We start from the raw sequence: 230686 nt of genomic DNA, 5'->3' as shown, positions 1-230686 counted from the left end.
CACGCCCGTGACCGGGGAAATGCTTGAGCACCGGCAGCACCCCGGCATCGCGCAGACCCTGCGCGTACGCCCCGGCATACGCGGTGACCGTAGCCGGATCCGAGCCGAACGACCGGTCCCCGATCACCGTGTCATCCGGGGCGTCGGTGACGTCGACCACCGGGGCGAAGTCGATGGTGATACCCAGCTTTCTCATCTGCCGGCCGCGGTCTCGAGCCAAGTCGCGCACCTGCTGGACGGTTCGGGTTTGTGCCAGTTCGCGGGCCGACGGCCCCGTACCGCCGATCAGCGACCTCAACCGGGACACCCGCCCGCCTTCCTCGTCGACACTCACCGCCAGCGGCAGCGGACCCCCGCCGGCAACGATCTCGGCCAGCGCGCCGTCAAAAATCGTCAGGTCGGTGTCGCTGCCGATGAGGATGCCGCCGACGTGGTAGTTGGTGACCACGGCTTGGGCGTCCGCAGCATCTCGCACGCCGACCACCAGCAGCTGGGCCAGCTTGTCACGGGGGGACAGCAGCGCCGGGATCCCCGCCGGCTCGGCGCAGCTCCGGGGCACGGGAACGGCTACCGGAGTTGCGGGCGACGCGCCGGAGGTCGTCGACGATCCGGTGGGTGTGCCGCCATGGCTGCAGGCCACCACCAACGCTGCTGCCGCAGCGAGTATCGCCAGTGTGCGTGGAAAAGCCATCCGGACATGCTGTCACGGTGGCGCATACGCTCCGGGTTGGGGGGCCAGGCCCACGCTTCTGCTAAGTTGCCTCTAGCCTCTCAAGCCGCACCCGCAGCCGTCGAGGAGCCACCGATGAACCGGATCGTCGCGCCCGCCGCCGCAAGCGTGGTGGTTGGTCTGTTGCTGGGCGCGGCCGCGATCTTCGGAGTGACCCTGATGGTGCAGCAGGACAAGAAACCGCCACTCCCCGGGGGCGATCCGTCGTCATCAGTGCTCAACCGGGTCGAGTACGGTAACCGTAGCTAGCCCCGCGACCCGGGCGCCGCAGGCTGAGGCGGCCTCCGGGTCGCAGGTGGCGCCGTTGTCTCGCAAATGGCTGCCGGTGGTCGGCGCGGTAGCGTTGGCGCTGACGTTCGCCCAATCCCCCGGACAAGTCTCCCCCGACACCAAGCTGGACCTCACCGCCAACCCGCTGCGCTTCCTGGCGCGTGCGACCAACCTGTGGAACAGCGACCTGCCGTTCGGGCAGGCGCAGAACCAGGCCTACGGGTATCTGTTTCCGCACGGCACCTTCTTCGTGATCGGTCACCTGCTGGGAGTGCCCGGCTGGGTCACTCAGCGGCTGTGGTGGGCGGTGTTGCTCACGGTCGGCTTCTGGGGCCTGCTGCGGGTAGCCGAGGCGCTGGGCGTCGGCGGCCCGTCCTCGCGGGTGGTCGGCGCCGTGGCGTTCGCGCTGTCACCACGGGTGCTGACCACACTCGGGTCGATCTCGTCGGAAACCTTGCCGATGATGCTGGCGCCGTGGGTGCTGCTGCCCACGATCCTGGCGCTGCGGGGGACTTCTGGCCGCTCGGTGCGCGCGCTGGCCGCCCAAGCCGGGCTGGCGGTGGCGCTGATGGGCGCGGTCAACGCCATCGCGACGCTGGCCGGTTGCCTGCCGGCGGTGATCTGGTGGGCCTGTCACCGGCCGAATCGGTTGTGGTGGCGCTACACCGCGTGGTGGCTGTTGGCGATGGCCCTGGCGACACTGTGGTGGGTAATGGCGCTGACGCAGCTGCACGGGGTCAGTCCGCCGTTTCTGGACTTCATCGAATCTTCCGGCGTGACCACGCAATGGTCCTCGCTGGTGGAGGTGCTGCGCGGCACCGACAGCTGGACGCCGTTCGTGGCGCCGAACGCGACCGCGGGCGCGCCGTTGGTCACCGGATCGGCGGCCATCCTGGGCACCTGCCTGGTCGCAGCGGCCGGGCTGGCCGGACTGACTAGCCCGGCGATGCCGGCGCGCGGCCGGCTGGTGACGATGCTGTTGGTCGGGGTGGTGCTGCTGGCCGTCGGCCACCGCGGCGGGCTGGCTTCGCCGGTCGCCCACCCGGTGCAGGCGTTCCTGGACGCCGCCGGCACCCCCCTGCGCAACGTACACAAGGTGGGGCCGGTGATCCGGCTGCCCCTGGTGCTGGGCTTGGCGCAGCTGCTGAGCCGAGTTCCGCTGCCAGGCAGCGCGCCGAGGCCGGCGTGGCTGCGCGCGTTCGCGCACCCCGAGCGGGACAAGCGAGTAGCGGTGGCGGTGGTAGCCCTGACCGCGCTGATGGTCAGCACCTCGCTGGCGTGGACCGGCCGGGTCGCCCCGCCCGGCACGTTCGGTGCGCTTCCCCAGTACTGGCAGGAGGCCGCCGACTGGCTGCGCACACACCATGCCGCGACGCCCACTCCCGGGCGGGTGCTGGTGGTCCCGGGCGCCCCGTTCGCCACCCAGGTGTGGGGCACCAGCCACGACGAGCCGCTGCAGGTGCTCGGCGACGGCCCGTGGGGCGTGCGCGACTCCATTCCGCTGACCCCGCCGCAGACCATTCGAGCGCTGGACTCCGTGCAACGCCTGTTCGCCGCCGGACGACCGTCGGCGGGGCTGGCCGATACCCTTGCCCGCCAAGGCATTTCCTATGTGCTGGTACGCAACGATCTGGATCCCGAGACGTCGCGCTCGGCACGACCGATTCTGCTGCACCGTAGCATCGCAGGGTCGCCCGGGCTAGCGAAGCTGGCGGAGTTCGGCGCGCCGGTGGGTCCTGATCCGCTGGCGGGTTTCGTCAACGACAGCGGCCTGCGACCCCGATATCCCGCGATTGAGATCTACCGGGTGAGCGCGCCCGCCAACCCCGGTGCGCCCTACTTCGCCGCGACCGACCAGCTCGCCCGCGTCGACGGCGGACCCGAGGTCCTGCTGCGTCTGGACGAACGACGCCGGCTGCAGGGCCAGCCCCCGCTGGGTCCGGTGCTGATGACCGCGGACGCTCGAGCTGCCGGCTTGCCGGTGCCCCAGGTCGCCGTCACCGACACCCCGGTGGCCCGCGAGACCGATTACGGCCGGGTGGACCACCACTCGTCGGCGATCCGGGCACCCGGCGACGCCCGGCACACCTACAACCGGGTGCCTGACTACCCGGTGCCGGGCGCGGAGCCGGTCGTCGGTGGATGGACCGGCGGCCGGATCACCGTGTCGAGCTCCTCGGCGGATGCCACCGCCATGCCCGACGTCGCCCCGGCGAGCGCACCCGCGGCCGCCGTCGACGGTGACCCGGCGACCGCTTGGGTGTCCAACGCGCTGCAGGCCGCCGTTGGGCAGTGGCTGCAGGTGGATTTCGACCGTCCGGTGACCAATGCCGTCGTCACCCTGACACCCAGCGCGACCGCGGTCGGCGCCCAGGTCCGACGCATCCTGATCGAGACCGTCAACGGCAGCACCACCCTGCGGTTCGATGAGGCGGGCAAACCGCTCACCGCCGCACTGCCCTACGGCGAAACCCCCTGGGTGCGGTTTACCGCGGCCGCCACCGACGACGGGTCGGCCGGTGTGCAGTTCGGCATCACCGATCTGGCCATCACCCAATACGATGCGTCCGGTTTCGCCCATCCGGTTCAGCTGCGACACACCGTGCTGGTGCCCGGGCCGCCGCCGGGTTCGGCGATCGCGGGCTGGGACCTGGGATCCGAACTGCTGGGCAGACCGGGCTGCGCCCCGGGACCCGACGGCGTGCGCTGCGCCGCCTCGATGGCCCTGGCACCCGAGGAACCGGCCAATCTCAGCCGCACACTGACCGTACCCCGCCCGGTGTCGGTGACCCCGATGGTGTGGGTGCGACCACGGCAGGGCCCGAAGCTGGCCGACTTGATCGCCGCGCCTTCCACCACCCGGGCCAGCGGTGATTCCGACCTTGTCGACATCCTCGGCTCGGCGTACGCGGCCGCCGACGGCGATCCGGCCACCGCCTGGACCGCGCCGCAGCGGGTGGTGCAACACAAAACCCCGCCGACGCTGACGCTGACCCTGCCGCGGCCCACCGTGGTGACCGGGCTGCGGCTGGCCGCCAGCCGGTCGATGTTGCCGGCCCATCCGACGGTGGTGGCCATCAACCTGGGCGACGGCCCCCAGGTCCGACAACTGCAGGTCGGCGAGCTAACGACGCTATGGCTGCATCCCCGGGTGACCGACACGGTGTCGGTCAGCCTGCTGGACTGGGACGATGTCATCGATCGCAACGCGCTGGGCTTCGACCAGCTCAAGCCGCCGGGGCTGGCCGAAGTGGTGGTGCTTGGCGCCGGCGGCGCCCCGATTGCGCCGGCCGACGCCGCCCGCAACCGCGCGCGTGCGCTCACCGTGGATTGCGATCACGGCCCGGTCGTCGCCGTCGCGGGCCGGTTCGTGCACACCTCGATCCGAACCACGGTGGGCGCCTTGCTGGACGGTGAACCGGTCGCCGCGCTCCCGTGTGAACGCGAGCCGATAGCGCTGCCGGCGGGACAGCAGGAATTGCTGATCAGCCCCGGCGCCGCGTTCGTGGTCGACGGTGCCCAGTTGTCAACTCCCGGTGCTGGATTGTCAAGCGCGACAGTTACTTCTGCTGAAACGGGTGCGTGGGGTCCCACCCACCGCGAAGTTCGGGTTCCCGAGTCGGCCACTTCCCGGGTGCTGGTGGTACCCGAAAGCATCAACTCGGGCTGGGTGGCCCGCACGAGCACCGGGGCCCGGCTGACACCGATCGCCGTCAACGGGTGGCAGCAGGCCTGGGTGGTGCCCGCCGGGAACCCCGGCACCATCACGCTGACATTCGCACCGAACTCGCTGTATCGGGCGAGCCTGGCGATAGGGCTGGCCCTGCTGCCCCTGCTAGCTCTGCTGGCGTTCTGGCGGACCGGGCGACGGCAGCTCGCCGACCGGCCCACACCACCCTGGAGGCCCGGAGCCTGGGCGGCGGCCGGGGTGCTGGCGGCCGGGGCGGTGATCGCCAGCATCGCCGGGGTCATGGTGATGGGCACGGCCCTCGGTGTGCGGTATGCACTGCGCCGCCGGGAGCGACTACGTGACCGGGTCACCGTCGGACTGGCTGCGGGCGGGCTGATCCTGGCCGGCGCTGCGCTGTCCCGGCATCCGTGGCGGTCGGTCGACGGATACGCCGGGAACTGGGCCAGTGTGCAACTGCTGGCACTGATTTCGGTTTCCGTGGTGGCGGCATCGGTGGTCGCCACATCAGAGTCTCGTGGTCAAGACCGCATGCAATAGTTGGTGTGAACGCCGTGTCCAAGGAGTAACGGCCATGGGATGGTTTTCAGCGCCCGAATATTGGCTGGGCAGACTGGCGCTGGAGCGCGGCACGGCGATTATTTATCTGATCGCATTCGTCGCGGCCGCACAGCAGTTCCGGCCCCTCATCGGAGAGCACGGCATGCTGCCGGTGCCGCGGTATCTGGCTGGACAGTCCTTCTGGCGAACACCGAGCATCTTTCACTTTCGCTATTCCGATCGGGTGTTCGCCGGGGTCTGCTGGTTGGGTGCCGTGTTGTCGGCAGCCGTCGTCGCCGGTGCGGCCTCCTTCGTGCCGTTGTGGGCCACGATGCTGATCTGGCTGACGCTGTGGGTGCTCTACCTGTCCATCGTCAACGTCGGGCAGGCGTGGTACTCATTCGGTTGGGAGTCGCTGCTGCTGGAGACCGGCTTCCTGATGATCTTCCTCGGAAACGAGCGCACCGCCCCGCCGATTCTGACGTTGTTGTTGGCGCGCTGGCTGCTGTTCCGGGTCGAATTCGGTGCCGGATTGATCAAGATGCGCGGCGACTCGTGCTGGCGCAGTCTGACGTGCCTGTACTACCACCACGAAACACAGCCCATGCCGGGCCCGTTGAGCTGGTTCTTCCATCACCTGCCTAAGCCATTGCACCGGATTGAGGTGGCGGGCAACCATTTCGCCCAGCTCGTGGTGCCGTTTGGGTTGTTCACACCACAGCCCGCAGCCAGCATCGCCGCCGCGATCATCGTGGTTACCCAGCTATGGCTGGTGGCATCGGGAAATTTCTCCTGGCTCAATTGGCTGACCATCCTCTTGGCGTGCAGCGCGATCGACACATCTTCGGCCGCGGCGCTGCTGCCGATGCCGGCCCAGCCGGCGCTGTCGGCACCGCCGCAGTGGTTCGCCGGCCTCGTGGTCGTATTCACCGCGGCGGTGCTGTTGCTGAGCTACTGGCCGGCACGCAATCTGCTGTCCTCTCATCAACGAATGAACATGTCGTTCAACCCCTTTCATTTGGTCAACACCTACGGGGCGTTCGGCAGCATCTGCCGCACCCGCCGGGAAGTGGTAATCGAAGGGACCGACGAGTCACCGATTACCGAACAAACCGTCTGGAAAGCATACGAATTCAAGGGCAAGCCCGGTGATCCGCGCCGGCTGCCGCGGCAATGGGCCCCCTACCATCTGCGGCTGGACTGGCTCATGTGGTTCGCCGCCATCTCACCGGGCTACGCACTACCGTGGATGACGCCATTCCTAAACCGGTTGCTGCGCAATGATCCTGCGACGCTGAAGCTGTTGCGCCACAATCCTTTCCCGCAATCTCCGCCTCGGTATGTGCGCGCGCAGCTGTATCAGTACCGCTTCACCACCGTGGCCGAGCTGCGACGGGACCGAGCCTGGTGGCACCGCACGCTGATCGGGCGCTACGTCCCACCGATGTCGCTACGCAAAGTCGCCTCGCCACCGGCCGATTGAACGGGCCGATTAGCTCCCGACGAACATGCGATCGGTGACATGTTCCGCCACGCTGGTCCTGCCCGTGATAGAGCCCACCCCAGCCGATAGGAGGCCCCGACACCTCCTGCTCGGGAGCGCTGGCCACGTTAGTGGCAGGCTGGACACCGGACGATTTGTGCAAACCCACCCAGCAAAGGATGTCAGCGTGCCCATCGCCACCATCAACCCGGCTACCGGCGAAACAGTCAAGACATTCACTGCGGCGACCGATGACGAAGTCGACGCGGCAATAGCCCGGGCCCACCGGCGGTTCGCCGACTACCGCCAGACCAGCTTCGCCCAGCGCGCCCGGTGGGCCAATGCCACCGCCGACTTGCTGGAAGCCGAGGCCGACCAGGCCGCCGCGATGATGACGCTCGAGATGGGCAAGACGCTGGCCGCGGCCAAAGCCGAGGCACTGAAGTGCGCCAAGGGTTTTCGCTACTACGCCGAAAACGCCGAGGCGTTGCTGGCCGACGAACCCGCCGATGCGGCCAAGGTCGGGGCGTCGGCGGCCTACGGCCGATACCAGCCGCTCGGGGTGATCCTGGCGGTGATGCCATGGAACTTCCCCCTGTGGCAAGCGGTTCGGTTCGCCGCACCGGCACTGATGGCCGGAAACGTCGGCCTGCTCAAGCACGCGTCGAACGTGCCGCAATGCGCGCTGTACCTGGCCGACGTCATCGCCCGAGGCGGCTTCCCGGACGGCTGCTTCCAGACGTTGCTTGTTAGCTCGGGAGCCGTCGAAGCCATCCTGCGTGATCCCCGGGTCGCGGCGGCCACGCTGACCGGAAGCGAGCCGGCCGGCCAATCGGTGGGCGCTATCGCCGGTAACGAGATCAAGCCGACCGTGCTCGAGCTCGGCGGCAGCGACCCGTTCATCGTTATGCCGTCGGCCGATCTGGACGCCGCGGTCAGCACCGCCGTCACCGGCCGGGTGCAGAACAACGGCCAATCCTGCATCGCCGCCAAGCGGTTCATCGTCCACGCCGACATTTACGACGATTTCGTCGACAAGTTCGTCGCGCGGATGGCGGCGTTACGGGTCGGCGACCCGACCGACCCGGACACCGACGTGGGCCCGCTGGCCACCGAGCAGGGCCGCAACGAGGTTGCCAAGCAAGTCGAGGATGCTGCCGCGGCGGGCGCGGTGATCCGGTGCGGCGGAAAGCGTCTCGACCGGCCGGGCTGGTTCTACCCGCCGACCGTGATCACCGACATCTCCAAGGACATGGCTCTCTACACCGAGGAGGTCTTCGGTCCGGTCGCCTCGGTGTTCCGCGCGGCGAACATCGACGAGGCCGTCGAGATCGCCAACGCCACCACCTTCGGGCTGGGATCCAACGCCTGGACCCGCGACGAGACCGAGCAACGACGCTTCATCGACGACATCGTGGCGGGCCAGGTTTTTATCAACGGCATGACGGTGTCCTATCCCGAATTGCCGTTCGGCGGGGTCAAGCGCTCGGGCTATGGCCGGGAACTGTCCGCACACGGGATACGCGAGTTCTGCAACATCAAGACCGTCTGGATCGCCTAGCGTTCCCCTGGCGAGCAGACGCAAAATCGCCCAATTCGGCACGAAATTGGGCGATTTTGCGTCTGCTCGCCAGGCCTAGGCCGAGGCCGCTGCCAGGGTGCGCCGGTCCTCGTCGGCGAAGGTGTCCTCCAGCTGCGCGGGCGAGTAGTCGACGTCGATTTCGGCGACCGGCCGGCCGCGGGCGTTGCTGATGGTGCCGAACCGGCGCATTCCCTTGTCGGTCGAGTATTGCAGGAAATCGTCCTTGGACAGGTCGAATGGGGGCTGGTCGCCGTACAGCGCAAAGCCCTCCTCGATGAGGCGCAGCGCCAGCGGGATGAGCTCGTTCATCCGTGTTTCGAACACCGTCCAATTGGCGTCGTCGGCGGCGACGTGGCGCCGACAGGTGAAGGTGCCCCAAGCCATGTGGCGTCGCTCGTCGTCACCGATGCGCCGGACCAGCTCCTGCATGCCGGGAAGGATTGCGCGTTCCACACAGATCTTGTGCCAGGCGTAGTAGCCCGTGAGCGCCAGCATGCCTTCCACGATGTGGTTGTAGGTGACCGACGCCCGGACCTGGGCGGCCGGTGAGGGATCGGCCGACAATGCGTTGAGGCACTCCGGCAACTCCGCGTAGAAGATTTGGCGGTAGGCGGGCAAGTCGTCGAGATAGCGATGCAAGTCTTCGCTGATTCCGACGGCATCCAGCCACATGCGAAACACCTGGGTGTGTTTGGCTTCCTCGAACGCGAACTGCGTCAGATACATCTCGTCGGCCAGCCGTCCCTCGGCCCGCATCGCGGACATGAACGGCTGGATGTCCTCGGTCACCGCCTCCTCGCCGGCAATGAACTGGGTGCACAATCGGGTGGCGTAGTCACGTTCGTCGTCCGACAACTTCTCCCAGTCCGCCCGGTCGCGCGTGAAGTCGATGTCGGCCGGATCCCAGAACTTTGCGTTGCCCCCGGCGAACAGCTTCAGTGGCAGGCTCGCCCAGTTGAGTCCGCCCGCGGCGAGCGAGCCCGAACGTGTGCGTGTCATGTGATCTCCTCCGATCGGGTCTGGGCTGAGTTGGTCGCGGGGTGCTGGGCATCGAAGGCCGCCGCCAGCACGGCGACAAGCCTGCGCACGGCCAGCGCGGGCTGCTCAGGTGTGGGCTCGTCGAGGCCCAGGATCGGATCCAAACCACGCATGTATGGAGCCAGCGCCAGGTGCGGAAAGATCAGCAGCAGCAGCGACATCAATGCACCGGTGTCGGAATCTGCGCGCAGGTCGCCCCGCGCGTGCGCGTCGCGCACCAGCGGCCGTAGCACGTCCAGGTAGTGGCGGTGCAGGACGCTGCGCACGCTGATGCGGGCATCGGTGTCGACCTCCAGGGTCGCCGCAGCATGCAACGCACGTTCCCGAGGATGCTCGGCGAAGTAGGCGACCCAGCCATCGAGCAGGTCGGTGAGGAATTCGAAGAACGGCCGGTTCGGGTCCAGCTCGCGGATCAGGTCCTCCATGTAGGAGCGGACTCGCTGGCTGGCGATGTCGGCAATAAACGCGTAGAGGTCGCGCTTGTCCGCGAAGTACTGGAACAGGCTGCCCTTGGCGACTCCGGCACGCCGGGCTATGACGTTCAAGCTGCCGCGGGAGAATCCGTGCGCACCGAACTCAGCCTCGGCGGCTTCCACCACGGCGGCACGGCGAGCCGGATCGACACGCGCCCACGTCACCGTCGGCATGGGGCCTCCTTGCGTTGGTGACCACTGGTCATTCTACTGTGCGCTGCATCACGGTCAAGGCTGGCGTCGAGATTGACACCAGCGCGCGAAAGTGCGAGTGGGCAACACGGCAGCGTCGATCTCGACGCGGCGCACTATGGTGCCATTTGATATGCGCCGTTGAGCGCGAGCACGTGGTCCTTCCAGATCTGGTCGTAGCGGGCGGGATCGTGCACCGGCCGACGGACCATTCGCATGGCGAACCGAGCCTGTTCGGCTGTCGTGGCGGACCTGCCGTGCAGCTCGACGGCATGGGTGTTGAAGTCCCGAACCAGTACGCCGAAGATCTCGTCGATCAAGGCCTCGTCGACACCAGATAGCCGGGCCTCCTCCAAAATGAGCTGGGCATAGGGCACGTTCGCGAAGAGTTGTCCCACGCCGAAGGCAAAGTCGATATCCTTCTGCTGTGCCGCGTCCGGGGTGGCGCTGGCCAGCAGCTCGGCGAACACGTCGACTTGCTCGCGCAGCAGTGCGACATTAGGCAGATGCGCGCAGGTGTCAAATGACGCGCGCCAGTCGTGGAAACGCACCTTACCCAAGCCCCCGGTGGGTCCCTGGGCAAACAGGAACGCGTCATCGGCGGCGTCGTCGCGACGCGGGATGACCGGCAGCGTGGAGTCGGGAGCGAACAGGTAGTTGGGCATGAATTTGCCGAGTAGCCCGATGTTGATGTGCACGGTGCCTTCCAACCTGGGCAGCAGGCCAATCTCGCGAGCCACGGTCTCGAAAAACGTGTCCTTTTCCACCCCTTTGGCCGCAATGACGTCCCACAGGGCGGTGATGACCCGCTCGCCTTCGCTGGTGACCTTCGCCTTGGTCAGCGGGCTGTAGAGCAGGTAGCGACGGTCGGCGGCCGACGCGCTGCGCATGTAGTCGCTGGCCCGGCTGGCGACCAGCTTCATCGCAATTAGCCGCACGTAGGCGTCGGTGAGCAGCCGCCGCACGTGGCTGAAGTCGGTCACCACAGTGCCGTACAGGTGACGGTTGGCCGCGTGGGTGACCGACTCGTAGAGGGCGTGGGTGCACATTCCGATGGCACCCCAACCCAGGTTGTACTTGCAGACGTTGACCGTGTTGAGGGCGGCGTGGAAGGCTTCGGCGCCACGATGCAGGATGTCGGCCTCGGTGACCGGGTAATCGCGCAGCGCGTAATTGGCCACATAGTTCTGCGAGTTCACCACATTCTTGATCAGGTCATACCGCTCGTGCTGGGAGTCGGCGACGAAGAAGACGTACTCCTGGCTTTCTGGGGTGCCGGCGATCTTGCCGAAGGTGGAGACCATCCGGGCCACGTTGGCGTTGCCGATGTAGTACTTCTCGCCGTTGGCGGTCCAGCCGCCGTCGCTGGGGGTAAGGATCATGTCGGTCTGATAGACGTCGGCGCCGTGGGTCTGTTCGGACAGGCCGAAGGCGAACACTTCGCCGGCCTCGAGCCCCGCGGCGGCCTTGCGCTTGGCGTCCTCGTTGGCGCTCATCCAGATCGGGCCCAGGCCTAGGGCGGTCACCTGGAAGGGGTACCAGTAGCTCAGCCCGTAGAAGCCCATGATCTCGGCGAACTCGCTGATCCGGTAGGTGTCCCAGCGGCAATCATCGGCGCCATAGGAGGCCGGCGTCAGTAGGGAAGCAAAGATGCGTTCCCGCCCGACGAAGTCCAGGAAGTCCGAGTACCAGATCCGCTCGTGGTCGTCGTGCTTGAGCCGGGCCTTCCCCCTGGACTCGAAGAAGTCCACCGTCGCGGCCATGATCTCCCCGGAGCGACGGTCTGGGTATTTGCGTGTCAAATGGTTGGGGTTGAGCAGCATAAGAATTGGCTCCCGAGCGGTTCGGTCAACGACGAGGGTGACGCTACTGCACTGCGGCCCCGCAAGACACCGATTGCGGCCTAGCATCAGTGACGTGCCAGAACTAAATACCGCTCGCGGACCCATCGACACCGCTGATCTCGGCGTCACGCTGATGCACGAGCACGTCTTCATCATGACCACCGAGATTGCGCAGAACTACCCGGAAGCCTGGGGCGACGAGGACAAGCGGGTGGCCGGCGCCATCGCCCGGCTAGGCGAACTCAAGGCCCGCGGCGTGGACACCATCGTCGACCTCACGGTGATCGGGCTGGGCCGATACATCCCGCGCATCGCCCGGGTGGCCGCGGCCACCGAGCTGAACATCGTCGTGGCCACCGGCTTGTACACCTACAACGACGTCCCGTTCTACTTCCACTACCTCGGGCCGGGCGCACAGCTGGACGGCCCGGAGATCATGACCGACATGTTCGTCCGCGACATCGAGCACGGCATCGCCGACACCGGCATCAAGGCGGGAATCCTCAAGTGCGCCACCGACGAACCCGGCCTCACCCCTGGTGTCGAGCGGGTGTTGCGCGCGGTCGCCCAAGCACACAAACGCACCGGGGCGCCGATCTCCACCCACACCCACGCCGGGCTGCGGCGCGGCCTTGACCAGCAACGCATCTTCGCCGAGGAGGGGGTGGACCTGAGCCGGGTGGTTATCGGACACTGCGGCGACAGCACCGACGTCGGCTACCTGGAAGAGCTCATCGCCGCCGGCTCCTACCTCGGGATGGACCGGTTCGGCGTCGACGTGATCTCACCGTTTCAGGACCGGGTGAACATCGTGGCCCGAATGTGCGAGCGCGGCCATGCCGACAAGATGGTGCTATCACACGACGCCTGCTGCTATTTCGACGCGCTTCCCGAGGAGCTGGTGCCGGTGGCGATGCCGAATTGGCATTACCTCCACATCCACAACGACGTCATCCCCGCACTGAAGCAGCACGGCGTCACCGACGAGCAGCTGCACACCATGCTCGTCGACAACCCGCGCCGCATCTTCGAGCGGCAGGGCGGCTATCAGTGAGACAGCCGCGCCGGGCGAATGCCATGGGCTTGGCATTGTGCATATATATCGGCTCCTTATTGATATATACTCCGATTCATGGCGAAACATCTCGTCGACATCGACGAGCAGGCTTTAAACATGGCTCGTACAGAATTGGGCACGACGACGATCAAAGACACCGTCAACGCGGCCCTGCGGCAAGCCACGTCTCAGCGAGTTCAACGCGTCGCCGCCGCTCTCGACACGCTGGCCGCCGCACCGCCAGAGGACCGCGCCGAAGCATGGCGCTGAAATATCTTCTCGACACCAGCGTGATCAAAAGGCTCAGCCGGCCCGCCGTGCGGCGGGCGGTGGAACCGTTGGCTGAGGCCGGTGCCGTCGCTCGCACGCAAATAACCGACCTTGAAGTCGGGTACTCCGCACGCAATGAGACCGAGTGGCAGCGGCTCATGGTGGCATTGAGCGCGTTCGACCTCATCGAATCGACGGCATCGCATCATCGCCGCGCGCTTGGAATCCAGCGCCTACTCGCTGCGCGTAGTCAGCGCGGTCGCAAAATCCCGGACCTGCTCATTGCCGCGGCCGGCGAGGAACACGGGCTGGTCGTTCTACATTACGACGCGGACTTCGATCTCATCGCCGCCGTGACCGGTCAGCCCTGTCAGTGGATCGTGCCAGCGGGCACGATCGACTAGGTGCCCGCCAGGTGTCAGCCGGCCGAGTCAGGGTGCAATCGCGTCCGCCTGAAGTTCGCCGACCGATATGGGTTCGTTGCGGCGCTCCCAGCGGCGCAACGCTTCCCGGCAGGGCGACTCGACCAGGGCGTAGCTGACCGCGGCGATCGCGAAACCGAAGATCAGCGTCAACACCAGCACCGTCGGCATTCGCCCGGTAAACGGGAACGCTCCGATCACGGGAAACACCATGGCCAGCGCGGCCAGATGCCAGATGAACAGGCCATAGGACCAACGGCCCAGGGTCACCATCGCGGGGCTGCCCAGCAGCCGGTGCGACGTGTCGGGCCGGTCCAGCACCAGCGGCGCCACCAGCGCGAACGCTACCAGCGAGCCCATCGCGGTCTTCACCGCGAATTGTGCCGCCGTGCCCGGAACCAGGCCCTCCGGACCCGCCAACGGCGAGGCCGCCACCAGGTAACCCAGCAGCGCGGTAACCGCCATCGCCACGCGGCGGCGCGCCCACCGATGCGGCAACCCGACCGGGCTGTAGGCCCACTCCGCCAGCAACATTCCCGCGGCGAACCACGAGAAGAACGCCGGCGGCCAGGTCAACGGGTTGATCCCCGACCCGGCGTCCAACGGGAGCCAGCCCCACGCCCAGCTGAGCGCCGCCAGCGCCGCGATCGCCGGCACTCGGGCACCGACCGGAATTCGGCGGCCCAGCAACGCTAAGACCGGCAGCGCCGCATAGAAGGCGACCTCCACGGACAGGCTCCACATCTGGGTCAGGCCGCCGGTCAGGGTCAGCGGCACATAGATCTGGGTGAGCGTCAGGTTGGCCAGCCACACGGTCAGGCTGGCATGATCCGCGTCGGGCAGCAGGGACAGGATGACGACCACCGCCACCACATAGGCCGGCATGATGCGCGCCACCCGCGATCGCAGATACGGACCGGTTCGCGGGTGTGACCGCAGATCTCGCGCCGCTGCGGCGTGTCCGCGCCACAACAAGAATCCCGACACGGCGAAGAACACCGCCACCGCCAGATCGAAGCGGCCGAACAGCCGCCCGCCCACACCGCTAGAGTGCCCGGTCTGGAACGCGACGTGAGTGACCACGACGCCGACGGCCGCGCATGCGCGCATTCCCTCGACGGCGGGCAGAAAGCCACGGGTCCCACCCACCACCTGGCCGTTGGTCACCAACACAGTGTGCCTGTGAGGTGTTTGCGGGCGAATCGGTGCACCCGATTCGTCCGCCGGGCCCATACGCTCTGCTGTTAGGGTCAAACGGGTTTTGCCTCGCTTGGTCAGGTCGGAGCGGGTCCCGACCGACGAGTCCATGGACCATAAGGAGGTCACAGCAACGTGAACCGCGCCGGCGACGATGCAGTGGGGGCACCGCCCGCTTGCGGGGGACGAAGCGATGAGGTGGGGGCACCACCCGCTTGCGGGGGAGAGCGGCGCAGGTGAACCGGGCAGTCATGTTGCGGTTCGCCGCGTGCGGCGCTATCGGACTCGGAGCCGCCCTACTGATCGCCGCCCTGCTGCTGTCGACCTATACCACCAGCAGGATCGCTGAGATCCCACTCGATATCGATGCCACGTTGATCAGCGACGGCACTGGAACGGCACTCGACTCGGCATCGCTAGCCACCGAGCACATCGTGGTCAACCAGGACGTGCCGCTGGTGTCCCAACAGCAAGTCACCGTCGAATCGCCCGCCAACGCCGACGTGGTCACACTTCAGGTCGGATCCTCGCTCCGGCGCACCGACAAGCAGAAGGACAGCGGGCTGCTGCTGGCGATCGTCGACACGGTCACCCTCAACCGCAAGACGGCGATGGCTGTCTCCGACGACACCCACACCGGCGGCGCCGTCCAGAAACCGCGGGGCCTCAATGACGAGAACCCGCCGACGGCCATTCCGCTGCGGCACGACGGGCTGTCTTACCGGTTCCCGTTTCACACCGAGAAGAAGACATACCCCTATTTCGACCCCATCGCACAGAAGGCGTTTGACGCCAACTACGAAGGCGAGGAGGACGTCAACGGTTTAACCACATACCGCTTCACGCAGAACGTCGGCTACACCCCCGAGGGGAAGCTGGTGGCTCCCCTCAAATACCCGTCGCTGTACGCCGGCGACGAGGACGGCAAAGTCACCACATCAGCGGCGATGTGGGGGCTACCCGGTGATCCGAACGAGCAAATCACCATGACCCGCTATTACGCGGCGCAGCGAACATTCTGGGTGGACCCGGTGTCCGGCACCATCGTCAAAGAAACCGAACGCGCCAACCACTACTTCGCTCGTGACCCACTCAAACCAGAGGTCACGTTTGCCGACTACCAGGTCACCTCCACCGAAGAGACGGTCGAATCCCAGGTCAACGCGGCTCGCGACGAGCGCGACCGGCTGGCGCTGTGGTCGCGGGTGCTGCCGATTACATTCACCGCGGCCGGCTTGGTCGCGCTGGTCGGCGGTGGTCTGTTCGCGTCGTTTAGCCTTCGGACCGAAGGTGCGCTGATGGCTGCCAGCGGGGATCGGGACGACCACGATTACCGCCGCGGCGGCTTCGAAGAACCGGTGCCTGGAGCGGAGGCTGAGACCGAGAAACTGCCCACGCAGCGCCCCGACTTCCCGCGCGAGCCGAGTGGCTCGGATCCGCCCCGACTCGGTTCGGCGCAGCCGCCCCCACCGCCGGACGCGGGGCATCCCGACCCCGGCCCGCCCGAGCGGCGCTAATCAGGCGACGTGCGCTGGTTCCGACCGGGGTACGCGCTGGTCTTGGTGCTGCTGTTGGCCGCGCCGCTACTGCGGCCCGGATACCTACTGCTGCGCGATGCAGTGTCCACACCACGGTCGTATGTGTCGGCCAACGCCCTAGGGCTGACATCGGCGCCCCGGGCGACTCCGCAGGACTTCGCGGTCGCTTTGGCGTCACACCTCGTCGACGGCGGCGTCGTGGTGAAAGCGCTGCTGCTGCTGGGGCTTTGGCTGGCGGGCTGGGGCGCGGCCCGACTGGTCGCAACGGCACTACCCGCAGCGGGGGCAGCCGGCCAGTTTGTCGCGATCACGCTGGCGATCTGGAATCCCTATGTGGCCGAACGACTTTTGCAGGGCCATTGGAGCCTGCTGGTCGGCTATGGGTGTCTGCCCTGGGTTGCGACCGCGATGTTAACGATGCGAACAACGGTTGGCGCGGGTTGGTTCGGGCTTTTTGGGCTGGCGTTCTGGGTTGCGCTGGCCGGCCTGACCCCGTCCGGGCTGCTACTCGCCGCGACAGTTGCGGTGGTGTGCGTGGCGATGCCCGGCGCGGGCCGCCCGCGCTGGCAATGTGGGGTCGCGGCGTTGGGCTCCGCGCTGGTGGGTGCGCTGCCCTGGCTGACGGCGTCGGCGCTGGGCTCGTCGTTGACCAGCCACACGGCAGCCAATCAGCTTGGGGTTACCGCGTTCGCGCCACGCGCCGAACCGGGGCTGGGCACGCTTGGCAGCTTGGCCAGTCTCGGTGGGATCTGGAACGGCGAGGCCGTACCTAGCTCGCGGACAACGCTTTTCGCAGTGGCATCCGCCGTCGTACTACTCGCCATGGTGGCGATCGGACTACCGACTGTGGCGCGCCGGCCCGTGGCAGTGCCGCTGCTGACACTAGCGGCGGTGTCCGTGATGGTCCCGGCTGTCCTTGCGACCGGCCCAGGTCTGCACGCGCTACGGGTGGTGGTCGATGCCGCACCCGGCCTGGGCGTGCTGCGCGACGGACAGAAGTGGGTCGCGCTGGCGGTACCCGGATACACACTCTCCGGTGCGGGCACGGTGCTAACGCTGCGACGCTGGCTGCGACCGGCAACGGCGGCGGTGGTCTGCTGTCTGGCGCTGGTCCTAACGCTGCCTGACTTGGCGTGGGGGGTGTGGGGCAAGGTTGCGCCTGTGCACTACCCGTCCGGTTGGGCGGCGGTGGCAGCGGCGATCAATGCCGATCCCCGGACGGTTGCGGTCTTGCCCGCGGGCACCATGCGGCGCTTCTCGTGGTCCGGTTCGGCACCGGTACTCGATCCGCTCCCCCGTTGGGTTCGCGCCGATGTGCTGACCACAGGTGATCTGGTCATTTCCGGGGTGACCGTTCCCGGCGAAGACGCGCACGCCCGGGCGGTCCAGGAGCTGCTGCTCACCGGGCCCCATCCGTCAACCTTGGCCGCGGCCGGCGTCGGGTGGCTGGTCGTCGAATCCGACAGCGCCGGCGACATGGGCGCGGCCGCACGCACCCTCGGCCGGCTAGCAGCGGCGCACCGCGACGACGAATTGGCTCTTTATCGGGTCGGCGGCCAAACCTCCGGTGCATCGTCGGCCCGCCTCAAAGCGACAATGCTCGCGCATTGGGCGTGGCTTTCGATGCTGCTGGTCGGCGGCGCTGGCGCGGCCGGCTATTGGGTGCGCCGACACTTACACCACTGCGAAGACACGCCGGCGAGCCGCGCCCAGGATTAAGTCTGTCGAAGCCGGCTCAAACCACGCCGCTGACAAAACGGCTGGCCTGCACTGCCTCCAACACGCTGCGCAGCGCTTCGGCGCTTTGCCGCCAGGAGAACTCACCGCTACGCGCCTGTGCCTTGGCGCCGAGTTGGTCACGCAGCACCGAATCGGACAGCAGTTGTTCGAGCCAAGCCACCAATTCGGCCCGGTCGTCGACCAATATGCCGGTCACCCCGTCGACGATCGAGTCCGCCAAACCACCGGAGGATCTGTACCCGATGGTGGGCACGCCGTGCTGGGCCGCCTCGATGACCGCGAGCCCCCATCCCTCTTTACGTGAGGGCAACAAGTGCACCCAGGAGCTTTGCAGCACATGGTGTTTGGTCACATCGTCGACATGCCCGTGAAAGGTAACGGCGTCAGCAATGTCGAGCCGGTGCACATGGTCAACGAGGCGCTGCCGCCACCAGCCACCGCCGACGATGTCTAGGTGCAGGCCCGGTATCCGAGGCTGTAGCTCCGCGACCGCTGCCAACGCGTCCTCGATCTGCTTGTGCGGCACCAGCCGGGAGAGCACCACCACACGCGGCGTGGGCGCACGTGGGCCGGACAACGTTGGCGACGGCGCCTCGTCGAGGCCGTTGCGCACCACAGCGATCCGCTCGCTGTCCACACCGAGGGCGATCAGATCCCGCGCCGACGGCAGCGACACCGTCACGTACTGGTTGCGCCGGTGTAGCCGTGGCGACAACATCGACTCGACATACCAGCCGAGCCGACCCATCATCCGCCCGGCCACCGGCCACTGCTCACGGTGGCAATGGTGTACCAGTACCAGCGACCGCCGGCCATACAACAGCCGGGCCACAAACGGCCAGCCGTTTTGGGTATCGACGACCACATCCGGGCGCACTCGGCGCAGCGGCCCAAGCCCACATCGGGCTGCGGCCATCGCCAGCAACGCCCATAGATACACCGAGTAGCGCCCGCCGGCACGACTGATCCGCACCCCGTCGACCAGTTCATGCCGTGGCGCACCGGGATAGCGAGCGGTGCGCAACGTGACTGCAATGCCCGATGCGGCCAACTGAGCCCCGATGCGTTGCAGATAGGCTTCGCTCCCGCCCCCCTGGGGGTGCCCGATGTCGCGCCAGCACAGCAGCAACACCGAGCGCAGAGCAGACATTGGTCGATAGCCTAGCGGGCCGTAGGGTGTGCCAGGTGGCGGTCACCGATGTGTTCGCGCGACGGGCGACACTGCGGCGCTCGCTGCGACTGCTGGCAGACTTCCGCTACGAGCAGCGCGACCCGGCACGGTTCTATCGCACACTGGCGGCCGACACCGCAGCAATGATCGGCGATCTGTGGCTGGCCACACATAGCGAGCCGCCAGTTGGCCGTACGCTGCTCGACGTTGGCGGCGGGCCGGGGTATTTCGCGACGGCGTTCTCCGACGCCGGTGTCGGCTACATCGGCGTCGAGCCGGACCCTGATGAAATGCATGCCGCCGGACCTGCGTTCACCGGCCGGCCCGGCATGTTCGTCCGGGCGTCAGGCATGGCACTGCCGTTCGCCGACGACTCGGTAGACATCTGCTTGTCCTCCAATGTCGCCGAACACGTGCCGCGCCCCTGGCAGCTTGGCACCGAGATGCTGCGGGTGACCAAGCCAGGCGGGTTGGTCGTGCTGTCCTACACGGTTTGGCTGGGGCCATTCGGCGGGCACGAGATGGGCCTCAGCCACTACCTCGGCGGCGCCCGCGCCGCCGCCCGATATGTCCGCAAACACGGCCATCCGGCAAAGAACAACTATGGGTCGTCGTTGTTTGCCGTGTCCGCCGCCGAGGGTCTGCGCTGGGCTGCCGGCACCGGAGCCGCGTTAGCCGTATTTCCCCGCTACCACCCCAGATGGGCGTGGTGGCTGACATCCGTCCCGGTGCTGCGTGAGTTCCTGGTGAGCAATCTGGTATTGGTGCTCACACCCTAATAATGGAACACGTTCTCGTTTCGCGTTCGGCTTGGGTAGGGTGACGCCATGACCGCCGGCGACGATGCCGAGCGCAGCGATGAGGAGGAGCGGCGCATATGTCTGACAGTGCCACGGAATACGACAAGCTTTTCATCGGCGGCAAGTGGACCAAACCGTCGACCTCCGATGTTATCGAGGTACGCTGCCCAGCCACTGGGGAATATGTCGGCAAGGTGCCGATGGCGGCCGCCGCCGACGTCGACGCCGCGGTCGCCGCAGCACGTGCGGCGTTCGACAACGGCCCCTGGCCCTCGACCCCGCCGCACGAGCGTGCGGCGGTGATCGCTGCGGCGGTCAAGATGCTGGCTGAGCGCAAGGACCTGTTCACCAAGCTGCTCGCAGCCGAAACCGGCCAGCCGCCGACCATCATCGAGACGATGCACTGGATGGGTTCGATGGGGGCGATGAACTACTTTGCCGGTGCAGCGGACAAGGTCACCTGGACCGAAACCCGCACCGGCTCCTATGGACAGAGCATTGTCAGCCGTGAGCCGGTCGGTGTGGTGGGCGCGATCGTGGCCTGGAACGTCCCGCTGTTTCTGGCCGTCAACAAGATTGCGCCGGCGCTGCTGGCCGGCTGCACCATCGTGCTCAAGCCCGCCGCCGAAACACCGCTGACCGCAAACGCTTTGGCGGAGGTGTTCGCCGAGGTGGGCCTGCCCGAGGGGGTGTTGTCGGTAGTGCCGGGAGGGATTGAGACCGGTCAGGCGCTGACGTCTAACCCGGACATCGACATGTTTACCTTCACCGGCAGCTCGGCCGTCGGCCGAGAGGTCGGCAGGCGTGCCGCTGAGATGCTCAAGCCGTGCACCTTAGAACTCGGCGGCAAGTCGGCGGCCATCATTCTCGAGGACGTCGACCTGGCCGCAGCTATTCCGATGATGGTGTTCTCCGGCGTCATGAACGCCGGACAGGGCTGCGTCAACCAGACCCGCATTCTGGCTCCGCGCTCCCGGTACGACGAAATCGTGGCTGCGGTAACTAATTTCGTAACGGCTCTCCCGGTGGGCCCGCCGTCGGACCCGGCAGCTCAGATCGGGCCGCTGATCTCGGAGAAGCAGCGGACTCGCGTTGAAGGCTACATCGCCAAGGGCATCGAGGAGGGCGCTCGGTTGGTGTGCGGCGGCGGCCGTCCCGAGGGCTTGGACAACGGCTTCTTTATCCAACCCACCGTATTCGCCGATGTCGACAACAAGATGACCATCGCACAGGAGGAGATCTTCGGGCCGGTGCTGGCCATCATTCCTTATGACACCGAGGAGGACGCGATCGCGATCGCCAACGATTCAGTGTATGGGCTGGCGGGCAGCGTGTGGACCACCGACGTGCCCAAAGGCATCAAGATCTCGCAGCAGATCCGCACCGGGACATACGGAATCAACTGGTACGCCTTCGATCCCGGCTCACCCTTCGGCGGCTACAAGAACTCCGGAATCGGCCGCGAGAACGGGCCCGAGGGTGTCGAACACTTCACCCAGCAAAAGAGTGTCCTGCTGCCGATGGGCTACACCGTCGCGTAGCTGGGCTAGGTGCCCGTCCAACGGGGCCGGCGCCTCTCGGCGAACGCGATCGCACCTTCCTTCGCGTCGTTGGAGGTGAACACCGGCACCAGGATCTTCATCTGCTCAGCGAACATAGTGTCGGGACTCCACCCACGCGACTCGGTGATAATCCGCTTGGTGGCCACCACCGCCAGCGGCCCATTGGCGGTGATCTTCTCCGCCAACGCGATCGCAGCATCGAGGGCGGTCCCCGGCTCGGCCAAAACGTTGACGAGCCCCAGCTCGTGCGCGCGTTCGGCCGGTAGGTTGTCACCGGTCAGCGCCAACTCCATGGCTATCGCATACGGGATGCGCTCCGGCAACCGCAGCAATCCCCCGCCGCCGGCAACCAGACCCCGCTTGACTTCAGGAATCCCGAACGCCGAATCCCTGGCCGCCACGATCAGGTCGGCAGCAAGCGCCAGCTCGGTGCCACCCGCCAACGCGTAGCCTTCCACCGCAGCAATGAGCGGCTTGGTCGGCGGACGTTCGGTAAAGCCAAGGCCGCGACCTTCGACGACGACATTCTCGCCCCGGGCGAACGCCTTGAGGTCCATGCCCGCGCAGAACGAACCGCCCCCACCGGTCAGGATTGCCACCGACAGGCCGGCATCGCCGTCAAGCTGATCCATCGCATCGGCCAAGCCCCGGCTGACTGCGGCGTTGACCGCGTTCTTGGCTTTCGGGCGGTTGATCGTGATGATCAAAATCCGATCCCGCTGTTCGACCAGAACCTCAGGTTCGGTGTTGGCTGCGTCGCTTTCGCTGCTCATACTGGCCTCATACTCGTCCGGTGTTTCGTGTCATGCCTGCGCCATCGCGGACTCGACGACTGTCAACTCCACGGAAAGACCAGCGGCGCGGCGTATTTCGATGAAGTCCGCGATCATTCCCGCGGTTACTTCATGCGGGTCCTGCACGGTGGAACCATCGGTTAACACCGAGATATTGAGCTGATCGACATAACTCCACACCGTGATATTCAATCCGCTACCGGCGGTCAACGGGCCCACCGAATAGATCTCGGTGACCAGCGCGGCCCCCACGCGGCCGCGTTCGCGCGGACCGGGAACATTCGAGATATTCAAGTTGAGTACCTTGTTCTGCCGTCGCGCTCAGACAACCACCGGAACAAGGCTTCCGCACCGGCAGGTGGCCAGTAAGCCGCCCAGCGGCTGATCAACTCCGGTCCCAAAAGCTGGTGGCTCTCCTTGGCGGAGACCGCGTTTTCGTGACAGACGCGCACCCGCTGCAACGGGTCGTCGGAGTCGGCAGGCAGCGCCACCAGCATTCCCGTGAAGCGGTTACCGGAGATCCGCTCCGGTGAGAAGTCGTAACTCACCGGGACCGACGCCAGCAGCGGTTCGGCCTTGCCGTCATAGCGCAATAGCAGGGTACGCAGAGCGCCGGTCGACATGGCCAGCACCATGTCGTTGATCGTCGCCCCCAGCAACTTGGCCGTCGCCTTCACGTCAATCAGCGCCAGGGTGGCGGTGGCGAACCTGCGCTCCGGGGTGAGCCGGTGATTCATGAACGTCGGTGGCGGGGTAAATGGCATGGTCAGTGCGGGTGAGAGCTTGCGCGAGCTACGTCGCACCCGGCCTAGACCCTGCGTGGTGTACCGGATGGTTGCAGGAATCCGGCCGAGGTGGCGCAAGTGGTCGATGAACGCCGCGGACAGCAACTGCCGCTTGGTAGGAGCGGGGTCAGGCACATAGCGGCCGACCTCCGGTCCCGGCAGCAGATCCATCCCCCGTGCCATCATGTTTGCCGAGGCAACACCGTCAGCCAACGCATGGTGAATTTTGGCAACCACCGCGATCCGGTGGTTGGCAAGCCCCTCAACGAAGTACATCTCCCACAGCGGGTGGTCGCGGTTCAGCGGGGTGCTGGCGATTTCTCCGACCGCCTCGTCGAGTTCGCGCCGACCCCCCGGGGCGCGCAACCGCCACGGCCGGATGTGGTAGTTGAGATCGACCTTGCAGTGCTCCCGCCACATCGGGTGATGGAACTTCAACGGGACATCAACCAGCTGATAGCCCAATGGCTCAAGCTTATGCAGCCGGCCAGCGATCACCTCGCGAAACGCGTCGACACCGAATTCCTGTCTGTCCGAATCCAATTCGATCACGGCGACCTTGAGTGTGTGCATGTGCACATTCGGGGTCTCGCTGTAAAGCAGTACCGCGTCCCAGCCGCTGAGCCGTTTCACCGCAGCCCCCTACTCATAGGGCGACCATACAATTGGCCGGCGTTTAGATGACCTCTTTCGCGAACTGTGCCCGGCTGCGATGAACCTGGTTGAGAAACAGCGCGATCGCGTGTGCCGTCGGGCCGGTGCGAGCGCCGTCTAGCAGGTCGAAGCCGTGGCCCGCACCGGGCAGCTCCAGGTAGCCAACCTGTGAGCGGGAGACCGCTCGTAACCGCTCGACAAAGCTCCGCGCCTGCTCAACCGGGATGACACAGTCACGGCTGCCATGAATCACCAGGAATGGCGGTGCATTTCTGGTGACTCGTTGGATCGGCGACGCGTCACGGAACACTTCGGGGTGACGATCAATCGTGCGCTGAACCACTACCCGCTCCAGAAAATCGACGAACCGGGCACGTTCCGGGGTGGAGCGGTCCTCCCAGTCGTAGCGGCCGTAAATCCCCACCACCGCGTCGACCGACGTGTCGGAGCCCTCTGGCAGCTCGGCCTGATATTGCGGGTCGTTGGCGGTGAGCCCGGCCAGCGCGGACAAGTGGCCGCCGGCCGAACAACCAGCCACCGCAATGAAATTGCGGTCACCGCCGAATTTGTCGACATTGGCCCGTGCCCACGCGATGGCGCTCTTGACATCCAGGATGTGTCGTGGCCAGCGGTGATGCGGTGCGACCCGGTAGTCGATCGATAGGCACACCCACCCCTGTGCGGCCAGCCGAGACAGCACCGCATACCCCTGGATGGCGCGACTGCCGTGCACCCAGGCACCGCCTGGGACGAAGATCAACACCGGCGCGGGTTTGGTGGGCATATCTTTGCGGCGCCATACGTCGAGCAACTGGGCCGGGTCGTCGCCGTAGAGGACGCGACGGCGGTGGACGTAACGGCGGTGGCGCAGCGCCCCGCAGACCGGCGGCGTGCGCGCCGGCGCCGGCCATTCGACGGCAAGGTCGTCGGGCGAAACGATGCCGCGTAAGGCCGCGACGGAAACCTCCTGCGTGCTGGCACGATCTCGACGGCGAACCTCGTTGATACCGGGGGTCAGTAAATCCTTCGCCGTCGCGGACAAGAAATCGGATGCGTGCCGGGCGCCCCAGACGCCGATGGCAGTAACGCCGCCGAGCGGCTTGAGGTGCTTACCCACCACCGGTAGCGAACCCCCGGCGACACTCAAGGCCAGCATATAGTCAGCGGGACGGGCACGTAGCAACCATCTGATGTAGGCCACACCGGTTGACCCGGCGGCGCGTCGCTGGTTCATGGTGGGAGCCTACTCCTCGTCGATCGCGTCGACCCGCGAACACCCCGCTCGGCGCCGCCTCACGTGCGCCACCACCAGCCGAATGGCGTAAGCGGCCGCGCTGATCCCGAACGCGACCGCGGTGAGCAGCAACCACCTGCCCAGAAATGGTTCCTGCGTCTGTCCGGTCGCATCCAGGTATGTCGGCGCACCCTGTCTGATGATGCCGGGCAGGAAAACCAGCAGCGTCAAGCCGGCTGCCAGCGCCGGGATCCGAATGTAGTTGCGTACCGGTAGTTCCGGGCGGCGGCGGGGCGCCGAGACGTCGCGCCTGCCGACTAGCCTGGCCAGGATCCGGTCGGCCAGCGCGTAGAGCGGGTACAACAGCAGGTCGTGGGCTACGACGGCGGCGACAAACCAGACCGCGATCGACTGCCACCAGGTGGCCTGGTTCCACAGCGCCGAGGGCCTGGCGGTGGCCACGATGTAGCCCAGCAGGGCGAAGCCAGACACCATCGCCAGCAGGTGCAATGGACCTGACCCGTAGGAGTTTTTGAAACGCGTTGCAATGTCGAACATTTCACCTCTTGTGGAATTCGATGCCAGCGACCCATTTCGTGTTGTGCACACCGGGCAGTGCGGGAACGATGATGCGGGCCGGGTAGCCATGATCCAGCGACAGATCCGCCCCGTCGACCCGCAACGCCAGCAGCGCATCGGGGTCGGCGATCTGGTTTGCCGCCAGCTTCGCCTCGCCGAACGCCCCGCCGCGCTGCAGCGATGTAACCCGTGCCGAGCGCGCCGCCGGCACGCCCGCCAGCAGCGCCAGCTCGGCCAGCGGCACGCCGCTCCAGGTGCGCACGGCCGACCACCCTTCGACGCAGGCCAGCGGCAGCCGGGCGGTGCGTTGCGGCAGGCCGGCCAGCGTGGCGCGATCCAGCACTACTTCCGCAGGCCCGCCACGCAGCACCAGCCGCCAGTCGGGGCCAATGGCCTCCGCGGTGATCCCGGCGGCGGCGGCGGTCTTGTTGACCGGGAAGTCGCCCGGGCTCACGACACGGCCCCGGGGCAGCAGCAGGGCGGCCTTGCGGGTGAACCCGCCCAGGGTTTGCCCAACCGTCAGCACCCCGATCAGCAGCACCCCGGCACCGACCAATCCCAGGGCACCGCGTCTGCTTAGCGTGGCCTCGCCCGGATTGACCGACACCAGCCCGTCCGGATCGCACGGCTGCGCCCGGGTGTCAGCCACGTTGGTACCCAACACTTCTCGCATCGGTATCGATCGCAACCCGGTGACCATGTGGGGGATCTTGACCACGATATGCAACAGGAAACCCGCAATGAAGACCCAAGCCCCAAAATAGTGGCCGGTGTAGAAGCTGAACCCGAAGATGTAGTCATACTGAATGTTGAGCACGCCGGTGACGATCTGGAACAGGATCCCACCGACCAGCATCAGCACCGACAACCGTTCGAGCACCTGGGCAATCGAGCGCGCCGGCGGCCACACAAACAGCCGCGGTATCACCGACCACAACTTGGCCAGCACCACGGGAATGATCACCAGCCCCAGCCCCACATGCAGCCCCTGGGTCAACCGGTACAGCCAGGACGGACGGGTGGGCCAGGTGAAAGCGGGGAGTCGCAGCCAGCCGACGTCACCCGGGATGGCCTGGCCCAGCTGCGGCGCATAGGCGATATAAGAAAGTAGCCCGGTGATGATGACGAAAGGCAACGCCACCAATAGCACCAGGCCGAACACCGACGTCAACCACGGACCACGCAACGGGCTGCGAAACCGGGTGAGCCGGTGCAACGCCGGCGGTGGATGCCGCTGCAGCCAGCGCCACAGCCCGGCGGGAAAACCGTAGGCATCCTCGGCTTCCGCCCCTCTTGCTGGATCACTCATCAGGCCACCATCCCGATCCTCGTTCGACTAACCGCAGCCTGCCAAAGCCATCGCTGTACCGAGGCGAAATTGCGCCGACGCATACTGGACCGGTGTCCGGCAACGAAGTCCACCCCGACCTGCGTCGCATCGCCGTCGTCACCCCACGACAGCTGGTCGGTCCTCGCACCCTGCCAGTCATGCGGGCATTGATCGTCGTCGCGGGGCTTCGAATGTCCCGTACACCCCCCGATATCGAGGTGCTCACCCTGGAATCCGGGGTCGGTGTCCGGCTATACCGACCCGCCGGCAGCAACGAACCAGCGCCCGCGCTGCTGTGGATCCACGCCGGCGGATACGTAATGGGCACCGCGCAACAGGACGATCGGCTCTGCCTCCGGTTCAGCAGCAGACTGGGCATCACTGTCGCATCGGTGGACTACCGCCTGGCGCCGGAAAATCCGTATCCTGCCGCCCTGGGCGACTGCTACTCGGCGTTGACCTGGCTGGCCAGCCTGCCGGCGGTGGACCCCGCGCGGGTGGCAATCGGCGGCGCTAGTGCCGGCGGCGGCCTCGCGGCGGCGCTGGCTCTGCTTGCCCGCGACCGTGGCGGCATCACACCGGCATTTCAGTTGCTGGTGTACCCCATGCTCGACGACCGGACGTCGATCGCCCCCGCCAACCCGCACTACCGGCTATGGAACGGGCGCGCCAACCGGTTCGGCTGGCGGGCATATCTTGGCGATGCGGACGCACGGGTCGCGGTCCCGGGACGGCGTGACGACCTAGGAGGGCTGGCGCCGGCATGGATCGGCGTCGGCACCCACGACCTGCTCCACGACGAGGATCTGGCCTATGCCGAACGTCTGACAGCAGCCGGGGTGCCATGCCAGGTAGAAGTAGTCGAAGGCGCCTTCCACGGTTTCGATCGTGTGGCCCCGAATGTTGGGGTCTCACAAAGGTTCTTCACTAGTCAGTGCAACAGTTTGCGTGCCGCGCTGGCCCTTAGTAACCGAACCTAGAATTGCAAGGCGCTAAAACGCCAGTCGAGCACCTGCCGATCGGGCTCACTCGCCGAATCGCTGACCGCGTAGACCAGTGACCGCAGTCCCAGCACACCCCCGTCTGCGTGGGCCTGCGCAGACTCGATATGCAGCTCGCTGTAGAGGGTGTCGCCCTCGTGTACCGGAGCGGTGTGGTCGCAGGATTCCCAGTCCAGGACGGTCGCCAGGTTAGGCAATAGCCGGGTTGCCTGCGCGAGTGCCAGTCCGATGGTATGCCCGCCGTAGACCAGCCGTCGTCCGCTGACCCGCCAATCATGGTGCGTAGCAGCGATATTGAGGGTGAGCCGAGCCAGCTCCGGCGCTCCACTGACCAGGTCTGCGGTGCTATGCAACACCGCACCGGCAATACCGGCATCGAAGTGCGGCCCGGGAACCCGCTTTCGGAAAACCGCACCGTCCCAGTGTGCGGTTGGATCGGCGGCCGGCGCCGGCGCGTCGGCACCGATCCTGGACAAGTCGTCACCTGGCACAGCGCCGGGTTTCCAATCGGGGCTGGCGGGCAGCATGGCGCACCGGTAGAAATCGAGCACCAACCGATCGGTCCGGTCGATCGTGGTCATCCGCAGCCCCGCCAATCCGGTTGGCGCACGGCCCGGTTTGGGCGAGTTGGCTCGCAGCCCCACCACCTCGGTACGGGTGTAGAGGGTGTCGCCCACTGCCGGAAATCGGTGAAACCTGAGCCCGCGGTAGAACAGGTTGGCTTTGACCCGCTGAGTCGCCAAAGTTGACTGGCCGATCGCCACATCGCAAACCAGGCCCGGATGCGCCAGCGGCCCCGGCATACCCGTCACCGCCGCACACAGGTCGGAGTCCAGAGCCAGGCGTAGCCGGTTACCCACGATCGACTGATGGGCGGCCGCCAGCCCCAGCGACAGTGTGACCCCCGGCGCCCAGTCGAACACCTGACCTTTTGACAGGTCATCGAAATAGGGCCCGCCGACGCGGATGCCCCCATACCCGCTAGCCACAACGCCACATGCTGGCAGGCTATCGGACAGGGGGTCAATACGGAGGGCGACAAAAGGTGCGCAACGAGCTCAACGACGACGAAGCGATGCTGGTCGCCACCGTGCGGGCATTCATCGACCGAGACGTGAAGCCAACCGTCCGTGAGGTCGAGCATGCCAATAGCTACCCGGAGGCGTGGATCGAGCAGATGAAACACATCGGCATCTACGGCCTGGCGATCGACGAACAGTACGGCGGGTCGCCGGTGTCGATGCCGTGCTATGTGCAAGTCACCCAGGAGCTGGCACGCGGCTGGATGAGCCTGGCCGGCGCGATGGGCGGGCACACCGTCGTCGCCAAATTGCTGACCCTGTTTGGCACCGAGGAACAGCGGCGGACATATCTGCCCCCGATGGCCAGTGGCGAGCTGCGGGCCACCATGGCGCTAACCGAGCCCGGCGGTGGCTCGGATCTGCAGAACATGTCGACCACGGCGTTGGCCGACGGCCCTGAAGGCTCTGCCGGGTTGTTGATCAACGGCTGCAAGACGTGGATCAGCAACGCCCGCCGGTCCGGACTTTTCGCGGTGCTGTGCAAGACCGACCCGAACGCCACACCGCGGCACCAAGGCATGTCGATCGTGCTCGTCGAACCCGGGCCGGGACTCACGGTGTCGCGGGACTTGCCGAAGTTGGGTTACAAGGGCGTCGAATCCTGCGAGCTGTCGTTCGACAACCTCCGGGTGCCGGTCTCGGCGATCCTGGGCGGAGCCATGGGTCAAGGCTTTTCGCAGATGATGAAGGGACTTGAAACGGGTCGCATCCAAGTGGCCGCGCGGGCGCTGGGCGTGGCGACGGCGGCACTCGAGGACTCGCTGGCCTACGCTCAGCAACGGGAAAGCTTTGGCCGACCGATCTGGCAGCATCAGGCGGTCGGCAATTACCTGGCCGACATGGCGACCAAGCTCACAGCGGCCCGTCAGCTGACCCGCTATGCCGCCGAGCGGTACGACAGCGGCCAACGCTGCGATATGGAGGCCGGGATGGCCAAGTTGTTCGCCTCCGAGGTCGCGATGGAAATCGCCCTAAACGCCGTGCGTATCCACGGCGGCTACGGCTACTCGACCGAGTACGACGTGGAACGGTACTTCCGCGACGCACCCTTGATGATCCTCGGTGAAGGCACCAACGAGATCCAGCGCAACGTGATAGCCGGACAACTGGTGGCCCGGGGCGGGATATAGCCGGTGTCTGGGTGGACAGGTCGGGCCCCCGGCAGCATCGGTCACACCGAGTATTTTTCGACCAGCCCGCTCTTGTAGAGCTTTCCGGTGTCGGTGCGCGGCAATTGCGGTTCGAACGCGATCGACCTTGGACACTTGAAGTGTGACAAGCGGTCTCGTAACCAGGCTAATAGCTCGCCGGCGAACTGATCGTTGGCATCGGCGGAGTCGACGGTTTGCACCGCGGCCATGACACGTTGACCCATCTCGTCGTCGGGAACGCCGAACACCGCCGCGTCGAGCACCTTGGGGTGGGCGACCAAGAGGTTCTCCGCCTCCTGCGGGTAGATGTTCACGCCGCCGGAGATGATCATGTGGTGGCGCCGGCCGGTCAGGAACAAGTAGCCGTCGTCGTCGAGATAGCCGACGTCGCCGACGGTTACCCAGCCGTGCTTGTTGCGCGACGCCGCGGTTTTCGCCGGATCGTTGAGGTATTCGAAGGGGTACCCGCCCTCGAAATAGATTTCGCCCGGCTGGTTCGGCGGCAGCTCGCTGCCGTCGGCGCCCACGATGTGCACCCCGCCCTGTATGGGCTTGCCGACCGAACCCGGATGCGTCAACCAATCCTCGGCTGTGATCAACGTCGACCCGCTGGCTTCCGAGGAGGCGTAGTACTCGTCGATGATCGGTCCCCACCAGTGAATCATCTGCTCCTTGATCTGGACTGGACATGGAGCGGCCGCGTGGATCACTCGCCTAAGGCTGGACATGTCATACGAATTACGAACTGCTTCAGGGAGTTTCAGCATCCGGACGAACATGGCCGGGACGAATTGCGCGTGGGTCACCCGGTAGCGCTGGATGGCGTCGAGGGCGCCCTCGGCGTCGAACTTCTCCATCACGACGGTGGTGACGCCCGCGGCCAGTGCGCTCATCGTCCACACTGACGGAGCGGTGTGGTACATCGGCGCGGGACTCAGATATACCGAGTCGGCGTCCATCCAGAAATCGAGCAGTGCCGGCATCATCCCGGGTGCCGCATCCGGTGAGACGTGTGGCAATTCGCGTTTGATTCCCTTCGGTCGGCCAGTCGTTCCCGACGAGTACTGCAGCAGGTCACCCTCGCGTTCGTCCTCGATCGGGGTGTCTGGTTGATCGGCAACGCATTCCGGGTAGGTCATCCAGCCGACCAGACCGCCCCCGGCAAGCATCAGCAGGTCCGGCAGCCCGCCCGGAAGGTGTTCGGCCAGGCCGTGGCAGGTCTCGCGCAGCGCCGCCGAACCGACAATTGCTTTGGCACCGCTGTTGTCGACGATGTAGGCGGCCTCGGAGGCGGTCAGGTGGGTATTGATCGGCACGTAGTACAACCCGCTGCGGCGAGCCGCCCACATGACCGCGTGCACGTGCTCGTTGTTCTCCATCAGGATGGCCACGACGTCGTCCTCGCGCAGACCAGCCTGGCGGAACCAATGCGCCAACCGGTTGGCGCGGGCCTCCAACTCGTCGAAGCTGATGACCGTCCCGGACGGATACAGGATGACGGCGGGCTTATCGGCGCCGATATACGGGCGAATCTGCATGCGCCGAGGGTACGTCGCGGCCCGGCGACCAGAGCCGCAGGGCGCAATTCCGCCCATCACCAGCCGAAATCGTTTGTAAAGTTCTCCACGTGGCAACTCTTCTGGTCAATCCTCCAGGCGTCCGTCAAGACGGGCTGTCGTACGTTGACGGACTCAAGCTTGGAGATCCGTGGCTGTATTGCTCCATGCCCATGGAGCACCTCGGGATGATGTCGATCAAGGCATACGCCAAGACCCAAGGGATCGCAGTCACCTCCGTCAACGGCCTGGTCGCCGGCCACGGGTCCGTGCAGGAGACGTGGCTGGCCATGCAAAGCGCCGCCGCCTTATCAGGAACGCCCCGGCTTGTCGGCTTTTCCTGCATCGACACATTTCCGGAGGTGTTGTGGTTGGCGCAGCGCGCGAGACAGGCCTGGGATGGCGTGCGCATCGTCATCGGGAATGCGATGGCAACACTGAACTACGAGCGCATCCTGCGCCAGCATGACTGTTTCGACTACGTCGTCGTTGGCGACGGGGAGGTAGCGTTCACCAAGCTGGCCTTGGCCCTGGCGAATGACGCTGCGGTTGACGACGTCCCGGGACTAGCCCGCCGTAGTGAGCAGGGACAGATCCTGCGCACACCCTCCTCGCTGGTCGACCTTGACGAGTTGCCTCGCCCGGCTCGCGACGAGTTGCCGACCGTCCTTGCTGATGGCTTCGCCGCCTCCGTCTTTTCCACCCGCGGATGCCCCTACCGCTGCACGTTCTGCGGCACCGGGGCCATGTCCGCGATGCTAGGGAAGGACAGCTACCGGGCGAAGTCGGTTGACGCGGTCGTCGACGAGATCGATTATCTGGTGTCGGACTACGACGTCAACTTCCTATCCATCACCGACGACCTGTTTATCTCCAAACACCCCGGTTCGCAGCAACGCGCCGCTGACTTTGCCAACGCGGTACTCAGGAGGGGGATCAGCGTCAACTTCATGGTCGATATCCGGCTGGACTCCGTTGTCGATCTGGACTTGTTCAAACATCTGCACAGGGCGGGCCTGCGTCGGGTATTCATCGGCGTGGAGACTGGGTCCTACGAGCAACTGCGCGCCTACCGCAAGCAGATCCTCACTCGTGGACAAGATGCCGCCGACACGATCAACGCCCTGCAACAGCTCGGCATTGACGTTATCCCGGGCACCATTATGTTTCACCCCACCGTGCAGCCCGACGAGCTACGCGAAACAGTCCGCCTGCTGCGGGCAACAAAGTATACGGTCTGCTTCAAGTTCATGAGCCGGATCGTCCCCTATCCGGGAACGCCGTTGTACCAAGCGTACTCGGACGCGGGTTATCTCACCGCGAAATGGCCCCTCGGTCAGTGGGAATTCGTCGACCCAGAGGCCTCCCGGGTCTACGCCGACGTCGTAGCCAAGGTCGCTCCTGACGTCGGAATCAGCTTCGATGAGGCTGAGGCGTACTTTCTTTCGCGGCTGGACGAGTGGGAGAATGTCATCGCCGGCCGAATCGCTGAGGCGACGTCGTGACACACGGAATGGTGCTCGGCAAGTTCATGCCGCCCCATGCGGGACACGTCTACCTTTGCGAGTTCGCGCGGCGATGGGTGGATGAGCTGACCATCGTCGTCGGATCAACGGCAGCAGAGCCGATTCCGGGCGCCCAGCGCGTTGCATGGATGCGGGAGCTGTTCCCCTTCGATCGCGTGGTCCATCTGGCCAACGAGAACCCGCAGCGCCCGTGGGAGCACCCGGACTTCTGGGACATCTGGAAGGCGAGCCTGCAGGGCGTGCTGGCAACCCGCCCCGACTTCGTCTTCGGTGCCGAGCCCTACAACGCGGACTTTGCCCAGGTCCTCGGAGCGCGTTTCGTGGCGGTCGATCACGGTCGCACCGTCGTTCCCGTGACTGCAACCGACATCCGCGCGGACCCGCTTGGCCACTGGCAACACATCCCACGGTGCGTGCGGCCGGCCTTCGTCAAACGCGTGAGCATCATCGGACCCGAATCCACCGGGAAGACCACGCTGGCACAGGCGGTTGCGGAAAAGCTCCGAACGAAGTGGGTCCCGGAGCGGGCGAAAATGTTGCGGGAGCTCAATGGCGGCTCACTGATAGGACTGGAGTGGGCCGAAATCGTTCGCGGACAGATCGCGTCGGAGGAAGCCTTGGCTCGTGACGCCGATCGCGTCCTGATCTGCGACACGGATCCGCTCGCGACGACCGTGTGGGCCGAGTTCCTGGCGGGCGGCTGCCCGCAAGAGCTCCGTGATCTAGCTCGGCGTCCCTACGATCTCACACTGCTCACCACGCCCGATGTGCCCTGGGACGCCGACGACGGACGCTGTGTCCCCGGCGCACGCGGTACCTTTTTCGCCCGCTGCGAGCAGGCTCTCCGCGCCGCGGGACGATCATTCGTGGTGATCACGGGCGGTTGGGAAGAGAGGCTTTCGGTGTCTTTGCGCGCTGTCGAAGAACTTGTGCGTGCCCGCCGCTAACGAGCGCGAGCAGACACTAAAGCCCTCGACACGCCGTGCGTGCGGGGGCTTATGCGTCTGCTCGCCCTAACCTAGGCGCTCCTTCAGGGCGTCGAACTCATCTTTGACACCGGTCGGCAGCTTCTCGCCGACGAACTGCAGCCATTCTTCGATCAGCGGCAGTTCCTGACGCCATTCATCGGCATCGACTGCCAGCGCCGCGGCTACATCGGCGGCGTCGACGTCCAGTCCGTCCAGGTCCAAGTCCTCCACGGCGGGAACGGTGCCGATCGGGGTGGTCGCACCGCCGGCCTTGTGCTCGATGCGATCGACGATCCACTTCAGCACCCGGCTGTTCTCGCCGAAGCCCGGCCACAGGAAGCGACCGTCGTCACCGCGACGGAACCAGTTGACGAAGAACACCTTGGGCAGCTTGGACTCATCGGCGTGCTTGCCCAGGTTGATCCAGTGCTGGAAGTAGTCCCCAACGTTGTAGCCCAAAAACGGCAGCATGGCCATCGGGTCGCGGCGCACATTGCCGACCTTGCCCTCGGCCGCGGCGGTCTGCTCGCTACCCAGGGTCGCACCGATGAACACCCCGTGCTGCCAGTCGCGCGCCTCGGTGACCAGCGGAACCGTGGTCTTGCGGCGGCCGCCGAACAGGATCCCCGAGATCGGGACGCCCTGCGGGTCATCCCACTCGGGGGCCAGGATCGGGCACTGCGACATCGGTGTGCAGTACCGGGAGTTCGGGTGTGCCGCATTGGTTTCCGTCTCGCGGAAGTACCAGTCGTTGCCCTTCCAGTCGATCAGGTGCTGCGGGTCGCCTTCCAGGCCCTCCCACCACACGTCGCCGTCGTCGGTGAGTGCGACATTGGTGAACACCGTGTTGCCGGCGGCAATGGTGCGCATGGCGTTAGGGTTCGACTTCCAGTTGGTGCCCGGCGCCACCCCGAAGAAGCCGAATTCCGGGTTGACGGCGTACAGGCGACCGTCCTTGCCAAATCGCATCCATGCGATGTCGTCTCCGAGTGTCTCCGCACGCCAGCCGGGGATGGTTGGCTGCAGCATCGCCAGGTTGGTCTTGCCACACGCCGACGGGAATGCGGCCGCGAAGTAGTAAGCCTTGTTCTCCGGCGAAATCAGCTTGAGGATCAGCATGTGCTCGGCCAGCCAGCCCTCATCGTGGGCCATCGCCGACGCGATACGCAGTGAGTAGCACTTCTTGCCCAGCAACGCGTTGCCGCCGTAGCCCGAGCCGTAGCTCCAGATCTCCCGGGTCTCCGGGAAGTGGGTGATGTACTTGGTTTCGCTGCAGGGCCAGGCCACGTCCTTTTGGCCCGGTTCCAGCGGCGCGCCGACCGAGTGCAGCGCCTTGACAAAGAAACCGTCGTCGCCCATTTTCTCCAGCGCGGCCTTGCCCATCCGGGTCATGGTGCGCATGGAGACGACGACGTACTCGGAGTCGGTGATCTCCACACCAAGTTTGGGGTCCTCGGCGCCCAGCGGTCCCATACAGAACGGCACCACATACATGGTGCGCCCGCGCATGCAACCCCGGTACAGGTCTTTCATGATGGACCGCATTTCGCCGGGATCCATCCAGTTGTTGGTGGGGCCGGCGTCGATCTCTTTCGCCGAGCAGATGTACGTCCGCGACTCCACCCGCGCGACATCGGACGGATCCGACAATGCCAGGTAGGAGTTCTTGTGCTTCTCGGGGTTGAGCCTGATGAACGTGCCGGCCTCGACTAGCTGATCGCAGAGCCGCTGGAACTCTTCTTCCGAGCCGTCAGTGAAGACCACCCGGTCCGGCTGGGTGAGCTCGGCGACCTCTTCGACCCAGGACAGCAACCCCTGGTGATTCGTCGGCGCGGTATCCAGACCGGGGATGGTCGCTGAGGTCATCGAATTCTCCTGCGTAGTTATCGGGTGCTCGCGGTTACGTATGGGTTAGGTATGCCCGTCTTGGTGGCGAGGCTGATACGGCCGCTCACCTAGTGAGACACTTTTTATCCAGGGTATCGCCCAGAACTTGTCAGGGAAGACTTGGGCGGGTATAAGCCTGCTCACAACAACGATTCAGAAGCTTCAGAACAGGCCTGTTGTGGGCGTACCCGGCTCGCCGAGTTCTGCACGCACCGCCTCAAGTGCGGCCCGCACCGCCGGCATCTCCCGGTCACGCAGGGCCGCGGCCCGCGCCGCAGCGACGGCGTGTTCGCGCAGTTCGCCGTCAATGATGCTGACCTGATCGGCCACCCGGGCGTTCTCGGCGTCGTCGCGTTCACTAATCGCGGTGCTCAGCAGCGTCTCGACAGCCACCACCCGAGTGGCGACCAGCTGCTCCACCACGGACCGCAGCGATGCCGTCACCTCACCCGTCCAGCGGTCCACCACGACACGGTCGTGCAGCAGCGCGCGGGCATTCACCACCCAGGCGGTCACCGCCAGGCCGATCGCCACACCCGCCACCATCCCCGATGCAGCCAGGCCGGGAGTAAGACCCGCCACCAGCCTGCTCAGGGTCAGCGCGATACCCAGCCCGAACCCGGCGCCCAAGAGTGTTGTCAGCCGGATCTCCAATCGTCGTGATGTCAGTGGCGGGGCCACAACCGTCGGGAGCACCGCCGGGAGGTTCTCGAGGACCGGTGGCTGCACCGGCACACCCAACAGCTGCGCGACGTCGGCAAGGTGCGCGACGGCACCTTCGCCCACCTCGGCGACCACCTCCTGGACCCGGCCGCGCGTGTATGCCGCGAACCTGGCGATGTCCTTCCGGGACAGACCGGCGACGTGCTCCTGCAGCTCGACGCGCAGCAACGAACACCGATTGCGGGCAAAGTAGGACAATTTGACCCGAGCGTGCTGGATCTGCGCGCGCAGCGCGATGGTGTGTTCAGACTTCGATTGACGCCCCTGCCGCAGGACCGTGCGCCGTTGCTGGCGCAACGCGTCGACCCGTGCCCGCCGACCGGCGCTCTGTGCATCGCCATCGAACCGCCGCGCGACCATCAGAAGCCGGGATTCCCACGCACGCAACATGTTTCGCCGCGCGACAGCCGGATCGGCGAGCTGTTTCTGGATGGCGGCGACCAAGTCGTCCAGGTATGGCTCGCCCAGCTCAGGTGCGGCGGCCGCGCCAACCCAGGGCACCCGGGCGTAGCGGGACGCGCGCGCGGCCAGCCTGTCGCGGTTACTGGTAAGCACGTCACGCCAGCCGCGGTGCACGTCGATCTTGGACACCACAGCTACCACCGCATCGGTGTGCTCCGCGGCGGTGTCCAGCAACACGCAATCGGATTCGGTCAGCGCGGTTGCCGCGGAAACAACGAACACCACCGCCACCGGCGCATCGCCGGGTCCCAACTCTGCCGTCTCGACGAACCTACGCTGCGGCAGCCTTTCGGCCAGTGCCGCGCGCACACCGCTAACCCCGGCCAGCCACGGACCGGTCACCAGCACCACCTCGCGGCGGTTGATGACCGGCAAACCCAGCCCGGCAAGCCCCGGCGCGATCGCTGCCACCAGCTCGTCCACCCCGGCCGGGTCATCACTAGCCGCGCGGATCACGATGACTTCCGGTATCGGTGCAGGGGCATGCCGCCGGCCAGCGACCACAGCCGAAGGGATCCCCGAGCGATATCCGCGCCGCACGTGCGGTGCATGTCACCGTTGTCCAGGCTGTAACGATGCCACCGCACCGCCCGCGGCAGGTGGGCGGCCGGATCGTCCAACGGGCCAACGTCTAGCCCGACGGCCAGGGCTACGTCGACGGCGGCCGCCATCCGGGCGAGAACTGTGTCGTCGTCGCGCAAGAACTCACCGATCGGACCGCCGATCTCCTTGGCCTGCGCGGCCAGCGCCTCCAGCTCCGCGACCGCGTCAAGCAACCGCCGGTAGCGCACCTCAGAACCGGCGGCGGTGACCTTGTCGATGACGGCGTCGACACCGCTGACCCGGCGTAACAGGGTGCGGAGCTGCGCCGGGGTTCGCGAGGGCCGGCCCGGCCGGAACGCTGCCATGCCCAGTGCGATGCCGAACAGGTCGAGGGTGTCCAGCAACCGCAACCGTACCTCGGTAGGGACCGGCAGGGCTGCCGCCAGAAACCCCGCAACGGCTCGGTCGAGAGCGTCAAAGCCGTCGGGGTGGGCGGCTAGCGCCCGCAGCGCGGCCCGCAAGGTGTCATCAAGATCGTCGAGCGCCGCGACGGCGAGCAACCCGATCATGGACTCCATGGGGACCCCGAGGAGTGTAGAAAATTGCGCGCACCGGGCCTGCGCCATCACGATCGGACCTGCACCCGAGAGCGGGCCGGCCAGATCGGCCTTGTTCAACACCGCCACCACCGGGCGCCGGGTGGCGGCGATGGCTTCGCGGTCCTCGGGCTTGACTACCTCGACGGTGACGTAGACGACCAGGTCGACGTCAGAGTCGGCGGCGCGTGCTTGCGGTGTCACCGTCATGCCCGACGAGCTCCCAGCACCCTGCAGGGCGCGCGCCACCGTGCGGCAACCCACCCCGGGACGCCCACGGACCGCTACGCGCAGCGGTTCGGCGGCCCGCTGCGCGATCGCCACTACCCGCTGGTCGGCGGAGCTGGTGGCGAATCGCGCCAGCTCGTCGACGAAAATCTGGTGCCCTTGTCCGCGCATCTCCCACCCGATCGGTTCGTTCAGAATGGTGGCACCCTCGCCGCCGAGGCGCGAGTCAGCAGTTGTCCGCTACCCGCCGAAGGCAACTGTTGGGTATCAATCTGGACCAGGGGCGGCTACGCCGGGCGCTGATGGTCCACCATGGACAAATGCATGCGCAACCCGGGGTAGGGCTACGTCCCGACACACCGGTGGCATCGGGCCAGCTCCCCAGCACGAGCATCCGGTCGCGGCGGTCGGGGATCTCCAAGGCCCAACGCGAGACCTGGGAGCGACTTTGGCCGGAGCTTGGCCTCCTGGCGCTACCTCAATCCCCGCGCGGGACACCGGTGGATACCCGTGCCTGGTTTGGCCGTGACGCGCCGGTGGTGTTGGAGATCGGCTCCGGCAGCGGCACGTCGACGCTGGCGATGGCGAAGGCCGAACCCCATGTCGACGTGATCGCTGTGGACGTCTATCGCCGCGGGCTGGCTCAGCTGCTCTGCGCGATTGACAAAGTGGGCTCCGACGGGATCAACATCCGGCTGATCCTTGGCAATGCCGTCGACGTGCTGCAACACTTGATCGCCCCCGATTCGTTGTGCGGTGTTCGAGTCTTCTTCCCCGATCCGTGGCCGAAGGCACGCCACCATAAGCGCCGCCTGTTACAGCCGGCCACCATGGCCTTGATCGCAGACCGGCTCGTTCCCAGTGGTGTGCTGCACGCCGCGACCGACCATCCCGGCTACGCCGAGCACATCGCCGCGGCCGGCGACGCCGAACCCCGGCTGGTTCGCGTCGACCCCGACACCGAACTGCTGCCGATTTCGGTCGTCCGACCGGCTACCAAGTACGAGAGGAAAGCCCAGCTTGGGGGCGGCGCAGTCATCGAGTTGTTATGGAAAAAGCACGGTTGCTCTGAAAGAGACCTGAAAATTAGATGATGATGAGCCTGACCGAAGACGTGACTTCACAAACATCTGAATCCCTCGCCCGGCACTCGGTACTGGCGGAAGACTTATCGCAGGACGGGCTGACCAGTCTCGGTGCGCCGGGGGCACGGGTATTGCTGGTGTGGGACGCTCCCAACCTCGACATGGGTTTGGGCTCCATCTTGGGCCGCCGGCCGACAGCACTGGAACGACCACGATTCGACGCCCTGGGACGCTGGCTGCTGGCCCGAACCGCAGAGATTGTGGCCGGCCGTCCAGGCATCTCGACCGAACCGGAGGCCACCGTCTTCACCAACATCGCCCCTGGCAGCGCCGAGGTGGTCCGGCCGTGGGTGGACGCGTTGCGCAATGTCGGATTCGCCGTCTTCGCCAAACCGAAAGTAGACGAGGACAGCGACGTTGACCGCGACATGTTGGCGCACATCGACGAGCGCTACCGCGAAGGGCTCGCCGCGCTGGTGGTGGCGTCGGCCGACGGTCAGGCATTCCGCCAACCGTTGGAGGCGGTCGCCCGCAGCGGAACCCCAGTTCAAGTGCTCGGATTTCGTGAACACGCCAGTTGGGCGCTAGCGTCGGATACCTTGGAGTTCGTCGACCTGGAGGACATCGCTGGTGTTTTCCGGGAACCACTACCTCGAATCGGCCTCGATTCGCTACCTGAGCAGGGGGCTTGGCTGCAGCCGTTCCGGCCGCTGTCCTCGCTGTTGACCTCGCGAGTGTGACAGCCGACGTGTGTGACAACCAAAAAGCAATACGCGGGTCGCTGCCGATCCAGTAAGGAGCTTACGTGTTCGCCTGGTGGGGTCGAACTGTGTACCGCTACCGGTTCATCGTAATCGGGGTCATGGTCGCTCTATGCCTCGGCGGCGGCGTTTTCGGGCTGAGCCTCGGCAAGCACGTCACGCAGAGCGGCTTCTACGACGACGGCAGCCAATCGGTGCAAGCATCGGTGCTGGGCGACCAGGTCTACGGCCGAGACCGAAGCGGTCACATCGTCGCGATCTTCCAAGCCCCAGCCGGCAAGACCGTTGACGACCCGGCCTGGTCAAAGAAGGTCGTCGACGAGCTCAACCGGTTCCAGCAGGATCACCCCGACCAGGTCTTGGGATGGGCCGGCTACCTGAGAGCGAGTCAGGCGACCGGCATGGCCACCGCCGACAAGAAGTACACCTTCGTTTCCATCCCGCTCAAGGGTGATGACGACGACACCATCCTCAACAACTACAAGGCCATCGCACCCGACCTGCAGCGGCTCGACGGAGGCACGGTGAAGCTCGCCGGGCTGCAACCGGTGGCCGAGGCGTTGACCGGCACCATCGCCACCGACCAACGGCGAATGGAAGTGCTGGCGCTGCCGTTGGTGGCGGTGGTGTTGTTCTTCGTGTTCGGCGGCGTGATCGCCGCCGGCCTACCGGTGATGGTCGGAGGGCTGTGCATCGCCGGCGCGCTGGGCATCATGCGGTTCCTCGCGATCTTCGGTCCCGTGCACTATTTCGCCCAGCCCGTGGTGTCGCTGATCGGTCTGGGGATCGCCATCGACTACGGGTTGTTCATCGTGAGCCGGTTCCGCGAAGAGATCGCCGAAGGCTACGACACCGAGACGGCAGTACGGCGCACGGTGATCACCGCCGGACGCACGGTGACGTTCTCGGCGGTGTTGATCGTCGCGTCGGCGATCGGTCTGCTGCTCTTCCCGCAGGGTTTCCTGAAGTCGCTGACCTACGCCACGATCGCATCGGTGATGCTGTCGGCCATCCTGTCTATCACCGTGTTGCCGGCCTGTCTGGGGATCCTGGGCAAACACGTCGACGCGCTCGGCGTGCGGACCCTGTTCCGGGTGCCCTTCCTGGCGAACTGGAAGATTTCGGCCGCCTACCTGAACTGGCTCGCCGACCGCCTGCAGCGGACCAAGACCCGCGAAGAGGTCGAAGCCGGCTTCTGGGGCAAGCTGGTTAACCGGGTGATGAAGCGCCCAGTGCTGTTCGCCGCACCGATCGTCATCATCATGATTTTGCTGATTATCCCGGTGGGCAAGCTGTCATTGGGCGGGATCAGCGAGAAGTACTTGCCGCCGACCAATTCGGTGCGCCAGGCGCAGGAGGAGTTCGACAAACTCTTCCCCGGATACCGCACCAATCCGCTGACACTGGTGATCCAGACCAGCAACCATCAACCGGTCACCGACGCGCAGATCGCTGACATCCGCAGCAAGGCGATGGCGATCGGCGGATTCATCGAGCCGGACAACGATCCGGCGAATATGTGGCAAGAGCGTGCCTACGCGGTAGGCGCATCTAAAGATCCATCGGTGCGCGTCCTGCAGAACGGGTTGATCAACCCGGCTGACGCGTCGAAGAAGCTCACCGAGCTGCGCGCGATCACCCCGCCCAAAGGAATCACGGTCTTGGTCGGTGGAACTCCCGCCCTGGAGCTGGATTCAATCCACGGCCTGTTCGCGAAGATGCCGCTGATGGTGGTCATCCTGCTGACCACCACGATCGTCTTGATGTTCTTGGCGTTCGGCTCGGTGGTGCTGCCAATCAAGGCGACGCTGATGAGCGCTCTGACGCTCGGGTCCACCATGGGCATCCTGACGTGGATATTCGTCGACGGACACTTTTCGAAGTGGCTGAATTTCACGCCGACCCCGCTGACAGCGCCGGTGATCGGGCTGATCATCGCGCTGGTCTTCGGCCTATCCACCGACTACGAGGTGTTCTTGGTGTCCCGGATGGTCGAGGCGCGAGAGCGCGGCATGTCGACCCAGGAGGCGATCCGGATCGGCACCGCAGCCACCGGACGCATCATTACCGCCGCGGCGCTGATTGTTGCCGTCGTCGCGGGCGCGTTCGTGTTCTCCGACCTGGTGATGATGAAGTATCTGGCCTTTGGACTGATGGCGGCGCTGCTGCTGGACGCGACCGTGGTGCGGATGTTTTTAGTGCCATCGGTGATGAAGCTGCTCGGCGATGACTGCTGGTGGGCACCGCGCTGGGCCAGACGCCTGCAGACCCGCATCGGGCTGGGCGAGATCCACCTGCCCGACGAGCGCAAGCGGCCCGTCAGCAACGGGCGTCCCGCACGTCCTCCGGTCACAGCTGGGCTGGTTGCGGCGCGCGCCGCTGGGGACCCGCGCCCACCGCACGATCCGACCCATCCGCTGGCGGAGTCACCTCGACCGGCCCGCTCGAGTCCAGCAAGCTCACCGGAGCTCACGCCTGCCCTGGAAGCAACTGCCGCGCCGGCGGCGCCGTCTGGGGCGAGCACCACACGGATGCAGATCGGGTCGTCGACGGAGCCGCCGACAACCCGCCTCGCGGCTGCCGGTCGGTCCGTGCAGTCGCCAGCATCCACGCCGCCACCAACCCCGACCCCGCCATCGGCCCCGTCTGCCGGTCAGACCCGGGCTATGCCGCTTGCGGCGAACCGCTCCACAGACGCAGCCGGTGACCCGGCCGAACCCACCGCGGCCCTGCCAATCATACGGTCGGACGGCGACGACTCAGAGGCAGCCACTGAGCAGCTGAATGCCCGCGGCACGAGCGATAAGACGCGCCAGCGCCGCCGCGGCGGCGGCGCCCTGTCCGCCCAGGATCTGCTTCGCCGCGAAGGACGCCTTTAAACCTCGGTGAGGTGATCGGAAGAAACGTCTGCCACGTCGGCGAACGGATTCCCGCCCAGCAGCACCTGCACCGCATTGTTGAAGAAAGCGACCGTCGGGACGGCCAACAGGGCGCCGACGACTCCGGCAAGCACACCGCCAGCGGCAATGGCCAGCACCACGGCCAGCGGGTGAATCGACACCGCCCGACCCATCACCAGCGGCTGCAGTAAATGGGCCTCAAGTTGGTTCACCGCGATTAGCAAACCGACCGTGATCAGCGCGTAGCCAATGCCCTTGGCCAGCAGGGCCACCACCACGGCCAGAAACCCGGCGACCACGGCACCGATCAACGGAATGAAGGCACCGAAAAACACCAGCGAGGCCAGCGGTAATGCCAGCGGCACACCCATCACCGCCAGCCCCGCGCCCACCCCGGCCGCATCGGTCAATGCCACTAGGAAGGTGGCCCGCGCGTACCCGATCAGCGACGCATAACCGGCGCGCCCCGCCGCACGCACTCTGTCACGGACGCTGGCCGGGAAGGCCTTCGTGACGTACTGCCAGATGCTCCGGCCCCCGTAGAGGAAGAAAATGAGCGTGAACAGTACCAGCACCGCCGCGGTAACCAGCTCGGTAATGGTGGCTGCAGTCGACAATGCGCCACTGGTCAGCTTCGCCTGGTTGTTGCGCAGCGCCTCGATCGCGGCGTTGCCCGCGTTGTCGATCTGTTCGCCGCGCAAGTGCGCCGGGCCTTCGATCAGCCATCTGCGCGCGGAGTCGATGCTGCGCTCAACCTCGGTGACCAGATGCGGCAACCCCGCGATGAATTGGCTGACGACGAACGTCAGGATGCCGCCGAGAACCGCGAAACCGCTCAACAAGACCAGCGTCACCGCGACAGCGCGCGGCAGGCCCCGGGAGTCCAGCCAATCCACCGGCGGCACCAGCAACGCACTCAACATCAGCGCCAGCAACACCGGGACGACGATGACCTCAAACTTGTTGAGGACCCACAGCAGCGCGACCATCGCGGCCAGGATGACCAAGAACCGCCACGCCCAGGCCGCGGTCTTGCGAACCAGCGGTGCGACCGAAGCGTCATCCAGGCTCGCCGACATCCGGCAAGCGTAACGGGAACGGCGGCGTCGTAAGGTCGCGGCGGGTCGCGTCGAGCCCGCATAGTTACTTTGCCAGGCGGCACGATCCGGTCACGACCCCCCAACGAGGCTGACACGGTTAGCGATGTATCGCGATTACGGCGCCACCTGCACGGTTACCCTTAAGCACGTGTCGCACGACGCCCCCGCCCGCAACCTCCGCCAGCGCGTGGGGGCACTCCCTCGCACGCGGGTGGGGGCACCCCCCGCTGAGGGCGTACCCCCGCGCGGCAAGTACTGGTGGTTGCGATGGGCGGTACTGGCCATCGTCGCAATCGTGCTTGCTATAGAGGTGGCGTTGGGCTGGGACCAGCTCGCCAAGGCCTGGGTGAGCTTGTATCGCGCCAAGTGGTGGTGGTTGCTGGCCGCGGTGGCAGCCGCGGGCGCCTCGATGCACAGCTTCGCCCAGATTCAGCGAACCCTGCTGAAATCCGCCGGGGTGCACGTCAAGCAATGGCGGTCGGAGGCCGCCTTCTACGCCGCCAACTCGCTGAGCACCACGCTGCCGGGTGGGCCGGTGTTGTCGGCTACGTTCTTACTCCGTCAGCAACGCATCTGGGGCGCCTCGACGGTGGTGGCGTCATGGCAGCTGGTCATGTCGGGCGTGTTGCAGGCGGTGGGCTTGGCATTGCTCGGGTTGGGTGGCGCATTCTTCCTGGGCGCCAAGAACAACCCGTTCTCACTGCTGTTCACCCTGGGCGGCTTCGTCACATTGCTGCTACTGGCCCAGGCGGTGGCGTCGCGGCCGGAGCTCATCGAGGGGATCGGCAGGAGAGTTTTGTCGTGGGCCAACTCGGTTCGCGGTAGGCCGGCCGATGCCGGCCTACCGAAGTGGCGCGAGACGCTCATGCAGCTGGAATCGGTCAGCCTGGGCAGGCGCGACCTGGGCGTGGCGTTCGGTTGGTCGTTGTTCAACTGGATCGCCGACGTAGCCTGCCTCGGTTTCGCCGCGTACGCCGCCGGCGACCATGCCTCGGTCGGTGGGCTGGCGGTCGCCTACGCCGCCGCCCGCGCGGTCGGCACCATACCGCTGATGCCCGGTGGTCTGTTGGTGGTCGAGGCGGTGCTGGTACCCGGCCTGGTATCCAGCGGCATGCCCTTGCCGAGTGCCATCTCGGCGATGTTGATCTACCGGCTGATCAGCTGGCTGCTCATCGCCGCAATCGGCTGGGTGGTGTTCTTCTTCATGTTCCGCACCGAGAGCACCGCCGATTCCGACAACGATCGCGACCCGCCAACCGATCCAAACCTGCGACTTGTCATCCAACCGCAGGGCACACCCTGCGACGACCCGGTCGAAACCACACCGCAAGGTCCAGCGCCGACCCCTGACCTGCGACCAGAAGGCGGCGAGACACCGCCCCGGTAGGCGACCGCTGCCTCACGCTCGACTGCGCCGGACCCGGCGGCGGTCCGGCATCTACCGGCGGGCGCCCTGCACCGCCTGCATCAAACCGATCGCCTGCAGGCCGCTGATCGGCAGCGAGCACCGAGTCGAAAGATCGGTCAGCGGTTGCGAAAGCGCGTGCAGATCCGATGCGACCTTGGGATTCGCCTCGAAATGGGCCTTCAGCGATGCGACCGACCCCGGCCCTACCTGCTGCTGCAAGACCGCGGTCATCACCTGGTTGGTCTCTGGGTGTGAATCCAGGTAGTCGCCCATCGACTTGGCGACCGAACCGACCGTCCTCGCCACTTCGCTGGCCGCGCACGGGTCCGACGCGCCGGTCGCTGATGGTTCGGCCAGCAGCGCAACGGCGGCCCCCGGCAACGCGAGGGCGATCAGTACTGCCAACAGCCTGCGCCGCGTCGTCGCGGTGCCTGTCTTCATGGATGACTCCTTACGGTTTGCGACGGGTTTGCGACGGGTTTGCGACGGGTTTGCGACGGCCCGGCGGCCTGGGAGTTCCCGCCCCCGACGATCCGTCATCCTGCCATCTCGGCCCTCGGCGCCGCCAACTCCAGGTGCTGTGCGGTCCACGCCGAACGCATGCACGCGATCTTCGGTAGGCTCGCGGGCACGCACTGCGCGAGAGTACGGGGAGTCCGAAATCCAGCAGTTCATGATGCGCTTGAGCCGCAACCTGCGCAGGTGCCGTTGGTTGGTCTTCACGGGTTGGTTGCTGGCGTTAGTGCCGGCGGTTTACCTGGCGATGACGCAGTCGGGGAATCTAACCGGTGGCGGTTTCGAAGTCGCCGGGTCGCAGTCATTGCTGGTCCACGACCAACTCGACGCGCACTACCCGGACCGGGGAGCCCCGGCGCTGGCGCTGGTAGCGGCCCCCCGACCGGATGCTAGCTACCAAGACATCGACAATGCCGTCGCGCTACTGCGACAAATAGCCAGCGAACTGCCTGGGGTGACGGAGGCACCCAACCCCACCCAACGGCCCCCGCAACCGGACCGGCCGTATGTGGTGTCGCTGCGGCTGGACGCCCGCAACGCGGGCACCAGTGACGTCGCCAAAAAGCTGCGCGACCGAATAGGCGTCAAAGGCGATCAGTCCGGGCAAACTGCCAACGGCAAAGTGCGGCTCTATGTCATCGGGCAGGGCGCGCTGTCCGCGGCCGCGGCGGCAAACACCAAACACGATATTGCCAACGCCGAACGCTGGAACCTGCCTATCATTCTGATGGTCCTGGTTGCGGTTTTCGGCTCGTTGGCCGCCGCAGCGATCCCGCTGGCACTCGCCGTTTGCACGGTCGTCATCACCATGGGCCTGGTGTTTGTGTTGTCGATGCACACCACCATGTCGGTGTTCGTGACATCGACCGTTTCGATGTTCGGCATCGCGCTTGCCGTCGACTACTCCCTGTTCATCCTGATGCGCTACCGCGAGGAACTGCGTTGCGGACGCCGGCCGCCCGACGCGGTCGACGCCGCGATGGCCACTTCGGGGTTGGCTGTGGTGTTGTCCGGTATGACGGTCATCGCGTCGCTGACCGGGATCTACCTGATCAACACCCCGGCGCTGAGATCGATGGCCACCGGGGCGATTCTCGCGGTCGCGGTTGCGATGCTGACGTCGGCCACCCTGACACCTGCCGTGCTAGCAACATTTGCCCGCGCGGCGGCCAAGCGGTCAGCGTTAGTGCACTGGTCGCGGCGGCCGGCAAGCACGCAATCTTGGTTCTGGTCCCGCTGGGTCGGGTGGGTGATGCGCCGACCCTGGATCACAGCACTGGCGGCATCGACCGTGCTGCTTGTCATGGCGGCACCGGCAACCTTGATGGTGCTGGGCAACAGCTTGCTGCGCCAGTTCGACTCGTCACACGAGATCCGCACCGGCGCAGCGGCCGCGGCCCAAGCGCTGGGGCCGGGCGCGCTGGGCCCGGTTCAGGTGCTGGTCAGGTTTGACGCCGGCGGTGCGTCCGCACCCGAACATAGCCAGACAATCGCCGCAATCCGTCATCGGATCGCACAGGCGCCCAACGTCGTTTCGGTGGCCCCACCGCGATTCGCCGACGACAACGGCAGCGCTTTGCTCAGCGCGGTGCTATCGGTCGATCCCGAGGATTTGGGCGCCCGCGACACCATCACCTGGATGCGGACCCAGCTACCCCGGGTTGCCGGCGCGGCACAAGTGGACGTCGGCGGGCCGACCGCTCTGATCAAGGATTTCGACGACCGGGTGTCCGCGACGCAACCGCTGGTGCTGGTCTTCGTGGCGGTGATCGCGTTTTTGATGTTGTTGATCTCAATCCGCTCGGTGTTCCTGGCGTTCAAGGGCGTGCTGATGACGCTGCTGTCGGTGGCCGCCGCCTACGGCAGCCTGGTGATGGTCTTCCAGTGGGGCTGGGCACGGGGGCTCGGTTTCCCGGCGCTTCATTCGATCGACAGCACCGTTCCCCCGCTGGTCCTGGCGATGACGTTCGGGTTGTCGATGGACTATGAAATCTTCCTGCTTACGCGAATCCGGGAGCGGTTCCTGCAGACGGGCCAGACCCGCGACGCGGTCGCGTACGGTGTGCGCACCAGCGCGCGCACGATCACCAGCGCCGCGTTGATCATGATCGCGGTGTTTTGCGGGTTCGCGTTCGCCGGCATGCCGCTAGTGGCCGAGATCGGCGTGGCGTGCGCGGTCGCGATCGCCGTGGACGCCACCGTCGTGCGGCTGGTGCTGGTACCGGCATTGATGGCGATGTTTGACCGATGGAACTGGTGGTTGCCCCGATGGCTGGCCCACATCTTGCCGTCGGTCGACTTCGACCGACCGCTGCCGAAAGTCGACCTCGGTGACGTCGTGGTCATTCCTGACGACTTCGCCGCGGCGATCCCGCCCAGCGCGGATGTGCGGATGGTGCTCAAGTCGGCGGCCAAGCTCAAGCGACTTGCGCCGGACGCCATTTGCGTTACCGATCCGCTCGCCTTCACCGGGTGTGGATGTGACGGTAAGGCGCTCGACCAGGTGCAGCTGGCCTACCGCAACGGCATCGCCCGGGCGATATCATGGGGCCAGCGCCCGGTGCACCCGGTCACCGTGTGGCGCAAGCGGCTCGCGGTCGCCCTCGACGCGCTTCAGACAACCACCTGGGAGTGCGGGGGGGTGCAGACTCACCGGGCGGGCCCCGGCTACCGGCGGCGCAGCCCGGTGGAGACGACCAACGTCGCATTGCCCACCGGTGACCGCTTGCAGATCCCAACCGGCGCGGAAACGCTGCGCTTCAAGGGCTACCTGATCATGTCCCGAAACAGCAGCCACGACTACGCCGACTTTGCTGACCTGGTCGATACGATGGCACCCGAAACCGCCGCCGCGGTGCTGGCTGGGATGGATCGGTACTACTCTTGTCAAGCACCCGGGCGGCAATGGATGGCCACCCAGTTGGTTGGTCGCCTGGCAGATCCGCAACCGTCTGACCTCGGTGACCAGTCGCCCGGAGCTGATGCCCAGGCAAAGTGGGAAGAGGTCCGGCGGCGTTGCCTGTCGGTGGCCGTGGCGATGTTGGAGGAGGCGAGGTGACGTTGGCAGCCGAGCCACACCCCGCACCGCCGCAACAACCCACCGTCGCGTGGAGCGAGCCGGACGTCGACCGGCGGGTCGAGTTCTGGCCTACCGTCGCCATTCGTTCGGCGCTGGAAAGTGGCGACATCGCCACCTGGCAACGCATAGCGGCCGCGCTCAAGCGCGACCCCTACGGGCGGACAGCACGCCAAGTCGAAGAAGTCCTCGAGGGCATACCGGCGACCGGCATCGCCAACGCCTTTTGGGAGGTGCTGGACCGGGCCCGTACTCACCTAGACGCCAATGAGCGCGCCGAGGTGGCCCGTCAGGTTGGGCTCCTGTTGGACCGCTCTGGCCTGCAACGACAGGAATTCGCGTCGCGCATTGGCGTCACAGCGCAGGACCTGACCGCCTACCTCGACGGCATCGTGAGCCCGTCGGCCTCGCTGATGATCCGGATGCGGCGGCTGTCGGACCGGTTCGTCAGAGCCAAATCCGTACGTGCCGCCGACTCTTAGCGAGCGTTGATCGGCGTCACGTCGAGCACCAGCCAGCCGCTGCCCCGCTTGGTCAAGGTCACCCGCAGCGCTCGCGCCGCTTGACTGGTCGGCTGGCCGGGAATGCTTTGGCTAACCCGCAGAATCACCGCAACACTGGCTGCCGACGGCCCGATCGCCTCCACGCCGGCCGCCAGCGTAGCGGCCTGGGCCGTAACACCGCGCCGTGCGAGATCGGCGCTGGACTTGGCGTATTGCTCCTTGAACCCGCCCGCATGTTCGGGCACCATCATCGCCGCGGCCCGGTCAACAGCGGCGGCCGGTGCGCTCGGGGAGAATGACGCGACCGTCTCGGCCATCCCCGTGGCAAGATGCACCACTTCCCGGGAATCCCGATTGAAGTCGCGGTCCGGTGTCGTCCAGCGCAGGTACCCAGTCACCACCGCCGCCGAGATCGCGGCGGCGCACAGGAAGACAACGGCCAGTCGCAGCCCGGGCGCATCGTCGTCGGTACCGACGGTTACCGAATCACGACGCAACAGCCAGAAGTTGATTGCCACACCTTCGACCACCAGCAGCACCAACACCGAGCACGTCGAAACCCACCACAGGGGCCAGCCGAGCAAGACGCCGATCGCGGCCAGGGCGGCGATCGTGGCCAGTGGTGCCAGGACATCGAACACCACCAGCCGCCAAGCATTTCTCATCGAATCGACTCCAACCGGGAGATCATCAGCTTGCCGTCCACATCGGAGACATCGAGCCGCAAGTTCCAGTGCACGGTCTGGGGTTTGGCGCCGGCGTTCTCACTGACCGACGTCGCGACCAGCAGCACCGAGTCGGTGCGAGTGGCAAACGGTGGCAATTTCGTGGTTACTACCGGTCGGGCGGCACCGGACTGGGTATCCAGCTCGCGGTGCACCGTATCGATCGCTACCGCCTCGATCCTGCCGCTGCTGTGCGTCCGCAACTTCTCCACCACCTGCCGGTAGGGCTGCACGACAGCGTCGAAGTCGGTGTTGAGTTGACCGACCGTTCCGTCGTGCAGTCGCTGCAGGCTGGCATCGATGTTGTCGGCGTTCATGTTGATCAGCACGGCCGTCCATTCAGCGGCGGTCAGCATGACCCGGGTCAGGTAGGTACGCTCGCCGGAGTCATCGCGGTGTGCGGACCAGATCATCGCACCCAGCACGACCGCGGCGACCGATAGCACGCCGAGTAGTGTCGAGGCGATACCGTAGGTCGAGAACATCGGACCGGCTGATGATTTGGGTTCGGCCGCGGCGGCCTCCGCGGCGTCGGGCCGCGAGTCGTCTTCCGCATCTTCTTGGGCCGGTGGCTGGCTCTGCTCCCCGTCAGGCATGGCCCGATCGTTGCACCCGAAAAGAGGTGGAAGGATGGCGGGGTGACACTTGCCATCCCCTCGGGTATCGACCTGAGCCACATCGACGCTGATGCCCGACCCCAAGACGACCTGTTCGGCCACGTTAACGGCCGCTGGCTGGCTGAACACGAGATACCAGCGGACCGAGCGACCGACGGCGCCTTCCGTAGCCTGTTCGACCGCGCCGAGACACAAGTGCGAGACCTGATCATCCAGGCCAGCCAAGCAGGTGCTGCGGTAGGCACCGATGCGCAGCGCATCGGCGACCTCTACGCCAGCTTCCTCGACGAGGAAGCCGTCGAGCGCGCAGGGGTGCAACCGCTGCACGACGAATTGGCCACGATTGACAGCGCGGCCGACGCCACCGAATTGGCCGCCGCCCTTGGCACTCTGCAACGTGCCGGCGTGGGCGGCGGCATCGGAGTCTATGTCGATACCGATTCCAAAGACTCGACCCGTTACTTGGTGCATTTCACCCAATCCGGCATCGGATTACCCGACGAGTCCTACTACCGTGACGAGCAACACGCCGCCGTGCTAGCGGCCTACCCGGGGCACATCGCCCGGATGTTCGGCCTGGTGTACGGGGGCGAGAGCCGTGACCATGCCAAAACCGCGGACCGCATCGTCGCGCTGGAGACCAAACTCGCCGACGCGCATTGGGATGTGGTGAAGCGCCGCGACGCCGACCTTGGCTACAACCTGCGCACGTTTGCCCAGCTGCAGACCGAAGGGGCGGGTTTCGACTGGGTCAGCTGGGTGACCGCATTGGGGAGCGCTCCGGACGCCATGACGGAACTGGTTGTGCGCCAACCTGATTACCTCGTCACCTTTGCCTCGCTGTGGGCGAGCGTTAACGTTGAAGACTGGAAATGCTGGGCGCGTTGGCGTTTGATCCGCGCCCGGGCCCCCTGGCTGACCCGCGCCCTGGTCGCCGAGGACTTCGAATTCTACGGCCGCACGCTTACCGGCGCACAGCAGCTTCGGGACCGTTGGAAGCGTGGGGTGTCACTGGTGGAGAACCTGATGGGCGATGCCGTCGGAAAGCTCTATGTACAACGCCATTTCCCGCCGGATGCCAAGTCCCGCATCGACACCCTGGTGGACAACCTGCAGGAGGCGTATCGGATCAGCATCAGCGAGCTGGATTGGATGACGCCGCAGACCCGGCAACGCGCGCTAGCGAAGCTGAACAAGTTCACCGCCAAAGTCGGCTATCCGATCAAGTGGCGCGACTACTCGAAGCTGGCGATCGACCGCGACGACCTCTACGGTAACGTCCAGCGCGGCTACGCCGTCAACCATGACCGCGAGCTAGCCAAGCTTTTCGGCCCGGTTGACCGCGACGAGTGGTTCATGACACCACAAACCGTCAACGCCTACTACAACCCGGGGATGAACGAAATCGTCTTCCCCGCAGCGATTTTACAGCCACCATTTTTCGATCCGCAGGCCGACGAGGCCGCCAACTACGGCGGGATCGGGGCGGTGATCGGGCACGAGATCGGGCACGGTTTCGACGATCAGGGCGCCAAATACGACGGCGACGGCAATCTGGTCGATTGGTGGACCGACGACGATCGCACCGAGTTCGCCGCCCGCACCAAAGCGTTGATCGAGCAGTACCACGCTTACACGCCGCGCGATCTCGTCGACCACCCCGGCCCGCCTCATGTGCAAGGCGCGTTCACCATAGGCGAGAACATCGGCGACCTGGGCGGGCTGTCGATCGCCCTGCTGGCTTACCAGCTCTCGCTGAACGGCAACCCCGCTCCGGTTATCGACGGGCTGACCGGCATGCAACGGGTGTTCTTCGGCTGGGCACAAATATGGCGAACCAAATCGCGTGCAGCCGAAGCAATCCGCCGGTTGGCGGTCGATCCGCACTCCCCGCCGGAGTTCCGGTGCAACGGTGTGGTTCGCAACGTGGACGCTTTTTATCAGGCCTTCGACGTCACCGAGGATGACGCGCTGTTTCTGGACCCGCAGCGCAGGGTCCGGATCTGGAACTAGGCTAAGACCCCGCGAGCAGACGCAGAATCGCCCATTTGGGCTACCAAATGGGCGATTCTGCGTCTGCTCGGCGGATGGCGGCGGGCACGTGCTTGTGCCAGGGGGTGCCGGCGTAGGGGTCGCGCCATCTCGTCGAAGTAAGTGCGTTCGGGGCGACACCGGCGACGACGGTGCGCCCGTCGTCGCCGGTGTAGTCCAGCCCAAAGCCGTTGGGCAGCGCGGCGTGTCCGGCCAGCATCGTCTCGGTGAACTCCACCGTCGCCTCCGCACTGCCCGCCGCGGTCGTGATACGAGCCAGGCACCCATCGGCCAGTCCCAGGGCCTGGGCGTCTTCGACGCTGACCCGCAGCGCCCCGTTGGCGTCGCGTTTGCGCCAGGACGGGTCACGGAAGATGTCGTTGGCCGTGTACGCGCGGCGCTCGCCCACCGACAGCACGATCGGCAGTTGAGGCGTGGTCAACCGCGACGGGGTCTGGGTCAGCGACCGGATCTCTGCCAGCATTTCCGGAATCTCCAGGGCGATCTTGTGATCGGGGTGGCTAATCAAAGCGAAGTCGTCTTCGTAGTTGTGCACGGTAAACGTGACCCCGGAGGGGCGCTCGAGAATCGCGTCGAACAGCGCGTTGCCGTCGGCGTGGCCGGCGCGGCGGACGGCGTCAGGGTAGGCCATCGCCGTCTTCTGGGCAAGTCCCCACAACGCGGCCGCCCCGGCCAGACCGTCCGGCAGCGTCGGCCCGAGCGTTTCATAGAGCACATAGGCGGTCAGTTTCGCCACGGTGGGATTGGTCGCCGCCGCCGCGAGGAACGCCTCGGTATACGCCTGGCGACCCTGAGCAGCGGCCTCTCGCAGCGGCCGCAGGTCCGCTTCGTCGACTACGCCAAGTGCCCGCACCAGCCGCGCCCAAATCTCGGGTTCGGGCAGTGTTCCGGGCAGTGGCGGAAACAACGGCCGGCGCAACTGAAAGCCGTTGCGTGGAAACTCGAAATTGAAGAATGTGGCTTCCGGCTTCTCGAACTGCGACGCCGCCGGCAGCACGTAGTGGGCGAGCCTGGCCGTCTCGGTCATGGCGACATCGACGACCACCATCAGTTCCAGCGCCTGGAATGCCGCCCGGCAGGCGGCTGAATCGGCCAGCGAGTGAGCCGGATTGCCGCTCTCGACGATCATCGCCCGAAACCGATCCGGGTGCTCGGTCAGGATCTCCTCGGGCACCACGTTGCCCGGGATCAGGCCCGCGATAATAGGCGCACCGGTGACCGGTGTGCGGCCGGAGACCTGGCTGAACAGCGGAGCGAACGACGAATGCAGGTGTTGGCCACCCTTTTTCGCGAAGTTGCCGGTCAGGATCCACAGCAGCTTGTTCAGATAGGAGCAGACGGTGCTGTTGGGCGCCTGCTGGATTCCCAGGTCTTCGAACACCGACACGCTCGCGGCGGTGCCGATGCGCCGGGCCGCGGCACGCAACAACTCCTCGTCCACCCCGCAACGCTGCGCGTAGTCGGCGACCGGGACCTCTTGCAGGGCGGCGCGCACGGTGTCCACTCCGTGCACGTGCGCGGCAAGAAAGGCTTCGTTACAGAGGTTTTCCTGGACCAAGACCGCGGCCAAAGCCGCCAAGCACCAGGCGTCGCAACCCGGTTGCACCCGTAGATGGAAGTCGGCCATCTTCGCGGTGTCGGTGACGACGGGATCGATCACGATCATCGACCGGCCGGGATCCTTGGCGATCTCGTTGAGCACGACCCGGGCCCGCGGGAAGCTCTGCGACATCCATGGGTTCTTCCCGACGAACACCGACACCTCGGCGTTCTCGAACTCGCCGCGCGTGTGACCGCCGTACAGCTGGAAGTCGACCCAGGCTTCGCCGGTCTTCTCCTGCGCCAGCGCATTCGACCGGTAGCGCGACCCCAGTGCCTTCAGAAAGGCGCCGCTGTAGGCGCCGCCGAGGTGATTGCCCTGTCCGCCGCCGCCGTAGTAGAAGATCTTGTCCCCGCCGTGGGTATCACGGATCTGTTTGAATCCCTCGGCAATCTCGACAATCGCCGTGTCCCAGTCGATCTCCTCGTAGGTGCCATCGGCTCGGCGGCGCATCGGCGAGCTCAGGCGAGCCCGGTTGTTCTGGTAATGGTCCAGCCGCAACGCCTTGTTGCAGGTGTAGCCCGCAGACCCCGGATGCGCCTTGTCGCCCCGGATGCGGGCCAGTCGGCGATCGTCGACTTGCACGACGATGCCGCAGTTGCACTCGCAGAGGATGCACGCGGTGGGCAGCCAATCAGAGCTGGTCATCATCGGCTCCTTTCGGGCAGCTCGGCCAGCAGCAGGTTGCGCAGCTGGCGGTGAACCAGATCCAGCGGCGTCAGGTCGCGCCGCACCCGAGCCAGCAAGATTGCGCCCTCGAGCGTCGACGTCGCCAACACCGCCAGCTCGTGCGCCCGATCCGGCGGTATGCCGTCGGCAATGAACCGCTGGGCAGTCAAGTCCGACCAGCGGTCAAACACCGCCGCTGCACGCGCGATCACCGGGGCCATCCGCTCGCGATCTTGTTCGTCGCCCGCCTCCACCGAGACCGCGGCGATCGGGCAGCCGGCGCGAAAGTCGGTGCTGAGCAGCTGCTGGCGATACTTGTCAATCAGCGCGTCCAGCAGCTCCAGGCCCCCCTCGGCCTCGTTGATCATGGCGGCGACATGCTCTCCGGCGTAATCGACGGCCTCGCATAGCAGTTGGGTACGACCGCCCGGGAAGTAGTGATAGGCCGACCCCCGCGGTGCGCCGCTGTGCTGCAGCACATCCGAGATGGCGGTGGCGTGGGCTCCCCGTTCCCGAATCAACAGCGCGGCCGAGACCACCATCCGTTCGCGTGGACCTTGCATCGCCGCTCCATCCGAGGCATATGTATGTTGCTATACATAATGGCTACCGTGCACGTTACACCACTCGCTTGGGATCGGCCCGGCCGCACGTACGTCGGACGCCGGCCATCAATCAAATGAGGCCCGCGCGCAGCGCATGTGCGACGGCATGCGTGCGGTTGCGGAGCTTCAGCCGCGTCACTATGTCATGAACGATGTTCTTGATCGTGCGCTCGCAATAGTTGAGCTGCACCGCCACTTGGTGCGTGCTCAAGCCGTCCGCTAGCAGACGCAGCACCGCCACCTCACGCTCGGCAAGAGCGGCGGCGCACGGTGTGTCAGGTTCGGCGGTCGGGGTGGACTTGATGCGGCCGACCAGGTAACGCTGGACACGTTCGGGGAGTCGCAGGCGGCCTTCGGCGGACAACCGGATTGTCTCGACGATGCAGTCGAACGTGCTCTGGCTGCGATACAACAACCCGGTCAACCCCAGCTTGATCATCCGGAAAACTTGTTCAGCGGAGAATTCGTCGGCGACGACGACCAGTTTCGGCGCGTGACTGGGGCCATCCTTCTGCACGTCCTCGATCTGGCATAGAAGAGGCGCGGTGATCGTGGTGGCCAGCACGAGCAGGACCGAGGTTTCGCATCCAGCCTGCCAAGCGCGCACGTCGAGCTCCCGGTGAGACGAGAGTCGGGCCAAAGCTCCATCGCGGGTCAACGGGTCGCTCGCCACCACCGCGACCGAAATGACATTCACCGGTGCCATTTGCACCCGGTCCGGACGGAGGATGAACTCCTCGCGGAATTTCGCTCCGCTGCGCTTGACCACATGCGGAATGTCGGTCCCCCCTGTGGTGTTCCTTCCGGGCGCCCCCAGCCCTAGGCACTGATTCGACAACATGGCTCCTGAAGGCATGCTTGCCGCTGGATCCGTTCCGGTCCTGGCTGAACTTCTACGGCTGTTCAATGAAATTTCCGCCCCGCTCCGGACCTCGCTGACCGGACCCGAGAACCCCTCCACGCGAACAAGGGAGTTAGTTGTCGGCGGGAACAGTTTCTATAGTAACCGATTGGGTTGGTATCGCAGAACGCCAGTCGCGGACACATGTTCGTGGCCAGAAGCCGTTGATTCGGCAGATCAACCACAACCGTCGGGATCCGGCGCCCGGTCAACTCGCCACCCATTCGGTGGCTTGGTGACGTCTATGCGTCAATACATTGAAGCTGAGTGATTTCCGGCGAACACAGTCGAGTATGGGCCGCCCACAGCCGCGAATAGTGGCCCCCAGCAGCGAGAAGTTCGGTGTGGGCGCCGTCCTCGACAACGGTGCCGTGCTCGAGCACGACAATGCGGTCGGCGTGTTCGGCGATGGCTAGCCCGTGAGCCACGATCAAGGTCGTCCGACGGGCTGCCAGGGTGAGGGTGGCCCGCTGCACCACGGCCTCGGTGGCAGGATCCAGGGCCACGGTGGCCTCATCCAGCAGCAGAATGTCGGGGTCAACCAGACGCGCCCTGGCCAATGCGAGCAACTGCAGCTGACCGGCGGACAGATTGCGCCCACCCGCGGTGACCTGATGCAGGTACCCGTTGTCGAGTGCGGTGATCATCGGATGGGCACCGACCTCCCGCGCAGCCCGTTCGACCTGGGCATCGGTGGCATCGGGCCGTCCGTATGCGATGGCATCGCGGACCGTCCCGGCGAAGACGTACTGCTCCTGCGTCACGATGCCGAGCCGGTTGCGATAGCCGTCGACATCGAACTCCTGCAGGTCGCATCCGTCGACTCGGACCGTCCCATGGGTCGGATCGTAGAACCGCGCCACCAACTTGATCAGGGTGGATTTCCCGGATCCGGTGGAGCCGACGAACACCACCGTCTGCCCGGCCGGAATTCGCAGGTTGATGCCGGCCAGTGCCGGCACTTCTCGTGTTCGGTAGGAATAGTGGACGGCGTCGAAAACCACTTCACCACGCAACGTCCCCACCGGTCGTGCCGCCGGCGACGACGGTGTCCGCGTGCTCAGCAGCGACCGGATCCGCCCGGCCGCCACCGCCGCACGCTGGTAATCGTCGAACATTTGCGCCAGTTCGCCTATCGGCGTGTACAACAGCTCGATGTAGAGCAGATAGGTCACCAGCGCTCCGACCGAGATCACCCCCGCTCGCACCTCGCGTGCACCGTCGAGCAGGACCAGGGTGGTCGCCAGGCTGCAGAGCAATGCCACGAACGGGTAGTACAGGGCTAGCAGCCGCTGCCCGCGCACCCCAAGTCGGCGATAGTCGTCACTATGAGCGAAATAGCTTTGCAGTCCCCGGTATTCGGCGCGGAACGCCTGGGCGATCCGCAACCCCGCCGCGTACTCACGCAACGTGGCGGTTACCGTCCCCAACCGGTGCCGCGCCCGCCGATAGGTCCAATTCGACGCCCGACGGAATTGCCAGGTCGCAAGGGCAAGCACCGGCATGGTGGTGAAGATCAGCAACACCAGCCGGGCGCGGATGGCCAGCAGCGCCACCAAAATGCCGACCAGGGTCACCACGCTGATCACGGCAACGACCAGACCCGTGCGCAGGAACGCCACGATGGCCTCGACGTCGGCGGTGACCGCGGTGACGATCTGGGCATCTCCGTCGTCTTCAAATGCGTCCAGGCCCAGGCGCTGGGCATGGGCGAAGACGACGGACCGCAATCGAAACAGCACCTGCTCACCGGTGTATCCGGCGACCATGGCACTCCCCCACTGCACGACCCACCTAATGACCACGGTGGCGGTGCCGGCGAGCGCTGCCCACCAAAGCGCCGAGAGCACATGGCGGCGAATCCCGACGTCAATACCGTGGCGGATGAGCAGGGGCGGCAGCAGACCCGCGCAGGTCTGCACGGCCACCAACAGCAGGCTCAACGCAAGCGGGCCGCGGAACTCACGCAGCAGGCGGCGTAACGGGTCGGGGCCGGGTGGGTGATCGTGAGGCCCGGGGTTGTGGACGTTGGTGTGCTGCGCGGCCTTGGTGCCGAGCCCGGCCACCGGTCGACACACCGGCGAGCGCTCCGCGACAACCAGGTCATCGGCGAGATCCGGCGCGGGCGACAGCAATTCCCGATAGCGGGGACAGCGCTCCCACACCTCGTCGGGGGTGCCGACATCGAGCAGGCGCCCGGAGTCGAGGACCGCGACCCGGTCGGCCAAGGTAAGCATGGATCGGCGGCGGGTGAAAATGACCGCGGTGCGATCCGCGATCGCCTCCCGCAGCACCTCCTGAATTCCGCATTCGATGACCGCATCCACGGCAGAGGTCGGGTCGTCCATGATCAACAACCGCGGCTGGTGCAGTAGCGCCCGGGCCAGGGCGATGCGTTGGCGTTGCCCGCCGGACAGCGTCAGTCCGCGCGCACCGACGGCCGTCTGATACCCGTCCGGCAGAGTGTTGACGAACTCCTCGATGTGCGCCGCCCGGGCCGCCGTGGCAATCTGTTCGGGCGTCGCATCCGGGCGGCCATAGGCGATGTTTGCACCGATCGTTCCGGAGAACAGGACGGCATCTTCGGGTACCAGGCCGATGGCTGACCGCAGCGAGTCGAGCGTCAGCTCGCGCACATCCTGACCACCGATCCGCACCGCGCCCTGTGTGACGTCGTAGCAACGCGTCGCCAGCGACGCCAACGTGGATTTGCCGCTGCCCGGCGCACCGACCACCGCCAGGGTCTCCCCGGCCCGGACCGACAGGCTTATCTCGCGGAGCACGGGGCGGTCAGCCACATATCCGAAGGACACCCGCTGGAACTCCAGTGATAACCGAGCCTCCGGCGACAGCGGCTTGGTGCCGTCAACCAGCGTCGGCCGGCTGTCGATGAGTTCGAGTACCCGCACCGCGCCGGCGCGCGCCTGCTGGGCAATGGTCAGCATCCCCGCCAGATCGCATGCCGGCCGCGCCAGCAATGTCAGGCAGGCCCAGAAGGCAACAAAGGTGCCCACCGTAATGCTGCCCTGCGCGGCCATCCATCCGCCGAGCGCGAAGACCGCCATCTGACCCAACGCGGGCAGGGTTTGCAGCAGCGGACCGAAGTGTGCGTTGAGCCTGGCCACCCGCAGCTGGGCAGCATAGAGCGCGCGGGATGCCGTCACCAGCTTGACCGTCTCCCGCTCCTCCTGCCCGAACGCCTTGACGACCCGGATTCCGCAGACCGCCGCATCGACGACTCCGGTGACCGCGGCCTTGTGTTCCTGGGCACAGTGGGTGGCTGCGGCCAGCAGCCGGCGGCTGCGGTGGGCGATCAGGCCAATCACGGGTACCAGCAGCACCGCAAGCAGCGCAAGCGGCACCGACAACCAGGTCATGACCGCGACACCTAGTAGCAGTGTCAGCACATGCCTGAGCACATTGGGCACATCGAACAGCAACGCCTGCACCAGTTGCAGGTCATTGGTGGTGCGGACGATGAGCTGGCCGCTGCTCCACCGGTCCTGTTGTCGGCCGTCCCACCGCAACAGGGCCTGAAAGGCGTCCATGCGCAGGTCATGCTGTACCAGGTGGGCAATTCGACCGCCGTAGTACCGGCGTACGTACGTCAGCAAGTAGGTCGCCCCGGCGGCGGCGACCAGAACCACGGCCCAGGGCGCCAGCGGTCTGTGGTCGGCCGCGATCGCGTCGTCTATGACACGCTTGGTTACCAGCGGAACCAAAACGGCGATGACGGTGCCGGCCAGCGCCGCCCCGAATCCCAACAGCAGATCGCGCCGATGCCGCATGACATAGCCGGACAACCGCCACCAGCAATTCGTGCGCATTCGCCATATCCTTTCTCGTTCAGTGCGCCGATCACCCGGTGGTTGAACTAACGGGAAATCAAGTCTTCCCTTTCGGGCAGAACCCGAACAAGCGCATAAACTCGTGCGCGGCATCCATTCTCGCGTGTGCGCCGCCGGCACCGAATATTCCGGTCACTTCGATAACCAGAAAGGACACCGGGTTTTCCCTTTCGGGCAGACTCCCAGGTAATAGGTCTGGCGATAACGCCGCCTCCGGAGGTACGTTCTGCAGTCGACCTCGACGGGTCAACGAACCGAGTTCTTGCGCAATACGCGAAAGCGGAGGTGATTCAGATTTCCCGGGACATGAGCTCACTCGGTCAGACTGCGACCACCCAGGCCTTGCCGGATAATTCCGACGGAATCCAGCTGACCAAGTTCGCCGCCGATGACATATTGCCGCTGGAATACGCACCACCGATCGGTCCCGAGCTGGTGTCACAGGACCAGCTGCCCGCCGCCTGGGCCTACAAACGATTCCGTGATCTAGATGACAAGGAGTCCTACCGCAGGAAACTGCTGCAGGAGCTGACCGACGCGCTGGCGGCCCAGGGTTCAGAAGCTGCCGAAATCGCCACCGCGGCACTACGAGACCTCATCGATCAGATGGCCGAGCAGGGCGCAGTCGTCCTTGCCGACATCGTCGAGTCGGACGACTTTTTGGAATTGGTAAAACGCTACGACGAACTCATGGCCCGGGAGGGCAGTCGCAGTTTCATTCACCGCTTCCTAGACCTGCGGCGAAGCCCCGGAATGCTGACCGATCCAGCGGTCAATGGCGCGCTGGTGCACCCCTTGATGATCGCGTTGATCTCCTATGCCGTCGGTGGACCGATCAGAATGATCGATGCACGCGGCAAGGACGCCGAACCGCTGTCGGTCCTGGCCCAGGACAACATGCTGCATATCGACAACACCCCGTTCAACGACGAATACAAGATCCTCATTACCTGGCGGCGCGGAACCGCGCAGGGGCCAGCGGGACAGAATTTCACCTTCCTACCCGGCACCCATAAACTCGCCCGCACCTGCTTCGTCAACGAGGACGGGGTGCCGTGGTCGAGTGAAAATGCATCGATCTTCACCACCCCCGACAGCATCCGCAAGGTGTTCGACGCGCAGCGCCAGCTGGGCGGTCAGGACCACCCAACGGTGATCGAGGTGACCGATTCCGAGCGACCGCTGAGCAGTGTATTCGCCGCTGGCTCGCTGGTGCATCACCGCTTCCGCACCGCCTCCGGAAGTGCTCGCAGCTGCATCATTCTGGTTTTCCACCGCGTCGCCGACAATCCAGGGCGGATGGTCAGCGATGTCGAGGACAGTTCGGATGTCTCCTTGAGCGAGCTGTTGACTAGGGGTGTACCCGACGAGTCTTACCAGCAGCGATTTATTGCCACCCTGTGCGCCGCCGCTGACGAGATTGCCGAACTGCTCCTCAAGTGGAAGAAAACCCCGCAACGTCCGGTATCGCTACCACTGCAGACAAAGCAGATCGACGGCGCGCGGTTCGAGGAATGGATTTCGGCGGCCACCGAGGCCCCCGAAGTGCGCGAGATCCGCAACCGCGAACTGACGATTCCCTACGGTGAGGTCCTGTCAGCGGAGGAGTTCTTCGACCTGATCTGGCGCCTGATGCGGTTCGACAAGCATGGCCCGCTGGATCTGATCCTTTACCACGACAACCGCGAGGAACCGCGGAAGTGGGCGCGCAACCTGATTCGCGAGATGTCAGCAGATCGGCTATACGAGCGGTTGCTGGGCTGGCTTGCCGACATTCAGCAGCCCCGCCCGGCCGACTGTCTACGTCCGCTGCAGATTCACGCGCTAATCTCCGAGGTGCTAAAGACGCTGCCGCTGGACGAAGACCAAGACCCGCCCGCCGATTGGCACTTCGACTTGCTCGGCATGAGCCATGCCGAGGCCGCGCGCTCGGTCAAACACCTGCTCGAGGATGTGGCCGAGGCACTGCTGCGCTGCGAGGACATGGCCGCTTACCTATCGACCAGCTTGTTCGCCTTCTGGGCGGTCGACGCCGCCTACAGTCTCGACGGCAGGCGCAACCTGGTGGTGAAAGACTGCGCCCGCCGGCTGCTTCGGCACTACACGATGCTGTCGCTGACCTGCTTTCAGTAAAGCTCCAGTAAGGGGAGCCGCGATTGGCTACGGGTCACTCGTGGGCAACCGCGCGGCCGTTAGATCTGCCAGTCCTGGGCACCGTCGTTTTTGTTGTAAGTCCCGACAGAGTTCTTCACGACGACCGGGTCACCGCTGCCGAAGTTGTCGTAGAACCACTTCGCGTTGGCCGGGCTGAGGTTGATGCAGCCGTGGGTGACGTTGCGCTTGCCCTGATCTGCCACCGACCACGGCGCGCTGTGCACGAAGTTGCCGCTGTTGTCGATCCGGACGGCGTCGGAGACGGTCAACTTGTAGCCTTGGGCCGAGTTGACCGGGACCCCGTACGTCGAGGAGTCCATGACCACGGTGGCGAACTTCTCAAGCACGTAGTAGGTGCCATTCGGGGTCTGGTGGCCGCCGGACACCATGCCCATCGACATGGGGAAGGTCTTTTGCACGACGCCGTTGCGGGTGATTGTCATCTGATGCGTGGCGTCGTCGGCGGTGGCCACCAGCGAATCACCGGTCCGGAAGCTCGACTTGGTGCCGGCCGCATCGATGTTTACCGCGGTGTTGGCGGGCCAGAACTCAAACGGGCGCCAGCGTACCTGAGTCGGGCTCATCCAGTAGAACTTGCCCGGCACGGGCGGGATGGACGAAATGTGGATGGCGCTTTCGGCCATCGCCCGGTCGGCGATCGGCACCGCGAAGTTGATGACGATCGGCTTGGCCACACCGACCATCGCGCCGTCGACCGGATTGAACGTCGGCGGCCGGAACGGCGGCGGGCCAACAAACGGTGTCGGATCCTGCCCGGCAACGGGGCCCGCTGCTACCGGCACTGCCAGCGGGTCAGGCGGGGGCGGCGCGAGCGGGTCAGGTGGCGGCGGCGCCAACGGGTCAAGTGCCGGCGGCAGCGCCAACGGGTCGGGTGGCGGCGCCAACAGGTCAACTGCCGGCGGGTCGACGGGTCCCGCTGTGCCCCCGGGGCCCCCGGGACCTCCGGGATCGCCGGGAGCCGCGTCCGGGTCCGCCACGGCAACGCCAGCACCCAGCATCAGCACCGCAACCACTGCGGCTATGTTCAGAGCGGCGAATAGACTCCCCCTCGTCCAGCCCTGCTTCCAGCGCGACATAATTGCTTTCCCTCCGGTGACGTTCTTCAGCCCAGTGTGGCATAGCGGCACCAACTGGTCCCGCTGACCTGCTGTGTTAGCCGTCGCCGGGACTCAGAGTCGGATTCTCGAACAAGTGCTGGCTAACCGTCATCCCGAACAACGCAACACCCATCAAACCCGCCGACGCGGTCAGCATCATCGCCAAGCTGCGCTCGTAGAGCAGCCCACCCAGCAGAGCGCCGGCCATGATGCCGATCTGAAACGCCGTCACATACAAACCTGAGGCCCCGTCGGGGTCGTCGCCGCCGCTACGCATCGCCGCCGATTGCAGCATCGGTGACACGGCAGTGGCCAAGGCTCCCCACAGCACAATCGCACCGGTGCCCAGCAGTGCCGTCGCCGCGGTGTGGCGTTCACCGAATGCCAGCGCGGTCAGCAAGGTGAACGCCGCCGTCAGTCCGGTCATACCGACGATGACGGCGCCCTTGGGCCAACGGTCCAACGGCCGCGCCACCAGGGGCACGGACACCAGGCCGGCGACCCCATAGGCGGCGAGCAGCCAGGCCAGATTCGGCCCACGTACACCGACGACGTCGCGGATGATCACCACGATGTAGGTGTAGGACACGAAATGGCCGGTTACCGCGATCATCGTGAGCACACTGACCTTGACCAGGCGAGGATTACGGTGGTGACGAGCCCGTCGGCCAACGTGCTCGAGCTGGTCGGCGCGCAGCACCATCTCCGGCAACGCCAGCCGGGCGGCCAGGGCGACCGCGGCCGCCGCGCCGGTCACGCACACCGCCGCCAGCCGCCAACCCCACATCAGGCTCATGGCAGCCGTGAGTGGGCTACCGACGACCAGCGCCAGACTGGTTCCGATGTAGATCGACGTCGTGGCGCGCCCGGCGTGACTGGGCGGCACCAGCCGGGTGGCGATCGGCGCGATGACCGCCCACAGCAGGCCATGGGTGACCGCGCAGAGCACCCGCCCGGCGGCCAGCACCGCGAAGTTGGGCGCCAGCGCCGAGACGAGTTGCGAGACGGTCAGGCAGACCAGGCTGACCACCAGGGCCCGGCGGCGCGGCCAGTGTGCGGTCCAACGCACCAGCGGAACCGTTGTCACGGCCGCGACAAGGGCATACCAGGACAGCAAGGTCCCAACTAGGACCACGCTGACGCGCAAGTTCCGCGCTATCGCCGACAGCGCGCCCACTGGCAGGATTTCGGCGGTGACATAGATAAAGGCCGCGCAAGCCAGCACGGACAGTTGCGTGGCGATCCGTGGCGTCCACGGTCGCGTCGTAGTGGCGGAGGTTCCGGTTGGGGCAGTCATCGCGTCCTGCGCGGAATCGGCCGCGAAGTTCGATGGTTCGGGGTCGTTCAGGGCACGATTACGCTGCCCCTACCGTACGCACCGCACCAACGGGTGGTGGGCAGGTTTGCGCTTCAACACGCGGCGATCAGGAACGAACCAGGCGCGCGATTGCTGCCGAGGCCTCTGCCAGCTTGCCGTCAGCCCCAGGACCGCCCTCGGCCACGGCACGGGTGACGCAGTGGCTCAGGTGCTCGTCCAGCAGGTTCAGCGCCACCGACCGCAACGCACTGGTGACGGCGCTGATCTGGGTCAGAACGTCAATGCAGTACTTGTCTTCCTCGATCATTCGCGCGATGCCGCGCACTTGCCCCTCGACGCGACGCAACCGCTTGGCGTAGTTGTCCTTTTGCTGCGTGTAGCCGTGTGCTGCTGTCATTTACTCGCCATCTCCAGAGATACTCGCCAACCCGAAAGCAGGGCCCAGGCATGCTACCCATCATATCTTGTACCCCAGCGGGGTATCGGACCTAGAATTTGGCAACCGTGCCGCGGCGAGCGCATCCTTGGGCCGCATACTTGAACAATGCCGCAAACCACCGACGAAGCCGCTTCCGTCTCGACGGTCGCCGACATCAAGCCCCGCAGTCGAGACGTCACCGACGGCCTGGAGAAGGCCGCTGCCCGGGGCATGTTGAGGGCGGTGGGCATGGACGACGAAGACTTCGCGAAGCCACAGATCGGGGTCGCGTCGTCGTGGAACGAAATCACGCCGTGCAATCTCTCATTGGACCGGCTGGCCAACGCGGTCAAGGAGGGGGTGTTTTCGGCCGGCGGCTATCCGCTTGAGTTCGGCACGATCTCGGTTTCGGACGGCATCTCCATGGGTCATGAGGGGATGCACTTCTCGCTGGTTTCCCGTGAGGTGATCGCCGACAGCGTCGAAGTCGTGATGCAGGCCGAACGACTCGACGGTTCGGTGCTGCTGGCCGGATGCGACAAATCGCTGCCCGGAATGCTGATGGCCGCCGCACGACTGGATCTGGCGGCGGTGTTCCTCTACGCGGGCTCTATTTTGCCCGGCCGGGCCAAGCTCTCCGACGGTAGCGAACGAGACGTCACCATCATTGACGCCTTCGAGGCGGTCGGAGCGTGCTCTCGCGGTTTGATGAGTCGCGCCGACGTCGATGCCATCGAGCGGGCAATCTGCCCCGGCGAAGGGGCATGCGGCGGCATGTACACCGCTAACACCATGGCCAGCGCCGCCGAGGCGCTCGGCATGTCGTTGCCGGGCAGCGCGGCACCGCCGGCGACCGACCGCCGGCGCGACGGGTTCGCGCGTCGCAGCGGTCAGGCCGTCGTCGAGCTGCTGCGCCGCGGCATCACCGCCCGCGACATCCTCACCAAGGAGGCGTTCGAGAACGCCATCGCGGTGGTAATGGCGTTCGGCGGCTCGACCAACGCGGTGCTGCATCTGCTGGCCATCGCCCACGAGGCCAACGTCGCACTATCGCTTCAGGACTTCAGCCGGATCGGGTCGGGGGTGCCGCATTTGGCCGATGTCAAGCCGTTCGGCCGCCATGTGATGTCCGACGTCGATCACATCGGCGGTGTGCCGGTGGTTATGAAGGCGCTGCTGGACGCCGGTCTGCTACACGGCGACTGCCTGACGGTTACCGGTCACACCATGGCCGAGAATCTGGCTGCCATCACCCCGCCGGATCCAGATGGCAAGGTGCTACGTGCGTTGGCAAACCCGATCCACCCGAGCGGTGGCATCACCATCCTGCACGGATCGCTGGCACCCGAAGGTGCGGTGGTCAAGACCGCCGGATTCGATTCCGACGTATTCGAAGGCACCGCAAGAGTTTTCGACGGCGAGCGCGCTGCGCTGGACGCCCTTGAGGATGGCACCATTACCGTGGGCGACGCCGTGGTAATCCGGTACGAAGGACCCAAGGGCGGCCCCGGGATGCGCGAAATGCTCGCCATCACAGGCGCGATCAAAGGCGCAGGACTCGGTAAAGATGTTCTACTGCTGACCGACGGCCGGTTCTCCGGTGGAACCACCGGCCTGTGCGTTGGCCACATCGCACCGGAGGCGGTCGACGGCGGACCGATCGCACTTCTGCGCAACGGCGACCGGATCCGGCTCGACGTGGCCGGCCGCGTTCTCGATGTGTTGGCCGATCCGGCCGAATTCGCGTCCCGACAACAGGATTTCAGTCCTCCACCGCCGCGCTACACTACTGGCGTACTGTCCAAGTACGTCAAGCTGGTCAGCTCTGCCGCGGTCGGCGCGGTCTGCGGCTAGCCGCAACTAGCCGCTGCCTGGCCGGGACCGCCCCGGCCAGGACATTCCCGAGTTGCCCTCTGGCTCGCGAACTTCGAACTATCCTTGGTTAGCCGCGGCCCGCGTGCGCATCCCGAAGTAGAAGCCCAGGACGGCTACCACCGCACCTGCGATGATGTGCGACCACATCATGCCAGCCGTCACCGCGACCCCTGGTAGCACCCACGGCGAGAAAATGACCCACACACCGAGCACGGGTAGCGTCCAGGTCATGCCGTGTGTGCGATCCAGGGCAGACGCGAACCCATACGCCAAGTACGCGACCGCGATCCCCACGATAAGGTCACACGTTGGCAGCCCTCTGGTGGCGCTGAAGCCGACGATCCACGGCGATGCAGCCACATACAGGCCCGCCAGCAGGGCCAGACCGAATGTGAAATGCGCGATCGTCGACTCGGCGGCGCGGTCGAAGCTGGCACGCAGAGCCAACAAATCAGGGTGTTGATCAATTGATGAATGGACTGTACTCATTTTGCAACCTTTCTGTTATGCAGCAAAACTTTTGGGCTCGCTGCCACCCATCCATCTGCTCCAAGATTACGCCCGTTTTCGGGATGCCAGCAACGAAAATTGGGCGCCGGACCAGCGGCTACCGCACCAAAGCGAGGGCGAAACCGTCCCAGCCCTTGCGCCCGACGGTCTGGATCGCCGTGGCGTCTAGGCCGGGGTGCTCACCCATCATTTGCAGCGTCCGACGTGCCGCCACTGCGTCGGCATCGTCGGACTCAGCAAGAATCCCGCCGCCACGAATAACGTTGTCCACCACGATCACTGCGCCGCGCCGGGCCAACCGGATCGCCCACTGAATATATGCGACGTTGTTCTCTTTGTCGGCGTCGATGAACACCAGGTCGAACGGGCCACCGGCCAACGTCGGCAACGTGTCCAGCGCCGGACCGACGACCACCTCCACCCGATCGGCGACGCCCGCTCGCTGCAGGTTCACCCGGGCGACCTCAGCGTGCTTGGGCTGGTATTCCAGCGTGACCACCCGTCCCTGTGGGCCCGCGCCACGCGCCAGCCAAATGGTGCTGAAGCCACCGAGTGTGCCGATCTCGAGGACGCGGCGCGCCTGGATGGCACCGGCCAGCAGGCACAGGAACTTGCCCTGCTGTGCCGACACCGCGATGCGGGGTAACTCGGCCGCGTCGCTGGCCGCCAATGCCGCGGCTAACGCCGGATCGTCGCCGACCAGTGTGCTGTCCAAAAATGCGTCGACGTCGGGCGGGTTGGGTTGCTGGTCCATGCCCAAACGCTAGCGCGACCACCGACCGTCGCGCGCCAGCAGGCAACCGCCCACCGGCCTGGGGGTTTACCAGATACCCGTATAGGGTATATATTTAAGTAGCTGTTCTGGATTACCGACAGCTGACCACCTGGGATTCCTCGGGGATCCCCGACACGGATGAGGGTGATACGAATGACGAACTACGAGGCTGGGACCTTGCTGACCTGCAGCCACGAGGGCTGTGGCTGTCGGGTTCGCATCGAAGTCCCATGCCACTGTGCTGGCGCCGGTGACGCCTACCGCTGCACCTGCGGCGACGAATTGGCCCCGGTCAAGTAGACCTATCATGCCGGTCGTGGGTACGGGCCTCGCTGGGCCGGCCCGTCACCGCCCGAACCCACGGCCGGCCAGCTTGACCTTGGCTGCCAGCTTCAGCGCTACCGCCGAAGCGCCCACCGCCACCGTGTAACCGCCCGGCTCGATGCGCCAGCTTCTGGCCTCGCCGTCGTAGCGGGCGAGCAGTCGCGGGTCCGCCTCGATCCTTACCCGCCGAGTCTGGCCGGGTTCGAGCTCGACCCGCTCGAATCCCAGCAACCGCAACCGCGATTCGCCGGGAGCTGCGATCATATACAGCTGCGGGACATCCGCCCCGCTGCGGTCGCCCGTGTTGGTAACGCTGAAACTGGCGTGCACGGTGTGGCCGCCCGTCACCACCAGGTCACGATACTCGAAACTGGTATAGGACAAGCCGTGACCGAACGCGAACATCGGGGTCTGATTTGTGCTGGCAAACCAGCGGTAACCAACATCGGCGCCCTCGGTGTAGTGGATCGTGGTCGATGTCCCCCACGGGGCACCGAGCTCGGGCGGTTGCGAGCGTGGCGTCTGACCGAGATCGACCGGGAAGGTGATCGGCAGCCGGCCCGAAGGATTCACCTGCCCGGTCACAATCTCCGCAACGGCCTGGCCACCCGCCTGGCCCGGATACCAGGCCTGCATGATGGCGTTCACCGAGTCGCGCCAGGGCATGGTCACCGGGTTGCCCGTCTCAAGCACCACAACGGTATTCGCGTTGGCGGACGCGACTGCGGCGATCAGCGCATCCTGACCCCATGGCAGCGACAGATCGGCGCTGTCGAAGCCCTCTCCTTCGGCACGGATCGCGAACACGATCGCGATGTCTGCTCGCCGCGCAGCCAGCACCGCCTCCGCCGGGTTGATGCCAGGATCGAACTCGAACTGCGCGTTGGGCAACCGCTTTCGCAACTCACTCAGCGGGCTTGACGGCAGCAGGTAGAGATTACGCAACCCGGCTGCCAAGCCAGACCCACCGATCGGTATCACGCCCGCATAGCCCCCCGGCGGGGTGACGGCGCTCGAACCGTAACCGGCTGGCACACCGAGGTGTGCATAGCCGCCGATGACGGCAATACGCCCGGCCGATTCGGGAGCGAGCGGCAGCAGCCCTCGGTTTTGCAGCAGCACGATTCCTTGCCGCGCCATCTGTGCGGCAATCTCGTTGTGCGCGTTCATGTCCGGCGCCGGCGCTGGTTTCCATCGGTCGATTCCGACGGCAAACATCGACCGCAGGATCCGCCGTACCATGTCCGACAGGCGCCCCTTGGGTAGATTGCCGTCGGCGTAGGCGGCACGCAGGCGGTCGGTGAATGCTTCCGACTGCCACAGCACTGCATCGATCTGCGCACCGCACTCTTGGTCCAGGCCGGCCAGCGCGCACTCCCAGCTGGGTGTTCCGCCCCAATCCGACATCACCCAACCGCGGTATCCCCAAGCACCTTTCAGCACGTCGTTGAGCAAGTGGTCGTTGCCGGCAGCGTAATCTCCGTTGACCTTGTTGTACGCCGCCATCACGGCGCCGGGCTGCGACCGCTCGATGACGATCTCGAACGCCAACAAGTCCGACTCGCGGTGCGCGTCGGGATCGATGACCGCGTCCAGCCAGTGCCGATTGGTTTCGTTGCAGTTCAGCGAGAAGTGTTTCGTCGTCGCAATGACACCCTGCTGCTGAATCCCGATGATCGACTCCGCGGCCATCGTGGCACTCAACAACGGGTCCTCGGAAAGGTACTCGAAGTTGCGGCCGTTACGCGGGTCGCGCGCCAGATTGATTGCGCCGGCCAGTTGCACGTTGAACCCGCGACTGCGCGCCTCCCGGCCGATCGCTTTGCCCGAGGACCGGGCCAGCACCGGGTTAAAGCTGGCCGCTAGGGCAAGGCCGGCGGGCAGCGCCGTAGCGGTGTCACCGGGGCGGTAGCCAGGGTTGGTGACGCCCAGACCGGCATCGCTCATCAACAAGGCCGGGACCCCGAGCCGGGGAATCCCCGGCACATACCCGGCACACATCGGCACGCCCTGTGGGATGCGTTCATCGCGCACCGGCCACAGATCGCTGGCCCCGGTCAGGCCGACCAACAGTGAGAATCGCTCGTCGTCGGTCATCTGGGCCTCGACCTCACGTGCCCGCAGGTCGGCGTCTAGCTCGTTCAGCGCACGCCCTCCTGCGCGTAGACGACGCGAAACACGTGACCAACTTCGGGTCCCATCACCAGCTCTGTCAGGGTGCACACCGTCGCCACAAACTCGGGTCCGTGTGGCGGTGGCACCTGGCACAAATGATGCGCCACTTCGTGTAGCACGACCAACTCGCGCATCGCCCAACCGGCGGTGTGCCGGTCGGGTACCGCAATAGTGCCTGTGCCGCCATGGTTTTCATAGTGCGCCGCGGTGGCCGCCCGGCGCGCCCGCACGCGCACCGGCGACACCGTCGGCCAGTTCTGCCCTACCGCCGGTAGCGCAAGCACGTCGTCCACATAACGCTGCACCGATGCCACCGAACCGAACCGACCTTCTGGGGGCAGCGTCAACTGGGTACCGAAGAACTCCACCGTCGGTGAGCCGTGTGCGGTGACGCGGTCGAACAAGGTCCGGACGAACGCCTCGGCCGCGTACACCCTGGCACGCTGGGAATCCCGCGGAACGTCCGCGCCGATCACCGGCCCAGCGCGGCCCGTGCCCCGGGCAGCTCGGGGTTGTTCCCGAGTCGTGCTTGCCGTCCCGCTCGATCACCGGCGCGCCGTGCCGCCGACGAGTATCCCGCGGTGGCCCGGCTGGCTCGCCAGGCGCCGCGCGCCTTAGAGGAACGACGGTAGTACTCATGCAGCTCGATGTCCTTGTCCCGCAGGGCAATTGCGGTACCAGGCGGACGATCACGGTCCTTGGTGGCTTCCTGCCGAGTCTGCTCTCGGGCATCGGCCAAGCGCTGGCCGACCCGGGCGCCGAACGCCAGCTGGAAGTTGAGTCGGGCGGTGATCGTCGGCGTGGGCCGGTGCGCTCCCGAGGCGAGGTAGGCGTCGGATGCCCGGACCATCTGGACCACCAGGCTGGCGTATAGGGCGTGGCTGGTGTCGATGTCCTCGGCGAACCCGTAGGCGTACACGAACGTCGAATTCGATGCCACGTCGCAGCGCACATCGTTGGCCGCCGCGATGAGCACGAAGAGCTGCACATAGGTCCGCAATCCGCGGGTGCCCGCCGCCCCGATGGTGATGGTGCGCTGTGTCGGGGCCTGCGCGGGTGAACGGTTGCCCGCGTGCGACCGGGCCACCGCCAGGTCGATGGATGCCGCCGTGGCCAACCGTTGTGCGGTGCTCATGAACGCGTCGGCCTCGTGCGGGTTGTCGGTGCCTTCGGCCTGGCGCAGCAGGGCTGCGATGCGGGCCAGCATCTTGTCGTTGGTCATGGCGCCAAAACTAGTGGAGGGCTGCGACAGGTCGGCTCGGCCTACAACCGCTCGGTGAGCCAGGCGACCACATCGTCGAGCACCTGGTTGCGCTCCGGCTCGTTGAACACCTCGTGGTACAGCCCGGGATACTCCTTCAGCTGCACGTCGGCCGATCCCACACATTCGACCAGGCGACGGCTGCCCTCGATGGGGATCAGCCGGTCATCGGTGCCGTGCAGCACTAGCAGCGGCGCGGTCAATGCCGGTGCTCGCCGCGGCATGGTCTCGCCCACCTGCAGCAGCGCGCGGCCAATCCCGGCCGGAACCCGTCCGTGGTGCACGAGTGGGTCGGTGTTGTAAGCCTGGACCACCTCAGGGTCGCGAGAGATGGCAGTAAAATCCAGTTCCTGCACCGGCAGGCCGGGCACCACGACGCCCAGAAGCTTGGCGGCAACCGCCACTACCGGGCTCACCAGGTCCTGTGCCGCCACCGCCGGCGCCGAAAGCACCATCAGGTCGTAGTTGTCTGGACGTTCGACACCGTAAGCGAACACAATGCCGCCGCCCATGCTGTGCCCGAGCACGATGCGCTTGCACCCGGGATATTCCCGGGTGGCGATCCCAACGAGGGTGTCGAAGTCAGCGGTGTACTCGGAGATGTCTCTCACTAGCACCCGTTTGCCACCCGAGCGGCCATGCCCGCGGTGGTCAAGCGCATAGGTGACCAGGCCGGCCGCGCCGAGCCGCTGCGCGACATGGTCGTAGCGGCGGGCATGCTCGCCCAGACCATGGGCCAGCACGACCACCGCTTGCGGCGCGGTGTCCGGCGTCCAGACGTCGTAGACGATGCGCACATCGCCGATGCCCGCGAAATTCCGTTCAGTCCGGGTGGTAGTCATTACCGGGAGCGTAACGGCTGCTCCGGTGAGAGTGTCGGAGACTCTGCGTAGGCTCATTGACGTGAGTGTGCTCGCAGAAAACTCTGGCCGCGAGCCCGCCGACGAACGGCGCGGGGACTTCTCCGCCCACACCGAGCCCTACCGGCGTGAACTGCTCGCACACTGCTATCGCATGACTGGCTCGCTGCACGACGCGGAAGACCTTGTTCAGGAGACGCTGCTGCGGGCCTGGAAGGCCTATGAGGGCTTCGCGGGCAAGTCCTCGCTACGCACCTGGCTGCATCGGATCGCCACCAACACCTGCCTGACGGCGTTGGAGGGCCGTCGACGCCGGCCGTTGCCGACGGGGCTCGGGCGGCCGAGTGCCGATCCGTCCGGGGAGTTGGTGGAACGTCGAGAGGTGTCCTGGCTGGAGCCGCTGCCGGACGTGACGGACGACCCTGCTGATCCCTCAACGATCGTCGGGAACCGGGAATCGGTGCGGTTGGCCTTTGTGGCGGCTCTGCAGCACCTCTCACCCCGGCAGCGAGCCGTACTGCTGCTGCGCGACGTGCTGCAGTGGAAATCGGCCGAGGTGGCCGACGCGATCGGTACCAGCACCGTCGCCGTCAATAGCCTGCTGCAGCGGGCCCGCTCTCAGCTGCAGACGGTCCGGCCCAGCGCCGCCGACCGGTTGTCCGCGCCGGATTCACCCGAGGCGCAAGACCTGTTGGCCCGCTATATCGCCGCGTTCGAGGCTTATGACATCGACCGGTTGGTCGAGCTGTTCACCGCCGAGGCGATCTGGGAAATGCCGCCGTATACCGGCTGGTACCAGGGCGCACAGGCCATCGTCACCCTCATTCACCAACAGTGCCCCGCCTATTCGCCTGGCGATATGCGCCTGATTTCGTTGATCGCCAACGGCCAGCCCGCCGCGGCCATGTACATGCGTGCCGGTGACGTGCACCTGCCTTTTCAGCTACACGTGCTGGACATGGCCGCCGACCGCGTGTCACACGTGGTGGCCTTCCTCGACACCACCTTGTTCCCGAAATTCGGCCTGCCCGATTCGCTGTGATGGCGAACGTGACGTCATGACCGCCACCGTCGAGATAAGGCGTGCGGCCGACCGGGCGGTCACCACGACGTCCTGGCTGAAATCCCGGCATTCGTTCTCATTCGGCGACCACTACGATCCCGACAACACCCACCACGGGCTCCTGTTGGTGAACAACGACGACCAAATGGAACCGGCTTCGGGTTTTGATCCCCATCCACACCGTGACATGGAAATCGTGACCTGGGTGCTGCGGGGAGCGCTCAGACACCAGGATTCCGCCGGCAATAGCGGAGTGATCTATCCCGGTCTGGCCCAACGCATGTCGGCCGGCACCGGAATCTTGCATTCGGAAATGAACGATTCTGCTACCGAGCCGGTGCATTTCGTGCAGATGTGGGTAATACCCGATGCAACCGGCATCACTGCCAGCTACCAACAGCAGGAGATAGACGACGAACTGTTGCGCGCCGGCCTGGTAACCATCGCGTCGGGCATACCCGGGCAAGACGCAGCGCTCACCCTGCATAACAGCAGCGCCTCGTTGCACGGCGCGCGGCTGCGGCCCGGCGCTACGGTCAGCCTGCCCTGCGCACCCTTCCTGCATCTGTTCGTCGCCTACGGCCGCCTCACTCTGGAAGGTGGCGGCGAGCTTGCCGACGGGGACGCGGTGCGGTTCACCGACGCTGACGCCCGCGGCCTGACCGCCAATGAGCCGTCGGAAGTACTGATCTGGGAGATGCACGCGAAGCTGGGCGATTCGGCAACATAGAGTGGCCACGACAGACAGGAGCCCGCATGTCTCAAGCGCAGCCGCGCCCCGCCGCACCCAACCCCAAGCGGAACGTCAAAGCGATTCGGACGGTGCGTTTCTGGATGGCACCGATCGCCACCACGTTGGCCCTGATGTCGGCGCTGGCCGCGCTCTATCTGGGCGGCATCCTAAACCCCATGACCAATTTGCGGCATTTCCCAATCGCGTTGGTGAACGAGGACGCCGGGCCCGCGGGCCAGCAGATTGTCGACGGTCTGGTTTCCGGCTTGGACAAGAACAATTTCGACATCCGAGTGGTTTCGCCGGACGAGGCCAGGCGGCTGCTCGACACCGCGGCGGTGTACGGCTCGGCGCTGATACCGCCGACCTTCTCGTCGCAGCTACGGGACTTCGGGGCGAGTGCGGTGACGCCAACCCGCACAGACCGGCCCGCGATCACGATCTCAACGAATCCGCGGGCGGGCACGCTGGCAGCTAGCATCGCCGGCCAGACGCTGACCCGGGCACTGACGGTGGTCAACGGCAAAGTGGGCGAGCGACTTACCGCGGAGGTAGCGGCCCAGACCGGCGGTGTGGCACTGGCCGGGGCGGCGGCGGCCGGGCTGGCCAGTCCCATCGATGTCAAATCCACCGCCTATAACCCACTGCCCAACGGCACCGGCAACGGGCTGTCGGCGTTTTACTACGCCCTCTTGCTGCTATTGGCGGGCTTTACCGGCAGCATCGTGGTGAGCACCCTGGTGGACTCGATGCTTGGCTATGTACCAGCCGAATTCGGCCCCGTCTATCGCTTCGCCGAGCAGGTCAACATCTCTCGCTTCCGTACGCTGTTGGTCAAGTGGGCGGTGATGGTGGTGCTGGCGTTGCTCACCTCGGGTGTCTACCTGGCGATCGCCCACGGCCTGGGCATGCCGATTCCGCTCGGGTGGCAAGTATGGCTCTACGGAGTATTCGCGATCATAGCGGTCGGCGTCACGTCCAGCTCGCTGATCGCGGTGCTGGGCTCGATGGGCCTGTTGGTCAGCATGTTGATCTTCGTCATCCTCGGATTGCCGTCGGCGGGCGCGACCGTCCCGCTGGAAGCCGTACCAGCGTTCTTCCGCTGGTTGGCTCAATTCGAGCCGATGCACCAGGTGTTCCTAGGTGTGCGGTCACTGCTGTATCTGAACGGAAACGCCGACGCCGGCCTGTCCCAGGCCCTGACCATGACGTCGATCGGGCTGATCATCGGGCTGTTGCTGGGTGGATTCATCACACACCTGTACGACCGCAGCAGCTTCCACCGAATTCCGGGAGCGGTCGAGATGGCGATCGCCGTGGAACACCAAGCTCAATACCAAGCTCGCCAAAGCGCACGCGAAAGCTCAAGCGAACAACCGTAATTCGAACGCGGCCGAACCGTCACGCAGCTGTTACTGAAGTTGACAGTGTGATCAGTGTGCCTAATGCTGGGATGGTTGCATGTGGATTCGGGCCGAGAGGGTTGCTGTGCTGACACCGACTGCCAGCCTGCGCCGATTGACGGCTTGCTACGCCGCGTTGGCGGTGTGCGCCGCCCTCGCCTGCACCACCGGGCAGCCGGCCGCCCGCGCCGCCGACGGGCGCGAGATGCTCGCCCAAGCGATAGCCACCACCAGGGGCTCATACCTGGTGTACAACTTCGGCGGCGGTCATCCTATGCCGCTGCTCAACGCAGGTGGTCACTGGTACGAGATGAACAACGGCGGCCATCTGATGATCATCAAGAATGCCTCCCAACGGCTTTCACCACATCTACTGGTAGACACCCACACTGGAGACCAGGCGCGCTGCGAACACAACCCAGGTGCTCGCACCGGTGAAGGCTTGTGGCAAGCCTCCGAGATCTACCCGCCGCTTAAGGCGTGGCAGCGTATGGGGCGACCCACCATTGCGGTCAACGCCAACTTCTTCGACGTTCGCGGACAAAAGGGGGGCAGCTGGCGGTCGACCGGCTGCAGCTCACCGCTGGGCGCCTACGTGGACAACACCCGCGGACAAGGACGCGCCAACCAAGCGGTCACCGGCACCGTCGCCTACGCCGGAAAGCAGGGCCTTTCCGGAGGAAATGAGTTGTGGAGCTCGCTGACGACGATGATCCTTCCGGTCGGTGGTGCACCGTATGTTTTGCGGCCCAAAAGCAGACAGGACTACGATCTTGCCACTCCGGTGATCGAGGACTTGCTCAACAAGAATGCACGGTTCGTCGCCGTGGCCGGAATCGGGCTGTTATCCCCCGGCAATACCGGCCAGCTCCACGACGGCGGTCCCAGCGCCGCGCGAACGGCGCTTGCCTATGCGAAGCAGAAGGACGAGATGTACATCTTCCAGGGCGGCAACTACACCCCGGACAACATCCAAGACCTGTTCCGCGGCCTGGGTAGTGACACCGCGATTCTGCTCGACGGCGGGGGGTCATCGGCGATCGTTCTGCGCCGTGATACCGGGGGCATGTGGGCCGGCGCTGGGTCGCCGAAAGGATCGTGCGACACCCGTCAGGTGCTCTGTGACTCCCATGAGCGGGCGCTGCCCAGCTGGCTGGCGTTCAACTAAGGCTTCGCAGCGCCGGCGGGCTCGGTCCCGCTACACCTGCGGCGTCAAATCCAGCGAGGTGATGGTCGTCATCCTGGTCACCAGCCACCGCGCGTCATAACGCTTCATGAACAGCCGGTAGGACAGATACTTCAATGCTGGGATGTTCTTGGTCACCGGACTGGTGGTCGTGGTGTTGGTGTAGACGATGGCAACGGCATCCCGGCCGCTCAGCGATTCCACGGCAGCACCGGTGACCTCGGTATCGTTGGTAATCTTGGCCTGTTTGTTTGCTGCGGCGATCTGGTCGACGAATCTGCGGTACTGAGCCGCGAAATCACCGCTGAGGTAATTCGCGGCCCGATCGGCCAGGGTGTCCATGTTCTCCGGCGTGTAGGTCCACAACGTCGTGATCGCATTGGCGGCGGTCCGCGCGACCATGAGCTTGGTGGCCACCACGGCGCGCTCGGAGAGGTAGGGCTCCACCGTCGCACCAGCGAACGCTGCCGAGCCCACGAACAACGCAGCGGCCACGCCGACCGTGATCGCTAACCGCCTGCCACGCGATCGTCTTGCCCGTGTCTTGCCGCCCCTGGCAGCCGTCGCGGCCGAATCATCCTCGTCAGCTTGGCTGTCAGCCACGGCGGCACCGCGTTCGTCCGGCTCTCCCGCGGCGTCGATCTCGCCCCGGTGGCCCTCGGTGGCTGCGGATGCCGTGTCGGTGGACTCTCCGTTGGCAACGGACTTTTGGGTCAGATCACCGGAAGCAGACTGCTGATCTTCCACTCGTTACCTTCCTGCTTAGCCGTTACCAGCCAACGATTGGCGTTCGAGACCACCCGCTTGCCGTCCGCGGATTTCGAGGTGATCTGGGTGACCACCAGCACGTTGGCACTACCATCCTCGTTCCACCTCTGTACGCCCGCGTCTAGAACCGTTCCTGTGGTCGGTTCCACCCCGGAGATGCGAATCAGGATATCGTTTGCTCTTTCGTGGTACTGCTTGGCGAAGTCGCCCGTGGCGTGGGACAGCACCCGCTCCGCATATTCGTTGGCGTGAAACGGATCCGGTGACGTGAACATGGTCATGAAAGATCGGACATCACTGAGCATCACGATATCCTTGTGCGCTGCTCGCTGGTGCGATTCATGGGAGATCCGCATGAGCGCACAGGCTGAGATCGCCGCGGCCATAACCACAGCGGATGCGGTCAGAGCCAGCGGCAAACCCCATCGCCGCGACGGTTCGATTGACTGCGGGGCCAGCAGCGCCCCCTCGCCGGGTTCAAACTTACGACGGGGGCTCATTTTTCGCCGGTGGGTTGTCGGGGTTTCATCACGACTGCCAGATCGTCGAGGCGCCATTGCCCGCGCGATTTTTGGAAGATCGCCCGCACAGTTGCGCTGATATACCGCTGATTGGGTGGTGTACCGCGTTCACCCTGCATGAACAACAGCATGGTCGCCTGAGCTGGTGTCGCCGACAGCACCGCGCTGTCGGTAACCCAGTACTGGTTACGAACAGGTCCCGACTCGCGCACCGAATCCTGTTGGATGCTCAGCTGCGGGCGGTACCTGTCGGTGGCCAGCGATCGCGCCCGTTCGAAATCACGCTGCACCGTTTCGGGGTCGTAGCTCAGGACGTCGACCACGAGCTTCGGGCCCCGCGTTGCGAGCTGCGCGCGAGTGTGATCGGTTTGCCATTCATTGACGTACACCACCGCAGCGCCCACCGCGGTTGCGCTCGCGCACGCGCCCGCCGCCGCCAATGCCACCGCCGCCGTCAGTCGCCGTATCACCGCGGGCCGCTGCACCGGTTCGACACGTCGCACCTCAGTGCGCAACAACAGGTCGGCGAAGGTGCGTCGCCGCGAATCCCACAGCGGCCACAGCCAACCCACAAACAGCGAGAGGGTGTCCACCAAGTGCGCCAAATCCCGGACCAGCAACCGCCACGGACCGATGGCGGAGCCGTCACGCCGAACCACCCGGATGCCGGTAAGAGCGCGGCCAAGACTCCATCCGGTAATCGTCGGCAACAACAACCGGTTAACGGCCAGAAGGAGAATGGTCAATCCGAGCAGACAAGCGCATAACCACCGCCACGCGCTGCCCGGCGGCACCGTTAAAGCCGTCAACGCCATGGTCGCCGCCACGGCGAGCCCGGGCAGCACGTCGATGGCGAAGGCGCCCGCCCGAACATGCCAGGGCGCTGCACCGTTCGGTGTCGCCTGGGGCAGGGTGGTCGGCGTCTTCTCGACCACCACCGTCACTTCGTCACCTGGTCGAGTTTGGCGATCTTATAGCGGCCCTCATCCAGTGCCATCCGGACCCGAAGACGGTAGCCGACTTCATGGGCATCCGAGTCGGTGTTGGACACCTTGACCCGGAGCGCCACCAGAACATCGACCGACCCGTCATTGTTGTTGCGCTCGACCGCCGCGCGCATATCGGTCACTTGCACGTGGACGCTGGCCGCTTGATACGCCTCGACGAGCATGCTGGTGTACAACGACGCCTGGGCACCGAAATCACCGGTGCCACACTCGATGATCTTCTGCATGCTAGCCGACATCGCCCCAGCATCGGGTGCCTGCGTGGCCGCAACGCAATCCTTAGCGGCCTCAATGGCCGCAAGGTCCTCGCGCGCGATTGATTGGCTTTCCTGGTGTGAGCGCAACGCAAAATAACCCGCTGCGCCAAGGCCACCGGCCAACGCGAGCAGCGTCGCCGCAATGCCAACAAGCCAGCCTCGCCGCAACCGCGACGGGCGCCGCTCGACGAGGGCCTGTTCTGGGCACGCGTCCTCGCCGAGCTCTCCGGCGTCAGATTCCGCCGAATCCGCCGCCTTCACCTGCGGGCCAGTCTGGTCGGCTCCGGCGTCAGATTCCGCCGAATCCGCCGCCTTCACCTCCGTAGACGACGACTTATTCGCATCGGCAGGGTTCAGCTGGCCGGCGCCAGCATCTCCTTCCATCCGTCGTCTCCTGTTGTGCTCGAGTTTGCGACGGCGTACTTGACACCATCCGGCCCCACCAGTTCACCGCTGGCCGGGCTATAGACCGCCGACGGGCCCGATGTTGGAGTGTAGACGCACGGGTTAGGCTGCTGCCCGTTGCACTGCACAGTACCCGAACCCGGTCTTTGCAACGGGTCACTGACCGGCGGGGGCGTTCCTTGCACCTGATCGGCGGGCGCCGGATTCAAACCGGTGTTGATCGAGGGCGCCGGAATCACCAAACCCGGCTTCACCGGCTGATCGCAGCGCGCTCCAGGTGCCGGGCAGGTGAGAATCTGGTTCGGATCACCAAACCACGGGTTGGTACCCAGCGGAACGTACGGGTCCTTACTGCGGCACTCCTTCGGCGTCGCCGCTCGTTTGCCCGGGACATCGACACAGGGAATGTTGCGCGCCCCCCGGACTTGCAGCTGGGCATCCTGGGGAATCTTGCAATAGGTTCCCGACGGCAACGGCCTGGGACTGGTATCGGCCGGAGACCGCCACTCCGATGCAGGAAGAAAACCCGTCAAGCACGGCGGCGGATAGTTGATCGCCGGCGCGAGCGGCAGCTGGGCAGCACCCGGAGTTGGCGTGAGTACGGTCTGTGCGATCGCGGCACCCTGTGGGAGGAACACCAACAATTGCTCCACGCCGGCGTGGTAGCGCTTGAGCATATCGAACACAACCTCAAGATTGGCCAGGGTCTGTGGCAGCGAATCGCGAACACCGCTGAATACCGCGTTAACCTCATCGGCGGTGGGGGCCGCCTGGGACAGGATGCTTCGCACGTTCTGATCCCTGGTCGCGGTCTGTGCGGCCAGATTGTTCAATTTGCGCGCCCAGCGCTCGATCTGATCACCCGTGTTGACCTGGCTGTCCAAAATCGGCCCGGAGTTCTCGATGATGTCGTTGACGTCGCCAATGTTGGTTTTGAAGTCACCGACGATCGCTTGAGTGGAATCGACCAACCGTTGCAACGCGGGTCCCAGCCCACCCACCGCTTGCGCGGTCTCGTCGAGCAGCAAGCCGATCTTCTCCGTGGGCAATGCGGCCAACCCGCGATTGGAATTGTCCAGCGCCGGCCCGATCTCACTGGGAACGGTGCCCTTGGTGATGGTCTGTCCGGAGGAGAAGTATTTACCCGGAGCACCGGTGGACACCAGGTCGATGTACTGCTCGCCCACCGCTGACACCGAATGCACGTTCGCCGAGGCATCGACGGGGATTTTGTAGTTGCTGGCGATGCTCATCGTCACTCGTGCGCCCTGGTCGGTGGGCTCGACGGCAGTAACCTTGCCAATGGTGATACCGCGGTAGGTCACATTGGCCGTCGGATACAGGCCACCCGATGCGGGCAAGTCGGCCTTCAAGGTGTACTGCCCGATACCCACCAGACTCGGAATTCGCAGGTAGTACCAGCCCAATACGACGATTGCGACTACGGAGACGATCGCAAAAAGGATCAACTGGCGTCGGATGAAGCGAGTCAGCACTGGCGATTTCCCCTTTCTACCAGCGGGCCGCCCGGCGCATCGTTGGGGTTCGGTGTGTACCGGATGTCGGGAATCATTGTCTCGGGATCGCGGCCAAAAGACTGCTCGAGGGCGCGCAACGCACCGGAGAATCCGGTCCCGGTAAGGAACGCATTGTCGATGGCGCTGTAGGTCAGGTCCAGCGTCAGCGACAAGTTCATGTAGTCGCCCCGCACCAGCTGCGGCACGGTGTCGACGTCAAAGGGCTGGGTGAGGATCAATTTGAGCGCACCCACCAGATACGGAGCGGCTCGACGCAGTTCCTTGAGCGGGCATTGCAGCGCCTGCAGGTCCTGGTGCAGATCGCCCCGGGCAGCCGAAAGATACTGGTCGGCGGACTGGCTGAGCCGGCCTACCGCATCGGAAGCGTTGATCAACAGTTCCTGCTTATCCGCAAAGTGCTTGATCAATGGCGGTAGGTCGGTGAGCACCCGATTGAGGACTTCCGAACGACCGCCCACATAAGCCAACAACCGATTGGTGGAATCAATGGCGCGGGTAATGTCATCGCGTTGCTGGTTGAGCTCGTCGGTGAAGGTGTCGAGCTTGCCAAGAAAGGCCCGGATCTGGTCCGCCCGCCCCGTCACGATGGCGTTGATCTCTTGCTGAATCCCTTCGAGGTTCACCAGGCCGCCGCCGCGCAACAAGGTGGCGATGCTGGCCAGCGTCTGCTCGGTGGTGGGATAGGCCGAGGAGCGCTTCAACGGGATGGTGTCACCATCCTTCAGCGGCACCGGCGACGGATCTGGCGGCGCGGCCAGCTCGACGTGCTGCGAACCCAGCAGGCTGGTCTGCCCGATCTTGGCGGTGGCATTTTTCGGTAGCGTGACGTCCTTCTTCAGGCTCAGCGTCAGCGTGGCCACCCAGTTCTTCAACTTGATCGCGCGGATCGATCCGACCCAGACGTCGGCCACCATGACCCGACTGTTGCCGTTGATCGCCAACGTGTCCGGCATCTGCACGTAGATGGTGTAGGAGCCCGGGCCGGTGCCCGGGCCGCCGGGGATCGCCACATTGGAGATGCCGCGCCAGCCGCACGAACTCAGCAAGAGTGCGAGCACCAGCAACACCAGCCCCTGCCAGGCTCGGTGGCGCATCACCCGCATCCGCGCCAGCACGCTCATCATTGACCCCCTCCTGCCTCAGCGGGCAACGGCGCCCCCACCGGTGCCGGCGTCGGTGGCACCGGACCCGGGATTACGTCGGGCCCAGGAGGCGGCGGTGGTATCGGCACCTGTGGGGCCTGTAAACCGATCGGCGGCAGCACGGGGTACTCGTCGTACGCATTCGGGGGTCCGGGCGGGGTTTGCAGCCCTGACGACGGAGGGGCGATATCGGGACCACCCATGAGTTCGGCCAGGGACTCCGGCGTCAGCAAACCCTGCGTGATCGGTCCCACCTGAACCCCTTGCATCCCGGGTGCCACCACCCAACCGGGCTGCGTGTTGCGGTGTGACAACGGCGTATCCGGCACCCAGATGCCGGGCACCGTGGTGTCCTTGTACCCGTTGGGCGGCTGCAAGCGGGGCTCGGAGTACGCGATCTCTTTAGGCAGTGTCGAGGCGGTGCTGGCCACGTTCAGGCCGAACGGAAAGTAGTTGAACTTGATCGCATCGAGGACTGGCGCCAGATACTGCGCACAGAGTTCGGCCGACTCTTGATAACCGAGCCGGCTACCCGCCTGAATCGAGCTGCAGATGAACTCCATCGGGTTGGCGAAATTCGTGAACGCGGAAAGCGACACCACGCCACCGTGTGTCGGATGGTAAAGCTGGTTAATGTTCGCCGCCAGCGTCGGGAAGATGTGCAGGACGGTCTCCAACCCATCCAACGGATCGGGCTGCAGCAACGTGGTGGTCACGGTCGCGAGATTATTGACGTCATGCGTCAGCACCTCGCGGTTCTTGGCGAAGAACGGGCGCGCGACGGCGAGCAAGCTGTCGAATTGCTGGATGGCGTTCGACAGGTCCGCATCGGAGTGGGTCAACCTGTCGGTGAACTCCGCAAGGTTCTTGTTCAACGCGACGAACTGTTGGTCGTCCTGATGTAGCGCGTTGACGAATAGCGCCAGGCTGCGTACCACCGCGAAGAAGTCGCCGCGGCCCTCATTCAAGGCGTTCAACGCCTGCGACAGGCTGTTCAGCGTGGTGTTGATTTGCTTACCCTTGCCGGCCAGCCCGTCGGCGAATGCCTCGATGACTTCGCCGAACGGCCCCTTGGGCTGCTCAGGTGTCGGGCCGAGCTCGTCGATAATATGCGAAACGCTGTCCCGCAGCTCGTCCCACTCCGTCGGTACCTGGGTGCGCTCGACCGGGATCACCGCATTATCGGCCAGCACTGGACCACCTCTGTAGGGTGGCTCCAACTGAATGTTCCGCGACGCCACCAAGGTGGGGTTGAGGATCACCGCGGAGGCATTGGCAGGCACCTTGTACTTGTTCTGGTAGTGGAAAGTCACCTTCATTTTGTCGCCGGCTGGTTCGATCTTGTCGATCGAACCGACCGGGAGGCCCATAATCTGGACCTTGTCTCCGACATACAGCGCATTGGCTTGGGTGAAGTAGGCGACCACCGTGTTGTTCGTCAGTTTTTGATAGAGCCGCACACCAACAATTCCGGCGGCCAGCGCCAGCACCACCACCAACGATCCGATGACAACCGAGGCCCGCGACAGCTGCGGCAACCGCAGGTTGCGGATATCAAAGATGGTGCTCAATTCTCGCTACCTCCCGTCACGCCACTACCGCCGGTGCCGCCGGGGTTGATGAACGGGGCCGGCAACTGCGGCCCGGGGCCCGGTGGTGCCGGCGGGCCTGGCGCCGCCGGGGGCGGAGCCGGACCAGGCGCCGGCCCGAGGGGCAGCGTGCGTGCCCCGGGGGGAGCCTCCTGTGGAATCGGCACCGGCGTGCCGGGAACGTTCGGCGGCACCTCACCCGGACGTCCCGCGATTGGTAGGCCCGGGGCGGGCGGTGGACCGTCTGGGTTCGGCGGCGACGTCGCGACATCCAGCGGCGCCGGGAAATCGGGGCCACCGAATGGACCTTGAGTGAGGTTAGCGCAGGGCAGCGGATCCCACGGCCGCGGCAGACCGTCCGCCGGCGGGGTGTAGGAGCACGGCGATCCCGGCGGCACCGCCGGCCCGGGATGCTCGGGCGTGCCCTCCAACACCGGCGGTGGTGGCGGCGGCGCACCGTTGGGGAACCGGGTGCCATTGGGGTCGGGCCACCGGTATGCCGGCAGCCCGGCGCTGCGCCAGAAGTCCTCCGGGCTAATACCACGCTTCTTGAATGCCGCATCGACAAACGGCTGCAAGATCTGACCCGGCACCAGGTTGGCCAGCAGCACTTTGAAGTAGGGCCCAGAGGCAAACGTCTCACCGAACGACGCGCTGAATCTGCCCAAGATCGTCAGGGTTTCAGCCAAATCCTCCTTGCGGTCGACCAACAGGTCGGTGAGGATGCGCAGCTGCTCGAGCACATGGTTCAGGTTCGGGTTGTCGTTGATAAGGTTTTGCACCTGGGCCGAGAAAGCGGAGATGTTCCCCAGCAGGGCGTCGACCGCGCGGCCGCGCTCGTTGAACGCGGCGATCAGGGTCTTAGCGTTGACCAATAGGCGGTCGACCTGCTCACTGCGATCACCCAGGATGCTGGCCACCTGGTTGGCCTGGGCTAGTAGGTGCGTGATCTGCTCGTCGCGCTTGCCGATGGTGTCGGAGAACTTAGCCACCCCGTCGAGGGCGGCGCTCAGGTGCGGATAGGTCTGATCAACGGTCTCCGACAACACATTCAGCGACCGCTTGACCGTCTCGATGTCCCAGCCGGATGCGGCCTTGGTGACGTCGAAGAACGCGTCGTAAATCTGGTACGGGGTGGTGCTTTGCCCAACCGGCAAAACGCCCCCGGGCGGCAACGCTTGGGCGCCGCGCGGCTCGATCTCGAGCACTTTCCTACCCAGGATGGTGTCGGTGCGGATGGCTAGGCGGCTCTCGGTGCCGATGGTGTTGGTGCCGATGGAGAACTTGACCACGATGTGGTCGCCGTCGATCTTGAGCCCCTCCACGGTGCCCACTCCCAAGCCGGCGATGCGTACCCTGTCGCCCTTGTGCAGTCCGCCGGAGTCGGTGAACTGGCCGTAGTAGCTCGGCTTTGCGAATAGCATGGGAACACTGGTAAAGCTTTGGCCCACAGCGACAACGAGCAGCGCAACGACGATGCCCATGAGCCCAATTCGCATTCGGTTGGGTGGTTCCAGCGTTCTCATTGCGGCGTGCACCTACCCGTCGGCTGGCTAAAGAGCTTCACCGTGCGGACCGGCCCTCCGGCTTGGAATCCGTTCCACTTGATCTGGAGGTCGCAGAGGTAGAAGTTCTGGAAATCGCCGTAGGTTCCGTTGGCGCGTCCGAGCGCCGTCAACGCGGTCGGCGTCTTGTGGAGCAGGTCGTCCAACTCGACGCGCTGGTCGATGACCGGTTGCTGAATAGCGTCCAGGTAGCTGACGGCCTTGCGCACCAACGTGCGATTCTCGGCAAGCAGGTCGGCCACCGTGCCGGCGCCGTTGCTGATGTGCGCGAGGCCGCCGGCCAGCTGGTCGGAGTGGTTCCTCAGCCCAGTGATCAGATTCTCCAAGTTATTGACCGTCTCGTCGAACTCTTTTCGATGCTTGACCGTGGTGTCCAGCACGATGTTCAGGTTCTTGACAACCTCACCGATCGCCTGATCGCGCTCCGCGATCTGGCTGGTCAGTTGCGCGGTCTGGTCGAGGATGTCGTTTATGGTGCCACCTTGCCCCTGGAAGACGGTGATGAGCGCGTTGGCGATGTTGTTCACCTTCGCGGGATCCAACGCCCGAAACACCGGCTTGAAACCACCGATCAACGCGTCCAGATCCAAGGCCGGTGACGTGCGGGACAATGGGATGAGTCCACCTGGCGGCAGCAGATCGTTGGCCCCCTTGCCCTCACCCCGTTTGAGCTCCACGTACCGGTTACCGATCAGGTCGGAATAGCGGATCTGGGCGGTCGTGGACTGATACAACGGCACCGAACGATCGATATTGAACTCCACCCGAACCCGACGGCCACCGTCGACCAGGTGTAGTGCTTTGACCTTGCCGATCTCTACCCCCGAAGCACGGACAAACTGGCCTTGGCGCAGCCCGCTGACATTGCTGAACTCCGCGGTATAGCCATTAGTCCGGTCGAAGCGCATCTGACCGAAAATCACGATGATCATCACCGTGAAGAACAGCAGCACCACCGAGACGATGCCGAGTTTGACGACGGTTCCAGTGATTTTCATGGGTTGATCGTGTTATCCCCTACCTGACGGCCCCATATGTACTCGACTGCATAAGGCGAGCCAACCTCCATGTGGTTGTACGGGGCGAGGCTGGCACCGGTGTCCATCACCAGATACGGCGCTGGCCACAGATCCCGGGTGATCGGCTGCCAGCAACCGGGGGCGCCCCCCGGGCCACCGCGAGCGTTCACCCGCGGCAGATTCTCCGGATAGGTATAGGGATTGGGCGCGCCGCCAACGATTCCGGGTAGGGCTCCCGCTAGATTTGCGGCCACCGCGAGGGGCGGCGCTATCAATCCGGCTACCAGTCCGATTCCGATTGCCGCCCCATTGGTGGCTAACGCCAGGGGAGACAACAAGGAGATACCTATCCCGGATAGGATCTCTGAGTTCGTCCTCAGCGAGTAGCCGTTACCGCCACCGGCCGCCGCTTTAGCGAGCGGATCGGCATCGTAGAAGTTGCGGATCGTGCAGAACAGTTCCGGGCTATAAGTGTCGAGCAGGGTGGCGGTGGGGACCAGGTCGGCGACCCCCCGCTGCAGATACGGCCCGCCGCGGTCGAAGACATCGGCTGTGGTGTTGCCGAACCCGGCCGCCGCCAACAGCGCCGAATCCAGTTCCGCTTGCTGGGCATTGATGGTGCGGGCGGTGGTCACCGAACTGTCGAGAAAGTCGAACAGGTCCGGCGCCGCGTCGGCGTAGACGTCGCCCAGAGCCGCCAATTGCTGAATGTCGTGGCGCGACTGCGGCATCCGCGAATTGAGGTCATCCAGAACGGTGTTGGCGTTGACGATCGACTCGCCGAACTTATCGCCCAGCCCGGTCAACGCCTCCGCGGCCGCGCTCAGGGTCAGGTTCAGCTTGACCGGATCCACCTTCTCGGCGATCGAGGTGAGCGTCTGGAACAACGTGTTGATCTCGGTGGTCACCGACCGTACGTCGATGACGTCTTTTGGCGTTATCCGCCTCTTTGTCGGGTTTTTCGGCGTGGTCAACGACACATACTTACCGCCGAACACCGTGGTCGCCTTGATGTCGGCGTTCACATTTGCCGGAATCAGGTGGATGTAACGCGGATCCACATCCAAGATGAACTTGGCCGCCGACTCGCCGTCACGTGTGACCTCCGAGATGGTGTCTACCCGCCCGATCTCCACCCCGTTATAGGTGACCTTCGACCCGGGATCCATCACCAAACCCGCACGAGCGGACAGCATCGTCAACTGCGTCTTGGGCGTGAACTCCCCGCGAAACTGCAGGTATACCAAGGCAACTACGAGCGCGAAGACCAGCACTAGACCCAAACCCGCCGTCTTGTAGGGCGGCACTCGCGCCTTGTTCAGCTTCCCCGGCGTCGTCATGCGGCTACACCGTGAGATTGAAGTTCGGGTCGACACCGTAGAGCGCCAACGCTGCAAACAGGACAACGACCTGCACCGAGACCAACGAGAAACGCATCGATCGGCCGACGGCCTCGCCGACACCGACGGGGCCTCCACCGGCGGCGTACCCGTAGTAGCAGTGGCTGACCATGACGATCGCAGTGATGATGAGGGCCTCCAAGAAGGACCAAAAGACATCGTCGGGACGCAGGAACGTTTGAAAGTAATGCTCGTAGGTGCCGTTCGACTGCCCGTAGAGCACCGTGGTGGTGATCTGCGGGGACAGGAACGACATAATCATCGCCAACGCGTACAGCGGGATGATCACCACCAGCCCGGCCATGATCCGGGTGGAGGCCAGAAACGAGATCGACTTGATGCCCATCACTTCCAGGGCATCGATCTCCTCGCTGATCCGCATCGCGCCCAGCTCGGCCGTAGCACCCGCACCGACCGTGGCCGCCAGGGCGACACCCGTGACAACTGGGCCGGCGATGCGCACGTTGATCAGTGCGGCGAAGAACCCGGTGAACGCCTCGACACCGATGTTGCCCAGCGACGCGAAGCCCTGGATTGCGACCAGCGAGCTGCCGGACAGCGTGACAAAGCCAACGATGGCGACCGTGCCGCCGACGACGGCCATCGCGCCGGTACCCATGCCGATCTGGGCGATCAGCCGCAGCGTCTCCTTGCGGTAGTAGCGCAGCGCGTGCGCGATCTGCCCGATGCTGGTCAAAGCGAACCAGGTGAGCTGGCCGGCCTCGTCCAATCCACGGGCCGCCGCACCTCCATATTGACGAAGGTTGGCGACCGCCCGCGGGAAGCGGGCGCGCAGCACAGCAGCGGTCGACATGTCAGCGCCCCGTCCCGAATCGCACACCGATGGTCGTCAAGATCACGTTGACGGCGAACAGGGCAATCACACACAGCACCACGGTCTCGTTGACGGCGGTGCCAAGACCCTTGGAACCGCCACGGACGGTCAGCCCCCGATAGCAGCCGACAAGGCCCGCGATCAGGCCGAACGTTGCGGCTTTGATGGTTGCGATGACCACCTCGGGCAGGCCGGTGATCAAGGTCAGCGTGGCAAGGTAGGCGCCGCCCGAAACGTTCTGCAGATAGACACCGAAGAGAAAGCCACCGACCAGGCCGACGGTGATCACCAAGCCGTTGAGCAGCGTGGCGACCAGCATCGAGGCGAGCACCCGCGGCACCACCAGACGGTGGATGGGATCGATGCCCAGCACCTCCATCGCGTCGATTTCCTCGCGGATGGTGCGGGCACCCAGGTCGGCGCAGATGGCCGTGGATCCGGCGCCGGCGACCACCAGCACCGTTGTCAGCGGGCCAAGCTGGGTGACCGCGCCGATCGCCGCGCCGGAACCGGAGATGTCTGCCGCGCCGAACTGGGCCAGCAGAATATTGAGCGTGAAGATCAACAGCACCGTCAGCGGTATCGAGACCATGATCGTCGGTAAAAATCCGACCCGCATGATGAACCAGCACTGCAGAATGAACTCGCGCCACTGGAACGGCCAGCGAAACAGCGCCTTTCCAGTCAGCACACACATGCGAAAGAATCCACCGACGAGGGTCAGCGGGGTTTGCAGTTGGTCGCGGACGTAACCGCCAAGCGTTATCGACGTCGTCACCGCGGCTCCCTCAAGCCGCCGACCTGGGTATCGCGGCGCCGCGGCGCATCATGTCGCACGCCTCCTCCTTGCCCCGACCCTTGGTGTGTGACCGCCACCTCGTTACTCACAGGGAGTAACGGAGACCACAGGAATCTACCCGATGGCCAGCCAGGAGTGTAAGGCATCCGCACATTTAACCCTTCGTCAATAGCGGGCAAACGTTACAATTTCTGTCGATTTTCCCTTCTCTCCGTGAAACCAGCTGATGCAGAACGTCTTTCAACATTCACACAGGCGCCGTAGCGCAATCGCAGTTCAGTCTTGAGCACCTTCCCCGCGGGGTTGCGGGGCAGAGCGTCCACGATCTCGAGCGCCTTGGGGTGCTTGTAGCGCGCAAGCCGGTCGGTCAGGAACTCACCTAGGTCTTCGATCCGAAGGTCGTCGTTCGTTACGGCCGCGACCGCGATCGGCACCTCTCCCCACTTCTCGTCGGCCCGGCCGATGACCGCGACTTCGGCGATGTCGGGATGGCTGGCCAGAACGTTTTCCAGCTCGGCGCAGTAAATGTTTTCACCGCCGGAGATAATCATGTCCTTCTTGCGGTCCACCACCCAGACGTAACCGTCGGAGTCCATACGAACCAGATCCCCAGAATGGAACCAGCCGCCTGCGAACGCCTCCGCGGTGGCCTCCGGGTTGTTCCAGTAGCAGCTCATCAATGTTGGTGCCCGGTAGACAATTTCGCCCACTTCGCCGACGGGGACATCGTTCATGTTCTGATCGACCACCCTTGCGGCGACGGTCGGGATCACCCTGCCGACCGATCCGCGCTTAGCGATCGCATCTTCGCCGAGCAGCATGCAGGTGACCGGTGACATCTCGGTCTGGCCGAATGCGGCCAGTATCTGGGTTTCGGGAAAGGTTGCCGACATCTGCCGCAGCAACGCATCCGGCGCCGGCGCAGCTCCCCACGACAACACCCGTAACCTCAAGTCACGTGGTCGTGCTTGCTGTTCGGTACAGACCGCCTGCCACTGCGCGGGAACCAGAAAGATGCCGGTGACCTTCTCTGCCTCCAGCACGTCGAGCAGCTGTCCCGGGTCGAACGCGCCCAGCGGATAGATCACCGTGGGCAAGCCGAGCAGCAGCCCGGTCAGCATGTTGCCGATTCCGGCGATATGGAACAGCGGGACGCCGACGAAACCGACGTCGCTGTTGATATTGGCGCCACTGGTGTAGAGCGCGGTCATCGCCTGACCGGTGAGGTTCGCGTGAGTCAGCACGGCGCCCTTCGGGCGGCCGGTGGTGCCCGAGGTGTACATGATCAAGGCCGGCGAGTCGTTCGGGATGTCCACCGGTTCGTGGACATCCCCGGCCTCGTTGAGTAGGTCCTCATAGCCGAACACGCTGTCCTGGCTGGATCCGCCGGCGACCACGATCACGCTCAGCAAGGGCTGGATGTTGCGGACACCGATGGCCACCGGAGCCAGCGCAGCTTCGGTCAGCATCACGTGTGCGGCACAGTCTTCGACCAGGACGGCGATTTCGGTTGGGGTGAGCCGGAAATTCAGTGGTACGGCGATGGCCCCGATCATGTTGGCGGCCAGCACCGACTCGACGAACTCGGTGCGGTTAAGCATCAGGATCATGACCCGATCGCCGAAACCGACCCCGCGACCGCTCAATGCGCCCGCCAGCGCCGCAACCCGGCGCCTTAGGTCAGCCCACGTCATGGTGTTGCCCACAAACCTCAGCGCCGGCGCGTCTGGCTGCATCATCGCGTGCCGTTCGAGCTGGTTGACCCAGTTCTGCCGGCGAGCAAGGTAGGGCTGCTGTTGGGCTAGTGTTAGCGCCCGCGTCAGGTGACTGGCCAGTTGCGCGGTCAACTATCCCTTCCTTCCCTTCCTTTCACTTGCGCATCCCTTGCGCCAGGTTGATATTTGATAAAGCATGATGTTGTCTGGGTCACACTATGGCCTGAGCGGCCCAACAACAAGCCCCCGCCAAGCCCCCGGCAAGTCCCCGGCAATCCCGGCCCGACCCTGAAAGTCCTGGCAAGCCACGTGAACGCACCTCTATCGGCGAAGCCGCGGAGCCAGCTTCCCCTGCGCCGGGCACAGTTGTCCGACGAGGTCGCGGGCCACCTGCGGGCCGCCATCATGTCGGGCGCCCTGCGCTCTGGAACGTTCATCCGTCTGGACGAGACGGCAGCCGAGCTCGGAGTCAGCGTCACGCCGGTGCGGGAGGCGCTGCTGAAACTGCGCGGTGAGGGGATGGTCGGGCTGGAGCCACATCGCGGCCACGTGGTGCTGCCGTTGACCCGCCAAGACATCGACGACATTTTCTGGCTGCAGGCCACCATTGCCCAAGAACTTGCCACATCGGCCACCGCTCACATCACCGACGTTGAGATCGACGAGCTGGACCGCATCAACAATGCGCTGGCCGGTGCTATCGGGTCCGGTGATGCCAAAACCATCGCGTCGATCGAGTTCGCGTTCCACCGCGTCTTCAACAAAGCGAGCCGCCGGATCAAGTTGGCCTGGTTCCTGCTTAATGCCGCGCGCTATATGCCGGCGCAGGTGTTCGCGGCCGACCCGCGATGGGGCGCGGACGCGGTGAACAGTCATCGGCAGCTGATCGCCGCGCTGCGCCGCCGCGACACAGCCGCCGTAATCGAGCACACCGTCTGGCAGTTCACCGATGGGGCACGCAGGCTGACGGAGGCCCTGGCTGAGACCGAAGTCTTCGGCTGAGCCCGCACATGCCTTAGCTGGCCGCCAGCTGCTCGGCGCGCTGCTTGAGATTTTCGGCGAGATGCTCCAGGACGTTGTTGAGCAGCATCTTCACCATCGGCTCGGGCACCGGCATGGTGACCTGGACGTCCATGTCCACCGTGAGCAAGCTCGCGGCGCCGGTTGCCACCACACTGAACAGCTGCTCCTGCTTGGCAAACAGTTCACCCTGCTGCATGACGGTTTGAATCTGGTTTTCGCCTGGGTAGTACACGGCGTGGATATAGGTGCCCTCGATGCCTTGAACAGCGGTGTCGAGCCGCACCTGGCTGGGACGCCCGTCATCGTAGCGAGCGAGCACCCATGCGCCCTTGACCCCTTCATTCCACTCTGGGTAGCGCTCGATATCGGCAACGATGGCCATGATCGATGCGGCGTCGGCGGTGACCTCGACGGTCTTGCTCAAAACTGGCATTCGGGAAGCATACCTGGGTCGCGGTGAGCACGAGATTGCCGTCATGGCTGTGGTTGGAGCGGCGAAAATCACAGCCCTGAACGCAATCTGGGCGCGGCTTATCCGCTTACGCAAGCCGTCGACAACAGCGACCGAATGGCCTCGGGAATCGGAACCGGCCTGCGGCTAGTCCGATCGACATAGACGTGCACCCAGTGCCCGAGTGCGGTGATCACCCCCGCATCGTCAGGCTCCTTAAACACACCCAGCCGGTAGGTGACGCTGCTGCGCCCCAACCGCGTCACAGCCAGGCCCACCATTAGGCTCTCCGGGAAACGCAGTTCCGAGAAATAACGGCAGCCCGACTCCGCGACAATGCCCAGCACAGGCATCGCGAGCGGGTCAACCCCGGTGCTCGTGTTGATCCAGGCGTTTATCGCGGTGTCAAACAGCTGGTAGTAGACGGCGTTGTTGAGGTGGCCGAACATGTCGTTGTCGGCCCATCGAGTTCCCACCGGCCACAGCACCGGAAAGTCGCTGCGCAGGAGCTTCTCCGGTGCCGGCAGTGCAGCCATGGTTGTATTCCAACATGCCTGCCATCCGGGGCGCGGTGCTAGACCAGATCGGTGTGCCGCGGCCCTATTGGCGGTCGAAACCAATCAGCGTCGTCGAGCTGCACCTGGACCCGCCCGACCGCGGTGAGGTCCTTGTCCGAATCGAGGCTGCGGGCGTGTGCCACTCCGACCTGTCGGTGGTCGACGGCACCCGGGTACGGCCGGTGCCGATCTTGCTCGGTCATGAAGCCGCTGGAATCGTCGAGCAGGTCGGCGACGGCGTCGACGGGGTCGCGGTCGGTCAGCGAGTCGTGCTGGTGTTCCTTCCGCGTTGCGGCCAGTGCGCGGCGTGCGCGACCGACGGTCGGACGCCGTGCGAACCGGGCAGCGCGGCCAACAAGGCCGGCACACTGCTCGGTGGCGGTATCCGGCTCAGCCGGGGCGGCCGCCCGGTGTACCACCACCTCGGCGTCTCGGGTTTCGCGACCCATGTCGTCGTCAACCGGGCCAGCGTGGTTCCGGTGCCGCACGAGGTGCCGCCCACCGTCGCTGCCCTACTCGGGTGCGCGGTGCTCACCGGTGGGGGTGCGGTACTCAACGTCGGTGATCCGCAGCCCGGCCAGTCGGTCGCCGTCGTCGGCCTCGGGGGCGTCGGTATGGCAGCGGTGCTCACCGCTTTGACGTATACAGACGTTCGTGTGGTCGCCGTCGATCAGCTACCCGAAAAGCTGTCGGCCGCAAAGGCCTTGGGCGCCCATGAGATCTACACACCGCAGCAGGCCACGGCCGGCGGGGTCAAAGCCGCCGTGGTTGTCGAAGCCGTCGGTCATCCTGCCGCGCTGCACACCGCGATCGGGCTTACCGCGCCCGGAGGGCGCACCATCACCGTCGGGTTGCCGCCACCGGATGTCCGGATCAGCTTGTCGCCGTTGGATTTTGTCACCGAAGGCCGGTCACTGATCGGCAGCTATCTGGGTTCGGCGGTGCCCAGCCACGACATTCCCCGCTTCGTGTCGTTGTGGCAATCGGGCCGTCTGCCGGTGGAGTCGCTGGTGACGTCAACGATTCGGTTGGACGATATCAACGAGGCGATGGACCACCTCGCCGATGGCATCGCGGTGCGTCAGCTCATCAGTTTCACCGGTGATCTCTAAAGGCGCTGAATGCTTGCGCAGCACCGGTCAGTCGAACAAGACCGCGGCGTTAAGGTACCCGGTCGGGTCCAACGCCGCCTTGACCCTCCGCATCGCGGCGACGTCGTTGGCCTGCCGGGACATTCCCAGGTAGGCACGCTTGCGGCTGCCCACCCCATGTTCTGAACTGACGTTACCGCCGCATTCGGCGATGAGGCCCATCATCTTTGCGTACAACGCCGGTTCCCGATCAGGCGGGCAACGCAGCACGTTCAGGTGCAGGTTGCCCTCACCGATGTGACCGAACAACAGCGGCAACGCCTCCGGAGAATCCGGGACGTGTCGGTGAACCAACGCGACCGCATCTCGGGCGAAGCCGCTGATCGCCGACAATGGCAGCGAGACGTCGAACTTCAGCGGCGGGCCGTACACACCGAGCACCTCGGCCAGCGATTCACGGGTGCGCCACAACCGTTGCTGCGCAGCGGCATCCACACCGACCGCGGGCTCCCCGCACATCCGTGCACCGCCGAGCAGGTCGGCGAGCCGGTCGGTCTGATCGTGGTCGGCGGCCAGTTCCACCAATAGCAACCAGTCAGCCTCGACGGGGGGGCGAACGCCAAGATGTTCACGGGTTAGCGCGGCGGCCCGACCGTCAATCAATTCCAACGCCGCGATGCCCTCCACGTCGCGGAACATTCGGCCGGCATCGACCAGCGCTGCCAGCTCGGCGAACCCGCACACGGCTGTCACCCGATGCGACGGGGTGGGGTGCAGCCGCAGATCCAGCGCGGTGATAACCCCCAGGGTGCCTTCGGCCCCGACGAACAGCGCGGGCAGGTCGTAGCCGGTGTTGTCGCGACGCACCCGGCTGTGCCGGCGCAGCACCGTACCGTCGGGCAGCGCGACGTCTAGCCCGACAACCTGCTCGCCCATGTTGCCGTAACGGACCGTGCGCAATCCGCCGGCGTTCGTCGAGGCCATGCCACCGACGGTCGCGGTATCCCGGGCCGACAAATCCACGCCGAACACCAGCCCAGCCGTTGACGCGGCGTGCTGCACCGCGGCCAGTGTGACCCCGGCACCGATCTCGATTCGGCGCTCAACGGTATCGACATCGCTGACGACGCAAAGCCGTTCGGTAGACAGCAGCACGTCGTCGTGTTCGGGAACGGTGCCCGCCACCAGTGAGGTGCGGCCGCCTTGAACGGTGACATAGGCTCCAGCGTCCCGGCACACCCGCAGCACTTCGGCGACCTCTTCAGCCGAGCCGGGCCGCACCAGCGCGCTGGCCCGGCCCCGATAGCGGCCGGTGTGGTCGACGCTGCGGCCGGCCAGCACGTCAGGGTCGGTGGTGACGTGATGCGATCCGACCGCACTCACCAAGCTGGTTAGCATGCTCGCGGTTATAGCAGCCGCCATAGGTCAGGCAGTCATCGAGGTTTGTCCAAACGCCGGACGTAGCGGCAGGACCGCCTTACTCTCGTTAAGTACCTAATACCCGCGGTAGCGGGTCAGTCCCAAGTGACCGGTGCGGGCGCCGGTCCGTTGGGAAGGACGGGGAGATGTCGCACCTGGTCACAGCCCCTGACATGCTGGCGACGGCAGCTGCCCATGTGGATGAGATCGCTTCCACGCTGCGGGCCGCCAACGCGGCTGCGGCAGGCCCGACATGTAACCTGCTGGCCGCGGCCGGCGATGAGGTTTCGGCGGCAACGGCGGCCCTGTTCAGCGCATACGGGCGGGAGTATCAGGCGGTCGTCAAGCAGGCCGCGGCGTTCCACAGCGAGTTCACCCGGACGTTGGAGGCCGCCGGCAACGCCTACGCACACGCCGAAGCGGCCAATGCGGCCCGGGTATCGCACGCGCTGGACACTATCAACGCACCGATCCGGACGCTGTTGGGCCGTGCGCCGTTGAGCCCCAACGGATCCAGCGGGGCCGGCGGGCTGCCGGCGATCGCGCAGCTGGCTGCGGAGAGTCCGATAACGGCGTTGATTATGGGCGGCACCAATAACCCGCTACCCGACCCCGAGTACGTGACAGACATCAACAACGCTTTCATCCAGACCCTCTTCCCGGGTGCTGTCTCGCAAGGCCTGTTCACGCCCGAGCAGTTCTGGCCGGTTACCCCCGACCTCGGCAATCTGACGTTCAACCAGTCCGTCACCGAAGGCGTGGCGCTGCTGAATACCGCCGTCAACAACCAACTGGCCCTCGACAACAAGGTCGTTGCGTTCGGCTACTCGCAGAGCGCCACGATCATCAACAACTACATCAATTCGCTGATGGCGATGGGTTCGCCGAATCCGGACGATATCTCCTTCGTCATGATTGGTAGTGGCAACAATCCCGTCGGCGGGCTGCTGGCGCGCTTCCCCGGCTTCTACATCCCGTTCCTGGACGTGCCGTTCAATGGCGCAACCCCGGCGAATAGTCCCTACCCGACACACATTTACACGGCCCAGTACGACGGCATCGCCCACGCGCCGCAATTCCCGCTGCGCATCCTGTCGGACATCAACGCCTTCATGGGCTACTTCTACGTGCACAACACGTACCCGGAACTCATGGCCACCCAGGTGGATAACGCGGTGCCGTTGCCGACCTCCCCGGGCTATACCGGCAACACCCAGTACTACATGTTCCTGACTCAGGATCTGCCACTGCTCCAGCCGATCCGTGACATCCCCTACGCCGGTCCCCCGATCGCCGACCTGTTCCAGCCGCAGCTGCGGGTGCTCGTCGACTTGGGCTACGCCGACTACGGGCCGGGCGGCAATTACGCGGATATCCCCACTCCGGCCGGGCTGTTCTCGATCCCCAACCCGTTCGCTGTCACGTATTACCTGATCAAAGGGAGCCTGCAGGCGCCCTATGGCGCCATCGTGGAGATTGGGGTGGAAGCCGGATTGATTGGGCCGGAGTGGTTCCCGGACAGCTATCCGTGGGTCCCGTCGATAAACCCGGGCCTGAATTTCTACTTCGGCCAGCCACAGGTGACACTGCTATCCCTGATGAGTGGCGGTCTCGGCAACATCCTGCACCTGATCCCGCCACCGGTCTTCACCTGACGCGGCCGCGATAACGATTGGCCGAAAACGCCGGGCTTCCCGGCGGGCGCGCTCTAGGCTCTAAGGGCCCCAGCGTCGAACAGGAGACCAGATGTCCTACGTCATCGCGGCCCCGGAGATGTTGGCAACGGCGGCCGCGGACGTGGACGGGATCGGTTCGGCGATACGAGCGGCCAGCGCGTCCGCTGCGGGTCCAACGACCGGACTGCTGGCCGCGGCCGCCGATGAGGTGTCGTCGGCCGCTGCAGCGCTGTTCAGCGAATACGCGCGCGAATGTCAAGAGGTCCTAAAGCAGGCTGCGGCGTTCCATGGCGAGTTCACCCGGGCGCTGGCTGCCGCCGGGGCCGCCTATGCCCAGGCTGAAGCCAGCAACACCGCTGCTATGTCGGGCACCGCCGGGTCCAGCGGCGCCCTCGGTTCTGTCGGGATGCTGTCAGGCAACCCGCTAACCGCGTTGATGATGGGCGGCACCGGGGAACCGATCCTTAGTGACCGCGTCTTGGCGATCATTGACAGCGCATACATTCGGCCCATTTTCGGGCCCAACAACCCGGTCGCCCAGTACACGCCCGAGCAGTGGTGGCCGTTTATCGGGAACCTGTCACTGGACCAATCCATCGCCCAGGGTGTCACGCTGCTGAACAACGGCATCAACGCGGAACTACAAAATGGGCATGACGTCGTCGTTTTCGGCTACTCGCAAAGCGCCGCGGTAGCGACCAATGAAATACGCGCTCTTATGGCGTTACCACCGGGCCAAGCCCCAGATCCAAGCCGGCTGGCTTTCACGTTGATCGGTAATATCAATAACCCCAACGGCGGCGTCCTCGAGCGTTACGTGGGCCTTTACCTCCCGTTCTTGGATATGTCGTTCAACGGTGCGACTCCACCGGATTCCCCCTACCAGACCTACATGTACACCGGCCAATACGACGGCTACGCCCACAACCCGCAGTACCCGCTCAATATCTTGTCGGACCTCAACGCCTTCATGGGCATCAGATGGGTGCACAACGCGTACCCCTTCACCGCGGCCGAGGTTGCCAATGCCGTGCCGTTGCCCACGTCTCCGGGCTACACCGGCAACACCCATTACTACATGTTTCTGACCCAGGACCTGCCGCTGTTGCAGCCGATTCGCGCCATCCCCTTCGTAGGGACCCCAATAGCCGAGCTGATTCAGCCCGACCTACGGGTGCTAGTCGACTTGGGCTATGGCTACGGCTACGCCGACGTACCCACCCCGGCCAGCCTGTTCGCGCCAATCAACCCGATCGCCGTGGCCTCGGCCCTGGCGACCGGGACCGTGCAAGGCCCCCAAGCCGCCCTAGTAAGCATCGGATTGTTACCGCAGTCCGCGCTACCCAATACGTATCCGTATCTTCCGTCGGCGAATCCGGGCCTGATGTTCAACTTCGGTCAATCCAGTGTGACGGAGTTGTCGGTGCTCAGTGGCGCCCTCGGGTCCGTAGCGAGATTGATTCCACCGATCGCGTGAGGTTCACGTTTCCTTCCGAGTTCCAAGCGGAGACTGGTTGCGGATCGATTCGTCGCGGATCAGCCCGCGCAGCAGTGCCGTGCTGAACTCCGCCGCGATCTCCTTGGCCGTTCGGCGCCCGCTCGGCCGCAGCCAGCGGTAGCTGCCCAGCGTCATCCCGATGTACCCCAGCGCCACCACATGCGAGTCGCACTCATAGAACTCGCCGCTGGCAATCCCGCGGTCGATCAGGCCGTGTACGTGCTCGTAGACTTGCTGCTCCTTCTCGCGGACCTCGGCGACCTGCTCGCTGGTGAACCACTCGGTGATGTAGGGCTGCTCCTGGAAGTACACGGCGGCCCGCTCGGGGTTGCTCGCGATCGCAGTGAGCAGCCGGACCGTGTACTGGTACAGCGCTTCACGGGCCGTCCAGGACGGATCGTCGTGCACGGCGGCCAGGGTGCCCTCGGCCGCCTGACGGTAAATGTCGAACAGGATCAGCGACTTGCTGGCGTAGTAGTGATAGACCGTTGCTTTGTTGAGCCCGATCACATCGGCGACGTCGTCCATCCGGGTGCCGTGATAACCGCGCGCCGCGAATAGTTTGGTGGCAACAGCCAGCAACTCCTCACGGCGGCTTAGCCCGTTGGGGCTGGTGTCGGATGGCATCGCTACTCGCTATCGTCGCTGCCGGTGGAGCCCATGGGCCCCGGCCGAAGCTGTATCAATCAACTGGTTGTTCAGTTTAGGCAAGGCGGCGACAACCTGTCGCACCGGCGCGGATGTGACTAAACTCCGTTGCGAACCAAGTCGCGAGTCGAGAGGGTGAAGTGATGGATCCGAGTCCTGACTACGACGTGAGCGACGAAATCGAGTTCTTCTTCCGGTACCTCACCTGGGGTCTACGCGGGGTCGAAACCGGCGACGGATACCCGCCGCCGGCGTATCCGCCCGTCTGAGCCAGCGCTCGCGCGCTACAACGCCTTGAGTTCCTCGGAGACTTCGGTCACCGATTTCTTCGCATCACCGAACAACATAGTGGTGCCGTCGGCGTAGAACAGCGGGTTGTCGATGCCGGCGAACCCGGAATTCATCGACCGTTTGAGCACGATCACCGACCTCGACTTGTCCACGTTGAGGATCGGCATGCCGTAGATCGGGCTGGACGTCTCGTTGCGGGCCGCCGGGTTGGTGACGTCGTTGGCGCCGATCACGATGGTGACGTCGGTGCGGGCGAACTCGTCGTTGATGTCGTCCATGTCCTTCATCGCGTCGTAGTCGACTTCGGCCTCGGCCAGCAGCACGTTCATATGCCCGGGCATCCGGCCGGCGACCGGGTGAATCGCGTACTTGACCGGCACACCCCTGTCCTCCAGCAAGGTTGCCAGGTCCTTCACCGCATGCTGCGCCTGCGCGACGGCCAACCCGTAGCCGGGCACCACGATCACCTGATTGGCGTATGCCATCTGGATCGCGGCATCGGCGGCCGAAGTGGCCTTGACGTGTTTGTCGTCGCCGCCGCCACTGGGCGCCACACCGCCGCCGCCGAAACCGCCCGCGACGATCGCCGGAATGGAGCGGTTCATCGCCTTAGCCATCAGGTTGGTCAGGATCGAGCCGGACGCGCCGACGATCATGCCGGCCACGATCATCGCGGTGTTGTTCAACGCCAGACCCGCCGCCGCGGCCGACACGCCGGTCATGGCGTTGAGCATCGAGATGACCACCGGCATGTCGGCGCCACCGATCGGCAACACCACCATCAGACCCAGCACGCCGGCGGCGACCAACAGGCCGATCATCCACCACAATGCGACCCCACCGCTCCCGGGATGCGCGTGCAGTCCGATCACCACGGCGGCGGCCACGGCCACGGCCAGCAGCAACAGGTTGATCGGCTGCTGCGCCTTGCCGAGTCCGATCGGCCGCCCGGAGATGATCTCCTGCAACTTGCCGAACGCGACGATAGACCCCCAGAACGAGATCGACCCGATGATCGCGGCGAACAATGAGGCCACCACGATGTGCACGGTCGGCGACTCGCCGTGCTGGAATGCGGAAAAGCCGGTGGTATCGATGAACTCCGACAGCGCGATGAGTGCGACCGTTCCTCCGCCCACGCCGTTGAAGAATGCCACCAGCTGCGGCATGGCGGTCATCTTGGTCAGTCGCGCCGGCGGCACACCGAGCACAACACCCACCACCAGACCGGCGATGATCAGCGGCCATTGGCTGGTGTGTCGGATCATGACCAACGTGGCCGCCACGGCGATGGTCATGCCGGCCGCGGCGATCAGGTTCCCGCGCACCGCGGTCTTGGGGCCGGTGAGCCCCATCAACCCGTAGATGAAGAGTGAAAAGGAGATGATGTAGAGAATCTCGACCAGGTAGTGCAGGTTCATCGGAGCGCCTCGTCGCGGTCGGGCTTGGCTGGCACGGCGGGCTTCTTGGCCTTGAACATGCCGAGCATTCGGTCGGTGACGATGAATCCGCCGATGACGTTCAGCGTGCCGAACACCACCGCGACGAACAGGATGACCTGCAACACGAGCGATGGGTGCTCAATTTCGCCGAAAACCACCAGCGCGCCGAGAACGACAATGCCGTGGATGGCGTTGGTTCCTGACATCAGCGGGGTGTGCAACGTGTTGGGCACTTTCGAGATCACCGCGAACCCGACGAATCCGGACAGCACCAGGATCGCCAGGTTCTCCAACAATTCGTTGTACATCTAGGAGTCCTTCCCGCGGGTGACACACGACTGGGCAATCACCTCGTCGTCGAAGTCCGGGGCCAGCCTGCCGTCTTTGATCAACAAGTCGAGTAGCGCGGTGATGTTCTTGCTGTAGAGCTCGCTGGCGTGCTCGGGCATCGTGGCCGGCAGGTTCAGCGGTGCGGCAATGGTGACGTCGTGCTTGACGACTGTCCGGCCGGGCTCGGTCAATTCGCAGTTGCCGCCCGTCTCGCCGGCGAGATCCACCACCACGCTGCCAGGCTTCATCGCTTCCACTGCAGCGGCGGTCACCAACGTTGGCGCCGGGCGGCCCGGCACCAGCGCGGTGGTGATCACCACGTCGAAGCCACTGATCGCTTCTTCCAATGCCTTTTGCTGCTGGGCGCGCTCGTCGTCGGTCAGTTCGCGGGCGTAACCGCCCTCACCGGACGCTGAGATGCCCAAATCAAGCCATTGAGCGCCCACCGATCGGACCTGGTCGGCCACCTCGGGACGCACATCGTAGCCCGTGGTGCGCGCGCCTAGCCGTTTGGCCGTCGCCAGCGCCTGCAGGCCGGCCACGCCGACGCCGAGCACCAGCACCGTGGCCGGCTTCACCGTTCCGGCCGCCGTCGTCAGCATCGGAAAGAACCGGGTCGATTCCGAGGCCGCGAGCAGCACAGCCTTATACCCAGACACGTTGGCTTGCGACGACAGCGCGTCCATCACCTGCGCCCGCGAGATGCGCGGGATGGCCTCGAGCGCGAACGCCTGCACCCCGGCCTGGGTCAGCGCGCCGATCGAGTTGTCAGCATTACGGGGCGCTAGAAAGCCGATCAGTGTCTGCCCACCGCGCAACCGGCCGACCTCCGCCGCCGTCGGCGGCGCGACCTTGACAACGACGTCGGCGGCCCAAGCATCCCCGATGCTGGCACCGACAGCGGTGTAGAGCTCATCGGGAAGCAGCGCGCGCTCGCCCGCACCGGCCTCGACCACGACCGCCACACCACGGTTCACCAGCGACGCGACCGCCTTGGGAACCAGCGCGACCCGTCGTTCGTCGGGCCCCGACTCGGCAACCACCCCGACCCTGGTGCTCTGCGTCTGCGGATCTGTCATGGCGCGTACATCCACTTTCCTTACTGAACGCCGATAGATTTGCTCAGACACCCTACCGGGCTACCAGAGCGGTATTTCCTGGCCATACTCGGATGCCGAGCGCGCACCGAGGTAGCGACGCTCGGATTCGGCGATCGGCACGTCGTTGATGCTGGCTTCGCCACAGTTCGGTGCCGTAGCTGCGATACCACTGGCCGTTGCGGTCACGGGATTCGTACTGGAACCGCATCGCAATGCGGTTGTCGTGGAAGCTCCACAAACTCTTGCGTAGCGAATAGTCGAGCTCGCGCTGCCACTTGCGGGTCAGTTGAACGGTGGCACGAAACGACGGCGAGCAGACGCAAAACCCCCTTCTCGTCGGCGTGTCGAGGGACTTATGCGTCTGCTAGCGCCGGTAGATATCGTGGCGGAATGGACTTCGCGATGTCGGCCAAGGCCATCGACTACCGCACGCGGTTGTCCGACTTCATGACCGAGCACGTCTTCGGCGCTGAGGCCGATTACGACGACTATCGCCGCGCGGCCGGACCGGCCGACCACACCGCGCCGCCGATCATCGAGGAACTGAAAACCAAGGCCAAAGACCGCGGCCTGTGGAACCTATTCCTGTCGGCCGAGTCGGGATTGACCAACCTGGAGTACGCGCCGCTGGCCGAAATGACCGGATGGAGCATGGAAATCGCGCCCGAGGCACTCAACTGCGCCGCACCGGACACCGGCAACATGGAGATCCTGCACATGTTCGGCACCGAGCAGCAACGGGCGCAATGGCTGCGGCCGCTGCTCGACGGCAAGATCCGCAGCGCCTTCTCGATGACCGAGCCGGCGGTGGCCAGCAGCGACGCCCGCAACATCGAAACCACCATCTCCCGGGACGGTGCCGACTACGTCATCAACGGCCGTAAGTGGTGGACGTCGGGAGCGGCGGACCCGCGGTGCAAGATCCTCATCGTGATGGGCCGCACCAACCCGGACGCAGCCGCCCACCAACAGCAGTCGATGGTCCTCGTCCCGATCGACACCCCCGGCGTGACGATCGTTCGCTCCACACCGGTGTTCGGCTGGCAGGACCGGCACGGCCACTGCGAGATCGACTACCACAACGTCCGGGTCCCGGCCACCAACCTGCTCGGCGAAGAGGGCAGCGGATTCGCCATAGCCCAGGCCCGGCTGGGGCCGGGCCGTATCCACCACTGCATGCGTGCGCTGGGCGCGGCCGAACGCGCCTTGGCACTCATGGTGAATCGCGTCCGCAACCGGGTGGCGTTCGGCCGTCCGCTAGCCGAACAGGGCGTCGTGCAACAGGCGATTGCTCAGTCCCGCAACGAAATCGACCAGGCAAGGCTGCTGTGCGAAAAGGCGGCGTGGACAATCGACCAACATGGCAACAAAGAGGCGCGCCACCTGGTCGCCATGATCAAGGCGGTGGCCCCGCGGGTGGCCTGCGATGTCATCGACCGCGCAATCCAGGTCCACGGGGCCGCCGGCGTCAGCGACGACACCCCGCTGGCCCGGTTGTACGGCTGGCACCGCGCCATGCGCATCTTCGACGGTCCCGACGAGGTGCACCTGCGCTCCATCGCCCGCGCCGAGCTGTCGAGGGAGAAGTCCACCTTCGCTGCGGCGGTCACCTGAGATGGCTGTCCGTGAACTGCCGGGCGCGTGGAACTTTCGTGACGTCGCCGACACCGCAACCGCATTGCGGCCGGGGCGGCTGTTCCGGTCCAGCGAGCTGAGCCGCCTCGACGACGCCGGCCGGGCAACGCTGCGCCGGCTGGGGATCACCGACGTTGCCGACCTGCGGTCGTCCCGGGAGGTTGCCCGCCGCGGTCCAGGACGGGTTCCGGACGGCATCGACGTCCACCTGCTGCCGTTCCCCGACCTCGCCGATGATGACGCCGACGACTCAGCGCCGCACGAAACCGCATTCAAGAGGCTGCTAACCAATGACGGGTCCAACGGCGAGTCCGGCGAATCCAGCCAGTCGATAAATGACGCGGCCACCCGCTACATGACCGACGAGTATCGCCAATTCCCAACGCGCAATGGAGCACAGCGCGCGCTACATCGTGTCGTCACACTGCTTGCCGCCGGACGCCCGGTGCTCACCCACTGCTTCGCGGGTAAGGATCGCACCGGCTTCGTGGTCGCGCTGGTGCTTGAAGCGGTCGGCCTGGACCGCGACGTCATCGTCGCCGACTACCTGCGCAGCAACGACTCCGTGCCACAACTGCGGGCCCGGATCTCCGAGATGATCCAGCAGCGTTTCGACACCGAACTGGCACCCGAGGTGGTGACGTTCACCAAGGCCCGGCTGTCCGACGGGGTCCTGGGTGTCCGCGCGGAGTACCTGGCCGCCGCACGCCAGACCATTGACGAGACCTACGGATCGCTGGGCGGCTACCTGCGCGACGCCGGTATCAGCCAGGCCACAGTCAACCGGATGCGCGGGGTGCTGCTCGGATGAGGGGAAACGCTTTCGCGCGAATCCGATTCGCGTAAGCGACCACCAGGGCAGCGGGACCGCTCTGGGCTGACCAAAACCCCGGGTTGACCCGGTTGGCCGACACCTGGTGCTAGGGGAGTGAGACGATGTCGTATCTGATCGCTGAGCCGCGGATCGTAGCGGCGGCCGCCGCCGAGGTGGCAGGAATCGGTTCGGCCGTGAGTACGGCCGGCGCGGCCGCGGCAGGCCCGACGTGTGCACTGGCCGCGGCGGCCGGCGATGAGGTGTCGGCCGCCATCGCGAAACCGTTCGGCGCATACGGCCAGGAATACCAGGCCGTGCTCGCTCAAGTCGAGGCGTTTCACAGTTAGGTTCCACCAGACGTTGGCCGCCGCGGCGAACAGCTACGCAGATGCCGAGGCCGCCATCGCCAGCACCCGGCAAAATCAGCTGGCTGTGCCCGCCGCCGCACCAACCCCCGCGGCGGCCGCGATGATTCCGCCATTCCCGGCGAACTTGACCACCTTGTTCTTTGGGCCCACCGGAATTCCACTACCACCGCCGTCTATGTTGACGCCGCCAATACGCTGTAGGTCCGTTCGGCGGGCGCTACAAGCCGTCTTCACACCCGAAGAGTTGTACCCACTCACCGGTGTCAGAAGTTTGGTCCTCAACACGTCAGTGGAAGAGGGCTTGACCATCTTGCACGACGCGATCATGGTAGAGCTCGCGACCACCGGAAACGCGGTCACCGTTTTCGGCTGGTCGCAAAGCGCCATAATCGCGTCGCTGGAGATGCAGAGGTTCACGGCGATGGGCGGGGCCGCACCTTCGGCGAGCGACCTCAATTTCGTGCTTGTCGGCAATGAAATGAACCCCAATGGCGGTATGCTCGCGCGGTTCCCGGATCTGACGCTTCCGACTCTGGACCTGACGTTCTATGGCGCAACGCCCTCGGACACGATCTATCCGACGGCCATCTACACGCTCGAGTACGACGGGTTCGCCGACTTCTCGCGATACCCGCTCAACTTCATTTCCGACCTCAACGCGGTTGCAGGCATCACATTCGTACACACCAAGTATTTGGACCTCACGCCCGCGCAGGTCGAGGGCGCTACTAAATTACCGACGTCGCCGGGCTATACGGGGGTCACCGACTACTACATCATCCGCACCGAGAATCGGCCGCTGCTGCAACCGCTGCGGGCGGTGCCGGTCATCGGAGATCCGCTGGCCGACCTGATCCAGCCGAACCTGAAGGTGATCGTCAACCTGGGCTACGGCGACCCGAACTACGGCTACTCGACGAGCTACGCCGATGTGCGAACGCCGTTCGGGCTGTGGCCGAACGTGCCGCCTCAGGTCATCGCCGATGCCCTGGCCGCCGGAACACAAGAAGGCATCCTTGACTTCACGGCCGACCTGCAGGCGCTGTCCGCGCAACCGCTCACGCTCCCGCAGATCCAGCTGCCGCAACCCGCCGATCTGGTGGCCGCGGTGGCCGCCGCACCGACGCCGGCCGAGGTGGTGAACACGCTCGCCAGGATCATCTCAACCAACTACGCCGTCCTGCTGCCCACCGTGGACATCGCCCTCGCCCTGGTCACCACCCTGCCGCTGTACACCACCCAACTGTTCGTCAGGCAACTCGCTGCGGGCAATCTGATCAACGCGATCGGCTATCCCCTGGCGGCCACCGTAGGTTTAGGCACGATCGATAGCGGGCGGCGTGGAATTGCTCACCCTCCTCGCGGCGGCCTCGGACACCGTTCGAAACATCGAGGGCCTCGTCACCTAACGGATTCCCGACGGCATCGACGTCCACCGACTACCGTTTACCGACCTCGCCAATGACGAGGCAGCATGGCCCCATTTGGGTTCACTCCAAAGGCCAGACACAACCGCGGAGTCGCTTTACGCTCAACGTATCGGCTCGACGGGTGGGTTATGGGCCCCGTCGACAAGGAGGGATGGGGTTTGTCGTACGTATTCGCGCAGCCGTCGGTATTGGCAGCGGCGGCTACCGATTTGGCCGGGATCGGCTCGGCGATCAACCAGGCTACGGCGGCCGTCGCGGCCCCGACAACCGGCCTGGCGGCGGCTGCCGCGGACGAAGTGTCCACGGCCCTTGCCACGCTGTTCGGCGCGTACGGCCAGCAGTTCCAGGCGATCAGCGCACAGGTTGCGGCGTTTCACAACGAATTCACCCAGAGGTTGGCGGCGGCCGCAAACGCATTTGTCAATGCCGAGGCCACCAACACGAGCGCGCTGGTGCAGGAGGCGACGGCCGGACTCTTTAAGCCAACCTCACCCCCGGTGCTACCGCCAATGTTCAACCAAAATACGGCGATCATCATGGGCGGCACCGGGTCACCGATACCCACGCCGAGTTATGTCAACGCCATCACGACCTTGTTCATCGACCCCGTCGTCTCGAATCCGGTCGTCAAAGCGCTGGTGACGCCCGAAGAGCTATATCCGATCACCGGCGTCAAATCCCTGCCCTTCCAAACCTCGGTGCAGTTGGGCCTACAGATTCTCGACGGCGCGATTTGGGAGCAAATCAACGCCGGAAACCACGTCACCGTGTTCGGCTATTCGCAGAGCGCCGTCATCGCGTCCCTGGAAATGCAGCACCTCATCTCGCTGGGTCCCAACGCTCCCAGCCCCAGCCAGCTCAATTTCATCTTGATCGGCAACGAGATGAATCCCAATGGCGGGATACTTGCGCGCATACCCGGTCTGAATGTCACCACCCTCGGCCTACCGTTCTACGGGGCGACCCCGGACAATCCCTATCCGACGACGACCTACACCCTCGAGTACGACGGTTTCGCCGACTTCCCGCGGTATCCACTCAATGTCCTGTCCGATATCAACGCAGTATTCGGGATACTCACGGTGCACACCACGTATGCGGACCTCACACCGGCACAGATAGCGTCGGCCACGCAGTTGCCGACACAGGGCACGACGTCGAACACGTACTACATCATTGAAACCGAGCATCTGCCGCTGCTGGCCCCGTTGCGGGCAATCCCGGTCATTGGCCCACCGCTGGCGGCGCTGGTCGAACCGAACTTGGAAGTAATCGTCAATCTGGGTTACGGCGACCCGAGGTTCGGCTATTCGACGAGCCCGGCGAACGTGCCTACCCCATTCGGGCTCTTCCCGGATGTCCCGGCGAGCGTTGTCGCCGATGCCCTGGTTGCCGGAACGCAACAGGGCGTCAACGACTTCATGGTCGAGTTGCCAGCCGCCCTGAACACCCTGCCCCAAACTCCGATGCCCGCGTTCCCGCCGTATGTGCCGACGTTGCTACCGCCGCCACCGCCGCCACAACCGGCGACGCTCATCAACATCGCGGACACTTTCGCTTCCGTTGTGTCGACCGGCTACTCGATTCTTCTTCCGACGGCAGATCTAGGTCTTGCCTTCGTCACTATCCTGCCCGCCTATGACCTCACCCTGTTCGTGAATCAACTGGCGGCCGGCAACCTCCGCGCTGCGATCGAGCTGCCGCTCGCGGCCACCATTGGGTTGGCCGCCCTGGGCGGCATGATTGAATTCATCGCGATTGTGGTGACGTTGGCCGACATTACTCAGCAACTGCAAAGCTTCAGCATCTGATCGCCCGATGCTCGGGTCATTCAGCACTACTACGTGATCACCCCGGCCTGCCGCTGCTCGAGCCGCTGCCGGCCCTCGATCATGAAGAGCCGGTTTTCGATGATGCCGGTTGCTGCTGGCACCAATCCATCGGGAAGGCCAATGGTGGCCGGCACTGGGTTTGGGGTTCACCGCGATGGGTGAGTATGGGAAGTTTGGTACGTATGCGGCGTCTTGGTGCGACCGGCCAGGGGCAGCCCGTTGGCGCCGTCGCCCAGCGTGAACTGAGGGCGGAGAATCGGCCGAAATCTCGCCCTCAGTTCACGCTCGGCGCCCGCTTGGCCTCACCCCGTCAACGTGCACCCTCGGTTACCCTTGCGACCTAGTGCCTCGGGCAGACACGCCGAGGTCTTGCTTTTCGGCAGCGTGGAACCGCCCATCATCGAAAGACCGCGACCCCTACCCGGCAACGACGCGCCGACCCGCCCTACACCCTCATCCGCGAAGAGCCCCCAATATGTCAACGCGTTCGTGCACCACATCCGCGCCAGGTACCGGCGTGGCTGCCCAATCCGTTGTTGGCGAACTTGTCACAGACCGGCGGCTCGTCGATGCTGACGTTGCCCGACGACCGGGCGCCCACCGGGCTCCCTGACCCTGGCATCGAAGCGCTCGCGCACACCAAGATCGCCAGCACCATTTCCACTGTGGTTGCGGACGGCTACGCGGTTGTGCTTTCGACGGCCGATATCGCCAACAGCTTGCTGGCCAACGCGATCGGATACCCGATTGCTGCCAGCGTGGCGTTGGTCACGCCGGCAGCGGGTGCGAATTCCTCGTGTTGGCCCGCCGATCCGTCACAGCATCACCGTATCGCCGAATCGCGAGCATGCGCTTAGGGCTCGAGCACAACCTTGCCGAGCACACCGCCGTCGTCCAGACTCTGCAACGCGGCCTGTGCTTCCGACAACGGATAGCGTTGCGGCGGAGGCGGTCTGAGCCCCAGAAAGACCAGCTGGTTTAGCCCCCAGGCGAACAAGGCGGCCGAACCGGGAACCGCGTTGAGATACTCGCCCCACCCGACGCCCACCACGCTGATATTGCGCACCAGCAGCCGGTTGACCTTGAGGGTCGGTACAGCACCCGCGGCAAAGCCGATCAACAATAACTTGCCGTCGATCGCCAGCACGCCGAGCGCGTCGTCGAATGTCGGTCCGCCGATGGGATCGACGACGATGTCCACCCCCTGACCGTAGGTGTGGTCACGCACCTGCTGAGCCCAGCCCTCGGTCAGCGGAAGCACCACGTCGGCACCGAGCGAAGCGACATAGTCGATCGCACCTTCGCGGTGCACCATGGCTATCACCTTGCCAGCCTGCATCGCCTTCGCGATCTGGACGGCGGCCGTGCCCACTCCGCCGGCGGCGCCGAGCACCAGCACGGTGTCTCCCGGTCGCAGCGCGGCACGCCGAGCCAGGGCGAAGTACATGGTGTTGTAGTTCACCAACAGCGACACCGCCCCGGCGTCATCGAGCTCGACGGGGCTGCGAACCACATTGGCCACCGGTACGGCTATTTGTTCGGCGTAGCCGCCGAGCACTCCGAATGCTGAAACACGTTCGCCCACATGAAAACCCGCATCCGACGGCGCCGAACGCACCACACCCGCCGTTTCCATGCCGGGCACGAACGGCGGCGTTAGCTTCAGTTGATACTCGCCCTTGGTCAGCAGCAGGTCCGGAAAGCAGACGCCGGCGGCCCGTACGTCGATAACAACCTTTCCGCCGTCACCGGATACCTCGTCGATGTCGGTGTACACCATGCCGGACGGGCCGGAAAGTTCTTTTACGACACAAGCCTTCATTTACTTCTACAACTTGAATCCAGCAATTTTCGCACCGGACAGATCGGTGATCTCGGCCCACCGCGCCGCAACATCTTGTACCGACGGCGGTTTGTCGAAGTTGGCGCCGTCGTTGCCAAACAGCGCAACTCGCTGCACCTTGCCACCACCGACGACGTACACCGATGCGTTGTCGGCACACTCCTCGGTGCACAGGTAGGCCACCACCGGTGCGACGAACTCGGGTGTGAGCTTTTCCAGTACTTCGGGCGGCAGGATGTCCTGGGTCATCCTGGTCGCCGCGATCGGGGCAAGAGCATTGGCGTGGATGTTGTACTTGGCTCCCTCCAGCGCCAGCGTATTGATCAGGCCGACCAGACCAAGCTTGGCCGCCCCATAGTTGGTCTGGCCGAAGTTGCCGAACAGCCCGCTGGTGGAGGTCGCCACCACGACCCGGCCGTAACTCTGCTCACGGAAATGCGGCCAGGCCGCGCGTAGCACGTGGTATCCGCCATAAAGGTGCACCTTAAGCACGGCGTCCCAATTCTCGAACGACATCTTGTGGAAGGTGCCGTCGCGCAAGATCCCGGCGTTGCTCACCACACCGTGCACGGCGCCGAATTCGTCAAGCGCGGTCTTGATGATGTTCGCTGCGCCGTCCTCGGTGGCGACGCTGTCGTAGTTGGCGACCGCCCGGCCCCCCTTGTCGCGAATCTCGGCGACGACCTCATCGGCCATCGCCGAACCGGCGCCCGTGCCGTCGCGGGCGCCACCGAGGTCGTTGACCACGACGCTGGCGCCCTCCCCGGCGAGCGTAAGGGCGTATTCGCGGCCCAAGCCACCGCCGGCTCCAGTAACGACGATGACGCGATCTTGCACTCCGGGCATCAGGCTCCTCTCCGCAATCACAATTCGGGGTTATAACGAGTCGGGTGTCAACGGGGCGACAACCCGCGCCCAGGTCAGAACAGCCGGCGAGCCACCTTGATGGCGCGCTCGGTGTACGGCGGGTAGATAAAGCTGGACAGGTCGGGTCGGGTTGGTTTGGTCAACACCGACTTACGGTGGCTGAACTCCTCGAAACCCCAACGGCCGTGGTAGGCACCCATGCCCGATGCGCCGACACCACCGAACGGCAGTTTGGCCGTCGACACCTGAAAAGCCAAATGGTTAACCATCATTCCGCCCGCCGGCACCTCCCTGATCACCCGCTCGCGAACCGCACGCGACTTAGTGAACAGGTACGCCGATAGCGGCTTGGGCCGCGAGTTCACGAAGCGAATCGCGTCGTCCAGAGATTTGACGGTGACCACCGGCAGGATCGGTCCGAAGATCTCGTTGCTCATCAACGGCCCGTCCGGGTCGGGATCGACGACCACGGTGGGTTGGATGCGCAGGTTCGATGCGTCACAGTCGCCGCCCACGACGACCCCGCCGCCGTCGGCTGCAGCGTCGGTTTTCGCTGCGGCGAGGTATCCACTCAGCCGGTCGAATTGACGCTGGTTGACGATGCGCATGCCCTGCGGCGCACCGGAGCGGAACTTGGTGAGGGCCGCGGTGATCTTGCTGACCAGCTCGTCGCGGACGGTGGCATCCGCCAGCACATAGTCGGGTGCAACGCATGTCTGCCCGGCGTTGAGCAGTTTGATCCAGGCGATCCGCTTGGCCGCGACATCTACATCGGCATCGGCCGCGACGATCACCGGGCTCTTGCCGCCGAGCTCGAGGGTGACCGGGGTCAGGTGCGGCGCGGCGCCTTCGTAGACCTTGCGGCCGATCTCGGTGCCACCGGTGAACATCACGCGGTCGAAACCCTGAGCGATCAGCTCCTGACTCACCGCACCATCGCCCTGCACGACCGCGATCGCTTCGGTGTCGAGATAGCGATACACCAATTCGGTCATCAAGTGCGCCGATGCAGCGGCGATTTCCGACGGTTTGAGCACGACGGCGTTTCCAGCGGCAATGGCTCCGACCGCCGGACCCAGGGTCAGGTAGAACGGGTAGTTCCAGGCACCGATGATTAGCACGGTGCCATATGGCTCGTACTCCACCCAGCCGCGGCCGGGCAGCTGCGGCACCTCGAGCAGCAGGTAGCGGCGCCGCATCCACCTGCGCACCCGCTTGGCCGCGTATTTCGCTTCGGCGGAGGTCGTCGCGATGTCAGCGAGGTATGCCTCGAACGGATTGCGATCCAGATCCTCGGCGAGTGCCGCGGCGATCGCGTCCTCGTTCTCGTCCATCAACTTCTGTAGCGCGCGCAACTGCTGCTTGCGCCACTCGACGCTGCGGGTACGCCCGCTGGCAAAGGTCTTTCGCAGCCGAGCCACCGTTTTAGCGACATCGGTTTGCTTTTCATCCGAAACGGGCGCCGGTTCGCGCGGAGCCTCGGTCTCAGATTTCTGGGTCTTCCGGGCAACCGATTCGGTGGTCATCATCGTCCTTCCGTCCGGCGGCGCGACCGCCTTGACGCGGTCACTCATCGGTGATAACCGCGATCCTAGTCACCCGGTTGAACCAGCAATAGAAAAGATCCAGCCATATATCCGGATATATAAGGTCAGTCGGATGCGCTCGCTACAACCGCTCTGCGGTGACAAACTCGGCGAACGCAGTCGGGTCGTCCGCCATCGGCACCCCCTCAACCCAGCGACCCACGCGGCGCATCTCGTCGGGCGCACGTTGGGATCGGGCCCGCCAACCGTGATCGGTGAGCCAGTCGGCAACGGACGCCCGATCCTGGTCGTGGTAGACCAGTTCCTGCACGTCGATGGTCTGCTCGATACCGAGCACATCGGCCACTTTCTTGAACCGTGCCCGCATTTCTGCTCGCCGCTCTTCGCCGTGCACCGGCGCAGTCTCGGCCGCGATCCGGCTGCCCGCCACGCTCACGGCGCCGACCTGGGTGAACAGCCGGTCCTGGGCCTCGGCCGGTAGGTACATCAACAGCCCCTCGGCCAACCACGCCGTGCGTGCCGTCGGGTCAAACCCGGCATCACGCAGCGCGGCGGGCCAGTCCTGGCGCAGGTCGGCGGGCACCTCACGGCGACCAGCCGACGGCGTTACCCCGTTTTCCGCCAGCGTCGTGGACTTGTAGGAAAGCACCTTGGGTTGATCGATCTCATACACGATGGTTCCGGCGGGCCAGTCCAGGCGATAGGCGCGGGAATCCAGTCCGGACGCCAGAATCACTACCTGCCGGATTCCGGCGGCGACAGCGCTGGCGAAGTAGGTATCGAAGAAGTTGGTCCGCACCGCTTGGTAGCTGCGCAGATAGGCGACGATGGCCGCGGTTTCGGCATCGATGGCAGCCGCCTTGGCTACCAGTGTTGGGTCGAGCATGGCTTCCCAAATGGCGCCGGCCCCGGCGTTGGTGACGAGCAGTCTGGCGTAGGGATCGCGGATCAGCGGGTCGGGCCGGTCGGTTTCGACGGCCCGGGCAGCAGCCACCATCACTGCGGTGGCGCCGACGCTGGTCTTGATATCCCAGGTGTCGTCATGGGTGCGCATGGCGCTCATCCTGTGCTCCCTCTGGTTCTCGTGATGCCGGTGTCACGCCGGTTGAGCGGGTGTGACCAGACGCCCTCGCAGCAACGTGGTGCGGACGGTCTCGTCGACCAGGTCTTGCGGGATCGCCCGGCCCAGTCGGGCCATCTCCTCGCGATTGCTCACGCTGTGCACCTGCCAGCCATGCGTGGCCAGCCATTGCGCGGCATCCGACCGGTCGGGCTCGTGGTAGGTCAACGCCTGGACATCGATGTCTAAACCGAGTCGCTCGCGCATCCGATTCCAGCGCTGCGTGTTGCCCTTTGTGTTCATGGTGAAAGCCTCGACAGCGACCTGGCTGCCCGGTGCGCTGAGCGCGGTGACCATGTCGAATAGCCGGTCCGCGGCGTCGCCGGGCAGGTAGGGTAGCAAGCCCTCGGCTAGCCAGGCAGTCGGTTGGGTGCCATCGAATCCGGCAGCTATCAGCGCGGCCGGCCAGTCGTCGCGCAGGTCCACCGCGACGGCATGCCGTCTCGCCGTTGGAACCGCGCCATGCGATTGAAGAATCCCCGCCTTGTACTCCAACACCGAAGGCTGGTCGATCTCGTAAACCACAGTGCCCGCCGGCCAGTTCAGGCGGTAGGCCCGAGCGTCCAGTCCGGCAGCGAGGATCACCACCTGCCGGACACCTGCGTCGACGGCGGCACCGAAGTACTCGTCGAAGAAGTGGGTGCGCACCGCCTGGTAGTCGCAGGCAACCCGATGCACGCGTCGGCCGAGCTGATCACCGTCGAGCCAGGCCAAATCGGCGTCGGCCAGCCGTGCCCAGGCGGTACCCGCCGACGACACCAACACCTTGGCGAACTCGTCACGGATCAGCGGATTGGTCGCGGCCGTTTCCACGGCACGTGCCGCCGCGACCCCCAACGCGGTGGCGCCAACGCTTTCGGTGATCGCCCAGGTATCGCCAGCGGTCCGTCGCGAGGATGGTAACGAGGACACGTCGTCGAGTTCGGTCACGGCATGCCATGCTACCTAAGTAAGTTAGGTAACCTATACGATTTGTGTGGCACATCACTACGCTTCGGGGCCGCCGGTTAGGTCTCGGTCAGGTCGGAGGCCGCCAGAGCGTGCCGGCCAACAGCTGCTGGAACGAATCGGTGATGGTCGCCATCCGCTGATAGCTCCCGACAAAACCGATATAGAAGCCCACGCCACACAACACGACCAACAGCGTCTCGGCCAACGAAGAGACATCGACGTCGGCGGCTAGTTCACCGCGTTCGATCGCATCATTGACAGCCCAAACCAGGAATTCTCGGGTTGCTCGCACCGCATCGTTTTCGGTCCGACTCAATTCTGGATGCCGCTGGGATTCGAGCACGGTGGTGGCCAGGAACGCGGTCGAGGCGGGATACTGGGCATCGGCCTCCATCGCGAAGTCAACGACGACCGCCAGCCGCCCCATCAAGGTCGGCTAGCGGCGTGCCCGTTCGATGCCGGCCACAATGACGAGTTCGTGGGTTTGCTCCACCACCTCTTGGTAGAGCACCCGCTTGTTGGCGAAGTAGTGGTTGATCGCCGGTCGGGTCAGGTCGGCGCGGACGGCGATCTCCTGAAAAGTCGCGCCGTCATAACCACGTTCGCTGAACACTTGACGGGCGGCGTGCAGAATACGCTTCCGAGTCTCATCTGCTTTCGCCGCCGGGGGACGTCCCGGGCCGCGACCGGCCGTGAGCGACATTGACATCACTAAAGTGTGCCACCACTGCGGCTTGGTACCTACCGTTGGGCGGGATGCTACGGAACTTGTCAGCTTGGCTCCGGTCGCCGGGGGCGAGCAGGGCCCACCGGCTCTGTCCGTTGCGAGTCGGTAATGGCCGACCGGCCTGAACGCGGCCACGACGAGCGGCGGCGTCATGACAGAGGTCGGGGTCCAAGAGTGCGGCACCGTTTCGGATCTCCTCGCCGCACAGCGGCGGTGATCGCGTACGTCCAGACCTGGGCCATGGTTGCGCTGCTGATCGTCGGATAGCGCTGGCCAACTCTGGGATGGCGCCGGGCGACTGGTCGGTGTTCGCTTGGCATGCTGCTAACCTCCCGACCATGCCGGAGGCGGAAGACATCGGGAACGAGGCCGCCGGCGGACGATTCGGCGTATCGATCAGGAGCGCGGGCTACCTGCGCAAATGGTTCCTGCTAGGCATCACGATCGGTGTCATTGCCGGCCTGGGCGCCGTCGTCTTCTACCTCGCGCTGAAATACACCAGCGAGTTTCTGCTCGGCTACCTCGCGGACTATCAGATTCCCACTCCCGTTGGGGAGGGCGGCCACCGCGGGTCCACCGGTTTCGCGCGTCCGTGGGCGATTCCGCTGGTGACGACGGGCGGGGCGGTGCTGTCGGCATTGATCGTGGCCAAGCTCGCCCCGGAGGCCACCGGTCACGGCACCGACGAAGCGATCGAGTCGGTGCACGGCGATCCGCGCGCCATCCGAGGTCGGGCGGTGCTGGTGAAGATGGTGGCCAGCGCCTTGACCATCGGCTCGGGCGGTTCAGGCGGCCGCGAAGGCCCGACCGCGCAGATCTCGGCCGGCTTCTGCTCACTGCTGACCCGCCGGCTGAACCTGTCCAACGAAGACGGCCGGACCGCGGTAGCGCTGGGTATCGGCGCCGGCATCGGCGCCATCTTCGCTGCGCCACTGGGCGGAGCGGCGTTGGGCGCCTCGATCCCCTACCGCGACGACTTCGACTACCGCAACCTGCTGCCGGGTTTCATCGCCTCGGGAACCGCCTACGCCGTGCTCGGCGCCTTCTTGGGCTTCGACCCGCTGTTCGGCTACATCGACGCCGAGTATCGCTTCGAAAAGGCGTGGCCACTACTGTGGTTCGTGGTGATCGGGCTGATCGCAGCCGCCGTAGGCTACTTGTATGCCCGAGTCTTTCACGCGTCGGTGGCAATTACGCGCCGGCTGCCCGGGGGCCCGGTGCTCAAACCGGCGATCGGCGGACTGCTGGTCGGGCTGTTAGGTCTGCCGATTCCCCAGATCCTGAGCAGCGGCTATGGCTGGGCGCAGCTAGCCGCCGATCGGGGGACGCTGCTGAGCATCCCGTTGTGGATCGTCATCGTCTTGCCGATCGCCAAGATCCTCGCGACGTCGCTGTCGATCGGCACCGGCGGATCAGGCGGGCTATTCGGGCCGGGAATCGTGATCGGCGCCTTCGTCGGAGCGGCGATCTGGCGGCTAGGCGAGCTCACCGAGCTGCCCGGGGTGCCCCACGAGCCGGGCATCTTCGTCGTGGTCGCAATGATGGCGTGCTTCGGCAGTGTCTCCCGCGCGCCGCTGGCCGTCATGATCATGGTCGCTGAGATGACCGGCTCGTTCTCGGTGGTGCCTGGAGCGATCATCGCCGTCGGTATCGCGGCACTGTTATTGTCTCGCACCAACATCACCATCTACGAGACGCAGCGACTGAACCGGCAGACCGCCGAGGCCGAACGCGGAGGCAGTGATCGGCCGACAACGGCTTAGCGGCGCCGGCAGCCGATCTGGCGGGAATCGGGGCGCCGGACCGAGCAAGATCCCCGTCAAACTCCCCTACAGCGCCCGGATGTTCTGTACCGGCAGCCGGGGCCCGCGGCGCGGCTCACGCGCCAAGCCGCTGGCTTCGAGCAAGCGGACCACCCGGTGGCGATGCGGGCGCATCGGCTCCAGCAGCTCGAGCATGCCGGCGTCGTCGACCGGCCGGCCCACAAGCGTCCAGCCGATCATCTTCGGAATGTGGTAGTCGCCGACCGACACGGCGTCGGCGTCACCGAACACGCGTTGTGTGGTCTCGGCCGCGGTCCATACCCCGACTCCAGGCAACGATGTCAGCGCCTCCGCCGCCCGAGCCGCGGGCAGCGACACCAGCCGCTCCAGCGACGCCGCCCGCTGCGCGCAACCCACCACCGCGCGAGCCCGCCCCGGGTCGACATTGGCGCGATGAAACTCCCAGGACGGGATGTGACGCCACACCTCGGCCGACGGCGGCACCCGCATGCCGGGTGGCGCCGGACCGGGGGCCTGCGTTCCGTACTTGGACACCAACAGCCGCCACGACCGAAACGCGTCGGCGCCGGGTACCCGCTGCTCGATGACCGCCGGGATCAAGGCTTCCAGCACCTGGCCGGTGCGGCCCAGGCGCAAGTTCGGCAGCCGGCGGTGCGCGGCGGCCACGGCCGGATGCAGCGGCACGAAATCGCTGGCATCGTCGGCGGCGCCCAGCATGGCGGGCGCCATGTCGACAAACTCCTCGGCACCGCTGCCCCACGCCACGCAACGGGCGGCGTCGCGCCCAGCACGGCTGATCCGCGCGGTGACCGGCCCGGTGGGCAGCAAGCTGGTCCGCCAGATAGTGCCGTCACCGGGGACCCGAAAGCATGGATCCTGCTGACCGCGACGCAACGGCGCCAAGGTGTGCGCGAAGCCGGCCGCCCCCGCGAAGGTGACCACCGCTTCGACGACCACGTCAATTGACCGCACGCTGTCTCCCGAGACAAGATGGCGATGTGATGACGCCGTTCGACGACCCGCAAGCCGAACTGGCCTGGATGTTCCTGCAAAGCCTCTGCGAGGGCGGAGATCTCGACGAAGGCTTCGCGCTGCTCAGCAACGACTTCACCTACTGGAGCATCGTCACCCGTACGGAATTGGACAAGAAGACGTTTCGGCGAGCAGTCGAGCGGCGCAAGCAGGTCTTCGAGGTCAACATCGAACTCATCCGCTGCGTCAACGAGGGTGAAACGGTAGTGGTCGAGGGGCATTGCGACGGTGTGAGCGCCGACCGGACCCGATATGACAGCCCGTTCGTCTGCATCTTCGAGACCCGTGACGGGATGATCATCTCGCTGCGCGAATACAGCGACACCCAGTCGTTGGCCGAGGTATACCCGGTAGCCTGCGCTACCCCGGGAAGATGCTGATTTCGGCTTTGTCCGGATAGCACGCGACATGCCCCGCGATCGCCGCTACCGCCGGATAAGGGTTTTCGTACGTCCACATCACGTCGTCGACGATGTCGCCGGCGTCGGTAGTCACGCTGTAATAGCTGGCTTCACCCTTGAACGGGCAATAGGTGCTGGTCTCGGTGCGGATCAGCCTATCCTGTACCACGTCGGCCAACGGAATATATTGCACTGCAGGGTAACTGGCTTCCTGCAAGCACAGCGCCGCGGCCGTGTCCGCGACCACCTCGCCATTGACGCGTACCTGCACCCGTCGGTTGGTCGGCTCGATGGTGATCGGGTGATCGGCGCTGGGTTCTAACACAATCCGGTTGCTCATGACCTGTGCAACACGTGCCGGCGATCAACATTCCCGGCAGCGTCCCTAGGCCTTTTCGGATCACGAGGCCGCGGGGTCCTTCCCGACGGTGCGCATCGCCGCCCAGAACCGGGCGGCCTCCCGGATCGACTCCTCCACCGGACGTGGCTGCCAACCCAACTCGCGGACGGCCTTGCCGTGGTCGACATCGGCCTCGGAACGCATCATGCGCACCGACGCCAGGCTGAGTTCGGTATCTTTGCCCGTGAGTCGGGCTCGCAAACTGCCCAACGCACCCAGGGCGTAAAGCACCGGCACCGAGATCGACCATCGTGGCGGCGGGACACCGGCCTCATCCGCGGCGATCCGCACCACTTCTTGCAACGGCATCATGCGTTCGGAGATGAGGTACCGTTCGCCGTTGCGCCCGCGTTCGGCCGCCAAGATCAGCGCCCTCGCAGCATCGTCGACACCCACCGCCTCCAGCCGGATGCCGCGCATCGTGAAAGGCAGCCTGCCGAACACCGCGCCCGCGATGAAGGCGCCGTGTGGGGTGCGGCCCCAGTCGCCGCCGCCGTAGGTTGTCGACACACACATCGCGACGGCGGGCAGACCTGCGTCGTGCGCGTATTGCAGCACCAGATCCTCGGCCGCCACCCGGGACCGCACGTAAGGAGTCACCTTGCGGGTATCCACCCGGTCTTCTTCGGTCGCCACGTGTCCACGCCGACGACCCACCGTCGCATAACTGCTGGTGAAGACGAACCTGCGCAGGCTGGCGTCTGTGGCCACATCGAGGACGTTGCGCAGGCCTGCCACATTGGTGCGAAACAGCGGGGAGGGATCGCGCAACCAGGCGCGGGTGTCGACCACACAGTAGTAGACGTCGTCGCAGCCGGCCATCGCCTCGGCCACGGTGGCGGTGTCGAAGACGTCGCCGTGGAATCGGGTGAGCGGTAGATCGTCGATGCTCCGGGTGTTGGCAGCGGGTCGCACCATCGCGCGTACCTCACCTTTCTGCGGCGCGCAGTCGGCGACGAGCTGGCGAGTCACGTGCGAACCCAGGAAGCCGTTCGCGCCAATGACCAGCTTGGGTGCGTTCATTTAAGGACCTCCATGCCGGCGCATCCAACGCGCCGCGTCCTCGTCGAGGGTGCCCAACTCCTGCGCCTTGCGACACCACTTCATCGCCGCCCGCAGGAACCGCAACGGGTTGTAGATGTCTTCTTGACGGCACCACTGGCCATTGCCGGCATAGGTGATGATCGAAATGTTCGTCGCGCTGATCACGCTGCCGTCGCCGGGGTCGAGCATGGGGTTGTCCAATTCGCAGATAATTCGCCCGGTGGACTCGTCGATCACCGACCACAGCGACGGGAAGGCCACCATGTGACTGCCCGGGAAGGTCGTCATCGTTTCTTGAATCCAGGCACGTACCCGCTGGCGGCCTCGCATGATGCCCGCCGCGTGCTCGATGTATTCGACGTCGGGGGTGTAGTGCTGCACCCAGCAATCCCAGTCGCGCGTCGCGGCGGCGCGGGCCACGGTCTTCTCGAACTTCTCGAAGGCGGCGGCGAGTTCAGCACGGGAGAACTCCGAAGCGCTCACAGTGCGGTCTTCGCGCCGTTACACTCCATCGCCGGAGTGTAGCCTGATCGGGAGGTCCGGAAATGACGAGCAATCAGAAAGCGATCCTCGCCGGCGGCTGCTTTTGGGGGCTGCAGGATCTGATCCGCAACCAGCCCGGTGTGGTCTCCACGCGGGTGGGCTACAGCGGCGGGAACATCCCCAACGCAACCTACCGTAACCACGGCACGCACGCCGAAGCCGTCGAAATCATCTTCGACCCCACGGTCACCGATTACCGCACCCTGCTGGAATTCTTCTTCCAGATCCACGACCCGACAACCAAAGACCGGCAAGGTAACGACCGGGGGACCAGCTACCGGTCGGCCATCTTCTACTTCGATGAGCAGCAAAAGCGGATCGCGCTGGACACCATCGCCGATGTCGAGGCATCCGGCCTGTGGCCCGGCAAGGTGGTGACCGAGGTCAGCCCGGCCGGGGATTTCTGGGAAGCCGAACCCGAGCACCAGGACTACCTGCAGCGCTACCCCAACGGGTACACGTGCCACTTCGTCCGGCCCGGCTGGAGGCTACCCCGACGGACCGCCGAATCTGCACTGCGGGCCAGCCTTTCACCCGAACTCGGGACCTGAACGCGGGCCCGAGCTGGCCGTCAGCGTCGGCGCATCACCACCCGACCGCCATCCTTCGGGGTGAATGCAACTCCTCGACCGTGGCTGCGCTCGCCCGCGGCCGTGGTGGTCTCGAGGGTGAAGTGGCGCAGCACCGTTCGCAGCACCACATCCATCTCCATGTTGGCGAATGCGGCCCCGACACAGCGGCGGGTCCCGCCACCAAAAGGGATCCACGCAAACGGGGATGGCTTACTTCCGATGTAGCGCTGCGGGTCGAAGCGATCCGGCTGCGGGAAGACGTCGGGATCGCCATGTATCTGGGCGATATTGATAATGATCGAATACCCGCGGGGAATCACCCACTCGCCGAGCTGGTAAACGGGTGGATTGACGCGACGAGCCGCAAAATCGATGACGGTCCTGGCCCGCTGTACCTCCAGGATCGCCGCTTGACGCAGCTCGTGACCGCCGTTGTCGACCTCCTCGACCAGAGCCGCGAGCACGTCGGGGTGCCGGCTGAGCCGCTCGAACGCCCAGCCCAGTGTCGCCGCCGTGGTTTCGTGCCCGGCGGCCAGCAGCGTGAGCAGCTCGTCGCCAATGTCCTTGCGCGACATGATGGAACCGTCGTCGTAAGTGCTGCGCAGCATCAACGCCAATACGTCGGTCCGATCGGCGAAGTTCGGGTCGGCCCGCTCGGCTTCGATGAGCTTGTCGATGACAGTGTCGTACTGGCGCCGCCACTCGGCCAGCCGGCCCCACGGGCTAAGGCGGCCATAGTCGCGTTTGGGTTTCGGTAGCGCCGCCAGGCGCGAGCCCAGCGTGACCCACGGCGGAATGAGGCGGCGCAGCTCGTCTAGTTCACTGCCGCCGGCCCCGAAGATCGCACGCAGGATGGCGTTGAGCGTGATATGCATCATTGACGGCAGCGTTGCGAAAGCCTGTCCTTGCGGCCAATTGGCGGTCTCGCGCAGGGTCTCCTCTTCGATGATGGTCTCGTAGTTCTTCATGCTCTTGCCGTGGAAAGGCGGCGCCAGTAGCCGGCGCCGCCGCCGGTGGTCGTCGCCGTCCAGCGCGAACACCGAGCCGGAACCGAACATCCGACTCAGGTTGGGCTGGATGTTGCCCAGCTCCTCAGGACTGCTGGTGAAGACCTGCCTGGCTAGCTGCGGGTCGGCGACCACCACGACCCGGCCGTACATCAGGATATTGGCGGTGAAGGCCTTGCCGTAGCGACGCACGAACCGCCCCAGCAGCCGTCGCCGTGACACCACGAAGGCCAATCCCTGGAACAACTTCGGCCCGCGGACCGCCGGGGGAAGTCGGACTACGGGCGGTGCCGGTGCGGCGGTGACGACTTCGCTCATGGCGGTGTTGCTCCTAACGTCCCTGGATCGGGCGTGGTACGGTGGTGTACCGTGGCTTGTCCAGTACGGTACTCTTTGGTACCAAACCTGACAAGGGATAGGTAGAGGAGGCGCGGGTGACAGCAGTCGCCGCCGGCGCGTTGGTCGTCGAGACCGACTCGTTTCGGCTACGGTTGCTCGACGGCCTGGTCGCCTCGATCGGTGAGCGGGGTTATCGCGCCACCACCGTCTCCGACATCGTCCGGCACGCCCGCACATCCAAGCGCACGTTCTACGACCGGTTCACCAGCAAGGAACAGTGCTTTTTGGAACTCCTGCTAGCGGACAACGAGACGTTGGGCAACAGCATCCGGGCGGCCGTCGATCCAAACGCCGACTGGCACGACCAGATTCGTCAGGCGGTCGAGGCCTACGTCACCCATATCGAATCCAGGCCGGCGGTGACGTTGAGTTGGATCCGTGAATTCCCGTCGCTCGGTGCCGCCGCTTACCCCGTCCAGCGCCGCGGCATGGAGCAGCTAACCAGCCTGCTGATCGAGCTCAGCGCCAGCCCTGGGTTCCGGCGGGCTAACCTACCGCCACTGAATGTGCCACTGGCCGTAATCTTGCTGGGCGGTTTGCGTGAACTGACCGCGCTGACCGTCGAGGACGGCCAGCCGATCCGGAACATCGTCGAGCCGGCGGTGGATGCGTCAATCGCGCTGCTCGGTCCCCGCAGCTAGGAACGCACGCACCCGGTCGAGCACCAGCTCGGGTCGCTGCTCGACGATCCAATGGCCCACGCCGTCGACCAGCTCCACCTCGAAATCGCTGGCCCGGTCGGCATAGCCGTCCAGCAGGTCGGGCGTGATCACCGGATCTCCGGTGCCGTGCAGCCATCGGACCGGGACATCGACCCGAGCGTCGTTGTACTCGCCGCGCAGCCAGCGCAGCATTTCCCTGGTCTGAAAGGTGCGATACCACCGCGATCCGGCCTCGGCGTGCCCCGGCTCGCGCATGCAGTCCAAGTACAGGCGCACGTCGTCATCGGGAACCCGAAATCCGCCCCCGACCCACCCGGTCAACAGCCGGAAGTAGCGGCCCTTAGGATCGCTGATCACCCGCGGGCCGATCACCGGCAGCGACATGGGGATCTGATATCAGAACCGCCACATATTGCGGAGCATGCCAAGATCGCGCTTCACCCAGGGTGCCACGGTGTTCACGCCGAAAAACCCGGTCACCTTCTCGGGATGGCGCAACATCATGATGAACGCGACCGGCCCACCCCAATCGTGGGCCACCAGCTTGACCTTGGCCACACCCAGGCCGTCCAAAACCGCAGCCAGATCGTCAGCCATCTCGGTCTTGGTATACCGCGAGCGGGGCGCCGAACTCCAGCCCGCGCCGCGCAGGTCGGGACACAGCACCCGGTTGCCGTCGGCGGCCAGCGGGCCGATGAGGTCGCGCCACTCCCACCAGTTCTGCGGGAAGCCGTGCACCAGCATTACCGCCGGACCATCGGCCGGCCCGGCGTCCGCAACGTGGATCCTGACGCCTTCCGCCACATCCACGTGCCGATGTTCGACACCTTCCAAGGCGGGCAGAGCGATCATTGCCTGACAAGCCTATGCCAGAACCGCATACCCGTTGATTCCGCGTGTACCGGGCGGGTCGCACACACTATTGGGTGGCAGACGACGGCTGCGGGTGCCGACCCACGCGATCCCGGCAAGCTCAGCCTGACGATCTGCGCACCACTTTTGCACCTCGGGAGCTATCTCAGCGCACCGGCGGTCAGAGATTGCCGCGACTGTGAGTCTGGCGACGCGACACGCCGGTGCGGCGTCGCCAGATTCACGGTCGCGCAGTGATCACCCGGCCGGACGAACGATCCAGCTGCCAAGAACCGCTACCGAGGCTCCCGCCACATCGCCCATAGCGGCGGCCCCGCGTCGGGCAGAGCGATCTCACGGGTCACCCGGAAACCGAACCGTTGATAGTAGGGCACATTCTCGGGTTTGGTGGATTCGAGGTAGGCCGGACAGTGTTCGGCATCGCAACGGTCCAGCCGTGACCGCATCAGCACCTGACCGAACCCCTGGCCGCGGACCGTCGGGTCGCTGCCGATGGCGGCCAGATACCAGTGGGGTTCTTCGGGATGCACACGCATCATCACGTCCAGCGCCGCGCGGGCCTTGGCCGTCCGAAAGCCGAACACCCGCAGGAACCCCGGTGTCATCGCCAGTTGCTGGCGGCGCGACTCCCGCCATCGATCCGGGGGATCCCACAGCGCCGCCCCGCCGATGCCCGCCGCGCCGCGGGCCACTTCCACACCACCGCCGGCCAGATGCTGGTGGCGGACAATCGTCGCGAACAACCGGGTCAGCCTTGCGGTGCGGGCGTTGTCCTTCGACAGTAACCAGCTCATGACCGGATCGTCATAGAACGCCCGGGCCATGGTGCGGGACAGCTCGCGGACATCGGCCCTGCGCGCTGGGCGTGCCTGCGGGGTCATCTCGCCAGGCTAACCGGTGGCGCCGACGGTGAGTCAGGATGCACTCTCGAAGGTGTGCTGCAGCGCGACGCGGGTAGTGCAGCCCGATGACCGGCATCTCACGGCGGACGTTCGGTCTGGCCGCCGGGTTCGGCGCGATCGGCGCCGGTGGGCTAGGCGGCGGTTGCAGCACGCGCAGCGGTCCGACGCCGACCCCAGAGCCGGCAAGCCGCGGGGTGGGTGTCGTCTTATCCCACGAACAATTCCGCACCGATCGGCTGGTGGCGCACGCCCAAGCCGCCGAGCAAGCTGGCTTCCGGTATGTGTGGGCCAGCGACCACCTACAGCCATGGCAAGACAACGAGGGCCATTCGATGTTTCCCTGGCTGACCCTGGCGTTGGTGGGCAACAGCACCAGCAGCATCTTGTTCGGCACCGGGGTGACCTGTCCCATATACCGCTACCATCCGGCCACCGTCGCTCAGGCGTTTGCCTCGCTGGCGATCCTGAACCCCGGACGGGTGTTTCTGGGGCTGGGCACCGGCGAGCGGCTCAACGAACAAGCCGCCACCGACACGTTCGGCAACTACCGCGAGCGCCACGACCGGCTGATCGAGGCCATCGTACTGATCCGCCAGCTGTGGAGCGGTGAGCGGATCTCGTTCACGGGCCACTATTTTCGGACCGACGAGCTCAAGCTCTACGACACGCCGGCGATGCCGCCGCCGATCTTTGTCGCCGCGAGCGGCCCCCAGAGCGCCACCCTGGCCGGCCGATACGGTGATGGTTGGATCGCCCAAGCCCGCGACATCAACGACGCCAAGCTGCTCGCCGCGTTCGCCGCGGGCGCTCAAGCGGCCGGACGAGATCCCACCACCCTGGGTAAGCGGGCCGAACTGTTCGCCGTCGTCGGCGACGACAAGGCGGCCGCCCGCGCCGCCGACTTGTGGCGATTCACCGCCGGGGCCGTCGACCAGCCCAATCCGGTCGAGATCCAGCGTGCCGCCGAGTCGAACCCGATCGAGAAAGTGCTGGCCAATTGGGCGGTCGGTACCGATCCCGGCGTCCACATCGGTGCGGTGCAAGCGGTTCTCGACGCCGGCGCCGTCCCCTTCCTGCATTTCCCCCAGGACGACCCGATCACCGCCATCGACTTCTACCGCACCAACGTCCTGCCCGAACTGCGCTGAAGCCGCTAGACCGCACCTACGATGGTCTTGCTCTATCAACGATGCCGGTGCGACGCCGCGCCGGGGAACGGTTGCCGACGGTGTGGGACTTCGAAACCGACCCGCAATACCAGTCCAAGCTGGATTGGGTCGAAAAATTCATGGCCGAGGAACTCGAACCGCTCGATCTGGTCGCCCTCGATCCTTACGACAAAAAGAACGCCGACACGATGGCGATCCTGCGGCCGCTGCAGCGGCAGGTGAAAGACCAGGGGTTGTGGGCCGCGCATTTGCGTCCCGAACTCGGCGGACAGGGCTTCGGTCAGGTCAAGCTGGCGCTGCTCAACGAGATCATCGGCCGCTCCCGGTGGGCGCCGTCGGCGTTCGGCTGTCAGGCGCCGGACTCCGGCAACGCCGAGATCCTGGCGCTGTTCGGCACCGACGAGCAGAAAGCCCGCTATCTACGACCGCTGCTCGACGGCGAGATCACCTCCTGCTATTCGATGACCGAGCCGCAGGGTGGTTCCGATCCCGGGCTGTTCGTGACCGCGGCGACCCGCGATGCCGCGGGAAACGGGGACTGGATCATCAACGGCGAGAAGTGGTTTTCCACCAACGCCAAGCATGCGTCGTTCTTTATCGTCATGGCCGTCACCAAGCCGGAAGCCCGTACGTACGAGAAGATGTCGCTGTTCATCGTCCCGGCCGACACCCCGGGCATCGAGATCGTGCGCAACGTCGGTGTGGGAGCCGAGTCCACCCGGCACGCCAGCCACGGCTACATCCGCTACCACGACGTCCGGGTGCCGGCCGATCATGTGCTCGGCGGCGAGGGCCAAGCGTTCATGATCGCGCAGACCCGATTGGGCGGCGGCCGAATACATCACGCGATGCGGACAATCGCGCTGGCGCGCAGAGCATTCGACATGATGTGCGAGCGTGCCCTGTCGCGCCAGACTAGACACGGGCGGCTCGCCGATCTGCAGATGACCCAGGAGAAGATCGCCGATAGTTGGATCCAGATCGAGCAGTTCCGGCTGCTGGTACTGCGCACCGCGTGGCTTATCGACAAACACCACGACTATCAAAAGGTGCGCCGCGACATCGCGGCGGTCAAGGTGGCGATGCCCCAGGTGCTGCATGACGTCGTGCAGCGGGCCATGCACCTGCACGGCGCGCTCGGGGTCTCCGACGAGATGCCGTTCGTCAAGATGATGCTGGCAGCCGAGTCACTGGGCATCGCCGACGGCGCCACTGAGCTGCACAAGATGACCGTCGCCCGCCGTACGCTGCGCGAATACCAGCCGGTGACAACGCTTTTCCCGTCACAGCACATTCCGACCCGGCGCGCGCACGCCGAGGCCTGGCTGGCCCAACGCCTCGAGCACGCGATCGCCGAATTCTGACCGCGAGTTGCCTCAGGCGACGTAGCGCACGATGCTTTCGGCCACACACGCCGGCTTGGCCGATCCCTCGACCTCGACGGTCGTCGACACCGTCGCCTGCACGGTGCCGTTGCCCAGATCCTCGACACCGACCAGCGAGCTCGTCGCACGCACCCGCGAGCCGACGGGTACTGGTGCCGGGAAGCGAACCTTGTTCAGGCCGTAGTTGATTGCCAGCTTGACGCCCTTGACGGTGTACATCTGGTGTTGCAGGCGCGGGAGCAACGCCAGGGTCATGAATCCGTGCGCGATGGTGGTGCCAAAGGGACCCGCAGCGGCCCGTTCCGGGTCGACGTGGATCCACTGGTGATCACCCGTTGCGTCGGCGAACAGATTGACCTCTTCCTGGGTGATGGTCACCCAGTCGCTCTGCCCGACCTTTTCGCCCGCGGCGGCGGCCAGGTCGGCGACCGACTCGAAGGTGCGCATGGGTCTCTCCTCTGGTCGGCAGTAAGCATAGGGGTTGTGCGTGCGGTCGTTGCGCCGCTCGGGAGCCAGCCGTGACCCGGGTGTGTCAATCGCCCAAGGTGTCCGGGCCGACGCTGAATCGTTAGCCAACCGCGATCTCGCGCTGCGGCCACGACATTCGAACTGAGCGTCCTCGGTGTGTTTCACTCGCCCAGAACAGATTCGACCGCGTCGTGCGGCAGATGAGAGTTGGGATTGGTAGTAGCTATGACGTTCTTCGAACAGGTGCGAAGGTTGCGGAGCGCAGCGACAACCCTGCCGCGCCGGCTGGCTATCGCGGCTATGGGGGCTGTCCTGGTTTACGGTCTGGTCGGTACCTTCGGCGGGCCGGCCACCGCGGGCGCATTCTCTAGGCCCGGTCTTCCAGTGGAATATCTGCAGGTGCCATCCGCGTCGATGGGCCGCGACATCAAGGTCCAGTTCCAGGGCGGCGGACCGCACGCGGTCTACCTGCTCGACGGTCTGCGGGCCCAGGATGACTACAACGGCTGGGACATCAACACCCCGGCCTTCGAGGAGTACTACCAGTCAGGGTTGTCGGTGATCATGCCCGTGGGCGGCCAATCCAGTTTCTACACCGACTGGTATCAGCCCTCGCAGAGCAACGGCCAGAACTACACCTACAAGTGGGAGACCTTCCTTACCAGAGAGATGCCCGCCTGGCTACAGGCCAACAAGGGCGTGTCCCCGACAGGCAACGCGGCGGTGGGTCTTTCGATGTCGGGCGGTTCCGCGCTGATCCTGGCCGCGTACTACCCGCAGCAGTTCCCGTACGCCGCGTCGTTGTCGGGCTTCCTCAACCCGTCCGAGGGCTGGTGGCCGACGCTGATCGGCCTGGCGATGAACGACTCGGGCGGTTACAACGCCAACAGCATGTGGGGTCCGTCCAGCGACCCGGCCTGGAAGCGCAACGACCCAATGGTTCAGATTCCCCGCCTGGTCGCCAACAACACCCGGATCTGGGTGTACTGCGGTAACGGCACACCCAGCGACCTCGGCGGCGACAACATACCGGCGAAGTTCCTGGAAGGCCTCACCCTGCGCACCAACCAGACCTTCCGGGACACCTACGCGGCCGACGGTGGACGCAACGGGGTGTTTAACTTCCCGCCCAACGGAACACACTCGTGGCCCTACTGGAACGAGCAGCTGGTCGCCATGAAGGCCGATATCCAGCATGTGCTCAACGGCGCGACACCCCCGGCCGCCCCTGCTGCGCCGGCCGCCTGAGCCAGCAAGCCAGCATCGGCAGCAGCGCAACGGCCAGCGCTGCTGCCGATGTGTGGAACATCCGCACTGGGTCGGACCTTCCGGGTGAAGTTGGCGTGGTCACCCCTTCGCCAGCGCCACTGGAAGCCAAGCTAACTCGACCCGTAATTGGTTGCGGGCGTGGAGGTTCCCGAATCTAATTCGCCTCGCCTGAGCGCTCGAAAGAGCCGCTTTCCCGGCTGGGGCCGCTTTTGATTGACCAACCCTCGCCGGTCAGCGTGCAGGTAGGTATAGTCGGTTGTCGCAGCGCACACTACCGCCGCGACCGCGAGCATCTGGGGTCCGGTGACGACCATACTAATGGCGCCACCGGCCGCGGCGCCTAGCACGAAGCTGGCGTGCAGCAGGAAGTAGCCGAGCCAGTCCTCCACTTTTCCGCCGGCCAGGTGACGTTCGATGCCCTGGCCCATCTTGACCAATGTGCCGGTCACATAGCTCAACGGAACCGATACCTCGCCATCCTTGACGAACGATGTGTTCAAGGCGCCAATCCCGAAGACCACGAACAGAATCGGCACAAAATCGAGCATGCTCTCGTGCCAGCCGCCCAGCATAATGTCGACTCCGGCGGCAAATATCAAACTGAAGGTGGTCAGCACGGTCGGGCCGTGGGGATGCGCCGCCCAGAAATGCCGCCGGCACACCGACGCAATCACCACGCCGGCGACGAAGAATAGAATCAGCAACGACGCGGTGACAGACATCCACGCGTCGTCCCCAAACAATCCCAGCACCGCGCGCTGCGAATTGCCGGTCATGAAAGTAACGAAGTATCCCGCGGAGTGGGTGAACGCGGTTGCCCCCAGTATCCCGGCCAGCGCCGCCAACACCCATGACAGCCGCGCCTCACCGTCATAAATCTCTCGTTGCACACGAGCATGCTTCCAGACGCCCAGGACGCACGCACGCCAAGCAATAAGCCGGACACCCCGGCCGGTATCAGCTAGCGGTCAGGCGGGCGATCGAACGCAGCGGAATCGGAAGCCAACCCGGCCGGTGCCGTGTCTCATAGCCGGTCTCATAAACCGCCTTGTCGAGTTCGTAGGCGCCCAACAGCAGCGCCGAATCTCGCGGGTCGATTCCCGACGCGACCGCGTAGCCGTCGCAGAAGGCGGCGCGATTGCGCTCGACCCATTCGCGGGCGCGAGCGGCAAGTTGTTTGTCGGTGGCCTGGTCCACCAGCGGCCCGTAAGCGGCGTACTCGAACGATCGCAACACACCGGCCACGTCGCGCAGCGGCGAATCCGGCGCTCGCCGTTCGTCCAGCGGCTGGCCCGGCTCGCCTTCAAAGTCGATCAACAGCCAGCTTTCCGGGGTACGCAGCACCTGTCCCAAGTGCAGGTCACCGTGCACCCGCTGGACCGTGATTGCCTCCGCCGCGAGCTTCTGGAATTGCTGTTCGATCGTTGGCGCGTACTCCCGCAGTTCGGGCACCACCGCCACCGTCGACGACAGCCGCGCCAGCATCCGGTCCACCGGGAACGTTGCCTGCGCGGTTCCGAGGCTGTCAGCCAGCGTGGCGTGCACCGAGGCGACCGCCTCGCCGAGCCGGTAGGATTCACCGGCGAAATCGCCGCCGACTTCGTGGGCATAGAGGTCTCCCTCGGCGAAGAGGTCCCGCACGCTGGCGGTGGCCATCGCCCAGCCTTCGGCCGCGTTCGCCTCATACTCGGTCACCATGCCCAGGGCGTACGCCAGAGCATCGGTTGGCGAACGATTGGGCCGCCCAAACTGGTAAGCGCCCAGCAGGCGGGCCACATGTGGATTACCGGCACGGGTAAGCACGCGGTTCAGCTCTATGTCGGGGTTGATCCCGCTGCTTACCCGGCGGAACACCTTGAGGATAGCCCGCCGATCGAAGATCACACTGGTGTTGCTCTGTTCGGCGTCACATACCCGCGGCTGCGCGGCAAAGGGCAGCTCGACGTCTGGCTCCCTGGTGAACGTTACTTCGCCGGTGGATGTGCCACAGACGGCGGACGAGACGATTAGCGACAGGAGGAATTGCGGCCCGGCGACGTCGTAGAGAGCATCGAATCCCGTGCGATCGTCGGCGACGCCGATGGCGGCTTTCGTGCCGTACTCGGACGCCGGCTCAAAATCCCATCCGACGAGCACCTGGTAACGCTCCGTTGCACCGTCGGTGTAGGTTACGTCGACCAGGACTAGGTCGAGGTTGTGTCGCAGGGCGACGACTACGCCCGGCTTGACCGTGGCCAGCTCGCGGTTGCGTCCGGCATACCAACGTTGCCGCGGAAGCCAATCGGACCATGGCAGCTTGGTTGCCAGCGTGTCCGACCGAGTCATAGGCGCCGCTCCTCCTCATCGCTTCGCTGTGCATCGTCGCCGGCGCGAGTCATAGGCGCCGCTCCTCCTCATCGCTTCGCTGTGCATCGTCGCCGGCGCGAGTCATAGGCGCCGCTCTCCCCCGCAAGTGGGAGGTGCCCCCACCTCATGTGTGGTCAACTGGAACCAGTAGAACCCGTGTCCTGGCAGCGTCAGCAGATAGGGCACCTGGCCGATGCGTGGAAACTCCACGTGCCCGGTCAGCTCGACCGGCGTGTAGTTGGTCCATTGCTGCAAGTCCAATTCGATGGGCTGCGGGAATCGCGACAGGTTGTTGACACAGAGCACGGTGTCGCCGTCATCGCCGGCCACCTGACGCACGTAGGCCAGCACCGACGGGTTGGACCCGCCCAATTCCTGGAATGCGCCGACCGCAAACGCGGGGTGTCGGCGACGCACGGCCAGCATGGTGCGAGTGAAGTTGAGCAGCGACGTCGAGGTGTCGCGTTGCGCCTCGACGTTGACGGCCTGATACCCGTAAACCGGGTCCTGGCTGGGCGGCAGGTACAGCCGACCCGGGTTGGCGGTGGAGAAACCCGCGTTGCGGTCCGGTGTCCACTGCATCGGGATGCGCACGCCGTCGCGATCACCCAACCAGATCACGTCGCCCATCCCGATCTCGTCGCCGTAGTAGAGGACCGGCGAGCCGGGCAGCGACAGCAGCAGCGCGGTGAACAGCTCGATCTGGTTGCGGTCGTTGTCGAGCAGCGGCGCAAGCCGACGACGGATTCCGACATTCGCCTTCATCCGTGGATCCTTGGCGTACTCGGCGTACATGTAGTCGCGCTCTTCGTCGGTGACCATTTCTAACGTCAGCTCGTCGTGGTTGCGCAGAAATATCCCCCATTGCGCCATGTCAGGGATTGGTGGGGTCTGGGCGATGATCTCCGAGATCGGAAAACGGGACTCCCGGCGCACGGCCATGAAGATGCGCGGCATCAGCGGGAAGTGAAAGGCCATGTGGCACTCGTCGCCACCGGTGTTGGGATCACCGAAATATTCGACGACATCGCCCGGCCACTGATTGGCTTCGGCTAGCAGCACCCGGCCGGGGAATTCGTCGTCCACCACCTTGCGGACTCGCTTGAGAAAAGCGTGTGTTTCCGGCAGGTTCTCGCAGTTGGTGCCCTCACGTTCAAAGAGATAGGGCACCGCGTCCAACCGAAACCCGTCGATGCCCAAGCCGAGCCAAAAGCGGATGACGTCGATCATCGCCTCTTGCACGGCGGGGTTGTCGTAGTTCAGATCCGGTTGGTGGGAGAAGAATCGGTGCCAGTAGAACTGTCGGCGGACAGGATCGAATGACCAGTTCGACTCTTCGGTGTCGACGAAGATGATCCGGGCGTCGGTGTAGCGCTCGCTGGTGTCGCTCCACACGTAATAGTCACCGTACGGTCCGTCTGGGTCGCGGCGGGACTCCTGAAACCAGGGGTGCGACTCCGAGGTGTGATTCATCACCAGGTCGGTGATGATGCGGATACCTCGCCGGTGAGCGGCGTCGACCAGGGCGACGAAATCGTCGACGGTGCCGAATTCGGGCAGCACCTTGTAGAAGTCGCGAATGTCGTAACCGCCGTCGCGCAGCGGCGAGTCGTAGAACGGCGGCAACCAGATGCAGTCGATGCCAAGCCACTGCAGGTAGTCGAGGCGATCGATGAGTCCACGCAGATCGCCGGAACCGTCCGCGCTGGCGTCGAAGAACGCCCGGACCAGCACCTCGTAGAAGACGGCGTGCTTAAACCAGGTCGGATCGGCGGGCAGGGCGGCGGCGCTGCCGAAGTCCTTGGCATCCGGATGCTCGACCACACCGCCTTCGACGTGACTGCCCTGCACGGGAGGGTGCTCGACGCTGTGTTCTGCCTCGTTCATTGCTTCCACGATGCCACGCGCACGGGAGACGGAACTCGGGGGCTCACGCGGCAATCACGGCTGGCGCCAATCCAATTGGCCGGCCGGCGGGTGGTATCCGCGACGAAATCAGGCCGGGGGTCCCTCGGCCAATGTCACGTTCCCTGTACGCGTGCCGCCCGACTTGGTTTGCCAGGTCACCGAGATGACGTCACCGGGATGATGCCCGTTAAGCGCGTCCGCCATCGCGGTGGCCGAGTTGATCGGAGCGCCGTCGACCGCGGTGATCACGTCGCCGGTGGAGATGCCGAGACTTGCCGCCGGAGCGCTCCCGACCACGCGTTGGACTCGTGCGCCGTTGCCGTTGTTGTCGACAACACCCAAGCCGAGGAAGGCGGTAGGCCCGATATGAACGGTGGGTGACCCCCCACCCGATCGGATCTGGCCCGCGATCGCCATCGCCTGCCCGATCGGAATGGCGAATCCCTGCCCACCCTGGGACAGCTGGAAGTTATCGGACGCGGCCGTGTTCATACCGACCACCTGTCCTAGGCCGTTGACGACGGGCCCGCCCGAATCACCGGGCTGGATCGCGGCATCGAACTGGATCAACCCGTTCAATGTCTCTTCGGCACCGGTCAGCGAATCCGACGCCTGCACGGTTTGGCCGAGCGCGACCACCCTGCCAGGCACCGCACGGGGCGTTCCGCCCTGCCCACCGCTGTTGCCCATCGCGACGACGGGCTCACCAACCGCGACGCCGCCACCGATCGCCGCCGACGGCAGGCCACCGGCACCGCGCAGCTGCAGCACCGCGACATCCTGGGTGCGGTCATACCCGACCACATCGACGCCGTAGGTTTGGCCGGAGCCGACGCTGAACGCATTGATGTCGGTGGCGCCCGCGATCACGTGGTTGTTGGTCAGCACGACACCGTTGGGATCGATGACGATGCCGGTCCCGGCGCCCACGGCGTTGTTGTAGCCCAGTTTGGTGTTGATGTTGACCACCTGTGGCCCCACTTGGGCGACCATCGCGGACGGGTCGAGGGGCAGCGCGGGGAAGTCGGCGAACCGGTCCTGCGACAAGGCCGGCGGGGCCGCCTGGGCCGGCGCCGTGGCCAGGCCCAGCCCGACGGCAGCCAGCACGCTCAGCAACCATGACCACCTGAGTGAGCGGCGGCGCGAATTGCTCATCCCGTAACCTCCTGTGTCGGGGTAGCTATCAGAAATTGTCCCAGCCTTAAGGGTCCGGGCGGCAGGATTTTTCTACACCAACGTAGTCCAGATCGCCAGCTCAGCGGATGGCCATGCCCCGGACCGGCACCGAAACCCTCGTTGATCGGGGCTAGCCGGGTTGGCCGGTGTCGCCGGGTTGGCCGGGTGCACCGAACAAAGCCGTCACCAATCCGCTCACCGCCGCCTGCAGTGTTCCGCCGGTGCCGGGGGCGCCGCCGGCACCGCCGACCCCACCGGCCCCACCACCTGCGCCGCCGGCGCCGCCAGCGCCGCCGGCGCCGCCATTGCCACCATTGCCACTCAGGATGGCCGGCCCGCCGTTGCCGCCGGCCCCGCCGGTGCCGCCGATATTGTTAGCGCCGAACGCCTGACCGCCCTGACCGCCGGGCCCGCCGTCGCCGCCGTTGCCGTATAGCTGGCCGCCAGCGCCCCCGTTCCCACCGGGCCCGCCGTCACGGCCAACCAAGGCTCCGGCGCGGTCCCCGCCGGCACCGCCGGCGCCACCGTGGCCGATCAGCCTGGCGTCCCCACCGACGCCGCCGGCGCCACCGATACCGGTGTTGCCGGCCGTGACGGCTCCGCCGTGGCCGCCGGACCCGCCATTGCCGAAGAGGTGCCCTCCGGCACCGCCCGCGCCGCCGGCCGCGCCATTAGCGAAACTGCTGTCTCCGCCGGCGCCGCCGGCGCCGCCGTGCCCGATCAGCATGGCGTTCCCGCCGGCACCGCCTACTCCGGCGACCCCGCCGGACGCGCCGACACCGCCGTCGCCGCCGGCCCCGCCGTTGCCGATCAGCCCACCGGCGCCACCCGCGGCGCCCATGCCTGCCTGACCGGGCAGCGGTGGGCCCCCGGTACCACCGCCTTGCCCGCCGTGTCCGCCGGCGCCGCCAGTACCCCACAGTCCGCGGCCGGCGCCGCCCTGGCCCCCGTCGCCGCCGGCGCCGCCGCCGAGGCCGATTGCGCCTTGTCCGCCGTGTCCGCCGGCCCCGCCGTCGCCGTAGAGCCATCCGCCACCGCCACCGGCACCGCCGAGGCCACCGTCTCCACCGCTGACGATGTTGGCATCGGCGCCGTTCCCGCCATTGCCACCGCCGCCGCCGGCGCCCCACAGCCCGGCGGCACCGCCCGCACCGCCGTGACCGCCAGCCACGCCTGCGCCGACACCCGCCCCGCCGGATCCGCCGACGCCGCCGTTGCCCCACAGCCATCCGCCGTGCCCGCCGGCCCCGCCGGCCGCGCCGGAGCCGCCGGCCCCGCCGGACCCGCCATGGCCGATCAGCCCGGCCGGCCCGCCGGCACCCCCGGCCTGCCCAGCCGCCCCGGAGCCGCCATTGCCGCCATTGCCGTACAAGATCCCCCCAGCCCCGCCGGCCTGCCCAGTCCCCGGCGCCCCATCGGCACCGTTGCCGATCAAGGGGCGCCCCAGCAGCGCCTGGGTGGGCGCGTTGATCGCGGCCAGCAGCTGCTGCTCGACCTGGGCCTCGGCGGCCGCATATGCTCCAGCGCCACCGGCAAGCGTCTGCACGAACTGCTGATGAAACGCCGCCGCCTGGGCGCTGAGCGCCTGATAGGCCTGAGCGTGGCCGGAAAACAGCGCCGCGATCGCCGCCGACACCTCATCGGCACCCGCGGCCAGCACGGCGGTGGTCGGCGCAGCCGCGGCGGCATTGGCCGCGCTGATCGCCGATCCGATACCCGCCAGGTCTGTTGCCGCGGCCACCACAATCTCCGGGGCTACGCTGACAAACGACATCACACACCTCCCCAACCCGCCCGCCCCACCACCGGCGAACACGCTCGTTGGCGGACGACATTGTTAGGTGAATCTGAACGTAGCGCGACCCGGCACCGCACACGGCCTTTTCGCCAAAATTGTCGCCCTTCAGTGCGGTATCCGCAGACCGAGACCGAGCCGGCCAATTGCCGTGCGCGTCAATGGATTACCACCCGGGCCAGGTGCACGCGCACCCTGTCGGGCTAGCTGCCCGAGATGTCCGCTGGTCACGGCTGCGACAGCTGACTGTCCAGACTTCGCGACGTCGAGCGGCGGCTGAGCACAAGCTAACGCCGTGGGAGAATCCGACCCGTTTCTCGCTGTACGAACTCGTCGAGCACGGGACGCAGCAGCTTAGATACGCTCATCTTCCGGCTGCGCGCCAGCTCCTTGAGCTTGGCGTGGGTAGCCTTCGAAACGACCACCTGCACAGCCGGCGAGTGCGCAGAGCCGCCGGACAGAGACTTGCCGCCAGGAATCAGGTTGGCTTCTCGTTCGCGCGCCAGCCGCAGCGACTCTGAAGCCATCTGCTCGACGCGCTCGTCCGTTAGCCGCTCGCCATCGACATAGACCTCCTCTTGCTTGAGATCGACGTCAGACACCTCGACATCGTCGCCGATCACGTAGTCGGCGGGGTTACGTGGCTTCTTCGTCATCGCTTCCACTCCTTCGGCATTGCGTGAGTGATGATCAGGTCACCGTCGTCGGCTTCGACGGCGACGACCTCGGTAAGACGGCCCGACGTATCGCGGCCCTGGTAGTACAGCGAGCCATCTTCCTGAATGACCGGAACACCGCAGTGGCGCATAGCGGCGACGATGCGGTGCTTGGACACGCGGTGCTTCCGGGCGTTCCTCGTGACCCTGACCCGCTGCACGCCTCGAGTATGTACTCGATACTCGGGATGTGTCAAAGCGTCAACGGTCGTCCGTTCGACGCGATAGCACTGGTCTCTGTTCGTCTCTGTCACGTTCAAACCGACCCAACCGATTCCTGCGGCGGCCGAGACCGACCCGGCCAATTACCTTGCGCGCCACTGGATTACCACCGGCACCATTAGCACGCACGCCCCATGGACCGGGCTGCCCGAGATGTCCGCTGTCACGGCCGCGACGTCTGGCCGTCCAGACTGCGCGACGTTGGGCGGCAGCTGAGCATAAGCTGGCGCCGTGGGGGAATTCGACCCAAAGCTCAGGTTTGCCCAGTCCCCCGTCGCACGACTGGCCACCAGCACGCCCGACGGCACACCCCACCTGGTGCCGGTCGTATTCGCGCTCGGCGCTAGGCGCCCGGCCGAGGCGACCGGTGCAGACGTTATCTACACCGCCGTCGACGCGAAGCGGAAAACGACGCAGCGGCTGCGCCGGCTCGCCAATCTCGAGCACAATCCACGGGCCAGCGTGCTCGTCGACAGCTATGCCGATGATTGGACCCAGTTGTGGTGGGTCCGGGCCGACGGGGTCGCCGCGATTCATCGCGATGGCGAGGTGATGCGCGCCGCATACCGCCTGCTGCGCGCCAAATATGCTCAATACCAATCGGTTCCGTTGAACGGCCCGGTAATCGCAATAGCAGTCCAGCGCTGGGCCAGCTGGCACGCCTGACCACAACGACGGCTCCGATTGCCTACTACTCACCTGACCCGACCCTTGTGCTGGGCGGCAGTTGGGAGAAAAGTTGCCTACTACGTCCTGCTGGGCCACACCACGGGAACCGACCCCGGAGAACTGGAGGAAAGCCATGGCCGACAGAGTGAATGCTTCCCAGGGCGCGGCCGCCGCTCCCACCGCAAACGGGCCCGGCGGCGTTCGCAACGTGGTTCTGGTGGGGCCCTCGGGGGGCGGCAAGACCACCCTCATCGAGGCTCTCCTGGTGGCGGCCAAGGTGTTGTCCAGGCCGGGCTCGGTCACCGAGGGCACCACGGTCTGCGACTTCGACGAGGCGGAGATCCGGCAACAGCGCTCGGTGGGCCTTGCGGTCGCCTCGCTGGCTTACGACGGCATCAAGGTCAACCTCGTCGACACCCCTGGGTACGCCGACTTCGTGGGTGAGCTGCGGGCCGGGTTGCGGGCCGCCGATTGCGCACTGTTCGTGATCGCGGCCAACGAGGGCGTCGACGAACCGACCAAGTCCCTGTGGCAGGAATGCAGCCAGGTCGGCATGCCCCGCGCGGTGGTCATCACCAAGCTGGACCACGCCCGGGCGAACTACCGGGAAGCGCTGACCGCGGCACAAGACGCCTTCGGCGACAAGGTCTTACCGCTCTACCTGCCGTCCGGTGACGGCCTGATCGGATTGCTTTCGCAGGCACTGTACGAGTACGCCGACGGCAAGCGAACGACACGAACCCCGGCCGAGTCGGACACCGAGCGAATCGAGGAGGCGCGCGGCGCCTTGATCGAAGGAATCATCGAGGAATCCGAGGATGAGTCCTTGATGGAGCGCTACCTCGGCGGCGAGACGATCGACGAGTCGGTGCTGATCCAGGATCTGGAGAAAGCCGTCGCCCGAGGCTCGTTCTTCCCGGTGATTCCGGTGTGCAGCAGCACCGGGGTCGGCACACTGGAATTGCTTGAGGTAGCCACCCGCGGATTTCCGTCTCCGATGGAGCACCCACTGCCGGAGGTCTTTACCCCGCAAGGTGTCCCGCATGCGGAGCTGGCCTGTGACAATGACGCGCCGTTGCTCGCCGAGGTGGTGAAGACGACGTCGGACCCCTACGTTGGCCGGGTCAGCTTGGTGCGGGTGTTCTCCGGAACCATCAGGCCCGACACGACGGTCCATGTGTCGGGCCATTTCTCATCGTTTTTCGGCGGCGGAACTAGTAACACGCACCCCGACCACGACGAAGACGAGCGCATCGGAGTCTTGTCGTTCCCGCTGGGCAAGCAACAGCGCCCGGCAGCAGCCGTGGTCGCGGGCGACATCTGCGCCATCGGCAAGCTGAGCCGGGCCGAGACCGGGGACACACTCTCGGATAAGGCCGAGCCCCTGGTGCTGAAACCCTGGACCATGCCCGAGCCGCTGCTGCCGATCGCCATTGCGGCGCATGCCAAGACCGACGAAGACAAGCTGTCGGTCGGGTTGGGCCGGTTGGCCGCCGAAGACCCGACACTGCGGATCGAGCAAAATCAAGAGACCCATCAGGTCGTGCTGTGGTGTATGGGCGAGGCCCATGCCGGCGTCGTCCTGGATACACTGGCCAACCGGTACGGCGTCAGCGTAGACACGATCGAGCTGCGGGTGCCGCTGCGGGAAACCTTCGCCGGCAATGCGAAAGGCCATGGCCGCCACATCAAACAGTCCGGTGGTCACGGTCAGTACGGGGTGTGCGACATCGAGGTGGAGCCGCTGCCGGAGGGCTCCGGGTTCGAGTTCCTCGACAAAGTGGTTGGCGGGGCGGTGCCGCGGCAGTTTATCCCCAGTGTGGAGAAAGGTGTCCGCGCACAGATGGATAAGGGAGTGCACGCCGGCTACCCGGTGGTCGATATCCGGGTCACGTTGCTCGACGGCAAAGCCCACAGCGTCGACTCTTCCGATTTCGCCTTCCAAATGGCCGGCGCGCTCGCATTGCGGGAGGCCGCGGCCGCGACGAAGGTGATCTTGCTCGAGCCAATCGATGAGATTTCGGTGCTGGTACCCGACGATTTCGTCGGCGCGGTGTTGGGCGACCTGTCCAGTCGTCGTGGCCGAGTGCTCGGCACCGAGACCGCGGGGCACGACCGCACGGTGATCAAGGCCGAGGTGCCTCAGGTCGAGCTGACCCGCTACGCAATCGATTTGCGCTCGCTGGCGCATGGGGCCGCATCCTTCACCCGTTCGTTTGCCCGCTACGAACCGATGCCGGAATCCGCCGCCGCCCGGGTAAAGGCCGGGGCCGGCTAGCTACACCGAATGGCCGAACCGTTCGGCGACAGCGCGGCGGTCGAGCGAACCCTTCGCGGTGTGCGGCAGCCCGCTGGCCTCCTGGAAGGAGGCCGGGATCTCGAAGGCCGCCAACCGTTCCCGGCAGAACTGGACAAGCTCCTCGCGAGTCGGCGGGGCGGACTCACGAGGCACAATCACCGCCGCGACCGCCTCGCCGTAGAGCTGGTGCGGGACGCCGAATACGGCTGCCTCCATGACGTTTGGATGGCTGGCCAGCACGCCCTCGACGCGCTCGGGCGAGATCTTTTCACCACCTCGGTTGATGAGTTCCTTGATGCGGCCGCGGATGCTCAGGTCACCGGCCGCCGACAGGGACCCGAGATCACCGGTACGCAACCAACCGTCGGTGAAATTCGCGGCGGTTATCGTCGGGTCACCCAGATACCCGCGTACCACGGTGGTCCCCCGCAGCCAGATCTCCCCGACCGCGCCCGCGGGCAGTGGCAGCCCGTCGGACCCGACGATCCGGATTTGCGCTCCCGTCGACCGGCCGACCAGACCGGTTGACACGACGGGAGTTTCGGTTTGGTCGATACCCTCAATCTGCGTTGTCGTTACCTGGTGGGTGGCTTCGGTCATGCCGAAGGCACACACGACCGGTGCCGCGAACTCGGTTTGCAGTGCTAGCGCGGCTTGGGCAGTGAGCGGTGCGCTGCAGCTGCGGATGAAACGCAGTGCGGCAGGTTTGCGCCCCGACGGTTCGGTTGCCGATCGCTCCAGCAGGATTTGGTGAATCGTCGGAACCGCCGTATACCAGGTGGCTCCAACGGCTTTGATGTCGTCCCAGAAGGTGTGCGCGGAGAATCGCCCGCGTGCGGGCAGCGACACCGCGCCGCCGGACGCCAGGGTGGCAAGCAACGACGCGATCAGCCCGTGGCCATGGTAGAGCGGCATCACCGCAACGGTGGCGTCCCGCGGGCTCAGCCGGTACCCGGTGATGATGGCGCGGACCGAGCTGGCGATGTTTGCGTGCGTCCAGGGGACCATCTTCGGCAGGCCGGTCGTCCCGCCGGTGAACATAATCATGGCGTCATCGGGTCGCAGTCCCTCGGGCGTCGAGGTTGCGGGGTTCGGCTCGGTGGCGGCGTCCAGGTGGACCGACAAGGTGCCACCCGAGGGGCCGCTGTCACCGCCGACGTTCACCGTGAGCGGCCACCACCGGGTGGTGGGTTCTGCCCTGTCGTGCGGCCCATCCGCGTCAATCAGCACCACCCGGGCTCCCGCGGCCTGGCTTCGGACGCGTTGCTCGGTGATGGGCAGCGCCGGATCCAGCGGCACGACGACGAGATCCGCACGCGACGCCGCCAGCAAGGCGACGACGAATTCGGCGTTGCTGCCCATGCGCAGCGCGACCCGGTCACCGGGCAGCAGGCCGGACCGCGTCAGCTGGCCGGCCAGCTCATCAACCAGACGGGCCAGGTCGCGGTGGCTGATCGCGATGCGATCCGCGGTGACGACGAGCGCCGGAGCCTCGGGCAGCCGGGTCGCCGCCACCTCGACAAGATCGGCGATGCGCGGGCCGAAGTCGGATGCCATCGCGAACGCTCCTTCCATGTGTTCGGTGTGCGGGTTCGGCACGATCAGCACAGTGCCGGGCTCGCCTGCCCGGCGTCCAATACCGATCCGCTAACGGTTGATAGACCGCGTAAATCGCTGCATAGTGACTCGGTCTTGGACACGGCCGGCGCCCCGGACAACAGTGAACACCATGACCACACGATCGGCATCTCCCTGCACAGTGCTGACCGACGGCTGCCACCTGGTGGTGGACGCCCTCAAAGCCAACGACGTCGCCACCATCTACGGCGTTGTCGGCATCCCGATCACCGACCTGGCTCGCGCCGCCCAAGCCTCGGGGATCCGCTATATCGGTTTCCGCCACGAAGCATCAGCGGGCAATGCGGCGGCCGCCGCGGGGTTCCTCACCGCACGGCCCGGCGTGTGTCTGACGACGTCCGGCCCCGGCTTTCTCAACGGCCTGCCCGCGCTGGCGAACGCCACCACGAACTGCTTCCCGATGATCCAGATCTCCGGATCGAGCAGCCGGCCGATGGTCGACCTGCAGCGCGGCGACTATCAGGACCTCGACCAGCTCAACGCCGCTCGACCGTTCGTGAAGGCGGCGTATCGGATCGGCCAAGTCCAGGACATCGGGCGCGGCGTCGCGCGCGCCATTCGCACCGCGACCTCCGGGCGGCCCGGCGGTGTATACCTCGATATCCCCGGCGATGTGCTGGGCCAGGCCGTTGAGGCATCGGCTGCTTCCGGCGCCATTTGGCGGCCGGTGGACCCGGCTCCCCGACTACTGCCGGCACCGGAGGCGATTGATCGCGCGCTGGACGTGCTCGCCCAAGCGCAGCGACCGCTGCTCGTGCTCGGCAAGGGCGCGGCATATGCGCAGGCCGACAACGTTATTCGGGAGTTTGTGGAGCACACCGGCATTCCCTTCCTGCCGATGTCGATGGCCAAGGGGCTGCTGCCCGACTCACACCCGCAGTCGGCGGCTGCGGCTCGTTCGCTGGCGATGGCCCGCGCCGACGTGGTGCTGCTGGTTGGCGCTCGGCTGAATTGGCTACTAGGCAACGGAGAGTCGCCGCAATGGTCGGCCGATGCCAAGTTCATCCAGGTCGATATCGAGGCGTCGGAGTTTGACAGCAACCGGCCGATCGTGGCACCGCTGACCGGCGACATCGGCTCGGTAATGTCGGCGCTCCTCGAAGCTGCGGCCGATCGTTCGAGCGTGGCCTCGGCGGCGTGGACCGGCGAGCTCGCCGACCGCAAGGCCCGCAACAGTGCCAAGATGCGTCGGCGGTTGGCCGACGATCATCATCCGATGCGGTTCTACAACGCGCTTGGTGCCATTAGGTCTGTGCTGCAACGCAACCCGGATGTCTATGTGGTCAACGAAGGCGCCAACGCGCTGGACCTCGCCCGCAACATCATCGACATGCACCTACCGCGGCACCGGCTCGACAGCGGAACCTGGGGCGTGATGGGCATCGGCATGGGCTACGCCATCGCGGCCGCCGTCGAGACCGGGCGACCTGTCGTGGCGATCGAGGGCGACAGCGCATTTGGCTTCAGCGGCATGGAGTTCGAGACCATCTGCCGATACCGACTCCCGGTCACCGTCGTCATCCTCAACAACGGCGGCGTCTACCGCGGCGACGAGGCAACGATCTTTAGGTCGGCCGCCCCGGTGTGGCGACACGACCCAGCGCCCACCGTGCTGAACGCTCATGCACGTCACGAACTGATCGCAGAGGCGTTCGGCGGCAAAGGATATCACGTAAGCACCCCAACCGAACTGGAGTCGGCGCTGACCGATGCACTGGCATCGAACGGACCGTCACTCATCGACTGCGAACTCGACCCTGCAGACGGGGTGGAGAGCGGCCACCTGGCGAAGCTGAACACTACCAGCGCAGCGACGCCCGCGATCAGCGGCGACGGGTGATCCCCCGCAGCTGCGTGTCAAAGAATTCGTTCAGCGCCAGCGCCTGCGCGCATGTTATGAGCGCTCGGGCAACCGGAGATCCCGGTCCCAAGGCGTTGGTAGCCAGGGCGATCTGGGCTTTCAGCACCGGATCGACCAATTCGACCGCGCGGATCTCACCACCCGTCGGCCCGCTCATTGGCATTGCCCATAGCCAGGTGTGCGGAACGATGGACGCCCAGTTGCCGGTTGCCACCTGTGCGAACAGCGAAGCAACGGAATCGGTTTCGACCTGCGGGATCGCCGAGACCGCGTGGTCGGCGAACGCGGCGTCGATAACCTGGCGGTCCCGCATATCCGCAGTGAGCAATGCCAACGGTAGTTGCGCGGCATCCCGCCACACCAACGTCGATGTCCCCGGCGGCAGCATATCCGCCGGCGACAACAGCACGTACTGCTCCTCATAGAGCGGCACCAGATCAACATCATCACTGTCTTGGGTCTCGGGGTGCACGATGACGGCATCGAGCTCGAATTCGCGCAGCCGTCGGTACAGCTCGGTCGCAGCCAGCCGGGAACAGACTTGCACCTTCGCCAACGGGTGCGCCGAGCAAAACGCCGACAGCACCAGGGATGCCGTCGTTGACGCGGTGGGAACCGTGCCTAGCCGAAGCGTCCCGGTTATCCCGGACCGCACCGCATCCACCTCGGCCTTGAACGCAGCGTGCTCGGCAAGTATCCGCTTGGCCCATACCACCAACCGCTCACCCTCGCGAGTAAGGCCTTCGAAACTGTGTCCGCGATTGATCAGGGTGACGTTGAGTTCGCGTTCGAGCTTGGCGATTGCCGAAGACAGCGCAGGTTGCGACACGTAGCACTTCTCAGCGGCCCGAGCGAAATGCCGCTCCTGGGCGACCGCGACGAAGTACTCCAGCTGACGGAAGAGCACCCGCACCTCCTCGGCCTTGGCACCGATTCCGCTGAGGCTAACGCGAGGCCGCGCGGCCTGCCAATCCGCACCCGCGGGGCGGCGGGGCTATCCAGAAACTGCTTGCTCGGCCCGCAATGGGTCGATGGTCACTAGAATGTCGTGTGTCGATCGCACCATCTCGGGAGGGTGGACGCCATGCGTCGAGTGGTTCGTTATCTATCCGTTGTGGTCGCGATCACGCTGATGCTCACCGCGGAATCAGTCAGCATAGCGACCGCCGCGGTCCCGCCACTCCAACCGATCCCAGGCGTTGCGTCGGTGTCGCCGGCTAATGGTGCCGTGGTGGGGGTGGCGCACCCGGTGGTGGTGACATTCACCACGCCCGTGACCGATCGCCGCGCCGTCGAGCGGTCCATCCGCATCAGCACACCGCACAACACGACCGGACACTTCGAGTGGGTCGCTAGCAATGTCGTGCGGTGGGTGCCCCACCGGTATTGGCCACCTCACACCCGTGTCTCGGTGGGTGTGCAGGAACTGACCGAAGGATTCGAGACCGGTGACGCACTGATCGGGGTTGCCAGCATCTCGGCACATACCTTCACGGTCAGCAGAAACGGAGAAGTCCTCCGCACCATGCCCGCGTCGTTAGGCAAGCCCAGCCGCCCGACACCAATCGGTAGCTTTCACGCAATGTCCAAGGAGCGCACGGTCGTGATGGACTCGCGTACCATCGGCATCCCGCTGAATTCCTCGGACGGGTATCTGCTCACCGCCCACTACGCGGTTCGTGTTACCTGGAGCGGCGTGTACGTGCACTCGGCCCCCTGGTCGGTCAACTCGCAGGGATACGCCAACGTCAGCCACGGCTGTATCAACCTCAGCCCGGACAACGCGGCATGGTACTTCGACGCCGTCACCGTTGGTGATCCCATTGAGGTGGTCGGCTAGCGGCACTGGCCGCGAGCGTGCGCAGTTGTAGGGCCCAGACAGCGTGTCGGTGTACCAACACGCGCGCGCGGGTTGGGCTAGCGCCGGTCCAACGGGTAACCGCGCCACGCGCCGACGCCCGCTCAGTCCGCAATCACCGCGATCGGCATACGTGCCACATACCGGTCGGCCCGCTCCTGCGGGGTCCAGGCGAGCGGTGCGCGAAACGTGTCCGTCAGACGCCGACTCACCCGCAGCAGCGACCGTGCCCGCCCTTTCGTCGCACGGGTAACACGTTGTGGAACAACAAAAGTCATGATCATCGTGGTCATGGTCTTCTCCTGCAGGAAGCCCGATCAGCGTGCGTCATTCAGAACGCCACAACTGCGCCACATCGGACATGCGCAGTAACTCGCGAAAGCTCAGAAGGCAGAAAGAATGCCGGAGCCAGATCGGGACAAGACGAATGTCGGATCGGGACTGTCGCTCGGACTCATCTCGCCCTCACCTCCTCACGGCCAGGACACACGGGGGTGTCGTCTCAGTCACCTCACGAAGAGGCGTCAGCGCCCGGTGCTTGCGGGGTCTCATGCTTGCACTGGGCTCCCCGATCGTCAAACCGGTACGCGCCAAGTCGAGTGGCTCGTCGCAAGGACACAGCCAGCACACAGCAAGATTCCAGCGTTTCCGAGCGCTGAAGCCACGGCATCAGCAACTCCACGCCTTACGGGGTGCCGTGGACTCTGGGATATGCCAGGTCACCGCTCCGCCTTTGGTAAACAGGCAAGGAGCCACCGATCCTCCGCACTCTCGTTCGAGGCTGCGTGCGACTTCGATACGGCGACGCGGGTCCACGATCATCATGAGGAAGCCACCCCCACCGGCACCCGAGACTTTCCCGGCGACCATGCCGCTGGACTGCGCGACCTGGTAAGCGTGCTCGATTGCGGGGTTCGAGATTCGGGTTGACGTCCGCTTTTTCGCTTGCCAGCCGCGAAGCAGTGAATCGGCGAAGCCGGGTATGTCACCCACCACGAGAAGATCCTTCATTTCGAGTGCCTCGGCGCAGATCGAGTGAGTGGCCGCAAGCGCGTCCGCGTCTCGCTCGACGACATTGCGTTGTTGATCGGCGATGACTTCCGACGACAGCCTGGAGACGCCGCCGAAGTACAGAAGAAGGGAAGCTTCCAGTTCGGCGATCACCTCCCGCCGTATCCGAAGCGGATTCACCACGACTTCTCCGTTGGGGCGGGACTCCATGAAGTTGAAGCCGCCGAAAGCCGCGGCGTAGTGGTCTTGCCAACCACCGGCCATGCCGAGATCAACCCGTTCGATTTCCCAGGCCAGTCGCGCCAGCTCGTATGGGCCCGGCGACGAGCCGATGAGCGCACATGTCGTGAGAAGCATCGCCACCACCAAAGCAGACGACGAGCCCAGCCCCGACCCGGGAGGAGCGTCCACCTGCGTCGCCAGCTGGAGCGGAAACGGTGTACCACCGTTGAACTCCGCAATCACCCGCCGGTAGACGGCGACGTGCAACGGAAAGTCTTCTTCGAGAGACGCCAGATCGTCGATCGAGGCCTGGCCGGCTCGGTCGCGGTCCGGCGAGCGAAAGGCGATCTCATCTCCTGTTCCGCGCTCCGCGAACGCGTAGGCGTATTTGTCGATGGTTACGCTAAGAATTCGTCCGCCAAACTGGCTCGAGTACGGTTCCACGTCTGTCCCGCCACCGCCGAGTCCGAGCCGCAACGGCGCTCGCCCGCGCAAGATCGCCATTAGCCCCGCTCCCCCCGCGCATGTCCGACTGCGACAGCGAACTCCCAGAGCGAGTCAAATGACGCGTCAGCGACACCGCCAGAACTGGCGCCCCCTATCTGGACACTGGCACATGCACCGGCAGCAGCGGCGACGTTGTGTGCCAATTCAAGATCGCTGAGGCTGTCCCCAACCACGATGCTCAGCAATGGCTCACTGTCGGGGTGTCGTCCGAGCCAGTCGAGGACCAGACCCGGTCTCGGCTTACGGCAGCCACACCGCTGCGAACGGTGGTGCGGGCAAACCTGAAATCCATCTATCAGCACGCCATCGGATGCAAGCTGCATTTGGAGGTGCCGATGTATCACCATCACGTCGACGGCGCTCATCAATCCGGCACCCACGCCCTGCTGGTTTGTCACGACAACGATGTACGGAGCCCATGCCCGTAGCTTCTTCAACGCCCGCGCCGCCCCGGGCAACCATTCAAACTGCCGCCAGTTCCGTACGTAGTCGCCGACCACTTGTCGATTGATGACCCCGTCTCTATCGAGGAAGAGACACCATTGGTGTCCCGCACGTTCCGCGACCATCTTTCGAATGGCCGCGTAAGGATCGGCTTTCCTATTGGCGAGGCGCGAAAAGCGCGTGTTCGACATGTTCGGAGATCGCATGAATAAAAACGATGTGAGATTCCTGGATTCGCCCGGTGTCGCGTGACGGGACGTTGATCAAGAAATCTGCGAATTCTGCCAGCTGGCCGCCGGATTCGCCCGTCATTGCAACAACCGTCACACCCAACTCCCTTGCGGTTTTCGCGGCCCGCAGTACACTCATAGAATTGCCGGAGGTACTTATCGCAAAAAGCGTGTCGCCGGGACGCGCAGATCCTTCGAGGGCCCTGGCAAAAACGGTGTCGTAGTCATAGTCGTTGGCCACCGCTGTTAGGTGCGACGAATTGGCGTGGAGTGCCTCGGCGCCAAGCGGTGGCCGATCAAAGATCAGGTGACCCGTTAGCTCCGCGGCAAAATGTTGCGCATCCGCAGCGCTACCACCGTTGCCACACATGAAGACGCGTGCTCCCGCACGATAGCCGGCAATCAAGCGGTCCCCAATTGCGCGAGCGGCTTCCAGCAAGACCCGGTCATTGAGGATGCGTGTCTTGACAGCGATTGTCTCTACAAAGATCTCCTCAGCAGTTCTCGCGGTGCACACCTTTTGTCGATACTGAGAGTCCGTTACGGTCAATCTTATCTGCTCCTCAGGTTGGCAGGACAAAGACATTCGGTCACACCATCAGAGCGGACTCGGATTTGCTACGCCAATAATCGAACATGTCGGCAATCGTCTGAGTCAAACAGATTTCTTGTTGCCAGCCTGTTATGGCCGCCAGCTTGCTGCAATCTCCGTAGATGATCTTTTCGTCGGTGGGCCGAAGAAGGGCGGGGTCGACTTCCGGCACGATATCGTCACGTTTACAAGCCGCGATTACTTGTTTGAGAACGTCGCCCATCTCGTAGGCGATCGAACCTCCCACATTGTAGTCAGCCCCGGCCTCGCCTTTATCCAGCATCAGCATCAACGCCCGATTGAGATCGCGGACGTCCACGATAGTCCGTTTCGTCTTAAGATTTCCCACCCGGATGGCACTTTGTTCCGGATGGTGCTCCAACCATGTACAACGGCGGACGAAATCGGAAAGTGCATCTCCGACTTTGCGTGGCCCGGTGCAATTGAAGATACGAGCGACGACGGTGTGCATGCCGTAAGACTTGTGATATTGATACGCCAGCATGTCGGTGGCCGCCTTAGAAACACCATACGGATGGAGCGGGCGAAGTTCTCGCCGCTCATTAATCGGAACCTCGGATGGGTCAACAAATCCATATTCGGCCGACGAGCCCGCAACAATAATCTTTGCGTGCGGTCGCACGCGACGTAGTGCTTCGAAAACGATGGCGGTGCCAACCATGTTGGTGGTCAGCGTCTCAACCGGCCGGGCCCACGAAACCGCCGGATAGCTTTGGGCCGCGAGATGAAATACCGCGTCGGGGCGGAATGTCGCTATCGAATCGTAGACCGAGCACCAGTCGGTGATATCGACTTCTGCTCCGTTGAATTGCAGGTCCGACGGATCGATGGTCGGCCTGCAGTAGGTAGCGTACACATCGTGTCCGGCGGCCAGCAACATTTCGGCGAGATGTGACCCCATCATTCCGCCAGCCCCAGTGATCCACACTTTCATGGACTGTTCCTATTCGCCTTTCTCGACAAACCGCACCGGCCTGAGCATCAAGGAGTCCAGTTCACCTCGAATGGATAGTGCGCACCTCGTTGCGCGCGCCAGATCGGGGAGCGCCCTCGTTGTGTAAATACAAACCCAGACGTGCGGGCTTCAATGTTTGCAGCGAGGCCGCGGCTCGTCAAACGGTTACGCACCACTTAGACAGGCTCATCACAACGACACAGCCAGCACACAGCACAATTCCAGGGTTACCGTCGCGCTCATCCGGAGCACACGGCGGATTAACTGGCGACCCGCACCGAATCCTCAAGCCACGGTATCAGCCACTTCACGCCTTCCTGGGTGAGATGAACACCATCACTGCGGACCTTGATGCCGTCGACCTTGGCCGTGTAAACGCCGTCTGGACAAAGCTTTTTGTTGAGGTCGATCATTCCGACGTTCGAGTGTTGGCTAATGGCGTTATGTAACATGGCGTTCCATTTGTTCACACGCTCGGGTTGATCCTCCGGATACAAGCGGCCGTCCGGCTTTTCGCCGCCGCGGCTGTAGGGCACGGTGGTGACCATCACTCGAACCCCGGTGGATCCAACGATGCTGAGCGCTCGCTGTAGCTCGGCGTTGAGGTACGCATCGAAGGTCGGGTCGCCGATATGTGTCCACCGCCCCTCATTGACCCGGTCTACCGTCTCCCAGCGGCCGACGATCAGCAACGCAACGTCCGGTTGGTCCCGGTTGACCTGCGCCGACCATCTGGCCGGCCAGCCGTCGCATTCCGCCCTCTGCTCCAGGGTTTGACCGATGTACCGATACGGTGTGCCGCGTACCAGGCTGCAGCCGATGACGGTGTGGTCGATGAACCGGAATCCGGGAGTCGGCGGCAGGTAATGCATCAAAGTCCACCCGATCGAATCACCGAATACCGAAACGGTGAACGGCCGGTTGGGATCTCGTGGCCCGGGCGCGGGCTGACTCGCTTCCGGCGGCGACGGCGAGACCGCGGCGACCGCCGAAACGCCGGGCGGAAGGCCGATCTCGCGTAGCCCCGGTCCGGCTCCGACCGGAACAACGAGCATCGTCACGGCGGCAGCGCTGGCAACGGTCGCCGCTGCCAGCGGCAACAGCGGAACCCGTGCCGGTCGCCAGCGCCGAATAGGTTGCTCGATCAGCCACCACGACGCACCGGCCAGCACCACCGTGGCTGCACACCTAGCGGCAAACAGGGCCGGGCCCGACCAGCCCGTACGTTGGCCGTTGAGCGCCAGAAAGATTGGCCAGTGCCACAGATAGACGCCGTACGATATGGTGCCCAGCCACACCAACGGTCGCCAGGCCAGGATGCGGGCCACCGCTCCGCGCTGCTCCATGGCTACCGAGGCAACCACGATGACGGCCGCACCTGCCACCACGATCAGCAGACCATGGCGGAACTCGCCCACACTGCCCGTTGCGACGTGAGTCGTCACCGCCAGCCCAGCCAGCCCGACGAACGGCAACAGACGGGCAATCCGCCGTCCCCAGCGAGTCCGGATCAGGCACCACCCGCGGTTCAGCGATGGCCAATCCCGCACCAGCAGAGCCGCTGCCGCGGAGCCGATCAGCAACGCCTGCGCACGGGTATCGGTGCCGAAGTAAATCCGGTCGCGGGTGGCCGCCGAGGTAAATGCGACCGCGGCGGTGGCGGAAGCCATCGTGCCGAGACTGGCAATCAGGAACGCGGCGAACCGAACCCCGCCCACCGTGGCCCGTCTGCAACGGCGCCTCGCCCGGGCCGCCAACAGTAGCGTCGCCCCGATCAGCAACAGTGGCCAGACAACGTAATACTGCTCCTCCACCCCCAACGACCAGGTGTGCTGTAGGGGCGAGGGTGGAGCGCCCTGGGTGAAGTAATCGGTATTTTGGGCCACAAACCGCCAATTCGCCGTCCATAGGAACGCGGCGATCGCATCGCTCCGTAGCCCGGTGAGAGCTTGGTCAGGAAATAGTGCGCGTGCGGCGCTCACGGTGAGAACCATCAGCACCAGCGCCGGCAGCAGCCGCCGCGCACGGCGAATCCAGAACCCGCTCAGATCGATACGACCGGTGCGCCCCAGCTCGTCGAGCAGCAGCGAGGTGATGAGAAATCCGCTCAAGACGAAGAAGGCGTCGACGCCGATGAACCCGCCGCCCATACCGGGGATGCCGCCATGGCTGGCGAGTACCAGCGCGACCGCTATCGCACGAAGGCCATCTAACGCTGGAATTCCGCTGCGCCGCTCCGGCCGATCCCATACGGCCAGCCGACCGACCCGGCGCACCGGGGCCACCCAACGGGGCCGGGGAACAGAACGTGCCGGCACGGAGTGAATCCCGCCCGGCTCAGCTCTCGCTGTTAGCGCGCCCTGACCACTTCGTCGTCCGGCGCAGTGCTTGCTGCCGATACGTCGCTGCCCCTCCTCTTGATCGTGGCAAGTTTAGATGTGACCGCGTCGGATTCCCCGAAGACACGCGAAGACAAGCGGCTATCGGTTTTGATGTGTTCAGCTCAGGTTGAGGCGCCCACCGAACAGTGCGAGCAAATCGACTGTGCGCCAGCCGATCAGCACGACGAACGCAACCAAAACGGTGATCGTCACTGTGGCCTGGATCAAGTTCCGACGTTCCCTGGGCGCGTAGACGTAGGTCGCTGCCACCAGCGCACCCGTTACCAGCCCGCCGACGTGCCCCTGCCAGCTGATCGCCGGCGCGAGGAACGTGAAAGCCAAGTTGATCACGATGAGCGCGACGACCCAACGAACATCAAGGTGGAGCCGCCTGGCCACCATGAACGTGGCACCGAAAAGACCGAACACCGCCCCCGATGCCCCCGCCGTCGCCGTATTAAGCGGTGCGATCAGATAGACCAACACCGAGCCACCCAGCGCGCTCACCGCATACAGCGCGCCGAACCGCAACCGGCCCAGCCACATCTCCAACGGCGGACCCACCACATACAGCGCCCACATGTTCAACAGCAGGTGCATCGCCCCGTAGTGCAGGAACGCCGAGGTCACCAACCGGTAGGTCTGACCGCTGGCGACCGCGGGTGGCCACAAAGCGAGCTGCCGTTCCAGACCCATCACGGTCACTTGCATGACGAACACCAGCGCATTCAGCGAGATCAGCGTGTATGTAACCACCGGAGTTGCCGACCGCTGCCGCCCGCCGAATGGGGTACGAGGCTGCCGCACCGCCCGGGCGCCTTCGCGCACACACTCCGCGCACTGGTGGCCGACGGGACCCACGCGCATACATTCGCCACAGATGTACCGATCACATCGGGTGCAGCGGACGTAGGTCCGGCGCCCGGGATGGCGATAGCAGGTGGGCGACTCCGATGAGCTGGCGCCACTCATCGCACCATTGTTGCCTGCGCCGTTGGGCGGGATGCAACACGCCTAGCTCGGCCCGGGGGTTCCGGCGAAGCCGAATATCGTGCCGCCGCTGCCGCCAGCTCCGCCGGGCCCGCCGAACATGCCCGGGCCACCGTCACCGCCGTTCCCGATCAACCGGGCGTTACCACCGTTACCACCGGCCGATGCAGCAGCGTCACCCGCGCCTGCACCGCCACCGGTGCCGCCGTCGCCGATCAGCCCGCCGCTACCGCCGTCACCGCCCCTGCCAACTGGAATACCGGCCCCGAATCCGGACCCGCCGGCCCCGCCGGCCCCGCCCTGGCCGAACAGTCCGACAGCGTTGCCGCCCATACCGCCGTTGCCGGCCGACGTGCCCGGCCCGCCTAGACCGCCGGGGCCGCCGTTGCCGAACACCAAGCCCCCGTTGCCGCCCATCCCACCCGCCGAGGAGACTGCGCCGCTGCCGAGCTGGCCATTGCCGCCGGCTCCGCCGTTGCCGACGAACCCGGCGTTACCGCCAATACCGGCAAGCCCGCCGTTAACGTCACCCAGACCGCCGGTACCACCGGCCCCGCCATCGCCGAACACGCCGCCCAAGCCGCCGTTGCCGGCGTTTCCGCCGTCTCCGCTAGCGCCGTAGCCGCCGGCACCGCCGACCCCACCGTTGCCCATGAACCGGCCATTGCCGCCGCCACCACCGAGCCCGCCGTCGGCGCTGCCGATGCCCCCGGCACCGCCGGCCCCGCCGTGACCGAACAGTCCGGCGGTGCCGCCGTTACCCGCGTTGCCGCCGTTGCCGACACCGCCCATGCCGCCGACGCCGCCCATCCCGCCGGTACCTCCGCTGCCAAACAGACCGATGGCGTTACCGCCGGCACCGCCAGGCCCACCGTCACCGGTGGTGCCAATCCCACCGGCCCCGCCGGGCCCGCCGTTGCCGAACAGCAGCCCACCGGCGCCGCCCGCCCCGCCCGCACTGCCAGCTATCCCCGGCCCGCCGACGCCGCCGGACCCGCCGTTACCGATCAGGCCGGCTGCACCGCCGTTACCACCGGCCTGATCCACCCCGCCGGATCCGCCGTTGCCACCGTTGCCGAACAGCAACCCGCCGGGCCCACCGTCTTGCCCGGTGTTCGGTAACCCGTTGGCACCGTTGCCGATGATTGGTCGACCTAGCAATGCCTGGGTGGGCGCGTTGACCACGGTGAGGACGTTCTGCTGCACAGTCTGCAGAGCCTGCAGCGGAGTTGCGTTGGCTGTCTCTGCGGCCGCATAGCAAACCGCACCCATGTTGAGCGCCTGCACGAACTGGTCGTGGAACGCCAGTGCCTGGGCACTCAGCGCCTGATACTCCTGGGCGTACGCCTCGAATAGCGCTGCGATCAGCACCGAGACCTCATCGGCACCCGCGACCGATAGCGCCGTCGTCGGAGCGGCCGCTGCCGCGTTGGCTGTGCTGAGCGCCGATCCGATACCCGCCAGATGTGTTGCCGCCGCAGCCACCGTCGCCGGTGATGTGATCAAAAGCGACATCAGGGACCTCTGCCGTTTTCGGGCAAGCTGTCTGGTGGCTAGGAGCCAAATGTAGCGCGGCTTCCGGGGCACGTTGCGCCAATTGCGGGGATTCGGCTGTCCAACACGCATTCCCGCTCCGGCAGCTGGTCACAATCACTGGCGACCACCCAAGAGCGAGCCCGCCGCGGCCAACCCGCTGGTGCCTCCGCGTCGAGGTGGCGCACCCACGCAGAGTGTTCCCTAGTCGGCTTAATTGCCTTACTGTGTTTCGCGTGGAGTCAAACGGAAATCCGGATTTGGTGCCCGTCGAAACATTGCACTCCGGTGACCCGATCACCGATGTCAACGGTGGCGGTCAGCGGTACATCGTCCTTGAGTCGAAGACCGTCGGTGACAGCTGCGTGGTGCTCGAGCTGGAGTCGAGAGTGAACCACCAGCTGCAGGTCATCGAGAAGTCCTTCCCGGCGGGTTACCACGTCGGCAGGGCCCACCACCGCATTTTGTGAGCCGATTTCGTCGGCCCCCCAATGTCGGCCGCACAATGCAACGCTTGGCCGCTTGCCGGCTGATTCACGGACCCCACCGCATCCACTGATTCGATCCGTGAGCCGTTAGCCAGGCGTTGCCGCGTCGTTGGGATCGTTTGGGTCGGTTTCACGTGCCCGCCACCGGCGCGTCACGGGCCCGCCCGTACTCAAGCTAGATCCGACACGGCGTCTGCATTCATCGCTCGCAGACCAAAGGGGTCCGGACTGCCTTCACCGGCGACCTCACCCGGCGAAGTATGCGCAAGTCGGTAGACATGGCGCTGATACGCCATCAGGATTAGGCGCGGTATCGGTAGTTGAAGGGTGACTCAGTGAAGATCCCGGGTGTGGCCACTGTCCTCGGTGGTGTGACCAACGGAGTAGCACAGACAGTGCGAGCCGGCGCCCGCTTGCCGGGGAGTGCGGCCGCGGCGGTGCAGACGCTGGCCAGCCCGGTGCTGGAGCTGACCGGCCCGGTGGTGCAGTCGGTGGTGCAAACGACTGGTCGCGCAATCGGGGTACGCGGTTCCCACAACGAATCGCCTGACGGAATGACACCGCCGGTGCGTTGGCGCAGCGGACGGCGCGTGCATTTCGACCTGGATCCGCTACTGCCATTCCCTCGCTGGCACGAGCATGCCGCCATGGTGGAGGAGCCAGTCCGCAGGATCCCGGGCGTGGCCGAGGCCCACGTTGAGGGCTCATTGGGTCGGCTGGTGGTCGAACTTGAACCTGATGCGGATAGCGACATCGCCGTGGACGAGGTACGTGATGTGGTTTCCGCGGTGGCTGCCGACATATTCCTGGCTGGGTCGGTGTCGTCGCCGAACTCGGCACCATTCGCCGACCCAGGTAACCCCTTGGCGATCCTGGTGCCGTTGACCGCTGCGGCAATGGATCTGGTAGCGATGGGTGCCACGGTCACCGGCTGGGTCGCCCGACTGCCCGCCGCACCGCAAACCACCAGAGCCCTGGCCGCTCTGATAAACCATCAACCGCGAATGGTGTCGCTTATGGAGTCGCGGTTGGGTCGAGTGGGCACCGATATTGCGCTCGCCGCTACGACGGCGGCGGCCAACGGGCTAACCCAGTCCCTGGGCACACCGCTGCTCGATCTGGTGCAACGCAGCCTGCAAATCTCCGAAGCGGCGGCGCACCGTCGCGTATGGCGTGACCGCGAACCCGCGCTGGCCTCCCCCAGACGGCCGCAGGCTCCGGTGGTGCCCATCATCTCGTCGGCCGGGGCCAAATCGCAGGAGCCGCGACACAGTTGGGCGGCTGCGGCGGCAGGCGAGGCTTCGCACGTCGTGGTCGGCGGATCCATCGACGCCGCGATCGACACCGCCAAAGGGTCAAGGGCCGGGCCGGTGGAGCAATACGTCAACCAGGCCGCAAACGGTTCGTTGATCGCCGCGGCCAGTGCACTGGTGGCCGGCGGTGGTACCGAGGACGCGGCCGGCGCGATCCTGGCCGGAGTACCACGTGCCGCGCACATGGGCCGACAGGCGTTCGCGGCGGTGCTGGGTCGCGGGCTCGCCAACACCGGGCAACTAGTCCTCGACCCCGGCGCGTTGCGCCGCCTGGATCGGGTGCGGGTGGTCGTTATCGACGGCGCAGCGCTGCGCGGTGACAACCGCGCCGTATTGCATGCACAGGGAGACGAACCCGGCTGGGACGACGACCGCGTCTACGAGGTCGCCGACGCCTTGCTCCATGGCGAGCAGGCACCCGAACCCGACCCCGATGAATTGCCGGCTACCGGTGCCCGCTTGAGATGGGCTCCGGCTCAAGGGCCGTCGGCAACGCCGGCTCAGGGCCTCGAGCATGCCGACCTGGTGGTCGATGGCCAATGCGTGGGCAGCGTCGACGTGGGGTGGGAAGTCGACCCATACGCAATCCCGCTGCTGCAGACCGCGCACCGAACCGGAGCGCGGGTGGTTTTGCGCCATGTCGCGGGCACCGAAGATCTATCGGCCAGCGTCGGTTCGACGCATCCGCCTGGCACGCCGTTGCTGAAGTTGGTGCGTGAGTTGCGCGCGGATCGCGGACCGGTATTGCTGATCACCGCGGTGCACCGGGACTTCGCATCCACCGATACGTTGGCCGCGTTGGCCATCGCTGACGTCGGTGTGGCTCTCGACGATCCCCGCGGGGCAACACCATGGACTGCCGACCTAATCACCGGCACCGATCTGGCCGCGGCGGTGCGGATCCTGTCAGCGCTTCCGGTGGCCCGGGCAGCCAGTGAATCCGCGGTACACCTCGCCCAAGGTGGCACCACCTTGGCCGGGCTGTTGTTGGTCACCGGTGAGCAGGACAAAACCACCAACCCAGCCAGCTTCCGTCGCTGGCTCAATCCGGTCAATGCCGCTGCCGCAACGGCTTTGGTGTCCGGAATGTGGTCGGCCGCCAAGGTGCTGCGGATGCCCGACCCCACCCCGCAACCGCTGACCGCCTGGCACGCGCTGGACCCCGAGATCGTCTACTCGCGGCTAGCCGGCGGCTCCCGACCCTTGGCCGTCGAACCCGGAATCCCGGCCTGGCGGCGCATTCTGGACGACCTGTCCTACGAACCGGTGATGGCGCCGCTGCGCGGCCCGGCACGAACCTTGGCGCAGCTGGCGGTGGCCACCCGCCATGAACTGGCCGATCCGCTGACTCCGATCCTGGCGGTGGGCGCCGCAGCATCGGCGATTGTCGGCAGCAATATCGACGCGCTACTGGTAGCGGGCGTGATGACGGTCAACGCGATCACCGGTGGGGTACAACGATTGCGAGCCGAGGCGGCGGCCGCCGAGCTATTCGCCGAGCAGGACCAGCTGGTGCGCCGGGTGGTGGTGCCGGCGGTAGCGACTACCCGACGTCGACTGGAGGCGGCCCGGCACGCCACCCGGACGGCCACGGTGTCGGCGAAGTCGCTGCGAGTCGGCGATGTCATCGACCTGGCCGCGCCGGAGGTGGTCCCGGCGGATGCGCGCCTGCTGGTGGCCGAAGACCTCGAGGTCGACGAGTCCTTTCTTACCGGCGAGTCGCTACCGGTGGACAAGCAGGTGGACCCCGTCGCCGTCAACGACCCCGACCGGGCCAGCATGCTGTTTGAGGGCAGCACCATCGTCGCCGGACACGCCCGCGCGATCGTGGTAGCCACCGGAGTCGGCACCGCCGCACATCGCGCGATCTCGGCGGTCGCCGATGTCGAAACGGCGGCCGGAGTCCAGGCCCGGCTGCGCGAGCTGACCAGCAAAGTGCTGCCCATGACGTTGGCCGGCGGCGCCGCGGTGACAGCTCTGGCGTTGCTGCGCCGGGCGTCGCTGCGGCAAGCGGTGGCCGACGGCGTCGCCATCGCGGTGGCCGCGGTCCCGGAGGGTCTACCGTTGGTGGCCACCCTCTCCCAGCTTGCCGCCGCCCAGCGCCTGACGGCACGTGGGGCGCTGGTGCGCTCGCCTCGCACCATCGAGGCGCTGGGCCGTGTCGACACCATATGTTTCGACAAGACCGGCACACTCACCGAGAACCGCCTGCGGGTGGTATGCGCGCTACCGAGCAGCACCGCAGCCGAACGGGATCCGTTGCCGCAGACCACCGATGCGCCCTCCGCCGAGGTGCTGCGGGCCGCCGCGCGCGCGTCCACGCAGCCCCATAACGGGGAAGGGCACGCGCACGCCACCGATGAGGCGATCCTCGCGGCGGCTAGTGCGCTGGCCGGTTCGCTTAGTAGCCAAGGCGATTCGGAGTGGGTGGTGCTGGCCGAAGTACCGTTTGAGTCCAGTCGCGGCTACGCCGCCGCGATCGGCAGAGTGGGCACCGACGGGATACCGATGTTGATGCTCAAGGGCGCTCCGGAGACGATCCTGCCGCGCTGCCGACTCGCCGACCCGGGCGTCGACCACGAACATGCCGAATCCGTGGTACGCCACCTCGCCGAGCAGGGCCTGCGTGTTCTGGCAGTCGCGCAGCGCACCTGGGACAACGGGACCACCCATGATGACGAGACCGACGCCGACGCTGTCGACGCCGTCGCGCACGATCTCGAGCTGATCGGCTATGTCGGATTGGCGGATACGGCCCGGCCTTCCTCGCGTCCGTTGATCGAAGCCTTGCTGGACGCCGAGCGCAACGTGGTGCTGATCACCGGCGACCATCCGATCACCGCCCGGGCGATCGCCCGCCAGCTGGGACTACCGGCGGACGCGCGAGTCGTGACCGGTGCCGAACTTGCCGTCCTGGACGAGGAGGCGCATGCCAAACTCGCCGCCGACATGCAAGTCTTTGCTCGGGTCAGCCCGGAACAAAAGGTTCAGATTGTGGCGGCGCTGCAGCGCTGCGGGCGAGTGACCGCGATGGTCGGCGACGGCGCCAACGACGCCGCGGCCATCCGGATGGCCGACGTGGGCATCGGAGTGAGCGGGCGCGGTTCCTCTGCCGCCCGTGGGGCCGCCGATATCGTGCTGACCGACGATGACCTGGGCGTGCTGCTCGACGCGCTGGTCGAGGGCCGCAGCATGTGGGCCGGTGTTCGTGACGCGGTGACGATTCTGGTCGGCGGCAATGTGGGCGAAGTTCTGTTCACCGTCATCGGGACGGCGTTCGGGGCCGGGCGGGCGCCGGTGGGGACTCGTCAACTGCTGCTGGTGAATCTGCTCACCGACATGTTTCCCGCGCTTGCGGTGGCCGTCACCTCGCAGTTTGCCGAACCCGACGACGCCGAATACCCAACCGATGACGCGGCCGAGCGAGCGCAGCGCGAACATCGACGTGCGGTGCTGATCGGGCCTACGCCCTCGCTGGACGCGCCATTGCTGCGTCAGATCGTTAACCGCGGCGTCGTCACCGCCGCCGGCGCAACGGCAGCCTGGGCCATCGGGCGCTGGACTCCCGGAACCGAACGACGCACGGCGACAATGGGTTTGACTGCACTCGTGATGACCCAGCTAGCGCAGACACTGCTGACGCGCCGGCACAGTCCGCTCGTCATTGCCACCGCACTGGGCAGCGCCGGGGTGTTGGTCGGCATCATTCAAACCCCGGTTATCAGCCACTTTTTCGGGTGTACCCCGCTGGGACCGGTCGCCTGGACGGGCGTCTTCAGCGCCACGGCAGGAGCCACCGCAGTCTCAGCGCTGGCACCGAAGTGGTTGGCAAGCACAGTCGGTGTCGTGCAACCTGATGAACGCCCTGACGACGCGGAAGACTCTGACGCGGGTGGATAGAACCTATCGACGCCCTCGGTAGCATCCAGCGCGCGCTGAGCCGTAGTGTCGGCGTCTGTACCACGGGCTGGTAGTCGGGATGGATACCGGGGTTTCATCGAGATTCTCCTGAGTTGCGGTGTGCCGAGAATTCCCCAGCCGCATCGGGCATTTCGTGGCACGGGTCGTCATGCCAGTCGCCGAAAGGGTCGACGTAGGACTGCCAGCGTTGCGGAGATGCCATTTCGTCGTCGCTGAGCAGCGCCGCGTTCAGGGCATTGACGATGTCGGTCGGATCGGCGCCGCATACCAGTACCGTCATCGCGGTGTGCCGGTCTCCGAACGGGTAGACCCACATCAGGTCGGCGAACAACCGCCGCTCCAGGTCGACATAGGCCACCTCCGAGGCCGCCATCGCCGCCAACCACTTTCCGGCCGATGCGACCCGCAGACCGCCACCGGCTGATTCGAGCCACATGACCTGATCCGGCCGGTTGGCCAGCCACAGCCGACCTCGAGTGCGAACCACGCCATCGAGCAGCAGGTCAACCGCGGCATGCAGACGTTGCGGGTGAAACGGGCGGCGGGCACTGAATTCCACGATCGCAACCTCACCGTCGGCTGCCAACGGAGGCAGGCCCGCCAGCAATGGCGTGTGCGGGGTATCGGTACGACCCCTCCGTGAGTTGTCGTCCAGATGCGCCAGCGCCAGCTCGACGCGGTCGACGCCGCCGGTGATTCGCGCTCGAGGGGCCAGTCGGCGCAGAACCGCCACGGCGACCGGTTCCGGGTGGGTCAGCACCAGAAGGTCGGCGAACTCGGCCTGACCGACCGTCACTTGGGCCACCGTGCGCCCGTCGGGCAGTTCGTCCTCGCCGAGTGACTGCGGCAGCCACCTTACGCAGTCCACACAGGTCACCACGGCCGCGACCCGCACGTCGAGGGCGGCTGGTCCGTCTGGGTATCCGTGTCCGACGCAAACCCGCACGTGGTCGATCGCCCAGCAGATGGGCTGGGGCTCCAGCCACGGCGCCAGGTGCACGACGATCCGGCCGACATTGTCTCGGCGGTGCAGTCTGCGTAACAGCACCAGCAGGTCGTCGCGGATTGTGCACGACACACAGCCGTGGGCGAACTCCAAAGCGTCCTCCGTGGTGATCAATTCGCCACGGCTCAGCGTGGCAGTCATCCGTCGCACCACATGGCCGTCAAACCGGTGCTCCACGACCACCGTTCCGGTCCGGCGCAACAAGGCGCCCGTCACCTCGTCGGTGTGATCCTGACCTGCCACCAATATCACCGGAGTACGCATCGCCAAACCTTATTGAAAATGATTGCCATTAAACTGCACCCACGCTACCGTGCCGTGCAACGGTTGTCGAAAACTATTTTCAACAGGCTGGTCCGGGAGGAGGTTCGCCATGTCCGCCCGCTGCCAAATCACCGGCCGCACTGTGGGTTTCGGTAAGGCTGTGTCGCACTCACACCGCCGCACTCGGCGACGTTGGCCGCCCAATATCCAGCTCAAGGCCTACTACTTACCGTCGGAGGACCGCCGCATCAAGGTGCGGGTCAGCGCCCAAGGAATCAAGGTCATCGACCGCGACGGGCATCGAGGCCGTCGTCGCGCGGCTCGGGCAGGATCCGCCCCGGCGCACTTCGCGCGCCAAGCGGGCTCATCGCTCCGAACGGCGGCGATCCTGTGAGCACAACTGATGGCGCGCAACGAGATTCGTCCAATTGTCAAGCCGTGTTCGACCGCAGGGACCGGTTATACGTATGTCAACCTATGTCACTCGCAAGAACCGGCATAACGATCCCGTGATCCGCCGACAGCCCACGAGTGCAAGACCGTTACACCATCAAGGACTCGGACGCGCCGGCGTGCATGAGCCGGGTGCGAGCGACACCGTAGGCGATCTCACGCATTGCAGCGTCCCCATGAGCGCGTCGCCGAAAGCCTTGCCGTCGAGCTCCCACAGGACCGATGGCTCACATGCCCGCACCGTCGCTATGCGCCGCATGCCACCGAGCAAACACGCCTCGCCGAAGTGGTCTCCGGCACCGAGTCTAAGGATGACCTTCCCGTCGACGAGCGCCTCAAGCTCGCCGGATTCGATGACAAAGAAGTGGTCGGCCCGCTCACCTTGGCGGAACAAGGTATGGCCGGAGCGCACCTGAAGGCGGCGATACCCATCGATCGAAAGCAACGGTAGCCGGCTGAGAGCTTGGAGCGGGACGTCGATGTTCAGAAACGATGCCACGATGTCGCCCTGGTCGATCAGCCCGAGATGCGGATGATCGGATGACATTTCGTCGGCGACCGCGACCGACGCATACAACACCGCGGCCGCCAACAACGCCATCGTGAGCGCCATCGACGCATCGCCGCACATGGGCGAACCGTCAAAGTTGACCGGGAAGCCCGAATTCAACAAGGTAGCGTCGACACTGCCGTCGGCTACCCTGAGGTCGGCATGGCAGTCAGGATTGGGCGTCGTGCGCCGACGCAACGCGACGGCATCGAACTCGCGATCGGACGAAGACGCCGACATCAGCAATACGCCGGGGCGCAGCAATTCGTGCATGCTGGCGGGCACACTGGTGGCGCCGGTGGCACCGATGATCACGTCATAGCCGCCGATCGCATTCGGAAGATCGATAGGCGTCATACAGCCGGAGCGCGTGTCGTACACGTCCACCCGGTCATGCAGCGGACGCAGCACATCGGCCAGGGCAGTGCCGATTGCGCCCGCGCCGGTGATCAGGATCGCTGCGCTTGAGTCGATGCCCGCGGTGCGCTCGAATGCCGTCTGTGTCACGCGTGCGGCGATGATCGGCGACTCGTATAGAAGCTTTGCCGACGAGCGGGCGATGTTGATGACGGGAAACCCCAGCGCACAACCGACGATTTTGGCGTAGCCGGCGGACGTCTGCTCGATTCCGATCACGTCGGCGCTCGCATCGAGCATGGCGCCGGCGACGGCTAGCAGCGATCCGCCGTCGTCGAGGAGCACGACACGAGCCGTACGCCCGGCCGTAAGCCGCGCCCAGGATTCGGCGAAAAACCGTTCTACGTGGCGGGTGTACTGGGTGTCGAATGATTCGTGGGGTGCGTAGGCGTCGCTGCAATCGTCGACATAGATGCCGTCGGCCCGCATCGCGTCGACAACTCCCGGGTGAGTGGAATAGCACTTGCCGATCACCGCGACGTTGCGCGGATCGAGGCCGACCCGAAATAGCGAACGCAGCATGGCGTGCGTTGTTTGCAGCAGGTGTTGGGCGGCGATCAAGATAACGCCGTCAAGGTTGCGGTCGCGACCAGCGAGGATCGCGTCCACGAGAGGAAACGTTGTGACGGGCGTCACAGTCGGAAACCTAGCACGCCAACCGCAGAAATCGGACCAAAAGAATCCATCGCCAGTGCATCCAGCGGGCCATAGGGAACCGATTACCGCCTGCTTACGACTTGTAGGCTGACGGGTGCAAATACGCCGATCCGAGGAGGGCCGTGGCGGCTCCAGTTGTGGGAGATGCCGACCTGCAGTCGGTGCGGCGGATCCGGCTCGATGTTTCGGGTATGTCATGTGCGGCCTGTGCCAGCCGCGTCGAGACGAAGCTCAACAAGATCCCCGGAGTACGCGCATCCGTCAACTTCGCAACCCGCGTCGCGACCATCGATGCCGTGGGCATGGCAGCCGATGAGCTGTGCGGGGTGGTCGAGAAAGCCGGATACCACGCGGCACCGCACACCGAGACAACCGTCCTAGACAAACGGACAAAGGATCCCGACGGCGCCCACGCCCGCAGACTGCTGCGGCGGCTGCTAGTCGCGGCGGTGTTGTTCGTGCCGCTGGCTGACCTGTCGACGTTGTTCGCGATCGTCCCCAGCGCCAGGGTTCCCGGCTGGGGATACATATTGACGGCCCTGGCCGCTCCGGTTGTGACCTGGGCCGCATGGCCCTTCCACTCGGTCGCGCTGCGAAACGCGCGCCACCGGACGACATCCATGGAAACGCTGATCTCGGTCGGGATCGTGGCCGCCACCGCCTGGTCGCTTTCGTCCGTCTTCGGCGATCAGCCGCCACGGGAAGGCTCGGGAATCTGGCGGGCCATTCTCAACAGCGACTCGATCTACCTCGAGGTCGCGGCCGGTGTGACCGTCTTCGTTCTTGCCGGTCGTTACTTTGAAGCACGAGCCAAGTCCAAGGCCGGCAGCGCGCTGCGTGCGCTGGCGGAGCTAGGCGCCAAGAATGTGGCGGTGCTGCTGCCCGACGGCGCGGAGCTAGTGATACCGGCGAGCGAACTCAAGAAGCGCCAGCGCTTCGTGACGCGGCCGGGGGAAACCATCGCAGCTGACGGAGTCGTTGTCGACGGCAGCGCGGCGATCGATATGAGCGCCATGACCGGTGAGGCCAAGCCGGTCCGTGCCTATCCGGCGGCCTCGGTCGTGGGGGGCACGGTCGTGATGGACGGCCGCCTGGTCATCGAGGCCACCGCGGTAGGGGCCGATACCCAGTTCGCCGCGATGGTCCGCCTCGTGGAGCAAGCCCAGACGCAGAAGGCGCGTGCCCAGCGCCTCGCCGACCACATCGCGGGCGTGTTCGTGCCGGTGGTTTTCGTCATTGCTGGACTTGCAGGTGCGGCCTGGCTCGTCAGCGGCGCAGGCGCGGATCGCGCGTTCTCGGTCACGCTAGGGGTGTTGGTGATCGCGTGCCCGTGTGCGCTTGGGCTCGCGACACCTACCGCCATGATGGTTGCTTCCGGACGGGGAGCGCAGCTAGGGATCTTTATCAAGGGGTACCGGGCACTGGAAACCATCCGGAGCATCGACACCGTGGTGTTCGACAAGACCGGCACGTTGACGGTTGGGCAGCTGGCGGTGAGCACCGTAACAATGGCAGGTTCAGGCACCAGCGAGCGAGATCGCGAGGAAGTGCTTGGCCTCGCCGCCGCTGTCGAATCGGCTTCCGAGCATGCGATGGCGGCGGCCATCGTTGCCGCTTCGCCGGATCCGGGTCCAGTCAACGGGTTTGTCGCCGTCGCGGGCTGCGGTGTATCGGGGGAAGTCGGCGGCCATCACGTTGAGGTCGGCAAGCCATCCTGGATTACCCGGACCACGCCCTGCCACGACGCGGCTCTGGTGTCCGCGCGCCTGGACGGCGAATCCCGAGGCGAGACTGTCGTTTTTGTGTCGGTCGACGGTGTCGTCCGCGCAGCCCTGACAATCGCCGACACCCTCAAGGATTCAGCGGCTGCCGCCGTCGCTGCGCTACGCAGCCGCGGGCTGCGGACGATTCTGCTCACCGGCGACAATCGGGCCGCCGCCGACGCGGTGGCGGCGCAGGTCGGCATCGACTCCGCTGTCGCCGATATGCTGCCCGAAGGCAAGGTCGACGTGATCCAACGGCTCCGCGAGGAAGGACATACCGTCGCCATGGTCGGTGACGGCATCAACGACGGTCCCGCGTTGGTGGGTGCCGACTTGGGGTTGGCGATCGGGCGTGGCACCGACGTCGCGCTCGGTGCAGCCGACATCATTCTGGTGCGCGATGATCTGAATACTGTTCCGCAGGCGCTGGACCTGGCCCGTGCAACCATGCGGACGATCCGGATGAACATGATCTGGGCGTTCGGGTACAACGTCGCAGCCATCCCGATTGCCGCCGCCGGACTGCTCAACCCTTTGATCGCCGGTGCCGCCATGGCGTTCTCGTCATTTTTCGTCGTGTCAAACAGCTTGCGGCTACGCAATTTTGGCGCTCAATAGCATGCCCAGCATGGCGGAACAGCAATTTTCCGTCGATGGACCGCACTGACAAGGGTTCAGGTCGGGGTCAGATCCAGGACTTCTGCTGCAGCCTGTGGAGGGAATCTCCGGCTGGCCCACCTCCTCGCCGGATCGTTCGCGTGCCAGCGCCCCGCGGTCCTGGTGTAGCCGAGCACGGGCAGATACGCCAACCGCTTCCAAAATCATCTGCACATTCAGCGCCGCATTCGCGACAACTCGCGAAGCATCGCGTTGTAGGCTTCCAGCTCGTCGTCGGCGTAGTCGCTGTCGGCATGCCGGTCTTCGCGGGACGCGACTCGGCGGTCTTGGCGCGCCCATTGGGTAACCAGCGCCACGATGACCATGATGACCGGCAATTCCGTTAGGCTCCAAGCAATTCCACCGCCGAGATGCTGGTCGGCGATGATGCTCGACAACCACGGCAGATTGACGGAACGATAGAACGTAGCGCCCACCGTAGACGACATCGTCATCAGCGCGATCCCGAAGAAGGCGTGGAACGGCATCACCGCGAACAACAGCCCGATCCGGCCCGGGTAGGGCAGTCGGCGCGGCCCTGGGTCGATGCCGATGATCGCCCAGTAGAACAAGTACCCGACCACCAGGAAATGGATCGCCATGAACTCGTGGCCCCAGTGATAGCGGACGAAGGTATCGAACAGCGGTGTGAAATAGACGATATAGGGCGAGGCCACAAAGAGGACGAATGCGGTGATCGGGTGCGACAGGAAAGTTGTCACCCGGGAGTGCAGCAGCCAGGTCAGCCATTCGCGAGCCCCCGGCGGCCGTCCATCACCCGTTACCGGCAGCACCCGCAGCGCCAGCGTGACCGGGCCACCGAGCACCAACAGGACCGGGATGAACATGTTCAGTGTCATGTGTTCGGCCATGTGGACGCTGAACATCGCCGAACCATAGGCCCGTACACCGGAGCCGCTGGTGAATACCAGTGCGGCGCAACCAGTCAGCCAGGCGATCAATCTGCCCACCGGCCAAGAGTTACCTCGGCGCCGCAGCGCGGCGAAGCCCGCCGCATACCCGATCGCGAGAACCACACCAGCGGCTCCGATCAGGCTATCGAAGCGCCACACGGTGAGCACCCGGGCTATGGTCGGCGGTTGCGGCAGTTCATAGCCGAGGAAGACATCCCAAGCCGTGAACGCGTGGGTGAGAAATCGCGGCGCGGTCATAACGGCCATGGCAGCTATCGAAGCCATGGCGGCCATCATGGCCAGTGCGGCACCGGAGCCACCACCGCGGCGACGGCCCGCATGTGGCGGCCTGACCAACAGCCGCCAGCAGTCAAACAACCACACCGACGTCAGGATTACCCCCGCAAGCAGACCAAGGCGGGCAAAATCCGAATCGACCGCCCAGCCCGGGATGAAGAGATAAAGCAGCATCGCTCCGTATGCCAACGCGAGCGCTCCACAGGTGACCTGCGTTACCAGCACAGCGCGGCTTGGCGTCGTTCCCGCCAACGCCGCAGCGATCTTGAGCCCGGTCAAGGTGGCGAACGCGACCGCGAACACGATCGCGGCGCTGGTCGCGTAGTCATGGTCGGGTCCCTGTCCCGGGTTACCGGTCACCGCGGTGGCGACGACGGCAAGCACAGTGGGGACAAGCAGCACAACGTGCCCGAGCCAGCGAGTGTACAGCCGCAGCGCCGTCGCAACCACCAGCGCGCAGATCGCCGCAACAATCCACCCGCGTGCCATCTCGGAGGCGGCGACGGAGTCCGATAGTGCCCCACTAGCCAGCAGTCTCGCGGGCCCCACTCCAGTATCGTGGGCGGCCTGAATGACCACCATGGTCGCGGCTAGCCCCAACCAGAGACCTGAAACACGTTCTGCCAGCAGGTGAATCCGGAACGCCGCGGCGTCGATTAAGCCATCCGGCTCGGGTTTGGCCGTCATGACCACGTGGATCAGCGCGCCCAGACACAGCGCACCGGCCAGCGACGCGGCGAAGAACCCGACCGGCTCGGCGACGCTGACGAAGGCGCCCGGATAGGGATTGCCGGCCTCAGCGTAGCGGCGCGCTCCCGACACCAGCCCGAAGGCCGCGACCACCGCGCACACACCCAGCAGGCCAATTGCCAGCCGTACCATCGCCATGGAGTTCGACCGGGGCGTTGGCACAGCCGACGTCGCACTCTTGGTAGCCCCGTGCGTCCCCATTCCTGGAGCTTACGGCCGCGCGTCAGGGCCGATGCTCATCGGCCGGGAACCGCCAGTTCCCCGGTACCGGCCTAGTGGCCATCAACCACATATTCTGCTCGCAGAATCGATGCCGACCCGAAAGTGACCACATGATCTCCCCCGACCATGGCTGCGCTCTTTATCGCCGAGCAACTACAGCAGTCCGAGCAGTTGTAGGTTGGTGACGTAGTTGATGATGGTCGGCGCCGACACGTGCGGGATGTCTGGATTGTCCTTGTCGGAGCCGACTTTCGCCGCTCGCACCGCGGCACGGAATCGGTCGGTCGGCGCGGAGCACCCCCTGGTCGGCTTAAGCGGCTGCAATCGCTGGGAATTGCTCGCCAGCAGCATCGGCAGCACCGAGTGCCGGCGTTGCCGATCCGGCAGAGCGCCCAGGTTGGCCTCAAACCGCTGCAACCACTCCGCAAAGTCATCGATGCGGCGTATCGGGTAGCCGGCCTCAATCAGCCAGTCCACATACTCATCGAGCCCGATACCGTCGTCGTGCGGGTTCATCACGTGATAGGTCGCAAATCCCGCCAACGATGAGCCGGCCACCCGCGCGCCCAGCACCGCGATCGCCTCGGCAACGAAGGTGACTGGCAGCCCGTCGAAGTGCGCGCGTTGCCGATTGCCCTCGGAGTCCGGTTCGTAGAACGAACGAGGCGCGATGCCGGTAGCCATCAAGCTCAACACCATCCGGGTGACCCAGTCCGACATGTTGAGCTGTCCGGCATAGCTGGTGTCGGCCAGGATCATCCCGCAGCGAAACACCGCGACCGGCAGCGCGCACAGGTCGTTGGCCTCGCGCAGCAGCACCTCACCGGCCCACTTGCTGGTGCCGTAGCCGCCAGCCCAGCCGCCGTCGACGGTGCGGGTGGGGCTGATTACCCGGATGTCGGCGTCCTCGGTGAACGCCGACGGCTCGATCGCAGCACCCACGTCGGCGGTTGACACGTAGGTGAAGGGTTTGAGCTTGGTGGTAAGCGCGATTCGGATCAGCTCGGCGGTGCCCGCGACGTTGGGCCCGAACAATTCGTGGTAGGGAAACGCGTTGACCATCGCCGCGGAATCGACAATCAAATCCACGGTTTCGGCCAGCCGCCGCCACATCGGTTGGTCCAGGCCCAGGTCGGGTTCGCTCTTGTCGCCTGCGACGACCTCCAGCCGGTCGGCGGCAAGCTCCTTGAAGTGCCGCAGCAATTCCGGGTCACCGCTATCGAAGGTCTTCTCCAGACGACGCCGCGCATCCTCGTCGGACTCCGCCCGCACCAAACAGATCAGCCTGCCGTCGACGTCCAGCCGCCGCAGCAATTCAAGGACCAGATACCGTCCGAGGAAACCCGTCGCGCCCGTCAGCAGGACCGTCCGTAGCTCGGGGCTCGGGCCCGGCAGGTTGACGGCGGTGGCCAGCGTGTCGGCGTCGATGAACCGGTCCAGCGTGAGGTCGCTGGCATGCACCTCGGTGGGGTTGTCGCCGTGCACAGACACCAAGCGCGGATCGCTGGTCGGTCGGGCATCTCGCCCCAACAGCTGGCTTAAACCTCTCGTCGACGACGCGTGCAGCAACGCGCGCACCGGCAGATCGGCGTTTAGGGTGGTGTTGATCGCGGCGATAACCCGCATTGCCGCCAGCGAATCGCCGCCGAGCTCGAAGAACGAGTCGTCGACGCCGACCCGCTCAAGCCCAAGCACCCGGGCAAAGATGCCGGCCACGGTCTTCTCAACCGGCCCGGCCGGAGCGCGATATCCGTTGGTATCACCGTATTCCGGTGCCGGCAACGCACGATGATCAAGTTTGCCGTTGACCGTCAACGGAAGCGCATCGATCACTACCACCGCGGCTGGCACCAGGTAACCGGGCAATCGCTGGGCTAGTTGCGCCCGCAGCCCGGCCGGGTCCACTGCCCCGGGGGCAATTTCGGTGGCATACCCGACTAGGCGCTTGTCCCCAGGGCGGTCTTCACGGGCGATTACAACCGCTTGACCTACCCCAGCCAGCTCGGCCAGCGCGGTCGCAACCTCGCCGAGCTCGATGCGATACCCGCGGATCTTGACCTGATCGTCGGTGCGCCCCAGGAACTCCAACTGGCCATCGGCGCGCCAACACACCAGATCCCCGGTGCGATACATGCGTGCCCCGGAACCGCCGAATGGGCAGGCCACAAACCGTGACGCGGTCAGCCCCGCCCGCCGCCAATACCCAACACCGACGCCCGCACCGGCAATGTACAACTCTCCGGCCACCCCGGCCGGTACCGGGCGCAACCAGCTATCCAGCACAAACAACGCCGCCCCCGACACCGGAACACCAATCGGCGGCATCCCCGAACCCGGTCGCAACGGCGCACTTATCGCCGCACAGATCGTGGTCTCGGTTGGGCCATAAGCATTTAGCATCACCCGCCCGGGCGCCCACCGATCCACCAGCGCTGCCGGACATGCCTCACCGGCCACCACCAACGCCACCGACTCCAAACCCTGCGTCGGCAACATTGCCACCGCAGCCGGAGTCTGAGTCAGCACGCTGACGTGTTCGGCCACGAGCAGCCCATGAAAGTCGTTCGGCGAGGCCGCCACCGACTCGGGCACGATCACCAGTCGCCCACCACCTAGCAACGCGCCCCAGATCTCCCACGCCGAGGCGTCGAAGCCATAGGAATGACACTGCGACCACACCTGCGCCGCCGACAAGCGTGCCGGCAGTGATGCGAACAGCCTGGTGACGTTGCGATGGGTGATCCCCACGCCTTTGGGCTCGCCGGTAGTGCCCGAGGTGTACAGGATGTAGGCGAGGTTCACTGCGGCCGGCATGGGTGGGGGCGTGCCCGGATATGCCGCTAAAGCATCGACGACATCGATGATCGGCAAGTCGTGTCCCGCCAACCGGGAGCGCAGCCCAGCCGTGGTGACCGCGGCCACGGGCACCGCGTCGCCGAGCATGAACGCCACCCGCGGCGGAGGATTCGCCGGATCGATCGGCAGATACGCCGCCCCGGTTTTGAGCACTGCCACCATCGCCACGACCGCCGGCGCGCACCGCTCGAACAGCAGCGCCACACACTCGCCCGGGCCGGCCCCACAACCTGCCAGCCGATGCGCTAACCGGTTGGACGCCTCGTCGAGTTCCCGATACGTCATCGACGCGTCCCCGCAACACACCGCCTCCGCTTCGGGGATACGTGCCACCTGGGCGGCCAACATCTGCGGGATCGACACCGGCGTGGGCGCGGGCGCAGTCAGCACAGCGCGGTTACCCCACTCATCCAACCGGGCACGCTCGGTCCCATCCAGCGCATCGATCGACGACACCGTCCGTTCCGGAGCAGCGGCCACCGCCACCAACACCTTCCGCAACCGCTCGATAAGCACGTCGATTGCTTGGGCTTCAAACACATCGGTGCGGTATTCCACCGCTCCGCCGATCCCGGCAGGTTCGCTACCCTCGCTGAAGCGTTCCGCTAACGAAAACACCAAGTCCATGCGGGCGGTGCGGGTGTCGATCGGCATCGGGGTGGCCTGCAGATCACCCAAATTCAGCTGTCCAACCGGATTGTCCTGCCAGGCCAACATCACCTGGATCAGCGGGTGATGGGTCAGGGCTCGAGTGGGTTTGAGGCGATCAACGAGCACCTCGAAAGGTACGTCTTGATTTTCGTAGGCGGCCAGGCTGCGCGCTCGCACCTGCCCCAGCAGTTCGGCGAAGCTGGGATCACCGGCCAGGTTGACCCGCAACACCAAGGTGTTGACAAAAAAGCCCACCAAGTTATCCAGCGCAGGATCGCTGCGGCCGGCGATGGGAAATCCGACCGCCACATCGGGGCTTCCGCTGAGTTTCGACAGCAGCACGGCAAGCCCGGCAGCTACCACCATGAAGCTGGTCGCGTTGTGCTGGCGGGCGATCCGACGCACCTGCTGTTGCACCGACGCCGGCCAATCCACCACCAAACTGGCGCCGCGCTGATCGGCAACCGGTGGATAGGGCCGAGCGGTGGGCAGCCGCAGCCGTTCCGGCATACCGGCCAACGCATTTTCCCAGTAGGCCAGCTGCGCGGCGATCGGGCTGTCGCTGTCGTCGAGATCACCGAGGATTTCCCGCTGCCACAGCGTGTAATCGACATACTGCACTGGCAATGGCGCCCAGTCCGGTGCCCGACCCGCACAACGGCTGGCATATGCCGCACTCAGATCGGCCGTCAGCGGAGCCACCGACCAGCCGTCGGCGGCGATATGGTGTGCAACCGCCACCAGCACATGTTCGTCGTCGGCGATCCGGAAAAGCCACGTCCGCAAAGGTATCTCGGTTGCCAAATCGAAGCTGTGGCGCGCCGCCTCCTCGATGGCCCGTTGCAGCCGGTCAGCCGGCCATGCGGTGGCATCGACGATGTCGCAGCCAAGATCTGCCCGCCGCGCTTCGATGACCAGCTGCCGAGGGACCCCGTCGACCGCCGGAAACACCGTCCGTAGGCTTTCGTGGCGGCCCACGACATCGGCGACCGCCGCGCCCAACGCCTCGGTATCGAGATACCCGCGCAGCCGCAACGCCACCGCCATGTTGTAGACCGGAGCGGGTCGCTGTAACTGGTCGAGAAACCATAGTCGCCGCTGGGCAAACGACAACGGAATCGCCGCGGGCCGTTGCGCGGCCACCAGCGGCCTAAACCGATCTTCGCCCGTCGGCGCGTCGGGCGTTGGCGCGTAATCGGCCAGATTGGCGGCGGTATCGGCACCGATCAGATCCAGCAGCGAGAGGCGCCACCCCAGATACCTACGCGTCTCGGGCAGTATTCTGATGAGATCCAACGAGCCGATGCCCTCACCAAGCAGCGACGAGTCCGGCCCGATTGCCCGGCCGAGCTGCCGGCTCCAGATCTGCGAGAGGCCGGCCGCTCGCTGACCCGTCTCGGCGGTGTTTAGCCCAGCAGCTGACCACTGAGGCAGCCTCGGCAGGTTGTCGCTGTCGATCTTCCCGTTGGGCTTCCTCGGGATATTCGGCACGCCGACAACGAAAAACGACGACACTCCCAGACTCACGAGGACGAGCCTGATCCGGGTCGCCGCGGCAGCGTCTTGTTCGCCCTCGCGGGTCCGTTGGCTCTTGAACCACACTCCGAGGCTTCCGCTGTGCAACTCGACGGCGACATCTGACACCGCGGGGTCTTCGGCGATGCGCCTGGTTACCTCAGCGATATCGACACGCTTGCCGGAGATCTTGACGACGGCGTCTTTGCGTCCGGAGAAGACCGGAAATCCTTCGGCGTCGACGGTCACCCGGTCGCCAGTGGCAAAGGCACGGCGTCGGGAACCGTCTGCGGCCGTCACGGTGCCGAAGCCGTCGCCGTCGATCCCGAGGTAGCCGTCGGCGACTAAATCCCCGACAATGACGACTTCACCGAACGCGAGGAACACCGTGTTCGGTAGGATCGGCCGGCCGAGCCTGAGCAGTGCGCCGTCCATGGTGGTCTGGTCGCAAACGATCGGCAAGAAGGTGGCGACGACCGTGGCTTCTGTTGGACCATAGCTCGAGAGCAGCGAGATCCCTTGTGAAGCAGCCGATTCAAGCCACTTGTCCACGGCGCTACAGCGGATGGCTTCACCGCCGATTACGATCTGCCGCAGGCGCGAGCGGCCGATCGCGTCAATGGCGTCGCCGTCGGCGCACAACAGCTGCCAGACGGCGGTCGGCAGGTCGACGATTGTCGTCTCGCGGGCGACGAGATCGTCAACCAGCGCCGCCAGGTCGCCGGTTTTCATAGCCGCGGATCGCACCAGTCGCGCGCCACAGGCCGCGCCACCGAAAATCTCCTCGACGCTGATGTCCGATGTCAACGGAGCGCACTGCAGAACGGTGTCGTGGGCTCCCCAACCGTAGGCGCGGCTGATCGCATCACAGAAAACCGCGAGCGAGCCGTGTGAGATTCGCACCAGCTTGGGTTGTCCGGTAGTTCCCGAGGTCGGCATGATGTAGGCGGTCTTGGTGGCCAGCAGTGCGTCGTGTGTCACCTGTGTGACGCGCTCGTCAACGACCTTCCGCAGCTCGTCATGGCCGACAACCGCCAGCTGGGTGGCGGCCACGTCGACCACTGTCACCAAGATGCCATCGCCGTGCTCGGTAATCGCATTGGTCCGCACGGAAATTTCGTCAGCGGTGTCGCAGACGCTGTACCCGCAACCCGCAAGGTGACACGCGATGAGCAGGTCAATGGTCTTGTCGGTGTCGTCGTCGGTGAACACCAGAACATCACCCGGTGCGGCGCCGCGTTGCACCAACCACGCGACCCACGGGTAGACGAAGCGGCGCCTGCCGAGAAATTGGTGGACGCCCCTTGCGGAATCGAGAAACCACGCGGGCGTCGACGGCTGACGGGCTGGCCAATCGCCTTGGCAGCGAGTCCCGTCCGGGCCGATCCCGAACCAGTCGTTGACGATCATGGCGATCGGCCGATCCCACATCGCCGCCATCGATTCCAACGCTGCCGCTATCCGTTCCGCGACCTTGGGGTGTGTCTTGCACGCGGGCAGATCGGCTCGGTTCCAGATGGCTAGGTTCAGTGTGCGCTGTTCTTCGTCCAGAACAGACGCCACCGTCATGCCCTCGACCGGACCGATATCCGTGGCAATCGGGACCTCCGACAAGAACGGGCGCAGGCCAGGTGCGCATGGCTCGCGAATGAAATTTAGCGTCAACGCCTCCACGTGAGATGTCCGGTTGATCGCCAAATACATTCGGCGGTAATGCTCCTCACGAAGCCACCGGCGTCTTACCGCCTTGACATAGCCGCGGTCAAGCGTTCGAACGACATCGGACACCGACGCAAATGGGGGAAACCGGACGGTCTGGGCAACCGAATTGACCAAACAGGTCGCGACATTCAGATCAGAATCTCCGAACCGGTTGTCCACCGTGTGCACCAAGAGGGTTTCGGTGTTCTGCCGAAGGCTCGCGTCCACCGCGACGGCCGCCGCAGCCACCAGCACATTAAGCGGGACCCGCTGCGCTTCCGAAAGGGTCAGGATGGCATCAAACGCGTTGCCGCAGATCGTTGCCGATTCGTGCAGGACGCCCTTGGCCGCGGTCCCGGGAGCGTCGCTAACGCTGTGCCCGTGCCCGCCGTGGTATGCTTCGTCGGCGAGTTCACGCTGCACGACAGCCGACAGGCGCCCCCGCGATTCTTCCACCTTGGCCGTCTCACGACGGTGCGCCTCCCTGAGCTTGGCTAGACCCGCACCGACACTGGGGGTTTCGCCCGCCGGGTCGGTGGTCAGGTAACGCGCCAGGTCAGCTTCGATCGTCCCGGTCGCGCCGCCGTCCAGCAGGATGTGGTGGGTGTGAACGTCCAGACCGGTCACATACCCGTTCGGGTCGGTGTGCACCGTATGCCGCACCAGTGGCTTGCCCAGGATGCCCGAACACCATGTGCTCTGCAGGTGCTCATCGGCTGACCCCACCCGCACGATGTCGCCGAACCGTAGCCGCGGCACCAGATCCGGATAGTCTGCCCCCGAATTCTCCAGGACGCAAAGTTGCACGGGGTTGTCCAGTACCGTTGCGTGCAGAGCGGCCAGGAATCTCGCCAGCTCCAACCGGCGGAACCGATAGCTCTTGCCGATCAGATATAACGCGGGATTGTTATCCTGGCGCACGCCGTTGTAGAGGTTGCGCTGCGAGCGGCTTAACCGAACTCGGTGCACACAGCCTCCAGCTCGCGAAGCCAACCCGCAATCGACGGGTTCGCGGCCAATCGGGACGGCAGTTCGGATTGTCGGTTCACGCCTAGCTGCTTCATCAGCAGAACAAACCGAACAGAGTCCAGCCCGAGGTCGCGGAGATCCGTTTCGTCGCCATCAATGAGATCCGCCTCGTCGATATACAACACGTCGCAGACGGCGGCGAGGATTCGGTCCCGCACCGGCTCAGCCACGAACGACCACTCTGGCCTTGTCTGCTGTTGCCGCCGCTGCAAGCGAGGCCCGCATGACCTTGCCGGACTGCGTTCGTGGAATGTCGGTGACGATCACAATTGTCGACGGCCGCGCCATCGGCTCGGACTCCCGTCGAAAACGAGCCGCAATCGTGTGCTTGAGCGCCCGGGCTGCCGACTCGTCAAGCTCTGCCGATGCGACCACGGCCAGGCCCACCAGCGCGCCGAACTCTTCGTCAGGAATCTCGTAGCACGCGGCCTCGCGGACGCCCGACACGCCCTCCGCGATGCGATCGACCTCGTCGGGCGCAATGTTCACGCCACCACAGATGATCATCTCCGAGGATCTTCCCTTGATGTAGAAGAAGCCGTCCTCGCGGCGCTCCAGCAGGTCACCGGTGTTCACCCAGCCGTCAATCAGCACCTCTGCGGTGCGTTCGGGATTGTTCCAGTAGCCCAGCATGTTGGCCGGTGACTTAATCCATAGCGTGCCGAACGAGGCGGACGGGCCGGCGCCGGGGGCGGTAGGGCCGATGCCATCGGTAGCGGCAAGATAGACGTCCACGCCAGGGTACGGACGGCCAACAGCACCTGCTTCGATCTTGACGATCGAGCCGTCATCGGTCGGCAAACACAAAGCCGTGCAACCGGTCTCGCTCAATCCGTAGACCTGTGCGGTGCGCACGCCGGTAGCTTCGATAAACCGCACATCGGCCGCGATCGCCCGCGAACCACCGTATCCAACTAGGCGCAGCGAGGGAACCGTCGCGTTGGCGGACTTCAGTTCAGAAACTAACTTCGAAAGAAGCGTTGGCACTAGGCACGTCGTCGCCACCGCGTTCGTGGTGAGAATCTCCAGCAACGATGTCGTATTCTCGCCGCCGGTGACACACAACCCGCCGTGCATCAGGCAGGTAAGTATCCACCACAGTCCACCGATGTGCGTCGCCGGCAGCGGCGAGTAGGTGGTTTCGCCGACGACCCAAGTGACCCAGTTCAAACCCTCTTTTTGCAAGATGTCCGGGACGGCGAAGAAGGTGCGGTTGGCCAGTAGCACAGCCTTGGGCTCGCCCGTGGTACCGCTGGTGAAGATCATCGCCAGCGGATCCTCGCTCCCCTGGTCCGCGTTCCCGGCGAGGCTGGCTGCATCCAAGGAATGCTCGGATTCCCGTGTAACAGCGGCTATGTCGACCGCGATCACTGGTATCGAGTGCAGCGCCTCGGGAACGGCGGAAGATGCCATCTTGCTCCCTGGTGCGACGAGAGCCGCTGCGGGGTCGGTGATCTGACAGAATCGTTCGATGGCTGCGATCGGAAGATTGCCGTCGGCCATGACGGCGATCGCCCCGAGCTTTGCACACGCCAGCACCGACAGGTACGTCTCGGGTCCATTGTCGGAAATGACCAGCACCCTAGAACCCCGGCTAACCGACTGGGCACGCAAATCCGCGGCAAGGCCACCAACTTCGGCGACGAGTTCACGGTACCGCAGTGCGCTAGTGCCGTCGCAGCGACGCAAGGCGATTGCTTCCGGCTGCTGCCGTGCCTGCTCGAAGACCCGGTCCAGCACGGTAGATGGCAACTGAAGCATAGCTTGAAACTTCTTTCCTCCCATTGGATTACGGAATGTTGAGGGCCGCTAGTTCGATCTCACCGGACGCCGCCCCGCCGTTCTCGTCCCAGAACTCGATGACGCACGGGACCTTGAGATAGCGCCAGGTTCGTTCGATGACCTGCAGATCTCGACACAGGAGGCGGGCAGAGAACTTTTGCGGGTTCAGCGGTTTTCTGAACCGCGATGATGCCTTCCTGATCAGCATGCTAGAGAGCTGGTGTTGGCAGTAGTCGTCGATCGACCAGCCGCGAAGCACCCGGATTTCCTCGTTGAGGACGGCCGGAGCGAAGGCGCTGTAGGCGAGCTGATTGAAACACAGAATCAGTTCGACCGCGTTGAAGTGCCCCGTGCTTCGAATATAGGCGGACTCACCGATCGTGAAGTTGCCATAGGCAAGAACCGAATCCTCGGTGGCGCTGTACTGTGCGTCGATGAGGTAGCGACATCCTTTGCAGGAGTAGGGCTCGAGCACTCTGGCCAGCAGTTCCTCTGCGATCGGAACCGTGCCGCTGGATGCCAGCACCCGTGTGCAGGGCGTCAAGTCGGTGTGGCTCATGCCGCGTATCCCGGCGTCTTGAGGCCATCAAGCATGGTCAGGCGGTAGGTCGTCAGAGTGCCCGCGGCGCTGCCGTGCTTCGCTCGGTGCATGAGAACCCGGTTGTCCCACAAGATGATGTCGCCAACCTGGTAGTGCTGAGTATGTATGAACGGCGACTGGTACTCAGGATCGAGCTGTCCGGTCGCGGCCATGAGTTCTTGCAGCACCTCCGGATCAACCGGATTGCCGTCCTTGTCCTCGATCTTGGTGGTGCCCGTCGCGCAGATGTAGAGGATCTCTTGGCCGGTCTTTGGGTGCCGGATGACCGTAGGCCACTTTATTGGGGGCGTGGTCCGGTTGATCTCGTCCCATACCTCTCCGATGGGCCGGTAGACGTCGCTGGGTCGGATCTTGATGTGGCGTCGAGGGTCGTGGGTGCTGACGGTTCCGCGGGCCGGGTCTCGCTTGGCGGCGGGCAGCGACTGCCAGACCCTGGCGAGATCGATGAAATAGGTCCCGCGGTCGTGTCCAGGCACCGCCAGCGGCAGCACCATGGAAAACGCGAAAGGTTCCGGCATAAACATATAGTCGATATGCCAGAACGCGCCGGTTTTTGGGACCCCCTGACCTTCCTCAGTGGAGGAGACAAAGATCTCCGGGTGGTCTTCGTGATGGTACATGGGTTCGTAATACGGAACGATTTGTCCAATTATCCTGCCGAGTTTGATGAACTCCCGCGGAGACGGATGGACGTCTTTTAGCACAACGAGCTTGTTCGTGTAAACGATATCCCGGATCTCGTCGGTGGTTATATCGTCCAGATTCTTGGGATCGACCCCTGTGACCTGCGCACCGAGTCCCTCGCCTTTGACCTTAAGCGTCATCGGTTCTTTTCTCCTTGTTCATTGTTCGGCGTCGGTTGTCCAGGTAGTGGGCAGCAACGGGACTGTAGTGCTTGTGCTGTGCGACGACAGTTGAACCATTCCGGCCGCGGCGCCGCTGGTTGTCGGTGCGGTACCGGCAAAGCCGAGAGTGCCGGCACCTTGACTGCCAGCCGCGTTGGCGGGAGCGGGCACATCCGTAGCGGCGTCCACCGTGGCGGTCGCGTCCAAAAATTCGTCGCGGTAACCGCGTATCCCGACGCCGCTTTCGCTGCGCTTTCTTCGGTGGGCTCGGGCGAGGCCCGGTCGTGCTGCGCCCGCGGTTGCAAGGGTGTCGGCGGCGGTGTCAGGTGATTTGGTGCCGGCTTTAGGGCCAGAGCTAACCCCGGGTGGCGCCAGGCCGGGCACGGCATAGCTGATGCCGGGTGCAGCCGAAGCGCTGCCAACCGAGTTCGAGCTGGGAGCGGCGGGCGCGGGGTTGCTGGTGGGCGGGCTTCCGCCGGGCACGGCCGCCGTGGCCGGCGTGACAGCCACAGCCAAGTTTGCGCCCCATTGGTCGCCGGGACCGAGCGCTGCGGCGATAGGAAGCAGTCCAGCCGGGGGCAGGTTCAGCAAATGGATCAGCGCGCTTAGGGCGGTCAACGCGCTCAAGGTGGGAGTGAAGAACGGAAGCAGGAGCAGGCCGTACGAGGCGTAATAGGGATACCAAAGAAAGTCGTACAGCTGCAGGGCAACAAGGGCAAGGACGACCGTTACGGCCGGGCTGAAGCCGAATTGCTCGAAAAACTCCAGAAAATACTTGTACGGGTTGGCAATGAAATCCAAGATATCCCGGATGAGCTGACCAATTGAACTCAATACGTCTAGCCGGGTATCTGCGGCATCGCCGCCGGGCGCGCGGATCGGTGGCGCCGGTTGGGTGGACGGTACGGCCACCGTGGCCGCATCGGCGACGGCCTGGTAGGCGGCCATGGTGTCGGCGGCTTGCAGCCACATGCGGACATAATCGGCTTCGTTGAGCGCGATCGGAACGGTGTTGATCCCGAAGAAGTTGGTGGCGATCAGAACGCCATGAATGGCGTGGTTGGCGGCCAGCTCTGCTGGGGTGGGCATCGCGGCCAGGGCGCTGCAGTAGGCAGCGGCAGCCGCTACGTGCTGTGCGGCGGTGACGGCGCTGTTGATCGCGGTTTGCTCAAGCCAGGCCAGATAGGGGCCATGGGCAGCCACGTACTGGGTGGCGGCGGTTCCCTGCCAGCTGCTGGCCTGAACCTCGCCCAACAATTGGCCCAACTCGGCGCATGCGAGTGCGTACTGATCACTAAGTTCTTGCCACTGCTGCGCGGCAACAAGCAATGATCCCGGACCGCACCCGGCGCTCAACAGGCCCGAGTGCACCTCCGGTGGTATAGCCATCCATATCGTGGCCGCCAGGACTCACCTCCTTGCCTAGGCAGCGCTTTGCTTCACCCGCGGTGTTAGTCGGCCATAACGGGCAGAAAGTTCCCATCGCGCCCAGGAAAGGTGCGGTACCTTCCCGTATCAACTCGTAGGATCTGGGTAAATCCCTTGTGTCACTTCAGTTTCACGGTTATCAGCGGGGCGCTCTTTGTCAGTGCCCGACGTTATGATTCGAACATGTTAGCGAATAGCCGGGAGGAGCTTGTCGAGGTCTTCGACGCGCTGGATGCCGAGCTGGACCGCTTGGACGAGGTGTCCTTTGAGGTGCTGAGCACCCCGGAACGGCTGCGGTCTCTGGAACGTCTGGAATGCTTGGCGCGCCGGCTACCGGCGGCCCAGCACACGTTGATCAACCAACTCGACACCCAAGCCAGCGAGGAAGAACTGGGCGGCACGCTGTGCTGCGCGCTGGCCAACCGGCTGCGCATCACCAAGCCCGAAGCCGGCCGACGCATCGCCGAAGCCAAGCCTTAGGGCAACGTCGGGCGCTCACTGGCGAACCGTTGGCCCCGCAGTTGACCGCCACCGCCACCGCCCAACGCCAGGGCCTGATCGGCGAGGCGCACATCAAAGTGATTCGCGCCCTTTTTCGCCCACCTGCCCGCCGCGGTGGATGTGTCCACCCGCCAGGCCGCCGAAGCCGACCTGGCCGGCAAAGCCGCTCAATATCGTCCCGACGAGCTGGCCCGCTACGCCCAGCGGGTCATGGACTGGCTACACCCCGACGGCGACCTCACCGACACCGAACGCGCCCGCAAACGCGGCATCACCCTGAGCAACCAGCAATACGACGGCATGTCACGGCTAAGTGGCTACCTGACCCCCCAAGCGCGGGCCACCTTTGAAGTCGTGCTAGCCAAACTGGCCGCCCCCGGCGCGACCAACCCCGACGACCACACCCCGGTCATCGACACCACCCCCGATGCGGCCGCCATCGACCGCGACACCCGCAGCCAAGCCCAACGCAACCACGACGGGCTGCTGGCCGGGCTGCGGGCCCTGCTCGCCTCCGGGAAACTGGGCCAACACAACGGTCTTCCCGTCTCGATCGTGGTCACCACCACCCTGACCGACCTGCAAACCGGCGCCGGCAAGGGCTTCACCGGCGGCGGCACCCTGCTACCCATGGCCGATGTGATCCGCATGACCAGCCACGCCCACCACTACTCCCCCGCAAGCGGGAGGTACCCCCAGGCGATCTTCGACCACGGCACACCCCTGGCGCTGTATCACACCAAACGCTTGGCCTCCCCGGCCCAGCGGATCATGCTGTTCGCCAACGACCGCGGCTGCACCAAACCCGGTTGCGATGCACCGGCCTACCACAGCCAAGCCCACCACGTCACCGCCTGGACCAGCACCGGACGCACCGACATCACCGACCTCACCCTGGCCTGCGGCCCCGACAACCGACTCGCCGAAAAAGGCTGGACCACCCGCAAAAACACCCACGGCCACACCGAATGGCTACCACCACCCCACCTCGACCACGGCCAACCCCGCACCAACACCTTCCACCACCCCGAACGATTCCTCCACAACCAAGACGACGACGACAAACCCGATTGACCCCTGAACGCGAGCCCCACGGCGCTCACGCACCACCCGGGCCACCGTGCTCGCACAAGCCACAACGGCCGGGAGCTTTAACCACCACGCATCAACCGTTTTGCAAGGCCGCAGGGGTGTGCCCGCGGCGATGTGGTCCGAGCCCGCTGGAGCAATCCGTCGGCATTGCGCGACTATTGATGGCATGGACTGCGAGGTCGCGCGCGAAGCGCTGTCGGCACGACTCGACGGCGAGCGCGCACCGGTGCCCTCGGCGAGAGTCGATGAACACCTGGGCGAGTGCAGCGCCTGTCGCGCATGGTTTACCCAGGTGGCCAGCCAGGCTGGTGATCTGCGTCGGCTCGCCGAGTCCCGCCCGGTTGTCCCGCCTGTTGGGCGCCTCGGGATCCGCCGGGCGCCGCGGCGGCAACATTCACCGATGACCTGGCGACGTTGGGCGTTGCTGTGCGTGGGCATCGCGCAGATCGCCCTGGGCACCGTGCAGGGGTTTGGCCTAGACGTCGGCCTGACCCATCAGCACCCGACGGGTGCCGGCACCCACTTGCTCAACGAGTCCACGTCGTGGTCGATTGCGCTCGGTGTGATCATGGTGGGCGCGGCGCTATGGCCGAGCGCCGCCGCCGGCCTGGCCGGTGTTCTGACGGCGTTCGTCGCCATACTGACCGGCTATGTGATTGTGGATGCGCTGTCCGGCGCGGTCAGCACCACGCGGATTTTGACTCATCTGCCGGTGGTGATCGGCGCGGTCCTGGCAATCATGGTGTGGCGAAGCGCCTCTGGTCCTCGGCCGAGACCGGATGCGGTCGCCGCTGAGCCCGATATCGTGTTGCCCGACAACGCATCACGCGGACGACGGCGCGGTCATTTGTGGCCCACCGACGGTTCCGCAGCCTAGCGGGTATCGCCCAAATTTGCGCAACCGCAAGCTGTTTGAGACCACGAAGAACGATGAGAACGCCATGGCCGCACCGGCCACCAGGGGGTTGAGCAGTCCGGCAGCGGCGACGGGAATCGCGGCGATGTTGTATCCGAATGCCCAGACCATGTTGAGTTTGACGGTGCGCATCGTGGCCCTTGCCAGGTCAAGCGCAAGGGGTACAACGTCGAGGTGGTCGCGGACCAAGATGATGTCGGCGGCACCGATCGCGACGTCCGTGCCGCGCCCGATGGCCATGCCTAGATCGGCACGGGCCAGTGCGGGTCCGTCGTTGATGCCGTCACCGACCATGGCGACGACATGTCCGCGGTCGCGTAGCTGCTCGATGACATCGACCTTGCCTTCCGGCAGGATGTCGGCGATCACCTCGTCGATGCCGACGCGAGTAGCCACGGCCGCCGCCGATTCGGGATTGTCACCGGTCAACAGCATGGTGCGCAGACCACGATCGGCCAGGGCGGCCACGGCGTCTCGCGCCGAGTCCTTGACGGCGTCGGCGACCGCGATGACCCCGCATGGTTCGCCGTCGACCTCGACGAATACGGCCGTCTCACCCAGCGATTCGGCGTGGCGCCGGGCCGCGCGCATGTTGGGGTGGCACGACGAGGACCCGATCCATGACGGTTTGCCCACCCGTACCGCCCGCCCGGACACGGTGCCGCTGACGCCGCGGCCGGGTATGGCGCGAAAGTCGGTGACCGCGTCTCGCCGAGTCGTTGCCGCGGCGATCGCGAGCGCCACCGAGTGCTCGGACGCGGCTTCCACGGTCGCGGCCAAGGCGAGCACCTGGTCGGCCTCCCAGCCCGGTGCCGCGGTCACCGCACTGACCTGCAGCCGGCCCGTCGTCAGGGTGCCGGTCTTGTCGAAGACGACGGTGTCCACCGCGCGGGTGGCCTCCAACGATTTGTAGCCCTTCAGAAATATTCCGAGCTGGGCACCGCGACCAGAGGCCACCATCATCGCGGTCGGAGTCGCCAGCCCCAGGGCACACGGGCAGGCGATGACAAGCACGGCGAGTGCGGCCGAGACGGCACGGTCGGGTTGTCCCCCGGCGATTAGCCATCCGGCTGCGGTTAGTGCCGCGATAACCAACACAGCGGGAACAAACACCGAGGAGATCCGGTCGGCTAGTCGCTGTGCGTCGGCCTTTTGCGCCTGCGCTTGCTCAACGAGGCGGACCATTCCGGCGAACTGGGTGTCGGCGCCCACCGCGGCCGCCTCCACGATCAGCCGGCCGTCAAGCACTGTGGTGCCGCCGATGACCTGCCCCCCCGGACGCACCCGGGTCGGTTTGGCCTCGCCGGTCATCGCGCTCATGTCGACCGCAGCGGACCCGTCGACGGCGAGGCCGTCGGCGGCAACTATCTGCCCTGGACGCACCACGAAGCGCTGCTGTTCTTTGAGTTCGTCGGCCGGGATGACCATCTCCGACCCATCCGGTAGCAGGACGGCTACTTCCTTGGCGCTCAGCGCCGCCAAGGCTCTCAGCGCACTGCCCGCCTGCGACTTGGCGCGCGCCTCGAAATACCGCCCCACCAGCACGAACACCGTGACACCCGCCGCGACCTCGAAATAAATAGCATCGCTTCCCAGCAGCGCCTGCCATATGCCGCTGCGCTCGATGGGCGAGTGATTGCCGAAGACGGTGTACAGCGACCAGATCGTGGCGGCCGTGATACCGACCGAGATTAGCGTCTCCATGGAGGCGGCGTGGTGGCGGGCGTTGCGCATCGCAACGCGGTGAAACGGCCACGCCGCCCAGGTCACGACCGGCAGTGCCAGCGCGCTTAGCACCCACTGCCAGCCGGTGAAGCGCGTGGCAGGCACGACCCCAAACATCACCGACAGATCGGCCACGGGCACAAACAGCACGGCGGCGATCGCTAGCCGGATCAGCAGCTGTCGAGCGTGGTCGGCGTCCGGATCACTCGCGCTCCGACCGTCATCCGTGCACAGATCGGCCTGATAGCCCGCGCGGCGGACCGCCTGGCACAGCGCGGCAGCGTCGACCGCCTCGCTGGTGTCGATGGTTGCCACCCGGGTGCCGAAGTTCACAGCTGCCCGAACCCCCGGCAGCTTGTTGAGGGTCGATTCCACACGGTGGGCGCACGCAGAGCACGACATCCCGCTGATTCTGAGTTGTATCCGCTGCACACTCGCGTGGTGTTCACCGGTCACGGCCGTCGTCATCGTGGCTCCTCACTTCCGGCCGACCTGTGGCCTCCGCTCAACATCGGCGGCGGCATGACCAAGTTAATGACCAAATTACTCACCTCACCGAAGCCGCCTGACGCGGTGAACGCACCGGCGGATAGTCGTCTTCAACAGGCCGTCAACACCGGCAGCAAGCGCAGCAGAACGCGGGCCGAACTGGCCGCCACCTCGCCGACAAACCGATTGAAGTCCACCCCCGAATCGGCTCCGGCGAGATCGGAGAGCGCGCGAATGACCAGCCATGGGATATCGAAGGACGCGCAGATTTGCGCCACCGCACCGCCTTCCATTTCGACGGCCATACCGCCGAGTTCGTGGTGCAGCCGGTTGCGGGTGCGCTCGCAGTGAAGGTATTGGTCACCGGTCAGGATGGTGCCGTAGTAGATGCGTGGCTGCCGGCCACCACCTCCCGCGGCGGTGGACAGCGGCGCCAGCGTGAACCCGTCGAGGCGGTGTTTGACCCGATCGATGACCGCGGGATCAACCGGGTATCCGAGCCGCTCGGTCGGTTCGATGAAGGGGATGTGTCCGGGCTGATAGGGGCGCAGCCGCTCATCGGTGAGCAGACCGAAGTCGTGTTGGACGACCCGATCGGCGATGACGATGTCACCGATGCATAGCTCGGGATCCAGCCCGCCGGCCACTCCCGTGAAAACGATGGTGCGGCAGCCGAATCGATCGGCAAGCAGCGTTGCGGTCAGGCCCGTGTTAACTTTGCCCATGCCGGCGGCGGCCAACACGACCCGGTGCGCGTCGAGTTGGCCGCTATCGAAGAGGATCTGCGCGACCTGCTGGCGTTTCGCATCGACCAGGACACCGCGCAGATACGCCAGCTCTTGCGGGATCGCACAAATGACGCCGACCGTCACCGCCATCCGTTCGGTCGCAACTCAATCTCCAATCGCCGGTCACCGGCGGCTAGCGGCTCTCCCGCGCCGCGCGCGATTGTAGCGAGAAAGTCGCGGCCCTCGGCGCGGGCCTGACCTCAACAACGCTCCACGCCTCTGCGCATAAGGCGCAAGTCAGAGCGCTGGCCGCGGCGCCTGGCGCGCAGCACGGCCTGCAGTGCGTCGCGGGCACGCGCTGTGATTGGCGCGACCACGCCGCGGTCGGTAGAGCTCTGGCTGACCCAGGTTGGCAGTGTTGACACAGCGTCGGTCCTTCGTCGGTCCGGCGACATTGCGCCACCTGATCCAAGTTCACCCGGGCGGCTTTACGGGCACGCCGCGCCGGAGTAAACAGTGCGAAAAAGGCGCTGGTGACCTTTGACACAACCCGCAGGCCCCGCACAGGTGGGATTTTGGCTGGTCAGGTGAGCATCGCGGCGCGCTCGAGGTCGAGCAGCTGCTCGCCGCGCCGTTCGACGTCATAAGCCTTGCGCCCGCCGCGCACACCGAACAACCGCTTAGAAATCAGCAGGTAGACAACGGCGGCGACATTGATGCTGAAGGTCACGACCCGAGTCGTCGTGATGCCCTTGGCCAGGTCGTGAACCTCCAACGGCAGGAAAATTGAGGTGGCCACCACCGCGAAGTACTCGCCCCAGCGCTTCAGCAGCCACAAACCGACCCCCTCGACGGCCTGCAGCACTGGGTATGCCGCCAGCATGCCCGTGATCAGGGCCAACGTCGACGGTTTGGCGGCCAACGCTTTCTCCAGAGCGTGGATCACCGTCATTTGATCGACCTTGAATCCGGCCGCACGCAGGACCGGCAAGTCCCTATCCAGGGTCGCCTGGATAGCTCCCCGCGCACCGCGAAACTCCCACACCGCCCACGCGGCCAGCGCCAACACCAACGCCCGGACTAGCCGTTCGACCCCGAGCGCGCGAATGATGATGGCCTGACGTAACGCCTTGCCGCGCATAATCAACGGCGCATCCTCGGGAGCACCACGCCCCTGCGGCCCACCGAGCGCGAAATCGCCGCAGCGCAAGCAGCGCCATACTTCGCCCAGCCCGGTGCTGGCGCGCAGCCGCGCAGCAAGTGCCGCGTCGTCCGGCGCGTAGGTGACGTGTCCCCCGAGACCACAGGTGATCAACTCCCACCGGTTGCGGATGCGGTTTTGGTTCTTGGCCACTTGCGCTCCTTAGCTGCCGGTCTGAGGTGGTTTGCGACCCGTATCCGCCGATCATTGGATGCGGGCAGCCAATCTCGCAAGCTAACGCGCACTTGGTCATATCGGCCGCCGCCATTGGGTTCTCCCGATTAGACGGGTGCGCGCCACGTAACGAGCACCCGGCCGTACAGCAGCCGACGGATACACGCCCCGGGCAGCAGGGCGCGAACGTGGCTGCGTAGCTCATGCAACGTCTGCGGGGGCGGCCACTTGATCGGAGCGGAATGTTCCCACTTGCCCTTGACGCGATTGGCCATGCCGCAGGCAACCCAGCTTGTCAAGTGCCATAAGCCGTTTCGCAGCGAGGGCGTCACGAAGGTGACCACGGCCAGCGTCCCACCGGGAGTTACCAGCCCGCCGAGCCGGCTCAGCGCCGTCCGAGTGTCCTCGATGTGGTGCAGGGCGGCATTGGAGACCACGGCGTCGAAGCCCGCGTTGGGCAGCTCAGCCGTCATGATGTCGGCATGCAGCCAGCGGATCGGCGCGTTAGCGAACCGTGTCTGCGCACGTCGCAGGACGGGCGCATCGATGTCCACTGCCGTGACGTAGGGTATGCGCCGAGCCAGCCGGGCAGCCAGCAACCCGTCGCCGCACCCGACGTCGAGCACGCACTGGGTACCGAGCGGCACCATGGCATCCAGCAGAGCGTCGTAGTGGATGTTGGCGTTCCACGGTTGATCCACGGTGACATCCTGCTCGACGGCGGAGTCGTCGCTCGCGCTAGCCCGAAGCTACGTCGGGCCAGAAATCCTATTCAGGCAGGTGATCTGGTACATCTTTTCTTGGTGCAACCGAACCCGTGAGCGAGCGTGTCGGTACACCGACACGCCCCCATGGCGTCATGCCCTACCGCGGGCGTACTGATCGCTCAGCTTGGCCAACGTGGCCTCGATTCCCGCCGCATTGGACTTCGCGAAACCCGTCATCTCGTAGAACTTCAGGCCGTTCTTGATCGCACCGGCGGCGTGGTAGTCGAATGTCTCGGTGACGCGGGTCAGTGTCGGTGACAGCGATTCGAATTCCCATCTCCACCGATGGCCTAACGGGTGGCTCCACTCGACCAATTCGTTCGGTTTGAGCGCGGTCACCCTGCTGGTGATGCGATACGGTAGGCCGAACAACTTCATCTTCGTCGAAAACTTCGACCCGACAACTAATTTCGCCGGTACCTTGATGTTGCCGCGAACCGTGCCCGATCCGTCCAGTTCGCGGTGGCGCCGGGGATCAGCAACGATGGCGAACAACTCGGCCGCCGGCGCGGCCACCTCCACCGAACGGCTCACCCGGCCGGGTCCAGCATCGACAACGGTCACAGTCATCATGTCTCCCTTCGGTTGTATCCCTGGTGTGCCCGGTTTGACCGCCCGGTACTCCTCGCGTCCACCCCAAACAGCCAGACCGAGGTCACCGGTGCGCACTCGACGCCACGACAGGCTCCCCGAACGTCCCTTGACCACGGTACTTCTAGTTTGGCGCAACCGAACCCGCGAGGGTGCGTGTTTGTACACCGACACGCCGCTAGGGCCGTACAACTGGGCGCGCTCACGGTTAGAGGTCGTTGCCCGCGTAGGACTGGTTGAAGCTTTTGTTGGCCAACGGGAAGTCGGGGACGATGGTGTCGGCCATCGCCACCGGCAGTGCGGGCCAGTTGAACCAGGACGGATCGACGACTTTCGCCCGGGTGATGCGGCCATCGACGTCAATTTCGACGCGGTGCACGATAGTGCCGCGCCAGCCTTCGACGATGCCGATACCGCTGCTGGGCGCGCCCACCGGGTGCAGTGTAGCGGCGTATTCTATTGGACCGGTGTGTGATTCGACAATGTGTTGAGCAAGAGCGGCAGACGCGGCGAATTCGTCGCGCCGCACGGTGTAGCGAGCCAAGACGTCGCCGTCAGGCGCGCCGATCTCGGTGATGGGCAGCACTATGGTGGGGTGTTCGACCCGGGCGTCGCTGCGCAGTCCGCTGGCGCGGGCAACATAGCCCAGGCAGCCCAGGGCGCTGGCGTCGTCGGGGTGCAGCACGGCGGTGCCGGCGAAGCGGTCGTAGACCACCGAGTTGGCCAGCGTCAGGGTGGCGACCTCGGCGAGATCGACGGCGAGCGCTGCAAGCTCGTCGGTATCGGGCAGCGCACGCAGCGCAACCCCGCCCGCGCGGATGGCGCCGCGCAGTAGCCGGTGACCGGTGACTGCGGCATTGCGCCGCAACAGATTTTCGCGGATGCGTTGGGCGTGAGCGTTGGCCAGCGAGTAGCCGACGTCGTTGGCCAAGGCACCCAGGTCGGCGGCGTGGTTGTAGAGCCGTTCGAGTTCGACGATCAGGGCCCGCAGCCGGTGGACCTCGTGGGGCAGCTCGATGCCGAGAGCGTCTTCGATCGCCAGGCTGTGCGCGAGCGCGTGCGCTGCCGACGTATCGCCGCTGATGCGTTCGGCGAGATCGACCGCGGCCGTGGCGGGGCGGCCGTGGAAGAGTTTCTCGATGCCACGGTGCACAAACCACAGCCGCGCCTTCAGCCGCACGATCGTCTCGCCCGCGACAGAAAACCGGAAGTGACCGGGTTCGATGAGGCCGGCGTGCACCGGCCCGACCGGAATCTCGTACACGCCGGGTCCTTCGACGGCGAGGAACGGGAAGGCCCCCGTATCAGTGAATTCGGGCGCGGGCCCGGCGTCGGTGCGCATGGGATGCCAGTCGGGCCAATGCGCGTGCCGTACCAGTCGGCGGGGTTTGGGATGGCCGACCGGGCGAATTCCGTACAGGTCCGCCATTTCGCGCTCGAACCGGCCAGCCGGAAAGGACAGGTACGCCAACGATCTGATCTCTGGATTATCCGCCGGCACAACGTATTCCAACTCGACGCGGCGATCTGGATAGCCCGCCAAGAAAAGGTACACGACACGCAGACTGTCGCCGTCGTCGTGGGCAGCGACCAGGGCCAGGCGAAACGAATCGGCCCAGAGTTGTTCGGCCGTCGCTATCAGTCCACGCTCGGATACCCGGTGGCGCAGCCAGCTGGCACTCATCACGGTAGACCCACGTTGCTGGCGGCGATGCCAAGCAGGTCGGCGAGTGGGCCCGCGGTGATGCCGAGGGCCGCCGAGACGACGATGCCCACCATCAACGCCGCCGCCGCGGTGGCCGGCACGGTGATCGCCGGCGCGCCCGCCGCCGGGGTGCCGAGCAGCATGCGTCCGGAATTGCGTGCCAGAGCCGTGAAACCGATGGCGATCAGCAGCAGCGCCGCACCCAGCACCCAGGCCAGCCGCTCGTTGGCCAATGAGCGCGCGATCGCCAGCTCGCTGGCGAACATCGCGAACGGCGGCAAGCCAAGCAGGACGATCAGGCCGACGGCAAACGACACGCCGATCAGCCGCGACCGTCGCATCACGCCGGTGATATCGGCGATGGCGGTGGAGTCGTGTGCGGCCTGCAGCTGACCGCCCGCCAGAAACAGCACGGTCTTGCCGATCCCGTGGGCGAGCACGTGCAGCAGCAGCGCGGCGATCGCCAATGTCGTGCCGGCGGCCGCGGCGATCGCGATCAGGCCCATGTGCTCCATCGACGAGTAGGCCAGCATCCGCTTGACGTCGCCGGTCACGGTCAGCATCAGCACCGCCACCAGCAGCGTCGCCAACCCGACCACGAGCAGCCCGTTGCGCAGGTAGGCGGGCCCGCTGACCGCGTCGAGGATCGGCCGCAATCGGATCAGCACCGAGAACGCCACCGCCAGCAGCACGCCGCTCATCAGTGCGGACACCGGTGCGGGGGCTTGGCTGTGCGCGTCCGCCAGCCAGGTGTGAAACGGGAAGAGGCCCGCCTTGGCGCCATAACCGATGAGCAGCAACCCGCCGGCCAGTCGAGCGACCCCGGGGTCTAGGCCGGCGGCGTGTTCGGCCAGGATATCGAGGTTCAGCGCGCCGGCAGCAGCGGCACCGGAATCCCGCGCGGCGAAATACAGCAGCACGGTACCCAAGAAGGCGACGGCGATCCCGACCGAACAGATCACCACGTATTTCCAGGTCGCTTCCAGCGCGGTGCGGGTGCGGCGATGCCCCACCAGAAACGCGGTGATCACCGTGGTGGCCTCGATCGCTACCCAAATGACGCCGATGTTGTTGGCGCACACCGCCAGAACCATCGCGCAAAGAAACGCCGGGGTCAGCACCCCATACAGCCGAGCGCTACGTCCGTCGATATGCCCGTGTGCCAGCTCGGTGTCGATGTAGCCGATGCTCGCCGCGGTGGCCAGTGTGCCGACGATCCCGATGACGACGAGCATGACCACCGTCAGCGCATCGGCGCGCAGCAGACCGCCCAGCCCGAACTGCGCCCCCGACCCCATCCAAAACCCCATCGCCACAGCGCAGGCCAGCACCGTCGTGGCGGACAGCGCGGTGAGCGTCGCCGTCGTGCGTCGCCACCCGGTGATCAAGGAGGCGATTGACGCGGCGAGCGGTGCGAGGATCGCGGCAAGCAGCAAACCGGTCATCAATCCCGCAACTCCCGCAGCTTGTCCAGGTCGGCATCGCCGAAAATGCGGCGCAGCCGGCCGGTCAACACGCCGATCACGATGACCGCGAACAGCACGTCCAGCGAGGCACCAAGTTCGACGATCAGCGGCACCCCGGCGGTGAGCAGGAATGCGGTCGCCGCGATCCCGTTGTCTAGCATCAGGAATCCGGCGGCCTGCGAGACCGCGTGCAGCCGCGTGGTCATCACGAACAGCGCGATCAGCACCACCGCGAACGCGGCCGGCACCGCGTTGATGGTGACGCCCGGTTCCAGGTTGACCACCGGCTGGGTGATCGCGAACGCGGTGAGGGTCAGTCCGGCGGTAATCAGCAGCGAGCTGGCGGTGTTGACCAACGGGGTGGCCTCCCGCTGCGCGGCCGCTTCGGCGCCCACCGCGCGGGCCAGCAGCCAGGGCAACACCAGCGCGCGCAGCGCCAACACGGCGATGCCCACCGCGATCAGCGCACGGTCGTTGTCGCGGATGCCGCGCAGTAGCGGGATCGCGGCCAGCGCAGCACCCTGCCAGGCCAGCAGCCGCACAATGGCCCGCAGGTCGCGGCGCCAGACAATCAGCACCGACGCCAACACCAGCCCACCCGCGGCGAAGTCGACCAGGATCGAGAAGTTGGCGTTACTCATCGCTGGCCCCTCACGCCCCCACCGTGAAGAAGTTGGCGGCGGTGACCGCGAGCAAGGCCAGCAGAAACGAGCCGGCCAGCAGTTCGGGTACCCGGAACAATCGCAGTTTGGCGAGGAACACCTCGAACGTCGCCAGCAGCACCGCGAGAATCGCGACCTTGGCCGCCACCGCCACCACGCCGGTCAACACGTCGAGCGCGGTGGGCGCGGCGCCGGCGATCCCCCACGGCAGGAACAGATTCGCCAGCAGTGCCAGCAGCACCGTGAGCCGCATCCCGGCCGCCCATTCGACCAGCGCCAGCCGTGGGCCGGCGTACTCGAGGACCATGGCCTCGTGCACCATCGTCAATTCCAGGTGGGTGGCCGGGTTGTCCACCGGCAGCCGCCCGGTCTCGGCGACGATGACAATCACCAACGCCACGAAGGCCAGTACGCCGGCCAGCGACACCACGTGGCCCGGGTGGTCGATCGTACTCGCCACCAGCGCACCGAGATTGGCCGATCCGGCGGGGATGGACAGCGCGAACACCGCCAGCAGGATCGTTGGTTCGACCAGTGCGGCGATGGTGATCTCGCGGCTGGCGCCCATGCCGCCGAAAGAGGTGCCGGTGTCGATGCCGGCCAGGGTCAGTGCGACGGTGCCCAGGAATAGCAGCCCGACCACGGCAAACAAGTCGGCGCTGGGGTCCAGGGGTGACCCGGTGGCCACCAGAGGTGCGATCGCGGCGATCAAAAGCGTTGTCCCGGCGACGATCACCGGCGCGGCGGCGAACACGATCGTCGTCCCCGCCGGTGTGATCTGTTGCTTGCCAAGCTGTTTGAGCAGATCACGCCACGGTTGCAGCAGGCCGGCGCCGGCCCGGCCTTCCCAGCGTGCCCGTACCTGCCGCGTCATACCGATGACCAGCGGCGCACCCACCATGACCCCGCCGATTTGCGCGGCGCCCGCTAGGTAGGACATCACGTTCACCTCGCGACCACCAGCACGATCAGTACGCCCAGCGCGCCGTAGGCCAGGTAGCGGTGCACGCTGCCGGTGTGGGCACGGCGCAGCAGCTCGGCCATGGCGGCCACCGCCCCGACCACCGGCGTATAGAGGCGCTGTTCGATCGCGTCGGCGACCGCGGTCCGGTAGGTGATCCGCTCGGCCATATAGCGCGACTCGGCGGTGTGGGTGACCTCGATGTCGGTGTCCGGGCGCAGCACGTCGCCGAAGACCCGCTGCAGCGGCTCGGCGAACGACGTGGCCGTGTATTGCATGCGCACGGTGAGATCGGCCGCGCCGCAAGCCCACAGCGGCAACCTGGCCGGCGCCGGGCGCCGGCGGAAACGCCACCGCGCGAGGACGGCTACCGCCAACGCCGCGGCGAGCACAGCGGCGGCGATCACGCCGGGCGCGATCGACCCGGACATCGCGGGCAGCCGCACCACGGCGCCCAGACCGGTGAACTTGACCGCCTGAGCGGCCGGCAGCGTCGCGGCGGCCCGCCGCACCATGGGTGCGACCAGCAGCGGTGCCACCGCCAGCACCAGGCAGGCGCCCGCCGCGATCGCCATGCCGGCGCGCATGCTGGCCGGCGCCTCACGCGCCGCTTCGGCTTGGGTGGAGCGGGGACGGGCGAGAAACCCGATCCCGAAGGCCTTGGTCATCGCCGCCACGCTCAGACCGGTGGCCAGTGCGACCACGCCGACCGCCAGCGGTGTCGTCAGCGCCACGATGGGGTCGTGTCCGGGGGCAGCGTGGATCAACGACTGGACCAGCAGCCACTCACTGACAAACCCGGCGCCCAACGGCAGACCACATGCGCCCAGTGCGGCCACCCCGAAAAAGACGGTGGTCGCCGGCATTCGGCGGGCCAGCCCGCCGAGCAGGTCCAGGTCGCGCAGCCCGGTCGCGGCCAGCACAGATCCGGCCGCCATGAAGGCGAGGCTCTTAAACGCCGCGTGCGCAATCATGTGCAGCATCGCTGCGGCGGCGGCGATCGACGCCGGCCCGTAGGCTCCGGTATCCGCGAAAAGTGTTGCCGCACCGAGCGCCAGCGTGATCAGGCCCATGTTCTCGGTCGTCGAATAGGCCAGCAGCCGTTTGAGATCGGCGGCCACCGAAGCCTGCAGCACCCCATACAGCGCGGACGTGCCGCCCACGGCCAGCAGCGCAAGCCCCCACCAGCGTGGGCCCGGCCCCAGCAGCTGCAGATCGAAACGGACGATGCCGTAGATGCCCAGGTTGACCATCGCCGCGCTCATCAACGCCGACACCGGGCTCGGCGCCTCCGGGTGGGCCCGCGGCAGCCAGGCGTGCAGTGGCACCAGGCCCGCCTTCGAACCAAACCCGACCAGCGTGAGCATAAATACGGCGGCGCGGACCCCGTCGCAGACTGCCCCGAGGCCGGCGAACCGGTCGGAACCCCCGGCCGCCGCCAACACCACCAGCCCGACCAGGATTGCGATGAATCCCAGCTGAGTCATCACGGCGTACCACAGGCCCGCCGAGCGGACCTGCGGGCGGGCGTGCTCGGAGAGCACCAGGATCAGCGACGCGATCGCCATCAGCTCCCACGCCAGCAGAAACGTCGTCACCGAGCCCGCGGCCGGCACCAACAGCATCGCCGCGACGAACAGCGGCACCACCGCCATCGGGACCCGACCGAGGTGTTCACGGCGCACGTAGCCGATCAGGTAACAACCGACCGGAGCCGCTACCGCGCCCGTGAGCGCCATGAAGAATCCGCCCAACCGGTCGAGCTCGATGTGCACGCCGGACAGCGGAAGCAGCCAACCGACGTGCACTACACGCACCGGTCCAAACATGCCCAGCAACCCCACGCCGACCCCGGCAACGCCCACGCCCGAAGTGACGACCCCGCCGGCCGTCGGTGCAGCGGTCATTTCCCGGTCACCGATCGCAGCGCCGCCATGATGGCCGCGGGTGTCGGCGGGCAGCCGGCGATCTCGACGTCGACGGGTACCACCTCGCCGACCGCACCGACCACGCCGTAGGCGTCGGCGAACACCCCCCGGTTCAGCGCGCAATCCCCGCACGCGATTACCACCCGCGGGCGCGGCGTGGCCTCCAGGGTCTTGCGCAGTGGGCCGGCCATGTTGTGCGTGACCACGCCGGTCACCAACAACGCATCGGCGTGTCGGGGCGAGGCGACCAGCCGCGCCCCGAACCGCTCCGCGTCATACACCGGGCCAAAGGCGCCCGAAATCTCCACCTCACACCCGTTGCACGAACCCGCGTCAACATGTCGGATCTGCAGCGAACCCCGTACCCCGGCGGGTGGTTCGGCTATCGCCGCCGGTAAGGGGGCCGCGGGCTCGACCACCCGGCCAACACGGAAAATCTTGGCAACCCAACCCATGGCGTTACGTGGCCGAGCCGCCGGCGCGGAGGTCCTCTAGCACCGCCACCCGATCGCTGAGCACCCTGGCCAGCACCTTGCGTGCCACCGCCAGCAGCTCGGCGATATCGGGTGCGGCAATCGAATAGATCATCGCGTTGCCGTCACGACGTGCCGCGACAACACCCGCCCGGCGTAGCACACCCAGCTGCTGGGACAGGTTCGACGACTCCAGGCCGACGTCCGAGGACAGCAACTCACCGACCGAACGGTCCCGCTCGACCAGCAGCTCCAAAATCCTGATCCGCGCCGGATGCGCAAGGGTTTTGAAGAACTCCGCCTTGAGCTTGTACAGCGGTTCGGACTCCACCGCGTCTCCTGAGAGCTTCAGCGTTACATCGGTTGACGAGTTGAAGAATTTATCAGATAGTGCGGATGCGTGCGGGCCGCCCGCGGCCAATCGGCTACGGCGTACGCGAGTCAGCAACGATGCGGATGCCGGTGACGATCTCGGGTTCGATCGCGACCACGGTGTCCATCGCCATGTTCACCCACGGGTGTAGCAGCCGCTGGTAGCGGGCAACCTGCTCGGGATCGCTGACCTCGGTCGCCAGTCCCGTCACCACCACACTCCACCCCGTCCGACGCCGCGGATCAAGGTCGTCGGCTTCGTAGGCGACCACGACACCGGCATCGGCGCTCGATCGCACCGCAACGGACACGTTGGCCGTCAGGCGGGTGCGCACGATCACCCGACCGTCGACCACGAGGTGATTGACTGGACGGATCGCCGGCAGCGCCGCGCGGGTGAACACCACACGCCCATGGTCAACGCTGGCCAGCAACCGCATCGCCTCGTCACGGTCGAGCTCGACCACCTCCCGGGCGCTTTGCGGGCTGGCGCGCCGCGAGCCCAGGCTCATGCCAGACCGTCGGCAACGCCGTCACCGGTCGGGGTGATCAACCCGAGGTTGCCGTCGTAGCGGGAGTAGAGCAGCTGGCCGCGGCCGGTGGCCTGGTCGGTGAAAAACAGGAATGGCAGTCCATGTTCGCGCGCCCGGTCCACCGCGGCGGCCTCCGTGAGAACCGGTGTCGGACGCGAATTCACAATCAGCGGCACCGGCGGCCCGGCTGGGGCGCGACAACGTGACCATCCTGGGGGAAATACGTGGTGCTGGCGGGCCAGCCGCAGCCCCGACGGTCCAGCCCGATAGACCACAGCGTCCTCCCCCGTCTCGGCGTCGGTGAACAAATGCACGTCGTAGTCCATGGCGTCCATAGCGGCAATCGCCTGCAACGGGGTTGCGCGCCTTAGCACGACCGGTTTGCGGCGGGTGACTAGCGCCTCGGCCGGCGTGGTCAATCGCCGGCGGGGCCGATCCGGCCAAGGCCGGGGGCACCACTGTGCCGACGCCCGCACGATCTGTCGATCCAGTCTGATCAGTGCGGGTCGCAGATCATCGATGCCCGCGGTGGCGGCCTGCGCCCTTAATGGGGTGTCACCTACCTGCAGGTTTATCTGCACCAGCGTCGGCCCATCGGCGCAGTTCGCCATGGTCAGCCGCACCCGAGCACCCCCGGTGACGCCCCGATCGGCCAACACGCGACCCACGGCACGAGCCAACCGTTCGGCCTGGGATGCGTTAGCCCGGCCGCCGGAGAATACGGCGACATCCGGGAATTCCCGCGCGTGCGATGGCTCGGGTGCACATACGACGAGGCGACTGCGTTTCGGTTCCACCTGCTCGGCTTTCGATTGTGGCCCGATTGTGGCCAATGCCCAAAGCTTGTCTGGCCGACACGGACGCGGACAGGGCCGAAAGTCCCATGCCAAATGTGGGCTGTGTCACCACCCGGAAAATTCGGCTAGTCCGCGGCCCAACGGCGGCATTTCGTGTGGATCGACTCGTTGCCACACGTGCGCCCAGTAGGCTTTGAGTGTGGCAGTTTCCGTCGCTGCGCAGAAGCTGAGGCTCGCTCTGGACATGTACGAGGTTGGCGAGCAGATGCAGCGCATGAGGCTGGGTCGTGAACGGCCCAATGCGGACGTTGTTGAAATTGAAGCAGCTATCGACGCGTGGAGGATGACGCGTCCCGGGGCGGAGGAGGGTGACAGCGCAGGCCCGACGTCCACACGGTTCACATGAACGCTGTGGAGTCGACACTCCGTAGGGTCGCCAAGGACCTGACCGGATTGCGTCAGCGGTGGGCGCTGGTTGGTGGTTTCGCGGTGTCTGCGCGATCCGAACCACGTTTCACCCGTGACGTGGACATTGTTGTCGCGGTGGCAAACGACGATGCCGCGGAATCTTTAGTCCGTCAACTTCTTACCCAGCAGTACCATCTCCTGGCGTCGGTAGAGCAGGACGCGGCCAGACGGTTGGCAGCGGTCCGTCTCGGAGCAACCGCAGACACTGCCGCGAATGTTGTGGTGGACCTCCTTTTCGCGAGCTGTGGCATCGAACCGGAGATTGCGGAGGCTGCCGAGGAGATCGAGATCTTGCCCGATCTAGTCGCTCCGGTGGCCACAACGGCGCATCTGATCGCGATGAAACTTCTTGCGAGAGATGATGATCGGCGACCCCAGGATCGCAGTGATCTACGTGCGCTCGTGGACGCCGCATCGCCTCAAGATATCCAAGATGCGCGCAAAGCTATCGAGCTGATTACCCTGCGCGGCTTCCACCGGGACCGCGACCTGGCAGCGGAATGGACACGCCTCGCCGCCAAGTGGTGACCAGCCAGTCCTGCGCCCAGTTCTGGAACTCAGATCCCGGTCCGCAAGCCATTTTGCCGAGGCCGCGCCCAGCGCTAGCCGTTAAGCATCCCGTCGATGAGCCGGCGCAGCACCTGTCTGGTCTCCCGACGGGCGCGCTTGGGGTCGTCGGCGGTGGCGATGAACATCGCCGCCTCGTCGAGCGCGCCAATGAGCACCTGGGCCAGCGGCCGCACCGGTTGACGAGCCAACTGGCCGGCCCGGATCGCCTCGGTGATCAACTGTTCGGTCATGCCCAGGCTGTATCGCTGGGCGACGTCGCGGAAACCCGCCCAGCCCAGCACGACGGGCGCATCCAGCAGGATCAGCTGACGCACCTCCGGATCACCAGATACCTCGAGCCAGGCATCGACCGCTGCCCGGATTGCATCGGCCGGCGTCGCCGCCCCCGAGGCGGCGACCAAGGTGGCCATCCGGGCCATCACGTCTTGCTCCACGACCTCCACCACATCGCGGAATAGTGCTGCTTTATCGGCGAATTGGTGGTACATCGCCCCCCGCGTGACCCCCGCCTCGGTCGCGATTTCCGGCGTCCCCACCTCCGCATAACCCCGTAACCCCCACAGCTTGCGGGCCCCGGTGATCAGCGCCTCGCGGGTCGCCGCGGAGCGTTCCTCCTGGGTGCGTCTCTTGATTTCCATACAATCTGTTGGTAAGTTACCGGCAGTCTGCTTGTAAATGTACCTCGAAGGGTGGGCATCCATGTCGACGATCGACATTAGTGCCGGAACTATTCATTACGAAGCAACCGGACCCGAAACTGGCAGGCCTGTCGTGTTCGTGCACGGGTACATGATGGGCGGTCAACTATGGCGACGGGTCAGTGAGCGACTCGCCGGTCGTGGCCTGCGCTGCATCGCCCCCACCTGGCCGCTGGGTGCGCATCCTAAGCCGCTACGCCCCGGCGCCGACCAGACCATCGGCGGGGTTGCCGGCATCGTCGCCGACGTCCTTGCCGCGCTCGAGCTCAAGGACGTGGTGCTGGTCGGCAACGACACCGGCGGGGTCGTCACCCAGCTCGTCGCGGTCCACTATCCCGAACGGCTCGGTGCCCTGGTCCTCACTAGTTGCGATGCGTTCGAACACTTTCCGCCGCCGATCCTCAAACCGGTGATCCTGGCCGCGAAATCGGCCACCCTGTTCCGGGCCGCGATCCAGGTGATGCGGGCACCGGCCGCGCGTAACCGCGCGTATGCCGGTTTGTCGCACCACAACATCGACCATCTCACCCGGGCCTGGGTTCGTCCGGCGCTATCCAACCCGGCCATCGCCGAAGACCTGCGTCAGCTCTCGCTATCGCTGCGCACCGAAGTCACCACCGCAGTCGCCGCCCGGCTGCCTGAATTCGACAAGCCGGCGCTCATCGCGTGGTCGGCGGATGACGTGTTCTTCGCACTCGAGAACGGTCAACGGCTCGCCGCGACCATCCCGCGCGCCCGTTTCGAGGTAATCGAGGGAGCACGGACGTTCTCGATGGTGGATTCCCCGGACCGGCTCGCCGACCAGTTGTCGACGGTCGCGGTGCGCACGTAGCCGGGTGCCCGTTTGGGCCAAGAAGTTCCGCGGCACTGCCTTTTGTGGCCCGCGGGACTTAGAATGCCCGCTGTGACGACCCCGTCCAACCACTGGGGGGACGAACGAAGGAAGCTCTCGCATCAGCCACCGGTGCGGGGTCAGATTCTTGGCCGCAGGCAAGCCCGGCGGCTGAGCCAGCACTTCGCGCGGGTCGGCGTCGAAGCCCCGCCGAAGCGCCTTCAGGAAATGCTGTTGGGCGCTCCCGCCGCCGACGAAGAATGGACCGACGTCAAGTTCGCACTGATCGTGACCCAGCTGAACCATGAGAAGCGCGTCGCGAAATTCCACCGCCTACAACGCCGAGCCACGCATTCACTAATCTGTCTGGGTTTGGTTCTCGTGGCACTGAACTTCCTGATCTGCCTCGCCTACATCTTCTTCAGCCTGACCCAACACGCCGCAGCGTTGTGAATCTACTGGTTGGCTTAATCGATGATGTCGCGCAGGGCGGCCGCGATAGCCTCGATCGCCCGATCCAGTATTGCGCGGGTGGTGGCGAAGTTCAGCCGCGCAAATCCCGAGCCCACCGCGGCGCCGAACGGAATGCCAGGCGACAGCGCCACCTTCGCCTTCGAGAGCAGGTATTCCGCCGGTTCAGACGGCAGAGCCAGCGCACGGAAATCCACCCACGACAGGTAGGTACCGTCCGGAGCGTTGACCTCTACCCCGGGAGCTAACTCCGGCAGCGCCCGTGCCAGATGATCACGGTTCGCCCGCAGATAAGGGAGCAGCTCGTCCAACCAAGATTCGCCATGATGGTAGGCGGCGATGTTCGCGCGGATACCGACCGTTGATGCGCCCATGCGGTGCAACATGTTGATCCGGTCCCAGTCGTGGGCGTCACGGCGGTTAGACAGGATCACCTGAGCGCACATCAGACCCGGCAAGTTCCAGCCTTTGGACGCCGACACCAACGTGACCACGACTTCAGCCGCCGCCTCCGACACCGAAGCGGCGGCGACATGGCGCGATCCGTAGACCACCGGTGCCCAGATCTCATCCGCGATCACCCGGGCGCCGTGGCGGGCCGCGATATCCACAATCGCACGTAGCTCGGCTTCGGTGCACGCCGTACCCAGTGGGTTATTCGGATTGCAGATAATCACCGATCCGGCACCGCGGACGAACGCGGCCTGCAGAGCGTCCAGGTCCAGCAGGTAGCGTCCCGAGTCTTGCTGCACCATTGGGACTTCCACTCGTTGGCGGCCGGTGACGTGCAGGACGTCGAAAAACGGCATGTAAGCCGGAACCGGCAACGCGACCGGACTCTCCGGCCGGGTAAGGAATTCGACGACGACTTCCATCCCCTTCAGGACATCCGGCACGACGCGGACCCAGTCCGGTCGGGGGCACCAACCGTAGCGTTGTCGGCACCAATCGGCCGTCGCCCTCGGCAGGCTGTCCTCGCCCAACGGCGGGTAGCCGAACTCCTCGTTGTCGACGCACGCCCGCACCCCGTCGAGCACAGCCGGTGCGGTGGGAAAGTCCATCTCCGCCAGCCACAGTGGCACTACATCGGGCCCGAAATAGTTCCACTTGAGCGTGTTGCGACCCCGAAGCTGTTCCTCGGTCAACAGATTGAAGATGCTGTCCTGCATTTTATGACGGGGTTATGACGGGGTGTTGTAGCCCACAGCGGATGCTTGTAGCGGTACCTGGGTTCCGCTGCGCCAGACGGCTTTGACGTCGCAGAGTCCGGCGGGGTCATGGTCCACACCTGCCGCAACAGCCAGCAGATCAGCGTCGTAGCCCGGCGCGATGCGACCCTTGCGGTGGCCGAGCCCACAGCTGGCAGCGGCCGCTGCGGTGGCGCCGGTCAGCACCTCTGTGCTGGTGAACCCGTGTCGAGACAGATACACCAAATCGTCGGGGAGCACGTCATGGCGTCTGCCCGGGGCGACTCCAGCGTCGGTGGACAGGGCGACACGCGCACCGGCGTCGATGAGCCGGCGGATGTTTCGCCATCCATCCTGCACAACCGCGACAAGGTTCTCCGGCATCTCCGGATACACCCGGGGAATCGTCATACCGCACCACACACCTTGGGCAACAATCGCTTCAACAACATCCGGGCTGGCGGCGGCGCTGCCTTCGCTCAAGAACGTGCAGTGCTCGATGCCGTCAACACCCGCGGCGACCGCCGCGGCGATCCCTGCGGTGGCATGTGCATGTGCGGTCACCGGTAGACCTACCTGCTCGGCGGCCGCCACCACCGCGGCCAGTTGGCCGCTGCCGTACTGCGGCTGCCACGGATCGGATGCTGTGGTAACGAATCCGCCCGTGGCCATCACCTTGATCCAATCCGCTCCCCGCGCGGCCCGCTCCTGCACCGCATCAACCAGCTCCTCGACGCTATCGGCCACGCCGCCGAGGAACCAGCAATGCCCGCCGCTGCGAGTCAATGGTGGCCCAGAAACCACCAGTTCCGGCCCCACCGTCGTTTTCTGCCGATACTCCTCCCGCAGCGCCAAGGCCGCATAGTCACGGTCGCCGAGATCGCGAATCGTGGTGATCCCGGAGCGCAACGCGGCCGCGGCGTGCCGTCGCGCCCGTCCCACCAGCACCGCATGGGGGTCGCCGGCCAAATCCTCTGGCCTACCGTCGGGGTCCCAGCACAAATGCGCATGCGCATCCACCAGACCCGGCAACAAAGTCGATTCACCCAGATCAACCAGGTTCATATCGGGGCAGGCGGAGCCAGCAAAATCGACCGCGCTGATCCGACCATCCTCGACCACGACCAGCACGGACCACGCTGAAACCGGTATCCGTCGAACATTTGCCTAGCGCGAATCCCGATCCGTCCCGGACGCGCCGACACCTGGCTAATGCTCAGATCGCCCATCGCTCAGGGACCTCCAAACGCGCACGCGGTGTGAACCGCCACCGCTGCCCCGGCAGTGGCTAGTTCCGGCCAAGCCGGGTTAGTCGTTGGCAAGCGCACGATGCTCGATCAGATCGCGCAGACCCCCCACGCCGAGCCGCTCACGAAACGCCTGCACGGTATAGCCGACGGCCGTCGCGTCGCTGCGGGCACGCACGGTCGCCGAGCGCGGCAGGTGAAACAGCACGCCTATCTCGCCGAAGTAATCCCCCGGCCCGGCAACCTTGACCAATTCCTCACCGCCGTCGGCCAATTCGTGCACAATCTCAAACTCGCCCTCCGACACCACGTAGATCAGGTCGCCCATCGTGCTCTGCTCGAACAGCACCTCGCCGGCCTGAAGATGTACGGTTTCAGGTGGCCGATTTGTCTCCGCGAAATCGGGTGTCAGCTCAACGACGCGATCGGCCATCGGCAACATCCTGCTGTCGTGGGTTGCGACCACGACCACACGCTCGCCATCGGCCAGTTCGCGGATCAACCGCAGCACCTCCTCCACCTGGATGAAATCCAGGTGTGCGGTCGGTTCGTCAGCGAGGATCAGTGGCGGATCCAGCGCAATCGCGCGTGCCACCGCGACTCGTTGCTGCTGACCTCCGCTCAGATCACCGGGTCGATGATTCATTCGTTCCGCGAGATTGACGCGCGCCAGCAGTTCTTCGGCACGCCTACGCGACGCCCTGCGTGACATCCCGGCCGAGCGTAACGGCACCATCACGTTCTCGACAGCGGTCAGGCTGGGCACCAGATTGAACGCCTGGAACACGATGCCGACCTTGTTACGCCGGTAGTTCGCCAGCTCGGCGCCTTGTAGCGTCGTGATGTCGACTTCGTCGAACTTGATCGCCCCAGACTTCGGGCGCAGAATGCCGCCCAGACAGGAAAGCAGTGTCGTCTTGCCGCAGCCGCTGGGTCCGAGCAGCATCACCAACGACCCGGCTGCCACGTCGAGGTTCAAACCGTTGATCGGCCTAAGCGCGTATCCACCGCTGTAGTACTCAACGACGAGGTTCTGAATGCTGAGATCGCCCACCGCTAGGGACCTCCGAACGCCTGCGCGGGATCGACCGTCACCACGCGCTTCAATCCGGCAACACTAGCGAACAGACCGATGACGATCGCGGCCACCGGTAGCGCCAGGTAAGCACCGACGGGTACCGCGACAATCATCGGAAACAGTGGTGCCAACACCTGCGCCAGGACGACGCCCACCACCGCCGCAAGCAACGCAATGACCAGCGCCTGTAATGCGAGCCCGGCCATAATCGAGCGCGTTGGCGTGCCAATCGCCTTGAACACCGCGAAGTCACGTAGCCGCTCAAGAGCCGAAAGGTACACCACCGAGCCGACGATCAGCACCGCCACAATCCACAGCAAAACAGCCACGATCGAGATCGAATTCACTGCGACCTTCAATGGGCGCACCAAATCATTGACAGCGCCCACCCGATCGAAAGTCTGGTAACCCTCCGGCAGCTGTCGGGGCATACCTATGATCCCGATGGACGTGATATTCGGCTGCCCGTTGTACGCCAATTTCTGTAAGCCCTCGGTCGTGAGGAAGACATTGGGGATCTTGGCCAGCGCGGTGGAATTCGGCACAATGCCAACGACCCGCAATCTGCGCGCGCCGACCTCGACAGTGTCACCGAGGTGTCGGCCCATCGTGCTCGATGCCGCGACTTCGTCCGGTTTCGACGGTGACCGACCCTCTGAGACCCGTGGCATGCCAGGTCCGTGCTCGGGCGCGCCGAAGACCGTGACGTTTCGCGTCGACGTGCCTTCTTTCATGATCGTCCCCACGCTGCCCAACGGGGCCGCGGCCATGACACCGGGTTCAGCGGCCACTCGGGCCAGGTCAACATCGGGAAACGGTATTGAACCCAGAAAAGGTCCAGCAGCGCCGGATCTGACGACGAATACATCGACACCCATGGAATCGACGGTGTGCCGGGCCTCCACCCGGAAGCCGTTCGCGAGTCCGGTCAAAACAAGCGTCATCCCGAAGATCAGCCCGGTGCTGATGATCGTGATGACCAGGCGGCGCTTTCTCCATTGCATGTCACGCAGGGCCGCGAAGAGCATTCCCAGACGCTACCAACGTGGCGCACTTGTGGGGCCTGGTCTTGACGTTTTGTGGTCAGGGCGCGGCCCGCTAGTGGTCGAAGAGGCGTTCGGGGTGGTGGTAGTCGTTGGTGTGGGCACCGCGGTCGAGGTGGGGTGGCGGGATCCATTCCGTTTGGCCGTCGGACCGTTTCCTTGTCTGCCAGCCTTTCCCGACTAGCTTGTGGTTGGGTGTGCAGGTGAAGGTGAGTTTGTCGATATCGGTTGAGCCGCCGGTTGCCCACTGGTCGATATGGTGGACTTCGCACCGGTCACCGGGTGCGTGGCAGTTGGGTCGACCATGGGTGCGGTGCCCGCGTTGCTGCGGGTCCGTTTCCCGTGGCCGCCCTTCGAACCGGACGTGCGACTTTCACCGTATCTGGCTCTTCACGGAATCTGCCGATGGGGTGGTTCAGACAGCCTGAGTCCAGGGAGTGGGGATCGTGTTGCCCCGATAGCGGTATCGCCGAATGGGCACCGCGGCGGGGTTAAACAGGGTGATCCCGTCCGCGCTGATGGGGTGCCACCGCCCGGTGGGGTCGGTGAGCCAGCGGCGGACGTCGGTCCAATTCCAGCGATGCCGAATGCGCTGCCAGTTCACCAGCCGCAACACCCGCTTGTCTTTGATCCGGTGACGCACCCGGTCCATCAGGTCCGCGTGGTCGATGCGGTCAAAGCACGCCTTGATATCAGCGTCGAGCACCCAGCGATACTCCTGGGTGCCGAACAAGTGAATCTCAGCGATCGTGTCGTGCGCGCGTCGCGCGGGCCGAAACCCGTAGGAGACCGGCTCGAAGTCGGTCTCAAAGATGGGTTCTAGCACCAGTTTCAACGCCGCCTGAACGACCCGGTCGGCCACTGTGGGAATCCCCAGCCGCCGTACCTTGCCCAACCCGCCCGGTTTGGGGATCTTGCGTTCCCGCACCGGTTGAGGTCGAAACTGTCCACTCTTGAGTTCAGTGCGCAGTTCGTTCAGGAACTCCAAGGCCCCGATCTCGGACTCGATGCGGGCCACAGTGAGCCCGTCTGATCCCGCGGCGACCACGGCGTCCACCGGGTCCACCGGGTCCACCGGGTCCACCGGGTCCACCGGGTCCACCGGGTCCACCGGGTCCACCGACACCGTGATCGAACTCATATTCGAGTGCTATCGCCGCCACGCCCCGCCAGCCGCCGACAAACGCACCCCTGTGGATAAACACCCAACTGTGCACGAACGCGTGATATGACCCGCGCTGTCTGATTGGGCCGTCCGACTACCACCGACCGCAGGGTGACAAAACACATGCGTGGTGTGTATGTTGCTTTCCGTCACAATCGAACAGCCGCTGACGCGATGTGGATGTGGGAGAACCTCCATGTCGAGGCGCCGTAGGAGCAATCTCCTCCCCGAGAATCTCTCAGGCCCAAGCACCACACCGCCGAGGCAACTCTGGAGACAGGGACGGTCGCACCGACCGTGCCTGACCGAAGGTGTAGAGCGGCGCCATGATGCGACGCCGCAGACTCTCAGGTTTCAGGACAGAGCGGGGAGGGCGCAACCAGCCCGGCGCGATCCGGGCTCGTCGAAACCGGAGTTGGCCCTTGTCTGAACCGCACGATCGAACTGTTGGCGACCTCGCCGTGGCCGAAACGATGTCGCGGCCGCCGGATGCCCATTTGGCCGGGCAGCCGATTGCTCCGGGAACACCCTTGACCGCCCCCGAGTACGCCGAACAGACCGGACTGAGCTGATGAACACCCTCAACGACTCCCTGACCGCCTTCGACCCGGACATCGCCGCCCTGATCGACGGCGAGCTGCGCCGTCAAGAATCCGGCTTGGAGATGATCGCTTCGGAGAACTATGCACCGCTGGCCGTGATGCAGGCCCAAGGTTCGGTCTTGACCAACAAGTACGCCGAAGGCTACCCGGGCCGGCGCTACTACGGTGGCTGTGAATTCGTCGACGGTGTCGAGCAGTTGGCTATCGACCGCGTCAAAGCGCTCTTTGGCGCCGAATACGCCAACGTGCAACCACATTCGGGGGCCACCGCCAACGCCGCCACCATGCATGCGCTGCTAAACCCCGGCGACACCATCCTGGGGTTGTCGCTGGCTCATGGCGGTCACCTGACCCACGGGATGCGGATCAACTTTTCCGGCAAGCTCTACCACGCCACCGCCTACGAGGTGTCCAAAGAGGACTACCTGGTCGACATGGATGCCGTCGCCGAGGCAGCGCGCACACACCGGCCCAAAATGATCATCGCCGGCTGGTCGGCGTACCCACGCCAGCTGGATTTCGCCCGCTTCCGCGCCATCGCCGACGAAGTCGACGCCGTGCTCATGGTGGATATGGCGCATTTCGCCGGCCTGGTCGCCGCTGGCGTGCACCCCAGCCCGGTGCCGCACGCCCACGTCGTCACCTCCACCACTCACAAGACGCTCGGCGGGCCCCGCGGCGGCATCATCTTGTGCAATGACCCGGCCATCGCCAAGAAGATCAATTCCGCGGTCTTCCCTGGGCAGCAGGGCGGGCCGCTCGAGCATGTCATCGCAGCCAAGGCCACCGCATTCAAGATGGCAGCACAACCTGAATTCGCGCAGCGCCAACAACGTTGCCTCGACGGCGCGCGCATCCTTGCCGGCCGGTTGACCCAGCCCGACGTCGCCGAACGTGGCATCGCGGTGCTAACCGGCGGCACCGATGTGCACCTCGTCCTAGTCGACCTGCGCGACGCCGAACTCGACGGCCAGCAAGCCGAAGACCGGTTGGCCGCCGTGGACATCACCGTCAACCGCAACGCGGTACCCTTCGACCCTCGTCCCCCGATGATCACCTCGGGCCTGCGAATCGGCACCCCGGCGCTGGCCGCACGCGGCTTCTCCCACAACGACTTCCGCGCCGTGGCAGACCTCATCGCGGCGGCACTGACGGCCACCAACGACGACCAGCTGGGTCCGCTGCGCGCCCAGGTCCAGCGGCTGGCCGCACGCTATCCGCTCTACCCGGAACTGCACCGGACATGACCATCAGCGTCTTCGACCTGTTCACCATCGGCATCGGGCCGTCCAGTTCCCACACCGTGGGACCGATGCGCGCGGCAAACCAGTTCGTAGTTGCGCTGCGCCGCCGGGGCCACCTGGATGACCTCGAGGCGATGCGAGTGGATCTGTTCGGCTCGCTCGCGGCCACCGGAGCCGGTCATGGCACCATGTCGGCGATATTGCTGGGGCTGGAAGGCTGCCAGCCAGAAACGATTACCACCGAACACAAGGAACGCCGGCTCGCCGAGATCGCAGCGTCCGGCGTGACGCGAATCGGCGGTGTCATTCCGGTCCCGCTGACCGAGCGTGATATCGACCTGCATCCCGACATCGTTCTGCCAACGCATCCCAACGGAATGACGTTCACTGCCGCGGGCCCACACGGCCGCGTCTTGGCCACCGAGACTTATTTTTCGGTGGGCGGAGGGTTCATCGTCACGGAACAGACCAGCGGCAACAGCGGCCAACATCCATGCTCAGTTGCCCTTCCCTACGTGTCGGCCCAAGAACTGCTGGACATCTGTGACCGCCTCGACGTGTCAATTAGCGAAGCGGCGCTGCGCAACGAAACATGTTGCCGCACCGAGAACGAGGTACGCGCCGCGCTGCTGCACCTGCGCGACGTCATGGTTGAGTGCGAACAGCGGAGCATCGCTCGCGAAGGGTTGCTTCCTGGCGGCCTCCGGGTGCGCCGGCGAGCGAAGGTGTGGTATGACCGCTTGAACGCCGAAGACCCCACTCGCAAGCCGGAATTCGCTGAGGACTGGGTCAACCTGGTCGCGCTGGCAGTCAACGAGGAGAACGCCTCCGGTGGGCGCGTCGTCACCGCCCCGACCAACGGTGCCGCCGGCATCGTGCCGGCGGTCCTGCACTACGCAATCCACTACACGTCGGCCGGCGCGGGGGACCCCGACGATGTCACCGTGCGATTCCTGCTCACTGCTGGAGCCATCGGATCGTTGTTCAAGGAGCGAGCATCGATCTCCGGAGCCGAGGTCGGCTGTCAGGGCGAGGTCGGCTCCGCGGCCGCCATGGCCGCCGCCGGATTGGCTGAAATCCTCGGCGGCACACCGCGACAAGTGGAAAACGCCGCCGAGATCGCCATGGAACACAGCCTCGGCCTGACCTGTGACCCCATCGCCGGGCTGGTGCAGATCCCCTGCATCGAACGCAACGCGATTTCCGCCGGCAAGGCCATCAACGCCGCACGGATGGCATTGCGCGGCGACGGCATCCATCGCGTCACCCTCGACCAGGTCATCGACACCATGCGCGCCACCGGCGCGGACATGCACACCAAGTACAAGGAAACCTCGGCCGGCGGGCTCGCCATCAACGTCGCAGTCAACATCGTCGAGTGTTGACCAACCGTTGCCGTTGAGTCCGGCTCATCCGACGGGATAGACGACCCCGGTGAGCTCTTCGGACACAGCCCACAGGCGGCGCTGCAGCTGCTCGTCGTGAGACTGGGCGCTGGAGGCCACCACCTTCGGGTAGCCCCGTATTTCACCGAAGCCATCGGGTCCGAAGTACTGGCCGCCGCGCACCGCGGGATCGGTGGCGGCACGCAATGTCGGCAGGGCCCCCAGTTCGGCGTCTTGCATCAGCGGCGCCAGTATGGCCGCCACCGCGACGAGCGGCCGTGGCATGTTGCGGACCAGTTCGGTGTTGGACACTCCCGGGTGCGACGCGACCGCGATGGTGGTTCCGCCCGGTGCTAACCGACGCTGAAGTTCATAAGTGAACAGCAGGTTGGCGAGCTTGGCTTGGCCGTAGGCGGCGACCCGCCTGTACCGGCGTTCCCACTGGAGGTCGTCGAAATGGATTGCGGCACGGATGCGATGGCCGACGCTGCTGATGGTGACCACTCGTGAACCGGCGACGGGCAGCAGTCGATCAATCAACAGGCCGGTCAACGCGAAATGGCCCAAGTGGTTGGTGCCGAACTGCATCTCGAAGCCGTCTGCTGTGGTCTGTCGGGGTGTATACATCACCCCGGCGTTGTTGATCAGCAGGTCGATGCGCTGGTGGTCAGACTTCAGCTGTGCCGCGGCGGCGCGCACCGACGCCAGCGAGGTCAGGTCAAGCTCCTGAAGCTCTACTTCGGCGCCGGGGGTGGCCTCGGTGATGCGTGCCGCCGCCTGCTTGCCCTTGTCGAGGTTGCGCACAGCCAGCACCACGTGTGCACCATGGGCGGCAAGCGCTGCGGCGGTCTCGAATCCAAGTCCGGTGTTGGCCCCCGTGATGACGGCGGTCCGGCCGGTCTGGTCAGGAATGTCGGCGGCAGTCCATTTGGTCATGAGGGCTCCTCGCTATGCTTTGACTAAGCGGGGCGAGCGCTCCGCTTAGCCGAACTATACGGAACGCGCGCCCCGCTTTGTCAAGGCTTTCGGAGGTACGACTTGGCTCCTACTGACCGGCGGGTGCGTGCCGACGCGGCCCGTAACCGGGCACGCGTATTGGAGGTTGCCTACCAAACCTTTGCGGCCGACGGTCTATCGGTGCCCGTTGACGAGATCGCTCGGCGCGCCGGAGTCGGCGCAGGCACGGTATACCGGCATTTCCCGACCAAGGAGGCGCTGTTTCAGGCGGTGATCGCCGACCGGATGCACCGCATCATCGACAAGGGACATGCCCTGCTCAAATCCAAGCATCCCGGCGACGCGCTGTTTGCATTCCTGCGGTCGATGGTATTGCAGTGGGGCGCCACCGATCGCGGCCTGGTCGAGGCGCTGGCCGGCGTCGGGATTGAAATCAGCAGCGCGGCCCCGGAAGCCGAGGCAGATTTCTTGGACCTGCTCACCGACCTGTTGCGCGCCGCCCAGCGCGCCGGCACCGTACGGCCGGACGTAGACGTGCTTGACGTCAAGACGCTCCTAGTCGGCTGCCAAGCGATGCAGAGCTACAACGCTGAGTTGGCCGCAAAGGTGACCGACGTCGCCCTCGACGGCCTTCGGGCAAACAGAAAGTGATCGTCGTCGCGCAGAACACCGCCCGAATCATGTGCGGCGCAATCCGCGATACTGGTAACCGCCGCTACAACGCGGAGTGATTCAGCATCTGACCGACAGTGACGCCGGGAGAACACCATGAGCGCCGAACAGCCGACCATCATTTACACGCTGACCGACGAGGCGCCGCTGCTGGCGACCTACGCCTTTCTGCCGATTGTGCGTGCCTTTGCCGAACCGGCGGGCATCAAGATCGAGGCCAGCGACATCTCTGTAGCGGCACGCATCCTGGCGGAATTCCCCGATTACCTGACCGAGGAGCAGCGGGTACCGGATAACCTCGCCGAACTGGGCCGGCTGACTCAGCTACCCGACACCAACATCATCAAGCTGCCGAACATCAGCGCCTCGGTGCCACAGCTGGTAGCCGCCATCAAGGAACTGCAAGACAAGGGTTACGCGGTCCCAGACTACCCGGCGGACCCGAAGACTGACCAGGAGAAGGCCATCAAAGAGCGCTACGCCAGATGCCTGGGCAGCGCGGTGAACCCGGTACTGCGCCAAGGCAATTCGGACCGTCGGGCGCCCAAGGCGGTGAAGGAGTACGCGCGCAAGCACCCGCACAGCATGGGCGAGTGGTCGATGGCCTCACGCACCCACGTAGCGCACATGCGGCACGGTGACTTCTACGCCGGCGAGAAGTCGATGACACTGGACCGCGCGCGCAACGTGAGGATGGAACTGCTGGCCAAGAGCGGCAAGACGATCGTGCTCAAGCCCGAGGTGCCGCTGGATGACGGCGACGTCATCGACAGCATGTTCATGAGCAAGAAAGCGCTGTGCGACTTCTACGAAGAGCAGATGCAGGATGCGTTCGAGACCGGCGTGATGTTCTCCTTGCACGTCAAGGCGACCATGATGAAGGTCAGCCACCCCATCGTCTTCGGCCACGCGGTCAGGATCTTCTACAAGGACGCCTTCGCCAAGCACCAGGAGCTGTTCGACGACTTGGGCGTCAACGTCAACAATGGCTTGTCCGATCTGTACAGCAAGATCGAGTCGCTGCCGGCGTCGCAACGCGACGAGATCATCGAGGACCTACACCGTTGCCACGAACACCGCCCCGAGCTCGCGATGGTCGATTCGGCCAGAGGTATCTCCAACTTCCACTCGCCGAGCGATGTGATCGTGGACGCCTCGATGCCCGCGATGATTCGCGCGGGCGGCAAGATGTATGGCGCCGACGGAAAGCTCAAGGACACCAAGGCGGTCAACCCGGAGTCCACCTTCTCGCGCATCTATCAGGAGATCATCAACTTCTGCAAGACAAATGGCCAGTTCGATCCGACGACGATGGGCACCGTCCCCAATGTGGGTCTGATGGCCCAGCAGGCCGAGGAGTACGGCTCGCACGACAAGACGTTCGAGATTCCCGAGGACGGCGTCGCCAACATCGTCGATGTCGCCACCGGCGAGGTGCTGCTGACCGAGAACGTGGAAGCCGGCGACATCTGGCGCATGTGCATCGTCAAGGACGCACCGATCCGTGACTGGGTCAAGCTGGCTGTCACCCGCGCGCGCATCTCCGGGATGCCGGTGCTGTTCTGGCTGGACCCGTACCGCCCGCACGAGAACGAGCTGATCAAGAAGGTCAAGACATACCTGAAAGATCACGACACCGAAGGTCTGGACATCCAGATCATGTCGCAAGTGCGATCCATGCGCTACACGTGCGAGCGCCTGGTCCGTGGACTGGACACCATCGCCGCGACCGGCAACATCCTGCGCGACTACCTCACCGACCTGTTCCCGATCCTGGAGTTAGGCACCAGCGCCAAGATGCTGTCCGTCGTTCCGCTGATGGCCGGCGGCGGAATGTACGAGACGGGGGCGGGCGGTTCGGCACCCAAGCACGTCAAACAATTGGTGGAGGAGAATCACCTGCGCTGGGATTCTCTGGGTGAGTTCCTCGCGCTGGGCGCCGGTTTCGAGGATATCGGCATCAAGACCGGTAACGAGCGGGCCAAACTCTTGGGTAAGACCCTGGATGCCGCCATCGGCAAGCTGCTGGACAACGACAAGAGTCCGTCGCGCAAAACCGGTGAACTCGACAACCGGGGCAGCCAGTTCTACCTCGCCATGTACTGGGCACAAGAGCTGGCCGCGCAGACCGACGACCAGCAGCTGGCCGAACACTTCGCCTCGCTGGCAGATGTGTTGACCAAAAACGAAGACGTCATCGTGCGAGAGCTCACCGAGGTACAAGGCGAACCGGTGGACATCGGCGGCTACTACGCGCCGGACAGCGACATGACTACGGCGGTGATGCGGCCCAGCAAGACGTTCAATGCAGCGCTGGAGGCTGTCCAAGGCTGACGACGGGCTGGCCCGGCTACGACGGCGCCATTGGCGTCCCGCAAAGGGATGTCACCGAACGAGTTTGATTTCGCACGGAAGGCCCGGCGCGGCCGCAAGCCGCGAGTCGCCCGTGAGCAGCGGGACATCCAGTGCGGTGGCCAGTGCGACGTAAAGGGCGTCGTAGAACGTGACGTTGTGCCTTAGCTGCCATGTGTATTCGATCAGTCGTGGGCTGTGCGGGTAACGATTGTCGATGAGATAAGGCAAGGCATCCAACGCGGCGCGAGCCTGCTCTTCGGAGATTTCGTCGCTGAGCACGGCGCGGCGGAGTGCATGTCCGACCTCTGCGTCCAGCAAATGCGGCGCGTTAGAAATCGACTCCTTGAGCAAACCGCGCAGAACGATCGCGCTGGCGCCCTTGCCGGCGAGAGCGTCAACCACGGCCGCCGCGTCGACTACACATTCATCCACCCCTGAGCTCCCGCCGGGATGCCTCGATGGTCTCCCGGCTGATGCCTGGGCTGGCAGTGCTGGCGAGCGCCTGTTCCAGGATCTCGATTGCCTCGGCCTTGTCTCGGCCCCGCACCCCTTCGATGAGCTTGGTGCGCATATACGTCTGCAGCGACTGCCCCGCTGCGGTGGCGCGCCGTCGATAGGTTTCGGCGACATCTTCGGGCAAATCCCGAACTTGAATGGTAGCCATAGCGCTATTCTAGCGTCAGATTAGCGCCAGAACAGCGCTCGGAGTTCACCGGCTAAGAATGCCGGCTTATCCACCGGGCGTTTCGGCGGCATCGATGGCCTTCTCTAACCGGTCGAGCACCGCGCGCAGATCGGCCAGCGTTTCCCGCAGTTCGGCCACCGTCGCGGGGGGGACGTCCGGCCCCCGGGGCGGGGCGGCCGGCGGTTGGGTCGTTCTCGGTGGCGGTACGGCCTGCGGCGGTGCCGGCCCGCCGGCTCCCGGCGGTGGCGCGCTGGCGGCATCACCGCCGGGAGCGGTGGCGACCCGACCGGTGCCGGGCCCAAATACCTGATCCAAAGATTCGGCCAGGGTCGGTGCGTACCCGACCCGGACCCCGCCCTCGGTGCGGGGTTCACGCACGCTGACCAGCACCCGGGAAAGTTGCGGGAAAGTCGAACTGCTCGGGCTTGTCGAGATCCGCTCGGTGTAGAGCGGTTCCACATAGAGCACGCCGCCGTCGGCGATCGGCAGCGACAAGAGGTTGCCGTAGTGAATCCGGTTTGACCGTTCCAGCAGGGTGCGCTCGGAGGCGACCCGAGTGTCGGAGATCATCGAGTTCTGAATTTGTTGCGGGCCTTGGGTCAGGGTGTCGGTGGGTAACTCCAGCACGGTCAGCTTGCCGTAGTTCGCCGGATCCGAGTGCGCCGAGATGTACGCGGAGAGGAATTCGCGGTTGTAGCCAACCATCGCCGACGCCAACCGGAAGGACGGCTGGGCGCTCTGCTGGTCGCCGACGAGGACGTAGAACGGCGGTTGAGTGGCGTTAGCGTCGTTGGTCGGGTCGCTGGGCACCGACCAGAAGGCGTTGGTGGTGAAGAACTCTCGCGGTTCGTCGACATGATACTTGGCCAGCAAGCTACGTTGGACCTCGAAAAGGTCCTCCGGATAACGGAAGTGGGCACGCAACTCGTCGGGAATCTGGTCTTCGGAATTGACGGTTCCGGGAAAGGCACGCATCCAGGTCCGCAGCACCGGGTCGTCTCGATCGAACTGAAACAGCGTTACGGTTCCGTCGTAGGCGTCCACGGTTGCCTTGACGGAGTTACGCACGTACGACACCTGCTTGCCTTGCCGCACAATGCCGGTCGGGCTGGTCACCGGGCCCTCGAGCGAGCTGCGTTGTGCGTACGGATAGGTGTCCAAGGTGGTGTAGGCGTCGACGATCCAGACGATCCGCCCGTTCACCACCACCGGATAGGGGTTGTCGTCGGTGGTCAACCACGGCGCCACGCGTTGCACCCGTTCCTTCGGGTCGCGATGGATCAACACCTTCGACTCCGAGCCGATCTCCCGGGAGAACAGGAACTTGTGCTGGGCGAACTTGGTGGCAAACACCGTGCGGTTGAACCAGTTTCCGATCGACACACCCCCGGCGCCGGTATAGGTGTACTTGGACGTGTCGGTGTCATACTCGCGCGGCGCGGACCCCGGGGCTCCGCCCACGATCGCGTAGTCCGGATCGGCCTGGGCGATCACCTCGCCGTAGTAGACCCGTGGCTGCTCGACCGGGATGACCTGGCGCCCAGAACCCAGCGACGCGATGTCACTGACGGCGTATATCGGGTACCCGCTGTTGCTGTCGGAAATATTCTCGGCATCGCGGGCCGCCGCGTTCACCCGATTGGCCGGGGCGGCCACGAAGCCGTTGCCATGCGTGTAGACGGTGTGTTTGTTGATCCAGTCGGTCTGATTGCCGGTGAGGCTTTTCGGCGAGAGCTCCCGGACGCCGACGATGTAGTCCTGCAGCTCACCGTCGATGCGATAGCGATCGATGTCGAGTATCTCGGCGAAGCTAAAGAAATTCTTGAGCTGCTGTTGCTGGGTGAAGGTTCGGGACAGGATATGCGGGTCCAACAGCCGCACCTTGGCAATCGTGGTGACATCCACGGGCACGTCGCGCGGCTGTTTGGTACCGATGCCCGGATAGCTACGGTACTGGACCCAATCGCCACCGATCCGATACGCCTCGCGGGTCGCTTCGATGTTGCGTTGGATATATGGGCGTTCGACATCGGCGGCGTTGGGACGCACCGAGAACTGCTCCATCAGCAGCGGCCACAGTCCACCGACCAGGATCGCCGACAGCACCAGCAGTGCGGCGGCCATCGCCGGAATCCTCAAGTCGCGCAAAAAGATCGCGGTAAAGAATGACACCGCACACAATACCGCAATCGCCACCAGCACAAGCTTGGCCGGCAGCTCGGCGTGGATATCGGTGTAGCCGGCGCCGGTGAAGGTCGGCTCCTTACGTCCACTCGACAACAGCTCATAGCGATCCAACCAGTAGGCAACCGCCTTCAGCAGTACAACCGCGCCGGCGAACACTGCGAGTTGAACGCGAGCTGCCTGGGTCAGCATGCCTCTGCCGGTTGTCAGCCGAAGGCCGCCGAACAGGTAATGCGTCAACAGGCTCGCTAGAAACGCCAGAACCACGGCCACGAACAGCCAGTTCAGCACCGACCGGTAGAACGGCAGATCGAAGACGAAAAACCCAATGTCATAGCCGAATTCGGGGTCCACGATGCCAAAGGTGCCCCCGTGTACGAACAACTGAACCTTCACCCAGTCGAACGAAGCGATCAGCCCGCACACCACACCGAGCGTGACGGCGATGCCCCACCCGAACAGGCGCGGCCGGCGCATCACCGCGCTGCGAAGTGGCGCGACCGGGTCCCGCTGCGGCTCGTCGGGTACAAAGAACGGCCGCGAGCGATACGCCAGCAGTAGGGCAGCAAGCACAATGCCGGCCACCACAAGTGCGACCGCTGCGACAATCGCCAGGCGGGTCAGCAGTACCGTGATCCAGACGCTGCGGAAACCGACCTCACCAAACCACAACCAGTCAACGTAAATATCGACTAGCCGGGGTCCAAACAGCAGCAACGCGAGCATGCCCATGCCTGCCGTCACCAGCAGGCGGGCACGCTTGGGCAAGACCGGACGTTTTCCCGGCGAACCTGTCTCCATCCGCGCCTCCTAACTCCACAGCCGTATCGCGACGAATCGGCTACCGTCGCAACGGTGATGTGGCCGGATGCTCCCCGGCCTCGGCGGCATTTGCGAGCGCCTGGCGGCGGCTTTCCGGGCGTTCGCCCGCAGCAGGGGTGATGGCCGCCAGCAGTGCGATGACCAACCCCGCGATAACAGACACGGAAAGTTCCATGATCACTTCCCAGGGTAGACGAGGATGGCCCGTCCTAGGGGCTAGTACTCATGCGGGGCTGCTAGAAGTTCAGCCCGGAGAACATGACCCGGCTGGGGTCATACTTCTGACGTACTGCGCTCAGCCGGGACAGATTCGGGCCAAAGTAACGTGCCGGCGGTTGGTTTACCTCGAGATAGTTCACATAGCCGCCAACCGAATACGCTCGCACCGCTTGATGTGCGGTGTTGAGCCAGCTAGTCGCTTCCGGCGGGGAGCCGGATGTTTCGACGTACCACTGCACCAGCGCCGACTGCCGACGCCACGGGAAGGCCGTGGCCCCCGGTGACACAGTGGCGAGCGCGCCGTCGAGGGCGTGCATGATCGCCAACATGCGGCCCGCTCCACGCGGAAAGGCGTCGACCGCCGAGGCGATTCCCTGGGCGGTCGCCGGAGTGATCGTCGTGAAGACATCGGATCCGCCGACATATCCCAGCGGCGACGGGTTGAGGTTCCCGACGGCCAGATATCTGACCAGGTCCAGATAGTTGAACGTGTGGTTTTCGGTGCCGGTCGGTTGCGTTCCGACGGCCGAAACGATGGCGGCCGCCACGCTGCCGCCCGACCCGGCCGGGCAGGTCGCAAGGATGCGGCAATGCGTGCCCAGCGGGTCGACGGTGGCATCGGCCAGTGCCCAGCTGCCTCGGTCGGCGGTTCGCAGCCAATTCTGCCAACCGACCAGAACCTGCGCGAACGACTGCGGTGGGAAATTGAGGTTCACGACGTCGAGGTCCCCGCTGGGGAACGTCGCGAAGGTCAGCGAGGTTGTCACGCCGAAGTTGCCGCCACCGCCACCGCGCAACGCCCAGAACAGGTCGGGGTGGTCGGTGGCGGACGCGGTGACCGCCTGGCCGCTGGGCAGCACCACCGACGCCGACGTCAATTGGTCACAGAGCAGGCCGGCGTGCCGGGAATTGGCGCCCAGCCCGCCGCCCAGCGCGTGTCCCGCGACACCGACCGTCGGGCAGGTGCCGGTCGGGATGCCCCGGCCGGCCGCGGCCAACACCTGGTGCATGGCGTACAAACCGGTGGCGGGCGTCACCGTGACCCGCCCGGTGGTGGCGTCGTAGTTGATGTCCCCAGGTAGCTGACGTAGGTCGAGCACCATGGCGCCGTTGGCCGTGGACGCCCCCACGTAGGAGTGCCCGCCACCGCGTGGGGCCACCTTGAGGTTGTTCGCGGCAGCGAACGCCATCGCCTTCTGCACGTCCAGCTGCGATGTCGGGGTAACGATCACCGCCGGCGTATAGCCGTTGTAGTTGGTGTTGAAAACCTGCTTGGCCGTTGCGAATTGGGGACCGTCGTCCGGTTGTAGCACTTTCCCTCCGAGGGCGGAAGAAAGAGCCTCCCAGCCAGAGGCAGCCGGATCCGCGGTAGCCCGGACCGAGCCGAAGACCGCGCCGGCGGCCAACGCTCCGGCGGCACCCCGCAGAAACGTCTGGCGTGAGATCTCACGCGCCAACGTCGGGCTCCCGTCTCGCGACGGTCACCACCGCGGCGCAGCCCGACGCTGCGGGCCGGCAGCACCCCGAATTTTGGGTCATGTCCCGCATTGTCGACCACCCGAACCGCGGTGCCGCATGACGTGTCACGAGGTAGTGGAAACGTGCCCGAACCGTTACCCCACCTGGCCGAACCCGACGCCGACGGCCCAACGGCCGCACGCTCAGCCGGTCTGCGCGTGAGGTCTCTACTGGCCGGCGTTGTGGGCCAGATCGATGGCGTACTGGCTAACGAACCGACCCGCCTGAGGCTCCCCGCGACCGCAGGTTCCGTCCGATTCCCCGGGACGTTTGATCCACAGGTAAGCGTCGGCGTGCGCGCCCGCGGTCGCCGTGGTGGGCGGTGCGCCCAGGGCGCGGCCGCTGGGGTTACACCAGTTGAGCGGGGCGTCGGGCGCGGGTCCGGCGCCGTTGCGCGACGTGTCGATCACGTAATGCGAACCGTTCGTGAGCCCCGAAATCGCCTCGCCATAGCCGATTTCCTCATCGGTGGTGTAGAAGTTCGAGACGTTGAGGCTAAACCCGCGCGCGCGGCCCACACCGACATCGTTGAGCCTGGCGGCCATTGCCTCGGCGCTCAGCCAGCGCGAATGCCCCGCATCGACGTACACGGCAGCGGCCGGGTCGCGGGTCAGCGTGTCGACGGCGTAGCGCACCAAGTCGAAACGTTCCTGGCGCTGGTCAGGCGACAGGCAGTCGGCCATGGCCAGCGCATCGGGTTCGACGATGATCGTCGCCGGCGATGAGCCCAGGCCGGATGCGACAGCGTCGATCCACCCGCGGTAATCAGTGCCCGTCGCGAACCCACCGGATGCGTAGCTACCGCAGTCGCGATGGGGGATTCCATACAGCGTCAGAACCGGCATGGCGCCGGCCGCCTGCGCCGCTCCGGTGTACCTGGCAACCGTGCCGCCGACGGTCGCCGGCGGGAATGCCTGGTCGAGCCAGTAGGACTGCGGGGTGTTGGCGACGGAGGTCAGCTCGGCGTTCGGCGGGTTGGCGTTGCGCGCGGCGACCATGGCCGCCGAGGCGGGATCGACGTAGAAGGGCTTTCCGGCCAGCGGGTTTGCCGCATCGACCAGGATCAACGCCGGGGCCCGAACGACCCGCACCGGGTCCGCGATAACACCGATGGAAGCAACGGCTGCAACCCCCAGGAGGGGGACTATCCACCGCGCGACCGAACCAATAGCTGATGACATCACCCGAGCAAAATAATCCCGCAATTCGACAAACGCCAAATGCCGACGACAGGTGGCGGGCGCTGGCCGTGTCCAAGGCCGGCGCCCGGGCAGAGTCCCGCGCCATCGCTGCCCAGTCCGACGCGTCATATACAATCGCCACGGCGGCTGTGCCTTCCCGAGTCAGTGCCTCGTCCTGGTACGTCGATGCCGGCACGGCATCAACCGAACAGGATTTCAGGCTGTTCTCGGGAATGTCTGCCCACTACGACTCATTGCCGCGGCTCATCCGCAAGCGCTGACCATCGCTTGGAGTCCGCCGAGTCGATTCAACGTTTGACGGAGTTTGAAATGAAGTTGAAGTTTGCTCGCCTGAGTACTGCGATACTGGGTTGTGCAGCGGCGCTTGTGTTTCCTGCCTCGGTTGCCAGCGCAGATCCACCTGACCCGCATCAGCCGGACATGACGAAAGGCTATTGCCCGGGTGGCCGATGGGGTTTTGGCGACTTGGCCGTGTGCGACGGCGAGAAGTACCCCGACGGTTCGTTTTGGCACCAGTGGATGCAAACGTGGTTTACCGGCCCACAGTTTTACTTCGATTGTGTCAGCGGCGGTGAGCCCCTCCCCGGCCCGCCGCCACCGGGTGGTTGCGGTGGGGCAATTCCGTCCGAGCAGCCCAACGCTCCCTGACGGCTGGGCGTCGGCGCACATCCTTAACGACGAGCCGGTCGCTTTCAGGCAGTCATAAGAATGCGGTCGAGGGCAACACCGATGCGATCGTCGCTGTAGATCCGACCCTTGCGTTTTGTCCACTTTCGGACCGCGGCCGCTGCCGTGGCTGGTTCCTTGGCGCCCTCACGTGTGGCCACCCAATGCGTACTGGCGAGCAGCTCAACCCCGTATGGGCCTTCAAAGCCTTCGATGACGCGCAACACCGTGTCGACTGCGGCGCTCACCCGGTCAGCTGCCGCATCGGTGGCCAGATAGTCCGTTATGGCGTCAGTTCCCTTAGTAGTCAACGAGATCGGTTGGTTCGCAAGAACTCTTGCGGTGCCGTCACCCAGGCCGACTGTGAATGCGCCCTCCATTCCTTGCAGTAAGTGACGGACACGTTCGCTGTATGGCCCGTATCGGCCGGGCGTGAAATCTAGCGCAAGATCGGGATCGGCCTCGTTGGCGAAGTACATGAGCTTCTGAATCTCCAGATGCGAGATCCCTGCAGGGTCTTCCCACGGCTCCATCGCGCGGCGCTGCTGGAGATATCGCCGCATCGCTTCGAGTATGACGGCGCGCCCCCAGGTCATCCGAAGTCCTTCGACGCCCTCGATGGCGCGAGATCCACCTGATGGGGGGTAGATCACGGCGTCAACGTCGGGCAGCTGCTGGAATGCTGATACGAGCCGTTGCTCGACATCTTCCCAATCCAGACCTCCGTTGCCCACCCCCAGCGGGGGAACTGCCACAGAAGCAATGTTGAGTTCACGGATCACGCGGATGAGATCAATGAGGCCGGCGTCGATATAGGCCAGCTTCGACGGTGCACGCCAGTGTTTCTTGGTGGGGAAGTTGATGATGTGTTTCGGTCCGTCGAGCTGTCCGGTGTCGACGACGAACATCTTGCCGATGGTAACTTCGCCGCGTTTGCACGCCTTTTCGTAGGCGGTGAACATCTCAGGGTAGCGGCGTTTGAACTGCAGCGCAATTCCCTTGCCCATCACCCCAACACAGTTGACGGTGTTGACGAGCGCTTCGGTGTCAGCCCGAAGGAGGTCGCCAGAGCCGTACGTGATCATATGGCCTCCTCCTTCCTTAGTAGTACATGCCGGGCTTGATGACATACTTTCGCACCCCACCGACAGGATCGAGCAGAGTTCGTACCCGTGTCATCGTCTCGGTGTTATAGCAACACACGTAGCTGACCAGCTCGAACGGGACATGGCCGTATACCAGGATCTCGGCGGCGCGGCGGCTCTGGCGGTTGGGGTCGTCATCGGTGTTGTGCCATTGCCGCTGGCAGAGCAGGTCAAAGTCGACGAAGGTGCCGAGCGTGTCGACCTGGCGGCTGAACTTGGTGTAGCTGGCTGCAGCATTGCCGTCACTGGCGCACCACGTCAGATCCGCGTCTATGATGTCGCCAAGCGCCACCCCGAGGTGCACCAGCGGGCCGGCACCGCCGGAGTAGCCGGAGTGGCCCTTGCATACGACGTAGAGCATGGGCGACCGCGCCGCAATGTAGAACGGCACATGATCGCTTGCCATCGACGCCGGGTACCTGCTGTCGGGGGCGACGACTTTGTGGCGGCGCAACTCCTTGACTGGGTTATATGCCACCTCGGTCGTCGGGGTGACTGCTGAATCGGCCAGCAGACGGCCAGCGGTGATGATCCCAGGGAGATTGTCGGCATGGGTGAAGTGCCAAACGATCCAGTCATGGGGACGCTTCCGGTCGGGACCACCGCTACGGGCGACAAACCCCGACTCAGGCTTGTATCTGGTGATCATGCATTAGTCCCACTGGTTCGACGTCCTGTCGCCCTGATCTGACTCATCTCACGCATCAACCACGACGCGTGTTGCTCGGGGACTTCAACGCCGCCGCGGATGCGTGGACCGGTCCGCCCTGATGGCCCCATCATTCGTGAGATTCGGCCACGCTCCGTGAGACCCCACACATCCGCATGTCACCGAGCCATGTTGGCGAAGCGTGACAGGTGCAGTTGATGCGCTACGGTGACCGTCTTCGTCGGACCGTTGCGGTGTTTGGCGAGAATGAAATCCGCTTCTCCCCCACGTGGATCGTCGCGGTCAAAGGCGTCGGGTCGATGCAGCAGGATGACAACGTCGGCATCTTGTTCCAGCGAATTGTGCAAACTAATGCCATTGGCGACGAAATTGTGTGTGCCGCTTACAGTCCCATCGAAAACATGTTGATCTCCAATGCTGGTGATCTCCACGACGGTGTCCCAGTACGCGTCGCCTCTCGCCAGCTCATGGATCGCTCGATCTTCGATCCGCGCCTCCGCGCGATGCGGCCTTGACCGGCTCGGGGAATGCTTCCACATCGTCGGTTCGTGGAGCTGGATGTCCATCATCTGTTTGGCGGACAGTCGGTTGCGGACTTGCGCCCATACTTTTTTCGGCGCGCTGTCCAGGTTCGGGTTGCGAACCGGTCCTTTGAGCTGACGCAGCATCTCTTGGGCCGCCACCGCTTCGGCGCCGTGAACGCCGACGTGACGAAGGAACCTGACCTGATCCTTCGCGCCATGAATGTGCAGCCGCCACGAATCGTGGCCGCCCAACTTTGGGGCGTGTGTGATCCAGGAAAAAATCCCAACCCGAAGCAGCAATTGAGCCACATCGTCGATGAGACGCCTACTGGTTGAGCCGTAGTAGACCCGGCCTTGACCATTCGTGGGATCCCACCGAACAGAGCCACCAGCGCTCCACAGATGCCGCAGAAACAACGCCACCTGGTCATTGGGGGCGCGAAATACAGCCTCCGGTACGCATTTTTCGTGGCTGCGTTTCGTGAATAGCCCTAGGCCAGCCAGCCACGCCGCAATCGGCGTGCACCGCCCGCGCGGTAGTCGTTGCCGCGCCGGGCGCAACGACGGCACTCGAGCTGCGAGGTAGTCGTCGCGGATCGCAGCCCCATCCGAGTGCGCCGCCGAGACCGTCACCGCGGCCAGGTTCGCCTCATCCACCGGCTCGTAGCGGATCGGCTGGTTCTTCAGGCACGACCCGTCACCGATCATGCGAGCCAGCGAAATGAGCTCAGACTCGGGCATCCGCTGAGTGTCGATGGGCTCAGGTACCCGGCGCGGTGCTGCGATCCGGTCACCAACCTTCAACTGCGCCAAGGGAGTCCAGCCTTCGAACTTCATAAAGGGGTGGCTGCCGGTGGCCTCGACTTCGCGTCCGGAAGCCAGCCGAAGCCGAAACACTTCCTTGCGCCCGCTCGGGAACACGTTGATCATCGGCCGGGCCACCATGCGCAGCCGCTCGTCCAGCGACCACACCATGGGACGTTCACCGCTTCGCATGAGCTCACCGAAGGCGACCTCAGCGCCGGTATCGGCGCGCAAGATTCTGGTGGACGCGGTCAGGCAGCCCGATTCCCTGAGGTCGGCCAGCATCGGTTTCTTATCGGTACGCTGCTCGGGCCCACGGTTGAGCTGGCTGATCGCGACCACGGGAACCTCAAGCTCTTTTGCCAACAGCTTCAGATGCCGCGAGAACTCCGACACCTCCACCTGCCGTGATTCATACTTCTTGCCCGAGGTCATCAGTTGCAGGTAGTCGACCACGATCAACTTCAGGTTGGCCTTTTGCCGCAGGCGGCGCGCCTTGGCACGGATCTCCATCATGGTCAGGTTGGGCGAGTCGTCGATAAACAGTGGCGCTTCGCTGATTTCGCTCATCCGCCGCGCCAGCCGGGTCCAGTCGTCATCGCTCATCCGGCCCGAACGCATGTCGGAGAGCTTGATTTTGGCCTCCGCCGACAGCAGTCGCATGACAATCTCGGACTTGCTCATCTCCAGCGAGAAGATGACGCTGGCCATCCGATGCCTGATCGAGCATGACCGCATGAAGTCCAGCCCAAGGGTGGACTTTCCCACGCCCGGGCGCGCCGCCACGATGACCATCTGCCCCGGATGCAGGCCGTTGGTGACCTCGTCGAGTTCGGTGAAGCCGGTAGCCACCCCGCGCGCCAGGCCGCCACTGGAAGCGATGGCATCGATCTCGTCCATCGTCGGTTGCAGCAGGTCCTCAAGCGCCACAAAGTCTTCCGACAGCCGCCGATCCGCGACGTCGTAGATTTCGGCCTGCGCGCGATCGACCACCTCGGCCACATCCGCGCCTTCGGCGCCGGCATAGCCGTACTGCACCACCCGGGTTCCGGCCTCTACCAGCCGGCGCAGCAGCGCCTTTTCGGCAACGATGCTCGCGTAGTAGCCCGCGTTGGCGGCCGTCGGCACCGTCGAGATCAGGGTGTGCAGGTAGGGAGCACCGCCGATGCGGCGCAGCAGCCCACGGCGATCCAGTTCGGCGGCCACCGTCACCGCATCAGCCGGTTCTCCCCGCCCATACAGGTCCAAAATGGCGTCGTAGACGTTCTGATGCGCCGGACGATAAAAATCGCCGGGCCGTAGCCGTTCCAGTACATCGGCGATGGCGTCCTTGCTCAGCAACATCCCGCCCAGCACGGACTGCTCGGCGGCGAGATCCTGCGGTGGTTGACGGCCGTAATCTTCACTGGGCGGTGAGGAGTCCATGCCGGGCGCTAGGTCATCAACGACCGCCATGGGCTCTCACCTCCTCCGACACAAGCACCCGAACGCATATTCGACAACCTATCCAGAGCGTAAGTCGCCGCACCGACACCACCGCCCAAGTCACCCACATCGCCTAGCGCCGGGAAGACGCTAAACGTTGCTGGCAAGTACTCCAAGGGGCCACTGTTTATGGAGCTGTGCATCGCATGTGCATATCCGTCGACGTCTGTGTTGAGCGGGGTGTGGAGAACCTGTGGATCAATACGGCCCGTTACGACATCACTGCTGTTAACGGCCATACAACGCGACGCCGTTTGTGTGGACAAGAATCTCTTCGGCGTGTCGAGCCAGGTTACCGCGCCGGGCGTGTTGGCTTTCAGACACATTTTCCTGACGTTAAGGCCCGGTGAAGACACCCGCCCGCAAACGCCGGCCGAATAGTTCGCCAGCATCACCGCACCGGACCGTGCGGTGGACACCCAGGGCATGGCGAAACCCCGGCGGCGGCCGACCGCGGTCACCACCGGCATGCGCAAACTGTTGTGGCCTCAGCTCGCCTTAGCTCTGCGCCACGACGTCCAGCGATACCTCGACATCGATTTCCGGGTGCAGGTGCACCGACACAAAATGCGTGCCCACGGCCTTGATGTGCGTCTTGGGCAGCCGAACGATCCGCTTATCGAGGTTTGGTCCACCGGCCTTCTTGATGGCAGCAACCACATCTGCGGCGGTCACCGAGCCGAACAACTTCCCAGAATCAGCTGAAGTCTTCACCGGCAGCGCTATCGGGCCGAGCGCCTCGATCGCCGCCTTGATCTCGTTGGCGTGCTCTAGGTCGCGTACGCTTTTGGTTTCGCGGGCCCGGCGGATCTCGTCAGCCTGCTTCTGGGCTCCGCGCGAGGCGACGATCGCCAGGCCGCGCGGGAGCAGAAAGTTACGGCCATACCCGTCCTTGACCTCGACAGTGTCGCCGATGGACCCGAGGTGATCGACATCGGCCGTGAGAATGAGCTTCATGGTATTTTGCACTCTCCGTTGGACATTCGGCGCTACCGCACCGAAGACGTAAAGGGCAGCAGCGCCACCTCGCGGGCGTTCTTCACCGCGAGCGCGATGTCTCGCTGGTGCTGCACGCAGTTGCCCGTGACCCGACGCGCGCGGATCTTGCCGCGCTCGCTGATGTAGGTGCGCAACAGCGCGGTGTCCTTGTAGTCGATCGCTTGGTCCTTCTTCGCGCAGAACACGCATTTACGCGTCTTGACCGGCTTTTCCGGAGCCGGGCGCCGCTTGCTGGACTTGGCCATGAGTGTCTATCTTTCCGTTTCTTGATTTGCAGTTCTTGGGGTCAGAATGGCGGTTCGTCATCGCCGCCGCCGAACGAACCCGACGCCGGTGCGCTGCCCCACGGGTCATCTCCCGAGGCGCTGCTGGTCTGCGCCGGCGCCGGACGGGATCCGCTGCCAAACCCGCCGCTGCGGCTGGCCTTGTTGACCTTGGCGGTGGCGTACCGAAGCGAAGGCCCAATCTCATCGACCTCGACCTCGATGACGGTGCGCTTCTCGCCCTCACGGGTTTCAAACGACCGCTGCTTAAGCCGCCCGCTAACGATGACTCGTGCCCCCCGGGTGAGGCTCTCGGCCACGTTCTCGGCCGCCTCCCGCCAGATATTGCACCGGAGGAACAGCGCTTCGCCGTCTTTCCATTCGCCGGTCTGACGGTCATAGATCCGGGGCGTTGACGCCACGGTGAAATTCGCCACGGCCGCACCGGACGGGGTGAACCGCAGCTCGGGGTCAGCGGTCAGATTTCCGACGATGGTGATGGTGGTGTCACCAGCCACAATTTCCTCCTGCGTCCGCCTGGGTTCGGCGGCTGGTCGTGTTCTTCTTCGCCGAGCCTACGTAACCGCACCGACAGCGAACAGCCAGTGCCTGGCAGGCCGATTAGTGCTTGTCGGTGCGCATTACCTTGGTGCGCAACACCGACTCGTTGAGGCTGAGCTGGCGGTCGAGTTCGGACACCGTCGCCGGGGCGGCTTTCACGTCGATCACCACGTAGATGCCTTCGGCATGCTTGGCGATCTCGTACGCCAGCCGACGCTTGCCCCAGATGTCCACCTTTTCGACTTTTCCGCCGTCCTTACGGACGACGTTGAGGAACGTCTCCAAGGACGGGGCTACGGTGCGTTCGTCGAGGGTCGGGTCGAGGATGACCATGATTTCGTATGGACGCATAGGAACCTCATCACCTCCTGTGGTCGTGTGCGGCCACGGTCGATCCGTGGCAGGAGGGTCGCCTGCGTCGGCAACTCGCCCAGGCTACACGAGAGCCCTCGACTGCGAAAATGCCGACCAGGCACCACCGCACTCCAGGCTTAACCCGGTGCGACGATCCGCGGCGTGTCGTGTGCGCAATGTCAGTGTCGCGAACGGCGAGGCCTATCGCGAACAGATCACAAACGATGCTGATAGAACTCCAACGCGAGCCGATGGGTAGCCGGCGAGGCCTTGGCCAGGGAGCCGGCATCCACCGGTGGCTGCGGGTCATACTCGATCATCAGCTGGCTCGCTTCGGCGGCTTCCCGGCTGACCAAAAGCTCCACCAGCCGCAATCCCATGTCGATCCCGCTCGACACCCCGGCGGCGGTGATGACCCGCTCTGGCAGATGCTCGACGACACGCTGGGGGACGTATCGGGCGCCCAGCGAGTTGAACAGATCCTGTACTCGCCAATGCGTGGTCGCGGTCAAGCCGTTGAGCAGTCCGGCAGCCGCCAACACCAGCCCGCCGGTGCACACCGAGGTGGTGAGTAGGGTGTGCCGGTGCGCTTCGCGCACCCAGTCGAGCACGGTCTGGTCGTGGATCAGGGTCCGAGTTCCGATGCCGCCCGGAAAGATCACCACATCGGGCCGGGTTAGCTCGTCGAATGCCGCGTCACACAGCAGACCC

At 65.3% G+C, this 230686-nt stretch carries 185 protein-coding genes, 13 pseudogenes and 1 riboswitch (2 of these 199 only partly in view); of the genes and pseudogenes, 67 read left to right on the top strand and 131 right to left on the bottom strand.

The window, feature by feature from the left end:
* On the bottom strand, positions 1 to 691 hold the 5' portion of the coding sequence (lpqI, locus tag FF952_RS01270; RefSeq protein WP_003401295.1) for a beta-N-acetylhexosaminidase. The gene continues 476 nt to the left of window position 1, outside the view; only the first 691 of its 1167 coding nucleotides appear in the window; its start codon is at positions 689 to 691; the stop codon falls past the left edge of the window.
* 114 nt (positions 692 to 805) lie between these two features.
* Between lpqI and FF952_RS01265 the strand changes: the two genes are divergently transcribed.
* The 4 genes from FF952_RS01265 (at position 806) to FF952_RS01250 (ending at position 8272) form a co-directional block, all read left to right on the top strand.
* Positions 806 to 979 (top strand): DUF2613 domain-containing protein, encoded by a 174-nt coding sequence (locus FF952_RS01265; protein ID WP_003401289.1) that lies wholly within the window; start codon positions 806 to 808, stop codon positions 977 to 979.
* 46 nt (positions 980 to 1025) lie between these two features.
* The gene (locus tag FF952_RS01260; protein ID WP_003902628.1) at positions 1026 to 5228 is read left to right on the top strand and encodes a DUF3367 domain-containing protein; all 4203 of its coding nucleotides are present in this window, start codon (positions 1026 to 1028) and stop codon (positions 5226 to 5228) included.
* Between the two features lie 34 nt (positions 5229 to 5262).
* Positions 5263 to 6711, top strand: a complete 1449-nt coding sequence (locus FF952_RS01255; protein ID WP_003401279.1) for a lipase maturation factor family protein — start codon at positions 5263 to 5265, stop codon at positions 6709 to 6711.
* 187 nt (positions 6712 to 6898) lie between these two features.
* Positions 6899 to 8272 carry an NADP-dependent succinic semialdehyde dehydrogenase gene (locus tag FF952_RS01250; protein WP_003912534.1) on the top strand — a complete coding sequence of 458 codons (1374 nt, stop codon included), beginning with the start codon at positions 6899 to 6901 and terminating at the stop codon, positions 8270 to 8272.
* Positions 8273 to 8347: 75 nt separating this feature from the next.
* Here the strand turns inward: FF952_RS01250 and FF952_RS01245 are convergent, their stop codons facing one another.
* The 3 genes from FF952_RS01245 to FF952_RS01235 all read right to left on the bottom strand — a co-directional run bounded on the left by FF952_RS01245 (position 8348) and on the right by FF952_RS01235 (position 11819).
* On the bottom strand, positions 8348 to 9292 hold the full coding sequence (locus FF952_RS01245; RefSeq protein WP_003401270.1) for a R2-like ligand-binding oxidase: 945 nt from the start codon (positions 9290 to 9292) through the stop codon (positions 8348 to 8350).
* Positions 9289 to 9978: a TetR family transcriptional regulator gene (locus FF952_RS01240; RefSeq protein ID WP_003401268.1), complete on the bottom strand. Its 690-nt coding sequence runs from the start codon at positions 9976 to 9978 to the stop codon at positions 9289 to 9291. Before FF952_RS01240 ends, FF952_RS01245 begins: the two co-directional genes overlap by 4 nt.
* Positions 9979 to 10112: 134 nt before the next feature.
* On the bottom strand, positions 10113 to 11819 hold the full coding sequence (locus tag FF952_RS01235; protein WP_003401265.1) for an acyl-CoA dehydrogenase family protein: 1707 nt from the start codon (positions 11817 to 11819) through the stop codon (positions 10113 to 10115).
* Positions 11820 to 11913: 94 nt separating this feature from the next.
* Here FF952_RS01235 and FF952_RS01230 point away from each other — a divergent pair, with 94 nt between their 5' ends.
* The 3 genes from FF952_RS01230 to FF952_RS01220 all read left to right on the top strand — a co-directional run bounded on the left by FF952_RS01230 (position 11914) and on the right by FF952_RS01220 (position 13571).
* Positions 11914 to 12894 (top strand): phosphotriesterase-related protein, encoded by a 981-nt coding sequence (locus tag FF952_RS01230; protein ID WP_003900835.1) that lies wholly within the window; start codon positions 11914 to 11916, stop codon positions 12892 to 12894.
* Between the two features lie 78 nt (positions 12895 to 12972).
* Complete coding sequence (locus FF952_RS01225; protein ID WP_003911072.1) at positions 12973 to 13167, top strand: hypothetical protein; 195 nt, start codon at positions 12973 to 12975, stop codon at positions 13165 to 13167.
* On the top strand, positions 13158 to 13571 hold the full coding sequence (locus tag FF952_RS01220; RefSeq protein ID WP_003911071.1) for a PIN domain nuclease: 414 nt from the start codon (positions 13158 to 13160) through the stop codon (positions 13569 to 13571). Before FF952_RS01225 ends, FF952_RS01220 begins: the two co-directional genes overlap by 10 nt.
* A 27-nt stretch (positions 13572 to 13598) precedes the next feature.
* On the opposite strand, the gene FF952_RS01215 is transcribed toward FF952_RS01220, so the two are convergent.
* The gene (locus tag FF952_RS01215) at positions 13599 to 14822 is read right to left on the bottom strand and encodes an acyltransferase family protein (RefSeq protein ID WP_003401260.1); all 1224 of its coding nucleotides are present in this window, start codon (positions 14820 to 14822) and stop codon (positions 13599 to 13601) included.
* Between the two features lie 99 nt (positions 14823 to 14921).
* Between FF952_RS01215 and FF952_RS20870 the strand changes: the two are divergent.
* The 3 genes and pseudogenes from FF952_RS20870 to FF952_RS01205 all read left to right on the top strand — a co-directional run.
* A pseudogene (locus FF952_RS20870) lies at positions 14922 to 15021 on the top strand (hypothetical protein); the annotation flags it as partial.
* A gap of 1 nt (position 15022) precedes the next feature.
* Positions 15023 to 16303 (top strand): cell envelope lipid trafficking protein PgfA, encoded by a 1281-nt coding sequence (gene pgfA / locus FF952_RS01210; protein ID WP_016719572.1) that lies wholly within the window; start codon positions 15023 to 15025, stop codon positions 16301 to 16303.
* A gap of 9 nt (positions 16304 to 16312) precedes the next feature.
* Positions 16313 to 18043 carry an MmpA family trehalose lipid delivery protein gene (locus tag FF952_RS01205; protein WP_003401250.1) on the top strand — a complete coding sequence of 577 codons (1731 nt, stop codon included), beginning with the start codon at positions 16313 to 16315 and terminating at the stop codon, positions 18041 to 18043.
* Between the two features lie 16 nt (positions 18044 to 18059).
* On the opposite strand, the gene FF952_RS01200 is transcribed toward FF952_RS01205, so the two are convergent.
* Entirely contained in the window at positions 18060 to 19214 is a 1155-nt protein-coding gene (locus tag FF952_RS01200) for a glycosyltransferase family 4 protein (RefSeq protein ID WP_003401246.1), read from the bottom strand.
* A gap of 35 nt (positions 19215 to 19249) precedes the next feature.
* Between FF952_RS01200 and FF952_RS01195 the strand changes: the two genes are divergently transcribed.
* The gene (locus FF952_RS01195; RefSeq protein ID WP_003401240.1) at positions 19250 to 20014 is read left to right on the top strand and encodes a class I SAM-dependent methyltransferase; all 765 of its coding nucleotides are present in this window, start codon (positions 19250 to 19252) and stop codon (positions 20012 to 20014) included.
* A gap of 98 nt (positions 20015 to 20112) precedes the next feature.
* Complete coding sequence (locus FF952_RS01190) at positions 20113 to 21576, top strand: aldehyde dehydrogenase (protein WP_003899865.1); 1464 nt, start codon at positions 20113 to 20115, stop codon at positions 21574 to 21576.
* 5 nt (positions 21577 to 21581) lie between these two features.
* Here FF952_RS01190 and FF952_RS01185 read toward each other — a convergent pair whose 3' ends face one another.
* From FF952_RS01185 to FF952_RS01165, 5 genes and pseudogenes are all read right to left on the bottom strand, one after another.
* Positions 21582 to 22370 carry a crotonase/enoyl-CoA hydratase family protein gene (locus FF952_RS01185; protein WP_003899864.1) on the bottom strand — a complete coding sequence of 263 codons (789 nt, stop codon included), beginning with the start codon at positions 22368 to 22370 and terminating at the stop codon, positions 21582 to 21584.
* A gap of 30 nt (positions 22371 to 22400) precedes the next feature.
* A pseudogene (locus FF952_RS01180) lies at positions 22401 to 23809 on the bottom strand (WS/DGAT/MGAT family O-acyltransferase).
* 43 nt (positions 23810 to 23852) lie between these two features.
* A complete protein-coding gene (gene lipC / locus FF952_RS01175; RefSeq protein WP_003905256.1) occupies positions 23853 to 25064 on the bottom strand; it encodes an esterase LipC in 1212 nt (403 codons plus the stop codon).
* A gap of 9 nt (positions 25065 to 25073) precedes the next feature.
* Positions 25074 to 25622 (bottom strand): hypothetical protein, encoded by a 549-nt coding sequence (locus FF952_RS01170; RefSeq protein WP_003401230.1) that lies wholly within the window; start codon positions 25620 to 25622, stop codon positions 25074 to 25076.
* A gap of 1 nt (position 25623) precedes the next feature.
* Positions 25624 to 26952, bottom strand: coding sequence for a molybdopterin-dependent oxidoreductase (locus tag FF952_RS01165; protein ID WP_003901829.1), 1329 nt, complete (start codon positions 26950 to 26952; stop codon positions 25624 to 25626).
* 92 nt (positions 26953 to 27044) lie between these two features.
* Between FF952_RS01165 and FF952_RS01160 the strand changes: the two genes are divergently transcribed.
* Positions 27045 to 27953 carry an alpha/beta hydrolase gene (locus tag FF952_RS01160; RefSeq protein WP_003401227.1) on the top strand — a complete coding sequence of 303 codons (909 nt, stop codon included), beginning with the start codon at positions 27045 to 27047 and terminating at the stop codon, positions 27951 to 27953.
* On the opposite strand, the gene FF952_RS01155 is transcribed toward FF952_RS01160, so the two are convergent.
* Entirely contained in the window at positions 27950 to 28963 is a 1014-nt protein-coding gene (locus FF952_RS01155; protein WP_003401224.1) for a MaoC family dehydratase, read from the bottom strand. The two genes, FF952_RS01160 and FF952_RS01155, sit on opposite strands and share 4 nt — an antisense overlap.
* Positions 28964 to 28971: 8 nt before the next feature.
* Here FF952_RS01155 and FF952_RS01150 point away from each other — a divergent pair, with 8 nt between their 5' ends.
* The gene (locus tag FF952_RS01150) at positions 28972 to 30186 is read left to right on the top strand and encodes an acyl-CoA dehydrogenase family protein (protein ID WP_044109340.1); all 1215 of its coding nucleotides are present in this window, start codon (positions 28972 to 28974) and stop codon (positions 30184 to 30186) included.
* Positions 30187 to 30227: 41 nt separating this feature from the next.
* On the opposite strand, the gene fadD4 is transcribed toward FF952_RS01150, so the two are convergent.
* The gene (fadD4, locus tag FF952_RS01145) at positions 30228 to 31745 is read right to left on the bottom strand and encodes a fatty-acid--CoA ligase FadD4 (RefSeq protein ID WP_003911098.1); all 1518 of its coding nucleotides are present in this window, start codon (positions 31743 to 31745) and stop codon (positions 30228 to 30230) included.
* A gap of 89 nt (positions 31746 to 31834) precedes the next feature.
* Between fadD4 and FF952_RS01140 the strand changes: the two genes are divergently transcribed.
* Complete coding sequence (locus FF952_RS01140; protein WP_180930842.1) at positions 31835 to 33268, top strand: B12-binding domain-containing radical SAM protein; 1434 nt, start codon at positions 31835 to 31837, stop codon at positions 33266 to 33268.
* Positions 33265 to 34236, top strand: coding sequence for a nicotinamide-nucleotide adenylyltransferase (locus FF952_RS01135; RefSeq protein ID WP_003401213.1), 972 nt, complete (start codon positions 33265 to 33267; stop codon positions 34234 to 34236). Before FF952_RS01140 ends, FF952_RS01135 begins: the two co-directional genes overlap by 4 nt.
* A 66-nt stretch (positions 34237 to 34302) precedes the next feature.
* Here FF952_RS01135 and FF952_RS01130 read toward each other — a convergent pair whose 3' ends face one another.
* The 3 genes from FF952_RS01130 to FF952_RS01120 form a co-directional block, all read right to left on the bottom strand.
* The gene (locus FF952_RS01130) at positions 34303 to 36123 is read right to left on the bottom strand and encodes a phosphoenolpyruvate carboxykinase (GTP) (protein WP_003401212.1); all 1821 of its coding nucleotides are present in this window, start codon (positions 36121 to 36123) and stop codon (positions 34303 to 34305) included.
* A 183-nt stretch (positions 36124 to 36306) separates the two neighbouring features.
* Positions 36307 to 37785: a hypothetical protein gene (locus tag FF952_RS01125; RefSeq protein ID WP_003401208.1), complete on the bottom strand. Its 1479-nt coding sequence runs from the start codon at positions 37783 to 37785 to the stop codon at positions 36307 to 36309.
* Entirely contained in the window at positions 37782 to 38867 is a 1086-nt protein-coding gene (locus tag FF952_RS01120; RefSeq protein WP_003401206.1) for a hypothetical protein, read from the bottom strand. The genes FF952_RS01125 and FF952_RS01120 overlap by 4 nt, the downstream gene beginning before the upstream one ends.
* A 131-nt stretch (positions 38868 to 38998) precedes the next feature.
* Between FF952_RS01120 and trmB the strand changes: the two genes are divergently transcribed.
* From trmB to mmpL3, 3 genes are all read left to right on the top strand, one after another.
* Complete coding sequence (trmB, locus tag FF952_RS01115; RefSeq protein WP_003401204.1) at positions 38999 to 39790, top strand: tRNA (guanosine(46)-N7)-methyltransferase TrmB; 792 nt, start codon at positions 38999 to 39001, stop codon at positions 39788 to 39790.
* Between the two features lie 2 nt (positions 39791 to 39792).
* Complete coding sequence (locus tag FF952_RS01110; RefSeq protein WP_003401202.1) at positions 39793 to 40521, top strand: NYN domain-containing protein; 729 nt, start codon at positions 39793 to 39795, stop codon at positions 40519 to 40521.
* Between the two features lie 65 nt (positions 40522 to 40586).
* On the top strand, positions 40587 to 43421 hold the full coding sequence (gene mmpL3 / locus FF952_RS01105; RefSeq protein WP_003899855.1) for a trehalose monomycolate exporter MmpL3: 2835 nt from the start codon (positions 40587 to 40589) through the stop codon (positions 43419 to 43421).
* Here mmpL3 and FF952_RS01100 read toward each other — a convergent pair.
* Complete coding sequence (locus FF952_RS01100) at positions 43418 to 44521, bottom strand: AI-2E family transporter (RefSeq protein ID WP_003401196.1); 1104 nt, start codon at positions 44519 to 44521, stop codon at positions 43418 to 43420. The two genes, mmpL3 and FF952_RS01100, sit on opposite strands and share 4 nt — an antisense overlap.
* Before the next feature lie 169 nt (positions 44522 to 44690).
* Between FF952_RS01100 and FF952_RS01095 the strand changes: the two genes are divergently transcribed.
* Positions 44691 to 45929, top strand: coding sequence for a lysylphosphatidylglycerol synthase transmembrane domain-containing protein (locus tag FF952_RS01095; RefSeq protein WP_003901825.1), 1239 nt, complete (start codon positions 44691 to 44693; stop codon positions 45927 to 45929).
* Between the two features lie 51 nt (positions 45930 to 45980).
* Here FF952_RS01095 and FF952_RS01090 read toward each other — a convergent pair whose 3' ends face one another.
* A complete protein-coding gene (locus FF952_RS01090; RefSeq protein ID WP_003401194.1) occupies positions 45981 to 46391 on the bottom strand; it encodes a hemophore in 411 nt (136 codons plus the stop codon).
* A 232-nt stretch (positions 46392 to 46623) separates the two neighbouring features.
* Here FF952_RS01090 and mmpL11 point away from each other — a divergent pair, with 232 nt between their 5' ends.
* Positions 46624 to 49524, top strand: a complete 2901-nt coding sequence (gene mmpL11 / locus FF952_RS01085; RefSeq protein WP_003401190.1) for an RND transporter MmpL11 — start codon at positions 46624 to 46626, stop codon at positions 49522 to 49524.
* A complete protein-coding gene (locus tag FF952_RS01080; RefSeq protein WP_003401187.1) occupies positions 49521 to 50024 on the top strand; it encodes a hypothetical protein in 504 nt (167 codons plus the stop codon). Before mmpL11 ends, FF952_RS01080 begins: the two co-directional genes overlap by 4 nt.
* Here the strand turns inward: FF952_RS01080 and FF952_RS01075 are convergent.
* Together FF952_RS01075 and FF952_RS01070 are read right to left on the bottom strand one after the other, a co-directional pair.
* Positions 50021 to 50710 (bottom strand): hypothetical protein, encoded by a 690-nt coding sequence (locus FF952_RS01075; protein ID WP_003401184.1) that lies wholly within the window; start codon positions 50708 to 50710, stop codon positions 50021 to 50023. The genes FF952_RS01080 and FF952_RS01075 overlap by 4 nt on opposite strands.
* On the bottom strand, positions 50707 to 51366 hold the full coding sequence (locus FF952_RS01070) for a hypothetical protein (protein WP_003401181.1): 660 nt from the start codon (positions 51364 to 51366) through the stop codon (positions 50707 to 50709). The genes FF952_RS01075 and FF952_RS01070 overlap by 4 nt, the downstream gene beginning before the upstream one ends.
* Positions 51367 to 51408: 42 nt before the next feature.
* Here FF952_RS01070 and zmp1 point away from each other — a divergent pair, with 42 nt between their 5' ends.
* Positions 51409 to 53400, top strand: coding sequence for a zinc metalloprotease Zmp1 (gene zmp1 / locus FF952_RS01065; protein ID WP_003401172.1), 1992 nt, complete (start codon positions 51409 to 51411; stop codon positions 53398 to 53400).
* Between the two features lie 40 nt (positions 53401 to 53440).
* Here the strand turns inward: zmp1 and FF952_RS01060 are convergent, their stop codons facing one another.
* The 4 genes from FF952_RS01060 to FF952_RS01045 all read right to left on the bottom strand — a co-directional run bounded on the left by FF952_RS01060 (position 53441) and on the right by FF952_RS01045 (position 61041).
* A complete protein-coding gene (locus FF952_RS01060; protein ID WP_031656368.1) occupies positions 53441 to 55687 on the bottom strand; it encodes a molybdopterin oxidoreductase family protein in 2247 nt (748 codons plus the stop codon).
* Complete coding sequence (locus FF952_RS01055; protein ID WP_003401168.1) at positions 55687 to 56271, bottom strand: TetR/AcrR family transcriptional regulator; 585 nt, start codon at positions 56269 to 56271, stop codon at positions 55687 to 55689. The genes FF952_RS01060 and FF952_RS01055 overlap by 1 nt, the downstream gene beginning before the upstream one ends.
* Before the next feature lie 112 nt (positions 56272 to 56383).
* The gene (locus tag FF952_RS01050; RefSeq protein ID WP_003901824.1) at positions 56384 to 57019 is read right to left on the bottom strand and encodes a response regulator transcription factor; all 636 of its coding nucleotides are present in this window, start codon (positions 57017 to 57019) and stop codon (positions 56384 to 56386) included.
* Between the two features lie 437 nt (positions 57020 to 57456).
* Positions 57457 to 61041 carry an ABC transporter ATP-binding protein gene (locus tag FF952_RS01045; RefSeq protein WP_003905250.1) on the bottom strand — a complete coding sequence of 1195 codons (3585 nt, stop codon included), beginning with the start codon at positions 61039 to 61041 and terminating at the stop codon, positions 57457 to 57459.
* A gap of 306 nt (positions 61042 to 61347) precedes the next feature.
* On the opposite strand from FF952_RS01045, the gene FF952_RS01040 reads away from it, so the two are divergent.
* Positions 61348 to 63195, top strand: a complete 1848-nt coding sequence (locus FF952_RS01040; RefSeq protein WP_003401153.1) for a hypothetical protein — start codon at positions 61348 to 61350, stop codon at positions 63193 to 63195.
* A gap of 59 nt (positions 63196 to 63254) precedes the next feature.
* On the opposite strand, the gene FF952_RS01035 is transcribed toward FF952_RS01040, so the two are convergent.
* The 3 genes from FF952_RS01035 to ricR all read right to left on the bottom strand — a co-directional run bounded on the left by FF952_RS01035 (position 63255) and on the right by ricR (position 66049).
* Positions 63255 to 64313, bottom strand: a complete 1059-nt coding sequence (locus tag FF952_RS01035) for a L,D-transpeptidase (protein ID WP_003908487.1) — start codon at positions 64311 to 64313, stop codon at positions 63255 to 63257.
* A gap of 76 nt (positions 64314 to 64389) precedes the next feature.
* The gene (locus FF952_RS01030; RefSeq protein ID WP_003401149.1) at positions 64390 to 65631 is read right to left on the bottom strand and encodes an Rv0191 family MFS efflux transporter; all 1242 of its coding nucleotides are present in this window, start codon (positions 65629 to 65631) and stop codon (positions 64390 to 64392) included.
* A 127-nt stretch (positions 65632 to 65758) separates the two neighbouring features.
* Positions 65759 to 66049 (bottom strand): copper-sensing transcriptional repressor RicR, encoded by a 291-nt coding sequence (gene ricR / locus FF952_RS01025; RefSeq protein WP_003401147.1) that lies wholly within the window; start codon positions 66047 to 66049, stop codon positions 65759 to 65761.
* Between the two features lie 147 nt (positions 66050 to 66196).
* Here ricR and ilvD point away from each other — a divergent pair, with 147 nt between their 5' ends.
* Positions 66197 to 67924, top strand: coding sequence for a dihydroxy-acid dehydratase (ilvD, locus tag FF952_RS01020; RefSeq protein ID WP_003900824.1), 1728 nt, complete (start codon positions 66197 to 66199; stop codon positions 67922 to 67924).
* Positions 67925 to 68002: 78 nt separating this feature from the next.
* Here the strand turns inward: ilvD and FF952_RS01015 are convergent, their stop codons facing one another.
* Entirely contained in the window at positions 68003 to 68434 is a 432-nt protein-coding gene (locus tag FF952_RS01015) for an SPW repeat protein (protein WP_003401141.1), read from the bottom strand.
* Between the two features lie 118 nt (positions 68435 to 68552).
* Positions 68553 to 69215, bottom strand: coding sequence for an O-methyltransferase (locus FF952_RS01010; RefSeq protein ID WP_003401129.1), 663 nt, complete (start codon positions 69213 to 69215; stop codon positions 68553 to 68555).
* Positions 69216 to 69368: 153 nt separating this feature from the next.
* Here FF952_RS01010 and mymT point away from each other — a divergent pair, with 153 nt between their 5' ends.
* Positions 69369 to 69530 carry a copper-binding metallothionein MymT gene (gene mymT / locus FF952_RS01005; RefSeq protein WP_010886068.1) on the top strand — a complete coding sequence of 54 codons (162 nt, stop codon included), beginning with the start codon at positions 69369 to 69371 and terminating at the stop codon, positions 69528 to 69530.
* A gap of 45 nt (positions 69531 to 69575) precedes the next feature.
* On the opposite strand, the gene FF952_RS01000 is transcribed toward mymT, so the two are convergent.
* Genes FF952_RS01000 through FF952_RS00985 form a run of 4 tightly spaced genes read right to left on the bottom strand, consistent with a single transcriptional unit; the run spans position 69576 to position 73832 of the window.
* Positions 69576 to 71651, bottom strand: coding sequence for a beta-glucosidase (locus FF952_RS01000; RefSeq protein ID WP_003401122.1), 2076 nt, complete (start codon positions 71649 to 71651; stop codon positions 69576 to 69578).
* A 44-nt stretch (positions 71652 to 71695) separates the two neighbouring features.
* Positions 71696 to 72205 (bottom strand): TIGR04338 family metallohydrolase, encoded by a 510-nt coding sequence (locus FF952_RS00995; RefSeq protein ID WP_003401120.1) that lies wholly within the window; start codon positions 72203 to 72205, stop codon positions 71696 to 71698.
* Positions 72202 to 72951 (bottom strand): DUF2786 domain-containing protein, encoded by a 750-nt coding sequence (locus FF952_RS00990; protein ID WP_003401116.1) that lies wholly within the window; start codon positions 72949 to 72951, stop codon positions 72202 to 72204. The genes FF952_RS00995 and FF952_RS00990 overlap by 4 nt, the downstream gene beginning before the upstream one ends.
* A 41-nt stretch (positions 72952 to 72992) precedes the next feature.
* On the bottom strand, positions 72993 to 73832 hold the full coding sequence (locus tag FF952_RS00985) for a monoacylglycerol lipase (RefSeq protein WP_003401112.1): 840 nt from the start codon (positions 73830 to 73832) through the stop codon (positions 72993 to 72995).
* Between FF952_RS00985 and sigG the strand changes: the two genes are divergently transcribed.
* From sigG to FF952_RS00965, 4 genes are all read left to right on the top strand, one after another.
* Positions 73780 to 74892: a sigma-70 family RNA polymerase sigma factor SigG gene (gene sigG, locus FF952_RS00980; RefSeq protein WP_003401110.1), complete on the top strand. Its 1113-nt coding sequence runs from the start codon at positions 73780 to 73782 to the stop codon at positions 74890 to 74892. The genes FF952_RS00985 and sigG overlap by 53 nt on opposite strands.
* Positions 74893 to 74908: 16 nt before the next feature.
* Positions 74909 to 75643, top strand: coding sequence for a pirin family protein (locus FF952_RS00975; RefSeq protein ID WP_003401107.1), 735 nt, complete (start codon positions 74909 to 74911; stop codon positions 75641 to 75643).
* Between the two features lie 26 nt (positions 75644 to 75669).
* Positions 75670 to 77028 (top strand): YhgE/Pip domain-containing protein, encoded by a 1359-nt coding sequence (locus FF952_RS00970; RefSeq protein WP_003902882.1) that lies wholly within the window; start codon positions 75670 to 75672, stop codon positions 77026 to 77028.
* 79 nt (positions 77029 to 77107) lie between these two features.
* Complete coding sequence (locus FF952_RS00965) at positions 77108 to 78217, top strand: phosphodiester glycosidase family protein (RefSeq protein WP_003899845.1); 1110 nt, start codon at positions 77108 to 77110, stop codon at positions 78215 to 78217.
* Positions 78218 to 78247: 30 nt separating this feature from the next.
* On the opposite strand, the gene FF952_RS00960 is transcribed toward FF952_RS00965, so the two are convergent.
* The 13 genes from FF952_RS00960 to fadD5 form a co-directional block, all read right to left on the bottom strand.
* A complete protein-coding gene (locus FF952_RS00960; RefSeq protein ID WP_003899844.1) occupies positions 78248 to 78982 on the bottom strand; it encodes an Mce associated membrane protein in 735 nt (244 codons plus the stop codon).
* On the bottom strand, positions 78949 to 79503 hold the full coding sequence (locus FF952_RS00955; protein ID WP_003401099.1) for a mce1 operon protein: 555 nt from the start codon (positions 79501 to 79503) through the stop codon (positions 78949 to 78951). Before FF952_RS00955 ends, FF952_RS00960 begins: the two co-directional genes overlap by 34 nt.
* Complete coding sequence (locus FF952_RS00950; RefSeq protein WP_003401096.1) at positions 79500 to 80468, bottom strand: RDD family protein; 969 nt, start codon at positions 80466 to 80468, stop codon at positions 79500 to 79502. The genes FF952_RS00955 and FF952_RS00950 overlap by 4 nt, the downstream gene beginning before the upstream one ends.
* Positions 80465 to 81106: an Rv1363c family protein gene (locus FF952_RS00945; protein WP_003401093.1), complete on the bottom strand. Its 642-nt coding sequence runs from the start codon at positions 81104 to 81106 to the stop codon at positions 80465 to 80467. Before FF952_RS00945 ends, FF952_RS00950 begins: the two co-directional genes overlap by 4 nt.
* 35 nt (positions 81107 to 81141) lie before the next feature.
* Positions 81142 to 82689: a virulence factor Mce family protein gene (locus tag FF952_RS00940; protein ID WP_003401091.1), complete on the bottom strand. Its 1548-nt coding sequence runs from the start codon at positions 82687 to 82689 to the stop codon at positions 81142 to 81144.
* Positions 82683 to 83855 (bottom strand): virulence factor Mce family protein, encoded by a 1173-nt coding sequence (locus FF952_RS00935; protein ID WP_003899841.1) that lies wholly within the window; start codon positions 83853 to 83855, stop codon positions 82683 to 82685. Before FF952_RS00935 ends, FF952_RS00940 begins: the two co-directional genes overlap by 7 nt.
* Positions 83852 to 85444 (bottom strand): virulence factor Mce family protein, encoded by a 1593-nt coding sequence (locus FF952_RS00930; RefSeq protein WP_003401084.1) that lies wholly within the window; start codon positions 85442 to 85444, stop codon positions 83852 to 83854. Before FF952_RS00930 ends, FF952_RS00935 begins: the two co-directional genes overlap by 4 nt.
* Positions 85441 to 86988: a virulence factor Mce family protein gene (locus FF952_RS00925; protein WP_003901818.1), complete on the bottom strand. Its 1548-nt coding sequence runs from the start codon at positions 86986 to 86988 to the stop codon at positions 85441 to 85443. The genes FF952_RS00930 and FF952_RS00925 overlap by 4 nt, the downstream gene beginning before the upstream one ends.
* Entirely contained in the window at positions 86985 to 88025 is a 1041-nt protein-coding gene (locus FF952_RS00920) for a virulence factor Mce family protein (RefSeq protein ID WP_003899839.1), read from the bottom strand. The genes FF952_RS00925 and FF952_RS00920 overlap by 4 nt, the downstream gene beginning before the upstream one ends.
* Positions 88022 to 89386, bottom strand: a complete 1365-nt coding sequence (locus FF952_RS00915; protein ID WP_003905248.1) for an MCE family protein — start codon at positions 89384 to 89386, stop codon at positions 88022 to 88024. Before FF952_RS00915 ends, FF952_RS00920 begins: the two co-directional genes overlap by 4 nt.
* Before the next feature lie 4 nt (positions 89387 to 89390).
* Entirely contained in the window at positions 89391 to 90260 is an 870-nt protein-coding gene (locus FF952_RS00910; RefSeq protein WP_003401077.1) for an MlaE family ABC transporter permease, read from the bottom strand.
* Position 90261: 1 nt separating this feature from the next.
* Positions 90262 to 91059, bottom strand: coding sequence for an MlaE family ABC transporter permease (locus FF952_RS00905; RefSeq protein ID WP_003902877.1), 798 nt, complete (start codon positions 91057 to 91059; stop codon positions 90262 to 90264).
* Positions 91060 to 91262: 203 nt separating this feature from the next.
* Entirely contained in the window at positions 91263 to 92927 is a 1665-nt protein-coding gene (gene fadD5, locus FF952_RS00900; RefSeq protein WP_003902876.1) for a fatty-acid--CoA ligase FadD5, read from the bottom strand.
* Between the two features lie 177 nt (positions 92928 to 93104).
* Here fadD5 and FF952_RS00895 point away from each other — a divergent pair, with 177 nt between their 5' ends.
* Positions 93105 to 93797: a GntR family transcriptional regulator gene (locus tag FF952_RS00895; protein WP_003401065.1), complete on the top strand. Its 693-nt coding sequence runs from the start codon at positions 93105 to 93107 to the stop codon at positions 93795 to 93797.
* A gap of 13 nt (positions 93798 to 93810) precedes the next feature.
* Here the strand turns inward: FF952_RS00895 and FF952_RS00890 are convergent, their stop codons facing one another.
* Positions 93811 to 94251 (bottom strand): SRPBCC family protein, encoded by a 441-nt coding sequence (locus FF952_RS00890; RefSeq protein WP_003917895.1) that lies wholly within the window; start codon positions 94249 to 94251, stop codon positions 93811 to 93813.
* A 98-nt stretch (positions 94252 to 94349) separates the two neighbouring features.
* Positions 94350 to 94805: an acyl-CoA thioesterase gene (locus FF952_RS00885; protein ID WP_003401060.1), complete on the bottom strand. Its 456-nt coding sequence runs from the start codon at positions 94803 to 94805 to the stop codon at positions 94350 to 94352.
* 14 nt (positions 94806 to 94819) lie between these two features.
* On the opposite strand from FF952_RS00885, the gene FF952_RS00880 reads away from it, so the two are divergent.
* Positions 94820 to 95938 (top strand): alcohol dehydrogenase catalytic domain-containing protein, encoded by a 1119-nt coding sequence (locus FF952_RS00880; protein ID WP_003901814.1) that lies wholly within the window; start codon positions 94820 to 94822, stop codon positions 95936 to 95938.
* Between the two features lie 27 nt (positions 95939 to 95965).
* Here FF952_RS00880 and FF952_RS00875 read toward each other — a convergent pair whose 3' ends face one another.
* Positions 95966 to 97315 (bottom strand): FAD-binding oxidoreductase, encoded by a 1350-nt coding sequence (locus FF952_RS00875; protein ID WP_003401056.1) that lies wholly within the window; start codon positions 97313 to 97315, stop codon positions 95966 to 95968.
* Between the two features lie 167 nt (positions 97316 to 97482).
* On the opposite strand from FF952_RS00875, the gene FF952_RS00870 reads away from it, so the two are divergent.
* Together FF952_RS00870 and FF952_RS00865 are read left to right on the top strand one after the other, a co-directional pair.
* Positions 97483 to 98991, top strand: coding sequence for a PE family protein (locus FF952_RS00870; protein ID WP_003902873.1), 1509 nt, complete (start codon positions 97483 to 97485; stop codon positions 98989 to 98991).
* A gap of 91 nt (positions 98992 to 99082) precedes the next feature.
* A complete protein-coding gene (locus tag FF952_RS00865) occupies positions 99083 to 100489 on the top strand; it encodes a PE family protein (protein WP_003401047.1) in 1407 nt (468 codons plus the stop codon).
* 3 nt (positions 100490 to 100492) lie between these two features.
* Here the strand turns inward: FF952_RS00865 and FF952_RS00860 are convergent, their stop codons facing one another.
* Positions 100493 to 101137 carry a TetR/AcrR family transcriptional regulator gene (locus tag FF952_RS00860; RefSeq protein ID WP_003401044.1) on the bottom strand — a complete coding sequence of 215 codons (645 nt, stop codon included), beginning with the start codon at positions 101135 to 101137 and terminating at the stop codon, positions 100493 to 100495.
* 161 nt (positions 101138 to 101298) lie between these two features.
* Here FF952_RS00860 and FF952_RS00855 point away from each other — a divergent pair, with 161 nt between their 5' ends.
* The gene (locus tag FF952_RS00855; protein ID WP_003910049.1) at positions 101299 to 101427 is read left to right on the top strand and encodes a hypothetical protein; all 129 of its coding nucleotides are present in this window, start codon (positions 101299 to 101301) and stop codon (positions 101425 to 101427) included.
* A 15-nt stretch (positions 101428 to 101442) separates the two neighbouring features.
* Here FF952_RS00855 and FF952_RS00850 read toward each other — a convergent pair whose 3' ends face one another.
* From FF952_RS00850 to FF952_RS00835, 4 genes and pseudogenes are all read right to left on the bottom strand, one after another.
* On the bottom strand, positions 101443 to 102870 hold the full coding sequence (locus tag FF952_RS00850) for an NAD(P)(+) transhydrogenase (Re/Si-specific) subunit beta (RefSeq protein ID WP_003905246.1): 1428 nt from the start codon (positions 102868 to 102870) through the stop codon (positions 101443 to 101445).
* The gene (locus FF952_RS00845) at positions 102867 to 103199 is read right to left on the bottom strand and encodes an NAD(P) transhydrogenase subunit alpha part 2 (protein ID WP_003401030.1); all 333 of its coding nucleotides are present in this window, start codon (positions 103197 to 103199) and stop codon (positions 102867 to 102869) included. Before FF952_RS00845 ends, FF952_RS00850 begins: the two co-directional genes overlap by 4 nt.
* Positions 103200 to 104300 (bottom strand): Re/Si-specific NAD(P)(+) transhydrogenase subunit alpha, encoded by a 1101-nt coding sequence (locus FF952_RS00840; RefSeq protein WP_003401026.1) that lies wholly within the window; start codon positions 104298 to 104300, stop codon positions 103200 to 103202.
* A 60-nt stretch (positions 104301 to 104360) separates the two neighbouring features.
* A pseudogene (locus FF952_RS00835) lies at positions 104361 to 104607 on the bottom strand (DUF1348 family protein); the annotation flags it as partial.
* Positions 104608 to 104723: 116 nt separating this feature from the next.
* On the opposite strand from FF952_RS00835, the gene FF952_RS00830 reads away from it, so the two are divergent.
* The 4 genes and pseudogenes from FF952_RS00830 to FF952_RS00815 all read left to right on the top strand — a co-directional run bounded on the left by FF952_RS00830 (position 104724) and on the right by FF952_RS00815 (position 110379).
* On the top strand, positions 104724 to 105935 hold the full coding sequence (locus tag FF952_RS00830) for an acyl-CoA dehydrogenase (protein WP_003401015.1): 1212 nt from the start codon (positions 104724 to 104726) through the stop codon (positions 105933 to 105935).
* A 1-nt stretch (position 105936) separates the two neighbouring features.
* Entirely contained in the window at positions 105937 to 106767 is an 831-nt protein-coding gene (gene ptbB, locus FF952_RS00825; RefSeq protein ID WP_003401010.1) for a tyrosine-protein phosphatase PtbB, read from the top strand.
* A 125-nt stretch (positions 106768 to 106892) separates the two neighbouring features.
* Positions 106893 to 108547: pseudogene (locus FF952_RS00820) on the top strand (PE family protein).
* 149 nt (positions 108548 to 108696) lie between these two features.
* A complete protein-coding gene (locus tag FF952_RS00815) occupies positions 108697 to 110379 on the top strand; it encodes a PE family protein (RefSeq protein WP_003911119.1) in 1683 nt (560 codons plus the stop codon).
* A 29-nt stretch (positions 110380 to 110408) separates the two neighbouring features.
* Here FF952_RS00815 and FF952_RS00810 read toward each other — a convergent pair whose 3' ends face one another.
* Positions 110409 to 110534, bottom strand: coding sequence for a hypothetical protein (locus FF952_RS00810; RefSeq protein WP_003400993.1), 126 nt, complete (start codon positions 110532 to 110534; stop codon positions 110409 to 110411).
* Between the two features lie 435 nt (positions 110535 to 110969).
* Between FF952_RS00810 and FF952_RS00805 the strand changes: the two genes are divergently transcribed.
* Positions 110970 to 111257, top strand: a complete 288-nt coding sequence (locus FF952_RS00805) for a hypothetical protein (RefSeq protein WP_003400989.1) — start codon at positions 110970 to 110972, stop codon at positions 111255 to 111257.
* Here FF952_RS00805 and FF952_RS00800 read toward each other — a convergent pair.
* From FF952_RS00800 to FF952_RS00775, 6 genes and pseudogenes are all read right to left on the bottom strand, one after another.
* Entirely contained in the window at positions 111254 to 112222 is a 969-nt protein-coding gene (locus FF952_RS00800; RefSeq protein ID WP_003400985.1) for an NADPH:quinone oxidoreductase family protein, read from the bottom strand. The two genes, FF952_RS00805 and FF952_RS00800, sit on opposite strands and share 4 nt — an antisense overlap.
* 6 nt (positions 112223 to 112228) lie before the next feature.
* On the bottom strand, positions 112229 to 113089 hold the full coding sequence (locus FF952_RS00795; protein ID WP_003400979.1) for an SDR family oxidoreductase: 861 nt from the start codon (positions 113087 to 113089) through the stop codon (positions 112229 to 112231).
* A 74-nt stretch (positions 113090 to 113163) separates the two neighbouring features.
* Positions 113164 to 114639 (bottom strand): aldehyde dehydrogenase family protein, encoded by a 1476-nt coding sequence (locus tag FF952_RS00790; RefSeq protein WP_003913557.1) that lies wholly within the window; start codon positions 114637 to 114639, stop codon positions 113164 to 113166.
* A 139-nt stretch (positions 114640 to 114778) separates the two neighbouring features.
* Positions 114779 to 115711 carry a class I SAM-dependent methyltransferase gene (locus tag FF952_RS00785; RefSeq protein WP_003900814.1) on the bottom strand — a complete coding sequence of 311 codons (933 nt, stop codon included), beginning with the start codon at positions 115709 to 115711 and terminating at the stop codon, positions 114779 to 114781.
* 42 nt (positions 115712 to 115753) lie between these two features.
* On the bottom strand, positions 115754 to 116707 hold the full coding sequence (locus FF952_RS00780; RefSeq protein WP_003899829.1) for a class I SAM-dependent methyltransferase: 954 nt from the start codon (positions 116705 to 116707) through the stop codon (positions 115754 to 115756).
* An 88-nt stretch (positions 116708 to 116795) separates the two neighbouring features.
* Positions 116796 to 117431: pseudogene (locus tag FF952_RS00775) on the bottom strand (TetR/AcrR family transcriptional regulator).
* 308 nt (positions 117432 to 117739) lie between these two features.
* On the opposite strand from FF952_RS00775, the gene FF952_RS00770 reads away from it, so the two are divergent.
* Positions 117740 to 119218 (top strand): chloride channel protein, encoded by a 1479-nt coding sequence (locus tag FF952_RS00770; RefSeq protein WP_003902869.1) that lies wholly within the window; start codon positions 117740 to 117742, stop codon positions 119216 to 119218.
* Positions 119219 to 119284: 66 nt separating this feature from the next.
* Here FF952_RS00770 and FF952_RS00765 read toward each other — a convergent pair whose 3' ends face one another.
* A complete protein-coding gene (locus tag FF952_RS00765; RefSeq protein WP_003400956.1) occupies positions 119285 to 120211 on the bottom strand; it encodes a DNA-3-methyladenine glycosylase family protein in 927 nt (308 codons plus the stop codon).
* A 29-nt stretch (positions 120212 to 120240) separates the two neighbouring features.
* On the opposite strand from FF952_RS00765, the gene FF952_RS00760 reads away from it, so the two are divergent.
* Positions 120241 to 120651 carry a nuclear transport factor 2 family protein gene (locus tag FF952_RS00760; RefSeq protein ID WP_003400951.1) on the top strand — a complete coding sequence of 137 codons (411 nt, stop codon included), beginning with the start codon at positions 120241 to 120243 and terminating at the stop codon, positions 120649 to 120651.
* Here FF952_RS00760 and FF952_RS00755 read toward each other — a convergent pair.
* From FF952_RS00755 to FF952_RS00745, 3 genes are read right to left on the bottom strand one after another with little or no spacing between them, the layout of a single operon-like run.
* Positions 120632 to 121012: a DUF427 domain-containing protein gene (locus FF952_RS00755; RefSeq protein WP_003400949.1), complete on the bottom strand. Its 381-nt coding sequence runs from the start codon at positions 121010 to 121012 to the stop codon at positions 120632 to 120634. The genes FF952_RS00760 and FF952_RS00755 overlap by 20 nt on opposite strands.
* Positions 121013 to 121072: 60 nt before the next feature.
* Positions 121073 to 122095: an NAD-dependent epimerase/dehydratase family protein gene (locus FF952_RS00750; protein ID WP_003400947.1), complete on the bottom strand. Its 1023-nt coding sequence runs from the start codon at positions 122093 to 122095 to the stop codon at positions 121073 to 121075.
* Positions 122096 to 122599: a nuclear transport factor 2 family protein gene (locus FF952_RS00745; protein ID WP_003400945.1), complete on the bottom strand. Its 504-nt coding sequence runs from the start codon at positions 122597 to 122599 to the stop codon at positions 122096 to 122098. It lies immediately after the preceding gene.
* A gap of 62 nt (positions 122600 to 122661) precedes the next feature.
* Between FF952_RS00745 and msrA the strand changes: the two genes are divergently transcribed.
* Positions 122662 to 123210 (top strand): peptide-methionine (S)-S-oxide reductase MsrA, encoded by a 549-nt coding sequence (msrA, locus tag FF952_RS00740; RefSeq protein WP_003400942.1) that lies wholly within the window; start codon positions 122662 to 122664, stop codon positions 123208 to 123210.
* A 20-nt stretch (positions 123211 to 123230) separates the two neighbouring features.
* Here msrA and FF952_RS00735 read toward each other — a convergent pair whose 3' ends face one another.
* Positions 123231 to 124556 (bottom strand): cytochrome P450, encoded by a 1326-nt coding sequence (locus FF952_RS00735; protein WP_003400938.1) that lies wholly within the window; start codon positions 124554 to 124556, stop codon positions 123231 to 123233.
* Positions 124557 to 124672: 116 nt separating this feature from the next.
* On the opposite strand from FF952_RS00735, the gene FF952_RS00730 reads away from it, so the two are divergent.
* Positions 124673 to 125278, top strand: coding sequence for a TetR/AcrR family transcriptional regulator (locus FF952_RS00730; RefSeq protein ID WP_003400935.1), 606 nt, complete (start codon positions 124673 to 124675; stop codon positions 125276 to 125278).
* Here FF952_RS00730 and FF952_RS00725 read toward each other — a convergent pair.
* Both FF952_RS00725 and FF952_RS00720 read right to left on the bottom strand, forming a co-directional pair.
* Positions 125249 to 126151, bottom strand: a pseudogene (locus FF952_RS00725) (alpha/beta fold hydrolase). The gene FF952_RS00730 and the pseudogene FF952_RS00725 sit on opposite strands and share 30 nt — an antisense overlap.
* Positions 126152 to 126447: 296 nt before the next feature.
* Entirely contained in the window at positions 126448 to 127053 is a 606-nt protein-coding gene (locus FF952_RS00720; RefSeq protein WP_003902867.1) for a GNAT family N-acetyltransferase, read from the bottom strand.
* A gap of 86 nt (positions 127054 to 127139) precedes the next feature.
* Here FF952_RS00720 and FF952_RS00715 point away from each other — a divergent pair, with 86 nt between their 5' ends.
* On the top strand, positions 127140 to 128222 hold the full coding sequence (locus FF952_RS00715; RefSeq protein ID WP_003899826.1) for a F420-dependent hydroxymycolic acid dehydrogenase: 1083 nt from the start codon (positions 127140 to 127142) through the stop codon (positions 128220 to 128222).
* A gap of 41 nt (positions 128223 to 128263) precedes the next feature.
* On the top strand, positions 128264 to 129607 hold the full coding sequence (locus FF952_RS00710; protein ID WP_003400917.1) for an acyl-CoA dehydrogenase family protein: 1344 nt from the start codon (positions 128264 to 128266) through the stop codon (positions 129605 to 129607).
* 12 nt (positions 129608 to 129619) lie between these two features.
* On the opposite strand, the gene htdZ is transcribed toward FF952_RS00710, so the two are convergent.
* Entirely contained in the window at positions 129620 to 130075 is a 456-nt protein-coding gene (gene htdZ / locus FF952_RS00705; protein ID WP_003400912.1) for a 3-hydroxyacyl-thioester dehydratase HtdZ, read from the bottom strand.
* A gap of 246 nt (positions 130076 to 130321) precedes the next feature.
* On the opposite strand from htdZ, the gene ag85C reads away from it, so the two are divergent.
* A complete protein-coding gene (ag85C, locus tag FF952_RS00700; protein WP_003400908.1) occupies positions 130322 to 131344 on the top strand; it encodes a diacylglycerol acyltransferase/mycolyltransferase Ag85C in 1023 nt (340 codons plus the stop codon).
* A gap of 131 nt (positions 131345 to 131475) precedes the next feature.
* On the opposite strand, the gene FF952_RS00695 is transcribed toward ag85C, so the two are convergent.
* The 7 genes from FF952_RS00695 to FF952_RS00665 form a co-directional block, all read right to left on the bottom strand.
* Positions 131476 to 132255, bottom strand: coding sequence for a YoaK family protein (locus tag FF952_RS00695; RefSeq protein ID WP_003905242.1), 780 nt, complete (start codon positions 132253 to 132255; stop codon positions 131476 to 131478).
* 67 nt (positions 132256 to 132322) lie between these two features.
* On the bottom strand, positions 132323 to 133690 hold the full coding sequence (mak, locus tag FF952_RS00690) for a maltokinase (protein ID WP_003899824.1): 1368 nt from the start codon (positions 133688 to 133690) through the stop codon (positions 132323 to 132325).
* A 102-nt stretch (positions 133691 to 133792) separates the two neighbouring features.
* Entirely contained in the window at positions 133793 to 135598 is a 1806-nt protein-coding gene (gene treS, locus FF952_RS00685; protein ID WP_003400893.1) for a maltose alpha-D-glucosyltransferase, read from the bottom strand.
* Between the two features lie 108 nt (positions 135599 to 135706).
* Entirely contained in the window at positions 135707 to 136774 is a 1068-nt protein-coding gene (locus FF952_RS00680) for a S1C family serine protease (protein ID WP_003400885.1), read from the bottom strand.
* Positions 136775 to 136925: 151 nt separating this feature from the next.
* Positions 136926 to 138569 carry a PE family protein gene (locus tag FF952_RS00675; RefSeq protein ID WP_009937218.1) on the bottom strand — a complete coding sequence of 548 codons (1644 nt, stop codon included), beginning with the start codon at positions 138567 to 138569 and terminating at the stop codon, positions 136926 to 136928.
* A 308-nt stretch (positions 138570 to 138877) separates the two neighbouring features.
* Positions 138878 to 139246: a hypothetical protein gene (locus FF952_RS00670; RefSeq protein WP_003400878.1), complete on the bottom strand. Its 369-nt coding sequence runs from the start codon at positions 139244 to 139246 to the stop codon at positions 138878 to 138880.
* Positions 139243 to 139611: a hypothetical protein gene (locus FF952_RS00665; RefSeq protein WP_003400865.1), complete on the bottom strand. Its 369-nt coding sequence runs from the start codon at positions 139609 to 139611 to the stop codon at positions 139243 to 139245. Before FF952_RS00665 ends, FF952_RS00670 begins: the two co-directional genes overlap by 4 nt.
* Positions 139612 to 139759: 148 nt before the next feature.
* Between FF952_RS00665 and FF952_RS00660 the strand changes: the two genes are divergently transcribed.
* A complete protein-coding gene (locus FF952_RS00660) occupies positions 139760 to 140194 on the top strand; it encodes a TIGR03668 family PPOX class F420-dependent oxidoreductase (protein ID WP_003400864.1) in 435 nt (144 codons plus the stop codon).
* Positions 140195 to 140330: 136 nt separating this feature from the next.
* On the top strand, positions 140331 to 142475 hold the full coding sequence (locus FF952_RS00655) for an elongation factor G-like protein EF-G2 (protein ID WP_003400860.1): 2145 nt from the start codon (positions 140331 to 140333) through the stop codon (positions 142473 to 142475).
* Here FF952_RS00655 and FF952_RS00650 read toward each other — a convergent pair whose 3' ends face one another.
* A complete protein-coding gene (locus FF952_RS00650) occupies positions 142476 to 144053 on the bottom strand; it encodes a FadD7 family fatty acid--CoA ligase (protein WP_003901806.1) in 1578 nt (525 codons plus the stop codon). It lies immediately after the preceding gene.
* A gap of 172 nt (positions 144054 to 144225) precedes the next feature.
* On the opposite strand from FF952_RS00650, the gene oxc reads away from it, so the two are divergent.
* Entirely contained in the window at positions 144226 to 145974 is a 1749-nt protein-coding gene (gene oxc, locus FF952_RS00645) for an oxalyl-CoA decarboxylase (protein WP_003905237.1), read from the top strand.
* Here oxc and oxyS read toward each other — a convergent pair.
* Complete coding sequence (gene oxyS / locus FF952_RS00640) at positions 145958 to 146902, bottom strand: LysR family transcriptional regulator OxyS (protein WP_003400857.1); 945 nt, start codon at positions 146900 to 146902, stop codon at positions 145958 to 145960. The genes oxc and oxyS overlap by 17 nt on opposite strands.
* A 177-nt stretch (positions 146903 to 147079) precedes the next feature.
* On the opposite strand from oxyS, the gene ldtMt1 reads away from it, so the two are divergent.
* On the top strand, positions 147080 to 147835 hold the full coding sequence (ldtMt1, locus tag FF952_RS00635) for a L,D-transpeptidase LdtMt1 (protein ID WP_003400856.1): 756 nt from the start codon (positions 147080 to 147082) through the stop codon (positions 147833 to 147835).
* Positions 147836 to 147957: 122 nt separating this feature from the next.
* Here the strand turns inward: ldtMt1 and FF952_RS00630 are convergent, their stop codons facing one another.
* The 8 genes and pseudogenes from FF952_RS00630 to FF952_RS00595 form a co-directional block, all read right to left on the bottom strand.
* Positions 147958 to 148146 (bottom strand): hypothetical protein, encoded by a 189-nt coding sequence (locus tag FF952_RS00630; RefSeq protein WP_003400850.1) that lies wholly within the window; start codon positions 148144 to 148146, stop codon positions 147958 to 147960.
* Between the two features lie 282 nt (positions 148147 to 148428).
* Positions 148429 to 149590, bottom strand: a pseudogene (locus FF952_RS00625) (D-alpha-D-heptose-7-phosphate kinase HddA).
* Positions 149590 to 150162 carry a D-glycero-alpha-D-manno-heptose-1,7-bisphosphate 7-phosphatase gene (gmhB, locus tag FF952_RS00620; RefSeq protein ID WP_003400840.1) on the bottom strand — a complete coding sequence of 191 codons (573 nt, stop codon included), beginning with the start codon at positions 150160 to 150162 and terminating at the stop codon, positions 149590 to 149592. The pseudogene FF952_RS00625 and the gene gmhB overlap by 1 nt, the downstream one beginning before the upstream one ends.
* 31 nt (positions 150163 to 150193) lie before the next feature.
* Positions 150194 to 150784, bottom strand: a complete 591-nt coding sequence (locus FF952_RS00615; RefSeq protein WP_003400839.1) for a D-sedoheptulose 7-phosphate isomerase — start codon at positions 150782 to 150784, stop codon at positions 150194 to 150196.
* A gap of 73 nt (positions 150785 to 150857) precedes the next feature.
* The gene (locus tag FF952_RS00610) at positions 150858 to 151814 is read right to left on the bottom strand and encodes a GDP-mannose 4,6-dehydratase (RefSeq protein WP_003400829.1); all 957 of its coding nucleotides are present in this window, start codon (positions 151812 to 151814) and stop codon (positions 150858 to 150860) included.
* A gap of 281 nt (positions 151815 to 152095) precedes the next feature.
* The gene (locus FF952_RS00605) at positions 152096 to 154153 is read right to left on the bottom strand and encodes an acyltransferase family protein (protein ID WP_003900811.1); all 2058 of its coding nucleotides are present in this window, start codon (positions 154151 to 154153) and stop codon (positions 152096 to 152098) included.
* Between the two features lie 180 nt (positions 154154 to 154333).
* Positions 154334 to 155188: a rhomboid family intramembrane serine protease gene (locus tag FF952_RS00600; protein WP_003899818.1), complete on the bottom strand. Its 855-nt coding sequence runs from the start codon at positions 155186 to 155188 to the stop codon at positions 154334 to 154336.
* 42 nt (positions 155189 to 155230) lie between these two features.
* Positions 155231 to 156721 carry a PE family protein gene (locus tag FF952_RS00595; RefSeq protein WP_003905235.1) on the bottom strand — a complete coding sequence of 497 codons (1491 nt, stop codon included), beginning with the start codon at positions 156719 to 156721 and terminating at the stop codon, positions 155231 to 155233.
* 254 nt (positions 156722 to 156975) lie between these two features.
* On the opposite strand from FF952_RS00595, the gene FF952_RS00590 reads away from it, so the two are divergent.
* Both FF952_RS00590 and FF952_RS00585 read left to right on the top strand, forming a co-directional pair.
* Positions 156976 to 157209, top strand: a complete 234-nt coding sequence (locus FF952_RS00590; protein WP_003899816.1) for a hypothetical protein — start codon at positions 156976 to 156978, stop codon at positions 157207 to 157209.
* A 353-nt stretch (positions 157210 to 157562) separates the two neighbouring features.
* Complete coding sequence (locus FF952_RS00585) at positions 157563 to 162440, top strand: cation-translocating P-type ATPase (protein WP_003905234.1); 4878 nt, start codon at positions 157563 to 157565, stop codon at positions 162438 to 162440.
* Positions 162441 to 162534: 94 nt separating this feature from the next.
* On the opposite strand, the gene mrf is transcribed toward FF952_RS00585, so the two are convergent.
* A complete protein-coding gene (gene mrf, locus FF952_RS00580; protein ID WP_003400804.1) occupies positions 162535 to 163731 on the bottom strand; it encodes a ribosome hibernation factor-recruiting GTPase MRF in 1197 nt (398 codons plus the stop codon).
* Between the two features lie 109 nt (positions 163732 to 163840).
* On the opposite strand from mrf, the gene rpmB reads away from it, so the two are divergent.
* Both rpmB and FF952_RS00570 read left to right on the top strand, forming a co-directional pair.
* Entirely contained in the window at positions 163841 to 164125 is a 285-nt protein-coding gene (gene rpmB, locus FF952_RS00575) for a 50S ribosomal protein L28 (protein WP_003400802.1), read from the top strand.
* Between the two features lie 9 nt (positions 164126 to 164134).
* Positions 164135 to 164240: pseudogene (locus FF952_RS00570) on the top strand (bL33 family ribosomal protein); the annotation flags it as partial.
* Between the two features lie 33 nt (positions 164241 to 164273).
* On the opposite strand, the pseudogene FF952_RS00565 reads toward FF952_RS00570, so the two are convergent.
* Positions 164274 to 165787 (bottom strand): annotated as a pseudogene (locus FF952_RS00565) (cyclic nucleotide-binding domain-containing protein).
* A gap of 143 nt (positions 165788 to 165930) precedes the next feature.
* On the opposite strand from FF952_RS00565, the gene FF952_RS00560 reads away from it, so the two are divergent.
* Positions 165931 to 168189, top strand: coding sequence for a heavy metal translocating P-type ATPase (locus FF952_RS00560; RefSeq protein WP_003400797.1), 2259 nt, complete (start codon positions 165931 to 165933; stop codon positions 168187 to 168189).
* 215 nt (positions 168190 to 168404) lie between these two features.
* On the opposite strand, the gene FF952_RS00555 is transcribed toward FF952_RS00560, so the two are convergent.
* The 7 genes from FF952_RS00555 to FF952_RS00525 form a co-directional block, all read right to left on the bottom strand.
* Positions 168405 to 170390: a cytochrome c oxidase assembly protein gene (locus tag FF952_RS00555; RefSeq protein WP_003900808.1), complete on the bottom strand. Its 1986-nt coding sequence runs from the start codon at positions 170388 to 170390 to the stop codon at positions 168405 to 168407.
* A 174-nt stretch (positions 170391 to 170564) separates the two neighbouring features.
* Complete coding sequence (gene nrp / locus FF952_RS00550) at positions 170565 to 178103, bottom strand: non-ribosomal peptide synthetase Nrp (protein WP_020824422.1); 7539 nt, start codon at positions 178101 to 178103, stop codon at positions 170565 to 170567.
* Positions 178085 to 178321 (bottom strand): acyl carrier protein, encoded by a 237-nt coding sequence (locus FF952_RS00545; protein ID WP_003400793.1) that lies wholly within the window; start codon positions 178319 to 178321, stop codon positions 178085 to 178087. The genes nrp and FF952_RS00545 overlap by 19 nt, the downstream gene beginning before the upstream one ends.
* 4 nt (positions 178322 to 178325) lie before the next feature.
* Positions 178326 to 179924, bottom strand: a complete 1599-nt coding sequence (gene fadD10, locus FF952_RS00540; protein WP_031653684.1) for a fatty acid--CoA ligase FadD10 — start codon at positions 179922 to 179924, stop codon at positions 178326 to 178328.
* Between the two features lie 28 nt (positions 179925 to 179952).
* Positions 179953 to 180504 (bottom strand): fatty acyl CoA thioesterase FcoT, encoded by a 552-nt coding sequence (gene fcoT, locus FF952_RS00535; protein WP_003899810.1) that lies wholly within the window; start codon positions 180502 to 180504, stop codon positions 179953 to 179955.
* Entirely contained in the window at positions 180501 to 181370 is an 870-nt protein-coding gene (gene scoE, locus FF952_RS00530) for a (3R)-3-[(carboxymethyl)amino]fatty acid oxygenase/decarboxylase (RefSeq protein ID WP_003400786.1), read from the bottom strand. Before scoE ends, fcoT begins: the two co-directional genes overlap by 4 nt.
* An 18-nt stretch (positions 181371 to 181388) precedes the next feature.
* Positions 181389 to 182780, bottom strand: a complete 1392-nt coding sequence (locus FF952_RS00525) for a PPE family protein (protein ID WP_003400781.1) — start codon at positions 182778 to 182780, stop codon at positions 181389 to 181391.
* Between the two features lie 222 nt (positions 182781 to 183002).
* On the opposite strand from FF952_RS00525, the pseudogene FF952_RS00520 reads away from it, so the two are divergent.
* Positions 183003 to 184394: pseudogene (locus tag FF952_RS00520) on the top strand (HNH endonuclease signature motif containing protein).
* A gap of 184 nt (positions 184395 to 184578) precedes the next feature.
* Positions 184579 to 185289 (top strand): zf-HC2 domain-containing protein, encoded by a 711-nt coding sequence (locus FF952_RS00515; RefSeq protein WP_003912510.1) that lies wholly within the window; start codon positions 184579 to 184581, stop codon positions 185287 to 185289.
* On the opposite strand, the gene FF952_RS00510 is transcribed toward FF952_RS00515, so the two are convergent.
* From FF952_RS00510 to FF952_RS00445, 14 genes and pseudogenes are all read right to left on the bottom strand, one after another.
* Positions 185236 to 187521 (bottom strand): heavy metal translocating P-type ATPase, encoded by a 2286-nt coding sequence (locus FF952_RS00510; RefSeq protein WP_003899808.1) that lies wholly within the window; start codon positions 187519 to 187521, stop codon positions 185236 to 185238. The genes FF952_RS00515 and FF952_RS00510 overlap by 54 nt on opposite strands.
* A gap of 131 nt (positions 187522 to 187652) precedes the next feature.
* Positions 187653 to 188420 carry a 5'-methylthioadenosine/adenosylhomocysteine nucleosidase gene (locus tag FF952_RS00505; protein ID WP_003400678.1) on the bottom strand — a complete coding sequence of 256 codons (768 nt, stop codon included), beginning with the start codon at positions 188418 to 188420 and terminating at the stop codon, positions 187653 to 187655.
* A gap of 433 nt (positions 188421 to 188853) precedes the next feature.
* Positions 188854 to 189624: a DUF2127 domain-containing protein gene (locus FF952_RS00500; RefSeq protein WP_003902846.1), complete on the bottom strand. Its 771-nt coding sequence runs from the start codon at positions 189622 to 189624 to the stop codon at positions 188854 to 188856.
* Between the two features lie 128 nt (positions 189625 to 189752).
* Positions 189753 to 190358 (bottom strand): annotated as a pseudogene (locus tag FF952_RS00495) (class I SAM-dependent methyltransferase); the annotation flags it as partial.
* A gap of 144 nt (positions 190359 to 190502) precedes the next feature.
* Positions 190503 to 190982 (bottom strand): SRPBCC family protein, encoded by a 480-nt coding sequence (locus FF952_RS00490; protein ID WP_003899806.1) that lies wholly within the window; start codon positions 190980 to 190982, stop codon positions 190503 to 190505.
* 229 nt (positions 190983 to 191211) lie between these two features.
* A complete protein-coding gene (locus FF952_RS00485) occupies positions 191212 to 192690 on the bottom strand; it encodes a hydrogenase large subunit (RefSeq protein WP_003400663.1) in 1479 nt (492 codons plus the stop codon).
* Entirely contained in the window at positions 192687 to 194153 is a 1467-nt protein-coding gene (locus FF952_RS00480; protein ID WP_003400662.1) for a hydrogenase HycQ, read from the bottom strand. The genes FF952_RS00485 and FF952_RS00480 overlap by 4 nt, the downstream gene beginning before the upstream one ends.
* Positions 194153 to 194815 carry a hydrogenase HycP gene (locus tag FF952_RS00475; protein WP_003400661.1) on the bottom strand — a complete coding sequence of 221 codons (663 nt, stop codon included), beginning with the start codon at positions 194813 to 194815 and terminating at the stop codon, positions 194153 to 194155. The genes FF952_RS00480 and FF952_RS00475 overlap by 1 nt, the downstream gene beginning before the upstream one ends.
* Before the next feature lie 10 nt (positions 194816 to 194825).
* Positions 194826 to 195776, bottom strand: a complete 951-nt coding sequence (locus tag FF952_RS00470; RefSeq protein WP_003900802.1) for a respiratory chain complex I subunit 1 family protein — start codon at positions 195774 to 195776, stop codon at positions 194826 to 194828.
* A 5-nt stretch (positions 195777 to 195781) separates the two neighbouring features.
* A complete protein-coding gene (locus FF952_RS00465; RefSeq protein ID WP_003907280.1) occupies positions 195782 to 197704 on the bottom strand; it encodes an oxidoreductase in 1923 nt (640 codons plus the stop codon).
* The gene (locus FF952_RS00460) at positions 197701 to 198180 is read right to left on the bottom strand and encodes an NADH-quinone oxidoreductase subunit B family protein (protein WP_003400658.1); all 480 of its coding nucleotides are present in this window, start codon (positions 198178 to 198180) and stop codon (positions 197701 to 197703) included. Before FF952_RS00460 ends, FF952_RS00465 begins: the two co-directional genes overlap by 4 nt.
* A 4-nt stretch (positions 198181 to 198184) precedes the next feature.
* Positions 198185 to 198529, bottom strand: coding sequence for a lsr2/espR transcriptional regulator (locus FF952_RS00455; RefSeq protein WP_003400657.1), 345 nt, complete (start codon positions 198527 to 198529; stop codon positions 198185 to 198187).
* Positions 198530 to 198623: 94 nt separating this feature from the next.
* Complete coding sequence (locus FF952_RS00450) at positions 198624 to 199082, bottom strand: pyridoxamine 5'-phosphate oxidase family protein (protein ID WP_031656748.1); 459 nt, start codon at positions 199080 to 199082, stop codon at positions 198624 to 198626.
* Positions 199079 to 199900 (bottom strand): dormancy-associated translation inhibitor, encoded by an 822-nt coding sequence (locus FF952_RS00445; RefSeq protein WP_003400655.1) that lies wholly within the window; start codon positions 199898 to 199900, stop codon positions 199079 to 199081. The genes FF952_RS00450 and FF952_RS00445 overlap by 4 nt, the downstream gene beginning before the upstream one ends.
* 199 nt (positions 199901 to 200099) lie before the next feature.
* On the opposite strand from FF952_RS00445, the gene FF952_RS00440 reads away from it, so the two are divergent.
* Both FF952_RS00440 and FF952_RS00435 read left to right on the top strand, forming a co-directional pair.
* Positions 200100 to 200306, top strand: coding sequence for a hypothetical protein (locus FF952_RS00440; protein WP_003400649.1), 207 nt, complete (start codon positions 200100 to 200102; stop codon positions 200304 to 200306).
* On the top strand, positions 200303 to 200896 hold the full coding sequence (locus FF952_RS00435; protein WP_003400645.1) for a nucleotidyl transferase AbiEii/AbiGii toxin family protein: 594 nt from the start codon (positions 200303 to 200305) through the stop codon (positions 200894 to 200896). Before FF952_RS00440 ends, FF952_RS00435 begins: the two co-directional genes overlap by 4 nt.
* A gap of 74 nt (positions 200897 to 200970) precedes the next feature.
* Here FF952_RS00435 and FF952_RS00430 read toward each other — a convergent pair whose 3' ends face one another.
* Complete coding sequence (locus FF952_RS00430; RefSeq protein WP_003899803.1) at positions 200971 to 201576, bottom strand: TetR/AcrR family transcriptional regulator; 606 nt, start codon at positions 201574 to 201576, stop codon at positions 200971 to 200973.
* A gap of 61 nt (positions 201577 to 201637) precedes the next feature.
* On the opposite strand from FF952_RS00430, the gene FF952_RS00425 reads away from it, so the two are divergent.
* A complete protein-coding gene (locus FF952_RS00425; RefSeq protein WP_003900801.1) occupies positions 201638 to 202468 on the top strand; it encodes an alpha/beta fold hydrolase in 831 nt (276 codons plus the stop codon).
* A 72-nt stretch (positions 202469 to 202540) separates the two neighbouring features.
* Positions 202541 to 202921 (top strand): hypothetical protein, encoded by a 381-nt coding sequence (locus tag FF952_RS00420; RefSeq protein WP_003913085.1) that lies wholly within the window; start codon positions 202541 to 202543, stop codon positions 202919 to 202921.
* 14 nt (positions 202922 to 202935) lie between these two features.
* Here the strand turns inward: FF952_RS00420 and FF952_RS00415 are convergent, their stop codons facing one another.
* The 6 genes and pseudogenes from FF952_RS00415 to FF952_RS00390 all read right to left on the bottom strand — a co-directional run bounded on the left by FF952_RS00415 (position 202936) and on the right by FF952_RS00390 (position 208635).
* On the bottom strand, positions 202936 to 204108 hold the full coding sequence (locus FF952_RS00415; RefSeq protein WP_003905225.1) for a MalY/PatB family protein: 1173 nt from the start codon (positions 204106 to 204108) through the stop codon (positions 202936 to 202938).
* A gap of 12 nt (positions 204109 to 204120) precedes the next feature.
* Positions 204121 to 205355: pseudogene (locus FF952_RS00410) on the bottom strand (metal-dependent hydrolase family protein).
* 79 nt (positions 205356 to 205434) lie between these two features.
* Positions 205435 to 206427 (bottom strand): ABC transporter ATP-binding protein, encoded by a 993-nt coding sequence (locus FF952_RS00405; RefSeq protein WP_003899801.1) that lies wholly within the window; start codon positions 206425 to 206427, stop codon positions 205435 to 205437.
* A 2-nt stretch (positions 206428 to 206429) separates the two neighbouring features.
* Positions 206430 to 207479 (bottom strand): ABC transporter permease, encoded by a 1050-nt coding sequence (locus FF952_RS00400; protein ID WP_003400616.1) that lies wholly within the window; start codon positions 207477 to 207479, stop codon positions 206430 to 206432.
* A 70-nt stretch (positions 207480 to 207549) separates the two neighbouring features.
* Positions 207550 to 207822: pseudogene (locus tag FF952_RS00395) on the bottom strand (HNH endonuclease); the annotation flags it as partial.
* Between the two features lie 87 nt (positions 207823 to 207909).
* Positions 207910 to 208635 carry a reverse transcriptase domain-containing protein gene (locus tag FF952_RS00390; protein ID WP_003899800.1) on the bottom strand — a complete coding sequence of 242 codons (726 nt, stop codon included), beginning with the start codon at positions 208633 to 208635 and terminating at the stop codon, positions 207910 to 207912.
* 197 nt (positions 208636 to 208832) lie between these two features.
* Positions 208833 to 208923: riboswitch (glycine riboswitch) on the top strand.
* 307 nt (positions 208924 to 209230) lie between these two features.
* On the opposite strand from FF952_RS00390, the gene glyA reads away from it, so the two are divergent.
* Together glyA and FF952_RS00380 are read left to right on the top strand one after the other, a co-directional pair.
* The gene (gene glyA, locus FF952_RS00385; protein WP_003899799.1) at positions 209231 to 210508 is read left to right on the top strand and encodes a serine hydroxymethyltransferase; all 1278 of its coding nucleotides are present in this window, start codon (positions 209231 to 209233) and stop codon (positions 210506 to 210508) included.
* Positions 210505 to 211890, top strand: coding sequence for an L-serine ammonia-lyase (locus FF952_RS00380; protein ID WP_003400600.1), 1386 nt, complete (start codon positions 210505 to 210507; stop codon positions 211888 to 211890). Before glyA ends, FF952_RS00380 begins: the two co-directional genes overlap by 4 nt.
* Before the next feature lie 24 nt (positions 211891 to 211914).
* Here FF952_RS00380 and FF952_RS00375 read toward each other — a convergent pair whose 3' ends face one another.
* Positions 211915 to 212826, bottom strand: coding sequence for an SDR family NAD(P)-dependent oxidoreductase (locus FF952_RS00375; protein ID WP_003899798.1), 912 nt, complete (start codon positions 212824 to 212826; stop codon positions 211915 to 211917).
* Positions 212827 to 212928: 102 nt separating this feature from the next.
* Here FF952_RS00375 and FF952_RS00370 point away from each other — a divergent pair, with 102 nt between their 5' ends.
* Both FF952_RS00370 and FF952_RS00365 read left to right on the top strand, forming a co-directional pair.
* Positions 212929 to 213498, top strand: a complete 570-nt coding sequence (locus FF952_RS00370) for a TetR/AcrR family transcriptional regulator (RefSeq protein WP_003902834.1) — start codon at positions 212929 to 212931, stop codon at positions 213496 to 213498.
* A gap of 117 nt (positions 213499 to 213615) precedes the next feature.
* Complete coding sequence (locus FF952_RS00365) at positions 213616 to 215853, top strand: NADP-dependent isocitrate dehydrogenase (protein WP_003899797.1); 2238 nt, start codon at positions 213616 to 213618, stop codon at positions 215851 to 215853.
* 51 nt (positions 215854 to 215904) lie between these two features.
* Here the strand turns inward: FF952_RS00365 and vapC1 are convergent, their stop codons facing one another.
* From vapC1 to FF952_RS00335, 6 genes are all read right to left on the bottom strand, one after another.
* Positions 215905 to 216306 (bottom strand): type II toxin-antitoxin system ribonuclease VapC1, encoded by a 402-nt coding sequence (gene vapC1, locus FF952_RS00360; RefSeq protein ID WP_003400580.1) that lies wholly within the window; start codon positions 216304 to 216306, stop codon positions 215905 to 215907.
* Positions 216299 to 216538 carry a FitA-like ribbon-helix-helix domain-containing protein gene (locus FF952_RS00355; RefSeq protein WP_003400577.1) on the bottom strand — a complete coding sequence of 80 codons (240 nt, stop codon included), beginning with the start codon at positions 216536 to 216538 and terminating at the stop codon, positions 216299 to 216301. The genes vapC1 and FF952_RS00355 overlap by 8 nt, the downstream gene beginning before the upstream one ends.
* A gap of 66 nt (positions 216539 to 216604) precedes the next feature.
* Positions 216605 to 219544, bottom strand: a complete 2940-nt coding sequence (locus tag FF952_RS00350; RefSeq protein WP_244736097.1) for a UPF0182 family protein — start codon at positions 219542 to 219544, stop codon at positions 216605 to 216607.
* Between the two features lie 40 nt (positions 219545 to 219584).
* Positions 219585 to 219746 carry a hypothetical protein gene (locus FF952_RS00345; protein ID WP_003899796.1) on the bottom strand — a complete coding sequence of 54 codons (162 nt, stop codon included), beginning with the start codon at positions 219744 to 219746 and terminating at the stop codon, positions 219585 to 219587.
* A gap of 55 nt (positions 219747 to 219801) precedes the next feature.
* Positions 219802 to 221241: an FAD-binding oxidoreductase gene (locus tag FF952_RS00340; protein WP_003902831.1), complete on the bottom strand. Its 1440-nt coding sequence runs from the start codon at positions 221239 to 221241 to the stop codon at positions 219802 to 219804.
* A 228-nt stretch (positions 221242 to 221469) separates the two neighbouring features.
* Positions 221470 to 222612, bottom strand: coding sequence for a glycoside hydrolase family 6 protein (locus FF952_RS00335; RefSeq protein ID WP_014587935.1), 1143 nt, complete (start codon positions 222610 to 222612; stop codon positions 221470 to 221472).
* A gap of 201 nt (positions 222613 to 222813) precedes the next feature.
* On the opposite strand from FF952_RS00335, the gene FF952_RS00330 reads away from it, so the two are divergent.
* Complete coding sequence (locus tag FF952_RS00330) at positions 222814 to 223152, top strand: hypothetical protein (protein WP_003899794.1); 339 nt, start codon at positions 222814 to 222816, stop codon at positions 223150 to 223152.
* Between the two features lie 44 nt (positions 223153 to 223196).
* Here FF952_RS00330 and darG read toward each other — a convergent pair whose 3' ends face one another.
* From darG to FF952_RS00285, 8 genes are all read right to left on the bottom strand, one after another.
* Positions 223197 to 224255 (bottom strand): toxin-antitoxin system antitoxin DNA ADP-ribosyl glycohydrolase DarG, encoded by a 1059-nt coding sequence (darG, locus tag FF952_RS00325; protein ID WP_003400551.1) that lies wholly within the window; start codon positions 224253 to 224255, stop codon positions 223197 to 223199.
* A gap of 16 nt (positions 224256 to 224271) precedes the next feature.
* A complete protein-coding gene (darT, locus tag FF952_RS00320) occupies positions 224272 to 224964 on the bottom strand; it encodes a toxin-antitoxin system toxin DarT (RefSeq protein WP_003400548.1) in 693 nt (230 codons plus the stop codon).
* 179 nt (positions 224965 to 225143) lie between these two features.
* On the bottom strand, positions 225144 to 227768 hold the full coding sequence (locus FF952_RS00315; protein WP_003400547.1) for a replicative DNA helicase: 2625 nt from the start codon (positions 227766 to 227768) through the stop codon (positions 225144 to 225146).
* Between the two features lie 528 nt (positions 227769 to 228296).
* A complete protein-coding gene (gene rplI / locus FF952_RS00305) occupies positions 228297 to 228755 on the bottom strand; it encodes a 50S ribosomal protein L9 (RefSeq protein ID WP_003400543.1) in 459 nt (152 codons plus the stop codon).
* A gap of 32 nt (positions 228756 to 228787) precedes the next feature.
* A complete protein-coding gene (gene rpsR / locus FF952_RS00300; protein ID WP_003400540.1) occupies positions 228788 to 229042 on the bottom strand; it encodes a 30S ribosomal protein S18 in 255 nt (84 codons plus the stop codon).
* 41 nt (positions 229043 to 229083) lie between these two features.
* A complete protein-coding gene (locus FF952_RS00295) occupies positions 229084 to 229578 on the bottom strand; it encodes a single-stranded DNA-binding protein (protein WP_003400534.1) in 495 nt (164 codons plus the stop codon).
* Between the two features lie 103 nt (positions 229579 to 229681).
* Positions 229682 to 229972: a 30S ribosomal protein S6 gene (gene rpsF / locus FF952_RS00290; protein WP_003400520.1), complete on the bottom strand. Its 291-nt coding sequence runs from the start codon at positions 229970 to 229972 to the stop codon at positions 229682 to 229684.
* Positions 229973 to 230190: 218 nt separating this feature from the next.
* Positions 230191 to 230686, bottom strand: partial view of a DJ-1/PfpI family protein gene (locus tag FF952_RS00285; protein ID WP_003912418.1) — the 3' portion only. It continues 143 nt past the right edge of the window; the window shows 496 of its 639 coding nt (coding positions 144–639); its start codon lies beyond the right edge, outside the window — the gene reads right to left on this strand; the stop codon is at positions 230191 to 230193.

Origin of the sequence: Mycobacterium tuberculosis complex sp. N0072, from assembly GCF_030323725.1 — a bacterium.
Classification (GTDB): domain Bacteria; phylum Actinomycetota; class Actinomycetes; order Mycobacteriales; family Mycobacteriaceae; genus Mycobacterium; species Mycobacterium tuberculosis.
The sequence above is the reverse complement of the archived record's forward strand: the minus strand, read 5'-3'. Positions and strand labels throughout refer to the sequence as shown.

Bases quoted from the DNA above. Each gene is read 5' to 3' on its own strand.
- FF952_RS00985 (WP_003401112.1), bottom strand. From the start codon at position 73,832: ATGACTACCACCCGGACTGAACGGAATTTCGCGGGCATCGGCGATGTG.
- FF952_RS01245 (WP_003401270.1), bottom strand. From the start codon at position 9,292: ATGACACGCACACGTTCGGGCTCGCTCGCCGCGGGCGGACTCAACTGG.
- FF952_RS00870 (WP_003902873.1), top strand. From the start codon at position 97,483: ATGTCGCACCTGGTCACAGCCCCTGACATGCTGGCGACGGCAGCTGCC.
- FF952_RS00555 (WP_003900808.1), bottom strand. From the start codon at position 170,390: ATGGGGACGCACGGGGCTACCAAGAGTGCGACGTCGGCTGTGCCAACG.
- FF952_RS01060 (WP_031656368.1), bottom strand. From the start codon at position 55,687: ATGACCAGCTCTGATTGGCTGCCCACCGCGTGCATCCTCTGCGAGTGC.
- FF952_RS01000 (WP_003401122.1), bottom strand. From the start codon at position 71,651: ATGACCGACGACGAGCGATTCTCACTGTTGGTCGGCCTGACCGGGGCC.
- FF952_RS00330 (WP_003899794.1), top strand. From the start codon at position 222,814: ATGAAGTTGAAGTTTGCTCGCCTGAGTACTGCGATACTGGGTTGTGCA.
- FF952_RS00525 (WP_003400781.1), bottom strand. From the start codon at position 182,780: ATGGCTATACCACCGGAGGTGCACTCGGGCCTGTTGAGCGCCGGGTGC.
- FF952_RS00875 (WP_003401056.1), bottom strand. From the start codon at position 97,315: ATGCTAACCAGCTTGGTGAGTGCGGTCGGATCGCATCACGTCACCACC.
- FF952_RS01045 (WP_003905250.1), bottom strand. From the start codon at position 61,041: ATGCGCACGAATTGCTGGTGGCGGTTGTCCGGCTATGTCATGCGGCAT.
- FF952_RS00510 (WP_003899808.1), bottom strand. From the start codon at position 187,521: ATGACGACGGCCGTGACCGGTGAACACCACGCGAGTGTGCAGCGGATA.
- ldtMt1 (WP_003400856.1), top strand. From the start codon at position 147,080: ATGCGTCGAGTGGTTCGTTATCTATCCGTTGTGGTCGCGATCACGCTG.
- mrf (WP_003400804.1), bottom strand. From the start codon at position 163,731: ATGCGTACTCCGGTGATATTGGTGGCAGGTCAGGATCACACCGACGAG.
- fadD10 (WP_031653684.1), bottom strand. From the start codon at position 179,924: ATGCTTCAGTTGCCATCTACCGTGCTGGACCGGGTCTTCGAGCAGGCA.
- FF952_RS00785 (WP_003900814.1), bottom strand. From the start codon at position 115,711: ATGCGCACCCATGACGACACCTGGGATATCAAGACCAGCGTCGGCGCC.
- ilvD (WP_003900824.1), top strand. From the start codon at position 66,197: ATGCCGCAAACCACCGACGAAGCCGCTTCCGTCTCGACGGTCGCCGAC.
- oxc (WP_003905237.1), top strand. From the start codon at position 144,226: ATGACCACACGATCGGCATCTCCCTGCACAGTGCTGACCGACGGCTGC.
- FF952_RS01050 (WP_003901824.1), bottom strand. From the start codon at position 57,019: ATGGCACCGGTGAATGTCATTTCGGTCGCGGTGGTGGCGAGCGACCCG.
- FF952_RS00910 (WP_003401077.1), bottom strand. From the start codon at position 90,260: ATGTCGACCGCTGCTGTGCTGCGCGCCCGCTTCCCGCGGGCGGTCGCC.
- FF952_RS00715 (WP_003899826.1), top strand. From the start codon at position 127,140: ATGACCGGCATCTCACGGCGGACGTTCGGTCTGGCCGCCGGGTTCGGC.
- mak (WP_003899824.1), bottom strand. From the start codon at position 133,690: ATGACTCGGTCGGACACGCTGGCAACCAAGCTGCCATGGTCCGATTGG.
- FF952_RS00915 (WP_003905248.1), bottom strand. From the start codon at position 89,386: ATGACGACGCCGGGGAAGCTGAACAAGGCGCGAGTGCCGCCCTACAAG.
- FF952_RS00670 (WP_003400878.1), bottom strand. From the start codon at position 139,246: ATGACGAAGAAGCCACGTAACCCCGCCGACTACGTGATCGGCGACGAT.
- FF952_RS01075 (WP_003401184.1), bottom strand. From the start codon at position 50,710: ATGAGAAATGCTTGGCGGCTGGTGGTGTTCGATGTCCTGGCACCACTG.
- fadD4 (WP_003911098.1), bottom strand. From the start codon at position 31,745: ATGCAGATTCGCCCGTATATCGGCGCCGATAAGCCCGCCGTCATCCTG.
- FF952_RS00770 (WP_003902869.1), top strand. From the start codon at position 117,740: ATGGCGCCGGGCGACTGGTCGGTGTTCGCTTGGCATGCTGCTAACCTC.
- FF952_RS01220 (WP_003911071.1), top strand. From the start codon at position 13,158: ATGGCGCTGAAATATCTTCTCGACACCAGCGTGATCAAAAGGCTCAGC.
- FF952_RS00390 (WP_003899800.1), bottom strand. From the start codon at position 208,635: ATGAGTTCGATCACGGTGTCGGTGGACCCGGTGGACCCGGTGGACCCG.
- ricR (WP_003401147.1), bottom strand. From the start codon at position 66,049: ATGACAGCAGCACACGGCTACACGCAGCAAAAGGACAACTACGCCAAG.
- FF952_RS01190 (WP_003899865.1), top strand. From the start codon at position 20,113: ATGTCTGACAGTGCCACGGAATACGACAAGCTTTTCATCGGCGGCAAG.
- FF952_RS00790 (WP_003913557.1), bottom strand. From the start codon at position 114,639: ATGATGACCACCGAATCGGTTGCCCGGAAGACCCAGAAATCTGAGACC.
- FF952_RS00710 (WP_003400917.1), top strand. From the start codon at position 128,264: ATGCCGGTGCGACGCCGCGCCGGGGAACGGTTGCCGACGGTGTGGGAC.
- FF952_RS00475 (WP_003400661.1), bottom strand. From the start codon at position 194,815: ATGAGTAACGCCAACTTCTCGATCCTGGTCGACTTCGCCGCGGGTGGG.
- FF952_RS00350 (WP_244736097.1), bottom strand. From the start codon at position 219,544: ATGGAGACAGGTTCGCCGGGAAAACGTCCGGTCTTGCCCAAGCGTGCC.
- scoE (WP_003400786.1), bottom strand. From the start codon at position 181,370: ATGACGCTTAAGGTCAAAGGCGAGGGACTCGGTGCGCAGGTCACAGGG.
- FF952_RS01165 (WP_003901829.1), bottom strand. From the start codon at position 26,952: ATGAGTGATCCAGCAAGAGGGGCGGAAGCCGAGGATGCCTACGGTTTT.
- FF952_RS00470 (WP_003900802.1), bottom strand. From the start codon at position 195,776: ATGTCCTACCTAGCGGGCGCCGCGCAAATCGGCGGGGTCATGGTGGGT.
- FF952_RS00355 (WP_003400577.1), bottom strand. From the start codon at position 216,538: ATGGCTACCATTCAAGTTCGGGATTTGCCCGAAGATGTCGCCGAAACC.
- FF952_RS00380 (WP_003400600.1), top strand. From the start codon at position 210,505: ATGACCATCAGCGTCTTCGACCTGTTCACCATCGGCATCGGGCCGTCC.
- FF952_RS01120 (WP_003401206.1), bottom strand. From the start codon at position 38,867: ATGCGCGGACAAGGGCACCAGATTTTCGTCGACGAGCTGGCGCGATTC.
- FF952_RS00650 (WP_003901806.1), bottom strand. From the start codon at position 144,053: ATGGCATCCGACTTCGGCCCGCGCATCGCCGATCTTGTCGAGGTGGCG.
- rpsF (WP_003400520.1), bottom strand. From the start codon at position 229,972: ATGCGTCCATACGAAATCATGGTCATCCTCGACCCGACCCTCGACGAA.
- FF952_RS00675 (WP_009937218.1), bottom strand. From the start codon at position 138,569: ATGTCGTTTGTCAGCGTAGCCCCGGAGATTGTGGTGGCCGCGGCAACA.
- FF952_RS00760 (WP_003400951.1), top strand. From the start codon at position 120,241: ATGACGCCGTTCGACGACCCGCAAGCCGAACTGGCCTGGATGTTCCTG.
- FF952_RS00515 (WP_003912510.1), top strand. From the start codon at position 184,579: ATGGACTGCGAGGTCGCGCGCGAAGCGCTGTCGGCACGACTCGACGGC.
- FF952_RS00925 (WP_003901818.1), bottom strand. From the start codon at position 86,988: ATGAGAACGCTGGAACCACCCAACCGAATGCGAATTGGGCTCATGGGC.
- FF952_RS00800 (WP_003400985.1), bottom strand. From the start codon at position 112,222: ATGAAGGCTTGTGTCGTAAAAGAACTTTCCGGCCCGTCCGGCATGGTG.
- FF952_RS00335 (WP_014587935.1), bottom strand. From the start codon at position 222,612: ATGACGCGTCGGACTGGGCAGCGATGGCGCGGGACTCTGCCCGGGCGC.
- FF952_RS00845 (WP_003401030.1), bottom strand. From the start codon at position 103,199: ATGTACAACGAATTGTTGGAGAACCTGGCGATCCTGGTGCTGTCCGGA.
- lipC (WP_003905256.1), bottom strand. From the start codon at position 25,064: ATGAACCAGCGACGCGCCGCCGGGTCAACCGGTGTGGCCTACATCAGA.
- FF952_RS00815 (WP_003911119.1), top strand. From the start codon at position 108,697: ATGGGCCCCGTCGACAAGGAGGGATGGGGTTTGTCGTACGTATTCGCG.
- FF952_RS00595 (WP_003905235.1), bottom strand. From the start codon at position 156,721: ATGTCGCTTTTGATCACATCACCGGCGACGGTGGCTGCGGCGGCAACA.
- FF952_RS01225 (WP_003911072.1), top strand. From the start codon at position 12,973: ATGGCGAAACATCTCGTCGACATCGACGAGCAGGCTTTAAACATGGCT.
- rpsR (WP_003400540.1), bottom strand. From the start codon at position 229,042: ATGGCCAAGTCCAGCAAGCGGCGCCCGGCTCCGGAAAAGCCGGTCAAG.
- FF952_RS01170 (WP_003401230.1), bottom strand. From the start codon at position 25,622: ATGTTCGACATTGCAACGCGTTTCAAAAACTCCTACGGGTCAGGTCCA.
- FF952_RS00750 (WP_003400947.1), bottom strand. From the start codon at position 122,095: ATGAACGCACCCAAGCTGGTCATTGGCGCGAACGGCTTCCTGGGTTCG.
- FF952_RS01240 (WP_003401268.1), bottom strand. From the start codon at position 9,978: ATGCCGACGGTGACGTGGGCGCGTGTCGATCCGGCTCGCCGTGCCGCC.
- treS (WP_003400893.1), bottom strand. From the start codon at position 135,598: ATGAACGAGGCAGAACACAGCGTCGAGCACCCTCCCGTGCAGGGCAGT.
- FF952_RS00865 (WP_003401047.1), top strand. From the start codon at position 99,083: ATGTCCTACGTCATCGCGGCCCCGGAGATGTTGGCAACGGCGGCCGCG.
- FF952_RS01215 (WP_003401260.1), bottom strand. From the start codon at position 14,822: ATGGGCCCGGCGGACGAATCGGGTGCACCGATTCGCCCGCAAACACCT.
- FF952_RS00735 (WP_003400938.1), bottom strand. From the start codon at position 124,556: ATGAGCGAAGTCGTCACCGCCGCACCGGCACCGCCCGTAGTCCGACTT.
- FF952_RS00935 (WP_003899841.1), bottom strand. From the start codon at position 83,855: ATGATGAGCGTGCTGGCGCGGATGCGGGTGATGCGCCACCGAGCCTGG.
- FF952_RS00425 (WP_003900801.1), top strand. From the start codon at position 201,638: ATGTCGACGATCGACATTAGTGCCGGAACTATTCATTACGAAGCAACC.
- mymT (WP_010886068.1), top strand. From the start codon at position 69,369: ATGAGGGTGATACGAATGACGAACTACGAGGCTGGGACCTTGCTGACC.
- FF952_RS00840 (WP_003401026.1), bottom strand. From the start codon at position 104,300: ATGACAGATCCGCAGACGCAGAGCACCAGGGTCGGGGTGGTTGCCGAG.
- FF952_RS00460 (WP_003400658.1), bottom strand. From the start codon at position 198,180: ATGGGTTGGGTTGCCAAGATTTTCCGTGTTGGCCGGGTGGTCGAGCCC.
- FF952_RS00400 (WP_003400616.1), bottom strand. From the start codon at position 207,479: ATGCTCTTCGCGGCCCTGCGTGACATGCAATGGAGAAAGCGCCGCCTG.
- FF952_RS00805 (WP_003400989.1), top strand. From the start codon at position 110,970: ATGCTGACGTTGCCCGACGACCGGGCGCCCACCGGGCTCCCTGACCCT.
- FF952_RS00890 (WP_003917895.1), bottom strand. From the start codon at position 94,251: ATGCCAGTTTTGAGCAAGACCGTCGAGGTCACCGCCGACGCCGCATCG.
- FF952_RS00450 (WP_031656748.1), bottom strand. From the start codon at position 199,082: ATGAGCCTGGGCTCGCGGCGCGCCAGCCCGCAAAGCGCCCGGGAGGTG.
- htdZ (WP_003400912.1), bottom strand. From the start codon at position 130,075: ATGCGCACCTTCGAGTCGGTCGCCGACCTGGCCGCCGCCGCGGGCGAA.
- FF952_RS01235 (WP_003401265.1), bottom strand. From the start codon at position 11,819: ATGCTGCTCAACCCCAACCATTTGACACGCAAATACCCAGACCGTCGC.
- mmpL11 (WP_003401190.1), top strand. From the start codon at position 46,624: ATGATGCGCTTGAGCCGCAACCTGCGCAGGTGCCGTTGGTTGGTCTTC.
- FF952_RS00430 (WP_003899803.1), bottom strand. From the start codon at position 201,576: ATGGAAATCAAGAGACGCACCCAGGAGGAACGCTCCGCGGCGACCCGC.
- FF952_RS00365 (WP_003899797.1), top strand. From the start codon at position 213,616: ATGAGCGCCGAACAGCCGACCATCATTTACACGCTGACCGACGAGGCG.
- FF952_RS00315 (WP_003400547.1), bottom strand. From the start codon at position 227,768: ATGGCGGTCGTTGATGACCTAGCGCCCGGCATGGACTCCTCACCGCCC.
- FF952_RS00970 (WP_003902882.1), top strand. From the start codon at position 75,670: ATGTCTCAAGCGCAGCCGCGCCCCGCCGCACCCAACCCCAAGCGGAAC.
- FF952_RS00490 (WP_003899806.1), bottom strand. From the start codon at position 190,982: ATGACTGTGACCGTTGTCGATGCTGGACCCGGCCGGGTGAGCCGTTCG.
- FF952_RS00630 (WP_003400850.1), bottom strand. From the start codon at position 148,146: ATGACCACGATGATCATGACTTTTGTTGTTCCACAACGTGTTACCCGT.
- FF952_RS00975 (WP_003401107.1), top strand. From the start codon at position 74,909: ATGACCGCCACCGTCGAGATAAGGCGTGCGGCCGACCGGGCGGTCACC.
- FF952_RS00655 (WP_003400860.1), top strand. From the start codon at position 140,331: ATGGCCGACAGAGTGAATGCTTCCCAGGGCGCGGCCGCCGCTCCCACC.
- FF952_RS01030 (WP_003401149.1), bottom strand. From the start codon at position 65,631: ATGACTGCCCCAACCGGAACCTCCGCCACTACGACGCGACCGTGGACG.
- fcoT (WP_003899810.1), bottom strand. From the start codon at position 180,504: ATGAGCCACACCGACTTGACGCCCTGCACACGGGTGCTGGCATCCAGC.
- FF952_RS01035 (WP_003908487.1), bottom strand. From the start codon at position 64,313: ATGTCGCGCTGGAAGCAGGGCTGGACGAGGGGGAGTCTATTCGCCGCT.
- rpmB (WP_003400802.1), top strand. From the start codon at position 163,841: ATGTCCGCCCGCTGCCAAATCACCGGCCGCACTGTGGGTTTCGGTAAG.
- sigG (WP_003401110.1), top strand. From the start codon at position 73,780: ATGCGCACATCGCCGATGCCCGCGAAATTCCGTTCAGTCCGGGTGGTA.
- FF952_RS01055 (WP_003401168.1), bottom strand. From the start codon at position 56,271: ATGCAAGGTCCACGCGAACGGATGGTGGTCTCGGCCGCGCTGTTGATT.
- FF952_RS00755 (WP_003400949.1), bottom strand. From the start codon at position 121,012: ATGAGCAACCGGATTGTGTTAGAACCCAGCGCCGATCACCCGATCACC.
- FF952_RS00465 (WP_003907280.1), bottom strand. From the start codon at position 197,704: ATGACCGCTGCACCGACGGCCGGCGGGGTCGTCACTTCGGGCGTGGGC.
- FF952_RS00680 (WP_003400885.1), bottom strand. From the start codon at position 136,774: ATGAGCAATTCGCGCCGCCGCTCACTCAGGTGGTCATGGTTGCTGAGC.
- FF952_RS01090 (WP_003401194.1), bottom strand. From the start codon at position 46,391: ATGAAGACAGGCACCGCGACGACGCGGCGCAGGCTGTTGGCAGTACTG.
- FF952_RS00990 (WP_003401116.1), bottom strand. From the start codon at position 72,951: ATGACCAACGACAAGATGCTGGCCCGCATCGCAGCCCTGCTGCGCCAG.
- glyA (WP_003899799.1), top strand. From the start codon at position 209,231: ATGAACACCCTCAACGACTCCCTGACCGCCTTCGACCCGGACATCGCC.
- FF952_RS00480 (WP_003400662.1), bottom strand. From the start codon at position 194,153: ATGACCGGTTTGCTGCTTGCCGCGATCCTCGCACCGCTCGCCGCGTCA.
- FF952_RS00610 (WP_003400829.1), bottom strand. From the start codon at position 151,814: ATGAAAGTGTGGATCACTGGGGCTGGCGGAATGATGGGGTCACATCTC.
- FF952_RS00600 (WP_003899818.1), bottom strand. From the start codon at position 155,188: ATGAGTGGCGCCAGCTCATCGGAGTCGCCCACCTGCTATCGCCATCCC.
- FF952_RS00850 (WP_003905246.1), bottom strand. From the start codon at position 102,870: ATGAACCTGCACTACCTGGTCGAGATTCTCTACATCATCTCCTTTTCA.
- ptbB (WP_003401010.1), top strand. From the start codon at position 105,937: ATGGCTGTCCGTGAACTGCCGGGCGCGTGGAACTTTCGTGACGTCGCC.
- FF952_RS00720 (WP_003902867.1), bottom strand. From the start codon at position 127,053: ATGACCCCGCAGGCACGCCCAGCGCGCAGGGCCGATGTCCGCGAGCTG.
- FF952_RS00885 (WP_003401060.1), bottom strand. From the start codon at position 94,805: ATGGCTGCACTGCCGGCACCGGAGAAGCTCCTGCGCAGCGACTTTCCG.
- FF952_RS00830 (WP_003401015.1), top strand. From the start codon at position 104,724: ATGTCGGCCAAGGCCATCGACTACCGCACGCGGTTGTCCGACTTCATG.
- FF952_RS01185 (WP_003899864.1), bottom strand. From the start codon at position 22,370: ATGAGCAGCGAAAGCGACGCAGCCAACACCGAACCTGAGGTTCTGGTC.
- darG (WP_003400551.1), bottom strand. From the start codon at position 224,255: ATGATCACGTACGGCTCTGGCGACCTCCTTCGGGCTGACACCGAAGCG.
- FF952_RS00415 (WP_003905225.1), bottom strand. From the start codon at position 204,108: ATGCAGGACAGCATCTTCAATCTGTTGACCGAGGAACAGCTTCGGGGT.
- rplI (WP_003400543.1), bottom strand. From the start codon at position 228,755: ATGAAGCTCATTCTCACGGCCGATGTCGATCACCTCGGGTCCATCGGC.
- FF952_RS01150 (WP_044109340.1), top strand. From the start codon at position 28,972: ATGCTGGCAGGCTATCGGACAGGGGGTCAATACGGAGGGCGACAAAAG.
- gmhB (WP_003400840.1), bottom strand. From the start codon at position 150,162: ATGGTCGCGGAACGTGCGGGACACCAATGGTGTCTCTTCCTCGATAGA.
- FF952_RS00435 (WP_003400645.1), top strand. From the start codon at position 200,303: ATGAACGCTGTGGAGTCGACACTCCGTAGGGTCGCCAAGGACCTGACC.
- FF952_RS00965 (WP_003899845.1), top strand. From the start codon at position 77,108: ATGTGGATTCGGGCCGAGAGGGTTGCTGTGCTGACACCGACTGCCAGC.
- darT (WP_003400548.1), bottom strand. From the start codon at position 224,964: ATGATCACCAGATACAAGCCTGAGTCGGGGTTTGTCGCCCGTAGCGGT.
- FF952_RS01110 (WP_003401202.1), top strand. From the start codon at position 39,793: ATGAGCCTGACCGAAGACGTGACTTCACAAACATCTGAATCCCTCGCC.
- FF952_RS01015 (WP_003401141.1), bottom strand. From the start codon at position 68,434: ATGAGTACAGTCCATTCATCAATTGATCAACACCCTGATTTGTTGGCT.
- FF952_RS01255 (WP_003401279.1), top strand. From the start codon at position 5,263: ATGGGATGGTTTTCAGCGCCCGAATATTGGCTGGGCAGACTGGCGCTG.
- ag85C (WP_003400908.1), top strand. From the start codon at position 130,322: ATGACGTTCTTCGAACAGGTGCGAAGGTTGCGGAGCGCAGCGACAACC.
- FF952_RS01265 (WP_003401289.1), top strand. From the start codon at position 806: ATGAACCGGATCGTCGCGCCCGCCGCCGCAAGCGTGGTGGTTGGTCTG.
- FF952_RS00795 (WP_003400979.1), bottom strand. From the start codon at position 113,089: ATGCCCGGAGTGCAAGATCGCGTCATCGTCGTTACTGGAGCCGGCGGT.
- FF952_RS01070 (WP_003401181.1), bottom strand. From the start codon at position 51,366: ATGCCTGACGGGGAGCAGAGCCAGCCACCGGCCCAAGAAGATGCGGAA.
- msrA (WP_003400942.1), top strand. From the start codon at position 122,662: ATGACGAGCAATCAGAAAGCGATCCTCGCCGGCGGCTGCTTTTGGGGG.
- FF952_RS00955 (WP_003401099.1), bottom strand. From the start codon at position 79,503: ATGAGCCCCCGTCGTAAGTTTGAACCCGGCGAGGGGGCGCTGCTGGCC.
- FF952_RS00505 (WP_003400678.1), bottom strand. From the start codon at position 188,420: ATGGCGGTGACGGTCGGCGTCATTTGTGCGATCCCGCAAGAGCTGGCG.
- FF952_RS00860 (WP_003401044.1), bottom strand. From the start codon at position 101,137: ATGCCATCCGACACCAGCCCCAACGGGCTAAGCCGCCGTGAGGAGTTG.
- FF952_RS00880 (WP_003901814.1), top strand. From the start codon at position 94,820: ATGCCTGCCATCCGGGGCGCGGTGCTAGACCAGATCGGTGTGCCGCGG.
- FF952_RS01200 (WP_003401246.1), bottom strand. From the start codon at position 19,214: ATGTCTGCTCTGCGCTCGGTGTTGCTGCTGTGCTGGCGCGACATCGGG.
- FF952_RS01130 (WP_003401212.1), bottom strand. From the start codon at position 36,123: ATGACCTCAGCGACCATCCCCGGTCTGGATACCGCGCCGACGAATCAC.
- FF952_RS00375 (WP_003899798.1), bottom strand. From the start codon at position 212,826: ATGACCAAATGGACTGCCGCCGACATTCCTGACCAGACCGGCCGGACC.
- FF952_RS00920 (WP_003899839.1), bottom strand. From the start codon at position 88,025: ATGAAAATCACTGGAACCGTCGTCAAACTCGGCATCGTCTCGGTGGTG.
- FF952_RS01100 (WP_003401196.1), bottom strand. From the start codon at position 44,521: ATGTCGGCGAGCCTGGATGACGCTTCGGTCGCACCGCTGGTTCGCAAG.
- trmB (WP_003401204.1), top strand. From the start codon at position 38,999: ATGGTCCACCATGGACAAATGCATGCGCAACCCGGGGTAGGGCTACGT.